Origin of the sequence: Hymenobacter sp. UYCo722 (assembly GCF_040547115.1) — a bacterium.
Lineage (GTDB): Bacteria > Bacteroidota > Bacteroidia > Cytophagales > Hymenobacteraceae > Hymenobacter.
Genome location: NZ_JBEPPC010000001.1, coordinates 688,566 through 915,617, shown reverse-complemented (window position 1 = coordinate 915,617; position 227,052 = coordinate 688,566). Strand labels below are relative to the sequence as shown.

The following is a 227,052-nucleotide window of genomic DNA, read 5'->3' as shown; positions in this document are numbered from 1 at the left end:
CGTAATTGCGCAGGTGGCGCAGGAGCTGGGCATTCTCACGGTGGGTATCGTGACGGCCCCGTTTATGTTTGAGGGCAAGAAGAAGCGGCAGCAGGCCGAAGAAGGCATTAAGGCGCTAAGCGAGCATTGCGACACGGTGCTGGTGATTCTCAACGACAAGCTGCCGCAGATTTACGGCAACCTGACGATGGGTGCCGCCTTCGCCAAGGCCGATACCGTGCTGACCACGGCCGCCAAGTCCATCGCCGAAATCATTACGGTAACGGCCGACGTGAACGTGGACTTTGAGGACGTGAAAACGGTGATGAAGGACAGTGGGGCCGCCGTAATGGGCAGCAGCGTGACCGAGGGCGAAAACCGCGCCCGTCGCGCCGCCGAGGAAGCCCTGAACTCGCCGCTGCTCAACAACACCGACATTCACGGGGCGCAACGCATCCTGCTTTCCATTATGTCGGGCGTGGAGCACGAACTGGAAATGGACGAGTTGACGGAAATCACGGAGTACATCCAGGAGAAAGCTGGGCAGGACGCGGAAATGATTTTTGGCCACGGCATCGATGATACCCTGGGCCAGAGCATTCGCGTGACGGTGATTGCCACGGGTTTTGCCCGCGAGGCGCATTCCATCACTACACCCACTACGGGGGCTGGTGGTACCACGCACGAGCCAATCGTAGCCCCGGCCTTGGTAGCAGAGGCTCCAAAGCCGGAGGCTACTTCGGCTCCATTCGTGCCCAGTTTCGGCGCGCCGGAGCCCGCCCGGGTGATGCATGATTTGAATGGCCCTTCGGCGCACAACGTGCCGCCGCTGGCCGGCATTCCGGCCAGCGCGCCCACGGAGCCGGTGCTCACGTCGAGCGCCGCCGCGCCATTGCCCGCAGCGGGCCCGGAGGCCCACCGCCCCCGCCCGGCTATGGATGCTCAAGCCCTGGAGCGCCGCCGCCGCCTGCAGGAGCTGAGCAACGGCCTGCCGCCCGAGGCGGTAAGCCAATACGATACGCCCGCCTACCTGCGCCGCCAGGTGAAGCTGGAAAATGTGGAGCCTAGCTCGGCCCAGAACATCTCGCGCTTTAACTTATCGGATGACAATGAGCTGCTGGGCGATAACCGGTTTCTGCACGATAACGTGGACTAGGTAACTGGCTTTGCATGAAGCAAAAAGCGCCGCTGCTGAGAGTATCAGCAGCGGCGCTTTTTTTGATGGTTGGTGTGAATAATCCGGTCGACCAATCCCCGATGAAAAATCGGTTAGCATTCGACTTTATTACAGAGTGAAATAAGTGTGGGTCGATGTTATGGTCGTAGCTATATTTACCGCTCCTGCTAATTTCTTTCCACCATAAATGCTCAGAACTACTACTAGAGATGTAGTCAGTTTCAGCGTATTTGCCATTAAATCCTGTCAGTTGGCAGAAATAAGTAGCCGTGCCAAAGTAGTCGTAGCCAGATAAGCATGCCGTTTGAGAGTTAATACGGTTCCTGCTGCACGACTACTTAATTTTGGCCATTATTTAGTAAGCCAGCCGGCTTTTCAACCGGTTCAACGGCGCTTCCAGCCAAGCCCAGGAGGCGGCGGCGAGCAGCAATAGCGCCGGCGTGAGCAGTAGCACGGTGGGCAGCGGGCTTAGCCAGAGCTGGCGGGTGGCAGCGGCCGGGAAGACATGGTATACGGCTCGCTGATAAAATACTACCAGCAGCAGATGATACAGGTAGCAGCCGTAGCTGCGCAGGCCCACCCACTGCAGCATTGGGTGCCTTAACAGGGCATTCACACCGTTGTCGTCGGTACGACGCAGCACCCAACTTAGTGTGATGAATGCCGCAACGCTGCCGACGCTGGTGTACAGCAGCAGCCACAAAGCGTGCGCATCTACAAGGTGCGTAATTACCCAAAGAGCAGTCCAACCCAGCCAAGCAAGCAAGACCCAGCGGCCCTGCGCCAACGCTTGCACCCGTGTATGAAACTCTAAAATGCGTAAGAGGGCTCCAACGGCAAACATATCGAAGCAAGAAGGTAGCAGAACCAATACGAAGTCGGGGGAGACCATGGCGCTCCAAACTATGCGGAACAGTAATCCGACGAGTGCTAGCAGCAGCAGCGGTTTGATGCGACGCCCGACCAAGCCCAGAAGCACGGGCCAAAACAGATAAAATTGTTCATCGACGGCCATGGTCCAATAATGGCCCACACCCTCACCCCAGTGATGCAAACGATAAAACAGCAGATTGGATACGGGGAGCAGGAACCAGACAGGGTATTGGCGCAGGGTAGCCAAGGGTAGTAGTGCCCCAATTAGCAGGGCCAAATAGTAGGGCGGCAGGATGCGCAGGATGCGCCGTTTATAGAAAGTGCCGAGCCGCTGCCACCACGGCCCGGGTGCCCCTGGATATATCTGCTGCTTCCAGATAATGCCGGAGATAAGATAGCCGCTGAGCACGAAAAAGGTGATGCGTCCCATCTCGCCCAGCGGAAATGGTGCGCGTGTCCAATGGGCCAGCACTACCAGCCACACAGCAATTGCCCGCAGCCCGTTGAGGGCGGGACGATAGGCAATAGGATGAACGGTAGTGGGCAAAGGCGAACGTTAATAAAACAGCACGGCGTTCTCCTAAGTAGCTGTGTAGAAGTGGGCGCATTTAAATTTAGCACATCATGCTTCGACAAGCGGACGCCAGATGAAGCATGACCGCCTTTTTTATCGCGGCTACTTTCGAACAACTGCTTAGAAGCGGCTAGCCCGCCTTAGCCCACGGTGTGATACACGGCCTGCACGTCCTCGTCGTCTTCGAACTTCTCGATGATGGTCATGATTTCGTCGAGTTGCTCGTCGTTGAGGGATACAGTGGTGTTGGGCACGCGCTGCAGGTTCACGCTTACTACGTGGCGGCCCTGGGCTTCGAGGGCTTTCTGCATCTGGCCGAAGTCGGTGAAGGCGGTTTCGACCACGATGAACTTGTGTTCGGCGGCGTGCTCATCTTCCTCGGTCGTTTCGTACACGTCCTCGGCTCCGAAGTCGATGAGCTCCAGCTCCAGCTCGTCGCGGTCGAGGCCCTCGGCGGCCAGCTTAAACACGCCTTTGCGGGTGAACGTGTAGTCGCTGCTGCCAGCGGTGCCCAGGGTGCCGTCGTTGCGGTTAAAGATGAGGCGCACGTTGCTCACGGTGCGGGTGGGGTTGTCGGTGGCAGTTTCGATAACGATAGCCACGCCGTGGGGCAGGTAGCCTTCGTACACCACTTCGGCGTAATCTTTTTCTTCCTTGCTGCTGGCGCGCTTCACGGCGGCCTCCACGCGGTCCTTGGGCATGTTCACGCCCTTGGCGTTTTGCATGGCGGCGCGCAGGCGGGCGTTGGAGTCGGGGTTGGGGCCGTTTTCCTTCACGGCCATCACGATTTCCTTGCCAATGCGGGTAAAGTCTTTCGACATTTTATCCCACCGCTTCATTTTGCGGCCTTTGCGAAATTCGAATGCGCGTCCCATTTAGGTTAATTAACAAGTAGCAATGAGCAAATAACAGTGCCGGGGCGGCCGGCTGGCGGGCCAGCGGGGCCGAAACGGGCCGCAAGTTAGCCAGAAGGGGCGGGGGCGGCAAAGGTGGCGGCGCGGCGCGGGCTAGCGGCGGCGCTTTTTGCCGGCTCTGGCGCGTGGCGGCGGGACCGAAATGGGCGTCGGTACAAGTATTGGCGGGGCCGGAGCGGCTTCGAGCTCATAAACGCCCTGGTTGCCGGTGGGGTAACCCAGGATGGTGAGCGTGAGGTGCCGGCCGGCCGAGTCGAGGCGGGCGGTGCCGCGCTGCACATCGGGCCCCTTCTGGTCGCGAAAGGCGAAGCGAATGCTGTCGCCAGCTACTGAATAGCGGCCATCCTGCAGGAAGGGAATGGTACGGGTGCCCAGCGTGATACTGAAGCGCTTGGTGTAGGTGCTGTCGGGGCGCAGCGTGAGAAGGCCGCCTACACCGCGCACGGCAGTGGGCTCGTTGGGGCTTTCGGCGTCAAACACCGTGTAGGCGGTGTAGCGGTAAGTGCCGGCCAGGGGCTGGAATGCTGTTGCCGGCACTTGCGCGGCCGCAGGAAAGGAAATGGCTGGCATCAGCCCCAGCAGCAAAGGAGCGTAACGGGCGAAGAGCATAAGGGCGAAAGTCGATGGACGCAGCAGGCATCAGGCAAAACCGTACCACCTTTGCGCCGGGGTGGCCGGCCGCAAAAGTCGGTCCAGACTGGCTATCGCGCTTTCCATTCGCTTCACTTCCCTGCGCGACCTCCTTTGCCCGGCTGCCGAAATGCCCAAAGCCGATGCGCGCCTGCCGCTTGATTCCGGCCCCACGCCCGAAGCATGACGTTTAAGAGTTAATACGGTTCCTTCTGCCGACTACTTAAGCGCTACTTCCTGATTAACTCATTACGCTCAACTGCCGACGCTGCCCCGGTATAGCGGCGGGGTAGGTGAAGGGGAGCGGCCGGCTTTCTTAGCTGCCTTGGCGGCTTTCCTGTGGGCTTTTGACTTCCGGCTTTTGCGCCGGCGGCTGGTGAGCAGCCAGGCCGCGCCCGCTGCCAGCAGGCTGCCGCCAACGATGGCCAGCTGCATCGGCAGCGGGTCTTTGGGGGCTGGGGGTAGGTGCTCGACGCCGCTGGCATCGGTGCGGGCGGGCTCGGCCACGTAGCGGCCGTGGGTGGGAATGGGGTAATTATCGGCCAGCTGGTGGAGGCCCGCGGCGGCGGCCGGGCCGATAATGACCGGGCCGTGGCCGCAGCCAATGGCTTTGGGCTCCAGCGCGGCCAGGGTCTGCACCGATTGCCGGGAGGCTTGCCAGTCGTAGTTGAAAGGCGTGCCGGCGCGGCTGATTTCGGGCTTGCCCAGCAAAATGGCTGGCACCGAGTCGTGGTGGCAGGTGGCGAAGGCATCGGCTCCAATCAGCACCCGGTCGGCTTCGCGGAAAAAAGCCAGCTGGCCGGGCGCGTGGCCGGGCACGTGCAGCCAGCGCCAGGCCATGAGGAAGGGCGCGCCGGGCTCGTCGGTATCAAGGGCCTGCACTCGCTCAGCCAGATTGGGTAGCTGGGCGGGGAAGAAGCGGCTCATGAAGGCCAGCGAGCCGCCCACGGTGGGGTCGCGGGGTGGATACAGGGCCTGGCCCGTCACGTAGGGTAGCTCCAGCGGGTGTACGATGACGGGCACGTGCCAATGGTCGGCCAGCTCGCGGGCCGAGCCGAGGTGGTCGAGGTGGCCGTGGGTGAGCAGGATGGCCTCGGGCCGCGAGCCGGGATAGAATAATTTATCGGCGGCGGCGATAATGGTTTTGGCGCTGCCGGGTAGGCCGGTATCAACCAAAACCCACTCGCCGGGCGTGCCGGTTTCGATGAAGTAGACATTGACAAAGCGCTGAATGCGCAACTGGGTGACGCCGGCGGCTACGGTATCCATGGGACTTGGGAGTTTGGTGAGGGGAATGGAAGTCGGATAGAAGAAGATACGGGAAAGGGGCGCGGGTTTGTTCCAAAAAAAGTCGGAGCGGCCCGGTAACGAATCGGGCCGAGCCCGGTAATCCCTTCGCCGCCACCCGCTGGGCAACCGCAACCGGCCGGCGCGCATCTCTACTTTCACACCCCTAATCCTCTTTTTCTCGCAATTATGAAAATCCTGCTTTCTGCACTCGCGGTGCTGGCCGCCTCGCTTGGGGCCACCGCCCAAACCACCACCGACCCAAACTTCGAAACCACCTGCGAAAACAGCAAATGGGCATGGGGTGCCGGCCGGCAAGCCAACCAGTTCTGCGAAACCCGCGACCTGACCATGCCCGCCCCCAACGGCCAGCCCCTGACCGTGGACGGCGGCCTCAACGGCGGCATCACGGTGCGCGGCTGGGACGGCCCCGACGTGCGAATCCGGGCCAAAGTGCAGGCTTGGGGTACCAGCGAAGCCGCTGCTGCCACCCGCGCCCACCGCATCAGCATCGCCACCCAGGGCAATACCCTGCGCGCGGCCGACCCCGAAAAAGACCGCGACTGGAGCGTGAGCTACGAGATATTCGTGCCCCGCACTACCGCGCTGGCCCTGAACACGACCAATGGCGGCATCCACATCGACAATGTGCAGGCCGCCATCCGCTTCGAAACCACCAACGGGGGCGTGTCATTGGCCAACCTGGGCGGCAGCGTGAAGGGGGAAACCACCAACGGCGGCCTCACCATCGCGCTCAGCGGCAGCCAGTGGCAGGGCCAGGGCCTCGACGTAGCCACCACCAACGGCGGTATCCACTGGAAGCTGCCCCGCGCGTATTCGGCCCGCCTTGTCACCAGCACCAACATGGGCGGCATTCGTACCGAGCTGCCGGTGACGAAAATGGGCATGTTCCACAAGGAAGTAGAAGCCAGCCTGGGCCAGGGTGGGGCCACGGTGAAGGCCGTGACGACCAACGGCGGCATCAGCGTAGACCAGGAGCGGGACTAACGAACGATAAAGCGTATCCGTCAGGCTGGGCTTGCTGAAGCATCACTACCGCAACGCTTAACTTGACTAGTCGCGTGGTAAGGGTGCTTCGGCAAGCTCAGCCTGACGTTCTTTTTTACGCCTGCGTAAGTTCTGTTTCAGCAGCCGCAGCTGAAATCGGGGTAGTCGGCGTACAGCGGGGCGGGTGTGTCATCGAGGCGGATGAGGTGGTCGAGCCTGATTTCCTCGCCGGATTTCAGCCGCATGAATTCCACCTTTTCGCGGATGAACAGCGTGTCAATAATGCCCGAGCCCAGGCAAAGCTGGCGCAGGTCGTTGAAATACTGGAGCTCAACGCGGCGGCGCTGCGTGGCGGCGGCTTCGAGGCGGTCGTAGAAATGGCAGTCGATGGGCGTGTAGTCGGGGCTCATGGGACGAATGTAGCGGGGCCGCCCACAACGGCAAGGAGTGCGCGCCCATCGTGAAAACGCTGAGGAAGTTGGAAGCCGATGAAGTCTTTCAGGCTGACGTGAGCTTAGCGTGGCGTGATGCGGGACTAACCGAGCGGTGAAGTTGATGCGGGACTGCCTGGCCCGAACCCCAGGCGGTTCGGCACGGGGGCTGCTACTTCGGCCCGCACCCGGGGCAGGCTGCCGGGGTATTCGCGTTGGAGAAAAGCGACCAGCTGCTCGCGGATGTCGCAGCGCAGGTCCCAGGCGTCGCCGCCGTTGCGGGCGCTCACCAAGGCGCGCAGCTCCAGGGTGGTTTCCTTGGAATCGGTGACGTGGAGCTTGCACACGCGGCCGTCCCAGAGCGGGTGGTGAGCGGTGAGGCGCTCCAGCTCGGCGCGCACCGCGCCCACCGGCACCGAGTAGTCGGCGTGGATGAAGACTGAGCCCAGCAGCTCGGCACTGCTGCGCGTCCAGTTCTGGAAGGGCTTCTCGATGAAGTAGTTGAGCGGCATTACCAGCCGGCGCTGGTCCCAGATATTTAGCACCACGTAGGTGAAGGTGATTTCCTCCACGCGGCCCCATTCGCCCTCCACCACCAGCACATCATCGATGCGAATGGGCTGGGTGAAGGCAATCTGGAAGCCCGCCAGCAGGTTGCTGATGGAGCGCTGGGCCGCAAAACCCACAATCACACTGGCAATACCGGCCGACGTGAGCAGGCCCGTACCCAGACGGCGCACCGTCTCGAAGCTCATCAGCACCAAGCCTACACCGATAAAGGCAATGAGCGAAACGGCAATTTTCTTGATGAACTGGAGCTGCGTGAACAGCTTGCGCACCCGCAGGTTGTCGCTGCCACTGAGCTGGTAGTGCTGCTGCACGAGGTCCTGCACCACATCGAGGGTGCGGATGAGGCCCCAGGCGAAGGTGAGAATCAGGGTGAACTCCACTAGGCGCCGCAGCACTTCGAAGGGCTTGGGCGGCAGCGGCATCAGCGGCAACAGCAGCGAAATGGCCAGCACCGGAAAAAACCAGCTGCTGACGGTGTTCAGGTTGCGGCCCACGGAGCGGGCCAGGGCCGAGTCTTCGCGCCGGTCGTAGGCCCGCAGCAGGGCAAACACCACGAGCCGGGCCACCAAACCAGCCGCCAGGCCGCCCAGCAGCACGGCCAGCGTGGTTAAAGTATCCGGAAAATTTGAGAGGAGGGGGGCGAATCTTTCAGTCATAACCAACGGCGGAACGGCCCGTCGGACCGCTTCAACTTGAGCAAGGTGTACCCTGGTTTGACGGGAAAGGTTCGTGGCTCGGGTGCCAGCTTCGGTCATCCGGAGGGGGGCATTATTAGCACCGAACGCCTTTTTTGTAGTCTAGCCCAAAACCATTTTAGCGAGGATTTTCTGGTTGCGAATGGCAGAAGGAGCGGGGTAGAGCCGAAGCATTTTACGCCATCCGCGGCCGCTGCAACCGGCACGGATAAGCTGCAGAACCGCTGCCCAGCCTCCCGGCCGTGTACCTTGCGGCTCCTGGTTGGGGAACCGGTTGATTTCCCCGTTTCATGAAGCCTCGTTCTACGCTTTTCCTCGCCGGGGCTTTCCTGATGGGCGGCCTGCTGCCTGCCCGGGCGCAGCAGGCTCCTTCGCCCTACACCACGCGCTTCGCCGTGGAGGCTCCCATCACGGCGGGGCTGCTGGGGCTGAGCGCTACCGGCCTGCTGCTGGTGCAGCACAAGCGCACCGCCACCGAGGCCGACCTGGCGGCTCTGGACCGCGCCAACATCCCCGCCATCGACCGGTTTTCGGCCGGCCGGTTCAGCGAGCGGGCCCAGCTTCTGAGCGACGGCTTTTGCTATGGCACCCTGGCGCTGGTGCCCGCGCTGCTGGCTTTCCAGCCCAACGTGCACGGGCGCTACGGGCAGGTGGCGGGCCTCTACCTCGAAACCATGAGCAGCACGGCCGCCCTGTTCACGCTCACGGTGGGCACTGTGTACCGCTACCGGCCCTACCTCTACGGCCCCGATGGGGGCGAGCTGCGCCACGGCCCGGTGGCCACCGATGCGTTTTTTGGCGGGCACACGGCCCACACGGCTACGGCCACGTTTTTCGCGGCCCAGGTTTTTCACGATTTCAACCCCGGTTCCAAAGCCGGGCCCTACGTGTGGGGTGTGGCCGCCGCCGTGCCCGCCGTGGTGGCCTACTTCCGCGTGCAGGCCGGCAAGCACTTCCTCACCGATAACCTGGTGGGCTACGCCGTAGGGGCCACCGTGGGCATCATGGTGCCGCGCCTGCACCGCAACGATACGGTCTTCGACCCGGCCAACGTGCCGCCCCAGCGCTTTCTCGATTCGGCGGTGGGCGTGGGGGTGGGAACGGCGGCGGGCCTGGTGGCGCTGCATTTCTACAAGCGGCTGCACGGCACCGGCGTGTCGCTGGGGCCGGCGCAGGGCGTGAACGTGAACGGCTACGCCTACGGCGGTGTGCGCTTGGCCCGGGTGCTGTAGCGACGCGATACGCCGCGTCACTACAGCACTAAGCAGTTTTTGAATCACGCTTGCTGCCCCACAGTCAACCCGCAGGCGATGACGAGAATCTACGAAAACCTGCCCTGAATAGATAGCCTGCTGAAAAATGTGGGTACCGGCACCAATTAAGTACTCACGCATAAGTAAGCTCAGCATGACGTTCGAGCGAATACGATTACTCCCTGAACAACATAAGTAGCTGAGCGTAGTCTGCGGCACAATTGGATGATACGGAGGGAGTTGGCTCCTCACCGAGGCGGAAGTAGCCATGTTTTTGCCCGCCGTAGCGGCAAACCAGCCCAATACCCTGCTGGGCGGCCTGGTAAGGGAGGTAATCGGCTACGCTGGCCGAGGCATTCCGGGCCGCAAATACCTGCGCGAACAGCAGCCCGCACGTCCGCAATCGTAACCGGACCGCGGCCCGCAAATTATGGCCGGTTGTTAGCCACCACTGCGGTCAACCGCGTAAGCCCGGGCTTAGGGGAGCGCCGTCCAGCGGCGCGCCCCGATAGAATCTGACGTTATGCAAGAACAAAACCGCCTCGCCGAAGCCCGCGCCAAAACCGCCGCCTGGAAGCAGTTTGGCCCTTACCTCACCGAGCGCCAGTGGGGCACGGTGCGCGAAGACTACTCGGCCAACGGCGACGCTTGGAACTACATCACCCACGACATGGCCCGCGCCTACGCCTACCGCTGGGGCGAGGAAGGCATTGGCGGCATCAGCGACGACGAGCAGCGGCTGTGCTTCGGTATCGGCCTCTGGAACGGGGCCGATAACCAGCTGAAGGAGCGCCTCTTCGGCCTCACCAACGGCCAGGGCAACCACGGCGAGGACGTGAAGGAGCACTACTACTACCTCGACAGCACCCCCACGCACTCCTACATGCGGATGCTGTATAAGTACCCGCAGGCCGCTTTCCCTTACGATGAATTGCGGGCCGAAAATGCCCGGCGCACCCGGCAGGAACCCGAATTCGAGCTGCTTGATACCGGCATTTTTGCCGAAAGCCGCTACTTCGACGTGTTCATCGAATATGCCAAGGCCGGCCCGCAGGACGTGCTCATCCGGCTCACTATCCACAACCGGGGGCCCGAGGCCGCGCCGCTCACGGTGCTGCCGCAGCTCTGGTTTCGCAATACCTGGACGCTGGGCTACGACGACCACCGGCCCGAAATTCGGCGGGTTGCCGCTAACGCGATGGCGGCCGAGCACCGCGATTTGGGCCGGTACCAGCTGTATTGCGACCGGGCCGAAGAGCTGCTCTTCTGCGAAAACGAAACCAGCCCCACGCTCTTCGGCAAAAAGCGCAAAAAGAAAAACAAGGCCGGCCGCTACTTCAAGGACGGCATCAACGAATACATCGTGGCGGGCCAGGCCACGGCCGTAAACCCCGCCGAAACGGGTACCAAAGCCGCCGCGTGCTACCAGCTCGCCATTCCGGCCGGTGAGGTTCGGGTGCTGCGCCTGCGCCTCAGCCAGCCCGAGCACGAAGCGCCGTTTGCCGATTTCGACCAGCTATTCGTGACCCGCCGTGCCGAGGCCGACGAGTTCTACGACTGCATTCAGGAGGGCCTTCGCAACCCCGACGCCCGCAACGTGCAGCGCCAGGCCTTCGCCGGCATGCTCTGGAGCAAGCAGTATTATTACTACGATGTGAGCCAGTGGCTCGACGGCGACCCCGCCCGGCCCGCGCCGCCCGCCGAGCGCCTCACCGGCCGCAACTCGGCCTGGCGGCACCTGCACAACGCCGACATCATCTCGATGCCCGACAAGTGGGAATATCCCTGGTACGCGGCCTGGGACCTGGCCTTTCACTGCCTGCCGCTGGCCATGGTGGATGCCGATTTTGCCAAGCAGCAGCTGCGCCTGCTGTGCCAGGACGGCTACCTGCACCCCAACGGCCAGATGCCGGCCTACGAGTGGCATTTCAGCGACGTGAACGCGCCGGTGCACGCCTGGGCCACCTGGCGCGTGTACCAGATGGACCGCAAGCTGCACGACGGCCGCGGCGACACCGAATTCCTCGAAGCCGTGTTTCAGAAGCTGGTGATGACCTTCACCTGGTGGGTGAACCGCAAGGACCGCGACGAGCGCAACATCTTCGAGGGGGGCTTTTTGGGCATGGACAACATTGGGGTGTTCGACCGCAGCTCGCCGCTGCCCACCGGCGGTAAAATCGAGCAGAGCGACGGTACCAGCTGGATGGCCATGTTCGCCCTCAACCTGATGCGCATGGCCCTGGAGCTGGCCCAAACCACGCCCGTGTACCAGGAAATGGCCAGCAAGTTCTTCGAGCATTTCCTGTACATCGCCGAGGCCATGACCCGCGGCGGCGGTGGCCACTTCAACCTCTGGGACGAGGAAGACCAGTTCTACTACGACGTCCTGCACGCCCCCGACGACTCGCGCACCCGCCTGCGCATTCGCTCCATGGTGGGCCTCATTCCGCTGTTTGCCGTGGAGGTAATTGACGATGAGCTGCTGGCCACCGTGCCCGAGTTCTACGCCCGCGCCCTGGCCCTCATCCGGCGGCGGCCGCGCCTGGCCGAGCTGGTGAGTCGCTGGCAGGAGCCCGGCCAGGGCGCACGCCACCTCATGGGCCTCATGCGCCAAAGCCGCCTGCGCAGCGTGCTCACCCGCATGTTGGATGAAACCGAATTTCTCTCCGAATTTGGCATTCGCTCGCTCTCGCGCTACCACCTCGACAACCCGTACTACTACCACATGGGCGAGGCTGACAGCTTCTCGGTTTCCTACGTGGCGGGCGAGGCCGAGTCGGATATGTTTGGGGGCAACTCCAACTGGCGCGGCCCGGTGTGGTTTCCGGTCAACTACCTCATCATCGAGTCGCTGCAACGCTACCATAGCTATTACGGCGACGGCTTCACCGTGGAATACCCCACCGGCTCGGGGCAGCAGCACACGCTGGCCCAGGTGGCCGATGCCCTTTCAGCCCGCCTCGCCCGGCTGTTTCTCAAGGATGAAAACGGCCGCCGCCCCGCCCTGGGCGATACTGAAATTCATCAGACCGACCCGCACTTTCGCGACCACCTACTCTTCCACGAGTACTTCCATGGCGACGATGGCCACGGCCTCGGTGCCAGCCACCAAACCGGTTGGACCGGCCTGGTCGTGCGCCTGCTGGAAAAGGCCGGCGGGTAAGTCGGGTGCTCGCAGAAATTATAAGCAGCACGTCATGCTTCATCTGGCGTCCGCGCAGCCGAAGCATGACGTTCTTTCTTCGTGCCTGTTTATTCCATTGCCTACTGCGGCAATGCCCGCAACGCGGCCAGCGCTTCTTCCGTTTCCGGCCGCTTCTTCTCGACTTTGCGCTCGGTTTTGGCATCGCCGTGCTCGGTTTCCTGGGCCGGAGTGGGAATGCCCTTGGCGAAATAGGCCAGCAGGGCCTGGCGCAGGGCGGGGGTGAGGTGCTCGAACTTGCGCTTGTGCAACTCGCGTAGCAGCTCGTTGTAGGTTTGGTCGGCCAGGGCGTAGTTGGCGGGACGGGTGGGCAGGCCGGTGTCGAGGTTGGTGTCGGGCAGGGGGCGGGTGCGGGTTGTGTCGGTGGGCTGCTCGCGCACCAACGTGGCGAAGCGCACCAGTACCGCCCGGTAGCTGGCGCGAAACTTCTGCTCGCCCGCCGCGTCGGGCAGCTTGAAGGCGTAGGTTTTCAGCGGGCCGATTTTGGGCAGCAGGTTGATGAAAAAGGACATCACCCGTGCCCCGAAGCCGGGCCGCTCATAGCCATCCCCAAACTCCTTGCGGAACGCCCGGGGGCTGGCTTTGTAGCGGTAGTCGCGTCGCCGGGCCCGGGGGCTCAGCTTTCTAATTTCCTTGCGCTGGCTGTACCAAGCGGCGCGCGCCGTCGCTGGCAGCAGCTGGTTCACGGCGAAGCGAAAGGTGGCAATGCTCACGTCCACGTTCAGAATTACCTGGCCCAACTCCAGCCCGTAGGTTTGCTGAAAGGCGCGCTCCAGCACTGGTTTGCTCACCCGAAAGCCAATGTATTTGTGGTATTCCTGGCTGCGGTAGCGTCCGGCTGCCACCTGCACCACATCGAACGAAAATTCGAGCTCGGTGTGGCGCTTGGTGGCCTGCTCGTAGGTGACGACCGGCCCGAACTGCGCCCGCAAATCGGGGTACATGGTGGGCATAATCTGGTTGGTGCCCTCGGGGTGGCCCACGTTGTCGGCGGCGTAGTGGGCTAGCGCGCCCAGCGCAAAGGCATACTCGTTGCGATTGTGGGCCTGGCTCAGCAGGTTCCGGACAAAGTCACCGGCCCGCACGTAGTGCATCAGGTTGGTGAAGTGCGTCGAGCCCAGCGGGTAATAGCCCATGTCCTGTAAAATGGACCCACCATAGGCGTAGCTTTTGGCTTCTTCGAGCTGGTCGGTGGTGGCCCCGGGGTAGTGGTGGCGCAGCAGCGGTGCCAGGCTCTTTTCCCAGGTCGAGTCGATGACGGCCTGGTGGGTGAGCACCGAATAGGCGGCGGCGGGAACCACGGGCGCGGCCAGCAACAGCAGTAGCAGTAGTAGGCGGAAACGCATCGGGAGCGGGGAGGACAGTAGCATGGCTGCGGCAACGGGAAATGATGTCCGGTCGTTGTGCGGGCTTGCGGCCGGCCGGCTATTTTCGGCTGCCGGCTCAGGCTCGAAGCTACTCCGGGGCACCTCCAGGCGCAACCAGAGAAAACCCGGGGAGCGGAATTTCGTTTGGGCCACATTACCCAATTGTTTCCCCCTATGAAATATTTTGCCGCATTGGCGCTCGCGGGTTCCCTGCTCACTGCCGCCGCGCCGGCAGCCCGGGCGCAGCAATCTGCTTCGCCCTACCACACCCGACTCGCCGTCGACGGCCCCATCATCCTGGGCCTGGGCGCGGCCAGCGCTTTCGGCCTTTACCGGGTGCAACAGAAAAGCGGCCTGAGTGACACCGAGCTGGCGGCGCTGCGCAAGGAAGACGTGCCCAGCTTCGACCGGTTCTCGGCCGGCTGGTACAGCGACCGGGCCCAAACGGCCAGCGACCTGCTCTGCTACCCCACGCTGGTTATCGCGCCCGGTTTGCTAGCCCTGAACAAGGATGTGCGCAGCCACTACGGCCAGGTGCTGGGCCTTTATGTCGAAACCATGCTGGCTACCGATGCCCTGTTTACCAGCACGGTGGGCAATGTGTATCGCTACCGGCCCTACTTGTATGGTAGCGAGGGCGGCGGCGGCCGTTCGGGGGCCATCGCCACCAACTCCTTTTTCGCCGGCCACACCGGCCACACGGCTACGGCTACCTTCTTCGCGGCCAAGGTGCTGCACGATTTCAACCCCGGCTACTCGGGCGAAGCCTTGGTGTGGGGCGCAGCGGCCGTGGTACCGGCCGCCGTGGCCTACTTCCGCATCGAGGCCGGCAAGCACTTCCTCTCCGATAATATCGTGGGCTATGCCGTGGGCACGACCATGGGTATTCTGGTGCCGCAGCTGCACAAAGTAGCCGGCCGCCACGGCATGTCTTTCGTACCCATGCAGGGCCTGAACGCCAACGGCTACGCCTACTCCGGCCTGTTGCTGCGCAAGCATTTGTAGGCTCCGCCGGGCGGCTGAATACATTAGAGGGTGGTGAAGCGCAGTCCGGCGCTTCACCACCATTTTTTTGGCGGGCAGCTAAAAATAAATTGCTGCGGCTGATTAGAAATGAATGATATGCAGGTAGATTTGAAGCCAGTAAATAGTCAATTTGCGCTCTACCAATATATCGCGCACTGCCTTCATGTTTCGATTTCTTTGCCTGGCGCTGCTGGGCTGGCTGAGCATTACCGCCGCATCGGCCCAGGATGAGGCCTACCGGCCTTTTTACAGCCCCGATACCCTGCAGCGCCACGAGCTGGCCGTGGCTCAGCGCAGTGCTCTGCGCGCCGAAATGCCGGTGCCCAAAGCCGGCAGCAGCGAGTACCGTGCCCACTACGGCCGCGTGGTGCAGGAAGCCTCGGCCGATGTGTACAATGCCATTCGCTACGCCGCCCTGCTCGACCCCGTGGTGGAGCCCTATGTGCACCAGGTATTCGCCCGCATTCTGCGCGCCAACCCGCAGCTGACCGCCGGTACCCGGCTGGTGCTCACCCGCAACCCCGAGCCCAACGCCCGCGCCGTGGGCCGCAGCACCGTGCTCCTGAACCTGGGCCTGCTGCCCCGCCTCGAAAACGAGAGCCAGCTGGCCTACGTGCTCTGCCACGAGCTGGCCCACGGGGCCAGCCACCACCTCGAAACCGGCCTGCACGACCGCCTCACCGCCATCCACAGCAAAGAGCTGCGGCGCGAGTTTCGGCGCATTGTCAACTCCGAGTACAACATCAGCTCGCAGCTGAAGGCCCTGGCCCTGGGCTTTTCGCTGAGCAGCAGCTACCACCACCGCCGCTTCGAGCGGCAGGCCGACTCGCTGGGCTACGTGCTGCTGGCCCGCACCAGCTACGAGGCCCCGCAGGCCTACCGCACGCTGCAACTGCTCGACGTTATCGACCAGCCCGAAAACCCTGCGCCACTGCCGCTGGCCGCCCAGTTCAGCTGCACCCAGTTTCCGCGCGCGTTTGGCGCAGCGGCCGCGCCGGCCTCCATTTTCACGGTGCAGGCGGCGGCGAAAACCGTGCTCGAAACCTCGGATACCCTCAAATCGCACCCCGACTGCGGCAAGCGCATGCGCTTCGTGCAGGGCCTGTCCCAGGGGCGCGTGGCCGAGGGCCCCCAGCCGCCTAGCCCGCCCGATTTCGACCGCATCCGCCGCCTGAGCCGCCTGGAGCTGGTGCAAAGCTGGTTCGACTACGACTGCTACGACCACGCCCTGTTCGAAGCCCTGCAGCTGCTGCCCCAGCAGCCGCAGAGCGGCTACCTGCGCGCCATGGTGCAGCTCAGCCTGTTCGAGCTGCGCCAGCACCTGCAAGCCCACACATTTAGCGAGGTGGTGAGCAACGTGTCGGAGCGCCAGGCGGCCAACTTCAACGAGCTGCTGCGCACGCTGCACGAGTTGCGCACCGACGATTTCCGCGAACTGAGCACCTGCTTTGCCCGGGCCGCCCCGCCGGTTGAAGCCCCGGCGGCAGCCGACGAATTTGCCCTGGCCGGCCGCTACGCTGCCGCCGCCCTCGCCGCCCCGCCCACCGACCCCGCCGTGCTGGCCCTGCGCGACGACTACCGCCGGCGCTACCCGCGGGGCCGGTTCGCGGCGCTGCTGCCCGTGCCGCCGGCCCCCCGCGCTACGGGCCGTCGCTAGGTGCTTTCGCCACTTTTGATTTCATCCAATCTTATTCCCAACGCATTATTCCCCACTTTTTACCCTTTTTTCTGTATGCAAATTGTTAAGCGCGCGGCCCTGGCGGCCGTGCTGGCGCTGGCAGCTCCGGCGGCCTTTGCCCAAACCACCACCCTCAACGGCATCAGCAACATGCACCGCTCGGCGCTGTCGCCCATTTATGCCAACGGCGAGGTGAAGGGCTACCTCATGTTCGGCCGCGGCGACAAGGCCGACCGCAAAACCGACAACTACCTGCTCGACTTCTACGACCAGAACCTGGCCAAGGTGTCCAACGTCACCATCCAGAAGCCTTCCGGCCGCTACACGCTGCTGCGCAACACCTTCAACGGCTCGGCTTTTGCCCTCTACTTCTTCAATGGCAAAGAGGGCACGCTGGAGATGGAAACCTACGACACCGGCCTGAAAAAACTGGGCAGCAAGGTGATAGAGGACCTCTCGCGCGCCGACAAGATGATGCTGCAACAGCAGCAGCAATCGGCCGAGGGCGGCGGCGAGGCCGCCGGCATGATGGGCTCCGGCATGACGATGTTTCCGGTGCCGGGCCAGGGCTTCATCCGCAACAGCTACATGGGCATGGGCAAAGGCTACGCCCTGGTGATGTACGACGACAAGCTGCAGCCCAAGTGGCGCTGCGCTTCCGACGAGAACTCGAAACAATACGAGATGGCGAGCCTGACCGAGGCCACCGACAAATACGTGCTCGGCGTGATGATGCGCCGCGACGGGATGATGTCGCGCCAGGTAACCTCGTCGATGCTGGCCATTGACGCGGCCACCGGCAAGCGCGTGTTCGACATGCCCGTCGAGACCAGCAAGAACGAGCAGCTCTCGCTCAGCTCCTTCACCTTCGATGCCGCTACCCGCGAGTTTGTGGCCGTGGGCGAGTATTACAAGCTCGACGACAAGCCCTTCGTGAACAAAAGTCAGGGCTTCTTCATCAAGCGCTTCAATGAAAAGGGCAAGGTGACGAGCATGAAAAACTACGGCTGGCAGCGGGAAGTAATGGCCCTGATGCCCGCCGAGGCCAAACCTAGCCTCGAAGACAACTACGTGAACTACAACCACTCCATCGTGAAGGGGGCCAACGGCCACCTCTACATCGTGGCCGAGCAGTTCAAGATTGTGGGCGACGGCCTGGGCATTGCCCTCACGGCCCTGGGCGGCCGCGGCGCGAGCGTGTCGAAGGGTAAAATCGCCAACATGTTCGTGTTCGAGCTCGACCCGACGGCCACCCTCAGCAGCGTGAAGTTCTACCCCAAAACCGTGACCAACGCCTTGCTGCCCGCTGGCAGCGGCTTTCTGGGCGCGGGTCTGCTGGGCCAGGTCATCAAATCGCAGGGCGACTTCGACTACCAGTTCCTGCAGCGCAACGAGGCCCGAACGCAGTTCAACGTGGTGTTCCTCAACTTTGATAAGGAGAAAGGCGAAGCCGCCAAAGGCTACGTGGGCAACATCGCCTTCGGCGACAACGGCAAGTACGCCCTCGATAAAATCGACCTGACGAGCGGCGCTACCTACTCGTTTGTGTACCCCGCCAAGCCCGGCTACGTGCTCATCACCGACTACTACAAAAAGAAGAGCGAGCTGGGCATGAAGCTCGTGAAACTCAATATTTGAGCATTTTTGGGCTGGTTTTTACAAAAAAGGCTCGGCATTCGCCGGGCCTTTTTTGTGCGGGTTATTATGCTTTAGTGAGCAGCGCCGGGCTGGCCAGCAGCCGGGCCCCCTTAGCCGTGAGGTCGGTTTGCGCGGCGGCCCAGCCTTCGGCTGAGATAGCGCGCACGGCATCGGTGATGACGGTGGTGGCGAAGCCGGCGGCCAGCGCATCGAGGGCCGAGTAGTACACGCAGTAATCGGCGGCCAGGCCAGCTACGATTACGTCAGTCACGCTGCGGCCGCGCAAGTAGTCGGTCAAGCCGGTGCTTTTGCGGTGGCCGTTGTCGAAAAAGGCGCTGTAGCTGTCGATTTCCGGGTTCATGCCCTTGCGGAAGATGGCCTCGATGCGCTCGGTGCGCAGGGCAGGGGCCAGGGCCGCGCCGTTGCTGGCCTGGGTGCAGTGGTCGGGCCAGAGCACCTGGGGCAGGCCGTGCAGGTCAATCTGCTCGAACTGCGCGCGGCCGGCATGGCAGCTGGCAAAGCTCTGGTGGCCGGCCGGGTGCCAGTCCTGTGTAGCCACCACGAGGTCGAACTGCGGTTGCAAAGCATTCACGAGCGGAATAATTTCGTCGCCGGCCGGCACGGCCAGTCGGCCGCCGGGCAGAAAGTCGTTTTGAATATCGATGAGCAGCAGGGCACGCATGGGCAGGAGGGAGGAGCGGAGGAAACCCAAAGAACGTCATGCTGAGCGCAGCCGAAGCATCTCTACCGCCACGGTAATCATTGTCGATTGCGGTAGAGATGCTTCGGCTGCGCGTACGCCAGATAGACATGACGTTCATTCAAAAGGAATGTTGAATTGATTTTTCCCGGAGAAACCAAGTATTCACGGTGGGGTTACGTTAACGCAAGTATCATCCGCGAAAATAATTTTCCATGCCCAATCTCCAGAATCAAATTATCCTCGTGACCGGGGCCACGTCCGGCATCGGCCAGGTAACGGCTACCGAACTGGCCAAAATGGGCGCGCACGTCGTCATCCTGGCCCGCAACGCCGACAAGGCTGCCACGGCTCAGCAGGAAATTAAGGTCGCCGCTGGCCATGAAAACGTGGACGTGCTGCTGGCCGACCTCGCCGATTTGGACCAGGTGCGCCGCGCCGCCGCCGAGTTCAACGCCCGCTACCCGCGTCTCGACGTGCTGGTGAACAACGCCGGACTGATTCTGGGGGCGCAGCGGCAGGTTTCGCCCCAGGGCTACGAGTTGGGTGTGGCCACCAACCACCTCGGGCCGTTCCTGCTCACCAGCCTGCTGTTTGATAAACTGAAAGCCAGCCCGGCCGCCCGCGTGGTAAACGTAGCCTCGACCGCCTACCGCATGGCACGGCCTAATTTGGCCGATTTCCAGTCGGCCCGCAGCTACGGCGCATTTGCGGTGTACGCCAACACCAAGCTCTACAACGTTATGTTCACGCAGGAGCTGGCCCGCCGCTTGCGGGCGCACGGCATCGGCAACGTCACGACCAACGCGCTGCACCCCGGCGTGGTGGCCAGCAGCTTCGGTAGTGCCGCCAATGGCCTGATGAGTGCATTTGTGCAGCTGGCTCGGCCCTTCATGATTTCGACTGAAAAAGGGGCCGAAACCAGCGTTTTCCTGGCCTCGGCTCCGGCAGTGACCAGCACCAGCGGCGGCTATTTCGACAAGAAAAGGCCCGAGCCCGTCAAAAGCGCCTTTAACACCCCCGAGCACGCCCGGCAACTGTGGGAACTGAGCGAGCAGCTGACGAACACGCAGTTTCTGGCGTAATTGGCCGCTGATTCTGCTTTTCCCCTGCGCGCCATGCCCGATTCCGAGATTGATATTGCTGCCTACGTGGCCCGTATCGGCTACACCGGCCCGCTCACGCCCACCCGCGAAACCTTCGTGGCACTGCACCGGGCGCAGGCCTACAGCATTCCGTTCGAAAACCTGGATATTCACCTCGGCCGCCCCATCGGCCTCGATGCGGCCAGCCTGAGCCGCAAGCTGCTGGCCGAGCGCCGGGGCGGCTACTGCTACGAGCTGAACGGCCTGTTTGGGCGGGTGCTGCGGCAGCTGGGCTTTGCGGTGACCAACCTGGTGGGCCGCAACCTGATTGCCGGCGAACCCTTGCGCCCGCGCGCCCACCAGCTCCTGCTGGTGCAGGTAGCCGGGGAGCCGTGGGTGGCCGACCTGGGCTTCGGCGGCAACACGCTGCTGGAGCCTATTCCGCTGCTGGCGGGCCCCGAGCACCGCATGGGTTTCGACACCTACCGCCTGCAGGCCGCTCCGCAGCATAACTACCACGTGCAGCTGCTGATGGATGGGCAGTGGCAAAGCCTCTACACCTTTACGTTGGATGAGACCCAGCCCAGCGACTATCAGATGATGAGCTACTTCTACTCGAACTCGCCCGACTCGCCGTTTCGGCAGCAGCGCATCTGCGCCCGCGCCACGCCCGAATACCGCGCCACCCTGGTCGACCGCGAGCTGAAAGTCCGGCTACCGGATGGGAGCAGCACGGTTACCGTGCTGGCCGAAGATGAGGACTACTCGGCTGCCCTGGCCCGATACTTTGGCCTTAACCTGTCGGAAACCCAGGTGGCCACGTTACTCGCCTAGCCCCAAGGCTACTTTGCGGCGGCGGGGTCGGCTACGTCTAGCACCAGGCCCCAGTCGGCTTCGCTGCCGGGCATCCGGGATTGCACGGCAGCTTGTAGAGCCGATGCCAGAGCGGGTGCCCCCTGTTGCAGCGCTTTCAACGACAGCTTTAGGGGGCGTAGCTGGCCTTCGGGCGTGCGGAGGTAATAGTCGGTATGGTCGACGATGGTAGCGGCGCTGTGCCCGGCGTTGTAAGCACTCGGCAACTCGGCCGGAATCAGGGTTTTGCGGCGGTGGATGAGTACGGTATAGCGGCCCTGGTGCAGCACTTCAACGTAGCTGGTGCGCTGCACGGGCACGGGCGACTCCTCAAACCGGCGAAACCGGCGCTGGCGGCCGGGCCCAAGCGGCGTGGCCGGCTCCGAAAGCACAAAGCCAGCCACGCGGGCGTCGTCGAGTTCGAGCGAGTCGGGGCGGCCGCTCAGCTGCGGCCGCATCAGCAGCCGGTGGTGCAGCACGTCGTACTTGAGCGCCACGGGCGGTAGTGGGCGGGCGTGGGGCACGTCGAGCCGGGCCAACAGCCAGCGGTTGTCGGCGTAGGGCGAACCCACCACGCCTTCTTCAACACCGTTTGGGAGCACGGCGGGCAGCCCGCGGGCAAAGTCGCGCAGGTTGCTTTGGCCCGCTGCCCCTTCGAGGCCCATCGGGGCCTGCTGGGCGAATGCCAGTGGGCTGGCCAACAACAAGGCCAGCGTGCCAGGTAGAAGCAATTTCATGGTAACGAGGCAAAAGTAGACGGTGAAAAGCGAGCTAATTTACGCCGTTTTTGCGGCTGCGGGCCCCGGCCACAACTGCTCAGGCCGGCCCGGGAGCATGCGGGTGCAAAACGCGCCACTCGTCTTCCAGCATGCCCATTTCCACCAGCGTCCAGTAGCCGTCGCCGTGGCGTACCACGTCGCGCATCCGCCCTTCTTCCTGAAAGCCGCACTTGAGGTAGCAATTGATGGCCGCGTGGTTGAAGTCGTAGACACCCAAGCTGATACGGTGCAACTTCAGGTCTTCAAAGCCGATGCGCAACAGGGCCTTTACCATGCCCTGGCAGATGCCCCGGCGGCGCTCGGTGCTGTTGCCCACCAGCACCCGGGTGATGCGCCCGGCCCGGTCGCGCTCGCTGATGCCGCCCAGCGAAATGTGCCCGACGGTGATGCCGGTTTTCAAATCGACTGCTTTGTAGATGAAGACGTTGGGGTCGTTCACGTCATTCGAGCCTTCAATATACCAGCTCAGGCCGGCCTCGGTGAGGGGGAAAGAAAACATGGAGCCGCTCCATTCTTTCATCAACCGCTCGTCGTCGACCCATTCCATGAGTTGAGTGAAGTCGTCGGAAGTGAAGGGTTCAAGTTTAATCATGGAAAAGCAAAAAATAGCGCGGATGAAACTGCAAGTTAAGGGTGCGGCGCAGGTAGTGCCGGGCTTATTTGGGGCCGGGCACAACCGGACGGGCGACCGGTTTGTTGCCCGGGCCGTACTTGTTTATTTCCCCGCGCTGCTATGAACCTTGCCATCAACACTATTCTCGTCACGGGCGGTGCTTCGGGTATCGGCCTGGCGCTGGCCGTGCGCTTCCTGCGGGCCGGCAGCACGGTCATTATCGTGGGCCGCCGCGACGATAAGCTTTCCGAAGCCCAGCAAGCCTATCCTGGCCTGGTGGTGCGTCAGTGCGACATCGCCGACCCCGCCCAGCGCCAGGAATTGGTGCGTTGGGCCACCTCTACCTACCCCAACCTGAACGTGCTGGTGAATAACGCCGGTATTCAAAACCGCATTCAGCTGGCTCACGACCACGATACCGACTGGGAAACCCGCCGGCAGGAACTGGTCATCAACGTCGAAGCGCCTATTCACCTGAGCACCCTGCTGGTGCCGCACCTGCGCCAGCGGCCGGGCGCGGCCATCATCAATGTCACCTCCGGCCTGTCGTTTGCGCCGGCCGCGTTCGTGCCCATCTACAGTGCCACCAAGGCGGCGCTGCACTCGTTCACGCTCTCGCTGCGCCACCAATTGAAGCCGGAGGGCATTGCGGTGCTCGAAATCGTGCCCCCGGCCGTGAATACCGACCTCGGCGGGCCGGGCCTGCACACCTTCGGCGTGAACGTGGAGGAGTTTGCCGATTCGGTCATGGGCCGCCTGGCAACGGGCGAGGAGGAAGTAGGCTTTGGTACTTCCGAAAAGTCACGCCTGGCCTCGCGGGCCGAGCTGGATGAACAGTTTCGGGTGATGAATAACCGGTAGCCGCACCACAAAAAAGAACGTCATGCTTCATCTTGCGTCCGCGCAGCCGAAGCATTTCTACCGTAGCAGTAAATCAGTTTTACTATTGCGGTAGAGATGCTTCGGCTGCGCGGACGCAAGATGAAGCATGACGTTTCCACATATCGATTCCTGCTGAAACGGCAGTTATTCCCGGCCGCGCAACGGGTACTGCGCCGGAATGCCCTGCGCCTTCGCCGGCTGCTTGGCCAGGTCCTGCATAATTACTTCGATGGCTTTGGCTAGCTGCGGGTCGGCCCCATTCTGCGTATCGGCAGGGCGCACGTCCACTTCGATGTCGGGCGCGACGCCTTCGTTTTCGATTTCCCACTTGCCATCGGGGCTGTACACGGCGAAGCTGGGGGAGGTCACGCTGCCGCCGTCGATGAGCGGCGGGTAGCCCGAAATGCCCACCAGCCCGCCCCAGGTGCGCTTGCCGATGACGGTGCCCAGCCCGCGCCGCCGGAAAAACGCGGGCAGCGCATCGCCGCCCGAGCCGGCGAACTCGTTCACCAGCATTACCTTCGGCCCGTAGATGGACGAGCCCGGCGACGTAAATGCCCGGCCCTCGCGGGGGGCCCAGTAGCTGAGCAGCGGCCGATTGAGCAGGTCGAGAATGTAGTCGGCCACGAAGCCGCCGCCGTTAAACCGCTCATCCACAATCACGGCCTGCTTGTCGAGCTGGCTGAAGTAGTAGCGGTTGAAAAATTCGTAGCCCTCGGCCCCGGTGTTGGGCAGGTACACGTAGGCGACTTTGCCGCCGGTGAGCCGGTCGACCGTGCGGCGGTTTTCCTCTACCCAGGCAATGCGGCGCAGGGTGGCCTCGCTGGCCACCGGCACCACAGTTACCTCGCGGGCCCCGCGCTCGGTGGGCTTGTCATTCACCAGCAGCGTAAGCTGCTTGCCCACGGTGTTCTCGAAGAAGCTGTATACGTTGTCGGTACCACGTAACGGGCGGTTGTTCACGGCCAGCAGGTAGTCGCCAGCCCGCACGCCCACGCCGGGGCCGGTCAGCGGTGCACGCAGGCTGGGGTTGAAACTCTCGCCATTGAACACCTTTTTGAAACGATAGTTGCCATCCACCACCTCGTAGTCGGCCCCGAGTAGGCCCACCGGGTTGGCCGTGAGAGTGGGCATGTCGCCGCCGCTCACGTAGTTGTGGCCCACCACCATCTCGCCCATCATCTCGGCAAACAAGTAGTTGAGGTCGGCCCGGTGCGCCACGTGGGGCAGGAAGCCGGCGTACTTCTTCTTGGTCGCCACCCAGTCGAGCCCGTGCATGCCGGGGTCGTAGAAGTAATCGCGCTCCAGCCGCCACACCTCATTAAACATCTGGGCCCACTCGTGGCGCGGGTCCACGTAGGCATCAAGCCCGGTGAGGGCCATTTTGCCGTCGCCGGCCGCGGGTTTGCCGGCCGCTTCCACGATGCCGTACACATCGCGCGGAGCCATGTAAAGCAGCTTTTTGCCGTCGGCGCTCACGGCGTAGTCGTTCACTTCCGCCAGATACGGCTCGCTCTTGCGCTCCTTCAAATCGTAGCGGTGCAGGCGCTGGGTAGGGGCGGCCTGGGGCGCGTCGGGGCCGGCGGCTACGCTGGCGGGCAGTTGCTCGAGGTAGAAGATTTTTTCGCCATCGGCCACCTGCACGTTGCTGAGCTCGCCCACCACCGAGCCGGGCAGGGCCAGAATGCGCTGCCCTAGGCCCACGGTATCAATTTCCACTTTGGCGATGGCAGCCGGCTTGCGCGGTTTCAAGTCTTTCACCGCCACCTTGGGGGCGGGGCGGTTGCCCACCGGCTTGCCCACCACAATCGAGTCGGGCTTGGTGATGGCTTCCTTTTCCTCGTCGCTCTGCGGAGCGAAGGGCGAAGGGTCGCGCCGGTTGAGTACGGCCACGTACAGCGTGCGCTTGCTGTTGCGGTCGTACGACGACATATCGAGCCAGGTGGCGCGCAGGGCCACGTCGTTGCTGGCCGTGAAAAACAGGTACTTGCCGTCGCGGCTGAAGGCGGGCGCGGTGGCGTCGCTGCGGCCGTCGCTCACGGCCACGCGGTGGCCGCTGGGCAGGTGGTACATCCACACGGTGCGCATGTGGTTGGGCATCTGCTGGGCGTAGGCCAGCCACTGCCCGTCGGGCGACCACGCCGGGTCGAGGGCTGGTTCGCCCAGCAGCGGGCCGTAGGTGTCGGCGGCCACGCGGGTGGTTTTCTTCGAGGCCAGGTCGAGGTACCACAGGTTCAGCTTCTTGTCGGTGTAGGCAATTTTCCGGCTGTCCGGCGACCACATTGGTTTAAAGTAAAAGGAGTTCGGCCCCAGCGAGTAGGCCTGGGCCGGTTTCAGCCCGCGCTGGTCCTGCACCAGCAGCTGGTACTCGCCCGAAGCATCGGACACGTAGGCGATGTGCGCGCCATCGGGGGCCCAGGCCGGGTAGCGCTCATGCGAGGTGTCGGAGTGCGTCAGGTTGCGGCTCTCGCCTTTTTTGGCGGGAACGGTGAACACATCGCCGCGCGCCTCCACTACGGCGCGCACGCCGGTGGGGCTGATGGCCGCCCCGCGCAGCATGCCGGCCACGCTGCGGTACTGCGGCCGCAGGGCCAGCACCTCGGGCGAGATGCTGATTTTGAGGTCGGTGGTCTGGCCCGAGCCGGTGTTCAGCACGTGCAGCCGTCCGGCCTGCTCGTACACCAAATCGGTCCCGTTGCCGCTCAATGCCTTCACGTCGTAATCGGTGTGGCGGGTCAGCTGGGCCACTTTCTTAGTGCTCGGGTCGTACACGAACACGTTGTTGGTGCGGGCCCGGTCGCTCAGGAAATATACCTTGCCGCCCAGCCACAGCGGGCTGGTGTCAGTGGCGTTTTCGTGCGGAATCTCTTCCGTGGCCAGGGTCTGCAAATCCGTCAGCCAGATGGGGCCGGTCTGGCCGCCGCGGTAGTGCTTCCAGGTGGTGGTAGCGTTGGTGATGTGCGTGTGGGCCAGCATCTTGCCATCGGCCGAGTAGCTGCCCTTCTCACCCATCAGCAACGGCAGGCGGGTGGGCAGCCCGCCGCTCATGGGCACGGTAAACAGCTGCAACGAGCGCGCATAAGCCTCCTGCGAGCTACTGAATAGGATGCGCTGCCCGTCGGGCGTCCAGTCGCGCACTACTTCGGCCGAGGGGTGCCAGGTCAAGCGTCGGGGCTGCCCGCCGTTCACCGCCACCACGTACACGTCGGCGTTGCGGTCGTAGTCGCCGGTGAAGGCGATGGACTGCCCATCGGGTGAGAAATGGGGGCTGGTTTCCACCCCCGGGCCCACGGTGAGTCGCTGCGGGTTCGAGCCGTCGCGGCCCGCGAGCCAGATGTCGCCGGCGTAGCTGAAGGCGAGGTGCTCGCGGCTTAGGGCCGGCTCGCGCAGCAGAAGGGTTTCAGTGGGTGGCGTTTGGGAATAGGCCGTACCAGCCAGCAGCAGGAGCGGCGCGAAGAAGTAGGTTTTCAGCATGTTTGCGCAGATTGGGGTGTAGCGCAAAGCTAGCCGGAATTGGGGCTTTCGATGGATGGAATAGGATAAATAAAAACGTCATGCTGAGCGCTGCCGAAGCATCACTACCGCTGAAGTAAATAATTTTACTGATGCAGTAGAGATGCTTCGGCTGCGCTCAGCATGACATGCTTTTAACTCGTTATTAAAACCTACGCCTCCAGCCGCAGCACCGCGCGGCTGTGCTCGCGCACGGCCGCTGCCAGCGCCGGGGTGTCGGCTAGGTGCTGGCCAAACGAGGGCACCAGCTGTCGGAACCGGGCCTGCCACTCGGGCGAGGCGGCGCGCTCGGGAAAGCACTTCTGCACCAGCTCCAGCATGATGGCTACGGCCGTGCTCGCCCCCGGCGAAGCGCCCAGTAGCGCGGCAATCGAGCCATCGGCGGAAGTCACCATCTCAGTACCGAATTCCAGTACGCCACCTTCCTTCTTGTCCTTCTTAATCACCTGCACGCGCTGCCCGGCCACGGCCAGCTGCCAGTCGGCGGGGTTAGCCTCGGGGTAATATTCGCGCAGGGCGGCCGTGCGCTCGGCCGGCGTTTGCAGCACCTGTCCGATGAGGTATTTGGTGAGGCCCAGGTTGCGCGCCCCGGCATAGAGCAGCGGCCGGATGTTGCCCAGCTCGATGGATTTGAACAAATCCGTGTACGAGCCCGCCTTCAGAAACTTGGTGCTGAAGCCGGCGTAGGGCCCAAACAGCAGTTCCTTGCGGCCATTTATCTGGCGCGTGTCGAGGTGGGGCATCGACATGGGCGGCGCGCCCAAAGCCGGTTTGCCGTACACCTTGGCCTCGTGCCGGGCAATGACTTCGGGGTTTTGGCATTTCAGCCACTGCCCACTCACCGGAAAGCCGCCGAAACCGTTGGCCTCCGGAATGCCCGACTTTTCGAGCAGCGGCAGCGAGCCCCCGCCCGCCCCAATAAAGACGAAGCGGCTGCGCACGATGCGGCTTTCGCCGGTGGCCAAATCCTTCACCTTCAGCCGCCAGATGCCGTCGGCCTTGTGTCGGAAATCCTCCACCTCGTGGCCCAGGTGCATGTCCACGCCCGGCAGGCTTTGCAGGTGGTCGTAGAGTGCTCGCGTGAGGGCTCCAAAATTCACGTCCGTGCCCACGGCCATGCGCGTGGCGGCCACCGGCTGGGCCGGGTCGCGCCCGTCCATCACCAGCGGAATCCATTCGGCAATCCGGGCCGGGTCGGTGCTGAATTCCATGCCCTTAAATAGCGGCGAGTGGAGCAGCGCGGCGTGGCGCTTGCGCAGGTACTCCACGTTGGCCGCGCCCCACACGAAGCTCATGTGCGGGATGCTGTGGATGAAGGCCCGGGGGTCGGGCAGCGGTCCTTCCTGCACCAGCGAGGCCCAGAACTGCTTGCTGAGCTCGAACTGCTCGGCAATTTTATCGGCTTTGCTGATGTCGATGGAGCCATCGGCCCGCTCCGGCGTGTAGTTCAGCTCGCAGAAGGCCGAGTGGCCAGTGCCGGCATTGTTCCAGGCGTCGGAGCTTTCGGCGGCTACGGCATCCAGCCGCTCGTAGCCGCTGATGGTGAGGCTGGGGTCGAGGGCCTTGAGCAGCACGCCCAGCGTGGCGCTCATGATGCCCGCGCCAATGAGAATGACGTCGGAAACGGGTTTGGCAGGGGAGGAGTCGGTTGGAGTCATGAAAATGGGTGAGAGGGTACCGCAGGCAATACGGGCGAGAGGCGCTCCGGGCTGCGGTTGCGCGAAAAAGGTGCGTTGCTAAGCAGGACCCAGCCTTTGTCGCGTCGCGCTGAACGATGATTGCGCGGCTATTCCGGTATCGGGCAACAACGACGCAGCAAAGGCGGCGTGCTACATAATTGTTGCCCAACTTGCGCCGCGCATTCCCGTTTCCCCACCCCATGCCCGACCTCGACCTGCCCTTATTGCCCCTGCCCACCCGCGCCGATGCGGCCGATGCCACGGCTCCGCGCCTGCTCATCATCTACACCGGGGGCACCGTGGGCATGGCCCTGAGCCGCGCCGGCGACCTGGTGCCCATGCAGTTTGGCCGACTCGACCGCAAGATGCCCGAGCTCAAGCGTCTGCCTTTTCGGCTGGAGCTGCTCAGCCTGCCCGAACCCATCGACAGCAGCAACGTCACCCCCGCCGACTGGCTGTTCCTGGCTCAGCTTATCGAGCGGCACTATGCCGATTTCGACGGCTTCGTGGTGCTGCACGGCACCGATACCATGGCCTATTCGGCGGCCGCCCTCAGCTATATTCTCGAGCATTTGGGCAAGCCGGTGGTTTTCACCGGGGCGCAGGTGCCGGTGGGGGCCAACCGCTCCGACGCCCAGCGCAACCTCATCACGGCCCTCGAAATCGCGGCCGCCCGCCACCCCCGGGCCCGCACCGTGCGCGTGCCCGAGGTGTGCGTGTTTTTCAACGACGTCCTGATTCGCGGCACCCGCGCCAAAAAGGTCGAAAGCCAGCAGTTTGCCGCCTTCAAAAGCGAGAATTACCCGCCCCTGGCCCGCGCCGGCATCAGCCTGGCATTCGATGACAAAAGCATCCGGCTGCTGCCCGGTACACGTCTCAAGGTGCACCCCAACCTCGAAACCGGGGTAGCCGTGCTGCCCCTGTTTCCGGGCATTACGGAAGCGGTGGTATCGGCCGTGCTGCACGTGCCGGGCCTTCGCGGTTGCGTGCTCGAAACCTACGGCTCGGGCAACGCACCCACCGCCGAGTGGTTCCTTGAGTGCCTGGCCGAGGCCCGCCGGCGCGGCGTGTGGCTGCTCAACGTGAGCCAGTGCGAGGAAGGCCGCGTGGTGCAGGGCAAGTACGAAACCAGCGCGCGCTTAGCGGAAATAGGCATCGTGGGCGGCGACGACATCACCACCGAGGCCGCTGTCACCAAGCTGATGTTCGTGCTGGGCCTGGGCCTGAGTGAAGCCCGTACCCGCGAGCTGCTGGCCACCGACTTACGCGGCGAGATAACGCTTTGAAATCAATGAGCAATGAGCAACGAAGAATGAACAATCAGCCAATCGGCAGCAATTGTTCATTGCTCATTGTTCATTGCTCATTGTTCCGCCCTATCTTTGCCCCAGCAACCACCATCCTTGAGGGGTGTCCGAGTGGTCGAAGGAGCACGCCTGGAAAGTGTGTATGGGTCTCAAGCTCATCGTGGGTTCGAATCCCATCCCCTCAACAGTTATCTAAAAAAGCCTTGTTAAACGCTCCCAATGGGCTTTTTACGAGGCTTTTTTATTGGTGTGCGTGTGAGTGTGTGCGCTGGTGTTCAGGATTGTCTTCTATCAAATTCCAGTTTTTTGCCTCCGATAGGCGGCTCAGAGCACATTAAACTCCATGTAAATCAAGGGTTTGCATGGGGTTTTTTCGTGGTGTGCCTGTCGGTGTGCCTGAAGTTCTATTCAACTTCTTTTTCAACGCTTTGTGAATCCCTCCAGCCATTCTGATCCCCACGCCAGGTATCGTCCGCGTAGTGCCTCAGACGAAGAGGCTTTGGCTTTACGGGAATCGCTGGGTAACGCCACCAAAAGAATACTGCGGTTTGATTTGCCGTTTGTGATTCTGGTAGAGGATACCTTTACCGAAGTTGCCGGAAGTATGGCCATCGTAGAATCCGGACGGCCGTTTGTCGCAAGTAGCGCATTGGGCCAGGTCATGTTTTGGTTCCGCAAAAAAAACACCGCATCTACCTGCCTGATGCATGCAATTTGACGAGCATGCTTTTGCAGCCGAATTTATGGGCAGCATCAGCAAAAGCACGGGTTATACTGAAGTAGTGGCTGAATTTGAGGAGTTAGGAGAGCTTACTTCGGCGGGCCATACAACGGTGGACGACCGACGAGCTGAATTCATGACGGATGCGGCCTGTGAAGGTCTTAACGCCTTTCTGCGATATTACAAGAGCTTCAATTTGAAGCATTACGTGCCCACCGTTACCGCGCATACTGTTTGCCTCTTCGGCTTGTTGGAAACCTTTGAAAACAGGCAAACCAGCCCAGTGCTCATGCCGCGTCTCCTTGAACATCAAATTCCCTTCCATAACACCATCGGGTAAACAGCGGAAGCCAAAATCCAAGATGCGCTGGCTGTAGGTAAGCGGGATGCTGTGTTGGAGCTTCATTCCGAGGTGTGGTACCGCATATCTCTAAAGGGTTGGCGATTGGTCGTTATTAACTCGGTCGTGTTGTTAGAGGCTTTGCTAACCCCATTTTTAGAAGCACGGTACAAAGGACAGGGTTTAAGCAAAACGGCCATCACAAAGAAATTTAAAACCGGCTACCGGACCATGCCGGAAGGGATTGCGGAGTTATGTAAAAGCCTCGCTCGGGAGGATGCGAACGGTGCAATCGAGGAAGGCGCGGCGTACAACCAAATGATTCAAACGGCTACGGAGTCAATCGAATCCCTCTTTAGAGCAGGCGAAAAGCATTATCCAATGGGTATCTCTGAAATATGCGAAAAGCTGGTGCCCGAGGTGACGGGACAAGCATTTAAGGGAACCGACGTTTATAAGAATTTAGCGACCAATGCCATTGCCATTCGTAATCAACTTGTTCACGGCGAAAGAATCGATGTTAGCGAGGAAGAGGCCCAATTATGTGCTTGGAGTGTAATAAAGGCGGTGGGCGTCATAAATGCCCTCGCCTTGATAAAGGAAGCCCGTGAAGCCATGCCGCATGGAGAATTAATAATGCCACTGCCTGCGCACCCATACCCTTATATCACCAAAGCAGAGGAAGCTGGAAAGCTTACTTACCAGAGAAAATTGTGGTCCTAAAGGACTAATATTTAGTCCATCTGCAACAGCCACCCAATTGATTCTAGCAGTTGCATAAAAAAGGAGGTTGACAAAAAACGGCCGGAAAATCGAACCGTTTCCCCCAAGCTTGCAAACTGTTCGGTTAATTCGATGTGGGCGTTTGCTTGAAGGCTAATCACCCACGTTTCCCCTGCCGTTCCATCGCAAAGTTGGTTCTTCTCGTATCTGCCCACTTCATCTTAAAACCTGCAGGCTACCGGATGAAAGCCAAGGGTTAATACTTCCTCAACTGTTAGCAGGTTATCGTTAACGGCTTGGGTATCCATAATCAAAATTAAGCAATCGCGCTAACAGTGTGGTTTGACATGTAAGGCTTACGTCTCTGGCCTGTGACCCTCTACCAGTTCAACCAGCTTTCTTACGAGACCCAGCTCGTGGTCGCCCTGAACGAAGGCACGTTCCTGGCTACGCGCTGGCAGGCTGAGAACGAGGCGGTAAATCTGAGGTGGTCTAGTTACGCTGGACAGTTTAGGGCGTTGAGTTGAAGAAGCTGTTGGTGAGCGTGATAGGGCGCCTGGTAATCGATACTGGAGTGCAGCCGCTCGTGATTGTAGTAGTCAAAATAGTCGGCGACGCTGCGCTGGGCCTCGGCCAGGTCGGCAAAAACGGGCCGCTCGCGGACTTCCAGGACCTCCGTTTTGAGACGTGACCAGAGGCTTTCGGCCAGCGCATTATCGTAGCAGTCCCCGCGGCGACTCTGCGAGCGCAGGGCCTGGTGGTCGTGCAGCAGTTGCCGGTAGGCCTTACCGCAGTACTGACCGCCGCGGTCGGAGTGCACGAGCAGGCCCGGCGCGGGCGGCTGGGCCCAAAACGCGCGCTGTAAGGCCCTGGTCACCAATTCTTCGGGCATCGTCGCCCCGACTTGCCAGCCCACGACCTGCTTGCTGGCCATATCCTGAAAAGCACACAGGTAGGCCCAATCACCGTTGGCCAGGGGCAGATACGTGATATCCGAGACCCAAACCCGGTTGGCCCGGGTGAGCTTGGGCTGGTCCAGCAGCCGGTTCGGCGCGCAGCGCAGGCCGTGGGTGGAGTCGGTGGTGCGCGGGGTAAAGGCCTTGGGCTGCAGCGCACGCAGGCCCCGGCGGCGCATGGCTGTGCGCAGGCGTTGGCGCCCTACCCGGTACCCCTTTTTGCGCAGCGCGACTTGCAGGCGGCGCGTGCCATAGCAGCGCTTGTGCACCCCGAAGACCTTAACCAGGGCCGTTTCCCAGGCCGGTTCTGGCGCAGCGACGGCCGGCTGTTGCGCGTGGTGCCAGGCATAGTAGCCGCTGGCTGGCACGGCTACTACTTGGCAGAGCAGCCGCACGGGGTAGTGGTCCCGCTGCTCGTCGATGAAGCGGTAGCGGCTCATAGGTCGTCGGTCTGCGAGAAGATGGCGATGGCTTTTTTTAAAATGGCCAGTTCCTGCGCCTGCCGCCGGGACAAGGCCCGCAGCTGGCGCAACTCGGCAGCGGTAGCCGGGTCCAAATCGGCCCCGCGCGCCGCCGCGACGGGCGTCAGGGCTTCTTTCTGCCACTTGTAGAGCAGTTTAGGGCTGATATTGAGGGCGCGGGCCGCGGCCTGGGTCGAGCGGCTCTCGCCCGCCAGACGCAGAGCTTCGGCGCGGAAGGGGGCGTCATAACGACGACGTTTGGTGGGTTGGGGGCTGTCTTTCATGACATTCGAAAGATAAGACCCTATTCTGTCCACATTTACCCGACCACCTCAATCTATATGCGCTTTACTAATGCCGCTTATTCGCCGAGGTCACCTACGACACGGCGGCCAATGAGCTACTAGGCCTGCGCAGCTTCTGCGACCTGGAAGGATTCGAGGACTACGCCGTCAGCGTGCGGCTGCCGGGCTGGCTCTGCGAATAAGATGAGCACGCCCCTTCGTTTCGCCGTGGGCAGCATCGTGCACTTCGGGCAGGGCGGGCGCTACTACGAAGTGCTCTGGCGCGGCCAGCTCGTTGTCGGGCCGACGGGGCACCGGGTTGAGGTATACCTGCTTGGTGGCGATACGTGGGACTGCTACTACGGCAATGAGCTTTGGAGCATTGGCCAGCATCCGTTTTGAGCCAAAGGCCCCGGCCACATATTGGCACAATGATTGGACTGCGTAGGACATAGGGCTCGTCCCATTCATTTTAATTCAACCAACATGAAGATGTTTTTTCAGAAGTTCGCAACCGTAGTGCTTTTCGCTGGATTTGGTCTGGTAGGCTCCTCGGCGTATGCGCAAAAAAGTGTGGGTGCAGCCGTCCAGCAGGGCCACGGGGCGTATGTTTCCAAAATAGACAAGCCGGAGTGCATGACCAATACGTTGCTGGGCGTGCCCGCACTCGCCCCTTCGGGCTGCGTGTACATGAATCAGATAAAGTTCATCATCACGCCTTCGGGCAACTCCTCCTCCACCTGGGTGGGGACGGTGCCGGCGGAGTACCGCCCGGCCCAGCGCGTCGTGTTCAACTCCACCTACACCGAGGTGATTGAGGGCGTCACCAAAGGCGAAGTATACAACACGGTTGCCGTGACGGAGCCCAACGGTCAGGTGACGCTAATGTTCACCCTGAAAGCCAACGGCAACGGCAAGGGCAACGGCAAGGGCAACGGTAACGGTAACGGCCGCAAAGGCTAAGCGACCCGTCCTGTTACTTAAAAGCCCCGCTTCCTCGGTTGAGAAAGCAGGGCTTTTTTGTGTGTCTGGTGTTTTGCTCAGCTTATCCAGCAGCTGGTGACCGCATCCTAAATCGTCATGCTGTTAAAATTGTCATGCTGAGCCCGGCCACCTAGCCCGCCAGCCCAGCCCACAGCACCACGCGCAGCAGTAGGAGTAGCTCCGAGGCGGCGTAGGCCCGGCGGTTTTGTTGTAGCTCGGCATCATTCCAAGTGTTGTAGGCGGGGTAGGCGCGCATCGCCCTTTGCCACAGCCACCTGTCGGGGAAGCGGGCGGCGCGGGGGTCGGGGCTCACGTAATAACGGTCCACATAGGGCAATGCTCTGGCCACATTGAGCAGCGGGTTGAAGCGGTAGGTCCACAGACCGGCCCCAGCGCAGAGCAGGCCGGCGCAGCTTGCTATGTAAGGGGTAACCCCTGACATTAGCGCCGGAACTCCTGAAACCAGCACTATGGTCGCGAAGATGCCGGCCCGCTCCAGCATTTTTTGCCAATGGAAGACGACGTGGAAATCATCGGCGGCGGGCGCGGCATTGAATCGCGCGGCATCCCGCCGGGCGGCCCAGCTTGGGAGCCACCAGAACAGCGCCAGCGCAGCGGCGTGGGTGAGTAAGAGCAGCTAGGCCATTACCAGGAAGTCGCCCAGCATGGCCTGGCTCAAGGGCACCAACAACGTCATCCGCCTCGACCAGCAAAAAACCCGCTCTCAGGTGCAGGTGCCCGTGCTGGCCATGGCGCAGGAAATTCTGGACCGCTACCAGGAAGGGCCCCGCTCGCGGGCGCTGCCCGTTATCAGCCGCACCAAGTCGGCCGAGGCCATCAAGGAAATCCTGCAGCTGGCCGGCATCGACGCGCCCTTCGTGCGGGTGCGCTACAAGGGCACCAAAAAGCACGAGGAGGTGATGCCCGAGTGGCAGGCGGTGGCCACGCACACGGCCCGCCACACCTTCGGCACGCTCATGGCCCGCATGGGCATCGATGCCTTCACGCTGCGCAATTTTATGGGCCACACCGACATGAAGAGCACCATGGTCTACATCCACCTCGAAGCCCACCACGGCGAGCAGTCGATGGTCGAGGGCTTTAACCGGCTGGCCGCGCGCACCGAGGCGCAGGGCCAGGAGCGAACCCAGGAGCGGACCGATGCGCCGGCCGACGAGTGAGTGTGTGCGTGTGCGTGTGTGCGCAGCGGGGCACGCCGTACGCCGCTTCGCGCTGCCGAGTGATACTGGCAAAAGTGCCCGGCTTCGGTCTTAGAGCGTGTTTGGGAATTGGGTAGGGAAAAAAGAAACGAGTCAGTATGTTGGGGCGGAAGTTCCTAGGCTCCGGTTCGCCTTATGGTTGAGTGCTATCAACCCCTTACTGACTCGCAGTGGCAAGTTATTGCGCCGCTGCTGCCCCTGCAACGCAAGCGCCGCTTGTGCTTGCGCCAAGTCATTGATGCCCTGCGTTACGTGTGCCGCACCGGCTGCCAGTGGCGCAGCCTGCCGGCTTACTTCCCACCCTGGTCGGCGGTGTACTACTATTTTGCTCGTTGGCAAACCGATGGCACGTTTCAGCGGCTCAATCAGGCTGGTAACCGAGTGGACCGACTGGCGCGTAACCGGCTGCCCACCCCCTCGCTGGCCTCGGTCGACGCGCAAAGTGTCAAACTGGCCCCGCGCCTGAACCAGCAGCGCGGTCTCGACGCGCACAAACGCGTGAATGGACGCAAGCGCCAGGTGCTCTGCGACACGGGCGGCCGCATCTGGCAAGTCGTCGTGCACGCGGCCAGCGGCCACGATAGCCGGGCGGTCCAACCGCTCTTGCCCCAGCGCGACCAGCTACGCCCCGCTTGGGCCAGTCGGTTGCGGAAGGTGCTGACGGACAGCGCTTATCAAGGCCGTTTTGCCCACCAGGTCCAGGCGCTGGGCTGGCAGCATGAGGTGGCGAGCCGGCCGCCCAGTGCCGTGCGCGGCTTCGTGCCCGTGGCCAAGCGCTGGGTGGTCGAGCGCACCTTCGCCTGGCTCAACTGCTTTCGACGCATCGTCGTGGATTATGAACGCACCCCGGCGAGCCACGTGGCGTGGATACTGCTCGCCAATCTGACGATGAGTTTGCAAAGAGCTACCGCCGACTAAATTCCCAAACACGCTCTAAGCTGCTTTAAGGGGCGTGATGGGTGGAAAGGAGCGAATCCCATCCCCTCAACAAAAAACCCGTTTCCAGATTGGAAACGGGTTTTTTGTTGAGGGGATGGGAATCAACTTGGTTAGCGGTGCAGCAGCCGGCGCAGCTTAGCATACAGCTCGGGCTCATCGAAAGGCTTGGCCAGGCAGTCATTGAGGCCGGCGGCGAGGTAGCGCTCGTGGTCGCTGCGGAAGGCGTTGGCCGTGAGGGCCAGGATGGGAACGCTGGCCCGCACCGGGTCGGAATGTTGGCGTAAGTGGGCCGAGGCTTCCACGCCGCTCATGCCGGGCATCTGAATGTCCATGAGCACAGCATCGAAGGGGCCACCGGTTTCGAAAAGTTGCAGGCCATCGGGGCCATTCTCAGCCTCAATCACTTCAATACCCCAGTTCTGCATCGTCCAGGCGGCCACCATGCGGTTGATTTCGTTGTCTTCGACGAGCAGCACGCGGGCCCCTTGCAGCACGCCGGTATCAAAGTTATCGGCCGGCATGGGCTCGGGTGCGTGCTGGTCGGCCTTGGGTAGGGTGAGGGTGAAGGCAAAGGTGCTGCCCTGGCCGGGCGTGCTGGCCACGGTCAGGGTGCCGTTCATCTGCTCCACCAAGGCCCGGCTGATGCTCAGGCCCAGGCCGGTGCCGCCAAATTGCCGGGCAGTATCGGCATACGCCTGGGTGAAGCTCTCAAAAATACGGGCCACCACCTCGGGGGCCATGCCCATGCCGGTATCGGTGACCTCGAAGCGCAGGGTTAGCTCGCCGGCAGTTTCGGCCAGGGCCTCGCTCGTGACCAGCACCTGTCCGCCGGCGGGCGTGAATTTGATGGCATTGCTGACCAGGTTGAGCAGTACCTGGTTGAGGCGGTGCGCGTCGCCCACCACGGGGGGGAAGTGAGCTGCCGGCTGGTGCATCACGCAGGCGATGCCTTTTTCGATGGCTTGCAGCGAGAGCGGCTTCACCGCCTCCTGAATCGAGGTGCTTACGTCGAACGGCTCGGGGTTTAGCTCCAGCTTGCCCGAGGTGATTTTGGCCATGTCGAGCACGTCATTCAGCACCGTGAGCAGGTGCTGCCCCGAGCCCCGGATAATGCGCACGTACTCGCGCTGCTCGGGCGTGAGCGAGGTTTTGGCCAGCAGGTTGGCCACGCCCAGTACGCCGTTCATGGGCGTGCGGATTTCGTGACTCATGTTGGCCAAAAAGTTTTCGCGGGCGCGCACGGCCGCTTCGGCGGCTTCCTTGGCGCGCTTCATTTCCTTGCTGGCCAGCACCCGCTCGGTGATGTCGTGGCCGTGCGATACAATGTAGGGCTCCTGGCCGGGCTCGCGCACCACGTAGTTGTGGTAGTGCAGGTAGCGCAGCTGCTCGCTGCCGCGCGGATACACCGGTAGCACGCCCTCGGCTTCGCCGGAAAAGGTAATTTGCTGGAGGTAAAACGGGAAGCCCTCACGGTCCTCTTCGGTCATGTGCGCCGTTACGGACGTGCCCACCATGGCGGCCGCGTCTTCGCGCAGCAGGCGGGCCAGGGCCGGGTTCGCGGTGATGACCGTGCCCTGCATATCGCAGGTGCCAATAAGGGCCTGGCCGTAGGTCATCAGGTCGCGGTACTGCTTTTCGCTGCGCTCGAGGGTTTGCTGAATGCGTTTTAGTGCCGTAATATCTGTGCTGACGCCCAGCACCTGCACGGTGCCGTCGGGGCGCCGCAAGGGGCGGCGCACGGCCTGAAACCAGCGCGTGCTGCCGTCGCTGAGCGTGAGCGACTCTTCCAGAATTACTTCTTCGTCGGTGGCCAGGACCTGCGCATCGAGGGCCGCCGATTTCTTGAGTTCGGCGATGGTTTGCGGGGGCAGGGGCCGCGGGCCGCTGAAAGGCGAGACTTTCCACAGCCCATGCAGCGCCTGGTTGCCGAATACGAGCTGCTGGTTGGCATCGCGCACCATCACCGCCGATGGAATGGTGTCGAGCACCTGCTCCATAAACTGCTGGTTTTCGCGTAGCTGCAGGCGGGCGGCCTCCCGCTCCGTCACATCGGCAAAGTAGAGGTTGGCGTGGCGCTGCCCCGGCAAGGGCATCACCGAAACATCAAACGTGTGCCGGCCTACCTGAATAGCCAGCAGCTCGGGCGTGCCTTGGGCCAGCGCCTTGCGGGTGCCGGCGCGCAGGATGTGCTGCACCCGCACGCGCTCGGCCCGCGTGAGGTGGCTACCCAGGGCGCGAGCCGCCGAGTTGGCGTACAGCTGCTGCAGGTTGGCCCCGATGCGCACCACCGGGCTGGGGTTTTCGTCGGGCAGATAAGCCAGGGCCTGCACGGCCTGCTCATTGGCCTGCGCGTAGGCCAGGGCCGCCGTCAGCTCGTTGATGCGCTGCTCGGCGGCGGCCAGGGCGTGCGGGTAATCAATCTCAGTAGGTGAAGCAGCAGCGGAAGAAGTCATATGCAGCACGGCGGCAATGGGCCGACTAAAGGTACTAACCGCGCGCCAAGCTTGCGCCATGCTGGGCCGTTAATAACGGCCGCGCCGCGCTAGCTGGGCAGCAAATCTATCCAGCCATCTTCGCTCACCACCACGGCCAGCACCGGGTACTTGCTGCTATTCACGTAGCGCAGGGCCGAGTTGAAGCGCGAGCCGCGCGAAGAGTCGCCTTTTTCAGTGGCCAGACCATCCAGAATGGCTCCAATGGCGTGGCAGATGCCGTTGGGCTCGATTAGCACGGCCCCGTCGATGTTGGTGACGAGGCGCAGCACGGTGGGCGTCATGATGCGCGGCACCACCCGGAAGCACTGCCGGGTGAGGCGCTGCGCCTCCTGGGCCGCCCCGGCGCTGATAACCAGGATGGTGCCATTGGGCTGGGTCGTGGCTTTCTGGGCCAGGTCCCAGAGATAGTCGCTGCTGTCCACGCTCAGCTCCGGAAACACAATGCGGATGACCCGGGCAAAGTTGTCGGCCGCCACCTGGCCCTGGGGCAGGCGCGGCGTGTTGCTCACCACACGCATCAGCACATGGCCGGCGTGGCTCACCTCCCAGCTGTAGTGGTTGGTGAAGTGCACCGTCACCAGCGGCTCAAACTGCGAATCGGAGTGCGGCACCAGCTGGCCCAGGCCAAATACGTGCGAGGCATCCGAAATCAACGCCGTGTGGCCCTCGCTCAGCTCCAGCAGCTTGCGGATGGAGCGGTGGTCGCGCATGGGCACCGGCGTTTCGAGGGTGAGCACGGGCACTACGGCCGGGTGCAGCCGCCGGCTCACCAGCATGGTGCCGATGGCCTCGTCGCCCTCATGGCGCAGGGCGGCCACGCCGTTGCAGGCATCGTACAGGCCGTGGGTGCCGGCCGGGGCTACGCGCAGCATCAGCCGGCGGCCGGCCGAGCGCAGCAGCTCGTTGTAGTCGCGGTCGAGCACGGGCTGGTCGTTGTCGGCCGTGTCGGCTTCGCGCAGGGCCCGGGAGCAGTCGTGCATAAACTCCAGCACGGCCGCGTGGGGCAGGTTGATGGGCCGCCCGCCGCCGGGCTTGGGGAGCGAGTAGTAGCCGTCGTAGCAGTCGGTGGCCAACTGCAGCACCACCGTCACGAGGTAGCCCTGCAGGCTCACCGGCCCCGAGCAGAACGAGCGACGGTTCTCGCCCCGGCTGGCCGTAAGCTCGTTCAGGGTGCTTTCGGTGGCCTGGCACATCAGCTCATACCAATGCTGCTTTTCGGAACGGTCGTGGTCGTTCGGGTGCAGGTGGTACACGGAGCCCTTGGGCCCGGCATTCGCTTCGAGGGCTGCCGCGCGCGTTTTTACCTGCACAAATTCGGCCGGCGAATAGCGGTGCGAAGCCGGCTCGAGGACCACGGCCTCGGGCGCTTCGGCCTCGCGCCCGGCGGCGAAGCCCAGCAGAAAAACCTCGGGCCGCAGACTGCGGTCGAGCAAATTAAAAACTCCCTCGGCAAAGAGTTGGGCCGAGACGCGAAACAAGCTTTGGTGCTCCCACATGGACGATAACCGAACGGCCGCCCCCCGTTGCGGGTACGACTTCGCCCCGAACTACGGGAAAATCTGCTTAATAGAGGTGTTGTCGAACAAATTTCCTTCGTCGGCGCTTCATTGGTCGCCCGCGCCGACGTATCTTCGGTACCCGACTGGCCGTCGTCGGGGCTTCCCACTCACCACTTCAACCCATCCGCCTATGTTGTTTGTCGACATGATGTTCGTGGTGGCGTTGGCCATTTCGTTTATTCCGATTCTGACGGGCTACTGCGCCCAGAGCCGGGGCCGCTCTTTCTGGCTGTGGTTTGCGCTGGGTTGGCTGTTGCCGTTGGCCTCGTTCTTCCTGCTTTTCGCCCTCATCGCCCGCGATGAGCTCAATCCTAGCCGCCGCCTGCTCGGCGAAGCCCGCCAGATTCTGCGCGAAGCCGAAGAAAAAAATCGCGTGCGCACCGAGTCCTAAAAGCGGTAGCGGAAAGAAGCACGCAGCATGCCGAGCGCCGCAAAGCATTACGTTCCTAAAGGGTTGGCGATTCCGTTCGCTTATTTCCCCGCCGCAATGGCCCGTGCCACCCAAGCCCCGGTGCTGAAGCAGCCTTGCAGCAAATAGCCGCCCGTGGGGGCTTCCCAATCGAGCATTTCGCCGGCCACGTAGGTGCCGGGGCGTTGCCGCAGCATCAGGTGCTCATCTACCGCGGCGAACGGCACGCCCCCGGCTGTGGAGATGGCCTCATCGAGCGGCCGCAGGCCACCAACCGGCAGGGGCAGCGCTGTCAGCAGCTCCGCCAGCGCCTCAGCATCCAGGTTGGCGCAGTCGGGCCGTAGCTCGCGGAGCAGCGTGGGCACGGGCGTAGTCAGGTGCAGGGTCCGCTTCAAAAAATCGGCGAACGAGGCTTTGCCGCGCGGCTGGCGCAGCTTCTGGAGTAGCATGGTAGCCGGCAGGTCGGGTCTAAGGTTGAGCTGCAGCACCGCCGGGCTACCCCCCGCCAAGGCCGTGCGCACGGCCGGCGTGAGGGCGTACACCGGCGTGCCTTCCACGCCGTACTCGGTCAGCAGCAGCTCCCCGCGCATTGTCGGGCCATCGTTCACGCGCAGGGCAATGTTTTTCAAGGGCGCTCGGCCCACCTTCTGCCGAAAGAATTCGGACCAGGCTACTTCGGCTCCGCAGTTGGCGGGCGCAAACGGCACCGCCGGCACCCCAATTTTCTGCAACAGCGGCACCCAGGACCCGTCGGAGCCAGTCTTCGCCCAGCTGGCACCACCCAGCGCCAGCACCGTAGCGTCCGGCTCAACGAGAAACTCCCGGCCCGCGCCTGGCCCGGCGCTTTCGTCGCGCAGCCGCACGCCGGTGGCCCCTTCAAAGCCGAGCCAGCGATGGCGAGTGCTGATTTCCACGCCCAACACCCGTAGCCGGGCCAGCCAAGCGCGCAGCAAATCGGCCGGCTTGTGGGCCGCCACCGGAAAAATGCGCCCGCTGGTACCCACAAAGGTTTCAATGCCCAAATCGGCGGCCCAGGCCCTCAGTGCTGCCGGCGGAAAATGGCTGAGCAAGCCCGTAAATCGCGCCTGCTCAGCTCCGTAGCGGCCGGCAAAGCCCGCTGGTTCCTCACTGTTGCTCAGGTTGAAGCCGCCGTGCCCGGCCACCAGAAACTTGCGCCCCACCGTAGCCTGCGCCTCAAATAGCTGCACGCGGTGGCCGGCTTCGGCCAGCCGTTGGGCCGCCATCAGCCCGGCCGGTCCTCCGCCGATGATTACAAGGAACAATTAATAATGGGCAATTAATAATGAGCGATAAGCAAAAGTAATGGCTACTCAGCGCTTCCTTTTGCTCATTGCTCATCAAGCGCAGCATCATGCCTCGCTTTCCTGGATGAGCTGGCGGCGGTAGCGCACCAGGATAGTCGATTTCAGAATGAAGCCGATGTAGCGGCCATCCTCCTCGCACACGGGCAGGGCCCAGGCCCCGTAGCGGTCGAGCAGGGCCAGGGTATGTTCCAGGTCGTCGGTGGGGCCCACCACGGCGGGGGCAGCCTTCATTAGCTCGCCCACGGTAGTTGTGGCGTAGTGAGCATCATCAAACAGCGCATCGCGCACCGAGTCGAGCGACACCACGCCCAGCAGCCGTCCGCCGGCGGCCACCACCGGAAACAGGTTGCGCGAAGCGTGCCGGAAAACGTCGACCAGCTCGCCCAGCGTGGTCGTGGGCCGCACCGGAATAAAGTCGGTTTCGAGCAGCTTGCGCGGGTCGAGCTGGGCCAGCAGGCCGCGGTCGCGGTTGGCATAAACGTCGACGCCCCGGGCCGTGAGCTTGCGGGTGTAGACCGAATATGGTTCGAAGTACTTCGTAATCAAGTAGGAAGATGAGCTCACCAGCATCAGGGGCACAAACAGGGCGTAGCCACCCGTTATTTCGGCAATGAGGAAGATGGCCGTGAGCGGCGCGTGGATAACGCCCGCCAGCGTGCCAGCCATGCCCAGTACCACAAAATGCACTTCCGGAATGTGAATCACCCCGCTCAAGTTGATAATCCGGGCGAAGAAAAACCCCGCCAGCGCCCCCGCAAACAGCGACGAGCCGAACATGCCGCCGTTGCCGCCGCCGCCCACCGTGATGCTCGTGGCCACCACCTTCAGCATCATGCTGAAGAGCACCAGCACCAGCAGCAGCCAGGGGTTGTTATCCTGATACACGGAGAAAATACTGCCGTCGGTCATGCGTTCGGCGTGGCCGCGCAACAGCAGCTCCACCGTGTTGTAGCCCTCGCCATAGAGCGTCGGGAACAGAAAAATCAGCCCCCCCAGCATGGTGCCGGCCACCAGCACTTTGCGCCAGTTCAGGCCCGGCCAGCGTTCAAAAAAACGCTCAAACCACACGTAGGTGCGAATCATGTAGACGGAGAAAAAGGCCGTGAACAGCCCCAGCAATACGTAAAACGGTACCGCATCTACCGGCCAGCTGGTGGTGATGAGCACAAACGGCTGGCCCACGTACAACGCTTTCGAAACGACCGTGGCCGTGGCCGAAGAAATCAGCAGCGGAATAAAATACTGCGCTGGCAGCTCCATCAAAATAGTTTCGACCGCAAACAGCACGCCCGCGATGGGCGAGTTGAAGATGGCTGCCACGCCCGCCGCCGCCCCGCAACCCGTGAGCAGACGCCGCCGCCGCCGGTCCAGATGCAGCACGCGGCCGGCATTGGAACCCAGGGCCGCGCCCGTCACTGAAATCGGGGCCTCGGTGCCGGCCGAGCCGCCAAAGGTCACCGTCAGAAACGCCGTTACCAGCTGCGAATAGAGCTTGGAGCGCGGCACCACGCTGCCCTCGCGGGCCGTGTTATAGATAATCGGGGCAATCCCCCGTCCCAGCTGCCCACCCAAAAAAAGTTTGGTAAACAGGGCTGTTAGCCCAATGCCAATCACCGGATAAATCGAGAGCGCAAACACCCGGTTGGGTTCCGTTATGCCGTCGCGCAGCATCTGTTGGCCCCAGCGCACCGAAGTTTTCAGGAGCACTGCCGCCAGGCCCGCCGCCCCCCCCACCAGCACGCTCAGCAGCAGCATGTACATCCGTTCGCTGATGTGGCGCGCGCGCCACACGAGTAGCGGGCGCAACAGGCGATGAACGGCGTGGAGGGGCATAAGCGGCAGCGGGGAATAGGCGCATCAACAGCAACGCAAATTTCAGGCCGGCGGATGCACACCGGCCCTGTTTTCCCTTTGATGCCCTAGCTGGCTGCTGGTCGGCCCAGGCCGTAGCTCTGCTTCAGGTGCCGGGCCAGGTCAGGTAGGTTGGCATCGTGCGGGTAGAGCAGGTTGCGCCAAAGGCTCTGAATAAGGAGTAACAGTTGCAGCGTGGTGAGCTCGGGGCTGGGTGCGCCCACTTCAATAAAAGCCTGTTTGAGCAGATTGTCAATAGGGCTCATGAAGCGCTGAAAATATTTCTGCACCAGGGGGCGGTTAAATTCTTTGTCCTGCACTTTCCAGAAGTCGGGCTCATCGTGCACCAGCTTGTAGGGCAGGTCGATGACATTCTCGATGAGCACGCGCGGGTCTTTCTCGGCCACAATGCCCCGGTTGGCCTCCACAATACGCCGAAAGCCCTGCTTGATGAGGTATTCAAAAAGCTTTTCCTTGCTCAGAAAGTATTTGAACAGCAGCGCTTCCGACACGCCCGCCTGCCGCGCGATGAGGGCGGTAGAGGTATTGTCGTAGCCTTTCTCGCCGAAAAGCTGCAGGGCGGCCTGCTCAATTTTGGAATGACTGGTCATGGCCGGGCCCGGAGAGTGAAACGGCAAATAACGGCCCGGACGCGCGATATCGGCCCCAACGAGTCGCAAATAAGGGCTGCGAGCAACGAAAAATCATTGCCGGAACCTACCCAAAAGCGAGACAGCCGGCTAAATCGACACGTGGTCGAATCAGCCGGCTGTAACACGTTGAAACCCGGGTAACGTAGCTTCCCGCAAGCAGGAAGACCGAACGGCTTTCAACAAATATTCTCCGGATGGGGTGGGAGGCACCCGGAAAAAAGAGTAGGAATTGTTGGGAATTAGAAACCACCAGTGAACTGGTTTCCGGTACTGCGAGCAAAGGTAAGGCACGAATCAGCAGCTGCCGATGAGTAGGGCCTCACTTTTAAGTAAGTACGTACTCACCCGCCTTGTTACCAATACAATAATTTCCAACAATCGATGGCGGTACTAGCTATAATTCCATAATGTCTTCGTTCCAGAGCGCGGGCTCGGCTTCAATAAACTCGTTCATCATGTCCACGCATTCCTGCAGGTTGAGGTCGACAACTTCCACGCCATGGCTTTCGAGAAAAGCCCGCGATTCACCAAACGTGCGCGATTCGCCTACCATCACCTTCGGAATTTTGAACTGCACGATGGTGCCCGCGCACATGTAGCAGGGCATGAGCGTGGTGTAGATGACGGTGTCGCGGTAGCTCCTCTGGCGGCCGGCGTTGGTGAGGCAATCCATCTCGCCGTGCTTGATGGCGCTGTCTTCCTGCACGCGCTTGTTGTGGCCCTGGCCGATGATTTTACCGTCGCGCACGAGCACCGAGCCGATGGGAATACCGCCCTGCGAGCGGCCCAGGCGGGCTTCGTCGATGGCGGCTTGCATGAATTCGTCTTTGTTGTTTTGGTCTTGCATAATGTTGTTTTAAGTGGTCCATCCTGCGCAAGCGCAGGATGACCGGGAGTTAACGGGCGCAAATGCCCTTGTAGGGGCAATACTCGCATTTGGTAAAGTCGTCGGTTTTGCGGATAGGCTCGGCGGGGTCGAGGATGCGGAGCACGATTTTACGCACCAGCTCTTCGGAAACAGTTACGAAGTCCTCGCCGCCCTCGGTGAGGAAGCCGAGGTCGGCCGAGAGCAGGCCCTCATCGATGTTACGCAGGGAGAGGATAGACGTATCGGCCGTTTCGCGGTTGGCGGTGTGGGCCAGCATGAGGCGGTAGAGCCAGAGCTGACGCACTTTGTCGGCGCTACTGCTGGGCTCGTGCAGCAGCCGGTCGATGGCTTCGGGGGGGCTGAGCTTGTCGCGGTAGCCGCGCAGCTGCAGGTCGGCGCGCTTCACGAGGCCCGATTTGTAGTCGACCACGCGCAGGCGGCCGTCGGGCAGCTCATCCACGCGGTCGGCGTAGCCGAACAGGCGCACGGCCAGCGGCTCAGCCTGGCCGGGCACTTCGACAAAAACGGTGGCGGCCAACTCTTTTTCCAGGCCAAAAAGCCGGATGGGGAGCATTCCGGGCTGCGCGGTCAGGCTTTCGAGCAGGCGCACGACCAGGCGCGTGGCCACCTGGCCGTACACGTGGTTCAGGCCTTCGTCGGCGCGGGCGTGCTTTTCGGTGGCTTCCTGGCGCAGGGCTTTCTGCACCTCGGCAGGCGCTTGCCGGATAAGCTCCGGAATATCAGCGGCCGTAATCGGGCGGGCCTGCTGCTCAAAGGGCCGCATCAGGTTCTCCAGCGCCTCGTGTACCATCGTGCCGAAGCTGCTGGCTTCAAGGGTTTCCTCCACCGCGTCGTTTTCGTGGAAGCGGGCCACTTTCGAAAAGTAGAAGCGTAGCGAGCAGGCCAGAAAGTCGTTGAGGCGGGAGGGTGAGATGTTGCGCTCCAGCACGCCGCGCAGGGCGGCCAGCATCTCGGCATCTTTTTCGAGGACGAGGTCACCTTCGTAAGAGGAGTTAAAAGGTAAATGGGAAGCGTTAAAATCCGGGTATGCTTCGTTTGGTTTTAACCCTTCTCTCTTAATTTCTGACTCTTTTCCCGAATCCATTTCGGGAACCGAAACCGTCAAATCTTCCAGCACCAGTTGGGGGTTCTGGGGTAGTAAATCGTTCTGTAATTGCAGTAGGAAACGGCTGCGCTCGCCACTTTTCATGCCTTCGGCTCCGGGCAGCACGTGCACCAAATCAACGCGTTGCGCGCGTTGCAGCAAGCGCCAGAAGTTGTAGGCCGTAATGGCCTCGGCATCGGCGTAGGTGGGCAGGTTGGCGGCGGTGAGGACGTCGTAAGGGAACAGCGACTGCTGCTTTTTAGGCGCGGGCAGCACGCCCTCGTTGCAGCTGAGGATGATGAGGTGGTCGAAATCCAGGGCCCGGGTTTCGAGCAGGCCCATCACCTGCACGTCGGCCAGCGGCTCGCCCGAGAAGGGCAGGCGGGTGCGGCCCATCTGCTCGTACAGGAATCGGCGGAACGAGCGCACCGACAGGCGCTGTTCGCGGCAGTCGAAGGCCGAATCGAGCTGCTTGACGAGGGTGTAGAACAGGTACAGGTACTCAGCCCCGAGGCCGGTTTCGCGGTCGGTATCGGCCATTTCGGCCGAATAAACCTGGCGCAGCAGGTCAATTACCGCGTAGCAGGCGGTAATGATGTCGTCGCAGTTATTCCAGGTTTTAAACAGGGCCTCGATGAGCGGGTGGTGTGCGCCGAGCTTCAGCAGCTCTTCGGCGGGCAGCAGCACGGCGTTCAGGCGCACGATTTCGCGGCAAATCTGGTCGAGAATGCCGTGGTACTGGGGTTGGTCGGCCTGCTGGTCCTGCCAGTGCTGGTAGCGGCGCAGGAAGGGGTGCGAAAGTAGTTTTGTAACCGCTAGATGGTGGTAGCGCGGCACGCCATAGCCGGTTTCGCGGCTGCCCTCCCGAATGCCGGTGAGGTGCACCTCGAACAGCAAATCGACCAGGTTGAACAGCGGCGTGGCCTGAAAGCTCAGGCCCATGGTCACGTTGTAGTCGGGCACCTCGTCGGGCGGCAGGCCGTGCAGCACGGGCAGCAGCAGGGTTTCGTCGGGCAGCACCACGGCCACGGTGGCGTCGGGGTAGCGCTGGCGGGCTTCGGCCAGCAGTTGGCCGGCCAGCTTGCCTTGCATGCTGGGGTTGGCTACGCCCAGGTAGCGAATGTGGTGGGGCTGGCCGCGCAGCCGCTCGACCCAGCCGCCGAAGTGGTCGCGGGGCAGGTTCCACTCCTTCAGGTAGCGGCGCAGGTGCTGGCCGGCGCGGTTGGGCGAGCCTTCCTCGAGGTAGAAGGGGTCACCGTCGAAGTGTATTTCGGCCCGGCCGGCCTTGCGCAGCAGTAGAATGAGCTTTTCTTCCGAAGCCGACAAATTGCCCAGACCCACGAAAACGTGCACGGCCGGCGCGGGCGCGGCCGGGTCTTTCAGCGTCTTTTCCAGCTGCTCCACGGCGCGGCGGTAGGCCAGGCCGGGGTAGGCGAGGTGGTTGGCCAGCATGCGCTTTTTGAGTTGGTGGTATACCCGCTCCAGCTGGTTCCAGAAGCCGAACGAGTGCGCGGCGGCCTGGCTTTTGGGCGGTAGAGCTGCCAGGTCCCAGCGCTCCAGGGCTTTGGCTTCGCTCAGGTATTCAAATACTTTGTGAGTGTCGGCCAGGTTCTGGTCGAGGTTGGAGAAGTCGCTCAGCAGCGTCGCGGCCCAGCCCACGAACTGGTCGAAATCGAGCCCGGTATCGATGCCCTTCAGGATGTCATAGAGCAATAGCTGCAGGGCAATGGGCTCTTCGACCTGCACGCCGGCCAGCTCCACCATGTAGTCTTCCATGGCGGCCACGCGCGGGGCCCACAGCGGCGCGCCGCCGGGCAGGGCCAGGGCCAATTCGTTCTTCAGATACACCACGGCGCGGCGCGTGGGTACTATCACAATGATATCCGACAGCTCATCGAGCGGGCCCGAACCGTAGCGGTCGAGTAGCGCGCGGGCAGTGGTGGCCAGGAAGGTACCCGGCACAGCGGCCGGGGCGGTCGAAGCCGCGAAAGCAGCAGTGGTGGCAGAAGCAGGCATCAGGGTAAAGATACCGGGCCGGGGCCGCACGCGCTATCCCGGCACTAGTCGGGGCGGGCTTGGAGCTGGGCCGGGTCGCCGGGCCGCGTGAATTCGACCAGCAGCTCGACCAGCTCGGGCCGGGTGTGGGGCCGGGGCACGAGCAGGGCCGCCCCGGGTACCGGCACCGGGGCCAGTAGGCGGCGCAGGTCCTGGGCCTGGGCCGGAAATAAACTCATGGGGCAGCCCGCGAAGCTGGCGGTTTCGCTGGGCCCTTCGCTGAGCACCTGGCAATTGTAGTGGCGGGGGTCGGATACCAGACGCTGGTAATAGAGCGTGCGTACGGCTTCGCGCGGGCCTTCGAGTACCTGCAAAAAACGGCCGTCGGGGGTATAGAGCAGGATGCTGTTGATGCCGCGGTGTTGATTACGCACGCGGGCACTGGCCAGCAGCTCGGTCAGCTCGCGGGCTTCGGAGGGAATCAGCGAATAGCTTTGGTAAAGGAGTTGGTAGGTGCTCATGGGCGGCAACGAGGGTGAAATGTAGCTGCGTGACGAACAAAAAACCAGTAGTTGGCAATGGCGGTGCAAGTAGAGCGAGGCTCCGGAAAATATGATACTAGCAATATTAGCTATAAATGGTAAAAAGTCAATATCAACCCGTTGTAATTTCGAGATTGCCAAGCGCTCCATCGCCTCGTTAGTGCGTTGCTGCCCGGTGGGGCGTACATTTCAGCCCTAATTATCCTTCATTGCTTTGCTAACCGCTATGAAATGTTTTGCCCTGGCCTTGTTGCTGGCCGCGCCCGCCGCCGTGGCCCAAACCACGCCCGCCGTTATTCCGGCCCCCGCGCCGCCCGTCGCCGCGCCCGACCCGGCCTGGCATAAATCCATCAAAACCGGGCTGGGCCTGAACGAGTCGGTGCTGAGCTCGAACTGGCAGGGTGGTGGCGTAAACACCATCGGCTTCAACGCCTTGTTCAATGCCAAAGCCAACCGCAAAGTGGGTCCGCACAGCTTCGACAATGAGGCCGACCTGCTTTTTGCCTTTTCCCAAACCAAGGGCCTTGGCTACCGCAAGGGCCAGGACCGTCTCTACCTCGATACCAAGTACGGCCGCGCCCTCACCGAGCGGTGGGACATGTTTCTGTCGCTGAACCTGCTCACGCAGTTCGCGCCCGGCTACAAGTACGACACCGACGCGGCCGGCAATGCCCGGGCCATGCTTACTTCCGATTTCTTCGCGCCCGCCTTCATCACCGCCGCCTACGGCTTCGAATATCACCCGGCTACTTATTTCCACGTGCGTCTGTCGCCCTTTGCCCCGCGCATGACGGTGGTGAACCGGGTCGAGCGCTTCATCCTGAACCCCGGCGATACACCCTATGGTGTGAACCCCGGCCACAGCACCCGCTTCGAGGTGCTGGCCGCCCAAGTCCTGGCCGAGTACGATAAAAACCTCAGCCCTAACGTTAACCTCAAGGCGCGCTACGTGCTGTTTGCCAACTACCGCAACCTTAACTTCCAGGAAATCGACCACCGCCTCGACGTGGCCCTCACCGCCAAAGTGGGCAAGTACGTGAACGTGGCCCTGAACGGCATCGGCCTCTACGACTACGACCAAGACCACGGCGTTCAGTACTCACAGGGCCTGACGCTGGGCGTGGCGTATGCCTTCCAGAACTATGCGGACGCGAAAAAGTAGTCCGCAACTGCGAAGCCTGCCAACTCAGGAGGGGTGACACCCGGCTTCCGTTTGGGCCAGTACTTCTCCTGTCAGGCTTTAGTTTTTGTGCTTCAAGTAGCTGTCTTCAACATGCCGCTCCTACTAAGATTTGCGAAAATTGTTTCGCGTGAGTCGTGATTTAGAGCCGTTTGCAGATTGGTGTTCGGGAGTAGAAACACCATACTATAACTGCTTAAGTCATCTGATTTGCTGAGTGGATTCGCTAAAATCAGATTGTTAATGATTTAACGCAGCGCATAAATCCGCTCAATAATTTCCACTACTTTCAAGCCTTCGAGCGCGTTGGTGGTGGCGTGGCTGCGCTGCTGCACAGTATTCACCACGTTTTCGATAACTTGGACGTGGTTGGCGGCCGAGCCCTGGAAGGGGCCATAGTCGTTGGCGGCGTTGGTGGGGGGCAACACCGGCATCTGGTAGCCTTCGAGGTGGCAATATTCCACCTTGTCCATGTACTGGCCGGCGATGCGCAGGCTGCCGCGCTCGGCCACCACGGTGAGGGAGCTTTCAAGGTTGCGGTCCCACACGGCGGTGCTGTAGCTGAGCGTGCCGCTGCCGCCGCGAACGAGGTCGAAGGTCACGAGGCCGCTGTCCTCGAACTCCGTGAGCCCCTCGTGGGCGAAATCGCGGAAGCGGGCCGAAATGTTGGTGATGTCGCCAAAAACCCAGTACAACAAATCGACGAAATGGCTGAACTGGGTGAAGAGCGTGCCGCCGTCCAGCGCCTGGGTGCCCTTCCAGCCGCCGGGCTGGTAGTAGCGGGCATCGCGGTTCCAGAAGCAGTTGAGCTGCACCAGAAATACCCGGCCCAGGCGGCCCTCGTCCACAACCTGCTTTAGCCAGGCGGCGGGCGGTGAGTAGCGGTTCTGCATTACGCCGAACACCAGCCGGCCGGTTTGCCGGGCCGTAGCCACGATGGTTTCGGCATCGGTGGTGTGCAGGGCAATGGGCTTTTCGATGACGACGTGCAGGCCGTGGCGCAGGCCAGCCACCGCCTGCGGGGCATGCAGGCCATTGGGCGTAGCCACGGTGAGCACATCGGCCGCCGGGCCGGTTTGCAGGTATTCTTCGAGCGAAGTGAAAAACGGTACGCCGGGAAACTCCGCCGCCAGCCCGGCCCGCAGGTCGGCCCGCACGTCAATCAATGCCGCCAGCACCGCGCCATCGTGGCGGGCTACCAGCGCGGCATGGCGGCGGCCAATGTGGCCCACGCCGCAGATGGCGAAACGAACTTCAGGGAGAGAATTAGGCACGAAACAGCTTTAACTGCCAAAGAAAGCACTGATGCCTCCAATAATATATTCCTGCTGCTCCTCGGTCAGCAGCGGATGAATCGGGAGCGAAAGCACCGCGTCGCACAGCCGCTCGGCCACCGGGAACTGGCCCGGCCGGTAGCCCAGGTAGGCGTAGGCCGGCTGCGCGTGCACGGGCAGTGGGTAGTAAATCATGGTGGGCACGCCCAGGCGGCGTAGGTGGTTTTGCAGGTCGTCGCGCCGGCTGGTTTCGGCCAGCTGAATGGTGTATTGGTGGAACACGTGGCTGCTGCGCGGGTCGCGGGCCGGAATGGCGAGGCCGGGCACGGCGGCCAGAGCCGCGTCGTAGCGGGCGGCCACGGCCTGGCGGGCAGCCGTATTGTGCGGCAGCTGCGGCAGCTTCACGCGCAGCAGGGCGGCCTGCAGGGTATCGAGGCGCGAGTTGAGGCCGATGCGCTGGTGGTGGTATTTCTGGCTCTGGCCGTGGTTGGCAAGCTGGCGTAGCAGGGCGGCGCGGGCCTGGTCGTGGGTGAGCAGCGCGCCGCCGTCGCCGAGGCCACCCAGGTTTTTGGAGGGAAAAAAGGAAGTGGTGCCCACGCTGCCCACCGTGCCGGCAAAGGAGGTTTCGCCGTTGGTGAACCGGAACGTAGCCCCGATGGCCTGGGCGTTGTCCTCAATCAGGGCTACGCCGTGGCGGGTGGAAATGGTGCGCAAGGCCTCTAAATCGGCGCACTGGCCGAACAAATGCACCGCGATGATGGCCCCAGTGCGCGGCGTTAGCGCGGCCTCCACGGCGGCCGGGTCGATATTGAAGGTGTCGGGCCGTACATCAACCAGCACGGGGCGCAGGCCCAGCAGGGCGGCAGCCTCCAGCGTGGCCACGTAGGTGAAGGCGGGAATGATGATTTCGGCCCCGGCGGGCAGCTCCAGGCTCATCAGGGCCAGGGTGAGTGCATCGGTGCCGTTGGCGCAGGGCACGACGTGCGCGCCACCCAGGTATTCGCCCAGCTCGGTGGCAAACTGGCCCACGGCGGGCCCCTGAATGAAGGCGGCCAAATCCAGCACCTCCCGCAGGGCCTCGCCCAGAGTGGGTTGCAGCAGCGCGTGCTCCGCTGCCAAATCGAGCAGTAAAATAGGGGAGGGCGGCACTGGAAGAACAGACACGGAGGAAGGACGGCGATGAGACCCCCAAAGATAGATGCCGGCTCGGGGCAGCCGGACATGGCAACCGGGCGAAAGCATTAAAATCACCTGGTTTTTTGAACCTGTTCAGCGAAAGTTTCACAGGCCGGACAGCACCGGGTTATTGCTGATTTTTGGCGGATAAGCTGATGAATTTTAGATGAATGTACCGATTTCTTTACGCCGCTTCAACCATCATCTATCGGTGTTCGAACTGGCTTGGACAGGGGTAATGGATTGCTGGACAAGGCTATTCGAAGATAACCCCTGGCTGGCTGCTGCCGTTAAGCTACCGCAGCCGGGTGCCAATCGGCAGTTACCAGGCTGATTTTCTCACCAACGTATTGAAGCTATGTACAACCACAAGTCCTTCCTCCGCACGCTGGGTTTCGCCCTGTTGATGGGCGGCGTCACGGCAGCCAGTACCGGCTGTTCGCAAGCCGACAAACAGGAGGTTTCGGCCGAGCGCGACCAGGCGTACAACGACTTAGCCACTACCGTAAGTAATTCGGAAGCCAAAGTAAATGCCGTGGGCGACGAGTTACAGGCCGATTACACCCGGGAAACTGCGGAAATGCAGGCCGACTATGAGGCCAAAAAAGCGGCCGTTGCTAAGTATAACGACCAGTACGATGATAACCGTCGGCAGGAAATCGACCGGCTCAACACCCGTTATACCACCGCCTCCACCCAGCGCGCCAGTGCCTGGGACAACCGCATGAAAGTAGGCGAGCTGGGCCAGTACTACAAGCCCATGAGCCCCGCCGCCCAGCTCACGGCCGCCAATGCGCGCTCAACCTACGAGAAATTTGTGCGGAACGTGAAAGCCAACCAGGAGAATTACGACATCAACGACTGGCGCAATATCAATGCGGAATGGCGGTCGATGGATGAGGCTTATGACAAGGTAAAGGGGAATATTGCGGTCAATGACCTGGCCGAAATTCAGAAGGAAAAGCTGAAATATGCGGCCTTTAAATCCTGGGATAAAACCAAAATTCGCGCCGGCCAGGGGGCTGATGCCGTAGCGGGCAAAGCCGGGGAAGTGAGTGACGAAACCGCCGACGAGCGCAGCCGGGCCGGCCAGGCTATCAGCAACACTGCCTCCGACGTTAAGGAAGCCGGAAAAGACGTGGGCCAGGGAGCCGCCAAAGTTGGCAAAAAAGTGGGCAGCGCCGTGAAAGACGTATTCGATGGCAAAGACGATAATAAAAAATAACCTGCTTTCGCAGCAAACTTCCCAACCGGTTTTTGGCCTCGTGCCGGAAACCGGTTTTTTGTGCGGGCTCCGGCAATGCCGAACCCCGGGCTGCTGGCACTACTGCAACTGCTGCAAGAGCCAGTGCAGCTTCAGTAAATCGAACAGCCGCAGGTTTGGCGCGGGCGACAAAAGCTGCCGCCGCAAAGCTGGGGCGGCGGCCCACAATGCCGCCCGCGCCGCCGCTGCCAACCCCAGTCCGCGCAGCCGCAACGCCGTTTGCAGCAGCCGCGAATCGGTTTCCAGCCCGTTTTCGCGGTATACCCGGACCAGGTTGCATACGGCCTGCTCGCTTTTGCCCAAAAAAATGGATGCCGGTTCCAGCCCGTCGTGGATAACCGGATTGTCGATATGAAGCACCGCAATTCCCGCCGCCGCTAGCTCCGCGCCGAATTTAGTGTCTTCATGTCCGTAGCCGCTCAGGCGCTCATCAAGCGGGAATTCCCGGAAAACATCAGCTCGAATCAGCGCGTTGTTAATCGTGAGCTGACTGTAGGGCGCGGCCCGACGCGCGGCGGCGGGCCGCGCCTCCCGCGCCCGGCCGTAGTGCCAGCGCAAGCGCAGGGCCGGGTCGGTGGGCGGCGTGGCTTGGTAGCCGGTGCCGCCGATGAGGACGGCCGCGCCAGCGCAGGCCGCCGCGTAGCGGGCCAGGAACTGATTGTCAGGCAGCAGGCTATCGTTGTCCAGCAGCAGCAGCCACTCGTGCTGCGCGGCGGCGGCCAGCTGGTTGCGAATGGCGGCCCGGCCCACGTTTTGCGCCAGCTCGCGGTACTGCACGCTGCTTAGCGCGCCCAGTGGCCGGTTCTTCCGCCGAAATTCTTCGGCCGAGCCATCATCCAACAAAAGGATTTCGACAGTGCTGGGCCAGTCGGAAGCCTGCGCGAGCAGCCCCCGCACCAGCTCACCCACCTCCCGCTGGTACACTGGAATCAGCATCGACAACCCGGTTTCGGCCCCCGGCGGCATTAGACCGGTAGCGTGGCGCGCGCCGAATCCAGCAGCTCGCCGTCCTTGCAGGTGAGCACGCGGTGGGGGTACTGCTCGATAAGCGTGAAGTTGTGCGTGGCCATGAGAATGGCCGTGCCGGCGTTGTTAATCTCGCCAAAGAGCTGCATGATGCTGGCCGATACGTCCGGGTCGAGGTTGCCGGTGGGCTCGTCGGCCAGCATCAGCACGGGCTCGTTCAGCATGGCGCGGGCAATAACGACGCGCTGCTGCTCGCCCCCCGAGAGGCGGTGCGGCATGCGGTTGGCGGCCCCGCTCAGGCCCACGCGCACCAGTACGTCGCTGATGCGCTGCTGCTTCTGCGACTTGCCCTTCCAGCCCGTAGCGTTTAGCACGAATAGCAGGTTTTCGGCCACCGTGCGGTCGCTCAGCAGCTGGAAATCCTGGAATACTATGCCCAGCCGGCGGCGCAGAAACGGCACTTTGCCGGCCGTTAGCTTCGGCAGCGTAAAGCCCGCCACGCTGCCCGTGCCGCTTTGCAGGGGCAGGTCGGCATATAAAGTTTTCAGCAGCGACGACTTCCCCGAGCCGGTGCGGCCCACCAGGTAAGCAAACGCCCCTTTTTCGAGCGCAAACGACACGCCCTGCAACACGGCCTGCTGCTCCTGCATTATCGTGGCATCGTGCAGCTCAATAACGTTCTCAGTCATGGGTTACAAACTCAATGGCCGCAATTTGCCAAATTCCAAACCCGAAATCAACGCGGCCAGCTCGGTTTCTTTGCCTTCGAGGCCGTAGCGGTGCAGGTCCTTCAGCGGTCGGTCGGCCCGAAAGTAGGCGATGAGCACGAAGGCCTCGTCCCGCAGTTGGATGTAGTCCGGAATCTTCGCCTTGCCTTTTACTTTAATGATGTACATGGGACAGTTAAAAGTTAAGCGTTAAAACGTAGAAGTCAGCGCTCCATCGAATGGATAACGCTCAACTTTCAACTATTCACTAAGCATTTACGCGCTTGTGGTCGGCCAGGAAAGTAGCCAGGCCCTTGTCGGTGAGCGGGTGGCTGAGCAGGCCGTTGATGACGCTGAGCGGACAGGTGACCACGTCGGCCCCAATTTCGGCGCACTGAATAAGGTGCGGCACATGGCGTACCGAAGCCGCGAGCACCTCGGTTGGGTAGCCATAATTGCTGAAAATCTGCACAATCTGCTCTACTAATTGCAGGCCGTCGGCCCCGATATCATCGAGCCGGCCCACGAAGGGCGACACGTAGGTAGCCCCCGCCTTGGCGGCCAGCAGAGCCTGGCCGGCCGTGAAAATGAGGGTGCAGTTGGTTTTGATGCCTTTGTCGGCGAAGTACTTAATGGCCTTCACGCCGTCCTTAATCATGGGCACTTTTACCACGATATTGGGGTGCAGGTCGGCCAGGGCCTCTCCCTCACGCACCATGCCGTCGAAGTCGGTGGCGATGACTTCGGCCGATACGTCGCCGTCGACCAGCTCGCAAATCTGGCGGTAGTGGGCCATCACGGCGTCGAGGCCTTTGATGCCTTCTTTGGCCATGAGCGAGGGGTTGGTCGTTACGCCGTCGAGGACGCCCAGCTCCACGGCTTCGCGGATTTCCGCCAGGTTGGCGGTGTCAATGAAGAATTTCATTTGTTAGCTATTAGCAGTTAGCTATTAGCTGTTAGCCGCGGAGGCCACCAGAAAAGTAGCTGACAGCTAATGGCTATCAGCTAACAGCTAATAAAAAAAGAATCGGCCCCAAAGCTACTCATTGGCCCGCTAAAAGCGGAAAGGAGCAGCATCGGGGCCGACGCAAAAGGACAAAAAAAAGCAAGCCAAAATCGCACCGCTACAACCACTTACCCTTGCTACCTTCCGGTCCTGGGGGAGTTCAGCAGGAGCTGGTCGTTCTGACTTGCCGATGCAAAGATAACCACGGATTACTCGGATTTAAGCGGGTTTCATGGATTTTGTGGGCGGTTTGGCTGAAGTAGCCAGCTATGCTGCGTGTAAAGTGCTGATTGTTTACCCGCTAATGGCGGCGGCGGTAACCCGAAAGATTTCGCTGCCGAGAGGCTTTGGCCACGAAATCGGTGAAATCCGCTCAAATCTGAGTAATCCGTGATTTATCCGTGGTTAGCTTTGCAGAATGGAACGACTTATCATCCTTGATTTCGGCTCGCAGTACACGCAATTAATCGCCCGGCGCATCCGCGAATTGCACGTGTTCTGCGAAATTCACCCTTACACCCACGCCCCGAAACTCGTCCTTAGCGATGATATTCGGGGCGTTATTCTTTCCGGCTCGCCGTGTTCGGTGCGCGACGCCGATGCCCCGAATCCCGACCTGAGCCACCTGCTCGGCCGGGTGCCGGTGCTGGGCGTGTGCTACGGCGCGCAGCTGCTGGCCCAGCAGGGCGGGGGCGAGGTGCTGCCCGCCACCATTCGCGAGTACGGGCGGGCGCGGCTCTCGTCGCTCAATGTGGCCTCGCCGCTGCTGGCCGATATGCACCTGGAGTCGCAGGTCTGGATGTCGCACGGCGATACCATTCAGCGCCTGCCCGCTGGCTACGACATCATTGCCAGCACGCCCGAAGTGGCGGTGGCCGCCTTCAAAGTCGAAGGGCAGGACACCTACGGCATCCAGTTTCACCCCGAGGTAACGCACTCGACCGAGGGCAAGCAGCTGTTGCGCAACTTCGTGGTCGACATTTGCCAGTGCGCCCAAACCTGGACGCCAGACCACTTCGTGGATTCGGCGGTGGAAGCCTTGCAAAACACCATTGGCCCCGACGACCAGGTGATTTTGGGCCTCTCGGGCGGTGTGGACAGCAGCGTGGCGGCCCTGCTGCTGCACCGCGCCATCGGCCCGCGCCTGCACGGCATTTTCGTGGATAACGGCCTGCTGCGGCAGAACGAGTTTGCTACCGTGCTGAAGGCCTACGAAGGCCTGGGGCTGAACGTGACCGGCGTGAACGCCGCGCCCGAGTTCTACGCCGCCCTGGCCGGCATCAGCGACCCGGAGGGCAAGCGCAAGGCCATCGGCCGCACCTTTATTGAGGTATTCGACCGCGAGGCGCAGAAGGTGGAAGGGGCCCGCTGGCTGGCCCAGGGCACTATCTATCCCGATGTGATTGAGTCGGTGTCGGTGCATGGCTCGTCGGTCACCATCAAAAGCCACCACAACGTGGGCGGCCTGCCCGAGAAAATGAACCTGAAAATTGTGGAGCCGCTGCGCATGCTCTTCAAGGACGAGGTGCGTGAGGTGGGCGCGGCCCTGGAGCTGCCCGCCGATATTCTCAACCGCCACCCTTTCCCCGGTCCCGGCCTGGGCATCCGCATTCTCGGCGACATCACTCCCGAGAAAGTAGACCTGCTCCAGCGCGCCGACGGCGTGTTCATCAACCTCCTGAAAGAGCACGGCCTGTACGAGCACGTGTGGCAGGCGGGCGCTATGCTACTGCCCGTGCAAAGCGTGGGCGTGATGGGCGACGAGCGCACCTACGAGCGGGTAGTGGCCCTGCGCGCCGTAACCAGCGTGGATGGCATGACGGCCGACTGGGCGCATTTGCCCTATGATTTCCTGGCCGAGGTGAGCAACAAAATCATCAACCAGGTGCGGGGAATTAACCGCGTGGTGTATGATATTTCGAGCAAGCCGCCGGCCACGATTGAGTGGGAGTAACATCCGCTGCTTGAATAGTTTTTGAACGTCATGCTGAGCGCAGTAGAAGCATCTCGCGTGTATTAGTAACTCAATCGTTGAACCGCATTGATTGCTGCCCCACGCGAGATGCTTCGACTGCGCTCAGCATGACGTTCTTGATTAACCCATAATGACCTGCGAGAATGCGCTTTCACTGCCTGCAACATCTGCCCGATGAAGGGCCCGGCCACGCGGCCGACTGGCTGGCGGCGCACGGCCACGCGCTTGCATTCACCAAGTTGTTTGAGCCCAACCCGGTTTTCCCGGCGCTGGATGATTTCGACGGCCTGCTGATTCTGGGCGGGGCCATGAGCGTGCACGACGAGGAAACCCTGCCCTGGCTGCGCGATGAAAAAGCTTTCATCCGTGAAGCACTGCGGGCGGGCAAGATTACGCTGGCTATTTGCCTGGGGGCGCAACTGGTGGCCGAGGCGCTGGGCGGCGAAGTGCGGCCCAACCACGCGCCGGAAATCGGGTTCTGGACGGTGCGGTTCTCGGTGAAGTCGCTTGAGCACCCGCTGCTGCGCGGCTGGCCCGAGAAGGCCGCCGTGCTGCACTGGCACGTCGACACGTTTACGGTGCCGCCGGGGGCCACGCGGGTGGGCATGTCGGCGGCCACGGCGACGCAGGGCTTTGTATGGGGCGATGGTGTGATTGGCCTCCAGTTTCATCCCGAGATGACGGTACCCATGGTGGAGCAGCTCATGGCGTTTGAAGGCCACGAGCAGGCTGAGGAGCAGGAATTCGTGCAGACGGCCGAGCAGATTCGCGCCCGGCTAAAATCGGTGTGGAAGGGACGCAAGCTGCTGGAGACGCTACTGGAAAATCTGGTGGCGCTACAGACCACGGATGTGCACGGATTTTAGCGGATTTCACGGATTTTGTGGACGAACGGTGGTCAGTTGGCTATTAATCACAAAAAGCGGGCTAGTTGGCATATCTTTTTTGATGGGTACGGCAAACGAGATTCGTTCACAAAATTCGTGAAATCCGCTAAAATCCGTGCTCATCCGTGGTCTAGAATCCTTTCGGCAGCTCAATTCCTTTAATCGTCTTGTACAGACTCAGCGCGTTCTGGTCCGTCATGCCGGCCACGAAATCCGTCAGCAACAGGATTTTTTCATAGGCCGAAACGTGGGCTTGGTGGCCTTCGGCGCGGAACTGCTCGGGGAGTAGCAGGAGCAGCTTGCGGCTGCGGTGGCCTTGGCTGGCATCGAAGGCGGCGCAGAGGAAGGCATCGAGCAGGCCGCCAAGCACTTCGAAGCCGGCGGCTTCGATTTCGAGCACCGGGCGGCTGCGGTAGAGCTGGTTGATGCTCAGGCGCTGCACTTCCTGCAAATCGGCCCAGCAGCTGAGCTCCTTGATGAGGGGCTGGTCATAATCGCCGCGCAGAATGGCCGGCGCGTGCTGCGCGAATAAGCTAGCCAGCTCGGTCACCAGCTTGCCGATGAGGCGGGCACGGACGTAGCCCAGCTCCTCGCGCCAATCGTGCCACTGCACACTGCCCTGGCGGCCAGCCGGGTCGTTGAGCATGCGCTTGAGCAGTGGCAAGCCGGTTTCCGGTGCGATGAGGCCGAGCTTAAGGCCGTCCTCAAAGTCGATGATGCGGTAGCAGAGGTCGTCGGCGGCTTCGACCAGAAAGGCCAGCGGGTGGCGATGGTAGAAGCCGGCGGCGGCCTCTTTCTCAATCAGGCCCAGCTCAGCCGCGACGTGTTGGAAGCGGGCGCTTTCGGTCTGGAAATGACCATATTTCTTTTCCGAAGCGCCGCCGGTTCGGGCATTATTGGGGACCAGACTGGGCTTGGGATACTTGGTGAACGCGCCCAGCGTAGCGTAGGTCAGGCCCAGACCAGCGGTGCCGGTACTGTGGGCGGCGTAGGTGTGGGTGAGAATGCGAAACCCCGCCGCATTGCCCTCAAAATGCTGCAGGTCGGCGACTTCGGCGGCGCTCAGCTTGGCCAGGTACGGGACGGCGGCGGCACTCAGGAAATAGCTGCTGATGGCATCTTCGCCGGAGTGGCCAAAGGGCGGATTGCCAATGTCGTGGGCCAGGCAGGCGGCGGCTACAATGTCGCCGCAGTCCTGGTCGAGATTGGGCAGGAGCAGGGCTAGCTCAGCGTCGTTTTCCAGCAGGTGGCGGGCGGCGAGGCGGCCCAGCGAGCGGCCCACCACGGCGGTTTCGAGCGAGTGGGTGAGACGAGTGTGCACGAAGTCGGTTTCGGGCAGGGGCATCACCTGCGTTTTGCGCTGGAGGCGCCGGAAAGCCGAGCTGAATACGACCCGGTCGTAGTCCTGCACGAAGGCCCCGCGCACGGGGGCGGCAATGGCAGCGGGCAGCTGCTGGTCGGGGAAGCGGCGCTGCGAGAGCAGGCGCGGCCAGGTCATGGGGGCGGCGGACATGCGGCAAAGGTAGCCGACGGCGCTTGCAGCTCTGACGAAAAATGTTGCTGCTGAAGTACCTTCACAAGCAATAATGACCGGAAATTAAACCGCCCTTTTGCCTAATCTGCCAGATATGAAATTTCGCTTACTGCTCACCTCTCTATTCGTGTTCCTTACCATCGCGCTTAAAGCCCAAACGATTAAAGTATTTCACGAAAATAAAATCGGAGGGTTCGTACTGTATGCTAATAACGGCGAATTGTACCCGGTTTCTGTTGCGCTGAATCTGGAATCTTCTAATTTGTTCTTTTCAGGCGGAGGGAAAAGAATATTCGTTGTGCCGCCGGGGGGAAATAGATTTAAAATAGGCGAACTGAGTGTTATCGATGGCTCCAGTCGTTACACCTTTAATTATAAATTTATTTCGACCATGGGAGATGTTACTATTACCAATTACGATAAATTGTTTCAGTATGATTTGCCATTCCAGAAGGGTCAAAAATTTATGCTTCATCAAGGCTACCATGGGGTGTTTTCCCATCAAAACGAAAATGCTCTGGACTTTACCATGCCGGAGGGAACAGCGGTTTTAGCGGCGAGGGATGGCGTGGTGGTGCAAATTGAGAAAAATAACACAGAATCCTGTCCCCGGGAAGAGTGCAGCAAATTCAACAATTATATTGTTGTGATGCATCCCGATGGCAGTTTTTCCAGGTACGCGCACATCCGCTACAACGGAACCCCACTTGAATTAGGAAACTCAGTAAAAAAGGGCGATGTTATTGCCTACAGCGGCAATGTCGGATGGTCGAGCGGACCACATTTGCACTTCGTGTGTTTTTTGCCCGGGTTCGGAACGGCCAATTCTTTGGAAACGCAATTTAGAGTGGAAGAAGGAAATAAGGTGGTTTCATTGCAGCCGGGTAACTTATATTCGAGAGAATACTAAGGAGTAATGCGGTTGTAATTCCAAATTGCGTATCCGTTATTATAACAGGCCATAAGGTGCAGTTACTGCTTGGCCACCACTTCATCCAGTAGCCGGAAGGGGGCTCAGCTTTTCGAAGCGAATAACGAAGCGGATGCCGGTGGAGAAAACCTGTCGGCTCTCGGGGGTGCCATCCTGGTACTGCGAGCTTGCTATTGGGAACTGAAGCTGCCCGATTCCTCCGAAAAACGGCTTGGTCGGACGCCCGGTTAATACAGGCGCTGGCCCGTAGGGCGGCCGGGCAGAAGCTGCGTTTCGCCAGTGTCCCCCGTAGTTGGCGGACAGGTTGAGGGTACGGAGCCAGGAGGCGCGAGCGACGGTCATAAAGGTGCTGGACGCGCTATCGCGGCCTCCGGCCTGCTGGCGGTCAGAGAGGGAGGTTGGCGGCGGTAATCGGGGGTGCCGCTCAGTTCCAGTGGGAAATCAGACGGTGTGGTGCCTAGAACAAACCGCTCGCCAAACAGATGAAAGTATACCCGTCGGGTGCGTGGTTATTAGCGCAGTTAGCAGGCCTCGGCGCGCGGCAGCACCGCTAGCTTTGTAAATTACTGTAGCGCTGCCCCGTTTGCCCCGGGCGTGGATATGACCTTGGCAGCGTTGCCGGGAACCTACAGTGCAGGGGAGAAGGGAAGGGTTAACCGGGGAAATTGTGCATGCCCCGCATCCTGCCGCATACCATTCACCCGACGATTACTGGCTTATTCTGCCTGCGCCCGGCCCAGCAGCCGTACCGTGCCGTAGCCGAGTAGCAAAAACAGCCCGAATACCAGCGTCACGCCCCAGGTGCCCGGAAACGAAAAGGGATGCAGCACGCGGTTCATGATGTCGAAAAACAGCGTGAGCGGGTTGGTGAGGATATTCCAGGAATTGAAGCGCAGGTAGCGGCCCAGGTAGATGCCAAAGCCGCTGAGCAGCAGCGCCACCGCCGCGAACACCCACCCCGGCCAAAAACCCAGCCGCAGCTGCACCAGCCGCTGCATGTCGGAAAGCGAGGCGTATGCCAGCATCAGACCGTTCCACGCGCAGCTCACTATCAATGCCAAGTCGTACCAGAGCGGTACGCCGGGCCGGGCTTCGAGGTGGTAGAAATCGGTCAGGATATAAGGAGCATTGGGAAAAAACAGCAGCCACGCCGCTCCGGCCGGCAGCAGGATACGCGCCCGCAACGGCCCCCGCGCCACGAGCAGCATCGTGCTGATGGCATAGGGCACCACGGCCAGCAGCAGGTTCCAGAGCATGAATAAAAAGAACAGCCGGCCGGTGAGTGCTACCCGTCCCGCCACCAGCAGCACGCTGAGGGCCAGCGAAGCCGCCAGCACGAACGTGAGCGCCAGCCGGGCGCGGGTGAAGGGCCAAGGCGCAGTAGAATAGTCGGGCATGGTAATAAAGTTAGGTCGCAGCGCGCAGCTGGCATTCCGGCCGTGCGCACCCCTCAACGACAACGCCGCGGCTGGCCGGCTGCGTTCGGCCCCGGCTTTATGGCTAATTTTGTTGCACCGGCCACAAAGGCCGGTGCGTGTTCTGGTTCAATGACGTTTATTTCTTCGCGGCAGCGGCCGTTGGGTTGGCTACTGGCCAGCCTGCTGTTGGGCAGCAGCGCCCTGGCTCAAACGCCCGCCCGGCCCCAGCCTACCAAGCCCGTGACCAGCAAGCCGGCACCCGCCGCGCCGTTGGCTAAGCCGGCTGTAAATCCATCGGTGGCGGCCAAGCCGAGGCCAACATCAGCGCGCCCGGTGGCTATTCCACCCGCCGAGGCCAATGTGCGCTACCGGGCCGGCAAAAACCAGCTCGACCAGGGCAACTACGCCGCTGCCATAGCACAGCTCGAGCCGTTGGCCCAGCCTGCTGCCCGTTTTGCCCGCGCCGCCGATGCCGCCTACCTGGCCGCCGTGGCCGAGGCCCGCCTCAAGCAGTGGCCCGAGGCCGAGCAGCTGCTCAACCTGCTGCGCACAGAATACCCTTCGTACCCGAACCTGCCCGATGCGCTGCTGCTGCAGGGGCAGGTGTCCTTCGAGCTGGAGGACTTCGATACCGCGCTAAAGACACTTACGTTGCTGCCATCCGACAAGCTGGTGGCCGAACGCGAGAACCTGAAAGCGGCTTACCTGCCCCGTATTCAGGACCGCAACACTTGGCTGCGCAACCTGCGCCGCTACCCCGCCGATGCCACCCTGGGGCGTGCCTACGCCGACCGGCTCGTGCTCGGTGGGGCCTATACTGAGGCCGACCGCCCGCAGCTCGACGACCTCATCACCCGCTTCAGCCTCGACCGCGCCCGCTACACGCCGCGCCCCCGGCCGGTGTCGACGAAGAAAAGCAGCTATAACGTGGCCGTGCTGCTGCCCTTCGAGCTGGCCGACCCCAGCTGGCAGACCCAGCGCAAAAATCAGTTCGTGACGGACCTCTACGCCGGCCTGCGCCTAGCCCAGGATAGCCTGCAACGGGCCGGTCGCACGCTCCAGCTTTTTGCCTACGATACCGGGGCCGATACCCTCACCTTGAAACAAACCCTGGCCCTGCCCGAGCTGGCCGGCATGGATTTGCTCATCGGGCCGGTGTATAAGTCGGGGGCCCGGCTGCTGGCCCGCTACGCGCAGGAACATCAGATTGTGTGCGTAAACCCACTCTCGCAGGACGGCGACCTGGTGCTCGATAACCCCTGGCATTACCTCTACGCCCCCAGCGCAGCCACCCAGGGCCGCACCGCGGCCCAGTTTGCTGCTGGTGCGTTTGGCACCGGCCGCCCGGCCCTGGTGCTCTACGAAGACAGCAAGGACGACGCCGCCTTTGCCGCCGCCTACAAGGCCGCGCTCGAAGAGCAGGGCGGCAAGGTTGGTGGCCTGCGCCGTTTTAACCCCAACGTGGATGCCAGCCTCGCCACCGCCTTCGCCGGCCCCGAGTTGGCCGCCGCCGGCCACGTAGTAGTTGTGTCCGATGACCGCCGCGTGGGCCCGTACTCCCTGCGCCTGGTGCAGCAGCAACCTGCCGCCACCCGCCCCGGCTTGCTGGCTCCCGGTTCCTGGCTCGATAACCCGAGCCTCGGCGTAGGCCAGTTGAACGGCGCGGGCACTTACTTCATTCAGCCCAAATACTACGACGAACAGTCGGTTGGCTTCCGCCGGTTTCGCACGCTGTACTTGCAGCGGCAGCACCTGCCGCCGTCGGTTTTCGCCAGTCAGGGCTTCGAGCTGCTGCTCTATTTTGGCAATGCGCTGTTTCAGTATGGCCCCGCTTTTCAGGTCGGCCTCGCCGGGGCCAGCCAAACGCCCGGGGCCATTTTCGAGGGGGCCAGCTACTTCGGCGGGGCCCACGACAACCAAGTGGTACCCATCATCAAGCTCAGCGGCCTGGAGTACCAGGTGCTGAAGTAGTACGCCGCCTTGCGTAGCACGCAGCTTTTATTGCGTTGCCAGGCGCGCCGCTGGTTAAATAAAAACGTTTTTAAACCGAAGCCATTTTTACTGCTGCGCGGTTTTTACGGCGCATGAATCTCAACGCAGCCAAGGCTGCGTGCTACTTACCAACCGCTGTCTGCAATCTATGCTCAACCTCACCACTTCCGTTGCCCTTTTCGACCGCGCCAAAACCCTCATTCCCGGCGGCGTCAACTCGCCCGTGCGCGCCTTTCGCTCGGTGGGCGGCTCGCCGGTATTCATGGCCAGTGCCGAGGGTGCCTGGCTTACCGATGTCGACGGCAACCGCTACGTTGACTTTATCAACTCCTGGGGCCCGATGATTCTGGGCCACGCGCCGGCCGTGGTGCTCGATGCCGTCCGTGCCGCGCTGCCGCATTCGCTGAGCTTCGGCGCGCCCACTCACCGCGAAGTCGAAATGGCCGAGCTCATTCGGACCATGGTACCCGGCGTGGAGAAAGTGCGCTTGGTGAACTCCGGTACCGAGGCCTGCATGTCAGCCATCCGCGCCGCCCGGGGCTACACCGGCCGCGCTAAAATCATCAAATTCGAGGGCTGCTATCACGGCCACGGCGATGCCTTCCTGATTGCGGCCGGCAGCGGGGCCCTCACCGCCGGCGAGCCCGATTCGGCCGGCGTGACGAAGGGCGTGGCCCAGGATACGCTCACCGCGCCCTACAACGACCTGCCCGCCGTGGAGGCCCTCATTGCCGCCAACCCCGGCCAGATTGCGGCCCTCATTCTCGAGCCCGTAGTGGGGAATATGGGCCTGGTAATTCCTGCCCAGGGCTTCCTGGCTGGGCTGCGGGCGTTGTGCAATAATCACGACATCGTGCTCATTTTCGATGAGGTGATGACCGGCTTCCGCCTCGCCCCGGGCGGCGCACAGCAACTCTACGGCATCACGGCTGATATGGTGACGCTGGGCAAAATCATCGGGGGCGGCCTGCCCGTGGGCGCTTACGGCGGACGCGAAGACATTATGAACTGCGTGGCTCCGGCCGGCAAGGTGTACCAGGCCGGCACGCTTTCGGGCAACCCCATGGCCACCGCCGCCGGCATGGCCCAACTGCGGTACCTGCATGAGCACCCCGAGCTCTACACCGCCCTCGAAGCCAGCAGCGCCCGCCTAGCCGACGGCACCCGCCAAATCGCCGCCGAGTTGGGCCTGAACTACACCGTGAACCGCGTGGGCTCCATGTTCAGCCTATTCTTCACCGACCAGCCCGTCAACAACCTCGACGATGCTAAACGGTGCGACACTGCCGCATTCGGGCGCTACTTCCACGCCATGCTGAACCGGGGAATCTACCTCGCGCCCTCGCAGTTCGAGGCCCTGTTCGTGTCCACGGCCATCAGCGACGAGTTGGTGGAGAAGTACCTCACCGCCTGCCGCGAGTCGTTGGTAGAGGCCCATAATTTGTAAGCAGCGGCTGTCAGGCTGAACATGACAAATGAAAAAAAACAGTTGGATTGAATCCAAATCTGCGACCTTTGCCCGATGCTGAAACTCCGAGTACTTGCCTTTTTTCTGCTGATTGCGGCGTTCGCCCGCGCTGAAACTCCGGCTCAGGCCAACAAGCGCCTTTTCGATAAAACCATCGATGAGCTGAACTTCCGCACCATGGAAACGGTGTACGATAAGTCATTTACCAGAGGAAAGTTTCCGCTCACGTTGCGCACCGCCGCCGCCCGCCGCAGCTTCGACGGCTTCGGTGGCAACGCGGCCCTCAAGCAGCTTTTTCTGAACTACAACGGCATCGCCGAACGCTACAAAAATCGGTTCGGCAATGGCTCGCTCACCCTGGCCGAGTTCGATAAGCAGCTGAAATCGGTGCTGTTGGATAAGAATTTCGAATTCTTTATCCACAACCTGCCGCGCGATGAGCGAGTATCTCTCATCCGGGCCGAGCAACGCCTCATTCAGCAGGCCAGTGCCCAGTTTAACGATTCTGGCGCGCCCGCCGAAGTGCTGCCCGCCGCCACCAACGAGGCCCAGCCCGAAGCTCCCGTTACGGCCCCGCTCACCACTAATGGCCCCGACGGCCGCACCGCGCCCGAGCCGGCGGCCACGGCCGACAACGAAGAAGCGCCCCTTACCAGCATGCCCGCCGCGCCAGCCGGTCCGGCTCCGCGCCACGACTGGGTCGATTATCTCACGCTGCTGCTGAGCCTGGGCAGCGCCGGCCTGCTTTTTCATTTGGTTACCAACGTTTTGCCCGGCCTAAGTCGCCGTATCAACAATCTTGCTGCTGACCCCGAGCCGGAACCAGAGGCCCGCAGTATCGTCAGCCGACTGCGCCCCACGCGCCGCCCCGGCCTCCGCGAGGACCGCTACGAGGACGACGAGGATGAGGACCAAGCCGGCGGTGAGCCCGCCGCGCCCTACCGCCACGACGACGACTGAAACTGAGCTTCGGCCCCCATTGCTAGCGCAATGAAACGGTCATGCTGAGCTTGTCGAAGCATCTCTACCGCGCTACGCAATCAATGACGACTGCAACGAAGCGGTAGAGATGCTTCGACAAGCTCAGCATGACGTTCTTTTTAACCGGAATTACCACTACCCCAGCTACATGATTCTCACCGACCAGCAAATCCTCGCGGAAATCGAGAAAGGCACCATCGTTATCGAGCCCTACGACCGCAGCTGCCTGGGCACCAATTCCTACGATGTGCACCTCGGACCGTACCTGGCCACTTACCGCGACGCGGTGCTGGACGCACGCACGCACAACGAAATCGACCATTTCGAAATCCCCGAAGAAGGCTTCGTGCTGGAGCCGGGCACCCTTTACCTGGGGGTGACGCAGGAGTACACCGAAACCCACGCCACCGTGCCCTTCCTCGAAGGCAAGAGCAGCGTGGGCCGCCTCGGCATCGACATTCACGCCACCGCCGGCAAAGGAGACGTAGGCTTTTGCAACCACTGGACGCTGGAAATCAGCGTGTCGATGCCCGTGCGGGTGTACCGCCATATGCCCATCGGCCAGCTCATTTACTTCACCGTGCAGGGCGATGTGAATACTTTTTATAACCGCAAGCCAAACGCTAAGTACAACGACCGCACCGACCGCCCAGTAGAGTCAATGATGTGGAAAAACCAGTGGTAAGGTATAGCCAGGGCGCTATACTGGGGGGATAATGCCGAACCGCGACGGCGTTTTCTTCGTTATATAGGTAGCACCAGGCCGCTACTGGCTGGCCCGGTCCTTGCGTAAGTGTCCTACCAAAACCCTACGACTATGACGATGAAAACCGCTTTTGCTACTCTGGTGCTGGCCCTGCTGGCAGGTGCCGCCTCGGCTCAGCAGGCCCCCAACTCTCCGGTTGCCGTGCAGGATAAAACGCAGCCCAGTCCGCGCCTCAATCCCATTGCCTCGCGCGCCGACCAACTCAGCAACCAAATGGTGCGCGACCTGCGCCTCAATGGCTATCAGGCCGCTAAAGTACGCGCTATCAACGCCGACAAAGTAGCTAAAATGGCTACTATCCAGCGCAAAAATGCCGGTAATCCGCAGTTGGTCGATGAGCAGTGCAACGGCGTGTGCAAAGAGCGTGACAAGGAATTTCAGGATTTCCTGACTACCGACCAATACAGCGCTTACTACGGTGCTCGCGGGGCGTACAATAAGCTAGGGCGGGACTTCGCTTCGAACTCGGCTAGCATTCTGCTCACCGATGCCGTGCAGAATCCCGCTCCCGCCCGGGCCAACGATGCCACGGTGGGCCCGGCCGCTACGAAACCGGCCAACCGCCCCGCTGGCAACCTGGGCCGCAACGCCCGCTAGCCCCTTGCAGTGCATGTCATAGCATGCGCCACGAACACAAAAAGCCCCGCCGGATATTTCCGGCGGGGCTTTTTATCGGGAGCAGGTTTGTGTAGCGCACAAGCCGAAGCAGGCGCTACAAGGCTATTGCCCCTGTTCCTGCTTGTCGAGGTACTCCGACAGCTCTTTGCAGAGCGCGCGCATCTTGTTCGCCATTTCCTTGTCGTCGGTAGCCGTCACGATGTTCTCGGCCATGGAGCCGATGTTATCGACCACGAAGCGCTTCATCTCGTCCACGGGCATGTCCTTGGTCCAGAGGTCAATTTTCATGGTGCCGGCCTGCTCCCGGTCCCACAGCGCAATGTTGATGGCCTTGGCGAAGTGGATATCCGGCCCCGCATCGGTGGCCGTCCAGCTGATGGCCTCGGGCACTTTCTTATCGTCGAGGGCAATGCTGAAGCGGATTTCTGATTTTTTCATGGGTTGTAAAGTAAAAAATCAGAACGTCATGCTGAGCGCAGTCGAAGCATCTCTACCGCCGCAGTAATCCTGTCGATAGGATTAGTTGCGCGGTAGAGATGCTTCGACTGCGCTCAGCATGACGTTCTGAGTAAGCGCGATAAAAGTTAAACGTAGTTATTCAGCATCACCGGCATCACCAGCATCAGGATGCTTTCGTTGTCGTCCGGGGTGGTGGGCATCAGCAAACCGGCGCGGTTAGGCGTGCTCAGCTCCAGGGTGATTTCCTCGGAGTCGATGTTTGAAAGCATTTCGAGCAGGAAGCGGGCATTGAAGCCGATTTCCATGTCCTCGCCGTCGTACTGGCAGGTGAGGGTTTCCTTGGCTTCGTTGCTGAAATCGAGGTCCTCGGCCGAAACCACCAGTTCGGAGCCGGCCAGGCGCAAGCGCACTTGGTGGGTGGTTTTATTGGAGTAGATGCTGATGCGGCGCACCGAATTTAGCAGCTCGGCGCGGTTGATGATGAGCTTGTTGGGGTTGCTCACCGGAATCACGTTTTCGTAGTCCGGGTACCGCTCATCAATCAGGCGACACACGAGACGCATCTGGTTGAAGGAGAAGAAGGCGTTGCTCTGGTTGAACTCCATCTTCACCGGTGTGGCTTCCGAGGGCAGCGTGCCTTTCAGCAGGTTGAAGGCTTTGCGCGGGATAATGAGGTTGGCGGTTTGGCCCGCGCCCACGTCCTGGCGGCGGTAGCGCAGCAGGCGGTGGCCATCGGTCGCCACGAAGGTTACCTGCGAATCGGCCAGCTGCACCAGAATGCCCGTCATGGCCGGGCGCAGCTCGTCGGTGCTCACCGCGAAGATGGTTTTGTTGATGGCCCGCGCCAGCGACGACGACGGCATCTCAATCGGGGCCGAGCCCTTCACCACCGGTACGCGGGGGAAGTCGGCGGCATTCTCGCCGGCCAGCTTGTAGCGCCCGTTGGCCGAGCTGATTTCAATGGTGTATGTTTCCTCGTCCAGGGTGAAGGTCACGGGCTGGTCGGGCAGGTTCTTGAGGGTATCGAGCAGGATGCGGGCGGGCGCGGCAATGCGGCCGGTGTCGCGGGCCTCCACGGGTAGCTCGGTAATCATGCTCGTCTCCAGGTCGGAGGCGGTGATGGTGAGCTTACCGGCCTCAATCTCAAAGAGAAAGTTCTCCAGAATGGGCACCACGGGGTTGTTCGTCACCACGCCGTTGATGCTTTGCAGCTGCTTAAGCAGCGCGGAGGAGGATACAATGAATTTCATGGTGCGAGGCTAAGGTTGGGGGTTGGAGGGGGGCAAAGATAGGGGGTGGCGTTGGGCTTTGGAAGGGGAGTTTGCCAGCTTTGGGCATTCGTTGAACCAACCTAGCAATGATGACCGATACTATTTGAAAGGGCCTCCATGATTCCTGTAGACCGCAGCTATAAACATCAATAAGGCGCTTGATAGGAAATAAAAGCCGATTATCAGAACAGGCGGTATACGACTAAAATTGTTCTCTCGTAACTCGTAGCTATTTATAATTCTTTTATATCTGTTATTCCATAAAAAATAGCTAAAGGTCAGGAGCACTACGAAAGATGACCAAAACCATTTATATTCAGGTCGTAACCAAGAGCCTGCGTCCCAATTGAATACTCGTTCGGCAATTAAGGACAAAGTCAGGGCATTAATCATTGCGCATATAGCAACATGGCCAGCCGCACCCAGTTCCGGCATCCCTCCCCAATTTCCGGAACGTATAGCTGCCTGATACCCTTAGTAAAAGAGATGTTTATACATTGATTAATCTTTTTTACCCACCAAACCCCGCATAGCGCCGCTTGCGCCGCCAAGCCCGCACGGCTCCAAACACGCCCAGCAGCAGCAGCGGCGCGCCAAGATTCAGCAGTTGCCAGCGACGGCGCTGCTCGGCCAGCTTCACTTTGTCGAGGGGGCGGAGGGTGATTTGCTTGCCGCGCACGGCGATGAGGCCGGTTTCGTCGAGCAGGTAGTCGGTGGCGTTCAGGACCAGCTCGCGGTTGGCGAATTCGGTGTTGGCAAGGCGGTCGAAACCCAGGCGGTAGGGGTTGCCGGTTTTGGGGTCGATGTCGGAGCGGATGAAGTCGCCATCGGCCAGCACCAGGACTTTGCTGGGCTTGGCATTGGCCGGTTTCTCGGGCTGGAATTGCAGGGTGCCGGGCCGGGCGCGGTTGGCGAAAAGCGAGGTGAACTGGCCCTCCAGCAGGTAGGCTATCGGCTGGAAACCCTTCTGGTAGAGCTTGGGATTGGGTTCGAGGCGGGCGTCGTTGAAGTTGATGGGCACCGGGGCGGGCAGCACGCGGGTGTAGCGCGAGGTGCGCATCAGCGCGGTTTTGCGGATGCCGGTGGCTTTCACCGTGTCAAGGTTGCCGACAAACTTTAGGTACACCGCGTCGAGGTTGCGGGTGATGGGGTGGGGGCTAAACTTGTTAATGAGCGGGTAGAGCTGCCAGGGCATGGGCTCGATTTTGGGCTTGTTGCCGTCCATGCCGGTTACGAGCGGGATTTGGCCGCTATTTAGGTCGAGCAGTAGGTTCTGGTTCACCCGCAGGCCGTATTTGAAGAACAGGTCGTCGAGGTTGAGATTGTAGGGCGTGGCCAGCGCCACGCCGTTGCGGGCCACGCTGTCGAGGTCCACGCGCAGGGCATCGACGAAGAACATGGCCCGGCCGCCTTGGGTGATAAACTGGTCAAGCTTGAACTTGTCTTCTTCCGAATAAGGCGTTTTGGGCTGGGCCACTACGATGGCGTCGAGCGCGCTCAGGTCATTTACCTTTACCTTGCTCAGCGTCACCCGCAACACGTCGTACTGCTGCTGCCAGCTGCCGAGCATGTCGCCGGCCTGCACGTTGGTCAGCTCGCCGTGGCCTTCCACCACGCCAATGCGCTTGCGCAGTGCCGGTACCAGCCCGCGAATGGTGCTGGCCAACTCATATTCCAGCCCTTCAATGCTTTGGTTGAGGCGCACCTCGGCCGGGGCGGCCTGGTTGCCACGCAGCAGCAGCACGCTTTTATCATGGCCGCCCACGCTCACCACGGCGTAGGGAAAAATGATTTTCTCGACGCGCTTGCCGTTTTCGGTAGCCCCGAGGTTGGTGGGTTTCAGGCCTTTTTTAAACAGGGTTTGGTAGAAGGCATTGCGAGCCGCTTCGGTGCTGCCGGCGCTGGGGTCGATGAAAATGTAGTTCAGGTTGGCTCCGCCGTAGACCTGGAATTCGGTCAGCGTTTCGCGCACACCCTGCTCCAGCCGGCGGAAGGCGGGCGGGAAATCACCGGTGAGGTACACCGTGACGGTGACCGGCTGCTTGAGGTCGCGCAGCAGCGTTTTGGTGGCCGGCGACATGGTGTAGCGCTTCTCCTCGGTCAAATCGAGCCGGAAAAAGAAGCGCTGGGCGATGAAATTAAATAGCAGCAGCCCGCCGATGATGGCGGCAAAGGTGAGCAGGTCGTTGCGTTTGCGGGAGATAGCGGGAGCTTCCGCTTGCGCTGGTTCGAATGCGTTTTCGGATGGATTCATAGGTGCTAATTGATGGTAGGTGGGAACAAGCCGAAGCGTGTTCCGCTACCAATTCCGACTCCGCAAAGCCAGGCGCGTGGCCTGCAATGCCACCGCCACCACGCTGAAGAAATAAACCAAATCCCGCGAGTCGACCAAACCCTTGCTCAGGTCGCGGTAATGCGCCGCGATGCCGAGCTGGCTCACGTAATAAGCCGAGCTGCCTTGCAGCACCGAGGCCAGCGAATCGAAGCCTGAATACACCAGGAAGCAGCCCACCACCGCCACTAAAAATGCGATAATCTGGTCGCGGGTGAGAGCAGAGGCCAGGATGCCGATGGCCGCGAACACCGCCGCCAGCAGCGCCAGCCCCAGGTAGGAGCCCACCGTGGCGGCCGAGTCGATATTGCCCTCGGGGCTGCCCAGCTTGTACACCGAGTAGTAGTACAGCAGCGTGGGCACCAGCGCCAGCAGCGCCAGCAGCAGGCAGGCGAGGTACTTGCCGCCGATAATCTGCCCATCGGTCAGCGGCCGGGTAAGCAGCAGCTCAATGGTGCCGGCCTTCTTCTCCTCGGCAAACGTGCGCATGGTCAGGGCCGGAATCAGGAACAGGAAAATCCACGGGGCCAGATTGAAGAGCGTTTGCAGGTCGGCATAGCCGTAGTCGAGCACGCTGCTGTCGGGGAAAACCCAGACGAACAGGCCCGTCGCAATCAGGAAAACCCCCAGCACCACGTAGGCCACGGGGGAGTTCAGGAAGGCGTTGAATTCTTTTTGAAGGATGGTGAGCATTCTGGTTTTTGAACGTCATGCTGAGCGCAGCCGAAGCATCTCTACCGCGCAAGTAATTAATTAGTATTGGAATAGAGATGCTTCGGCTGCGCTCAGCATGACGTTCCCATTTGTCGTTCTGTTTGTTGGTTCTTATTTCGTCAACTCTCCAAACACCTCTTCCAGGCTCTGCTGCTCCTGCCGTAGCCCCAGCAGAATCCAGCCTTCCTGCCCGGCCAGGCGCGACACGGCGGCGCGCACGTCGGTGCTTGGCGCGGTGCGCAACAGCACCGCGCCATCGGGCGCTAGCTCGACGTGGCGCACGTTGGGCAGCTGGGCTAGCTTGGCGGTATCCACCGGGCCTTCAAACTCGGCGCGCACTACGGTTTCGCCGGCGGCGCGAGCCGCTAGCTCGGCCACCGGGCTGTCGGCCACCAGCTTGCCCCGGCTGATGATGAGCACGCGTGAGCACAGCGCCGTGACTTCGGGCAGAATGTGGGTGCTGAAAATGACGGTTTTATCCTCGCCCACCTCGCGGATGAGCTGCCGGATTTCCAGAATTTGGTTGGGGTCGAGGCCGGTGGTGGGCTCGTCGAGGATGAGTACGTCCGGGTCGTGGATGAGCGCCTGGGCCAGGCCCACGCGCTGCCGGTAGCCTTTGCTCAGCGCCCCGATTTGCTTGTTCTGCTCGCGGCTCAGGCCCACGCGGCGCACCAGCTCGGCCACGCGGGTGCGCAGGCCGGAGCCGCGCAGCCCGTGCACCGAGCCGATAAATTCGAGGTACTCGTGCACGTACATGTCCAGGTAGAGCGGGTTGTGTTCGGGCAGGTAACCCACGTGGCGGCGTACGTCGAGGCTATTAGTGAGCACGTCGTAGCCGGCCACGCGCACGGTGCCGGCGGTGGGGGGGAGGTAGCCGGTGGCAATTTTCATGGTGGTGCTTTTGCCCGCGCCATTCGGCCCCAGAAAGCCCACGATTTCACCCTTGCCCGCCGTGAAGCTGATGTTGTCCACGGCGTTTTGGGTGCCGTAGGTTTTGGTCAGGTGCTCGATTTCTACCATGTGGAACTGAGTGTCAGAAACAACGTCATGCTGAGCTTGCCGAAGCATCTCTACCGCGCAAGTAATTAGTTAGTATTGAGGTAGAGATGCTTCGGCTCCGCTCAGCATGACGTTCAATTAGAAAAGAAGCTATTTCACCTGCGCCGGCCGCAGCTGAATCTCCGATATCATCGTCGAGTCCGGCGCTTCGATGGCGTGCACAATGGCGGCGGCAATGTCTTCGGGCTGCATCTTGTGCGGGTCAGGCGTGGTGCCGGGCTCTTTGCCGTTGAAGTTGGTTTCAACCGAGCCGGGCATGATGCAGGTAACGCGAATACCCGCCGGTCGCACTTCCTTAAACAGCGCATCTGAGAACCCGCGCACGGCGAACTTGGTGGCGCAGTAGCCCGACATGCCGGCCGACCCTGCCGTGCCGGCCAGCGAGGCCACGTTCACGATGTGGCCTTGTTGCTGCTGCTTCATCGGGGGCAGCACGGCACGGGTGCACAGGAAAGTGCCCAGCACGTTGGTGTCGAACATCGTCTTCCAGTCCTCGGTTTTGAAGCCGTCGATGTCGCCCATGATGCCCAGGCCAGCGTTGTTCACCAGCACGTGGATTTCGGGCCCCAGCTCGCGCTGCGTGTTAGTGAAGGCTTCGGTGATGGAGTGCTCGTCCTGCACGTCGCAGGCGAAAAACTGAAACCGGTCGTGCGTCAAGCCTTCGGGCGCGGTGCGGGCCCAGCCGGCCACGGCCGCCCCGCGCGCCAGCAGCGCTTCGACGGTGGCGCGGCCAATTCCTTTGCTGGCGCCGGTTACGATGGCAACTTTACCGGTGAGGTCCATTTATCTTTGGGGAAAGTAAGGGGGATTATGCGCAATACGAGTTTGCGGCCGCAAGTTAGCGGCCTGGGAGGGTTTAGGATACTGCGCGCGCTTGGCCGCGCCGGTTTCGGCGTTATTCTCACCCTTGGCCTCAGCACCTGCGGTCCCGGCCACGGTAGCGACTGCATCAAGAGCACCGGCACCATCATCACCCAACGGCGCGAAGTAGCACCCGGTCTCGTCACCATCACGGCCTACGACAATGTGGACCTGCGCCTCGTGCAGGACCCCCTGACCTACGCCGAGGTGCGGGCCGGCGAAAACCTAATTGATGACATCGAATTCACCCGCAAGGGCGACGCCCTCGAAATTGCCAACACCAGCCGCTGCAACTGGGCCCGCAGCTACGACACGCCCCGCGAAGTCACGTTGCACCTACCCCGCATCGACAACCTGTTTCTGAGGGGACAGGGCAATGTGAGCACCGTGGGCCCTTTCGTGCAGGACCAGGCGTTCTGCCACCTCGTCGGGGCCGGCGATTTTGACCTCAACTTCCAGGCCCGCTACCTCTACATTGACCAGTATGAACTGGGCGATTTTAACCTGCGCGGCTCCGCCGACGAGCTCAACTTTACCGTCGGTGGTTCGGGCCGGCTCTTCGCTCAGGGCCTGGCGCTCAAACGCTGCTATTTCAAGATGACCCGCGACAGCGACGGCGACGCCCACGTGCGTCCCACCGCCGTGCTCGACGGCCTCGTGGCCGGCACCGGTACGCTCTACTACGCCGGCAACCCACCCGTGCTGGGGGTGACCATTACCGGTACCGGTGGCAAAAAGCAGGAGTAGTTTCTCGATTTCCCCAGTTGCTCATGACCGACTTTCTCACCACTTGGGCCTCCACACCGCTGGCAATCCTGAAATGGCTGCTGCTGGGCCTGCTGCTCACCAGTAGCCGCATCTGGAACAATACCCGGCTGGCCATTAGCATGGGCTTGGGTCTTTTATTGCTTGGCCTGGGCCTTTTATTTAAAGTTGAACACTGGACGTTTGGTGACCAGTTACTTATCAGCGGTTCGCTCGCCGTTGTGGGCACCTACGGCTTCTGGTTTCGCGCAAAGCCGCAGCGCGAGCTACTCGACTACCTGAAGCTGGCCTGGGTGCTGGCCGCAATGGGCGCGGTAGCGGCTACGTCCCTGTTTCGGCCCCTGATACAGCCGCTTGGCGGCATTGCCGAGGCCCTGTTCTGGGCCGTGGCCCTGCTTTTCGTCTACCAGCGCTGGATACGCCGGCCGGCGCGTGCTTCCGAGTAGCCAAAGCGCCTACAAGTCGCCCAGCTGCGGCCGAATCAGCAGTTCTTCCACCACGGCGTGAGCCGACATTGAATAAGCCGAAAACACCGCCTCGGCCACATCCTCGGCCTGCACGAACCGCTCGCGCGGCAAATCCACGCCCTCCCAGCTGGCCGTGAGGGTGGGGCCGGGCAGCACGGCCGTAACGCGCACGCCAGCTGTTTTCAGCTCCTCGCGCAGGTTGCGCGTGAAACCCAGCAGCGCGTGCTTGGCAATGCCGTAGGAGCCGCCGTTGGGGTAGGCGGTAACGCTGGCCGTGGAGCAGATGGTGAAAATATGGCCCCGGCCCCGCGCAATCAGGCCCGGCAGCAGCGGCAATGTCACGTCGTAGGCGCTAAGCAGGTTCACGGCCAGCATCTGGCGCAGCTGCGAGCCGTCGGCGGGTTCGTCCTGCAGGCGGCCGGGGATAAAGGCTCCGGCGTTGTTCACCAGCACCTCCACCGGCAGCTCCAGGGCCAGCACGAAGGCGGCAAAGCGGGCGCAGTCGGCCGGTTGGCTGAGGTCGGCGGACAGGGTGTAGAGCACGGCTCCGGGAATTTGGGCCGCCAGCTCGGTAGTGAGCGCGGCCAGGTCGGCGGCCGAGCGGGCGCAGGTGGCTACCGAGTAGCCGGCGCGCAGAAAGCGCGATACTACGGCGCGGCCAATACCTTTGCTGCCGCCGGTCACGACGATTAAATTTTCGTTGGTTTGCACTATCGGTTTGCGTTTTTACGTATGGTGGCCAGCCGCCCTTCGGCCCGGCTTCGATAACCTCCGGCCCCAAACTTCGGTTTTTATTTCCCAATCCTTTTCTATGCTCACCACATTCGGCTCGTTCGTTCTTTTTCTGCGCGGCATGGTTTCGCGCACCGAGCGTTTTAGCGTCCTCTGGAAACGCACCATCGACGAAGCCACGCTCATCGGCGTCGACTCCATCGTCATCGTTGCCATCGTGTCGGCCTTCATCGGGGCCGTAACCTGCGTCCAGATTGCCTACAACCTCACCAACCCGCTCATTCCGCAGTCTACTATCGGCTTCATGGTGCGCGAAATGACTATTCTGGAACTGGCCCCCACCATCACCAGCATCGTGCTGGCCGGCAAAGTGGGCTCCAGCATCGCCGGCGGCCTGGGCACCATGCGCATCACCGAGCAGATTTCGGCCCTCGAAGTAATGGGCATTAACTCCACCTCCTACCTTGTGCTGCCGCGTATTCTGGCTGCGCTGGTCATGTTCCCGATGCTGGTTATTCTGGCCATGCTGCTCTCCATTCTGGGTGGCTACCTGGCTGGTACGCTCACCGGCGTAATGACGGCCCAGGACTACATCGAAGGCATCCGTACCGATTTCATTCCCTACAACATCGTCTTCGCCCTCATTAAGGCAGTCGTATTTGCCTTCCTCGTGTCGGGTATCTCATCCTTTAAAGGCTACTTTACCACGGGTGGTGCCCTCGAAGTAGGCGCGGCCAGCACCGGAGCCGTTACCAATTCCATCATCGCCATCCTCATTGCCGACTTCGCCCTGGCGGCACTGCTGCTCTGATTTTTCGGCTTTTCGCTACTAGCTGTTAGCTGTTAGCTTCTCAACCTTCAACTGAAAAAGCTAACAGCCAAGGGCTGATGGCTAATAGCGAAAATTATGATTGAAGTATCCAACATTGAAAAGTCTTTCAACGGCACGCAGGTACTCAAAGGCATTTCGTGCGTGTTCGAAACCGGCAAGTGTAACCTGCTGCTCGGCGGCTCGGGCACCGGCAAAAGCGTGCTGCTCCAGTGCATCGTGGGCCTGATGAAGCCCGATATGGGTTCCATCACTTTCGACGGCACGGTTTATACCAACAGCAAAATCGATATCCGCCAGGAAATCCGCCGCAAAATCGGCATGCTGTTCCAGGGCTCAGCGCTGTTCGATTCCATGACCGTGGCCCAGAACGTCGAGTTCCCGCTCCAGATGCTGACGCCCGAAATGACCGTGGAGGAGCGCCGCGAGCGGGTCGAATTCTGTCTCAAGCGTGTGGGCCTCGAAAACGCCGGTAATAAAATGCCCGCCGAAATCTCGGGTGGTATGAAAAAGCGCGTCGGCATTGCCCGCGCCATTGCCCCGCAGTGTACCTACCTGTTCTGCGACGAGCCCAACTCCGGCCTCGACCCGGCCACCAGCATCAAAATCGATAACCTGATTCATGAAATCACCCACGAATACGGCATTACCACCGTCATCGTGACCCACGACATGAACTCGGTGATTGAAATTGGCGAGCACATCGTCTTCCTCCACCAGGGCAAAAAACTTTGGGACGGCACCAAGGACGAAATCCTGAACGCCACGGTGCCGGAGCTGCGGGACTTCATTTTTAGTAGCAGCTTGGTGCGTGCCGCTAAGCGCATCGACGATGAAACCGAAGGTGGCATGGCTGCCTTCGCAGAAGACAGCGAATCCGGGGGCGGTATCTAAATCGCTGATTGCCGCTGATTAACCTTGATTTTACTGACTTTTATTTAAAAGGCCGCTCAATGGGCGGCCTTTTGTTTGTCATGTCCTGATGGCGCTAATTGCCAGAAATGCCAGTCGCAAATCAAAGAAAAAGTAGAAGTCAGCGAAATCACGGTTAATCAGCGGCAATCAACGATTTTAAGTGCGCCAGGTGGTGCTGCCCGTGCCAGGCATACAAGGCCAGCGCCTGGTCGAGCGTAAAGGTGCGCTCGGTACCGGGGTGATAAAACGTTCGCTGCCACTCCGCGTCGCTCAGGTGCTGGAGCAACGTCACCCAGCGCGTGTGCAGGGCCTCCAGCAGCGTCAGCGATACGGTGATGGGCGTAGCGGCCACGTCAGGCAGTTCGGCCCAGGCCTGCTCGTCGTAGGGCCGAATGGTGGGGTTATCCTCCGTCAGGGCCAGCCGAAAGCGGAAGTAGCAGTTCATGTGCGAGTCGGCCACATGGTGAATCACCTGGCGACCCGTCCAGCCGCCGGGGCGGTAGGGGAGTTGCAGGCGCTCGCCACCCACGGCCCGGGCCGCCGCGGTAAGCTGGGCCGGTAGGTCGGTCAGCTGTTGCAGCAGGGGCGTCCGCTCGGCGGTTGGCAGCGGGCCTTCGGGCAGCTGGGGCCGGCCGATGGGGTAGCGCAGGGTGTCTTCGGATGCAGCCATATCATTAGGAAATGAGAAACGCTGCTTCTTATCAGGAGCAGCGTTTCAGCGAGTGGTATAAAAAGGGCGGAGAAGAGAATTTGACTACGTACTTATCCGTCAAATCTGCAAACACCTGCGGTTAGCCGTTGCGCTTGTTCAACTCATCGCGGATTTTGGCGGCCTTTTCGTAGTCCTCTTTGTCGAGGGCCTGGGCCAGCATTTTGCTTAGCTCTTCTACCGGCACCTGGCCGCTGGGCTCGCGGGCCTCGGGCTGGGCACGCGGGGCGCGGGGCGACTCGCTTTCGGCGTCGTCATCGTCGTCTTCATCTTCATCGCCGGCATCGCTTTCCACTTCGTCGAGGTCCGAAAGAATGATACCGGCTTCGCTCAGCACGCTCTCCACCGTGTAGATGGGCACGCCGAAGCGCAGGCCAATGGCAATGGCATCCGATGGCCGGGCGTCGATGTCGAAGGTCGTGGCTCCGTCTGAGCACACGATGCGCGAATAAAACACGCCTTCCTTCAGGTCTGAAATCACCACTTCCAGAATCACCACGTGCACATGCTCGGCAAACGATTTGAACAGGTCGTGCGTGAGCGGCCGGTTGGGGCTGATTTTTTCAATCTGGATAGCAATGCTTTGCGCTTCGAACATGCCGATAATAATGGGCAGGCGGCGGTTGCCGCCCTTCTCGCCCAGAATCAGCGCGAAGGAGCCAGACTGCGACTGGCTGGACGACAGGCCCAGGATTTCAAGCTGGATTTTTTTCAAGGTAATACGAGGTGCTAGGTGTCGGGGGGAGGGAAGAACGGGCCGGGCAGGGGCCCGTCCGGGGCTGCCCATTGGGATGGACGTGCAAATAAAGAAAAGTCCGGGCATCTGCCGCCCGAAACTGTTGCTGAAACCGGAATTGCGCCAAAAAGATTGGGGACCCAGACCCCGGCTTTCTGCGGAAAGCCGACCGCCTGGGTCCCCAACTCACCCGCCGGGGCGGGGCTTTTTTGTTAGTTCAGCGCCTTCACGGCGGCCGTCAGCTTGGGTAGTACGTCGAAAACGTCGCCCACGATGCCATAATCAGCGGCTTTGAAGAAAGGAGCCTCGGGGTCTTTGTTGATGACCACAATCACTTTCGAGCTGTTTACGCCGGCTAGGTGCTGGATAGCACCCGAAATACCGCAGGCAATGTACAGGTTTGGCGAAACCGTGATGCCCGTTTGGCCCACGTGCTCGTGATGAGGACGCCAGTCGACATCCGACACCGGCTTCGAGCAGGCCGTGGCCGCGCCCAGAGCTTTGGCTAGGTCCTCAATCAACCCCCAGTTTTCGGGGCCCTTCATGCCTCGGCCACCCGATACCACGAGGTCGGCTTCCGGGAGCAGAACGCCGCCGGCTTGGTCCTGCATCACTACTTGCGTAGGCGCATCGGCGAAGTCGGCATCGCCGAGCTGGGCCGAGAAGCTGGCTACCTCGGCCGTTTTGCCGGCCTCGTGCTTCGCCTCGGTCGAATTTTTCTTCACGGCGATGATTTTGCGGTCGCCGCTCAGCACGACGTCCGAAAACGCCTTGCCCGAAAACGCACCCCGCTTCACCGTGAACTGGTCGCCGCTGATTTTGGGCAGCTCCACCACGTTGGTGGCCAGGCTGGCCTTCAGGCGCACCGACAGGCGCGAGCCCACGGCCGCGCCGATGTTGCTGTTGGCCAGCACGATGATTTTAGCGCTTTCCTGCTCGGCTGCCGTGGCAATGAGTTTGGTGTAGGCATTGTTCACGAAGTCCTTGAGGCGGGGCTCAGCATCGTACAGCACTTTCGTGATGCCTTGCTCGCCCAGCTTAGCCAGGTTGGCCTCGTTGGCTTCGCCCACGGCAATGGCCGTGGCGGTGGTGCCCAGCATGGCCGCCACTTCGGCCCCATAGGAGGCTACTTCGAGCGACGACTTCTTTACTTCGCCGTCGGCGCATTCAACTACAACTAATACAGACATTTCTTTTCAGTTAACAGTTAGCAGTTAACAATGAACAGTTTATCAGAAAAGACGTGCGAACTATTGTTCATTGCTCACTGATAACTGTTCACTGAATTAAATTACTTTGGCTTCGTTGCGGAGCAGCTTGATGAGCTCGCCGGCGTTTTCGGCATCGATGAGCTTTACGCCCTGCTTCTTGGGGGGCAACGCGAATTCGGCCACGGTGGTGCGGGCGGGCTCCCCTACGGCGGGCACTACTTTAAGCGGCTTGGTGCGGGCCGTCATGATGCCGCGCATGTTCGGAATGCGGGGCTCGCACATGGGCTGCTGGCACGAGGCCACGAAGGGCGTGTTTACGCTCACAATCTCCTTGCCGCCTTCGATTTCGCGCTCCAGCGTAGCAGTATTGCCGCTCATATCGAGTTTCATGGCCGGGGCTACCGTGGGAATGCCCAGCATCTCGCCCACCATGCCGTGCACCTGGAAACCGTTGTAGTCAATGCTTTCCTTACCCATCAGAATCACGTCATAAGCCCCTTCTTTGGCAATGGCGGCAATCTGCTCGGCTACGAAGTAGGCATCCTGCGGCACGGCATCGACGCGAATGGCATCGTCGGCCCCAATAGCCAGGGCCTTGCGGATGTTGGGCTCGGTGTCGGCCTGGCCCACGTTCAGTACCGTGACGGTACCGCTGCCGGCGGCTTCCTTCAGCTCGATGGCGCGGGTGAGGGCGTATTCATCCCAGGGGTTGATTACGAACTGCACCCCGGCCTTATTGAACTCCTTGTTATCGGGCGTAAAGGCGATTTTGGTGGTCGTGTCGGGCACGTTGGAAATGCAAACCAGAAACTTCATCTAAGCGGGATTAGGGTGGCGAAATCGGAGAATAAAGGCTGCATGCATAACAACCTCTGAGATACGTACGAGTTTTAACAAAAATCGGGGGTTTCAGGCAGTACCGCGAAAAAGCCGCAATTTTGCCCCAAAGGTAAACAAATCTCCCCGCCGAATGAACACGCCCGCCACCCGATTGCAGCAACTCCTGGCCTTTTACGCCGACGACCCCACCGATGCCTTCACCATTTATGCCCTAGCCACCGAATACCGCGCCCAGGAACCCGAGCGGGCCTGGGAATTTTATCAAAAATTATTGAATGAACACGCTGACTACGTGGGTACTTACTACCACGCTGGCAAGCTACTGGAAGAGTTTGGCCGCAAAGACGAGGCCGAGCAGGTATATCAGAAAGGTTTGGTGGCAGCAAAGCAGGCCGGCCAGCAGCACGCCGCCAGCGAGCTTCGCCAGGCCCTGAACAGCTGCCTGGGCCTGGATTATGAGGATGAGTAGCCTTGAGTTGACGACTTAGCTATCGGTAATAGTTGTTTAGTGGACCAGCAAAATGGGAGTGGCGAACTCATTCGCCTGGGCTGTCGAACTGAACAACGGGTTGATGCGCTCAAAAGGTGAGTTCGCCCCGGAAACCAACCGGCTTGTCGTATTTAAAGAAAAAAATGTTTTTCAGGGTAGAACTTTGTGTTATTCAATCCTGAATATACTACGCAAGTTCTGCTGCTTCCTGGCCCGATTAACATGCAAAATTGTCTGCGAGCCATTCGGTTGGCTTTTTCCCGGGAGTTGGTGCGGCACTTAGCCGCCCGGCTGGGGGAGCGCGAATATGCAGTGGGCAAAGCCTTGAAGGGAATGGTCCCCCTGGTGCTGTGCCAACTGGTTATTCAAACCGGAGAAGGACAGGGCCGCGCGTTATTTTCCCCACTACTGGAAGCCGAGTGGGCAGGCAGCAAGGGAATTAACAACATTACGGAAGTACTGGCCCTGCTGGGGGGCGGGCCTGACGACAGCAGTGCTCTGGATGCGGGTGAAGGCCTGCTGTTCCGTTTGTTCGGGGCTAATCGACCCGCGCTGGACGGCTTAATGCGTACTTACGCCGGACTACGGCCCGCTTCTACTATTACACTGCTTCGGCTGGTGGCGGCGGTATTGGCGGTGGGGCTGGCCCGCTACGCATTCCGGCAGCAGCTGACCGCTCTGCGCCTGAGTGAAGAGTTGGCAACCGCTAAGCACCAGATTTACGGTTGGCTGCCGGCCGACTTGCCCCGATGGCCCGGTTTCCGGCGGCGCGCGGCGGTGAAGGCTCCGCACGCAGTGTGGGCCGCTGAACTGGCACGGCCTTATTGGGTGCTGGTGCTGGCAGTGGCCGGGGTTGCCGTATTGGTACTGCTGATACTTGGAGCGCTGGCCGAGCCTGCCAGCCGGCCGGAACCTACCGGCCGGCTACTGGCTGCTGCCGGCTCCGATTCGGTACGACAGGCAGTTGCTGGTGGAATGGATTCGACCCTGAGCCATTGAGCTTGCCCAGCCGACCCGCGCCGACCGCTTGGTGAATGCCGGCGTTGACCGAGGAAAAGCCAGGTTTCGTCGCATGAATTTCAGGTTCATTTTATCCTCACGCAAGGCCGCCAACCTTTGTCGGGTAATCCAACCAACTCATGTTTCGCAACGTTCTTTTGCTGGTGCTGGCCCTGGTGGCAACCAGTGCCCAGGCCCAGGTAGCGAGTCCCGCCGCCCGCTCGGCCCCCGCAACTACCCTGCCCGTGGCCACTGCCGATACCATTCGGCTGACGCTGCCCCAGGCCGAGCAGCAGTTCTTCCAGAATAACCTCGCCGTACTGGCCCAGCAATACAACGTGACGGTGGCCCAGGCTCAGGCCGTGCAGGCCCGCTTGATTGACAACCCCTCACTGTACGTAGAGCAGGACGTGTTGCGCCGCAAGATTTCCCGGCCCACGGTACCGGAGGGCACGGTGGGCAGCGAGGCCATCGTGACGGTGCAGCAGTTGTTTTCGCTGGCCGGCCGGCGAAAGGCCGCCGGCGAGGTAGCCCGCCAGAATGCCGTGGTGGAGCAGTACAACCTGCAGGATTTGCTGCGCAACCTGCGCTACCAGCTGCGCTCGACGTTCTACGACGTGTATTTTAAGCAGCAGACGCTGAAGACCTACGCCACCGAAATTACTTCGCTCACGCGCACCGTCAGCCTGTACCAGACGCAGTTTGAGAAGGGCAATATTGCGCTGAAGGAAGTGATTCGCCTGCGGGCCTTCCTGTTTACGCTGCAAAGCGAGCGGCAAGGCCTGCTGAATGACGTGGCCTCGGACCAGACCGATTTGCACGTGCTGCTGCGCGACGCGACCGGTAGCCAGTTCGTGCCCTTGGTAGACCTGACCCGCACCCGCGAGCTGAGCCTGACCACCCACCCGGAGCAGGAGCTGATTGATACCGCCCTGGTGCGCCGCACTGATTTGAACGCCCGCCGCGCCAGCCTGCAACAGCAAAACCTGAACCTGAAGCTGCAACAGAAGCTGGCCACCCCCGACCTGGCCGTGGGCTATACCTTCGACAAGGCTGGCTCCTACATAAATAATTACCAGGCCCTTACGCTGGGCATGGCCGTGCCGGTCTTCAACCGCAACCAGGGAAATATTCAGGCGGCTAAGGCCCAGATTGCCGGCAGTCAGTTGCTCGTCGACCAGCAGCAGCTGGTGGTGCAGAGCGAGGTGCACCAGGCCTACCAGCTGGCCGCCCGCAACGATGAACTGTTCCAGAACACCGACCGCGATACCGCGCCGTTTGCCCGGCTGATGGTGGGCATCGAGCAGAGCTACGCCAAGCGCATTTTGAGCGTGGTGGAGTACCTGGACTTTTTCGAGTCTTATAAGAACAACCTGGTGCAGCTGAACACTTTGCGGGCCAACCGCGTGCGGGCTTTCGAGCAGCTGAATTTTGCCGTGGGCAAGCCCGTGTTTCGCGCTGAGTAGCGTAAGTGCCCTTGGCTTTTTTGGCCAGAAATCCTTCTATCAATCATCAAAAGCCAACAGCTATCAGCTGAAGGCTAACAGCCCCAAATAATGAACCGCTCCTTTCTGGCATTGCTGACCGCCGTAACCCTGGTTGGCTGCTCCAAACCCGAAGTTAAAGAAGAGAAGAAGGAGGGTTTCCGCCTGTCCGACACCATGATGTCGCAGATTGTGCTCGACACGGTGCGCCTGCGCCCGGTGCAGGACGAGCTGGTGCTGACCGGCGAAATTGCCACCGACGGCGACAAAACCGTGAAAGTATACCCGCTGGTAGGCGGCGTGGTGGAGCAGCTGAAAGTGCAGCTCGGCGATAAAGTGACCAAGGGCCAAGTGCTGGCCGTTATCAAGTCGGGCGAGATTGCTGACGTGCAGAACCAGACCACCGCCGCCAGCTCCGACCTCGACATTGCCCGCAAGAACCTGGCCGTGGCCGATGACATGTTCAAAGCCGGCCTGAATTCGGAGCGCGACGTGGTGCTGGCTCGGGCTGAGGTGACCAAGGCCCGCGGCACGGTGGGCAAAAACGTGAAGCAGCTCAGCGTGTACGGCATCGGCAAAGATGGAATGTATGTGCTGCGGGCCCCGATTTCGGGCTTCATCACCGAGAAAAATGCCACCGACCACGAGCAGTTCAACAACGACAACGTGGGCAACCTGTTTACGGTGAGTGACCTGGATGATGTCTGGATTATGGCCAACGTGTTTGAGTCGGACATCTCGAAGGTGAAGGAAGGCTACTCGGCCGACGTGACTACTTTGAGCTACCCGGACAAGCACTTCCGGGGCAAAATCGACAAGGTTTTTAACGTGCTCGACCCCGACAGCAAGGTGATGAAAGTGCGCGTGCGCCTCGACAACCCCGGCTACCTGCTCAAGCCCGAGATGTACGCCCAGGTGCGCGTCGAGAACACGGAAGGGGCGAAGGCCCTGGCCGTGCCCGCCAAATCGGTGGTGTTCGATAAGGACCGCAACTTCGTGATGGTGTTCAAAGACCGCACCCACGTCGAAACCCGCCCCGTGACCATCAGCAAAACGGTGGGCGACTACAGCTACATCACCAGCGGCCTGAAGCCCGGCGACGTGGTGATTGCCAAAGACCAGCTCCTCGTGTACGACGAGCTGAACGACTAGCCAGACAGCACCGGGACTGACCCCGAGCAAGCGCATTTCGGCCTTGCTCCGGGTCAGTGCTGCCTTTTAACTCCGTCCGTACTTCACCGTTTCTTCACCGTTAGAGACTGAAAATGAATAAGTTCATTCAAGGCATCATTGCCTTTTCGCTTAAGAACAAGGGCTTCATTTTCCTCATGACGTTGGTCGTGGTGGTGATGGGCGTGGTAAGCTACCGGAATACGCCCATCGAGGCCTTCCCGGACGTCACCAACACCGAAATCACCATCATCACGCAGTGGCCCGGCCGCTCGGCCGAGGAGATGGAGAAGTTCGTGACCGTGCCCATCGAAATTGCCTTGAACCCGGTGCAGAAAAAGGCCTCGGTGCGCAGCACCACGCTCTTTGGGTTGTCGGTGGTGAAGGTGATTTTTGACGATGGCGTGGACGATGCCTTCGCCCGGCCGCAGGTAAACAACCTGCTGCGTGAAGTCGATTTGCCCGACGGCATCACGCCCGACGTGCAGCCGCCCTACGGCCCCACCGGCGAAATCTACCGCTACACGCTGGAGAGCAAGACCAAATCGGTACGTGAGCTGAAAACCCTCCAGGACTGGGTGATTGAGCGCAACCTGAAAGCCGTGCCCGGCGTGGCCGACGTGAACAGCTTCGGCGGCGAGGTGAAGGACTACGAAATATCGGTGAACCCCGGCAAGCTGCAGGATTTTGGCCTCACGCCGCTCGACCTCTACAACGCCGTGCAAAAGTCGAATATCAACGTGGGCGGCGACGTGATAAACGAGGGCCAGCAGAACTACGTGGTGCGCGGTATCGGCCTGCTAAATAATATCTCCGACATTACCAACACGGTAATTAAGAACGTGAACGGCGTGCCGATTCTGGTGCGCGATGTGGCCCGCGTGACCGAAAGCGCCCTGCCGCGCCTGGGCCAGGTGGGCCGCGGCCTGGAGGACGACAAGCTGGAGGGTATTGTGGTGATGCGCAAGGGTGAAAACCCCTCGGAAGTCATTGCCCGCCTGCACGATAAGGTGGACGAGCTGAATTCGAAAATCCTGCCCCCCGATGTGAAGATGAAGACCTTCTACGACCGGCAGCAACTCATCGATTTCTCGACGGAAACGGTGGTTCACAACCTGATGGAAGGCATTGTGCTGGTCACGCTCATCGTGTTTCTGTTCATGGCCGACTGGCGCACGACGGTGATTGTGTCGGTGATTATTCCGCTGGCGCTGCTCTTTGCGTTCATCTGCCTGCGGCTGCGCGGCATGAGTGCCAACCTGCTCAGCATGGGCGCGATTGACTTCGGCATCATCATCGACGGCGCGGTGGTGATGGTGGAAGGGCTGTTCGTGGCCCTCGACCACAAGGCCCACCAAGTGGGCATGGACCGGTTCAATAAGCTTTCGAAACTGGGACTGATTAAGAAGTCGGGTCGCGAAATGGGCAAGTCGATTTTCTTCGCCAAGGCCATTATTATCACGGCCTTGCTACCGATTTTCTCCTTCGAGAAAGTGGAAGGCAAAGTATTCAGCCCGCTGGCCTGGACGCTGGGCTTTGCCCTGCTGGGCGCGCTGATTTTTACCCTCACGCTGGTGCCGGTGCTGGTGAGCATTCTGCTGAAAAAGAACGTGCGGGAGAAGGACAACTTCTTCGTGCGGGGCGTGCACAACGGGGCCAGCCGCTTCTTCCGCTTCACCTACGCCCGCAAAACGGCCACGCTCATCATCGCCTTCGTGGTGACGGCGCTGGGGCTGTATTCCTTCTCGTTCCTGGGCTCGGAGTTCCTGCCGGAGCTGAACGAAGGCTCAATTTACGTGCGGGCCCAGTTGCCGCTGAGCATCAGCCTGGAATCCAGCAACGAGCTGTGCAACCAGATGCGGCGCGACTTTCTGAGCTTCTCGGAGGTGAGCGACGTGGTGAGCCAGACCGGCCGGCCCAACGACGGCACCGACCCCACAGGCTTTTATAACAACGAGTTTCTGGTGCAGCTCAAGCACACGCCGGAGGTGGAGAAGAAAATGAAATCCAAGGTGTATCGCGAGGACTTAGTGGAGCGTATGAAGGCCAAGCTCGACAAGTTTACCGGCGTCGATTTCAACTTCTCGCAGCCGATTACCGATAACGTGGAGGAAGCCGCCTCGGGCGTGAAGGGCTCGATTGCGGTGAAGATTTACGGCACCGATTTGGCTACGCTCGAAGCCAAGGCCCGCGAGGTGTACGAGGTCCTGAAAACGGTGAAGGGCATTGACGACCTGGGCGTGTTGCGCAACATCGGCCAGCCCGAGTTTCACGTCGATTTGGACGAGCGCCGCATGGCCAGCTACGGCGTGAGCAAGTCCGACGCGGCTGCGGTGCTGGAAATGGCGGTGGGTGGCAAGGAGGCCACGCAGCTGTATGAGGGCGAGCGCAAATTTCCCATCCGGGTGCGCTACGAGCCGCAGTTCCGCCAGACACCCACCGAAATTTCGGCCCTGATGGTGCCCACGCAAGCGGGTAAAACCATTCCGCTGACGGAAATCGCCAATATTGGTTCTGTCACCGGCCCGAGCCTGATTTACCGCGACGACAACCGCCGGTTCGCCGCCGTGAAGTTTAGCATACGCGGCCGCGACATGGGCTCGACCATCAAGGAAGCCCAGGAAAAAGTGAACCGCCACGTGCAGCTGCCCAAAGGGTACGAGCAGAAGTGGACCGGCGACTTCGAGAACCAGCGCCGCGCCCAGCAGCGCCTCTCGCAGGTGGTGCCCATTTCACTGGGTCTCATTTTCTTCATCCTGTTCATCCTGTTCGGCAATTTGAAAGACGCCGGACTGGTGCTGCTCAACGTGCCGTTTGCCATCATCGGCGGCATTGCGGCGCTGCTCATCACGCACACCAACTTCTCGATTTCGGCCGGTATCGGCTTCATCGCGCTGTTTGGCATCTGTATTCAGAACGGCGTAATTCTCATCTCCGTCTTCAAACAAAACCTGGTGAAGAAGCAGACGCTCGACCATAGTATCAACGAAGGCGTGATTTCGCGGGTGCGCCCCGTGGTGATGACGGCCCTCATGGCCACCATTGGCCTGATGCCGGCCGCCATTTCTACAGGCATTGGTTCAGAGACTTCCAAGCCGCTGGCCATTGTGGTAATTGGCGGACTGATAACGGGTACCATCCTCACGCTCTTCGTATTCCCGCTGGTGTTCGAGCGGTTCTACCGTTCGGAGCATACCAAGTACGTGCCGCTGCCCGGCGAAAAAGGCTACGTGGAACTGGTGGCGAATTGATGTGTCATGGACGCTGCGAGTCCGCATATCGCCCACCAATGCGCGGACTCGCAGCGTCCACGCTACACCAAAAAAGCCCGCTGCCCACCCAGGCAGCGGGCTTTTTCGTGCCCGGCTCTTCATACAACACTCATTGTTTTCTCACCAACTTTTCACCAGATTCTCATTCTTCGGCTCGTTTCGATTCAAACCGGCCATGACAGCAACCTGCCGCTCCGCTACTTCCCACTCCGCATTTGCATGAATAAGTTTATTTCCGGCATTGTCGCCTTCTCGCTGAAGAACCGCTTCTTCGTCTTTTTCATGACGGCGCTGCTGGTGGCCGGCGGCACCTACAGCTACGTGCACACGCCCATCGAGGCATTTCCGGACGTTACCAATACCCAGATGATTATCGTGAGCCTCTGGCCCGGCCGCTCGGCCGAGGAGGTGGAGCGGTTCGTGAGTACGCCCATTGAGGTGGCCATGAACTCGGTGCAGATGAAAAGCAACATGCGGAGTATCAGTATGTTTGGCCTGTCGGTGCTCAAGATTAACTTCGAGGACAACGTGGAGGATTTTTTCGCCCGGCAGCAGGTGAACAACCTGCTAAGCGGGGTGAATCTACCAACGGGCTGTGAGTCGCACGTGCAGCCGCCCTATGGGCCGACGGGCGAGATTTTCCGCTACACGGTGCAGAGCCGGGCCGGCCGCAGCACCAACGAGCTCCTGGCCATTCAGGACTGGACGGTGGAGCGGCAGCTGAAGTCAGTGCCCGGTGTGGCCGATATCGCGGCCTTCGGCGGCACGCGTAAAGTGTACGAAATCAGCGTGAACCCTGCGATGCTGGCCAAGTACGACATGACCCCGCTGGAGGTGTTTGAGGCCGTGCAGAAGTCGAACATGAACGTGGGCGGCGACGTGATTGAGAAGAACTCGCAGAGCTACGTGGTGCGCGGCATCGGCCTGCTCACCAAACCGGAGGACATCGGTAACATCATCGTCAAGGACATCAACAACGTGCCCGTGCTGGTGCGCAACGTGGCCCAAGTGAAGGAAAGCAACGCCCCCCGCGTGGGCCAGGCCGGGTTGGACGACCAGAGCGACGTGGTAGAAGGCATCGTGATTATGCGCAAGGGCGAGAACCCGGCCGAAGTGCTGGGCCGCGTAAAAGCCAAAATCGCGGAGCTCAACGAGAAGGTGTTACCCAACGACGTGTATCTCAAAACGTTCTACGACCGCGACGTGCTGATGGACCATTGCACGCACACCGTTATCCACAACCTGATTGAAGGCATTGTGCTGGTGACGTTGATTGTGCTGCTGTTTATGGCCGACTGGCGCACCACGCTTATTGTGGGGGTAGTGGTGCCGCTGGCACTGCTGTTTGCCTTTGTGTGCCTGCGCCTGAAAGGCATGAGCGCCAATTTGTTGAGCATGGGCGCAATTGACTTCGGCATCATCATCGACGGGGCGGTGGTGATGGTGGAGGGTATTTTCGTGGTGCTCGACCACAAGGCCCAGAAGGTGGGGATGGAGAAGTTCAACAAGCTGGCCAAGCTGGGTTTAATTCGGAAAACCGGCGGCGAACTGGGCAAGGCCGTGTTCTTCGCCAAGCTCATCATTCTGACCTGTTTGCTGCCCATTTTCGCCTTCGAGAAAGTGGAAGGCAAGATGTTTAGCCCGCTGGCCTACACGCTGGGCTTCGCCCTGATTGGAGCCCTGATTCTGACCCTGACCCTGGTGCCGGTGCTGTGCTCGCTGCTGCTGAACAAGAACGTGAAGGAGAAGCACAACCCCATTGTGACGTTCTTCGATACCATTGTTACCAGCGCATTCGGCTTCACTTACCGCAACAAGCTGCTCAGCTTTGGCGTGACGATGGCCGTGGTAGTGGCCGGGCTTTACTCGTTCAACTTCTTGGGCTCGGAGTTTCTGCCCGAGCTGAACGAGGGCGCGCTGTGGGTCGAAACCAAGCTGCCAATGTCGTCGTCGCTCACCGAAACCAACAAGATGGCGGCCAACTACCGCCGCATTCTGCGCTCGTTTCCGGAGGTGACGTCCGTGCTCTCGCAAACCGGCCGCTCCAACGACGGCACCGACCCCTCGGGCATCTACTACGTGCAGGCGCAGGTCAACCTCAAGCCCAAGGAGGAGTGGAAGCGCGACATCACCAAGGAGCAGCTGATTGACGAGATGGACAAGAAGCTAAAGGAATACCCCGGCATCGTGTTCAACTACTCGCAGCCCATCATCGACAACGTGGAGGAGGCCGTGGCCGGCATCAACGCGGCGCTGGCCGTGAAGATTTTCGGCAATGATTTGAAGGAGCTCGACGGCAAGGCCAACGAGGTGATGCGGGTGCTCGGCGGCGTGCGCGGCGTGAAAGACCTCGGCATTCTGCGCAACCTGGGCCAGCCCGAAATGAGCGTGCGCCTCGACCAGACCCGCATGGCGGCCTACGGCGTGCAAACGGCCGATGCCCAAACCGTGGTGGAAATGGCCGTGGGCGGCAAAGCGGCCACCCAGATTTACGAGGGCGACCGCAAGTTCGACGTGACGGTGCGCTACCCCAAGCAGAACCGGGATACCGAGCAGAAAATCGGCGAGCTGCGCGTGCCCACCATCCGGGGCAGCAAGGTGGCGCTCAAGGAAATTGCTGACATCGGTACCAGCAACGGCCCGGCCTTTGTGTACCACGATAATGGCCAGCGCTTTATCGCGGTGAAGTTCTCGATTCGCGACCGCGACATGGGTTCGACCATCGCCGAGGCCCAGCAGAAGATGGACAAGACCATCAAGCTCGACAAGGGCTACCGCATCGAGTGGGCCGGCGAGTTTGAGAACCAGGTGCGGGCCACCAAGCGGCTGGGGCAGGTGGTGCCGGTGTCGCTGGTCATCATCTTCATCCTGCTGTTCATCACCTTCGGCAACGGCAAAGACGCCGCGCTGGTGCTGGCCAACGTGCCATTTGCCCTCATTGGCGGCATCGCGGCGCTGCACCTCACGGGTGTTAACTTCTCGATTTCGGCGGGCATTGGCTTCATCGCCCTGCTGGGCATCTGTATTCAGAACGGCATCGTGCTCATTACCGTCTTCAAGGAAAACCTGCGCAAAAAGATGAGTCTGGCCGACAGCCTGCGCCTCGGGGTGGCCTCGCGCGTGCGCCCAGTGGTGATGACGGCCCTCATGGCCATGATTGGCCTGTTTCCGGCGGCCCTGAGCACCGGTATTGGTTCCGAAACGCAGAAGCCGCTGGCCATCGTGGTGATTGGCGGCCTAGTGACGGCCACGGTGCTCACGCTGCTGATTTTCCCGCTCATCTTCGCCTTCTTCTACCGCGAAATGAATCAGAACGGGCCTTCGCCTAAGCGGCGCAAAAAGGAGCAGCCGGTATTGGTGGGCGCGTAAGCGCTTATTTTGCAGGGAAAAGAACATTGACCGGGCAAACCAGTTGTTCCCGGCGCAACGTATTTTTTGCAACAACGCTCGAATATTCCCTCAGTTATGGCTTCTTCCGAAACCCGCGCCCAGGTGCAGGACTACTACGGCACCCAGCTGCAAACCAGCCAGGACCTACTCACCAACGCCTGCTGCACCGATGATATTCCGCTGGCGCACCGCCGCATTCTGGCACAGCTGGAATCTGAGGTACTAGAGAAATATTACGGCTGCGGCGTATGCATTCCCGATGCCATTGAGGGCATCACGGTACTCGATTTGGGCTCCGGCTCGGGCCGCGATGCTTACCTGCTCTCGAAGCTGGTGGGCGAAAATGGCCACGTCATCGGCGTGGACATGACGGAGGAGCAACTCGATGTGGCCCGCCGCCACATCGATGCGCACACCGTCACCTTCGGCTACAAAAAGCCCAACGTGGAATTCCGTCACGGCTACATCGAGGACTTGAAATCGGCCAACATCGCCGACAACAGCGTGGACCTGGTGGTGAGCAACTGCGTGCTCAACCTGAGCACCGACAAGGAAGCCACCTACCGCGAAATCTTCCGGGTGCTGAAGCCCGGCGGCGAACTGTTTATCGCCGACGTATTTGCCGACCGCCGCGTGCCCGAAACCCTGCGTCAGGACCCCGTTTTGTACGGTGAATGCCTGAGTGGCGCGATGTACACCGAGGATTTCCGCCGCCTACTGTTGCGCCTGGGCATCAACGATTACCGCCTGCTGAGCAGCCGCCGCCTCACCATCAACAATGCCGAGATTGAGGAAAAGGTAGGCAACATCGGCTTTTACTCGCTCACGGTGCGCGCCTTCAAGCTCGACATTGAAGACAAGTGCGAAGACCACGGCCAGGTGGCCACCTACCTGGGCACCATCCCTGGCCAGCCCCACCAATTCGTGCTCGACGACCACCACACCTTCGAAACCGGCCGCCCCATGCTGGTCTGCGGCAACACGGCCGCCATGGTGGCCGATACCCGCTACGGCCAACATTTTCGGGTAGTGGGCGATACCAGCCAGCACTTTGGCCTGTTCGACCGCGGTACGGCCCCGGTTGCAGCCAGTGCCGACGCCCTGCCGGGGGGCTGCTGTTAGAAGTCGTTGAACGGTGTAGGGGCGGGGCAAGCCCCGCCCGCACGTTTGCATCGTTGTACGCTACTCTTTGCAACGGTGCGGGCGTTCGGGCGGGGCAAGCCCCGCCCCTACATTTGCTTGCATATACAGCGCGTAAGGTCAGCGCCGGCGCACTTTCGCCCACAGCTCCAGCGCCTCCGGGGCGGTGCCGGTCAGCAGTACGCCCGCGCCGTAGAGCACGGTGAGCACGCCGCCGCGCATCAGCAGCGTGAAAAAGGCGCTGCCGGTTTCAGGCAATACCCAGGCTACAAAGCCCGCCATGGCTGCTACCGCCAAAATTCGAAGTGTGCTGCCATCAAACGGCTGCATGCCGTAATTGCGCCACACAAACCACGTCCGGACGGTGTTGATGCTGACCAGCGCGATGCAGTAGGCCAGGGCCGCGCCCGCCAGCTGCAGGCGCGGAATCAGCAGCCAGTTGAGGGCCACCACGGCGGCGGCGAGGGAGATATTGAACACCAAATCGAAGCGGTAGCGCGGCGAAGTGGCCACGATGATGCCGTTGACGCCGGTGATGCCGTCGAAAAGCCGGCCGGCCAGCAGCAGCAGTACCGCCGTGGTGCCCACCGCGTACTCCGGCCGGTGAATGAGGCCGTAGATAAAGTCAAGGTTCAGGCCGATTCCCAGCGCCAGGTAGCAGCCCAGCAGGGTGTTGATGCGGGTGCTGCGGCGGTAGAAATCGGCCATCTTGGCCATGTTGCCTTCTTTCCAGTATTCGGCGATGAGCGAATAGGCCGTTTTGTAGAGCGCCCGGAAGGGTAGCACTAGCGCCGTGCTCACATTGGTGGCAATGAGGTAGATGCCCGCCGCTGCCAGGCTGACTTTGGTGCCCACCATCAGGCTATCGATGTTGAGCAGCACCGTGCCCGAGATGTTGCTCAGCAACACAAAGCCCCCGAAACCCAGCATCTCGCGCAACGGCTTGATGCGCAGCGCCGCCCGCGTGGGCCGCAGGTGCAGCTCGCCAATGGCTGCCAGGTACACGGCCAGCAGCACGGCCACCACCGCATAGGCCCCCACGTAAGCCAGCACGAACCCGTGGAAACTGATAATGCCCTGACTGTAAGCTATAGCCGCACCTACCAGCATCAGCCGCAGCAGGATTTCCTGGCAAAACGAGGAAAAGGACGTGTGGTAGAGCGAGCGCAGATACGCATCCTGCAAAGAGCCCAGCATAATGCAGCCGGCCAGCGCAATGGCCGCCAGGTAGTGCGGGGCGAGCAAAGCCGCGTCGCCTTTGGCGTACCACTGCAGCAGCAGCGGCTTGCCCACCAGCATGGCCAGCGCCACCACCACCAGCCCGAGCAGCGGCGGCCCCAGCAGCAGCGGAAAGAAGCCCGCGTGATTGCGCCCCTGGTTGCGAAAAAACGGGAAATACCGGATGCCCATGTTGGCAAACCCGAACGAAGCAACCTGCGCCCCAATGGTAGCCAGCGGCAGCAATACGCTGGCCGTGAGACCAATCTGAGCCGGCGTGAGCAGGCGCGGCAGCACCAGAATGGTATTGGCAAAGCCGATGGCCAAGCCGACGTAGGAAATCAGGGTGTTGCGAATACCCTGGCGCTGAACGATGCCCAATTGGGGGAAGGAGTAAAGGAGTTGAGCACCTGCAATAGCTTGTGCATCGGGAAAAAGCACAAGCTACAGCAGGTGCTACGGGCATCAAAGTTCGGCTACAATCTGGCTTCCGGTGAGGAAGGCCGCGCCGCGTTTCTGCAAATAGCCCATGATTTCGGCAAACTGACGGGGACCGGTTGCAGTGTTGGCCGGGTCGAAATGGTCGTTGTGCCACAGGATGCTGGCCACGCCACCGAACTTTGCGATTTCGGTGAACATGGGCTGCAGGGCCGGCAGAATTTCGTCGGCCCGCAGCTGCAGGTAGTTGGGGTGATGCAGGGTGGTGTCCATCACCTGAAGCGGAATTTCCAGGAAGCTGTGCGCCCGGCCAGTGGCAAAATTGAACGGATAAAAAGGGTGGCAGTAGGAATTCCGAAAACCGAAATGCTCCGCAAAGCCCAGGGTCGAATCGTACTGCAGCCCGGCTCCAACGGCGGCTTCGAGCAGTGCGGGCGTCTGGCGGGGCTCCCAGCGCAGGTAGTGAAAGCGGTTGCCAACGGCAGACAGGCCCAACCGGTTTTCCTTCTCGTGCAAAAATAAGGGCAGATGAGTAGCAGTGCCGATGCTGGCGTGCAGCCCAATTTCGTGGCCCTGCTGCTGCAATTGCCGGAGCCGCTGCCGGAGCCGAGGGGTGAGGCGATAGTCGGCGTTGGGGGTGCCATCGGGGCCGGGCCGGTGCTCGGGCAGGATGAAAAACGTGGAACGTGCCCCGTATCCGGCCACCGTAGCGACCACCGCCTCCAGGTTGTCCCAGGCATCGGGCCGCGCCAGCCGCTGCCCCAGCCGCCGGCCGAAACGCAGGAGGCGGCCGGCGCGCAGGTCGGCTTTGGCCGGGGCTTTCCAGGCACTGTGTAGCAAGTCGATGTCGTGGGTGACGAAGGCCGCGAAAAGAGCGCCAGCACCCCAGGAGCGGGGCTTGAGCGGCTGGCCGGTAACGTGTTCGATGGCGGTTTTCAGTACATCGAAGTAGTAGTTCACCGCCGGCAGCGTCACGAAATCGTACTGCTGCTGCACGCTAGCGGCGTAGGGAAAGCGGCCGTGCCGGTCGCGCTCATCGGAAAAATATTCCTGCCAGCCACTGAGCAGGTAAAATGCCGCCGAAATGATATCCGCATTGATGGTAACCCGGCCCAGGCTTCGTTCAAGTAGGACTGCTTCGGGCTGGCTATCGAAGAAGAATGGCAACTGCTCACCGGTCCAGTCGCGGTAGTTGGGGGCCGGCGGGTGGGGCGTGCCCAACTCGAAAAACCGGTCCGCCCCGTCTACCACGGTAATGGCCGGGCGGCTGGCCGCATCGCCAATAGCTACCTCAGGAGCATCCGGGTACACCAGCCGGAAGTGTTGCAACACGTACGCCAGCCGCGCTTCGGCCGAAACCGGAACGTAAGCCAGCGGAGGCAGTGGAGCGGCGACTGGTGAGATGGACATATATTCAAAAGTGCAAGATTATCAGCTGGTTGGCATAGCCTCATTCAGCCAGTTATTTAAGATGCTGGCGGTGCGTTCGCGGCTGTGGCCCTCGTCGGGCGTGCCGAGGGTGGCGTTGTAGTAGGCGGCGTGCTGGTAGAGGTCGGCGGGCTTGTGTTGGGCATACTCACGCAGGGTGGCGGCCAGCGCGGCGGGGGTATTGGCGCGGGCTACCAGGCCGCGGGCGGCGTAGCCGTAGTAGTCATCGGTGAGGGGGTTGGCGGCGAAACGGTAGTAGATGCTGGCCACATTGAGCATCACGGCTTCGAGGTGGGTGGAGGTGTCGGCGGCCACCAGCGCATCCTGCTTCAACAGGAAATCGAATACATTTTCCTGCCGCGCATCCGACCATTGCAGGGCCGGCAGCAGCTGGCGCAACGGGCCAAAGTCGCGCCCGTCGCTGGGGTGCGGGCGCAGGGTCAGCGTCAGTTCGGGCAGTTCGTGGGTCAAGTACACGAGCGTGTCCGTCAGGGCCGGCAGTGGGTCGTGGATGTTGCAGGCCAGGCCCACACGGCGCACGGCCGGGGCAAGGTTGCGGCGGCCCAGGTAGGAATCGGCTTTGGGCATGCCCACCATTTCTACCTGGCCGGCGATGGGGCCGCACTGCCGGTATTTATCGAGGGCATCCTGGCCTTCGAGCAGGCTCAAATCGAAGCCCAGGGGCGGGAAGTTGGTGCTCACGCTGGCGTGCTGCACGTAGGCGGTGGGTACGCCCTCGGCGCGGCAAGCCAGCAGCAGCGAGCGGGTGTCGTCGTTGTGGTCGTTGGAGAACACCACGGCCCGGGGCCGGTGACGGCGCAGCGCCCGCCGGTACACCTCATAGTAGCCGATGGCGTAAAAAATGAAGTCGAAGAAGCGCGTGGCCCGGGCTCCCACTTGCCGCCGCAGCCCCAGGTAAGCTCCCGGAAACTGCCAGTAGTAAAGCAGCTTGCGCCGCAGTGAAAGCCGGTTCACCACGGCGTTGTAGCGGCCGATATTCTTGGCCTGTCCGGCTACCAGCACGGCGTCGGTTCGGGCCTCAGCCAGGAAGGCCAGCGCGTCGTAATTGTTGGCACTCACCACGTAGAGCCATACCTTGCCGGCTAGCTCGTCGCGGTTGTTGATGGGCTGGAACACGTTGCCCACCAGTCGCAGGCCCGCATAGCCCAGCACCCGCGCCAGCCGCTTCGCCGGGTTAGCCGGCGAAATATCGGCCAGCGCAGCCGGCGACAGGGCCGCGAAGATATCGGTGAAGCGTAGCTGCAGAACGTCGCGTAGCCGCGCAATGAGTGATAATTCTGGTCCCGGCATTAGAGCGAATCCCAGGTGAGCGGGGTGCCGGGCCGGAGGTCCTTCGCGGCCTTGCGGCCCAGTACAGTTTCCCAATGGCGGGGCCAGAGGCCATCGCCGGGACGGATGATTTTGAGGTTATCTGTCGTGAATTCCTCGCCCGCCGCGATGGGCTTCGAAACGTAGATGCTGCGCTTGTACATCCGGCTTTTCTCCTCGGCCGGCTGCACGCAGAGCTGCACGGTGCCCAGGGCCAGCTGCGCGCGCTCGGTTTCCTCCACCAGCAGCTTCAGCTCGTGGGGTTCCATCGAGAAGGCCGAATCGACGCCGCCCTCGGCCCGGCTCAGGGTGAAGTGCTTTTCGATGACGCAGGCCCCCAGGGCCACGGCGGCCACGCTCGCGCCCACGCCCATGGTGTGGTCGCTCAGGCCGATGGGGCAGCCGAAGGTTTCGGCCAGCACCGGGATGGTGCGCAGGTTGGTGTTTTCGGGCGTGGCGGGGTAGGTGCTGGTGCATTTGAGCAGCACCAGTTCGCGGCAGCCCGTCGCCCGCAGTACCCGCACGGCCTCGTCAATCTCGGCCAGCGTAGCCGCGCCCGTGCTGATAATGACCGGCTTGCCCGTGGCTGCGACTTTACGCAGCAGCGGCCAGTGGGCGTTTTCAAAAGAGGCAATCTTGTAGGCCGGCACGTCTAGCGACTCCAGGAAATCCACCGCCGTCTCATCAAACGGGGTGCTGAAGGCCAGTAGGCCATGCTGGCGGGCGCGGGCAAACAGCTCGGCGTGCCACTCCCAAGGCGTGTGGGCCTCCTGATAAAGCTGGTAAAGATTCTTGCCCTCCCACAGCGAGCGGCCCTCTTCGTCGATGGCGAAGCCGGTGTCCATCGTAATGGTGTCGGCGGTGTAAGTCTGGAGCTTGAGGGCATCGACGCCGGTCGCGGCCGCCGCATCGACCAGGGCCAGGGCGCGCTCCAGGCTCTGGTTGTGGTTGCCCGACATCTCGGCGATGATGAACGGCTTGTGGGCGGGGCCAACCCGGCGGCCGCCAATGGTGATTTCAGTCATGGAAAAGCGAAGCAAATTCGAGGGCGTAAAGGTACTGTGGCACGCCGCCTTTGCTGCGTGCTGCGCTACAGCTCGTCCAGCGACTCAATAACCCGAGCTGCCTCATGCGCGACATCGGCCACGTAGTGCGCGTAGTTGCCGCGTAAAATACGTATGGTATTGAAGCCTAATGGCTTAATGCCCACGAAATCCTTTTTCACGTTATCGCCCACGTAGGTGACTTCCGCCGGAGCCACGCCCTCGCGCTGGCAGATAAGCTGGAAAACGTGCGGGTCGGGCTTGGCGCGGTGGCGGCCGTAGCGGTTGGTGAGGTAGGCGTGATGCACCCTTTCGTTCAGCCCCAGGGCGGCCACTTTACGAGCCTGCACCTCTTTATGCCCGTCGGTCACGATGTAAAGCGGCTGGCCGGCGAAGCGGGTTAACGCCCGTTCTGCATCAGGAAACAGGCTGATTTGAGGCCGGTGCTGGCGGTAGGCGCGCAGGCAGGCGGCCACCAGTGTCTTGCTCCAGCAGCCATGCCGGTGCAGCACGTTGTCGAACACCTGGCCCCGGCCGTGGGCGGCTTCCTCGGCTACCAAGCCAATGGCCAGCGTTTCGGCCGGCACGCCCAGCAGCGGGCTCAGGAAGCCGGCCACGGCCCGGAAGCCACTGTGTACGTAGCTCAGCTCGGGGTAAAGGGTATCGTCGAGGTCGAAAACCAGAACGCTACGCTTAATGAGGAATGAAGAATGTGGAGTGAGGAATTTCGGCGGGCTCAATTCTTCTTTCTTCATTCCTCATTCATCAACAAGTGAAACGTTTTGTCCGTCGCGGTCCGCACCTGCCGCATCATTCCGGAAGCCGGCACAAACGGAAATGCCTGCAAATCCGCTCCGCCAGCTTCCTGCAAAAACCAGTAGAACGAATCGACCCCCGCCGCGATGCCCAGCGTGGAGGCTCCGCCGAAGCGGCAGTTGCACTCGATGAGGTGCAGACCGTCCTCATCCGTCAGCAGGGCCTGCAGCACGAACGGGCCATACAGGCCCAGCTTTTCGACCAGCGGCAGCAGGCGGGCCAGCAGGGCGGCATCGGGCAGGGTGGTCGTCACCTGCGACTCGCCGTGCATTACCACGTCGCGGGTGCGGGCCATAAGGCCGTGGACCCGGCCGGTGCGGTCGACGTAGCCATCCACGCTGATTTCGCGGCCGTGGATAAAGGGCTGAAACACGGGCTCCTGCAAGGTGCGGGCGTGGGCCAGGGCGGCGGCGGCCGTTAAGTTCAGGCCCAGGCTGAGGGAGCCCGCGCCGTGGCGCTCCTTTACGACGAAGGCCGTGGGCGGGTGAAGCTGGCGCTCAGTCAGGGTATCAATGTCGCGGGCCGTGGCGATAACGGGTAAGCCGTGAAGCTGCCCAAAGGCGGCAAATTCCAGCTTGTCGAGGCAGCGGTGCACGGCCTCGGGGGGACTTACCAACACGGCCACGCCGGCCTCGGCCAGGGTGGCGCGGTGCCGGCTCCAGAAGGCCAGCTCGCCGTCGCGCGTGGGGATGAGGTAGGCAATGCCGCGCTGTTTCAGGCTGGCCAGCAGCTCGGGCAGGGCCTCGTCGCGCAGGGCGGGCATGGGCCAGAAGTCGTCGGCCAGCGGGCGGGCCAGGGCCAGGGGGTTCAGGTCGGCCCCGACGACGCGGGTGGCGTAGTGCAGGCGGCGGGCGGCGGCCTGCACGGCGCGCAGCAGCGGGGCCTTGCCGGCCAGGCTCGTTATTAAAATGTTGCCTCGGTAAGCGCCCGTGGGCCGGAAGCAGCTGTGAAACACGGTGTCAACCAGCTGCCCGGCCACCCGTACGTGGCGCGGCAGGCGGGCTTCCTCAGTAAAGCCCTCAGCGGCAAGCACCTCGGTGAGGTAGGGGCGCACGTCGTAGGCTTCGGTATTGATTTTTTGGAGGCTCAGGTCCTCAAAAGCCACCTGGCGCAGCTGGTGCAGATAGGCGGCAAAGTCGGCTTGGAAGGTAGGAATATGGGCGTTGCGGCTGGTTTCGAGCAGGAAGGAAATCTCGGCCCGGCCCGCCAGCCAGTCAATGTGGACCAGCCCACCGTAGCCAATCAGCTCCTCATCGAGCAGCAGCGAAAACAGCAGCTGGGCTGGCTGCTCAGCGTCGAATAGCGGCGCAACGACCTCCCGGAAATACCTCTCTTGGGACTCGGTGCTCAGTGGTTCGGCCTGGCGCAGAATGTCCAGCTGGGCGTTGCGCCACTGGCGGATGGCCTCGCGGTCGTCGGGCCGGATGGGCAGCAGGCGGTAGCGGCCGTGGCGGTAGTCGTTTCGGCGCAGGATGCGGTAGGCGGTGGGCATGAACGGTGGGAAGTACGAATTATTAAAGCAGACCGTCATGCCGAGCGGAGCCGAGGCATCTCGCGTGTGCTAGCAACTCAATCGTTCAATAAAAGGGTTAGTGGTGGCACGCAAGATGCTTCGGCTGCGCTCAGCATGACTCCTCTTTAACTCATCACCGGCCCAAGGTCACACAATCAAATACGAAATCAGCGGATTCAACGGGCTGCGTCGCAGGGCGTAGTTGGCCACGCCGAATACCTCATCGAACGCCAGGGTTTCGCCGGGAAACTCCGGGCAGTTCAGCTCATCGAAGGCCACCACGGCTCCCTTGGTCAGGCGCGGGCGGATGGCTTCGAGGCAGGCTTTGGTGGGGGCGTAGATGTCGAAATCGAAGTAGGCAAAGGCGATGATGGTTTCGGGGTGGTCACGCAGGTAGCGGGGCACGGTTTCGGTGGCGTCGCCGGCCACGAGCTCGAACTTGCGCTTGTGCGGAATGGGGCTGTCGGCCTCGTGCAGGGCCAGGATGTCGGTGAGCTGGCGCTGGTAGTCGGCGCTCACGCCGTAGTCGCCGGGTTTCACCAGCCCACCGTCCTTGGCATCGACCGACGGGAAGCCGCCAAACGTATCGAAGCCGATGATTTTGCGATTGTAGTTGAAGGGCTCGTACATGCCGCGCAACGCGTGCAGCAGGGCCAGATTCTGGCCCCACCGCACGCCAAACTCCATGGCCACGCCGTGCACCGGGATGATGTGCTGGTAGAGCTCGGCCATGAATAGCAGGCGCGAAAGCGTCTGGCGGTTGAGGTACAGGCCCAGGTTACTCAGCAGCTCGGTGTTCGGAATGGGCGACTCGCGCAGGCTCTGGGCGAAGGTTGAGCGGCGCAGCTGCTCGGCGGGCAGCGCGCCGCTGAGCACGGAGATGGGGGAAGACATGAAGAGTAGGGCGGTTGAATTAACGAACACAAAGGAACGTCATGCTGAGCGGAGGCGCAGCCGCAGTCGAAGCATCTCTACCGCTTCGTTGCTTCCATTGGATTACTCCCCCAGTAGAGATGCTTCGACTGCGGCTGCGCCTCCGCTCAGCATGACGTACTTTTTGCTTTCTACTCCGGCCGCAAAAATGCCACCAGGTTGCGGCCCAGGCCCACGCCGGCCATGGCCTCGTAGTAGGCGGCTACGGCCGGCAGCGGGGCGGTGCGCAGCAGGAAGTTGTCCTGCTCGAGGCGGGCTTGATGGGCGGCTTTGCCCAGGCTGCGGTCTTGCACGTAGTTGGTGGCGGGATTGAACAGGTTGAGGTCAATGGGCTGGTCGCCAAGCAGGCGGGCGGTGCGCCAGCCGGTGGCGGCAGCCAGGTTGCGCAGGCCGGCGGGTCCGAAGTATGAGAGGTGGTCGGGCAGGGCCACCCAGAACGGTCGGTCGATGTGGCCGGCGGCCAGCAGGTGCTGCTGCAGGGGCGAAAAGTCGTTGGGTACGTCTACCAGCAGCACCCCGCCGGGGCGGGTGAGGGCGCGGCAGCGGCGCAGCAGTTCGGCGGGGTCGAGCACGTGTTCGAGCACATTGTCGAGCCAAAGCACATCGAACTGCCGGCCTTCGGTTATCAGGTCCTGGAGACCGGCGTAGAGGTCGCCGGCGCGCAGGCGGCCGCGCAGGTTGGGGTGAAACTGCTCCAGGCTGAAGCTGCTGAAATCGAGCCCCAGCACGTCCCAGCCCTGGCGCTGGAAGTAGTCGAGCGCCCAGCCCTCGCCGCAGCCCACGTCGAGAAAGGTATGGCCCGCAGGCATCGCCGAAGCCGCGGAGTCGGCAGTGGCTAACGGAGCGGGCGAATCATCCGGGGTGGCCTCCTTCCCCAGCTCCAGCAACTGGGCCAGCACATAATAGCGCAGGCGCAGCTTGCCTTCGATGTGCTCGCGCTCGGCTTCGGAATAGGTGGGCTGGTAGCTGCTGCGGTTTTCCTGGTAGTAGCGCTGGGCGTAGTAGTCGCGCAGCTCCTCGGGGGTGGGCTTGCGGGTGACTTCGTAGTAGCCCAGCTCGTTGCGGTGCAGGAGGTCGGCGGGGTTGGTTTGCGCGCTCATGCTCAGGTGGTTTTTTGCTCGACGTCGGCGTTCAGGGCCATGATTTCGGGATGGGCTTCGAGCAGGGCCAGCAGCTCGGGCAGGGCCAGCTGGTCGGCGTGGTGCTCCTCGATGAGGCGGCGCAGCACTTCGTAGTCCTCCGGCGTGTCGAGCGTGATGCGGAAGCGGCTGAAATCGCCGCCGGGCCACACTTCGTCCACGTTGCGGAAGCGGTGGGCGGCGGGGCCGGTTTTCAGGTAGGGCGTAACGTGTTCGCGCTCGTAGGGCAAGTCAGCGCGCTCGTAGGCTTCGGCCAGCATGGGCAGCGAGAAAATCTCGAAATCGAGCCCACGCGGGAAGCTGCGGATGATGGAGTTGGAGCGAAATTCCAGTGGGTCGGCATCGGCCAGGTAGCGGGCTACGGCGGCCCCAATCAGCGGGCCGTCCACCAGCGGGCAGTCGGAGGTGACGCGCACGATGACATCGAGGCCAAATTTGACGGCCGTTTCGTAGTAGCGGGCCAGTACGTCGGTTTCCGAGCCGCGGTGGTAGGGCAGGCCGTGAGCTTCGGCGTAGGCGGCCAGGGCGTCGTCGGCGGGCTCGGTAGTAGTAGCCAGGTACAGGGGCAAGCCGCTTTGGGCCAGGCGCGCCACGTGGTAGTCGAGCAGGGGGCGGCCGGCGGCGGGCAGCAGCACCTTGCCCGGCAGGCGGGTGCTGGCCATGCGCACCTGCGAGATGATTCCGGCGGTCTGCATCAGCCCGGCACTTTTTCGAGCAGGAACATCACGTCCTGGTTGCCCTGCTCGGCGTCGTTGATGTAGGGGTAGAGGTGCTGCTTCACCAAGCGCAGCTCGGGGTAATTCTCCAGGAACACCCGGGCAAAGTCGGTCTTCCACAAAAAGCCCTCGTTGCCCCGGTAATTGATGGCCGTGGTGTCGGGCGCATAATACTCGTAGCCCATGAGGTAGCGGCCCGAGCAGCGCACCATCTCGCCCATGATGCGCGGCAAGTCCTCGGGGGCAATGTGGATGAGCACGCCGTTGGTGCACACCAAATCAAAGTAGTTGTCCTTAAATGGCAAATCGAAGCCACTGCCTTCCAGGATGTTCACGCCGCGCACAAATTCGCGGGCCTTCTCCACGGCGTAAGCCTGCAGCTCGATGCCGTACAGATTGGTGAAGCCCATGGCCTGCAGGCCCACCAGCTGCATGCCAGTATTGCAACCCACTTCCAAAATACGGGCTTCGCGCGGCAGCTCCCCGATAAATTCAGCGTTCATCTCCAGCTTGGTGTGGCCGTAGATGCTGCGGTAGAACTCGTTCCACTCATCGAGGGGCCGCGAGTTGCGGTCGGTGTATTCGCGGCCGAAGTCGCCGGCCCAGAAGTCTTCTTGTTGGGTATGCTGCAAGGGGAACGTTGTTTAAGCAGGGTAGCAGAACGTCATGCTGAACGCAGTGAAGCATCTCTACCGCAGCAGTAATTAATTAGTGTTGCGGTAGAGATGCTTCACTGCGTTCAGCATGACGTTCTATAAATTCTTTAATGCACGCTACCACGTATCCCTGCTCCTCATCGGTCAGCGTCGGGAACAGGGGAATGCTGAGGCAATGGGCGTAGTATTCTTCGGCCAGCGGAAAGTCGCCTTCACGCCAGCCCAGGCCCTCGTAGTAGGGCATGCGATGCACCGGAATGTAGTGCACCTGCGAATATATCTGTTTGGTTTTGAGGAAGTCGTAGAGGCCCTTGCGGTCGGCCACCTGCACCACGTAGAGGTGGTAGGCGTGGCCCGGCCGGCCGGGGGCCAGCACCGTGAGGCCGTCGACGTGCGCAAACGCGGCGTCGTACTGAGCGGCGAGCTGGCGGCGGCGGGCGAGGCCCTCGTCGGCGCGGGCGAGCTGGCTCAGGCCGAGGGCGCAGTTGAGGTCGGGCAGGCGGTAGTTGTAGCCGAGCTCCTGCATCTCCATGTACCAGCCGCCGTCGGGTTCGCGCACCAGGTCGGCCGGGTCGCGGGTGATGCCGTGGGTGCGCAGGCGCAGCAGGTGGTGGTACAGAGCCTCGGAGTTGGTGGTCACCATGCCGCCCTCGCCGGTGGCAATGTGCTTCACGGGGTGAAAGCTGAAAATGGCTAGGTCGGCAAAGTTGCCATTGCCGCATTGCTGCTCTTTTCCTGCTGAATCAATAAAGAAGCCACCCGGCGAGTGGCAGGAATCTTCGATTATCCAGAGGCCAAAGGCATCGGCCAGGCGGCGGGCTTCCTCCAGGTTCACGGCCAGGCCGGCGAAATCTACCGGAATCAGACCCGTGAAATAACCTTTGGGATGGGCTTCGAGCAGGGCCCTTACTTTGGCCAAATCAATCAGCCCAGTGGCTGGGTCGATGTCGGCGAAATGCACCTCGCCACCGCAGTAGCGCACGCAGTTGGCCGACGCCGCGAACGTGAGCGGTGAGGTGATGACCCGCTGCCCCGGCTGCACGCCCAGCGCCAGGGCGCACAGGTGCAGGGCGGCCGTGCCGTTGCTCACGGCCACGGCGTACTGCGCGCCGATGTAGGCGGCGAACTGTTTTTCGAACTCCCCCACGGTGGGGCCCTGGGTGAGGTAGTCGCCGTGCAGGCTGGCCACGACGGCGGCCACATCGGCCTCTGAGATAAACTGGCGGCCGTAGGGCAGGGGGCGGGTGGGGGTGAAAGCAAGTTCGGGCATGGGCGGGCAAAGATAAGGAACCGCACCGCGCGCGCCGGCTTGGCCGGTTGGGGGGGGCAGGCTTACTTTGCAGCCGCTGCCCGGCGGTATGGTCGGGTGCTGGTCGTCCTTACCCCTTCCCTCATGTCATCTGCCTGTCTTCGCTTCGCGCTGCTGGCCCCGCTGTGGCTGGTGCTGGCGGCTCCGGCCCGGGCTCAGTTCGAGTTCAGCTACTGGCACTTTGGCTATCGGGCTGCCCTCAGTTTCTATCCCAGCGTGCCGGTGGGGCCGCCTCTCCCCGCGTCTATCAACTCGTCATTCTCGTCGCTGGAAGCCAGTGCTTCGATGTCCGACTCAACGGGGCGGCTGCTGTGCTACACCAACGGCGAGCAGGTATGGAACCGGCAGGACCGGCCCATGCCCAATGGCCAGCTGGTAGGCGGCTGTGCCTCCGCCGCCCAGGGGGCGCTGCTGCTGCCCCGCCCCGGTTATCGCCAGCAGTATTTCTTGTTCACGCTCGATTGCGCCGAGAACAGGCTGCGAGGTGGGCTCCGCTATTCAATAGTAGACCTGGCCCTGAACGGTGGCCTGGGCGATGTGGCGAAGCCCAGCTCGCTCCAGGTGGGTAGTTCGGTACTGAGCAGCGGCTACACGGAAGCCCTCACGGCTGTGCGCCACGCCGATGGCACGCACTATTGGGTGGTAGCCCATGGCTGGGAAACCAATTTGTTTTTGTGCTACCCGCTGTTGGCCACGGGGCTGGGCCCGCCCGTGCTGAGCCGCGTAGGCAGCGTGCACGGGCCCGCCAGCCCCTTCGCCGGCATTGGGGCCTACGGCTCGATGCGGGCTTCGCCCGACGGGACGCGGCTGGCGGTCACGAATCCCGACGGCGGGGTGGCCGAGCTGTTCGCCTTCGACAACCAGACCGGCCAGATAAGCGCCCCCCAGCTCATTCCCATTGCCCTGCCAGTCCCGAACCGGCCCTACGGCATCGAGTTTTCGGCCAATGGCCGCCTGCTCTACCTCACGGCTGGTCTCGACTTCGTGCCGCCCCCGGGGCCGGGACCCGCTCCCGGTCTGTTTCAGGTTGATGTGCGCGCCCCCGGCCTGCCGGTGCAGCAAATAGCCTCCGGCAGCATGGGGGCCTTGCTGCGGGGGCTCGACGACCGCATCTATGTGGCCAACCAGCTCGAGCGCCTGCCCACCAGCACGCTGGGCGTAGTGGAGCGCCCCAACGTGCCGGGCAGTGCCTGCCAGTACGTGCTGGCCGGCGTGAGCCTTGGGACCGGACGGCACGGCACGGGCCTGCCCAACTTCGCCAACCGTCTGCCTCAGCGGCTGCGGGCCGCGCGCGCAGGAGGCGGCTGCTTAGGCGAAATTTCCCGCTTTGCCGCTACTGCCGTGGCCCTGAGCCCCCCGGCAGCTATCGATTCGGTTACGCTGCGCTGGGACTTTGGCGAACCAGCCAGCGGCTCGGCCAATACCGCTACTGGGCCCAGTATCGCGCATCGGTACGCGAAGCCCGGTACCTGCCTCGTCACGCTATCGGCCAGCACGGCCAGCGGGGTGCTCGAGGCCCGCCTCCTTTGTACTGTGAGCCCGCTGCCCTTGCTGCGCATTGCCCCGCGCGATACACTCGTGTGCGAAGCGGCAGGCGTACTGTTGCAGGCCTCGCCCCAACTGCCCGGCACGAGCTACCGCTGGCAGGATGGCAGCACCGCCGCCACGCTGCTGGCCCGGGCCGACGGCCAGTATTGGCTTGAAGTTCAGAACGCCGCAGGATGTACCTCCCGCGACACGGTACGCGTCGTCACGAAGCCGTGTCCAGTGATTATTCCTACCATCATTACCCCCAATAACGACCCTTACAATCAGGCCCTGGTAGTAAGCGGCCTGCTGGCTGCCGACTGGAGCCTGCGGGTGTACAACCGCTGGGGCCGCGAAGTATATCAGCAGGCCAGCTACGACAATCGATGGGATGCCCCCGGCCAGCCCGATGGCAGCTATTTCTATCAGCTGCGGCAACGCACTACCGGCCAGGTGCTTAAGGGCTGGGTAGAGGTGCGGCGCTAGGCGCTACACCGCAAAGTTGGGGTCGACGTGCAGGCGGATTTCCTCCCTAATCTGCTCGGCATCCAGCCATTCCTCGTTGTTGAACGAGTCGTACTGGAAGCCCAGCGGCACGCGCTTGCCCTCGAATTCGGCAATAAACTTGTCCACGTTCCAGGTCGGCATCGAAGGTAGGATGACGTAGTAACGGGCCAGCTCCACCGTGCTCAGAGCGTCGGTTTCGGTAATCATGGCCTCGTGCAGCTTCTCGCCGGGGCGGATGCCGATGACTTTCTGCTCGCACGCGGGGCCGATGGCGCGGGCCACTTCCGTGATTTTATAGCTGGGAATTTTCGGTACGAAAATCTCGCCGCCCCAGGCGTGCTCCAGCGCGTAAAGCACCAGGTCCACGCCTTCTTCGAGCGAGATGTTGAAGCGCGTCATGTCGGGGTGGGTGATGGGCAGCACGCCCTTGTGCCGCTCCTGCAAAAAGAACGGTACCACCGAGCCGCGCGAGCCAATTACGTTGCCATAGCGCACCACCGAGAAGCGCAAATCGCGGCTGCCCTTCATGTTATTGGCCGCCACGAAGAGTTTATCCGAGCACAGTTTCGTCGCGCCGTAGAGGTTGATGGGGGCGGCGGCCTTGTCGGTACTCAGGGCCACCACTTCCTTTACGCCCGAGTCGAGGGCGGCGTTAATGACGTTCTCGGCCCCGAAAATATTGGTTTTGATGCACTCCATCGGGTTGTATTCGGCGGCGGGCACCTGCTTGAGGGCGGCGGCATGAATCACGATGTCGATGCCCTCGCAGGCCCGGTGCAGGCGCTGGGCATCGCGCACATCGCCAATGAAGTAGCGAATGGCCGGGTATTTCGCCGGGCTGAATTCCTGGCTCATCTCGTACTGTTTCAGCTCGTCGCGCGAGAACACCACCAGGCGTTTCACCAGCGGGAATTGTTCGAAAACGGTGCGAACGAACTGCTTGCCGAAGGAGCCGGTGCCGCCCGTAACAAGAATGGATTTGTGATTGAGGTCGAGAGCCATGAAAATAGATAAGCCAAAAACAGGACTGCAAAAGTAGGCGGTAGCTACGTAGCACGCCGGCTTTGCTGGGTAGCTGGCCCGGGCCGAAAGAAAGTGCCTGGGTATGCCCCGGTGGGCGCAAGGCCGTAACGGCGGCGCGCTTTCTGAGGCGGGTAAACTACTCGAAACAGGGGGCCTTGCACCCGATGCAGCAAAGGCTGCTTCCTACATTTGAGCCTCCGCGCTGCGCATGCTCTTCAATTCACTGCATTTTCTCGTCTTTTTTCCGGTCGTCGTCGGGCTCTACTATGGGCTGCCGCCGCGCTGGCGCGGGACTTTGCTGCTGCTGGCCAGCTACTACTTCTACATGAGTTGGCGGGCCGCGTACGCCCTGCTACTGCTGGCCACCACGGCCCTCGACTACTACAGTGGCGTGCGCATGAGCCGGCTGCCCACCAAGCCCCAGCGCCGCCCCTGGCTGGCCTTGAGCCTGATTAGCAACCTGGGCACGTTGTTCATCTTTAAGTATTTTAACTTCTTTCGCGATGCGGTGCTGGCGTTGGCCGGGGCCCTGCACCTGCCCGTGGGCACCGGCCCGGCACTGGGCCTGCTGCTGCCGGTGGGGGTGTCGTTCTACACGTTTCAGAGCGTGGGCTACATGATTGACGTGTACCAGGGCCGCTTGGCGGCGGAGCGGAATTTTGGGCGGTTCGCGCTGTTTGTGGCGTTTTTTCCGCAGCTGGTGGCCGGGCCCATCGAGCGGGGCGGACACATGCTGCCGCAGTTCCAGCGCGCGCATTCGTTCGACTATGCCCGCATCATCAGCGGGCTGCGCCTCATGGCCTGGGGCCTGTTCAAGAAAGTGGTGGTGGCCGACCGGCTGGCCCTGCTCGTGAACCCGGTGTTCAACCATCCGCGCCAGCACCCCGAAGGCCCGCTGCTGTTGCTGGCCACGCTGGCCTTCACCTTCCAGATTTACGGCGACTTCTCGGGCTACACCGACCTGGCCCGGGGTGCCGCCCGGGTGCTGGGCTTCGATTTCAACCTGAACTTCCGGCAGCCCTACCAGTCGGCCTCGGTGCCCGAGTTCTGGCGGCGCTGGCACATTTCGCTTTCCAGCTGGTTTCGGGATTACGTGTATATTCCGTTGGGTGGCAGTCGGGTAGCGCCGGCGCGGGCCTACTTTAACCTGCTGGCCGTGTTCCTCATCAGCGGGCTCTGGCACGGGGCGAACTTCACGTTTATTGTCTGGGGCGGCCTGCACGGGCTGTACCTGGTGCTGAGCACCTGGGCCCGACCAGGGCGCGAGTGGCTGGCCCAGCGCACGGGGCTGGCGGCGCATCCGGGGCTGCGGCGCGGACTCGGGGTGCTGCTCACGTTTGGGCTGGTGGCCTACGCCTGGATTTTCTTCCGCGCCAACACCCTGGATGACGCGCTGTTTATCAGCGGGCACCTGCTCAGCGGGTGGCAGCTGAATGGCCGGCAGGTGGCCACGCTACTCCTCGATTTCTCGCAGCACTACCGCCCCGAGCTGGCCGTGGCCGCCCTGGCCGTGGGCCTGATGCTGGTCGTGGAATACTTCGGCAGCTGCCGCGCCCCGCAGGCCTGGGTAGCGGCGCAGCCATGGCCCACCCGCTGGGGAGGCTACGTGGGCCTAACGCTGCTCATCCTGTACCTGGGTATTTTCAACAGCACTTCCTTCATCTACTTCCAGTTTTGAAGATGCTTCAGTCATATCCCGTTGCCAAGCTGCTACTGCGCCTGCTGGTGCTGGCGGTGGCGGGCGCGCTGGGCACCGCGCTGCTGCTGCCCGTGGTGCTGCGCGGCGGGGTCGACGCCTTTTATGGCCGCTTTGCCAGCCCGGCGGCGGGCTCGCTGATTTTGGGTACATCGCGGGCGGCGCAGGGCATCCGGCCGGCGGTGCTGGCGGCGCGGCTGGGTGGGCAGTTCGAGGGGCCGCTGCTGAACTACGCCTTCACCCTTACGCACTCGCCCTACGGCCCGGCCTACTTAGCCAGCATCCGGCGCAAGCTGCGGCCGGAAGTGCGCCACGGCCTGTTCCTCGTGGCCGTCGACCCGTGGTCGCTGTCAGCCAACGGCCCAACCGGGGCGGCCGAGGCCGACGTTTTTCCCGAGGCCCAGTCCTTTATCGGCCAACTGCACGAAGTCAGCCAAAGCCCCAATCTGGCCTACCTCGCCCACTACCAGACTAAGCCGCTCTACCGCCTGCCCCTTGACTTTGCCACCGCCACCGAGCGCCTGCACCCCGATGGCTGGCTCGAAGTCAACATCGGCCTCGACAGCGCCCAGGTGCGCGCCCGCACCGCCCGCAAGCTGCTCGACTACCGCCGGCTGGCCGCCACGCAGCACCTTGCGGCCGGCCGCCTCATTGCCCTACGCCAGACCGTCGAATTCCTGCAGGCACACGGCCGCGTGGTGTTGGTACGCCTGCCCGTGGGCCCCGGCCTGCGAGCCCTGGAGCAGCAGTATCAACCCGGCTTCGAAGCAAAGATGCGCCGGCTGGCGGCCGATTTCGCCGTTGCCTACCTCGATTATAGTGCCGCGCCCTACGCCACCACCGATGGCAACCACCTGCAAAAGGCTGCCAGCGAAACGTTCAGCCAGCAGCTGGCCGATGACCTTCGCCGCTGAATCAACTTAACCTTCAGCCTGCACCAGTCCAGTCAGCGCCCCCGTCAGCCCCCTGCGCGAATACCGCGCATTACCCAGCGCCGGTAAATCGAGGTTGGGGGTCACCAGCCAGTGGGCTACCAGCTGCTCCAGCGTCTGGCGCATCAACTTAGCGTCTTCGTAGGGGAGGGCTTCGCCCGCGCCGCACTCGCGCAGCAGGTGGTCGGCATCGCAGCCGCGCGGGCCCACGCACAGAATGGGCTTGCCGGCCGCCAGGTATTCGAACACCTTACCCGGCAGGATACCCATATTGCGCGGCACGTCCGGAATTGCCATCAGCAGCACCGACGATTCGAGCAGGTACTGCACCGATTTAGCGTGCGGCACGAAGTCGACGTACTCGGTGATTTCGCTCAGGCCGGCCCCGGCAATCTGCCCGCGCAATTGGGCCGATACCTGCCCCACAAACCGCAGCCGCAGCGGCACCATCGGATGCGCGGCGGCGGCGGCGGCCACGGCGTCGAGCAGGCGGTTGATGTGGTAGAGCTCGGTGATGGTGCCGGTGTGGGTGATGCGCAGGCAGTCGCGGGGCGGCTGCGAGGGCTGCCGGAAATCTGACTCGTCGTAGCCGTTGGGCAGCACATGAAATTTATCGGTCGGCAGCGCCGGGTTTTTGGCCAGAAAAAGACGCTTGGTTTCGGGCGAAGTTACCAGCACGGCATCGGCGTGGGCCAGCACCTGGCGCTCGTAGCGCGCATCGAGCCAGGCGGCGAGCGGCGTGTGGTGCAGGTCCTTATAGTAGTAGATGTCCGTCCAGGGGTCGCGCAGGTCGGCCAGCCAGCGCAGGCCGTGGCGGCGCTGCAGCTCCAACCCAATAAGCTGGGTGGAGTGCGGCGGAGACGACGTGAGCACGGCATCAAACTGCTCGCCGGCCGCCAGCAGCTGCTCCACCGCCGCCAGGGCGTGGCGGTTCCAGCCCCGGCGCGGGTCCGGAATAAACAGGTTGCCCCGCACGAAGCGCAGCACCTGCTGCAACGGCCCCGGCTTGCCCTCGTTGGCGAAGCCGCCGTAGGGCACGGCGCGGCCCGTGAGCCGCTTGTAACTCTCGAACGGCTCGGTGGTGCCGGTGCGGATGACGCGCACCGTGGCTGGCACCTCGGCCAGCAGGCTTTCGTCGCGCACGGGGTAGCTGGCCTGGGCCGGGTCCACGGTAATCACGGTGGGCTCCACATTGAAGTGGCCGAGGTGCTTCACGAACTTCAGGCAGCGCTGCACGCCCGCCCCGCCCGAGGGTGGCCAGTAGTAGGTGATGACGAGTAGGCGTAGCGGACGGGTAGCAGACACGGAAATCAGGTTCAGAAAGCGGGCCGCGAAGGTAAGGATTTGCCAACCGTTTGGCCTTTTGTGGCTACTTTTGAGGTTCAACAGCCTGACTACGGCACCTGGAGAGCAGCTATAAAATCCGTGCAATCCACCCGTAATCCGATTAATCCGTGATTCATGTTTGACAATCTCTCCAGTAAGCTCGACAAGGCTATAAAAACCCTCAAGGGCCAGGGCAGCATCTCCGAAATCAACGTCGCGGCCACCATCAAGGAAATCCGCCGTGCGCTGGTCGATGCCGACGTTAATTACAAGGTTGCCAAGGACGTAACCGACCGGATTAAGGACGCCGCCATGGGCCGCGACGTACTAACGGCCGTGTCGCCGGGCCAGCTCATGGTCAAAATCGTGTACGATGAGCTCACCGACCTGATGGGCGGCGAAAAAAAGGACATCGTCATCAAGGGCGAGCCGGCCGTGATTCTGCTTTCGGGCCTGCAGGGCTCGGGCAAAACCACCTTTGCCGGCAAGCTGGCCAACTACGTCAAAAAGCAGGGGCGCAGCACCTTGCTGGTGGCCTGCGACGTGTACCGCCCGGCCGCTATCGACCAGCTGAAGGTGCTCGGCGAGCAGATTGGCGTGGAAGTGTACTCGGAAGTCGAGAACAAGAACCCCGTCGAAATCTCGCGCAACGCCATCGACTACGCCAAGAAGAATGGCAAAAAAGTCGTCATCATCGACACCGCCGGCCGCCTGGCCGTGGATGAGCAGATGATGCGCGAGATTGAGGCCGTGAAAGCGGCCATCAACCCCAGCGAGACGCTGTTCGTGGTGGACTCCATGACCGGCCAGGACGCCGTGAACACCGCCAAAACCTTCAACGACCGCCTGAATTTCGACGGCGTGGTGCTCACCAAGCTCGACGGTGACTCGCGCGGCGGCGCGGCCCTCAGCATCCGGGCCGTGGTAGAAAAGCCCATCAAGTTCATCTCGACGGGCGAGAAGATGGACGCGCTGGACCTTTTCTACCCCGACCGCATGGCCCAGCGAATTCTGGGCATGGGCGACGTGATTTCGCTGGTCGAGCGGGCGCAGATGCAGTTCGATGAGGAGGAAGCCAAGCGCATCGAGAAGAAAATCCGGAAAAACCAGTTCGACTTTAATGACTTCCTCGGCCAGCTCGAGCAAATCAAGAAGATGGGCAACATCAAGGATTTGATGGGCATGATTCCGGGCATGAGCAAGGCGATGAAGGATGTGGACATCGACGACGACGCCTTCAAGCCCGTCGAGGCCATCATCCGGAGCATGACCAAGCAGGAACGCGCCAACCCCGACCTGCTGAATGCCTCGCGCAAGCGCCGCGTGGCCAAGGGCTCGGGCACCGAGCTGCAGCAGGTGAACGACCTGATGAAGCAGTTTGAGCAGATGCGCAAAATGATGCGCACCATGAACAAGATGAGCCAGACCAAGGGCGGCATGGCCCAGATGGCCAAGATGATGGGCGGCATGCGCGGCGGCGGCGGCATGATGGGTCGCTAAGCACCCGCTAACTTAAAAATAGTGCAAAGCCCGGACGAGCGTCCGGGCTTTTTTTGTGTCTGATTTCTGGGCTCAAACCACGAAAGCCCGAATTTTATTAGCAGGTAGTTCAACCACAGGCAACCATCTCCGGTTGTGGAACGAGTAAAGCTTATGGCACTCAGCCCAAAGCGCGCCACATTTATTTCACTTTTTCTATTCTTCCCCATGCGCATACCTTTACTTCGCTTGCTAGCTGCTACCACCGCGCTGCTGGCTGCCCCGCGGATTGCCTCCGCCGACCACCTGCGTCCCCAGCTGTTACTTACGGCCCGCCTCAGTGGCGACCAGGAAGTGCCAGCCGTGACGACGCCCGCACAGGGCGTTGCCGCCTTCACCCTCAATGGAACCCGCGACACGCTGTTTGTGCAGGCTGCCTTTAGCGGCCTGAGCGGGACCATCACCGGGGCGCACGTGCACGATGGTGCCGTGGGCGTGGCGGGCCCTATTATTACCAGTCTGGTGCCCATGGTGCGGGGCAATCGGCTGTCGGGCTTTCTCACGGGGGCCGACATCGCGCCGGCTAAGCTGACTAAATACCTGCGCGGCGGCTACTACATCAACATTCACACGGCGGCCAACGGCGGGGGCGAAATCCGCGGGCAGATTCGGGTCGAATCCGAAACCGGCCTCGTTGCCAACCTAACCGGTGGGCAGGAAGTACCGGCCGTGACCACCAGCGCCAGTGCCCTGGGCATCTTCACCCTCAGCCAGAACCAGGAAAAACTGAAGTTTCGGGTGACTCTGGCCGGGCTGAGCAGTACCATCACGGGCGCGCACTTCCACACCGGGGCCGCGGGCGCGGTTGGGCCCGTAGTGGTGAACCTGTTAACCTACCTCACGGGCAACGTGCTGGAGGGTGAGATTGTGCCGACGCCTGCCTTCCTGACTTCTCTCAGCCAGGGGCAGATTTACATCAACGTGCACACCACCAACAACGCTAATGGTGAAATCCGGGGGCAGCTCAGCTCAGAAATTCGCAACGTGCCCTTCGATGCCCGCCTTGACGGCAACCAGATGGTTCCCGCCAACGCCAGCACCGGGAAGGCCCTGGCCCTGGGCCGGCTGTCACCTACGCTGGACTCGATGACGATATTCGTGAGCTTTGCCGGCCTGAGCGGGCCGCCCACCAGTATTGCCGTTTATGATTCGCCGGCGGGAGTCGCCAACGGTACCGCCATCGGCGCGGTAACCATCGCAACCCCACCCGCCACCAACGTCGTGGGCTTCCGCTTTACCGGCCTCACGCCGGACGACGTAAACGCCTTCTTGCGGGGCAGCATCAACCTGGTTATTAATACAGCTGCTAATCCCAATGGGGAGGTCCGCGGCCAGCTACTGCGCCTGGCCCGCGAAGGCTACACCATCGTGCTAAACGGAGCCCAGGAGCGGCCTACGCCAACTACCAGCGCCGGCTACGGCGTGGGCATCGTCAGCATCGACCGCGACCAGAGCAACGCGCACTTTATGAGCGTATGGGGTGGCTTGAGCGGTGCCCCCATTGGCGGCCACTTCCACACGGGGCTGGCGTCGCAGGCGGGGCCGGTGGTATTCAACCTGATGCCCTTCTTCGACAACGCCACCGCTGCCACCGCCGCCTACGGCTATTGGAAGGATGATAATACGGGCCAGCCCTTTACCCTGCGTCGCTCGCTGCAGTTCCGCCGCGACAGCATGTACATGAACCTGCACACCGCAGCCTTCCAGGGCGGCGAAATCCGGGGGCAGGTATACCGCGGGGCGCGCAACCTGCAAGTGGTGCTAGCCACCCAGCCGGCCGCCCTTGTGGCCGAAACGTTCGGCACGGCCCCCAATCCCTTCAGCTCGGCTTTCACGCTGGCATTCGAAGCCCGGGCTACGGGTACCGGCCAGCTCCGCGTGACGGATGTGCTGGGCCGCGAGGTTGCCCGGCAGCTGGTAGCCGTGCGGGCGGGAGCCAATGCCTTGCCGCTGGCCTTGCCCGGGCTGTCGCCCGGCCTATACCTGCTCGTGCTACAAGTAGGCGATACGCAACTTACTACGCGCATTGCCAAGGAATAAAGCCACCCCTGAGCGGCTGCGTGATGTTAGAAAGTCTCGCGGCCGCTTTTAATTGGAAGAATTCAGGTTTTTTGGAAAAACGGGAATCTTTTGGTTCAATTCTTGTTGCTATCATCGTGAAAGAATAGTTTTTTAAGGTGTTTTGGTATGGAAAGAGGCGCTCCTTTGGGGTGCCCCTTTTTTTTGGCCCTGTTGGGCTGTAAGGTTGGCTGGCATATGCCGTCAGGCAGGGTAGGGCACGCGGCCCGAAGTATCTTGCATTGGTTTACAGCCCCAACCTGGATTTTATGAAGCAGCTCGTCGAAAAGCATCCGCTGGCCATTCGCTGGTTTCACTGGGTCAACTTCCCGGTTCTTAGTCTCATGATTTGGAGTGGGATGTGGATATACTGGGCCAACGACGTGTACCGTCTGGGCTGGGGTGAAACCACGGTGTTCAAATTCTTTCCGCAATCGTTTTACGAAGCCTTTCACCTCGACCACAAGCTGGCTCAGGGCATGAGCTGGCACTTCGTGCTGATGTGGGTGTTTTTCCTGAACGGGCTGCTGTACGTGGGCTACACGATTTTTTCGGGCGAATGGCGCTATCTGCTGCCCACCCGGCACTCGTTCCGGGAAGCCGTGCTGGTGACGCTGCACGACCTGGGCCTCTACAAGAAACCGTTGCCGGTGCGCAAGTTTAACGGGGCCCAGCAGATTGCCTACACCAGCGTCGTTGTGATGGGCCTGGGCTCGGTGCTCACGGGGCTGGCCATTTACAAGCCCACGCAGTTTGGCTGGCTTACGCAGCTGCTGGGTGGATACGAGTTTGCCCGCCTCCTGCACTTCGCGCTGACAATTGGCTACGTGCTGTTTTTTATCGTGCACATTGCCCAAGTGGTGCGCGCCGGCTGGAATAATTTCCGGGCCATGGTGGCCGGTTTTGAGGTGGTGGAAGTTGACTCGGCCACCCGGCAGGTGGTGGCTGGCCCCACGTCGCTGCCCGCCGCCGATGCTTCGCTCACGCCTACTTCTTCGCCCCGCTCGTGATGACAACCAACCAGAACTCCGCACCGGTAACGCCGACGCCCGCGCCCGAAACCCCGCTCCGGCCCGAAGCGGAAGTGCTGGCCCAAGCCCGCCGCCGTTCGCGTCGCTCCTTCATTGGCCTGGGCTTAGCGGGCCTGGCGGGCCTGGGCGGCTGGAAATGGCTGATTTCGCAGCCCGACGATTCAGGCATTCCGCACCCGTTGCGCCAGGCGCTCGATGCCAATGGCCGGCTCAGCCAGGCTTATTTCAAGGAAACACGGCTGGCTCCTGAGTTTGCCCGCAGCCGCGCCAAAGACCCGCGGGTAAACGGTCGCATTGGCCTAGCAGAGGAACTGGACCCCGCCGCCTGGCGCCTGCGCGTGCAGGGCTACGGCGCGGGCAAAACCCAGGAGTTCACCCTGGCCGATATTCAGGCCCTGCCCAAGGTGGAAATGACTACCGAGCTCAAATGCATTGAGGGCTGGAGCATTGTGGTGCACTGGGCCGGAGCGCGGCTGTCCGATTTCCTGGCCCGCTACCCGTTGGCCACCCGTAGCGGCCGCCCGGCCGACCCCCTGAACCCGCCCGCCGACCTCGCGCCCTACGTGGGAATGCAGACGCCCGATGAGAAATATTACGTGGGCCTCGATATTGCCAGCGCCCTGCACCCGCAAACCCTGCTGTGCTATGAAATGAATGGCGCGCCGCTCACGGCCGCGCACGGGGCTCCGCTCCGTTTAGTCACGCCCCTCAAATACGGCATCAAGCACCTCAAGCGCATCGGCACCATTGCCTTCGCCGATACCCGCCCCAAAGACTACTGGGCCGAGCTCGGCTACGACTGGAATGCGGGACATTGATGGCACAGTGGGTTAATGCACTACCCGCAGCTCGTAGCGGGCCGGGGTGCTGCCGGTGGCCGGTACCTGCCAGGCCCCAACGCGGCTGGGGCCGTAGCCCAGGTTCACTTTCACCCATTCATCGCGCGTGGGGAGCAGGGCAATGATTTCCTGTTCGAGCCGGGCCAGCTGCTGGTGTAGCTGCTCGGGGCTTTCACTGGTGCCATTGGCAGCCGGGGTATTGGTCTGGGTGAGGCGGCGCAGGGTTTTTTCGGCTTCTAAGTAAGCATCCACTTTTTCTACGAGCGGAAGGAGAGCGGGGTCGAGGTAGTCGAGGTTAGAGGCCATAAGCGGGGCGGAGAATCAAAATAAAATGCTGCGGACGACGCCCGCAGCTGGGTTACGGAACGGCGGATGTGCCCGAAAGGATACGACGGACGGGGTACCTTATCAGGACGTTGGGGTAGCGGTGCCGGCCTTTTGTTTATTGCGCTGGCATTTTTCGCCGCAGTACTTCACCTCATCCCAGTTGGCGCGCCACTTTTTGCGGTACTCGAACGGCCGGCCGCAGGTAATGCAGATTTTGGTGGGCAACTGGCCTTTACGCAGTTTGGCGGGCAGCATGGTACGGTGGGACTGATGGGTGTTAGACAAACGGCCGCGCCCGCCGCGAAGTTTTGGGTAATTTTGCCCGGCTTAATCTGCGCGCTGCCGTATCAGCAGGCGCGGAGCCCGGTCCCGGCCGCTACGGCCCGCTCTCACCCTTCGATTTATGACCACGACTTCCGCTCCCGACATTCTGGGCCAGGCCCTGCTGGACTATCACCACGGCAAGCACCAAGCCACCGTTACGGTGCATTGCTCGGCCGCCGATGACGAGCCGCTGCCGGCATCCTACTTCTTTCGCACACTGCTGCAAATGCCCGAGCTCGAGCGGCTGGCCCTCGACGAAGCCCGGGGCCGCGTGCTCGACCTCGGGGCCGGGGCCGGCTGCCACAGCCTCGAGCTGCAAACCCGCGGCTTCGACTTCGTGAAGGCCGTGGACGTGTCGGCCGGGGCCGCTCAGGTGATGACCGAGCGCGGTGTACGGGTAGTAGCCCGCCACGACCTGTTTGCCCCGCTACCCACCAACGAGCTGCCTTACGATACTATTCTGCTGCTAATGAACGGCCTGGGTCTGGTGGGCTCGCTCGAAGGCCTCGATAAATTTCTGGCCCACGCCCGGACCCTGCTGGCCCCCGGCGGCCAGCTTCTGGCCACATCCTCCGACGTGCGCTACCTCTATGAAGACGAGGATGGGGCACTGCTGCTAAACCTCAACGGCCCGTACTACGGCGAGGTCGAGTACACGCTCAGCTATCAGGGCAAGTCGGGCGAACCCTTCCCCTGGCTGTTTGTGGATGCGGCTTTGTTGAACGACGCGGCCCAAACTGCCGGCTACACTGCCGAGTTTCTCAGCGAGGATGAAAACGACCAATACCTGGTTCGGCTGATGCCGATGGGTAGTTAGCAATCAACAATTAACAATTCATCATTCAGCCTTTAAGTACTTATTCAGCAGTTGCTTACTAAACATCAATCATGTATTATGCGAACGGTCATGCTTCGACATGCTCAGCATGACCTGCTGGTGGTTGCCCTAGTACTGATTCGTAACGATATTAATACTGATTTTACTAGCTTAACTTTTAACTGACCTTGACCAACGCCACCACCTACCGCACCCGTTGGGCCGACATGGACCCGAACGGCCACATGCGCCACTCCGCCTACGCCGATTATGCCGCCGACCAGCGCCTCGTGCTATTGGCTGAATGGGGCTACAACATCAAGGAATTTGCCCGGCTGCGCCTCGGCCCCATTCTCTTTCGCGAAGAAACCGTGTTTCTGAAGGAAGTCCACATCGGCGAGGAAATTCGCGTCGATAGCCGCCTACGCAGCGTGAACGACGACGGCACCCGCTGGAGTATCCTGCACACCATCTACAAAACCGACGGCCGGGTGGCCGCTACCGTCACCGTCGACGGGGCTTGGCTCGACCTCGATAAGCGCAAGCTTACCACCCCGCCCGCCGAGCTGGCCGAGAGTTTCCGGGCGCTACCCGCCTACGAAGCCCCGGTGAAGTAGTAGCAGTTGGTGCTTGTGGGCGGCTAAGCCTGCGCGTCGGCCGTGCGTACCGGGCCGGCCGGGCGCAGGGCCTTGGTTATGCGTGCCATCTGCTGCTGGTGATGGAGCAAGTGGTCTACCAAGTGCTCCATCACCTGATAAATGGTGATGCGACCCGAGCGCGGATGCGGAAATACGGCCCGGCTCAGCTGCCGGCTCGGAAACTCGTTGAGCAGCCGTTCGAGTTGGCGGCGCGAAGCCTCCCAGGTTTTGCGCATTTCGGGCAACGTGGGCACTTCACCGGTATCGGTGAGCGTAGCAACTCCGCGCGGCGCTTTAAACTTGAGGCCCGGCAGGCGCAGCATGAGGCGCACAAACTGCACCCGAAGCCGGGTGAACAGGCTTACTTTGGGTAGTGCTTCATCGGCCTGCACCTTCTTCTGGACGTACTGGATAATGTTGCCTTCGATGAAGAGTAGGTGGTGCACCACCTGCACCGCCGACCATTGGCCGGCTGCCGGGGCCTTGGTTTTATCGTCGCCCAATGCTTCGGCCGAAGCAATGAGCTGTTCGGTAGCCCGTTCGAGCTGTTCGAATTTGAGGTGCAGGCGGTGGTTCATGCGGGTGGGAGGCGGTGAGGTGGCCAGGCTGGCCGGGTGGGGGGCAAAAGGTACGGCAACATTTCGGTTGGCGGTTTGCTCGCTGATGACCTGCCCGCTACCGAAACCATGCCAGGCCGGCCCGAATGCCTAGTTTTACGGGGCCTATGCCCCATGTTTCGTCCGTTTTGCGAGTGCCGTGGTCGTGGCGCTGGCGCGTGCTGGCCACGCTGCTCCTGTACGCCGCCTACCTGCCCCTTAGCGGCTACGGCCCCGGCCAGTTCCGTTTCGATGCGGCCGAGTACTGGGAGTTATCGTTGAAATTCACGCCTCCCGGCGGCTTTTCGCTGTTGGCATTCGATGAGCCCCTGCGCGGCTATCTGGGGCCGCTGCTGGTGCTGCCGGCGCGGCTGCTGTGCCACTTCACCGGCTGGAGCATGCTCGCCGGGGCACGGGTGCTGGGAGTTGGCTGGGCGGCGCTGCTCTTTGGCGTGGCCATCCCGGAGCTGTGGCAGCGTGCCAGCGGCCGGGCCATCAGCGGCGGCCGCTGGCTGGTGCTGCTGGGGCTGGGCTTCGTCTTCTGGCGCGATTATTTTAACTTCACCCTCAGCGATATGCCGGCCCTGACGCTGCTGGCGCTGGGGCTGGCCGCGCTGGGCCGGCGCACCTGGCTCTGGGCGGCAGGGGCGGGCTTGCTGCTCGCCGCCGCGATTAATATCCGGCCCATCTACGTGGCTTGCCTGCCCGGGGTGTTGTGGCTGCTGGCTGGGCAGGGCAGAAGCGGCGCGCTCCCGCATTTATCAAAGTTGCTGGCCGCGCTGGTTGCGGGGGCGGCACTCGTGCTCCTGCCCCAATTGCTTATCAATCAGCGTCATTTTGGCCAAACCAGCCCGCTGGTGCTGGCTCAGCGGCCCGGCAAAGAGCCGCTTTACCTGCGGCAGCTGGCCTGGGGCACGGCTTTCCAACGCTACGAAACCAGCCTCGTGCCCACCATTCCGCGCTCGCTGGTCTATGCGGACTCGACCGGGCAGCGGGCGCTGGCGGCAGTACCCGGTCGAAGCTTCAGCGGCTACGGAGAATTTCTGCGGTTTCTGGTCCAGCACCCCTTCAGCAGCGCCGCCCGCTACGCCCGCCACCTGTTCAACGGGCTGGATATTCGTTACCCTACGCCATATCCTACGCGGCTGCACCCACCCGGCCAAACCGCGTTGCGGATGCTGAATTATGCGCTGCTCGGTATAGGCCTGTGGTTGGCCTGGGCACGCTGGCGAGCAGTCCGTTCACTGAATGGACCAGTCGCTACCCCCGCGACTATTCGGCCTATAGCCGTGCTGCTGGCTGTTTTGCTGCCATGCCTGCTCACGCTGCCAACCCTGATGGAATGCCGCTTCCTGCTGCCGCTGCATTTGCTGCTGCTGACGGGTATAGCCGCCACGTGGCAGCCCCTGGCGTGGTGGCGAAGCCTGGGCGGGCCGGTGCGGCAGCTGGCCATGCTGGTGCTGGTCACCGGCTGGCTTTGGGGCTGCTGGCAATTGTCAGAAGGCACTGCCGGGCAGCGGCGGCCACCGAGCGAGGCCCCGCAATAACGCTATGCTGAATAAAAAATGAGGAATGAAGAATTAACCATCAGGCAATTCCCCATTCCTCATTTCCCGGCAAGCAAAGCGTTTATGCTTTGGCGTAGGTTACTTCTTTCACTGCTTTTACCACGCGGGCCACGTTGGGCAGCGAGGCCTCGATGAGGGTGGGGGCGTAGGGCAGGGGCACGTCGGCGCAGGTGATGCGGATAACGGGTGCATCGAGGTGGTCGAAGGCGCGGCGCTGCACGATGTAGGCCAGCTCGCCCGAGATACTGGCCAGCGGCCAGGCCTCTTCGATAACCACCATGCGGTTGGTTTTCTTCACCGAATTTACCAGCGTGTCGTAGTCAATCGGGCGCACCGAGCGCAGGTCGATAACCTCAGCTTCGATGCCTTCCTTGGCCAGCTCGTCGGCGGCGGTGTAGGCAATTTTCATCATTTTGCCGAAGCTCACCAGCGTCACGTGCTTGCCTTGGCGCACCACGTTGGCTTTGCCAATTTCGAGGAGGTACTCTTCTTCGGGCACTTCGCCTTTGTCGCCGTACATCAGCTCCGACTCCATGAAAATGACCGGGTCGGGGTCGCGGATGGCCGATTTCAGCAGGCCCTTGGCGTCGTAGGGGTTCGAGGGAATGACGACTTTCAGGCCCGGCGTGTTGGCAAACCAGTTCTCGAAGTTCTGCGAGTGCTGGCTCGACAGCATCCCGGCGTTGCCCGTGGGGCCCCGGAATACGATGGGGCAGGAGTACTGCCCGCCCGACATCGAGTAAATCTTGGCCGCCGAGTTAATCACCTGGTCGATGGCAACCAGCGAGAAGTTGAAGGTCATGAATTCGATAACCGGAATCAGGCCGTTGGCCGCCGCGCCCACGCCGATGCCGGCGAAGCCAAGCTCGGCAATCGGGGTGTCAATCACGCGCTCGGGCCCGAACTCGTCGAGCATGCCCTGGCTTACTTTGTAGGCGCCGTTGTATTCGGCCACTTCTTCGCCCATGAGGAATACCCGCGGGTCGCGGCGCATTTCTTCGGACAGGGCCTCGCGCAAGGCCTCACGGAATTGAATCTGACGCATGTTTTTCGTTTGGGTAAAGCCGCAATTGGGCCGTCTGGCAAAGCTACAACAGGCCGGGGCGTTGGGCAAACGCGGGGCAAGTGCGGGGTAATTCTAAGTTGGTGGAAGAATAAAAGGACGTCATGCTGAGCTTGTCGAAGTATTTCTACCGCGTAAGCAACTATTTACTATTGCGGTACAGATGCTTTGACAAGCTCAGCATGACGTTCATGGTTGACTCCTTTGACAACGCTGCTTAGCGCAGTGCCTCTTTGAACACTTTGCCCTGGGCATAATCCTGAAACTCGAGGTCTTCGACGGCGCGCTGGGCGTAGCTCCGGTCGAGGGCTACGGCTTGTTTCAGCAGGGTGCCCGCGGCGGCTTCATCCTTCTGGCGGGCGGCTACCACGGCCAGGCCGTAGATGGGCGCGGCGGCCGTGGGGCGCAGGCTTTGGGCCAGGCGGTACTGCTCCTGGGCCAGCTCGTAGTGCTCGCGGCCTACTTCGATGAGGGCGCGGTTGAGGGCGTTCTGATAGCTCGGGCCAGCGTATTGCAGGCTGCGCAGGGCCTCGTCGGGCTGGCCGACTTCGATTTCCAGGGCAGCCCGGTCGGAGAAAACCTTGCGCAACAGCTGCCGCTCGCCGCCCAGCTTGATGGCATAATCGTAGTTCTGGAGGGCTTCGAGGCGGTCGCCGGCGCGGTGGTAGGCGGTGGCGGCGTGGTAAAAGAACTCGGCCGTGGGCTGGCGATGGGCGGCCAGCGTGAAATTGGTAGCCGCGCGCCGGTAATAGGCCTTCCGAACTTTATCGAGGGGCTCCTTCTCGGCGCGTTGCAGCAGGATTACGCCCAGGTTGTGAAAAGCTTCCCAACTGCCGGTATTGGCAGCCGACACCTCGTAGATGCGCTGCTTTTCGGCCAGCAGCGGCGTGAGGTTGGCCGAGTAGCGCAGCTCCTCCGGCGTAAGCGCATCGGCTTCCGTCTGCTTCTCCACAATCTTTTTCGAAAGCAGGTAAAGCTCCGAATTGTAGCGCGGCGGCGCGGTGTAGGTCACGGCCACGGTGCCGAAGCGCAGCACGGGATAGATGTACTGCTCGATGTAGTCGAAAAACGAGAGCCGGTGCAGGGCCTTTTCCTTGGTTTCGAAACTGCCCCGGGTATCGTTGATAATGGTGACGACCGAGTCAATTTGGTCGGGCTTGAGGGCAGAGGTGGTCACCTTCTGGAGGAAGGTGTCCCACTTGCGCACATAGGCCAGCGTATCGAAGCGAATATCCTCATTCTTATTCAGATAGGAGAAATTCTTCACGCGCTGCTTGTAGTAGTAAAGCAGCATGCGCACGCGCTTGCTGGCTAATAGGCGGTTGTGGGCGTCGGTCGAGTCGGGCGAGTGGCCGGCGATGATGAGTACCTGCCGGGTGTGCTGGTTGGCGTCAATCAAATCCTCCAGGGCCTGCACGTTGGTGCCCAGATAGCCCCGGATAAACCACTGGTCCTCATCAAAAAAGAAAGGGAGCACGCGGGTGCCGCTCATCACGTTGCTGGCTTTTTCGGGGAGCAGGGCCAGCACGGTGTCTTCGCGAAACACGAGGCGGGCTGGGTCGGCAATGCCGCGGGCCACGCGCACATCGGCGGGGGCGCGCAGGATTTTGCCATTCTTCTTCAGCTCGCGCACCTGGCCGTGGGCCAGCAGCTCGCCGGGGTTGCGGCCGGGTGTGTTGGGAATGGTGAACTTCTGGGTGGCGACGAGCTGGCCCTTGTGCTCGTCGTCGTACACGTAGTTGCCGGGGGTGAAGGTGAGGCGGCCGAGGGTGTCCTCGCGCAGGCCGTGCTCGTAGCGGTAGCGCAGCAGCAACTCGTAGGCCACGCCCTTGTGCAGGTGGGCGGCGGGTACCCGGGCCACCACTTCGAAGGGTACGGCCTCGCCCGAAGCGGTGAGAACCGGCGGGCGGGTGCTTACCGACCGGCCGGATTCGGCCTGCTTCAGCACCTTGGGCAAGGAGGAGCAGGCGGCGAGCCCGGCCGTGGCGGCTAGCAGCCCAAAGGCCAGAGGCCGCAAAGAATTACTCATCAAATCGTGCAACGCGAAAATAAAAATCCAGCCTTATCAACGAAAAATCCGTTGGATTAGTCGAAGCCGGGGCGGTAAAATTACACTGCTGAGCTTGCCTCTGCCCGCCCAATGCCTTATCTTAGCCCATACAAACTGTTTTTCGCTAGCCGATTACGCCCATGAAACGCTTTACCGACTATCTCGAATCGCAGTCTTTCGGCCTTTGCTCGGCCCTGGCCCAGAAGTGGGGTTTCAGCACGCGCAGCGTACGGCTGTCGTTCGTGTATGCCTCGTTTTTCACCTTCGGCTCGCCCATCGTACTGTACTTCGCGGGGGCCTTCTGGATGAACGTGCGCCGGGCCATGCGCCAGCAGCGCAGCACCGTCTGGGATTTGTAGTGGCGGGCAGCTAGCTGACTACGGAGCTGTTTTTTCCGGTTCGGGCGTGGCGGCCGGAAGCAGGCGCGGGCCTTCGGCGCGGCGCTTTTCCTGGCGCTTGGCTTCTTTGCGGCGGCGGCGCTCGTCGTGGTCGGGGTTACGCTTCTTGGTTTTGTGCTTGGCGCTGTGCTTTACGCCTTTATTGGAGTGCTCCGATTTCTTGGTTTGCGACTTGCTAACATGCCCGATTCGATGAAACCACTGCGCGGTCGTCGGGCTAACCGAGGCCAGCAATAGAAACAGGCTGGTAACAAATTGAAGTAGCGGGTTTTTCATCTTGAGTTAAAGCGGGATAGTCGGGGAGGCAAATCTAAGCTCGAAACAGGCCCGCCAAATCAAGATGCAATCAGAAATTTCCGAGGGTTGGCCGTGGTCATTCCGACATTTTACGCATTAATTGGCGCGAAATCGGCGTGCGGTCGCCATGCGGAGCCTTCCGATTTCTCCCGCTTCGGCAGGATTAATCAGCGCAGGCGAAGCTCCGAAAACCGACGCTTGCCCCGGGCGAAATAGGCCCACACCAAGCTGCCATCGTACACTCCGGCCCGCTCCCGCACGCGCAAATGCGGCTGGGCCGCTGCCCGCCGCTGCCGCCAGTAGCTCAACTTGCCATAGAAGCTGAAGTGCGCCCGCAGCACCGCCCAAAAATTGGCGAACTCGCCGGCGGCCAGAAATCGCAGGCCGGCCACCCCGTCGAGCACGAGGCGCTGAAACATGGGCGCGAGCAGCTCGCTGGGCGCGGCATTTTTAAAAAGCAGCGCCAGGCCGTTGCGGAAGTTGAGGTAGGTTTTGCGCGGGTTGGTTTTGGGAAGCGTGCCGCCGCCCACGTGGTGCACGGCGCTGCCGCCGTGGTACCACACTTCGTGGCCCGCGTTTTGGAGCCGCCAGCAGAAGTCGATTTCCTCCATGTGCGCAAAAAAGGCGGGCTCGAAACCACCCAGCTCCAGCCAGGCGGCGCGACGCACCAGCATGCAGGCCCCGCTGGCCCAGGCCACGGCGCGCGCGTCGTCGTACTGCCCGAGGTCCTTTTCTAGGGTGTCGAAGAGGCGTCCGCGGCAGAAGGGGTAGGCCAGGCGGTCGAGGTAGCCGCCGCCGCCACCGGCGTGCTCAAACAGCGTGGGGTCGGCATGGGCCAGTATTTTGGGCTGCACGGCCGCAATGCGCGGGTGGGCTTCGAGCAGGCCGCGCAGGGGACGCAGCCAACCCAGCGTTACTTCCACGTCGGAATTCAGCAGCACGAAAAACGGGCTGTCGACCTGGGCCAGCGCCTGGTTGTAGCCCTCGCAGAAGCCGAAGTTGCGTTCCAGCAGCAATAACTCGACGGTGGGAAAGTCGCGGGCCAGCAGTTCAATAGAGTCATCGGTGGAGGCATTGTCGGCCACGATGACGCGCGCGCCGTCGGCGTGGGCGAGCACGCTCGGCAGAAAGCGGGCGAGGAAGCCCGCCCCATTCCAGTTCAGGATAACGATGGCCACATCGGTGCAGGCCGCACCGACGGAAGCCGCGGCGTTAGGCCCCAAAACCGCTCAAATCGAGGCCGGGCACGTTGGGCATCAGGCCGCTGGTTTTGCGTTTCAACTCCTGGGCGGCCAGCTCAGCGGCTTCGTCGAGGGCCTTGTTCACGGCGGCTACCACGAGGTCGGCCAGCATATCGCGGTCCTGCGGGGTGAGCAGGCTTTCGTCGATTTCAAGCTTGAGGATTTTGCGATGGCCATTGGCCGTGGCGCGCACCAGGCCACCGCCGGCTTCGCCCGTGGCCGTAATGTGCTGAATTTCCTGCTGGGCCTGCTGCATCTTGTCCTGCAGCTCTTTCACTTTGCCCATCATGCCGGTGATGTCGAATGCCATATTAATTTCGGTTATCAGTTATTTAGTCGTCAGTAAACAGTTGGTGAGGCAAAAGGATGCCCGGCACTACTGGATGGACACGGAATTCCTCCGCAAAGTTGGCGGTTGAGCGCGATTTCACCTGAGAATCGTGACCGCGCCCGAGCGCACATACGGCTGGCCATTGTCGGAAGCCTGCTGGAAGCGCCACACGTAGCTGCCCGGCACGGGGGCGCGGCCGGCAATGCGGCCGTCCCAGGTGTCGCTGCGCTTGGTCCCCCGGAAAACCTCCTGCCCGCTGCGGTCGACTACCACAAAAGTGTAGTTGCCCAGGAAACTGCCCTTCACTTCGAGCACGTCGTTCAGGCCATCGCCGTTGGGGGTGAAGGCCGTGGGAATAGTCAGCGCGGGCGTGCGCGCCACGCTGGCCAGGTTGGAGTAGCTGAAGGTGCCGGCCGGAAGCCCCGCCCCGCTGATTTGCAGGCGGTAGCTAATGGTCTGGTCGGTGGGCGGGGCCAGGTCGGTGTACGTGTTGCCGCTCACGGGCTGAACGCTGCGCACCGTGCCGTCGGCGTTGAGGAACTGCAGCAGATATATGGCCTGCTGGTTCGGGTCGGGGCCGCTGAATGGCGTCCAGGTAAGTTCGGTGGCAATGCCAACGGTGCCGGCGGCGGCCGTGAGCAGGCTGGGACACGCCGGCGCACTCAGGGGGGAGGCGTTGCCGCATACGTCGAGGAGGCGCACAGTATAGCAGGGTGGCGCGGCGCGCAGCACGGCCAGGTCGGCCGAGTCGCGGGGTGCGCGTAGTGTAGAGGCGGTGCCAAAATCGGTGGTAGTTGTGCCAACGGTACGGAAATAGCGCAGACTGCTGCCAGCGGGGAGGGCAGTGGGCACGAGCAGCGGCGTGAGCTCCACCACGTTGCGCAGGTTGAAGCTGGCTACCAGCTTCGGCTGCTGCGGCGGTAGCGCCGATACGGTGGCGATGCTCACCTGGTTCGAGACGGCAGCGCCGCCACCCGGCTGCCGGGCCGTTACCACGTAGGTGTAGGTGCTGCCGCACTGCACGTCGGCATCTTCGAACCCGCCCGGAATGACGCTGAAGACATTCAGTGCCTGACCGTTGCGGGTTATGGAGTACGTGTTGCCCGCGCCGGCATCGGCCAGCAGCAGCTGGTTGCGGTTGCGGGCAGAAGTCCCACTTAAACTCAGCGTGCAGATGAGGGGCGAGGCGGCCGGGCTGGTGCCGCACAGGTCGATGCGGGACACCCGGTAACAGCCCGCCGCCGGGGCCGGCAGGCTAATGCTGCTGCTGCCCGGGGCCACCGGCATCACATCTCGGAAGCCGCCGGGGGCAGTGCCATCGGCAATTTGCAAGGTGTATTGGTAGTCGGCCGGGAGCTGGCTCACGGCCAGTGTGGCCGCCCCACCGGGCAATGGCCCCGCCAGCGTGAGACTGCTGAAACCCGGCGTAACCGGCGCGGCGGCCGCGCGTAGCGCCTGGTTATTGGTGCCCTCGCAGGCTTCGGGGATGGCGTAGCGCCCGGTTACGGTGATGGTGGCCGCCCCGGCTGGCACTACCAGCACCGTGGGCTGATTGCGCGAAATGGCTTGGCTGGGGCCGCTGCCAGCCTGCACCTGGTAAGAATCAAATTTGGTATCCGTCACCGTGACCAGGGCCGAGCCCGTGGGGCAGGGCGCGATGGTGAAGGGCGGCGGCGTGGTGTCGTACACCCGAAAGGTGCGGATGTAGTACTTACTGCCGTTGTCGTTGGCCAGCTCAGATACCGTAACCATGCCCACATCGGCGAGGGTAGGTGTGTAGTAAGCGGGGTAAATGCGGTCGGGGGTGCAAGCCAGTGGGGTCGAGTTGATGAAGGTGGACCCAACGCCCGGCAGGACCCCGTACCGAATAATGTTTCGGTAGATGTCGGGGTTGCGGTTGGCGCAGGGCTGGAATTTCACCCGCTTTCCCACGCATAGCGCATTCACCGACAAGCCATTGTCGTCGATAAGCTCGAAGGTGCAGGCCGGGGGATTGGCTGCCAGGCACGATTGCGCCCGGGCCGGGCCGGCTCCAATGAGCCACAACGTCAGCAGAAAAAAGTAGCAGGTCAGAATTCTCATAAGCAGCAGTTGCGGCAATAACGCGCTGTCGGCCCGATTCGCATTGGTCGGTGGGCCATAGCGTGAATTTTTCCGTTCGAGGCTCAGGACAATTTTAGCCGCCCGGGGCCGCAAAAGACGAAGTTGGCGCTACGATGCGCTACACCACCTCCGCCCAGTCAAACTTACGGACGAAGTCGGCCGCCTGGTGCAGGTCGGCGTACAGCATCCGGTCGTGGCCCACAAATTCTACTTGCTTGCGGAACGCGGCAAACACCGCTTCGAGGGCTGCCGAGCTGCGACCCGGGCGGCGGAACTCCAGTGCCTGGCAGGCCGTGAGCAGCTCAATGCCCAGAATCTGCTCGGCGTTTTCGATGATGCGGCGGGCTTTGGTAGCGGCGTTGGCCCCCATGCTCACGTGGTCTTCCTGGCCGTTGCTGCTCACGATGCTGTCGACCGAGGCGGGGGTGCAGAGCTGCTTGTTCTGGCTCACGATGCCAGCGGCGGTGTACTGCGGAATCATCAGGCCCGAGTTCAGGCCGGGCGCGGCCACGAGGTACTGCGGCAGGTCGCGCTGGCCCGAAATCAGCTGATAGGTTCTCCGCTCTGAGATGCTCCCCAGCTCGGCCACGGCCACGGCCAGGTGGTCGAGGGCCAGGGCCAGGGGCTGGCCGTGAAAGTTGCCGCCGCTCAGAATCAGGTCTTCGTCGGGGAAAATGTTGGGGTTGTCGGTGACGGAGTTACACTCGGTTTCGACCACCTGGGCCACGTAGGCCAGGGCATCGCGCGAGGCCCCGTGCACCTGCGGCTGGCAGCGGAAGGAGTAGGGGTCCTGCATGGCCCGGCGCGGCTGGGCTTGCAGTTCCGAACCGGCCAGCAGCTCGCGCAGCCGCCGGGCCACCTGCACCTGCCCGGCGTGCGGCCGGATGCGGTGCAGGTGCTCATTGAACGGGTCGGCGCAGCCCCCAAACGCCTCGGTCGACAGCGCCCCAATGACATCGGCGGCGGCAGCCAGGCGCTGGGCGCGCAGCACCCCATCCACGGCGTAGGCCAGCATAAACTGGGTGCCGTTGAGCAGCGCCAGGCCTTCCTTGGCCTGCAGCACCAGCGGCTCCCAGCTGAAGAGGCTCATGGCATCGGCGGCCGCGAGCCGATATCCCTGGTAGTTTACTTCGCCCAGGCCCAGCAGTGGCAGGCAGAGGTGGGCCAGCGGGGCCAAATCGCCGCTCGCGCCCAGCGAGCCCTGCTCGAATACCACGGGCAGCAGCTCGCGATTGTACATGGCTACGAGGCGCTCGGCGGTGGCTACTTGCACCCCGCTGTGGCCGTAGCTCAGGCTCTGAGCCTTAAGCAGCAGCATGAGGCGCACGATGTTTTGCGGCACTTCGGCCCCGGTGCCGCAGGCGTGCGACATCATCAGATTGACCTGGAGCTGGGCGCGCTCCGGCGGGGCGATGCTGACATTATACAAGGAGCCGAAGCCGGTATTGATGCCGTAAACAGGGCGGTCGTCGTGAGCCAGGCGCTGGTGCAGGTAGTTGTGGCAGGCGGCGATGCTGGCTTTGGCATCAGCGCCGAGCTGCACGGGGCGGCCGTCGGCCAGTAAGGTTGCCAGCGCGGCCAGGGTGAGGGGCTGCGCGGGCGAAATAGTGTGGGTGGGCATTCGGGGGGGCGGGGGGATGGGGGGTGGCGCAAAAATAGCGGCATTTCCGGGGCCGGCGGTGGGGTTGGGCCGGCCGCCCGGCGGGTGGTAGTTGGCGGCCCGCGTCTGGTTGTCTGTCGACGGCCGGGTGACGCCAGGCGATAAAGCGAGCAGCCGGGAGTGAAAAAACGCACTTTTGAGCGGTGCCCGGCCCCGTGCCGCGCCGCGTGCTAAGCTCCCCAACCTTCAACCCGATACCGCCATGAAAACCACCTTCCTCCATCTCTCCCGCCGTCCGGCCACCTGGTTGCGCAGCGTTGGCCTGGGCGCGGGCCTCCTGCTCGGGGCCTGCCATTCGACCAGCGACCCCAGCCCCAGTCTCGACCCCTCGCCGGCCACCTCCACCTACCGCGCCGACGTGGCCGTGGGCTGGCTGGCCCTGCAGCTGCGGCTGACGCGGCTAACCCCGGTTACTCCCGCCAACACCTTTGCCCGGCCCTTCGGCTACACCGGCATCGCGGGCTACGAAGCGGCCGTGCCCGGCATGGCCAACCACCGCTCGCTGGCCGGGCAGCTCAACGGCCTCACCGGCCTGCCGACGGCCGATAAAACGCTGGTGTACAGCTGGGCGCTCAGTGCCAATGCGGCGCTGGCCGCCAGCAACCGCAACTTTTTCGCCAACACCTCGCCCGCGCTGCTGGCCACCATCGATTCGCTGGAAGCCGCTAACCGCATCACTTATTCAGCCGGCATCAGCACCGAGGCCAGTACGCGCAGCATTGCCTTCGGACAGCAGGTAGCCACCGCCGTGCTCGACTGGGCCCGCGCCGATGGTTTCGCGGTAGCCGGTGCCGCCTACACTCCGCCCACCGGGCCGGGCCTGTGGGCCCCCACCGCGCCCGCCAATGCGCCGGCCGTGCTGCCCTACTGGGGCAACAACCGCCTGCTGGTGGCCGGCAGCGGTGAGGGCAGCGACCCCGGCCCGCCGCCCGCTTATTCCACGGTGGCCGGCTCGCCGTTTCAGGCCATGGCGCAGGAAGTGTACGACATTTCGCAGACGCGCACTCCGGAGCAAACGGCCATTGCCCTGTTTTGGAACGACGTGCCCAACGGGCGCAGCTTCACCCCGCCGGGGCACTGGGTTTCCATTCTGCAGCAGGTGCTCGTGAAGGAAAACCCCGCCCTCGACCGGGCGCTGCTGGCCTACGCTAAACTTGGCATTTCGCTCAGCGATGCGCTGGTGACCACATTCAAAATGAAGTATACCTACAACGTGCTTCGGCCCATCACCTACATCCGGGGGGCCATGGGCCAGCCGGGTTGGCTTTCGCTGATTCCAGCCCCGGCCTTTCCCGAATACAGCGCGGGCCACGGGGTGGTGTCGGGGGCGGCGGCCGAAACGATGACGGAGCTGTTCGGGGCCACCTACGCTTTCACCGACCAGGGCTACGTGCCGTTTGGCATTGCCGCGCGCTCCTTCATGTCCTTCGAGCAGGCCGGGGTCGAAGCCGGAATTTCCCGGGTGTACGGTGGCATTCACTTCCGCCCCACCATCGACAAAAGCCTGATTCAGGGCAAGAAAATCGCGCAGAATCTGGATGCCAGGCTGAAGTTTGAGTAAGGGTAGGGCGGTACTCAAAAGCCAGGTGGTGCGACGACTTTTAGTCGTCGTACCACTTCGTATTCGCGCAAAAGCAACCGAAATGCCTAACCCAGCACTTCCTCCACGCGCGAGCGGAAAAGGCGGCCGATGGGCAACTCTTCGGTGGCTACTTCGATGTGCCGGGCACTGTAGGTGCGGATTTTGTCGAGGGCCACGATGAACGAGCGGTGGATGCGCAGAAAATTGCTTTCCGACAGCTTCTCCTCCAACCCGCTAATGGTTTGCTTCACCACCAGGGCCGGGCCTCCGACAACGTGAATTTTCACGTAATCTTTCAGGCCTTCGATGTAGAGAATGTCGCGCAGAATGACCTTCACCATTTTGCGGTCGATGCGGAAATACAGGAAGGCGTCGGGGTTGGCCAGGGGCGTGTGCACAGGCTCGGGGGCGGGCGCGCCGCCGTCCGCCGCGTGGCTCACTTTGGCCACGGCTTTCAAAAACCGCTCCAGCGATACGGGCTTGAGCAGGTAGTCTACCGCGTCGAGTTCGAAGCCTTCGTAGGCGTACTCGCGGTAGGCCGTGGTGAAGATGACCTGCGGCGGGTGGCGCAGGCTGCGCAGAAAATCGGTGCCCAGCAGCTTGGGCATCTTGATGTCGAGAAACATCAAATCGACCGGCTGGGCCTGCAGCAGGCCGAAGGCTTCGAGGGCGTTGCCGCAGCTGCCCACCAGCTCGAGGTGGGCCACTTCGCGCACGTAGGTTTCGAGCACCTCCAGCGCCGGGGGCTCATCGTCGACTAACAGGCAGCGGGTTTTCATGGCTGGGCGAGCAAAAAGGCGGAGGAAGGGGCAGAAACGAGGCCCGGCCCCGGCGCGAACCGCAGCCGCAGGGCCACCAGAAACGTGTCGGGCTCGGCCACGATTTTCAGCTCGTGGCGGTCGGGGTAGAGGCGTTGCAGGCGCTGACGCAGGGTGCGTAGGCCGGAACCCTCGTGCCAGGCGGCCGGGGCGTTGGGCTGACTGTTGATGACCTTGAAGGTGAGCGAGCGGGCCTTGGCCACCAGGTCGATGCTCACCCAGGGGCATTCCTGCCCGGCCCCGGTGCCGTGCCGAAACGCGTTTTCGAGCAGCGGCAGCAGCAGCAGTGGCGCAATGGTAGCCTCGGCCAGCGCCCCGCTGAAATGCAGCGACACCTCCACGCGTGGGCCCAAGCGCAGGGTTTCCAGGGCCAGGTAGTGGCGCAGCATGGCCACTTCGTCGGCAAGGGGCACGGCATCGCGTGGGCTTTCGTAGAGCAGGTAGCGCAGTAGCTCGGCCAGGTGCAGCACCGCCGCCGGGGCCTCGGCCGCCCGCGCCGTGGTGAGGCGGCGCAGGGTGCCCAGGGTATCGAACAGAAACGCGGGTTGGAGCTGGGCTTTCAGCAATTGCAGCTCGGCCTGCAGCTTGCGCTGCTGCAGCTCGCGGCCCCGGCGCTGCTGCGCGTGCCAGCCGTTCAGCACCTTGATGGTACTGGCCGCGCCGGCCGTGGCCAGCAGCACAAACCAGGCGTAGCCCAGGTCTTTGTAGGTGTACCAGGGCTGCACCGGAGCCGGGGGCTCGCCAAACCAGGCCGGCGCCGGGCCACGCTCGTAAAGTCCCCGCATCAGGTCCACGAGGTGGGTGCTGGCGGGCAGCCACAGTGCCAGCAGCAGCAGTACCAGCCCGAGTTGCCCGCGTAGCAGCCGGGGCAGTATCCCGTACAGCAGGGGGTAGATGGCCAGCATCGAAGCCGGCAGCTGCACGAAAAACAGCCCGCCCACGTACAGCGGCGCGTGTCCCAGCCAGTGCGCCGGCAGCTGCGCTACGAAGCTCAGGACCAGAGTGGCCAGCCAGAACAGGGCGTGCCGGGCGGCCCGGTGTTGCAACAGCCGCCTCATGGGCGGGCGGCGGCCACCAGCTGGCCGGCCGTTTCAGCCACAAGAAAATCCGCCCCGGGGGCTACTGGCGTTGGCGCGGGGGCTGCCGCTGAGGGCAACCGCAATGCCAGGTGCACAGCAAACGTGTGCTCTTCGGCCTGCACCTCGAAGCGGTAGCGCCGGGGGTAGAGCAGCTCTAGACGCTGGCGCACGTTGCGCAGCCCGATGCCGGCCGCCGCGCCGGGGGCCGGACCAGCGTTTTTGGTGTTCTCGACCACGCAAGTAAACCACCCGTCGGCCACGGCCAGGGCGATGCTGATGCAGGCGGCTCCCACCTGCTCGGCCGCGCCGTGCTTGAAGGCATTCTCGACCAGCGGCAGCAGCAGCAGCGGCGCGATGCGGGCGGCCGGGGTGATGCCCTCGGCCCGAAATTCCAGCGTGAGGCGACTGCCGTAGCGCAGCTGCTCCAGGGCCAGGTAGTTGCGCAGCAGGGCCACTTCGTCGGGCAGGGGCACCAGTGGGGCCGTGCCCTGCTCCAGCACGAAATGCAGCAGGCCGGCCAGGCGCTCCACCACCACCGGGGCCTGGTCCGACTGCTTCAGGGTGAGGGCATAAAGGTTGTTGAGCGTGTTGAACAGAAAGTGCGGGTGAATCTGGGCCCGCAGCAGCTGCAGCTCGGCCTGGTAGTTCTCCTGGGCCAGCAGGGCGTTGTTGCGCTCCTGGCGCTGGTGCTGCCGCAGCACGTGCAGGCAGGCCGCCACCCCGGCCGTGAGCAGCAGCGGCATGTGCGACCCGGTGGAGAAAACGAGGTAGTAGTCGGAGAACGGGGACGCCACACCGTGGTGCGAGGGCATAAAGAAAAAATACCGGTGGGCAAACGTGAGCGGCAGCCCCACCGCCAGCCAGCCCGTGAGCAGCAGCCAGAAGCGGGCGCGCTGCCCCGGCCGGTCCAGCCAGGGCAGCACGCCGTAGAGCAGCGAGTACGTGGCCAGCAGCAGCGGCGGCAGCAGTATCAGCGAGTCGCGCAGGGCCCGGTGCCAGTCGGTGGTCGAGTGCAGGCCATACAGGAACAGCGCCGTCATGAGCCCGGTGCGCACCGTCCAGAACAGGCCGTGCCGCAGCCACCACCGTTCGTCGAGGGCGCGCAGCACCCGTGCCATGCCGGATGACACCGCCGGGGCGGGGCCGCTAGTTGCCTGGTCCATGGGTAAATATATCGATTCGCCCTAAGCCCACCAGCGCCCCTGCGGCTTTGTAGACCAACAACCCGCCGGCGTCGACCAACAACCGCGCCTGCCGTTGGTCGCCGCGCGCGGGGCGTGTTGGGGCCGGGCGGCGACCCCGGGCGAATAGGCCAGCGGCCGCGCATCGGTAGGCGCACCTTTGGCAACGACTGGCGCGGGGCGTAACGCCCGGATTATTTGTTAATATAATAAATATAGTTTATTTATTATATTAACAAATACCCCCTTTATTCTGCACTCACCTCGCACTTTTCCCCCACTCCTACAAACCCTTGCCTATCATGAAAACGACTCAGCTCCCGTGCTCCTCAGCAACCGGCCTGTGGGCCTTACTTCACTTGCTAATGCTGTTGGTGCTATTGGCCCACCCGGCGCGGGCCCAGTTCCCCACGGTGGCCTCCCAAACGCTGTTTGTGTGCAGCGCGCCCGGCGTGCAGGTGGGCGTGGAGGCCTTTGCCGACGGTGCGGGCGGCGCATATTCCGTCTGGATTGATAAGCGCGGTGGCAACAATAGCGGCCCCGGCACGGCCCTCTACGCCCAGCACCTCGATGCCAACGGCACGGCCCTGCTGCCAGCCAACGGCCTGCGCCTGTTCCAGACCCGGGGCAAGGAAATTTGGGGCGTGCGCGCCATTCGGTGGCAGAGTGGCATTCTCGTGGCCTGGGTGCAGGGGGCCTTCGGTATCGGGGGCGACACCGTGCGCTGCCAGTACTACAGCGCGGCCGGGGTGCCGCAATGGGCCGCGCCCACCGTGGTAGCCTACCGCACCCTGCCCACGGTCATCTACGAATTGCAGTATGGTCTGAACATCTTTCCCATCACCACCGGGGCCACCATCGTCAATGACCTGACCCTGAACGGCGGCGGCGACTGGCTCACCTTCAACCAGGTGAGCTTCACCGGGGCGCTGCGCTTTGCCAACAACCAGATTCAGCGCGCCCTGCCCAGCGCCAACAGCTTGCTGACGCTGAGCGATGGCGGCGACGGCTTGTACGTGGTGAGCAGCTACGGCGGGCTGGGCTCGGCCATCTACGCGCAGCACTACGACGTGAATGGTGTCGGCTGGGCCAACGACCTCAACCTGAATGCCACCGGGGCCAACGGCCGCGGCAACCAGAACTGGCGGGCAGTGCGCGACCCAGCCGGCAACCTCTACGTTGTGTGGGGCTCCAATTCGGGCAACATCATTGGCGCGCAGGTCACGCCCGGCGGCGCGCTTGGTTGGGCGGCCCCCGGCTACCGCATTCTGTGCACCAACCCCTCGTACCAATCGGTACCCGATGCCTTGTGGCACAACAACGCCCTGTGGGCCGTGTGGAACGACGACCGCACCGGCGTGAACTCCCCAACCACCTATATCCAGAAGGCCGATGCCGCCGGCACGCTGGCCTGGCCAGGGGCGGGCGTGCTCGTCAACAGCCTGCCTGCCTACTCGCCCGAGCCCCGGCTGGCCCCGTCCGACAACGGGGCAGTTATGGCCCTCTACATCACCAACTACAGCGCCGGCACCGGCCTACGGGCCCAAAAAATCCGCCCCGATGCCTCGCTGGCCTTCCCCGCCGGCGGGGTGGCCCTGCACACCGCAGACCCCGACCGCGCCGCCAGCCAGGACCTCGTGCCCGTGGCCCAGCCCAACGGGGCGGTGCAGGTGTTTTGGGCCTCGGCTGGGTCCACTCCGGCGGGTACGGGCCAGGATATCTGCGCCGGTCGCGTGCAGAATTCCGGCAGCCTGCTCGGCACCGAGCGCGCCGCCGGGGCGCTGGGCTTTGCCGTGTATCCCAACCCGGCCACGAGTGAGCTGAACCTGCAATTCCCCATCGCCACCAAGCCGACCAGCTTGCGGCTATATGACGGGCAGGGCCGCTTGGTTCGGGCTTTCGCTGGTGCCACCGAGTCGTTGCCGTTGCGCGGGCTGCCAGTGGGGTTGTACGTGCTGCGGGCCACGCTGGCCGGGCAGCAGGTCAGCCGCCGCGTGATGGTGGAGTAGTGCCGCTAATAGGCGTCACTCCGCCGTCAGGGCCGCTACCACTTCGCCCAGGGGCAACACTTTTTCCTCGCCGCTTTGCATGATTTTTACTTTCACCACGCCGGCCGCCACTTCCTCGGGCCCCATGATGATGACCAGCGGAATGCCCTTGGCATCGGCGTATTTGAACTGCACGCCCAGCTTCTTGGCATCGGGATACAGCTCGGCGGGAATGCCAGCCGCCCGCAATTGCGCCAGCAGCGGCAGGGCCGCCCGGCCGCTGGCTACGTCGAAATGCGTGATGAGGCAGCGGGTGGGCGTTTCGCCCGTCACCGTGAACAAGTCCAGCGCCTCCAGGCAGTCGTAGAGCCGGTCGACGCCAAACGAGAAGCCCACGCCCGACACGCCCGGCAGCCCGAAGCTGCCAGTGAGGTTGTCGTAGCGGCCACCACCGCTCACGCTGCCCATTTGCACGTTGTTGATTTTGACTTCGAAAATGCAGCCCGTGTAGTAGGAGAGGCCCCGGGCCAGGGTGGGGTCGAATTCGAGCCGGTCGAACTGCTTGAAGCCCGAGGCCACCAGCAAATCGCGCACCTGGGCCAGTTCGGTGAGGCCCCGGTAGTTGGCGGCGGCATCCTCGTCGGCCGCGTCGGGGCGGGCACCGTCGGGCTCTACGCCGGCCGTCACGAAGCCAACCAGCAGGCGCTGGAGCTTTTCTTCGTAGCTGCCCTCCACGCTCAGCAGCGCAAACAGGGTTTCGATGGTGCCTGCCGAAAAGCCGCGCTCCAGCAGCTCCTTGCTCACGCCGTCGCGCCCGATTTTATCGAGCTTGTCAATGGCCACGAACAAATCCGTTTCGCGCCCCTCGCCGCCCAGCGCCTGGTAAATGTTGCGCAGCACCCCGCGGTGGTTGATTTTGATGGTGAAATCGTGCAGGCCGAGGCCGCCCAATACTTGCGCCATCATCAGCACGATTTCGGCTTCGCAGAGCAGCGAATCGGTGCCCACCACGTCGGCGTCGCACTGGTAAAACTCGCGGTAGCGGCCCCGCTGCGGGCGGTCGGCGCGCCACACGGGCTGCATCTGGTAGCGCTTGAAGGGGAAGGTGAGCGTGCCGCGGTTCATGGCCACGTAGCGGGCGAAGGGCACGGTGAGGTCGTAGCGCAGGCCTTTTTCGGCCACTTTGGGCAGCAGGGCTTTGCTGCCGGTGGCCAGGTCCTCGGCCGTCACGTCCTTGGCAAAGTCGCCGGAGTTCAGGACTTTAAACAGCAGCTGGTCGCCCTCGTCGCCATACTTGCCCGTCAGTACCGACAGGTTTTCCAGCGTCGGCGTTTCGAGCGGCGCGAAGCCAAACGACTCGAACGTGCGGCGGATGACGTTGAAAATGTGCTGGCGGCGCGCCACCTGCGCGGGGCCAAAGTCGCGGGTGCCCTTGGGAATACTCGGTTTTTGCATAGCGGGGCAAAGGTAGGCAGCCCAGTAGAACGAAATTCCGCTCCTTTTCAACCGAAGGGCAGCGAAATGGGGGAGGGAATTCGAGGGTAGTGGTATCGGTACCTATCCCCATAAGCAAAACCCCGCCGCCGGATGAACCGACGACGGGGCTGTACCCGATAGGGCCTCTCTCGCAGGAGGGAAGGGAAAAGCTACTCCTTCTTGAAATCGTATTCCTTGCCGCCCTGCTTCAGCTTGAAGGTGGGCTGGGTGGCGTCGAACTCCATGCCGATACCGGCCTGTTCGAACTTGAACACGTCCTTGCTCACGGCGTCGAGTGGGAAGGCCGACTGGCCGCTGGCCTGGGCCTTGAGCACGCCGCCCTCGCGGGTAACGACGATTTTAAGTGGCATTTGGGTGCTGGCGTAGCTGCCCACGTAGCGGTCGAGGTCGGCGGGGCTGGGCTTGAAGGCGGGGGCCAGGAACTCAGGTTTCAGGGCCACGCGGGCGTCGCGCTCGGCCAGGGCCCAGGCGGTGTGGAAGATGAGCTGGTCGCGCCGGGCCATGGCCGGGAAGTCGATGAACTCCACGTCGTCGGTGGCCTTGTGGTACTGCGGGTGCAGGCCGCTGGTATAAAAGATAATCGGCACGTTGTGCTTGGCGAAGTTGTAGTGGTCCGAGCGGTAGTAAATCTGCTCGGGGTCGGCCGGGTCGTTGTATTTGTAGTCGAGGGCCACCGGGTTGTACTGCTGGTTGGTGGCCTCGCTCAGGGTGTTGAGCTCGGTGCTCAGGCGGTCGGCACCCACCAGGTACACGTAGTCGCCCTTGCCCTGGTGCAGGCTATCCACGCGGCCCACCATGTCGATGTTGAGGTCGGTGACGGTTTTTTCGAGCGGGAACACGGGGTGGTCGGTGTAGTACTGCGAGCCGAGCAGGCCCTCTTCCTCGCCGGTGTTGGCCAGAAACAGCAAGCTGCGGCGCGGGCCGTGGCCCTCCTTTTTAGCCTGCGAAAAGGCGCGGGCCATGGCCAGCACGCTCACCGTCCCCGAGCCATCGTCGTCGGCCCCGTTGAACACCACGCCGTCCTTAACGCCGAGGTGGTCGTAGTGAGCCGATACGACGATGATTTCGTCCTTTTTATCGCCGCCTTCGAGGTAGCCCAGCACGTTTTCAGTCGTGAAGGGCTCAGTGCTCAGCTTGGCCTGGGCCGTGGCCCCGGCCGCCGGCTTGAAGGGCGAGGCCACCGCCTTGCCGGCCTTGGCCACGCTCTGGCGGTACTTGTCGAGGCCGGCCGGGGTAGTGCCCAGCAGCTTGGCCCCCATTTCGGGCGATACCACAATTAGGTTCAACCCGCCCTTTTTCTTCTCCGCGCCGTCGAAGGTGAGGTCTTCGTGGCCCATAATCTGTTCGAAGGTTTTGGGCACGGCCGAGTAGGCGGCGGCCGTAGGCATCACGATGATGATGGAGCGCGCGCCGAGCGGGAAGATGGATTTGCGCCGCGCCCCCAGGCCTTCCAGCGTAGCCGGGGCGTAGGGGCTGGCCTTGCCATCCATCCCGAGCAGCGACTTGCCCTGGGCATTCAGCGGCTCGCCGGCCAGGAAAACGATGTCCTTGCCCTTGTAGTCGGCCGCTGTGGCGAAGTCCGAATACTGCTCTTCCTTGATGCCGTAGCCCACAAACACGGGTTGCAGCGGAGCCGCCGTAGCGAAGGCATCGGTCATAAACCCGTAGAAGTCGCGCTTGCCCTGAAAGGTTTGGCTGCCCACTTTCACGGTGCTGGCCGGCAGGTCGAAGCTGGTGCGCTTCATGCCGAAGTGCTGAATGTAGGGGTTGTCGGAACCTGCCACGGGGCCGGCCAGGCCATCGGCGGCGAAGGCTTTGGCGATGTAATCGGCGGCCATCTTCTGGCCTTTCTTGCCGGTTTCGCGGCCTTCGTAGGCATCCGAGGCCAGCACGTCGAGGTCGGCTTTGAGGCCGGCGGGGGTGATGGTGGCGGCGTAGGGTAGCGACCAGTCGGTGGGCGCGGCGGCCGGCGCGGGGGCAGCCACGGCTGCTTCGGTGCGGCCGGGCTTCACCTTGACTTTGACTTTGCCCGATTGGGCCGAAGCGGTACCGGCGGCCAGCAAAAGCACGACGGCCAGGGAGAGTTGTTTTGACATAGTAGTCAGCGAGCGTGAAAAAAGGGTTGCAGAAAAAGCGGATGGTTTAGGCGGATTTCCGGTCCGGCGGCTCGAAACTACGGTTTCGGTAGCACTTGCGCGGTAAAGCAGCGTTGGCAGCTGAATCGCGCCGCCGCGCCGGGCATTACAGTTAGGCCGGTATTCCCGTTACCCACGGCCCTGTCCAAACCCAAACCCCGCCGCCAAACCAGCTGGCGACGGGGCTTCTTGCAGAAAAAGGAAGGTGAGAGAAGCGGGGCAATTCAGGCAACTCAGCCGCCGAAGCCGCCACCGCCCTGCGGCGCGCTCTCGATGCGGCCGGGCTTAGCCTTGCTGGCCCCGATGTACCACGTGAAGCCCAGCCAGCCCACGCGGCTTTCGTCTTTGCTGTAGCGGTAGCTGCTCAGGGCGTCGGTGCTGATTTCCGAGCGGTTCTGCTGGGTGTTCAGCACGTCGGCCAGGCGCAGGGTGAGGGCGGCGCGGTCAGAGAACAGGCGCTGGCGTAGGGCCAGGTCCAGTTGGCCCTGGGGCAGCTGGCGGCCCTGAGCCGTAATCTGGGCCGAGCGCAGGTTGCCGCTCAGCTGCACATCCAGCGTGGGGCGAATGGTGAAGTTATTGGTCAGGCGCACCGTGCCCACCAGGGCCTGGCGGTTGGCACCGAGGCCGTTGTTGGCAATCTGGGCGCGATACAGCGAGGTGCTGGCGTTGATGCGCCACCACTTGGCCAGCGGCTGGCTCAGGCTGAACTCCGCGCCGAGGTTGGTAATAGTACCGGCGTTCCGGTAGGTTTCGGCCGTGATGAGGCCCGCGCCGGGGCCGGCCAGGCGGGTGGCCACGGTATCGACGTAGCGCAGGCGCTGAATGGCATCGGTGGTGATGCGGGCAAACAGGGTGCTGGTGAGCGTGGCCGCGCCCAAGGTCAGCTGGTGGCCCAGCTCGATGTTGTCGCTGTACTCGGGCGTCAGGTGGGCATTGCCGAGGCGGTAGCTGCGTGGGTCCTGATAAATGGGCAGCGCCAGCTGCTGCATGAAGTTGGGGCGGTCGAGGCGGCGGGCGTAGCTCAGCTGCAGGCGGTTCTGGCCGGCTTCCTTGCCCAGCTCCCGGCTAATGAGGGCTGAGGGAAAGAGGTTGAAGTAGTCCTGGGCCAGGCTGCCGCGCTGGTCGATGCCCACGCCGCCTTCAATGCTGCCGCCATTGTGCGTGAACTCGCCGCGCAGGCCCAGCTGGGTGCTCCACTTCTTGCCCAGCGGGCGCTGAAAAGTGACGTAGCCGGCCGGTACCACCTGCTCGAAGGTGTAGGTGAGCGAGCGGGTTGGGTCATCCGCAAAAGCGCTGCTGGCCGACTCGCTCGTGGCGTAGCCAAAGGCGTTGGAGCCGCGGTTGAACTGGCGCTCTAACTTCAGGCCCGTTTCCAAGCGGCCCTTGCCATCCAGTAGCGGGTGCACGTAATCGACCTGCCCAAACTGGATGTTGGCCACCAGCTTGAGCTGCTGCCGGGTGCCCGGCTGGGCCAGCGCCGGCGAGCCGGTTTCGGCAAACTGGCGCTGCACCACCGGCACGTTCGCGTCAATCACCACACCGCCAAAATTGGCCGTCAGCTCGCGGCCTTCGTGCTGCTCCCAGGTGCGGCGGTAGTTGCCCGAGTATTCCAGCAGCTTCACTTTCACGTCCAACTCCTGCTGGCCGCGGGTGCTCGTGGCGGGGCCGTTGTTGGTGCGCTGGGTCAGAACCTGGCGTTCCGTTTCGAAGTTGCGCTCGGAGCCGGGCTGCACGCTCAGGCTCAGGGTCTGGTTTTTGGGCAACTCGATGTCCGCGCCCACGGTCAGCGAGTTGTTCACGTGCCGCTCCGAGCCAATGCCATTCTGGGTGGTGCGCACCGTGGCGGGCGTGCCGTCGAGCAGCAGGCGGGCGGTTTGCTCGGCGTGGCCGTGGCTTTGGTAGGTCACGTCGCGGCCGTCGTAGGCAGCCTGCCAGTTCACTTTGCCCTGCTTGCGGTTCAGGCTCAGCGTGCCGGCGTATTTGTCCTGGGTGCCCAGCTGCAGAGCAGCGGTGCCGTTGGTGCCGTCTTTGTGGTCTTTCTTGGTAATGAGGTTGATAACCCCGCCGCCGCCGGCCGCGTCGTACTTGGCCGAGGGGTTGGTAATCACCTCTACCTGGGCAATGCGCGAGGCCGGAATCTGGTCGAGGCGGGGGCCGCCTACCGCGCCGTTGCCCACGCCGGCCGGCTTGCCATCAATGAGGATAGTGAGGTTGGAAGTGCCGCGCATCGACACCGTGCCATTTACATCCACGCTCACCGAAGGCACGTTTTGCAGCACGTTGGCCGCCGTGCCGCCGATGCTGCCGAGGTCTTTTTCCACGTTAATCACGCGCTTGCCCAGCTCTTCGACCACGGTGGCTTTTTCGCCGGTTACCACCACTTCCCCCAGCCGGGTGGCGGAGGCCGCCGTCATTTCAAAAGCAGGAAACTCGATGGTTGAAGCACTGGCCGTCAGGTTGAAGCGGCGGCGCAATACCCGGTAGTTGATGTCCTGCACGCGCAGCAGGTAGGTGCCGTAGGGCAGGTTAAGGGCCTTAAATCCGCCCTGCTCGCTGGTCTGGGCTACGGCCACGAAAGTGGAGTCGGCGGCGCGCAGCAGCAGCACATCGGAGAAGGGCACTGGTTTGCTCGAGCCGGCTTCTACCAGGCTGCCGCTGATGCGGCCCGGCCCGGCAGTTTGCGCCGAGGCAGCACTCAGCGGAAGGAAAGTAACCGCCGCCGCGCCCAGCAATAGGCAGCTAAGTTTAGAAGCAACGAAGGAGGCGAGAAAGGTTTTCATGGTGCAGGAAAAAAAGATGAGGTCGGGCGAGGGGCGGCTCAGGTCCGGCAGCGGCCGCGGTTCCGCTGCTCGGGGGAGGGGTCCGGGGCCCAAATCCCCGGTGAGTGAAAATCCGCGCCAGCTAGCGGGTCGTCTTTGGTACACGTCGACGGCAGCTACTGGGTGTTGGATGGAACAAATGTAAAGCAGGTACTTTGCAACGCAAGGTACTGGAGAAATAAATTTCTATTAAGCCAAGCTTTCTAAATTGTTAGCAGTTGAAATTCAGATGGTAAGAGCCAAAAAATAATTTTGGCGCCCGGAGCATTCAGCTATTTCACTGGCTCGGGATTCGCGATGGTAGATGCACGGATACATTTCGCAGTTGCCTGCGCAGCCCTGTATTCCTCCGAAAAAGCAAAAAGCCCCGACCAGATGGTCGAGGCTTCGTAGAAGTAAACAACTTTGGGTGTCATGCTCAGCGCAGCGAATCAACTTGCCAGTACACACTAATGCTTACGATTAGATTGCATGGAGCGGGCAAGGTGCTCCGGCGCTGCCTTATGTGCAGAATGCGCTGCATGACGTTCAGATATCGGTGAGCGCTACTTGCGCTTTAGCGGGGCCCGGGGCTTGGCTTTGGGCTGCTTCACCGGGTCGGTTACCTGCTGGCCGTTGCGGTAAGTCACGGTGCGGTCAACGGTGGTGCCGTCTTCTTTGTAGTAGGTCCAGATGCCACTCTGGCGGCTGTTGCGGTACTGCCCGCTCACGGCCAGCGTGCCATCCTCGCGCTGTTCGCGGAAGGGGCCCTGAATCTGGCTGCGCACGTAAGTGGTTTCCTTGCGGAGCTTGCCCGAGGGAAAATATTCCTGTCCCACGCCACCCAGGAAGCCATTGAGGTACGGTTGGCGGGTCTGCATCTGGCCGTTCTCGAAATAAGTAATGCGGTCGCCCACCAGCCGGCCGCTGGGGCCGTAGGTTGCGGCTTCGCGCACGGCTTTGCCGTCGGGGAAGTATTCGCGCCAGGTGCCAGCGGGGCGGTTATTTTTGAACTGCTCCTCGGCTTGCACCACCTTGCCGGCCACATCCTGGTAGCGGGTGATTTTACGGTCCCGGCCGCCGTTGCTGTAATCGGTTTCCTCGTGCGGGTTGCCGCTCACGAAGTACTCCACGCCTTTGCCGGTCGGAATGCCGTTGCGGTAAGTCAGCTTGCTCTTCACCTGGCCGGTTTCGTAGTAGCTGGTGGCCGGGCCATCAAGGCTGGTGGTGCCGGTAGGCGGCAACACGCGCTTGGTGAGGTCGTCGCCGAGGGGGTTTTTCACCGGGCGCAGCGCCAGCGGGGCGGGAGCATAGGTGCTCTCCGTCTGGAGCTTGCCGCTCTGGTAGTAGCTACGGTAGCGACCGCGGCCGTTCTTGTCGGCCAGCACTTCCACTTCAATCTGGTTGTTGGGATAGCGGGTAATGTAGGGTCCCGACAGCAGCCCGCGCGTGAAGGTGCCCTCGCTCTGCACCACCCCGTTGGGGTAGTAGAATTTCACCGCACCGTTGGGCTGGCCGCTGTCGTAGTTCACCTCGGCCTGCACCTTGCCGTCGGGGTACACGGCCCGCAGCGCGCCGTTGGGCTGGCCCTTTACCAGCGTCGTTTTCAAACGAACGGAGCCATCCGGATGAAAGTAGGTGAGTTCGCCATTGGGCTCGTCATCCACGAAAAACCCCGTCTGGGCCGGCTTGCCATCATCGTAATACGTGGTGAATGGTCCCTGCCGCACGCCATCCACGTACGTGGCCTCCAGCCGCCGCGTGCCGCTGGGATGAAACTCGACGTAGGACGAGTCGCGCTTGCCCTGCCGGAAGCTGGTTTGCTGCTCCAGCCTGCCGGTGCGGTAAAAGCGCTTGTAGCTGCCCTGCGGCAAGGTATCGGCCGCTACCAGCGCGGTATACACCTCGTGCGGATGCACTTTGGTCGAGTCGTAGTAGGTAATCAGTCGTTTCAGCCGCTGCCCGTGCGAGGGAACCGCCAACAGCAGCAGAAAAAAAGGCAGTAAGTATTTCATAGGCGCAAGAACGCAGGAAAGGCGGTTTCCGTGCAGTCAGGAATGAGTGCTAAAATTCGGGCCAAAAAAAGCCCCGCCGATTTTATCCGGCGGGGCTCGTTCAATTAATTGTAAGTAACGTCATGCTTCGACTGCGCTCACCGTGACGTTCTGGGGTGCCTACAGCGCCTCTACTACAATGGCGCTGGCCCCGCCGCCGCCGTTGCAAATGCCGGTGACGCCGATTTTACCCCCCTCGTTCTTCAGCACGTTCATCAGCGTCGTCACGATGCGCGCACCCGAAGCGCCCAGCGGGTGGCCCAGGCTCACGGCCCCGCCGTACTTGTTCACCTTGCCACCGTCCAGGTTCAACAGCTTGTTGTTGGCCAGGCTCACGACCGAAAAGGCTTCGTTGATTTCGTAAAAATCCACATCGGCGGCCGTTTTGCCAGCATTCTTCAGGGCTTTCGGAATCGCCAGCGAGGGCGAAGTCGTGAACCACTCCGGGGCCTGCTCGGCATCGGCGAAGCCCAGAATGCGGCCGATGGGCGACAGGCCCAGGGCATCGGCTTTCTCGCGGCTCATCAGCAGCACGGCGGCGGCACCGTCGTTCAGGGTCGATGCGTTGGCGGCCGTTACGGTGCCGTCCTTGGTGAAAGCGGGGCGCAGGCCGGGCAGCTTGGCGAAATCCACTTTCAGGTATTCCTCGTCGTCTTCGATAACGGTCGTTTTGCCGCGGTTCTCGATGGTCACGGGCACGATTTCGTCCTTTTTCTTGCCGGCTTTGGCGGCGGCGGCACTGCGGGTGTAGCTCTCCACGGCAAAGGCGTCCTGCTGTTCGCGGGTGAAGCCCATTTCCTTGGCCGTGTTCTCGGCCGCGTTGCCCATGGCGTAGTCGTTGTAGGGGTCCCAGAGGCCGTCGCGCACGAGGCCGTCAATTACTTGTCCGTTGCCGTATTTGGCCCCAAAACGGTTTTTATCGAGGTAATAGGGTACGTTGCTCATGCTTTCCATGCCGCCGGCCAGCACCACGTCCGACTGCCCCAGCATAATGCTCTGGGCGGCCATCATAATGGCTTTCGAGCCCGAGGCGCATACCTTATTCACCGTCGTGCACTCCACGGTATCGGGCAGGCCGGCTTTTTTGGCCGCCTGGCGGGCCGGAGCCTGGCCCAGGTTGGCCGAAATCACGTTGCCCATAATCACCTGGTTCACTTCCGAGCCGGCCACACCGGCTTTGTCGAGCGCGCCCTTCAGGGCAATGGCTCCCAGCTCAGTAGCCGACAGCGAAGCGAGTGAACCGCCAAACGAGCCAATCGGCGTGCGCACGGCCGAGATGATGACAACTTCTTTAATCTGCATAATCAGGAAAATAAAAGGGTGGGGGGTGGGAGGTTGAATACGGCCGCAAAAGTACGGAGAACGCCGTCGTCGGTTGGTGTCTGGCTCATTCGCCATGAACAATAGTGTAATACGTCATGCCAAGCGTAGCCGAAGCATTTCGCGTGCCACCACTAACCTATGGCGTTGGGCCAATGGTTAACTTGTAGCAGGCGTCATGCTTCGGCTATGCTCAGCATGACGTACTCTCTCACCATTAGTCACTTGCTACTCACCACGTCGGCCGTTTCGGGTCGGCCTTCTGCGTGGCCGGTCGGGTGCGCTGCTGCAAATACTGTTGCTCCTGCGCCCGCAGGGCCTCCAGCAGCTGGCGGGCCTGGGCGGGGCTCAGGCTCATGGCCTGCAGGCGCTCGCGCTGGGTTTGCAGCGACAGGTCGGCCGCCGTGGCGTTTTCCGCACCCGGGCGATTGCCGCGATTATTGAGCGAGGCTGTTCCACCACCCGTACCCCGGTCGAGGCCGCGCTGGGTTCCGGAGTTATCCCCGCTGACGGTTGGTTGCGGCGAGCCGGTCCCGGGCGGGCGGCTGCCGGTTGCTGCCCCGGGCAGGGCCGAGGGCTGGCGATTGTCGGGTTGGCCGGCCGCATCCGGGCGCGGGGCCGGGGGCGTGCTGGCGTTGGCGGCCGGCTTGATATCGTTGATTTTACCCTGGCGGTCGGTGCCGGCTTTCTCGGCGGGCTTGTTGGGTTGCGCCCCATTCTTGTCGGGTGCCGCTTTCGGTTTCGACGCCGGCGCGGGGGGGGGAGGCAGGAGCTGTGGCCGGTTGGGTCGCCGGGCCAGGTAGTCGCTCATCAACTCAAAGTCGTAGCGCGCCCCGGCGTTGGTGGGGTCCAGCACAATGGCCTGGCGCAGTAGGGTGGCAGCCTGGGCCAGCTCGCCGCGCCCGGCGGCCAGCACGGCCAACTGCTGCCGCGCCACACTACTCAGCCGTGCCGGGCTACCGGCCAGCAGCTTTCCATAGGTGGCTTGCGCCGCACTCAGCTGCCCGGCCTGCGCCTGCGAGTGGCCCAGGTTCAGCACCAGGCGCGGGTCGGGGGTAGCACGCAGGCTGGCCGTAGCCAACGCATTTGTGAAGTTATGAGCAGCCAACAACGGTTCGCCGCGGCGGTAGGCGGCGGTGGCGTCGGCCACGGCCAGGTTGCGGTCGCGCACCATTGTGAGCAGGCGCAGGCCCGGCACTCCCAACACCAGCACTAGCAGCATCAGGCCGGTTTTCATGGGCGAATAACAGTTACGGTGAGTACCACATCCAGTGCCAGCAGCAGCAGCGCCGCCGCCAGCGGGTAGCGGTAGCGGTTGTCGGCCACGGCTACGGTTCGCACCTGCTCGGCTGGTCCCTGCATGGCCTGCAACGCGCGTAGCAACGGCTCAAAACCGTTGGCTTGGTTATTTAAAGCGAAATACTGGCCGCCGGTCTGGGCCGCCAGTTGCAGCAGCGGGGCCTCGCGCAGTCGCGTCTGGACTGCCTGGCCCCGGCCATCGACAATGAAGCCACCGCTGGCTTTGGGGATTTTGCTGCCCACCGCCGTACCCACGCCCACCGGGTACACCCGCGCCCCGGTGCGAGCCAGCGCCCGCAGGGTGGGTTCGAGGTTTTCACCAAAATCTTCGCCGTCGCTCACAATTACCAGCGCCGTGGCCCGGGGCGGCGTGGCCGCCGCCGGCCGGGCGAGGGCCGGGGCCGCGCTCAGGCGGGCCAGTACCAGCTCCAACGGTGCGCGTAGGGTAGTGGGGCCGGGCGGCAGCAGCCCCGTGCGCAGGGTACCCAGAAAGGTGAGTACAGCCTCTTGGTCATAGGTGAGCGGGCACTGTACCACGGCTTCGGCCCCGAAGGCCACCACGCCCAGCCGGTCGGCCGGAAACTGGGCCACCAGCTCGCGGAGCTCGGCCTGGGTGCGCAGCAGGCGGGAGGGGACCACGTCGGGCGCATCCATCGAGCGCGATACATCGACCAGTAGCCACACGTCTTTGCCGGCGGTGCGCACGGTGCTCTGGCTCACGCCTAGCGACGGGCCCAGGGCCGCCGCCAGCAGCAGCCCGCCCACCAGCACCCGCAGTACCATTTTCCAGCCGCGGTGCCGGGCGCGGGTGCCCAGCAGCCGCGCCAGCCGGCCGCTGCGCCGCCAGTACCAGCCCAGCAGCAACAGGGCTAAGGCCAGCAGCAAGGCGGCGGGTATAAAATCAGGATACGCCCAGTTCAGCAAGTTACGTTTGGCTAGGCCCCAATATTACGGCCTAATGCCCGGCCAGCCCCTGCCGGTGGCGGCGGGAGTACCGAGATGGGCTCGACGACTATTTTCAAATTTCTGAATAAATTTTTCGCAAAAAGTGCGGCCCTTTCACATCGGCCCGTATATTTGCACCCGCTTCGAACGGAAGCGAACAACAGCCGGAGAAGTGGGTGAGTGGCTGAAACCAGTAGTTTGCTAAACTGCCGTAGCTCTAAAGGTTACCGGGGGTTCGAATCCCCCCTTCTCCACTATAATGTTGGGTTGCGAAAGCAGCTTGTTGGGGCTCCAACCGACTAGTCGTTTTTTAAGCTCAACATTATTTTTTCCTCGGGGTGTAGCGTAGCCCGGTATCGCGCCTGGTTTGGGACCAGGAGGTCGTAGGTTCGAATCCTGCCACCCCGACATTTGATTGCCCCGTTTTCGACCCCGTAGCTCAGCTGGATAGAGCAACTTCCTTCTAAGAAGTCGGTCTTTGGTTCGAATCCAAACGGGGCCACCAATGTCCTTACAAAAGCCACCCCAACGGGTGGCTTTTGTTGTTTCCGGCCCCGCCGCTGTACTGCTTTTCCCTGCGGGTTTTGGTTTCGGCCTAAGGCGCTGAAACGCATGGATAAAAATAAAAAAATCCCGGGAAAAAAACCGCAGAAATACGTAAAAATGGGATATATTAAGTACTTTTGAGTGTTCAGTACCTGGCAGCCTATTGCGCTGTTTAATGACCTGATTTAATCCCGCCCTCATGAGCGAAACAACCGCAAAAATTCCCCAGTCGGACTATTCTGCCGACAGCATTCAAGTACTCGAAGGGTTGGAGGCCGTGCGCAAGCGGCCCAGCATGTACATCGGCGACACGGGTTTGAAAGGCCTGCACCACCTGGTGTGGGAAGTGGTCGATAACTCCATCGACGAGGCCCTCGCCGGCCACTGCGACCTGATTAACGTTACCATCAACGAAAATAACTCGGTTACCGTCCGCGACAACGGTCGCGGCATCCCCGTCGACTGGCACGCCAAGGAAGGCAAGTCGGCGCTGGAAGTGGTGCTGACCGTGCTGCACGCCGGCGGCAAGTTCGACAAAGGCTCCTACAAGGTTTCCGGCGGCCTGCACGGCGTGGGTGTGAGCTGCGTGAACGCGCTCAGCACTGACCTGAAGGTAACCGTGCGCCGCAACGGCCACATGTACGAGCAGGAGTATAAAATCGGCTTCCCGCAGTATCCGGTGAAGGAAGTGGGCGATACCCCCGAGCACGGCACCGAGGTGCAGTTCCTGCCCGATGCCAGCATCTTCACCGAAACCGTGTACCAGTACGATAAGGTGGCCGGCCGCCTGCGCGACCTCTCGTACCTGAACAAAGGCATCCGCATCACCCTCACCGACCGCCGCGAAACGGTGGAAGACGGTAGCTTCCGGAGCGACGAGTTTTACTCGACCGGCGGCCTGCGCGACTTCGTGCAGTACCTCGACGGCGAGCAGCGGCCCTCGCTGCTCTCGGAACCCATTTACGTGGAAAGCGAGAAGGGCGGCACACCCGTGGAAGTGGCCCTGCAGTATAATACTTCGTACCAGGAAAACGTCTATTCCTACGTCAATAACATCAACACCATTGAGGGAGGCACGCACGTAGCGGGCTTCCGCTCGGCCGTGACGCGGGTGCTCAAATCGTATGGCGACAAGAACAAGCTGTTCGAAAAAGCCAAAGTAGAAATCACCGGCGACGACTTCCGGGAGGGCCTGACGGCCGTTATCTCGGTGAAGGTGATGGAGCCGCAGTTCGAAGGCCAGACCAAAACCAAGCTTGGCAACTCCGAAGTGAGCGGCGCGGTGAACTCGGTAGTGGGGGAGATTCTGACCCAGTACCTGGATGAAAACCCCAACCAGGCCAACCGCATTATGGAAAAGGTGATTCTGGCCGCCAAGGCCCGCATCGCCGCCCGCAAGGCCAAGGACATGGTGCAGCGCAAGGGCGTGCTCTCGAGCAATAGCCTGCCGGGCAAGCTGGCCGACTGCTCGGAGTCGGACCCCGAAATCTGCGAGCTGTACCTCGTCGAAGGCGACTCGGCTGGGGGCACGGCCAAGCAGGGGCGCAACCGTGCGTTTCAGGCCATTTTGCCGCTGCGCGGTAAAATCCTGAACGTGGAGAAAGCGCAGGAGCACCGCATTCTGGAAAATGAGGAAATCAAGAACATGATTACCGCGCTGGGTGTGGGCTTCAATGAGCGCAAGTCGCTGGCATTTACGACCGACGATACGGGCGTGGAAACCGGCCCGCTGAACTTCGACAAGCTGCGCTACCACAAGGTCATCATCATGACCGACGCCGACATCGACGGCTCGCACATTCGGACCTTGATTCTGACCTTCTTCTTCCGCTACATGCGTGAGCTGGTGGACCGGGGCTATATCTACATCGCCCTGCCACCGCTTTACCTCGTGAAGCGTGGCAAGGAGGAGCGTTACTGCTGGACCGAAGAGGAACGCCAGAAGGCCCAGGAAGACCTCGGTCGCGGCAAGCCCGAAACCGTGAACGTGCAGCGCTACAAGGGCCTGGGCGAAATGAACGCCGAGCAGCTCTGGACCACCACCATGCAGCCCATGACCCGCACCCTGAAGCAGGTAACCGTAGAGTCGGCTGCCGAAGCCGACCACTTGTTCTCGATGCTGATGGGCGACGAAGTGGCCCCGCGCCGCGACTTCATCGAGCGCAACGCCAAGTATGCCAAGCTGGACGTTTAACCGGCCGCTTTCGTAAAAAAGGCCCGCTGCAAAGCGGGCCTTTTCTTTTGCCCATTTTTGAAGCTATTGCAATGCGACAATTAATTTCTTCCGGCGCTCCCTGGGAACCCATCGTCGGTTACTCCCGGGCCGTGCGCGTAGGCAACGTGGTGGAAGTAGCCGGTACTACGGCACAGGATGGCGACGTTGTTACGGGTGAAGCGGATATAAATGCCCAAACCCGGCGCGCCCTCGAGAAAATTGGGGAAGCCCTGATTGCCGCCGGGGCATCGTTTGCCGATGTAGTGCGAACGCGCATCTTCGTGACGGATATCGCGCAGTGGGAAGCCGTGGGGCGGGCGCACGGCGAGGTGTTCGGAGCAATTCGGCCCGTGACTTCGATGGTGGAAGTGCGGGCGCTGATTGACCCGCGATTGTTGGTGGAAATTGAGGCCACGGCCATTATTTCCACGTAATAGGTTATTTACAGGCGGCTGCTAGCGTATTTTGCCCCGCATTCCACTACCCAATTATGAAGCTCTTCAAGTCCTCCGACCTTATCCGTAAAAGCAAGTACATCAGCCGCGATTTGAGTTGGCTGCGGTTTAATTACCGGGTGCTCGACCAGGTGCAGGACGCCAGCCGGGGCCTGTTCGATAAGCTTAAGTTTCTGGCCATCACCAGCTCCAACCTCGACGAATTTTTTATGATTCGCGTGGGCTCGCTGTACAACTACCTCGACTACGGCAAAGAACGCATCGACTACTCGGGCCTGCGCGAGCTGCCGTTTCGGCGCAAACTGCTCGATTTCGCGCACCGTTTCGTGAACGACCAGAGCCTGACTTACCTGAATGAGCTGAAGCCGAACTTCGAGAAGAACGGGTTCAATATTCTGAAGATGAGCGACCTGACCGAGCTCGAAGTGAAGAAGGCCGACGGCTACTTCAAAAACACGGTATTTCCGCTGCTCACGCCGATGGTGTACGATTCGTACCACGGCTTTCCGCTGATGATGAACCAGATGCTCATCTTCGGAGTGGTCACGCGCATCGGCAACGGCTTGGCGGTGGGGCTCGATGGCGAGGCCGAGAAAGGGCAGGAGCGCCTCACCTTCGTGCAGATTCCGCAGAACCTGACCCGGTTCTTTGAGCTCACGCGGAAGGATAAGGTCATTTTTGTGCCCATTGAAGAAGTAGTGCGCGAGTTTTTGCCGCGTCTGTTCCGCAATGTGGAGATTTTGTCGGCCGACTTGTTCCGCATCAGTCGCAACGGGGATTTCACGCTGGAGGAATCAGACGACATCGACAACGATTTCATCAAGGAGATTCAGGTGGGCCTGAAAACGCGCAAGCGCGGCCGCGTGGTGCGCGTAGAAGTGGAGCCCAACGCCTCGCCCGTGCTCATGAACGTGCTGCGCGAGCGGTGGAATATCGATAACGGCAACGTCTTCGTCATCAATTCCCTCATTGACTTGAAAGGGCTGTGGCAGATTGTGCGCCACCCCAGCTTCCGGGGCCGCGGGGCCAAAACGCCGGCCTCGGTGCCGCCACTGAGCCTGCCCGAGGGTGCCGACGAAAACCTATTCGAATACCTGAAGCACCACGATGTGCTGCTGCACCACCCCTACAACAGCATCGAGCCGATGGTGCGGCTGCTGGAGCAGGCCGCCGTGGACCCGCACGTGCTGGGCATCAAGCAGACGATTTATCGTCTGGCCGACGATTCCCGCGTATCGGCGGCGCTGCTGAAGGCGGCCGAGAACGGCAAGCACGTTTCGGTGCTGTTCGAGGTGAAGGCGCGCTTTGATGAGGAGAAGAACATTCGCGAAGGCGCACGGCTGGAAAAAGCCGGCTGCTTCGTGATTTACGGGGTGAGCAAGTACAAGACGCACACCAAGCTGCTCATGATTATCCGCAAGGAGGGGGAGAAGGTGACGCGCTACGTGCACATCGGCTCGGGCAACTACAACGAGCAAACGTCGCGCCTCTACACCGACGTTAGCCTGCTGACAACCAACGACGTGTACGGTCACGACGTGTCCGAATTCTTCAATGTCATCACCGGCCACTCGCAGCCCGACGACTACGAGTACCTCATCACCGCGCCCAAGGACATGCGCCAGCAGCTCATTCACCTCATTCGGGAGGAAGTGAAGCACGCTAAAAAGGGGCACGAGAGCGGCATCGTGATGAAGATGAACTCCTTGGAAGACAAAGAGATTATTGACGAGTTCTACAAGGCCGCGAAAGCGGGCGTGCCCATTCGGTTTATCGTGCGCGGCATCTGCTGCCTGCGGCCGGGGCGGCCGGGCCTGAGCGAAAACATTGAGGTGCGCAGCATTGTGGGCGAGTACCTGGAGCACACGCGCCTGTTCTATTTCCACAATGGCGGCGACGCCAAGGTGTATGCCGGCTCGGCCGATATCATGGTGCGGTCCTTCGACCGGCGCATTGAGGCGCTGTTCCTGATTGTGAACCCGCAGCTCCGGCGCGAGGCCATCAATATTCTGATGATGAACATGATGGACAACCAGAACAGCTACGTGATGCGCGAAGACGGAGCGTATATCCGCCAGCGCCCCGCGCCCGGCGAACCGGTGGTGAACGTGCACAAAGACTTTTTCAAGCGCGACGAAGCGCAGCTGGCTACCGCTTCGCCCGAAGGCCTGCTGGCCCTGCTCGGGGTGCAGGCCCAGCGCCGCGCCGACGTAGCAGCCGCATTGCAGGCGTCGGAAGAGGCGGAAGCGCTCACGGTGCTGGAGTCGATGGAAGCAAAAGCAGCCGAAGCAGCGGATGAGGCCGACGAAACCTTCGGCGAAGGCGAGCACGACGAAGCTTGTGAGGAGGATGCCACGCCCGTGGGGCATATTGATGAGGCGGCCGTGGGTGCGGCAAAGGCTTAGCTGAAAGGGTATGAGGGTGTGAGGCTCGGAATTCAAACGCACACCCTCAACCCCTCACACCCTTTTTCATTACTCCAGCTCGGCCGGCTCGTTTCTCACGTCGGGCACGGGTGGGTGCTCGCTGTGGCCGCCATCAGGGTTCAGCTCGTCGAAAAACTCTTCGAACAGGGCCTGCAGCATCCCATCTTTTAGGCCGATGTCGGGCACGACCATGGTGTTGACGTTGGCCCACTGCATGGCCGAGAGGTAGATGTGGCCGGCGGGGATAATGACGTCGGCGCGGTCGGGGTTGAGCATGGCCACGTTCACGCGTTCGGTCATGCTCAGCCCCGAAAGGCGGTTGAGGGTAGCCTCGATGCTGCGGCGGGTAATGTGCTTATCGGGAGCCGACGAAGTGAGGCTGTATATTTTATTGATGTTGCCGCCAGTGCCAATGGCGCGCGTGACGTGGTACTGCCGGGCATTGTGACGCACCCATTCTTCCATGCGGGCCCAGAGCTCGGCCTGCGCGGCCGTGTTGGCGGTGCCACTTTCTTCCTGCTGCATGCGCCGGATAGAGCCGATTTCGAACGACTGCGCGGCTACCTTGCGGCGGTCGTGGTAAATATTGAATTCGGTGCTGCCGCCCCCCACGTCGATGTGCAGGTAGTGGCGCTTGTCCTCCAAAACGTGCTCGATGACGCGGTTGATGTAGAAGGCTTCGTCCTGCCCGTCAATGACCTTAATTTCCATGCCCAACTCTTGGCGCACGCGGGCGGCAATAGCCGCGCCGTTGGCCGCCGAGCGCATGGCAGAGGTGGCGCACACCAGGTAGTGGGCCACGTCGTGCACTTCCATCAGCAGGCGCAGGGAGTGCAGGAACTTGATGAACTTTTCCTCCTTGACGGGCGAAATCTCGCCGGTGGCAAATACGTCTTCGCCCAGACGCATGGGAAAGCGCACGTACTCCACGCGCTTCAGCCGGTAGCGACCCTCGTAATACAGCACGGCTGATATCTGACAACGAACGGCGTTGGACCCGATATCAATGGCGGCGAGCTTACGAAGAGGGAAATTCATACCGCAGATGGTAAAGATTTTAGGATGAAGTAAGATGATGACTGCCGGGTTGGCGTGGCCAAACGCGGTAATGTGTTAGGATTGCGTAAGTGTTGGCGGCACAAGGTTGTGGTCTGGGCCGGGCGCTTATTGGCTGTTGGGGAACAACTGTACTGATTTGGTGCTTATCAAACGCCGAAACTGTAAGCTCGGAGCGCCAAAATTGATGAGTAAGCCCGTACCGATGCCGAAAGCCTCTAAGTAGTTTAGTCCTTGCGCTAAATGCACTTTTTCTAATAAAGCAACGGCTTTCAATTCGACCAAAATTAAGCCCTGCACGAAGAAATCGACGCGGCGCAGGCCAATCTGCTGGCCATCGTAGAAAATAGGCATCTCTACCTCCCGTGCGAACTGAAGTTTTTGCTTCCCCAATTCGATAGCTAGCGCTAGCTGATAAATGACTTCGGCAAATCCGTTTCCTAGCACATTATGCACCTGCATGGCACTGCCGATGATAAGACCGGTTAGCTCCTTATGCTTGTAAAATGCTTCCATAACCACGGATTAGGTGAGATTTAAGATGAAGTAAGTTGCAGGAGTCGACAACGGTTCGAGGCACTTGACTACAAAGTAGCGTGGCGAATCTCACATCACCCTTAGCATCTTACTCAATCCTGAAATCTCACCCAATCTGCGGTCCTATTTATCCAGCCGAAAGCCGAGGCCAAACTGAATGAGCGAACTTTCCACCGATTTCTGGTACGACACGGCGAAGGCCAGCGTTTCGACCACCGGAGCGATGTAGAAGCCCGCGCCGTAGCCCGAGTGCCAGCCACCGGGCGAGGCACCCTGGTAGTACACCCGGCCCTGGTCGTAGAAGCCGAATACGCCGTAGTAGAAGGGCAGAAAGCCATTTTTGACCTGGCCGAGGGCAAGGCGTAATTCGGTGTTGTAATACAGGCTGGCATCGCCGCTGAAGCGGTTGCGGTAGTAGCCGCGCAGGCCTTCGTTCTGGCCCAGGCCGGCGAATTTGTAGAACGGAATGTCGTTATCAGGGCCGTAGTTTTTGGCCCCACCGCCTTTGAGCACCAGCGTGACGGGCAGGCCGATTTTGGCGGTGCCGTAGTACTCGGCGAAGCCTTGGGTAAGGCCAAAGCTGCTTTTGGTGCTCGTGAGCTGGCGGTAGGAGTCGTGCTGCACGCGGATGCGCACGCCGCGCTGGGCGAAGCTGGGGCGGTTGCGCAGGTCGAGGTCGAATACACCGTTCAAGCCCAACAGCCGCTGGTTGCTGGTATTGGGGCGCACATCGGCGGGGCGGGTGTTGATGGTGCCGAGGTAGGTGTTGCCGCCAAAGTCGCTGGTGTAGTTTTCAAACGCGGGGCCGACCCGGATGACGCTGCGCTGAAAGTAGGTGCGCTCCAGAAAAGCATTGACGGTGTAGCCCTGGTAGCGGGCGTTGTAGAATTTGTTGTCGTAGAGCGTCTGGTCGAAGCCGGTGTTATTGCCTAGCCCGAAGAAGCGGTAGAAGGGGAAGTAGTTGCCGTAGCTGGCCGTAGCGCCCACGTCGACCTTGCCAATGGCGTAGCGGTGCCGGGTGCTGGCCGTGAACTGGAACAGGCCGTTGAGGCTGCCCTGGACATCAAACGAGTACATGTTTTTGAAGCCCGGCTTGCGGAAGCCCTGCCGCAGAAATGTGATGCCCGCGCTGGCTCCGAAGCCGTCGTTGGCGTTGTAAAACAGGCCGATGCTGGGCTTGTAGGAGTTGAACTCGAACTGCTCGCGGTCGTACTCATTCACGCCGGGGCGGGGGCTGGTGCGGTTGTCCGACTCCGGGCCGAGCTGGAGGTCGGTGCCGGGCAAGTCGTAGATTTTGGTGCGGGCGCGCAGGCCGGTGGCCGTCGAGTTATCGGCAATTTTATCCTTGCTATCGCCGCCAATTAGGCGCACCAGAATGCTGTGCTTGCCGCCCTCGCCGGTGACGGTGAAAATATCCTTCCCACCGAGACCATAAAGGCATACTTCCTCGGTTTCGCGGGGCTTGAAGGTGCGGTCGAACAGGGCCGTGCCCTGGGGGGCTTCGGTGTCGCCGGCCCGGTCAAACATTTGAACGCGTACCTGCCCGTCGGGCATCCGGTTTACCTGGAAGACCTCGCCTTTGTTCGAGCCTACCACGTCGACGCGACGGGCCAGCAGCAGGTAATACGCGTCGATGGCCTTGGGCAGGGTCTGAATCCGGGCTTTTAGCTTGCGGTTGATGTCCTGACCCGACTTATCCTGAATTTCGGCCGGGAGCTGGGCCGTGGCCCCGTCGATAACGGACGGGGTAATTTTAGTTTGCAGGTACCGGGCCGTCTCCTGCCACTGCTCGCGGCTGAGGGATTGCAGCAGGAAGCGGTCGAGGTGGCGGGCGGGCCAGTTCAGGCTTTTCATGTCCTGAAACTCGGCGTTGAAGCCTTCGATGCTGGGCACGGCCCACTCGCGGTTGGCGAGGTAGGTGAGTAGGCCGTTCCAGAGGGTGAAACTCTGGTCGCGGTCGCGCGGGATGGGGCGGTAAAGTGTGCCACCATTTTTCTGCTTGTACCCGGCCCACTTCCAGTTATCCTCGTGCTTGCCGAAGTCGGCCACCAGCATGTCGAAGGCGCGGGCGCGGGCCAGGGCGGGGGCGTCCACCTTGTTGTCGTGGTCTTTGTAAAGCTTACGAAACAGCCCGAAGCTGCGCGTTACGTCGTCGGAGCCGCCAAAGCCGGGCAGGTTGGGCTTGGGGTCCTTCGGCGAGTCTTCGAGGGTGCCGAGCAGGCCCGCGTAGTCGGCGCGGTAGGGGCCAAGCTGCTGGTTGTCGGGCAGGCGGAACAGGCGCGGGCGGGCGTGCAGAATGTCCGTCTGGTCCAGCATATAGCTGATGGGCAGGTTGGAATAGGGGTTAGCCGTGGCCGTCACGTCCCGCAGAATATCGGAGGCGATGGAGTTGCGCAGCTCGGGCGGCAGAATCTTGGTTACGTCCTTGTCCACGGAGCGGAAAACGTACTCCGAGCTGTCGGCCGCGATGAACTTGAGGGAAGTCGTTTGGCGGCCGCCACCCTTGCCGGTGGGGCGCAGGCCGCCTTTCTCGGTGTTTAAATCCAGCGTTTTCACCGTGATGGGTTGCAGCCACGACGAGCGGTAGACCTCACCAATAAAGAAGTTTTTGCTGCCGGTGGGCTTGTATTCCGGCCCAGGTACCACGACGGTAGTGGCCTGAAAGGGCGCATCGGGCCGGGCTTCGGCGACGGTTTTGGTCGTGCCGGGACAAGTGGTAAGGAAAGGATTTGCAGGCGTTTTCTGGTCGCCGCCCTCAGCGCAGGCCGAGCGGAACAGGGTGGCGGTGTAGGCGTCTTTGGCCACCTGGGCTTTATCATCGAAGGTGAAGACGTGCGTTTTCACGGTGCCATCGGCGAAGTATTCCAGGGTGGTGTATCCCTCCTCGCTCTTACTGTAGAGCGACTGGCCTTTGGCCCCCACATGCTCGCTCTCGGCGAAGCTGCCGCTCACGAGGTGGTAGTTGCCCTGGAAAGGAGTGATTTGCAGGCTGAAGTCGTGCGCGGCGGCATAAATCACGCCGGGGTTGCTTTGCAGCGTATTCAGCAGCTCCTTCCGCAACTCCTGATAGCGCGGGTTGGCCAGGTCGCGGGGGGTGCCCACGTTCTGGCGATAGGCGGCGTAAATGGTGCCTAGCACGGGCGGGCTGAGGTGGCGCGCGAGCGGCTCGTGGCCCCCGTATACGCCATTGCTTACCACGGGGTGGTGGCCCAGCAGCAGCACGTTCTTGTTCTTGGTTTCGTCAATCAGGTCCTGAAACTGCTCGCGAAACTCCTCTTTGGTGAGGGTCTTGCAGTCAGTATCGGGCGCTTCGGGGCGGTCGAAGGGGTGCGTGAACCACGGCGTATTAATGGCCACCAGGCGCACCAGCGGGGCCACGTCTACCACCTCAGGGCCGGGGCAGCCGTTGGTGGGCACGAAGGCATTCTGGCCGGGTAGCTGCTGCTCGATGTATTTTTCGAGGCGGCGCACGGCCTTGAGGCCGGCGGGACCGGAGTTGGCCCAGTCCTTATCGCCGGGCAGGAAGTAGATTTTGCCCTTCGGCAGCCCCTTCACCAACGCAATCAGCTCATCGGCGCGGGTGCGGGTAGCTTGCGCCAGCGTGGTGTCGCCCTTGCCGGCCAGCCCGGTATTGCCCACGATGTCGCCAAGATGCACGACGGTAAAGGGGCCGGTTTGCTGCTCCAGCGTAGCGCGTAGCAGCTTGAGACGATTGGCCGGCAAAATAGTTTGGGCAGTGTTGCCCAGCAGAAAAACAGTGTGAGCCGGAGGGGCAATTTGAGCGGAAAGCGTACCAGTGGTAAGTCCGAGCGCGGCCAGCGCAGAGAGAAAGAGTAGGCGCATAAAGAATGAATATGCCTTGGAATACGCAGAACGCGGGATAAAGTACGCACTCCGGCCGCCGCGAGACTACTTATTTGCCGAGCCAAGCCGCTGGTGTTGCCGCCACCGCTGCCCCAGCAACAGGAGCATCAGGCAGGGCAGGCCCACCCAGACCGCTTCGCTAGCCAGCACCCGCAAGCCCTTGGCCCCCAGGAAGGCCCGAATGCTCAGCGGAGACACCTTAATGGGCCGAAAGGGAAAGAAATACCGTTCCGGGTGCCAGGGACTAAAAAATGCCACGCCCAGCCCGCCGGTCGTCAGGGCGTCGAGCAGGCCGTGCGAGGCGGTGGCCAGGAAAAGCAGCAGCGCCAGCCGTGCGGCGGCGGGCCGCCGGGCCGGGTGGGCTACCTGGCCCAGCAGCGTGCCCACGGCCGCCACCACGGCGGCCGCCAGCAGCGAGTGCGTGAGGCCCCGGTGGCCCCAGAGGCTGGCGTAGGGCACACCCAGGCGGTAGCCGACGGAGTCCACATCGGGCAGAGCGGCACAAAGGGCGGCCGCCACCCAGTAGGGCCAGTGCCGAGGGTGGGGAAGAAGCAGTTTGCCGAGGGTGGCACCCAGGGCAGCATGAGCGAAGGCGGAAGCCATTTTTTGATAAGGAATGGAGAATTTGCAAATGTGCTAGAAATGCAGCATTCCTCATTGAGCCGAAGGCATTAAGCTAGCTCCCGCAGCACCTTGGGTACGCCGGTGCTGGCGGCCTCGGCCACGTAGCGCACGCCGCGGCGGCCAGCTTCGGGCTGGTGCGGGTCGATGACGAAAACGGGGCAGGCAGCGGGGGCGTAGTGCAGCAGGCCCGCGGCCGGGTAAACTTGCAGCGAGGTGCCCACGATGAGTAAGGCATCCGCGGTGCTCACCGTTTCGGCGGCTTCTTCGATGGCGGGTACCAGCTCGCCGAACCACACGATGTGAGGGCGCAGCTGCTGGCCGTCGGGGGCGAGGTCGCCGAGGTGAATATCGCCGGGGCAGTCATAGGCGATGGTGTCGTCGGCCACCGAGCGCATCTGGTTCAGCATGCCGTGCAGGTGCAGCACGTCGGCCGAGCCGGCACGCTCGTGCAGGTCGTCCACGTTCTGAGTGATGATGCTGACGCGCCAGCCGGGCTGCTCTTCAAAGCCGGCCAGCGCCAGGTGGGCGGCGTTGGGTTGCACGGTGCGGGCCTGGGCGCGGCGCTGGTTGTAGAAATCGAGTACCAAAGCGGGGTCGCGGGCAAAGCCTTCGGGCGAGGCTACGTCCTCGACGCGGTGGTCTTCCCAGAGGCCGTTGGTATCGCGGAAGGTGCGGATGCCGGACTCGGCCGAGACGCCGGCCCCGGTGAGGACAACGAGGTGTTTCATGGGTTTTAAGGTAGGAGGGGTGAGGGTAAAAGTCACCAGCACGTCATGGCGAGCGTAGCCGAGGCATCTCGCTTGCAATAGTAAACCAATTACCAGAAAAGGGTTACTTCGGCACGCGAGATGCCTCGGCTGCGCTCGGCATGACGTGCTGTTAGCAATGCTGTAGCTGCTCCGCGACTACATCGTTATCTCGCCGTCTTCTTCGCCGTGCCAGAACTTGATGCGCTGAGCCTGCACGCGGATGAGCACGATGCCGGGCGTATCAATGCCGTCCTTAAACCAGCGTTTGAGTTCGGGCAGCCAGTGCTTTTCGAGGGTGGCGCGCTGCCGGATGAGGGTGGCGGTGCCCACCACGGAGACGTAGAGCCAATCGGGGCCGGAAAAGCCGAGGCTGACGTGCGGATTCTCGGTGATGTCGCTCACGGTACGGGAGCCTTCGTAAGTGAAGTAGTAGGAGTTGCCGTCGTATTCCACATCGCCGTTGTTGCTCATGGGGCGGGTGCTGAGTTTCCCGCGGCTGGTGTGCGTGGTGAGCAGTGCGATGTCGAGCTTCGCCATTTTGGCGGCGACGGCTCTAAGAGTGGTTTCGGCCATGAGATTTCGGGGATGGGGAAGATGTGAGCGCGGAATACGCGGCGCTTGCTTCTCTGGTTCCAGCAGCAGAAAATCTGCACGGTAAGGCCAAACTTTGCCGCTATGGCCAAAAAAACAGTTCCGGCACCGGGAGCCTCCGCGCCGGCCAACCGCCCGCCCTACATGCTCATCGGGGAGATTCGGGTGCAGGGATATAAGTCGTTGGTGGATGCCACGCTGCACGTGCGGCCGCTGACGCTGCTGGCGGGCACCAATAGCTCGGGGAAATCCAGCATCATGTACCCGCTGCTAGTGATAAAGCAGGCGATGGAAGCGCCGTATCAGCCGGCCGGGGCGCTGGTGCTGGATGGGGCGCACGTGCAGGCGCTGACATGGCAAAAGACCTTGTCAGATATGCTCTTTATAGCAGCGTAGGGACGCGAACTAAAAGTTCGCGCTGCTAATGGTTAATCGGGCACTCAATTAGCAAGAACCGCGCACCCGCCACGGCTTCGATGCTGACACTGTCCGTTTCCCAGATGCCGAGGCTGTCGCGAGTGCCTACTTCTTGGCCGGCCACCGTCACGCTGCCGCTGATGACGAACAGAAACAGCAGCTTATTCAGCGGCCGAAAGGTGTAGTCTACCGTTTGGGCTTCGGGATAGTAGCCGAGGGAGAGCTTGGCATTCTGATTAATCCAGCAGTGGGCTGCGCCTTCCTCGTTGCTCACGATGGTCGTGAGCTGGTTGGCGCGCTTATCCTCCGGAAACTGGCGGCGCTGGTAGCGCGGGCCCACGTTCTGCAGCTTGGGCTCAATCCATATTTGCAGGAAGTTCACGTCGGTGTCGCCCACGTTGTGCTCCTCGTGGCGCAGGCCGCTGCCCGCGCTCATGATTTGCACCCAGTCTTGGTGCACCACTTCGGTGTAACCCAGGGTATCCTTGTGGTTCATGCTGCCGGCCAGCATCACCGAAATGATTTCCATGTTGGCGTGGCCGTGGATACCGAAACCGCCGCCCGGCTGCACCACGTCGTCGTTGAACACGCGGAGCAGGCCGAAACCCGTGCGCTCAGGGTCGGGGTAGGGGCCGAAGCTGAGCGAGAGATGGCTCTTCAGCCAGCCAATGTCTTTGAGGCCGCGGTCGGCGGCGCGGGTGAGGCGGGTTTTCATGGAGTAGCGGTGGTGGGGTAGGGTTGTAAGTTTACGAATGTCATGGCGAGCGCAGCCGAGACATCTCGCGTGTGGTAGTAACTCAATCGGTGCAATGACGTGCGCGAGATGCCTCGATTACGCTCGGCATCACGTTCCTTTATTTTTCAACCAATCAGAATTCCATCGGTACTTCCATCAGCAGCAGCTCAGCGTTGCTGTCGGCGCTGATGGCCAGCTTATCGGTTTCCCAGAGGCCGAATCCGTCGCGGCGGTGCAGGGCCTGGCCGTTGATGGTGACGTCGCCTTCCAGCACAAAAGCGTAGACGCCGTTGCCGGCTTTTTTGATGGCGTAATCGGTCGTGAAGCCCGCATCGAGGTTGCCAAGATGAAACCAGGCATCCTGCTGAATATGCGGGTTGCTGCCATCGCCGGCGGGCGATACCACTTGCAGCAGCCGATTGTGGCGGGCCTCCGGGGCGAAGGTTTCCTGGCCGTAGTTGGGCTTGATGCCGTGCTGGTTCGGGAAGACCCAGATTTGCAGAAATTTCACTTCCTGCTTGCTGTTGTGGTTTTTCTCGGAGTGGGCCACGCCGGTGCCGGCGCTCATCACCTGCACGTCGTGCTGGCGAATGACGGTTTTGTTGCCCATCGAATCCTGATGCTCCAGGTCGCCGGCCAGCGGAATGGAGATAATCTCCATGTTGTCGTGCGGGTGCTTGCCGAAACCCATACCCCCCGATACGGTATCGTCGTTCAGCACGCGCAGCGCGCCGAAGTGCACGCGCTCAGGGTCGTTGTACCCGGCGAAGCTGAACGTGTGGAAGGAATTGAGCCAGCCGTGATTGGCGTGGCCGCGGGTGTTGGCGAGGTGCAGAACGGTGCGGGCCATGATGGGAGCAGTGACTAATTGGATTGTGGACACAAGTGTAGGTACATTTAATGTCTATACATCATTAAGCTGATAAAAGTTTTCCTGCTCCCGTTATTTGGGTTGAGGGCAATTTTGCCGTCTGCCACCCGGTACCTTTGCCACCAGCATACTTCCGCTTCCGCCCACATGATTCGTACTGTCATCTTCGATATGGACGGCGTCATTATCGACACCGAGCCCCTGCACCACCACGCTTTTTTTGCGCTGTTTGCCGAGCTGGGGATTGCGGTTTCGCCCGCTGATTACGCCAGTTTTCTGGGCAAGTCGACGCGCAACGTGTTCCAGCTGCTCAAGCAGCAACACCACCTGCCGCAGCACGTGGAAGCGCTGGTGCTGCGCAAGCGCGAGTTATTTAATCAGGCCTTCGACGAAGATGCCGGCCTCGACCTGCTGCCCGGCGTGCGCGCGCTCATCGAGGACCTGCGGCGGCACGGTGTGCAACTCGTGGTAGCTTCGTCGGCTTCCAAAGCCACCATTGCGCGGGTGTTCGACCGCTTCGGGCTGGACCCGTATTTCACCCACCGAGTCAGCGGCGAGGACTTTACCGAATCGAAGCCCAACCCGGCCATCTTCCTGCGCGCCGCCGAGCTGGCCAACACACTCGTCGGCGAGTGCATCGTTATCGAAGACGCGGCTAACGGTGTGGCGGCGGCCAAAGCGGCGGGCATCTATTGCATTGCCTATGTCAGCCCGCATTCTCAAGGCCAGAACCTGCACCAGGCCGACCGCATTATCCAGGATTTCAACGAGCTGAACGCGGCCGGCATCGCAGCCATCGAGCCGGTTCGGAACTAGCGGCTACTCAAACCGCTTCAGCTCCTCGCGGGCAAACGTCCACTCCGGCGTGTCAAATTCGGCTTCGGCCGGCCCCGGCACCGCAAACCAGGCCCCCAGTTTGGGCGCTTCGGTATTGCGCAGTACATGCACGCTCTGGGCCGGCATGTAGCTCTGGGCCAGCAGCAGGTACTTCTGGTGCGACAGCGGGTTTTCGGCCACGTCCACGACCAGCACCGCGTGCCCGGGCGCGCCGCCGTGGATGAGCACGTCGCCGGGCTGCACCGCCGCCAACGGCACCAGCCGCAGCTCCCGGCTCAGCGACAGCGTGCCCGCGTAACCGAACGCGGGCACCAGGTAGCGGGCCAGCGCCGCGTGAGTGGGCGCTTCGGCCGGCCGGGTCGCGGGCCGCACTTCCTCGCCCACCACCCGAAACGTACGGCCGGCCACAAAATCCGAAAACCAGAAATCGTAGCCCGTGGTGAGGTGGAAATGCACCTTATTGGGGTCGAGGCTGAATACATACTCGGCCCGCAGGCGAATCACGGCATCGGCGCACTGCTGCAAGTCCTGGGGCGGCACGTCGATGTCGACCACGGCGGCTACTACGTCCTGCCGGTCCTTGAGTTGGCCGTTGTAGAGGCGGGCTCTGGTGCCGGCTGGGCGTAGCGGCAGCCCGCGCAGCCATTCGCCCCAGCTGCCGGCCGCTACCGCCACCCGGCGGCTGCCGGGCGGGGGGGCAAAGCGGGCGGCCAGTGTTTGCGCGGGCCCCGGCGGCTGGCGCTGCCAGGGATAGTGTAAGTTGTGAGGCTGTACCTGCGCGGGCGGGCGGGCCGCCGTGGGCAGCGCGGCCGAAACGGCAAAAAAAGCCATCAATAGCCGGCTGACACTCAGCCCCCACAAACAGAAAAGAACAAGCATATTTGACGGTAAATAAAAGGGTGAATTTTCTCCCTCCATTTCGCTCTAACGCTGCCTGGCTACAATTATTGACCGGGTTATTTCGTTGGTCACCCGCCAGTAGCCAATTTCACCAACTCTTCAAACTGTATCGCTCAATTCGACACCATGAAAAAGCTTTTCCTGCTGCTTGCGTGTCTGCTGGCGCTGCTGGCTACTCCGGTTAAGGCTTCGGCCGGCGACCCGGACATCGTGCTCGTGCGCGTTTATGAAAATTACACCTCGGTATCCATGTCCATCACCCGTGGGCCGGGCAAATCCGAGTACCTGGAATTCATCAATGGAATCAGTGAGAAAAGGCTCCCAGCATCCGGCGAAGGCTATTATAAAGCGCTGTTTAAGCTTTATCAGGAAGGCTACTCACTGCAGAGCACCTTTACCACCCAGATTAGTACGGGTAGCTCACTTACCACGCTCGTCTTAGTCAAATCAGCGAAGCTCTGACGGAGGTCGGCTTCGACAGCAGAACCCCAAAAAAGCCCGCAGGGAGCGGGCTTTTTTGGGGTTCTGCGTCATAACTAAGTGAGCCGGGCTACTTGGCCTTTGCCGTCGGCTTCTTGGCAGCGGCGGTTTTGGCGGCGGGTTTCTTGGCGGCGGGTTTCTTTTTTGCCGCTGGCTTCTTGGCCGCCGGAGCTTTGGTGGCTTTTTTAGCCGGGGCGTCCAAATCCTTTTCCGCTTTAGCAGGAGCGGCTTTCTTGCCGAAGCGGCCCCCCTTGGCGGGCTTGTCGGGCGTGGCATCGGCCAGTTCCTGGCAGCGCTCCAGCGTCAGTTCGGTGGGCTCCTCGCCTTTGGGTATTTTCACGTTCTTCTTGCCCGCCACGATGTAGGGGCCGAAGCGGCCATTCAGCACCTGAATATCGGGGTTTTCGGGGAAAGCCTTGATGAGGCGCTCGGCGTCGGTTTTGCGCTTTAGCTCAATCAGGGCTACGCCTTCTTCGGCCGTGATGGTGTGAGGGTCCTGCTCCTTGGTGAGGGAGAAAAATTTGCTGTCGTGGCGCACGTAGGGGCCGAAGCGGCCGAGGTTGGCCGTCATGTCCTTGTCCTCGAACTGCCCCACGATGCGCGGCAGCTTAAACAGCTCCAGCGCCTCCTCCAGGGTGATGCTCTCGATAAACTGGCCCTTGCGCAGGTTAGCGTAGGCGGGCTTGGTCTCGCCCTCGGTGTCGCCCAGGGCCACGTAGGGGCCGTATTTGCCCAGGCGGGCCGAGATGCGCTCGCCGGTTTCAGGGTGCACGCCCAGCTCGCGGGTCGCGCCCACGGTGCTGCGGTCAATGTCCTGCCCGGCCTCGATGGTCGCGTGGAACTTGCCGTAGAAGCCGGTCAGCATCTTCGTCCAGTCCTCGTGGCCGTTGGCAATCTGGTCAAACTCGTCCTCCACCTTGGCCGTGAACTGGAAGTCGACAATCGTGGGGAAGTGCTCCACCAGAAAGTCATTCACCACCATCGCCGTATCGGTGGGGAAGAGCTTGGCTTTCTCCGCGCCGTAATTTTCGGTTTTTACTTCGGTCTGCACCGCGCTGCCGTCGAGGGTCAGCACGTTGAACTTGCGCTCCTTGCCCTCGCGCGAGTCTTTTTCCACGTAGCCGCGCTTCTGCACCGTGCTGATGGTAGGGGCGTAAGTCGACGGGCGGCCGATGCCCATCTCCTCCAATTTCTTCACTAGCGACGCCTCGGTGTAGCGGGCCGGCGGCGAGGAGAATCGCTCCGTCGCGCTCAGCCGCTGCAGGGGCAGGGCCTGGCCCACGCTCAGCGGCGGCAGGCCGCGCGAGAAGCTGCTTTCGCCGTCTTTGGCCGTGTCGTCCTCGTCCTCGTCGTCCTTGCTCTCGGCGTATACTTTCAGAAATCCCTCGAAGGTGATGACCTCGCCCGAAGCCGTGAGCGTCACGCCCGGCTGCGTGCTAATGCCAATTACGGCCGTCGTGCGCTCAATTACGGCCTCGGCCATCTGCGAAGCCATGGCCCGCTTGCGAATAAGGTCGTACAGCCGCTGCTCCGACGCATCCGAGCCGGCTTTTATCGTGCTGAAATCAGTCGGGCGAATGGCTTCGTGGGCTTCCTGGGCCGAAGCCGACTTGGTTTTGAACGTGCGGGTGTGGTGGTATTCGGCCCCGTAAGCCGCCGTAATGGTGGCCTGCGCCCCCGCCAGGGCCTCGCCCGACAGGTTTACCGAGTCCGTCCGCATGTAGCTGATTTTACCGGCTTCGTAGAGTTTCTGGGCCACGCTCATGGTCTGGGCCACCGAGAAGCCGAGCTTGCGCGAAGCTTCCTGCTGCAGGGTCGACGTGGTAAACGGGGCGGCTGGGCTCCGCTTACCGGGCTTTTTGTCCAAACTCTCAATTTGATAGTCAGCTCCTACGCAACGCTCCAGAAAAGCCTCCGCTTCGGCCAGGGTCTTGTAACGGATGGGCAGCTCGGCCTCCAGCACGGCCCCGCGGCCCGCGTCGAAGCGGGCCACGATGCGGTAGGCGCTGGCCCGCAGAAAACCGGCGACTTCACGCTCCCGCTCCACTACCAGCCGCACGGCCACGCTTTGCACGCGGCCGGCGCTCAGGCCGGGCTTCACCTTTTTCCAGAGCACGGGGCTCAGCTCGAAGCCCACGAGGCGGTCGAGCACGCGGCGGGCCTGCTGGGCATTCACCAGGTCCTGGTTTACCGTGCGCGGGTCGGCGATGGCAGCCAGAATGGCATTTTTAGTGATTTCGCGGAATACGATGCGGCGCGTCTTGGCTTCGGGCAGGTTCAGGGTTTCGGCCAGGTGCCACGAAATGGCTTCGCCTTCGCGGTCATCGTCACTCGCCAGCCAAACCGTTTCAGCTTCCTTCGAAAGTTTTTTTAGCTGCGCAATGAGCTCGCGCTTATCGGGCGAAACAACGTAAGTAGGCTTGAAACCATTGGCGATATCGATGGCGTTGTTGTCCTTGGGCAGGTCGCGGACGTGCCCGTAGCTCGAGCGCACCACGAAGTCCTGCCCGAGGTAGCCCTCGATGGTTTTGGCCTTGGCGGGCGATTCGACGATTACTAAATTCTTGACCATGTGGGCGGGGAGAGGTTGCGGCTGACGATTGCAGGCGGGCAGTTGTGAAACGGCCGACCACCGCGAAAAGTTGAAAGCGGCCGCAAAGATGTCGGAATATTCCTGCTAACCACGCAACCTCCTTCCGCCGGACCCGTTTGGGGCCGCACCCGATGGGGCATCCAGGCCGGGCTGCTGACGCTGTTTTCCCAGGCCAATTCCCGCCGCTTTGCTGGCCCTAATCTTTGGTTGTTCGCGGCTTACCGCCGTACTTCGTCCTCCCAATCTGCCCCCATTCTCCCCCGCCCGATACGCTCCCTCTTATATGGCATCTCCTAAGACTATGCAATCCAAGGCCCGCCAGGCTACGACGCCGACTAACCCGAAGGCAGCATCTGCCGACTCGCCCGATTCCGGTGCGGTGTCGGCCCTCGACGTGGTGCGGACCAATAATGACCTGACCCGCAAGCGCGGCGGCGAACGCGGCTCAATTGACACTCAAGACCCGGGCTACGTTAACGACCAGCTTAACCGGGTGCTTTATGCGCTCGATGCCTTTAAGAAAGGCGACGTGAGCGTGCGGCTTACCAAGCAGAACGACGACATTTTCGCCGAAATCGCGGAGGCCTACAACTCGATGGTGGACATGATTGCCGGGGTAGGGGGCGAGGTGTCGCGCATCTCGAAAGTGGCCGGCGTGGAAGGCAACCTGAAAGCCCGGGCCTCGTCGGACGGCGCGGCCGGTTTCTGGCGCGACATGGTGAACAACATCAACGGCCTCGTGGACAGCATCGCCGTGCCGGTACTCGAAGTGGGCAAGGTATTGAAGAACATCAGCCGGGGAAACCTGGATGAGAGCTTCCAGATTCCGGTATCGGGCGACTTCAAGCTGATGGCCGAAACCATCAACAAAACCATTGATAACCTGAACGTTTTCGCCAGCGAGGTAACCCGCGTGGCCCAGGAAGTGGGCACCGAGGGCAAGCTCGGTGGCCAGGCCAGCGTACCCAACGTAGGCGGCATCTGGAAAGACCTGACCGACAACGTAAATAACATGGCCTCGAACCTCACCGTGCAGGTGCGGGACATTGCCAACGTGGCCACGGCCGTAGCTAAAGGCGACCTTAGTCAGAAAATTACGGTTGATGTAAAGGGCGAGCTGCTGCAATTGAAGCAGAACCTGAACCAGATGGTGGACTCGCTGAACCTGTTTGCCGGCGAGGTAACCCGCGTGGCCCAGGAAGTGGGCACCGAGGGCAAGCTCGGCGGCCAGGCCAGCGTACCCAACGTGGCCGGCGTGTGGAAGGACCTCACCGATAACGTGAACTACATGGCCAGCAACCTGACGAGTCAGGTGCGGGACATTGCCATCGTGGCCACGGCCGTGGCCAAAGGCGACCTGACCCAAACAGTGACCGTTGACGTGAAGGGCGAATTCCTCCAACTGAAGGAAAACCTGAACCAGATGGTGGCCTCGCTGAACCTGTTTGCCGGCGAGGTAACCCGCGTGGCCCAGGAAGTAGGCACTGAGGGCAAGCTCGGCGGTCAGGCATCAGTACCCAACGTGGCCGGTGTATGGAAAGCACTGACGGACAACGTAAACGACATGGCTTCGGCTTTGACCTCGCAGGTGCGCGACATTGCCAACGTGGCCACCGCCGTAGCCCGCGGCGACCTCAGCCAGAAGATAACGGTGAACGTGAAGGGCGAAATCCTGGAGCTGAAAAACATCCTCAATCAGATGGTGGACTCGCTCAACATTTTCGGCGACGAAGTAACCCGGGTGGCCCGCGAAGTAGGTACCGAAGGCAAGCTGGGTGGCCAGGCCGTGGTGCCCCGCGTCGGCGGCACCTGGAAAGAGCTGACGGACAACGTGAACACGATGGCCAGTAACCTCACTTCGCAGGTGCGGGACATTGCCAACGTGGCCACCGCCGTATCGAAAGGCGACTTGTCGCAGAAAATCACGGTGGACGTGAAAGGCGAGCTGCTCGACCTGAAGGACAACCTGAACCAGATGGTGGACTCGCTCAACATCTTTGCCGGCGAGGTAACCCGCGTGGCCCGCGAAGTGGGCACCGAAGGCATTCTGGGCGGTCAGGCCAACGTACCCAAAGTATCGGGCACCTGGAAAGACCTCACCGACAACGTGAACACAATGGCCAGCAACCTGACCAGTCAGATGCGGGACATTGCCAACGTGGCCACGGCCGTGGCCAAAGGCGACTTGTCGCAGAAAATCACGGTCAACGTGCGCGGCGAGCTGTTGCAGTTGAAGGAAAACCTGAACGAGATGGTGGACTCGCTGAACATCTTCGGCGACGAAGTGACCCGGGTGGCCCGCGAAGTAGGTACCGAAGGCAAGCTCGGCGGCCAGGCCAAGGTGCCCAACGTGCGCGGTACCTGGAAGGACCTCACCGACAATGTGAACACGATGGCCAGTAACCTGACGAGCCAGGTGCGGGATATTGCCAACGTGGCCACCGCCGTATCGCGTGGCGACCTGAGCCAGAAGGTTTCGGTGGACGTGAAAGGCGAGCTGCTCGACCTGAAGGACAACCTGAACCAGATGGTGGACTCGCTCAACATCTTTGCCGGCGAGGTAACCCGCGTGGCCCAGGAAGTAGGCACCGAGGGCAAGCTCGGCGGCCAGGCCAGCGTGCCTAACGTGGCCGGCGTGTGGAAAGACCTGACCGACAATGTAAACTACATGGCTTCTAACCTCACCACCCAGGTGCGGGGCCTGGTGAAAGTAGTGACGGCCGTATCGAAAGGCGACCTAACCCAAAAGCTTACCCTGGAAGCCAAAGGCGAAGTGGCCGACCTCGCCGACACCATCAACAGCATGGTGGATGACCTCAACCGCCTCGCTTCGGAAGTGAGCCGCGTGGCCAAAGTAGCCGGGGTGGAAGGCAAACTCACCGAGCGCGCTACGGTAGGTGGCGTGTCGGGCTCGTGGAAAGAACTGGTGGATACGCTAAACGGCCTGATTGAGTCCATTGCCTCGCCGGTGCTCGAAGTGAGCCGCGTGGTGCGCGCCATCTCGGAAGGCGACCTGACGCAGCGCGTGGAAGTAGCTACTACGGGCGATATCCTGGCCATGTCGAACGCCCTGAACCTCGCCGTTGAAAACCTCAATGAGCTGCTCGGCGAAATCAACGAATCGTCGCAGATTGTAGGAACTTCTTCGGAAGAAATGGCTGGTAAAGGCCAGGAGATGAGCCGGGTAACCGTCGACGTGGCCCTGGCCATGCAGCAGATGGCAGAAGGGGCCCAGAACCAGGCCCTCAAGACCGACCAGGCCTTCAAGCTGATTGAGGAAATCATGCAGGCGACCAAGGAAACGGCCAACAAGGCCGATGTGGTGAACAAATCAGCAATTCTGGGTGAGCAGACCTCGCAGCTTGGTCTGAAAACGGTGGCTGAGGTGGTGAAGAACATGGAGGAAATCTCCAGTGCCGCTTCCCAGACCTCGCGCACCATTGAAGTGCTGAGCACGCGGTCGGGCGAAATCAGCAAGTCGCTGGGCGTAATCACCGACATTGCCTCGCAAACCAACCTGCTGGCCCTGAACGCTGCCATCGAAGCAGCCCGCGCCGGCGAGGCCGGCCGCGGCTTCGCCGTGGTAGCCGAGGAAATCCGCAAGCTGGCCGAGGGCTCCCGCAAGTCAGCCAACGAAATTGCCACGCTGGTGGAGGATGTTCGGAAGGACACCACCTCGGCCGCAACGGCTATTTCGACCATGGAAAACCGGGTACTGAAAGGCAAGAATGCTACCTTCGAAGCCAGCTCGGCCTTTAAGAACATTGCCACCAGCTCGGGCGAAACCCTGCGGACTTCCCGCGACATTCTCACGGCAACCGAGGTACAGAAAACCTCGATTGGCGATGTGGTCAAGTACGTAGAAGAAGTGGTGGCCATTGCCGAGCAAACGGCGACCGGCACCCAGCAGGTGGCCGGCACGGCCAAGCAGCTGTCCACGGCCATGCAGGAGCTTACGACCAGCTCGCAGCGTCTCACCGACATTGCCGACGACCTCCAGGCCGGCCTCGAAACCTTCCAGCTCAGCTCTTACGAGCCCGAACCGGAGCCCGAGCCGGAACCCGTTCGCCGGGGCATGGGCTCGCGCGGCTACCGCCCCCGCGAAATGCGCGAGATGTATGCGCCGCCGGCTGCTGAAACGGGCATGGCCGCCCGCCGCGTCAGTTCCCGCTCCGACAAATCTCCTTCCGGCCAAAGTTCGGCCGGTAATAATTCGGCTGGTGGCCACGGCGCGAATGAAGGTAGCGGAATGCGGCGCCGGGTAGTCCGTCAGGAGGCATCCAACAATTCCGCTGCTCCGGTGCCGGCTGAGCGTCGGGCCCGGGCACCTCGGGCCGAAGCGTCGGCACCAATCGCCACGCCCGCCCGCGATGCTACTGCCCGTAATTCGGCCCGGGCCACCGGCCAGCCGGCTACCAATGGCCAGGCGAAAGCCGCTCCGGCTAAAGGCAAGCCCGCTACCACCAAGTCCAAAGCAAAATAATCGGGCGGCCTAACCAGCGCCTCTCTTACCCAAATTACCCAACGCATGGCTCAGTCCGTTGCTGCTACTCCCACTGCCAAAGCTGAGCGCGCCAAACCGGCCGAGCTGGTTCAGCTTATCGTTTTCCGCCTCGGCGACGAGGATTACGGCATCCGCATCGAGCAGGTGAAGGAGGTGACCGTGACACCTGATGTGGCCCGCATGCCCAAGACGCCGCCTTTTATTAAAGGCATTGCCAACCTGCGCGGCGACATCATCGCCATCATCGACCTGGAGGAGCGGTTCCGGCTGCGCCCGGCGGGCCGCGCGCTGCCCGAGCGTAGCTACACCGTAGCCGTGGAAGCGGCCGACTACACCCTCGGCCTGATGGTGCGCGAAGTGCCCCGGCCATTCACCCTGCCACTGAGCCAGATTGAGCCGGCTCCGGAATTCGTGCAGGATTCGAGCACCCGCGACAAATACCTCGAAGGCATCGCTAAGCTGCCCGAAGGCGGTATCATCATCGTGCTCGACATGGGCAAACTACTTACTCCAAGCGAAATAATGAAGCTGCCCACGAAAACAACATCTTCGTAGCCCCCGGTCCGTACACAGGCAGCGGGCTGCTCCGGGCGGAGTGGCCACTTTCCCATTTATATTTTCACGTTACCCAATTCCATGAATAAGCGCATCCTCATCGTCGACGACTCTTTTTACATGCGCACGATGCTCAAGAACATGCTGACCGATGCCGGCTACGAAGTAGTAGGCGAGGCGGCTAACGGGGCACAGGCGGTGGAAATGGCCGCTTCGACCAACCCCGACCTCATCACGCTCGATGTGATTTTGCCTGATAATACCGGCCTGGATGTGCTCAAGAGCCTCCGCCAAATCCAGCCCAGTGCCAAAGTTGTGATGTGCAGTGCCGTAGGCCAGGAGGTTATCGTGACCGAAGCCATTGAAAGCGGGGCTTTGGCTTACATCGTAAAGCCCTTCTCGGAAGAGAAAGTGTTGGAAATCGTAGGCTCGGCGCTGAAAAACAACGACGCTGAAACGGCCGCCTAACGTGATTGACCAACGCCTCGCTTTGGCTTACCGGCCCGCCCCTTTTGGCGGGCGGTGGTCGCGCGCGGCTAATGGCCGGTTGGTTATTCAATTATTCATCGGCTTATGAAAACCCGCGACCAGGAATACCGCGAGATGTTCATGGCCGAGGCTTTGGAGTATTACGACTCCATGAGCCGACACCTGAGCGAGCTGGAACGCAATACTGACGCTGGACCAGCCCTGAATGAGCTGTTTCGGCTCATGCACAACCTCAAGGCCAATGCCCGGGCCATGGGATTCACCGACCTGGGCGAAGTGGCCCACCACCTGGAAACGCTGTTTGGATTGATTCGCGACAAGCAACGGGAGTTTGGTGGAGCGCTGGCCAAGGTCGTGTTCATGGGCGTTGATGCCCTGGGCACGATGATTCGGGCCGTGGGGGCCAACCTGCCTTTGCCCGATGCCACGGCCCTGCTCGAAAATCTCGACCGCTTAGTGCGGGGCGAAGCGCCCGTCATCGACAAAGAGGAAGAAGCCGAGTCGGAAGAAGAAGCGGGAAAGAAAATGGAGCTGTCGGACTTGGTATACATCCAGGTAAAGAAGCTCGATAACCTGCTAAACCTCGTGGGCGAACTGGTAATCGACCGCGACCGCGTGATGACCCTGGCGCAGGAACTCGGCAATCCGGCTTTGCTGGCGACGGCTCAGCACCTGTTCCGCATCTCCGACGACCTGCAGTACAGCGTGATGGATGCCCGGCTGGTCGGCGTAGGGGTGCTGCTGAATAAGTTTCCGCGCGTGGTGCGCGACGTGGCGACCGCCGAAAACAAGGAGGTCGAGTTGACCATGAGCGGACAGGACGTGCAGATTGACCGCAATATCCTGCAAATCATCACCGACGCCCTGCTGCACCTTGTGCGCAACGCCGTGAGCCACGGCCTCGAAACGCCCGCGCAGCGCCAACAGGCCGGCAAGCCTGCGGTGGCGCACCTCACCCTGTCGGCTCTGACCGAGCGTGATGATGTGCTCATCCAGGTGCGCGATGATGGCCGGGGCATCAACACTGAAGCGGTGCGAAAAAAAGCCGTGGAGCGCGGCCTGGTAAGCGCCGCCGAAGCTCCCCGGCTCGATGAGCAGCAGGTATGGGCCCTGCTGTTTGAGCCAGGGTTTTCGATGGCCGAAAAGATTACCGACATTTCCGGTCGTGGCGTAGGCCTCGATGTTGTGAAGCTGGCCCTCGACTCGTTGGGTGGGCAGCTGCGCGTGGAGTCGGAGTTAGGCGTGGGCACTACGTTTACGCTGGTGCTGCCTACTTCCATTGCCGTAAAAGGTGCGCTCCTGGTGGAAGTGGATGACCGACCCTATGCTGTGCCGCTCATGCACACCGATACGGTTCTGGCGCTGCATCCGGGCCAGCTTTCGCTGGTGGGCGGATTGCTTGTGACGCACTTTCAGGAGCAGGCCGTGCCGTTGGTACCGCTTCGCCAGCTGCTTTACGACGAAGGCGACGAGATGCTGCCCCTGGCTTCGAAAGACGACCTGCACGGCATTCAGCAGGTGCTCGTCGTCAACTACAACAACCGCCGTCTGGGCTTAATCGTCGACCGATTTATCCGGCAGCAAAACATTGTCATCAAACCCCTGAGTAAGCCGCTGGACACCATCGACTTGTTTGGGGGCGTCACGCTGCTTGGCAGCGGGCAAGTGTGCCTGGTCCTTGATGTGCCGGCCCTCACCCGCCTCTTTTTGGCTAAGCGCGCTTAATTTTCTTTTCTTTCACACCAGTCCTCGCCGCTGTACTTCCCCCTATTTTCGCCGTTATGGATTTATCGATGACCGAGTTAGAGCGTGATATAATTCGCGAGATTTTGAACATTGGCCTGGCCCGCGCCGCCGATTCGTTCGCCGTTATTGCCCAGGAGCGCGTGCTACTCGAAGTTCCTAGTATCGACTTGCTAATGAGCAACGATATTCTGGCTAAAGTGCGCGAATACCAGTCGCGGCACGTGCCCATTCAGTCCGACATTCGGGGTGACTTCAATGGTACCACGCTCATGTTTTTTTCGGGCCAGCACGTGCAGCGTTTGTCAAGGGTGTGTCTGCGGATGCAAACCACCGAAACGCTCGAAGTAAACGAGTTGCAGGAGTCGCTGCTGTTGGAAATCAGCAACATCATTACCGGGGCGCTAGTCACGCAGCTGGCTAATATCCTGAAGGCTAATATTTACGGAGCACCGCCGGTGGCACCGCGCGGCGATATTGCCGAGTCGATGCAGAACCTCGTGCCCGAGCAGCAATTGCAGCCGCTCATTTTCTCGGTAATCACGCAGTTCTCGGACCGCGACAACATGGTAGAACTTCCGCTGATGCTGTTTTTCGACCGGGTGACGTTTGAGAAAATCCTGGAGATTATTCGCAGCTACGACTTCCTGGGCCGCCAGATGTCGGCCTAAAAAGGTGATGATTACCGCGTCATGCTCAGCCGGCGTATACGCAACGAAGCATCTCTGCCATGTAAGTAAATCAATCATTCGGATTTACTGCTGCGGTAGAGATGCTTCACTGCAAGTACGCCGCATGAGCATGACGCGCTCATTTTGACGGGCTATTCCTCGTAACACGTTTGTTGATTGTTCGGCCTTTCGTGCCCATTGGTCGCGTTGTGCCCCAACCATCTTTACTTAATTGCCCCAATTGTTCAATCCGATGCCTAATTCTGACGCCCTCGCTCAAAAAATAGCTTCCTTCGACCCCAACGCTCCCGGCGAAGCCGAAGGCGGCCTGTTTGGCCTACCTTTCACTGCCGACGAAGCCCAGGTAGTCGTGGTGCCCGTGCCGTGGGAAGTGACGGTAAGCTACCGCGCCGGCACGGCCCAGGGCCCGGCCGCCATTCACGAGGCCTCGCTTCAGGTCGACCTCTACGATTCGGATATTCCCAACGCCTGGAAATTGGGCCTGGCCCTCGATGAGGCTGACGAAACCATTGCCACCGCCAGCCAGGAGCTTCGTCCGCAGGCTGCCGAATACATCAGCTGGCTCGAGGAAGGCCAGCCCGAGGCAGGCCGCAAAAAGTATGAGGGCGTGCCCGCCCAAGTGACCACGGCGGGCGTGAAAATGATTCAAAGCCTGAAAGCCCGCACCGGCGCGCTGCTCGATGCCGGTAAGGGCGTGGTGCTGCTGGGCGGCGACCATAGTACGCCGCTGGGCTACCTGCAGGCCCTGGCCGAACGCCACCAGGAGTTCGCTATTCTGCAGTTCGACGCGCACTGCGACCTGCGTCCGGCCTACGAGGGGTTTAAGTACTCGCACGCCAGCATCATGCACAACGCCCTGGAATTGCCTCAGGTAAAGAAGCTGGTGCAGGTGGGTATTCGCGACTTCTGCCAGCAGGAGGCAGAGTTCATCGACCAGTCGAACGGCCGGGTGGCGCTGTTCAGCCAGCGCTTTCTGAGCGACGAGAAATTTGCTAAGAAGTCGTGGAAGAAGGTATGCGGTAAAATCATCGCGCAACTGCCGAAGAAGGTCTACATCAGCTTCGACATCGACGGCCTCGACCCCAAACTGTGCCCCGGCACCGGCACTCCCGTGCCCGGCGGCCTCGAGTTCGAGGAAGCTACTTACCTCATTCGCTCCATTGTGCGCGAGGGCATCGAAATCATCGGCTGCGATTTGAACGAAGTGGCTCCCGGCGACACCGAGTGGAATGCTATTGTGGGCGCGCGCCTGCTCTATCAACTTTGCAACTGGATGGCCGTATCGCAAGGGCGGCTCACGGCCAAAGGCATGCACGCCGAATAAGCTTATCTCACCTTCTTACCCTTCTTTCTCATGCTGAGCTTCATTCTCAAATTTATTCTTTCGGCCGTACTCGTGTATGGCCTGAGCCTCGTGCTGCCGGGCGTCACGCTGAGCGGCGTAGGCGGTGCGGCCATTCTCATCATCGTGCTGGCCGTGCTGAATGCGATTGTGAAACCCATTCTGCAGATTCTGGGCTTGCCCATTACCATTATCACGCTGGGCCTGTTCCTGCTGGTCATCAACGTCATCATCGTGAAGCTAGCCGACTACCTGATGAGCAGCTTCGACGTGCACGGCTTCCTCAATGCTTTGCTGTTCAGTCTGGCCCTGTCGGTGGTAAACGCCATCGTGGATATGGTTATCGACTAAGCCGCGGGTGCTCCTGTAAAAAAAGCGCCTCCCGCAGCAGTGGGAGGTGCTTTTTTTATGTCGCGAAGTGCTCACGCCGCCAGTTGCCGCTTTCGCCACCGGCGCAGTCCCCACCATACCGTCGGAGCCAGCAGCCAAAGCGGCCAAACGGCAACCAAGCCAATAAACAGCCCCGTAAGCAGCGTCCAGCCGGTGTAAAACGATTCTACCACGCGGCTGGCGAAGGATACTACCGGGGCCTCGGGCACTGGCTGGGGCAACACCTGGTAGCAGGCCAGCGAGATGGTGGAGTAGCTCACCTCATCGTCGAGGGTTTTAAGGCGGCTTTCGGTACTTTCAATCTCCTCACGAACCTCCCCAATCTTACCTTCAATTTCGAGTATTTCGCTGATTTTGCGAGCCCGGACCAGCAGGTCGACGTAGCGTTTTTCGACGGCGCGCTTCGTGGCCAGGCGGGCGGCTACGTCCGCGTGCTGGGCGGTTACGTCGTCGGTGGTCAGCTTCTTTTCCTCCACGGTGCCCAAGCCGCCAAGGGCCGCGAGCAGCGCGTGGAAGCGCCCCGGCCGCACCCGGATGGTCATAAACTGTCGCCATTCGCCGTCGGCGCGGGTTTCGGTGGCGGCGCTCAGAAATCCTTCATTGCGACGTACCAGGCTATCCAGGCTGGCGCTGGCGCGGGGCAGGCTGGGTACTTTCAAGCGTAGGTCGGCGTGGTAGATGAGCAGGCGGGAGGGGGCTGCCACGCCGGTCGGAATGGGCAGCGGAGGTGCCGCCCCGTCCACCTCGGCCTCTTCATTGGGCGCTGCGGGCGGTGGGGCAGAAGCTACGCTGACTTCGGGCGCAGTATCCAATGGCATGGGCAACATCGCGGTTTCCCTTGAGGCTTTACGGTTCGCTTCGCCGCAGCCCGTTAAAATTACTACCAGCGCAAGCGTAAATACCCAGGAATTCTTCATGGTTTTCTGGTCGCTAAGTGAAACGGAATAGCTGATTTGGCGTGCAGTTTACAGCCAACGCAGTATGGCCGCGAATTCATATAGCTATGTTGAGAATTTTGATTGAGTCAGACTGCCAGGGGAGAATTATTCCACCACCGCCTGGCGCAGTTTCCAGCGGCGCAGCCCCCAGGTGCCCAGGGCCGCCAGCAGCAGCACCGGCCAAGCATAGGCCAATGCTACCGCGAAATCCATCAGCAGGGCCCAGCCCCAGCCAAAGGCCTGGTGAAATCGTGGGGCCACCGGCGACTCAGGCACTATCGGCTCGGTAGTAGGTAGCACCTGATAATAATAGAGCGTGAGCGTTGCCCATTCGGCCCGGTTGCCGAACTGCTGCAGCTGCGTTTCGGTAGCGCTGGTCTCGGCTCGCTGCCGTCGGACTTCGCCCTCCAGGCGGGTGCGTTCGGCCGGGGAAACAGCCCGGGCCAGCTGCTGACGTAGCTGCGCTTCGGCAGCGTGCTGCCCGTCGAGGTGTGCGGTCGTAGCCAGCACATCGGCCGTCATGTCGGCGGCAGAAATGTCCTTGTTTTGAATGTGGCCCAGCTTGCCAAGTGCCGCTACCAGCGCTACAAATTGCCGGGGCAACACTTGCAGCGTCATTTCCTGGCGGCGCTGGCCTTCGGCCCGGGTTTCGTGCGCCGAACTAAGGTAGGCTTCGTGCCGCTCCAGCAAATTGTTCACGCGGTCGGTGACCTTGTCAAAATCATCCACCGCCATTTTCAGTTCGGCCTGATACGCCACCGAATGGCTCGGCTGGGCCTTGGCAGTGGCTACGGCTTCGGTTGGGTGCTCGGGGGGCGTTGGTGCCGCCAACGGCCCGGACGAGGCCCCAACGGTGGCAACCGGGGTGTGCCGCAACTGGCTGGCTGACTTGGGTTCGGCAACAGTTTCATCGGATTTGGATTGGCTGCACCCGGCCAGCCCCAGTCCAAGCAGGACGGGAATTATCAGGTATTTCATCGGAAAAGGGATGGGAAAGCTGAATAAAAAAAAGACTCAGCGGCGCAGCTGAGGCTTTATCCAAATTCCGCTTTTCGGTAACCCGACGGGGCAAAAAAACAGCCCGACCAGTAGCGGTCGGGCTGTGGGAAAAACTGCTTCGGAAGGCCGTAATTGGCCTTTTGGGATTCTGGTAAAAAATTACAGTCGGCGAATATCCGCGCCCAGCGCATTCAGGCGCAGGTCGATGTTCTGGTAGCCCCGGTCAATCTGCTCCACGTTTTCGATGGTGCTTTTGCCTTCGGCCGAAAGCGCGGCGATAAGCAGCGCCACGCCGGCGCGAATGTCAGGCGACGTCATTGTGATGCCACGCAGGCGGGTGCGCTGGTCGAGGCCGATAACGGTGGCGCGGTGCGGGTCGCAGAGAATAACCTGCGCGCCCATGTCAATCAGCTTGTCAACGAAGAACAGGCGCGACTCGAACATTTTCTGATGAATGAGTACCGTGCCCTTGGCCTGGCAGGCCACCACCAGCACAATGCTGAGCAAGTCGGGCGTGAAGCCGGGCCAGGTGTGGTCGCTGATGGTCAGGATGGAGCCGTCGAGGTAAGTCGCGATTTCGTAATGCGGCTGAGCCGGAATATGAATGTCGTCGCCCCGGAATTCAATCTGGATTCCCAACTTGCGGAAGGTTTCGGGGATGAGGCCGAGTTCGGGAATCTGGCAGTCCTTGATGGTGATTTCGGAACCCGTCATGGCCGCCAGGCCGATGAAAGAGCCGATTTCAATCATGTCGGGCAGCATGCGGTGCTCGGTGCCGCCCAGCTTGTCGACGCCCACGATGGTAAGCAGGTTCGAGCCAATGCCTTGGATATTAGCCCCCATGCGCACCAGCATGCGGCACAGCTGCTGCAAGTAAGGCTCGCAGGCCGCGTTATAGATGGTGGTAGTACCTTCGGCCAGCACGGCGGCCATCAAAATGTTGGCGGTCCCGGTTACCGAAGCTTCATCGAGCAGCATGTGGGTGCCCTGCAGCTTGCCGTCTACTTTAATGCGGTAAAAATCGGTGCCTTCCAGGGTCAACTTGCCACCCAGCTTTTCGAGGCCCAGAAAGTGCGTATCCATCGGCCGGCGGCCGATTTTATCGCCGCCCGGCTTGGGCAGCTGGCAGCGCCCGTAGCGCCCCAGCATGGGCCCCAGAATCATCACCGAGCCGCGCAACGCGCTGGCCTGGGCCACGAACTCGGGCGTGTCCATGTAGTCGAGGTTGAGGTTCTCGGCCTGAAAAACGTAGGTATCCGAAGCCAGTTTGCCTACTTTAACGCCCATGTCGCGCAACAGCTCGATGAGCTTATTCACGTCGCGGATATCCGGGATATTACTGATAGTGACGGCCTCCGGGGTCAGCAATACCGCGCAAAGAATCTGGAGGGCTTCGTTTTTGGCACCCTGGGGCGTGATTTCGCCGCGCAGTGGTTTGCCGCCGCGTACTTCAAATGCAGCCATATTTAAGTGAGCTGTTAGCTAATAGCTGTTGGCTTTTAGCTATTAAGAGATATAGCTTAACGGTGTCTGAAACAGACCTTAGCTAATAGCCAACAGCTATTAGCTAACAGCTAAAAAAATTATTGTGGTGGCTGCTGCGGCTCCTGGCTGCGGCCCTTCTTGCGCTTCTTACCGTTTTTGTTACCGAAGCCATTGCCCCGTTCCCGATTGTCGCGGCCTTCGCGACGGTCGCGGCTCTGGCCATCGCGGCTCTGGCCATCGCGCTGCGCTGGCTGGGGCACGATGAACGGTTTAGTCCCCGCCGGAGCGGCCGGCATCTCAAACAGGTTTTCACTATCGACCAACCCTGCATCGAGCTTGAGCTGACCGCCCGAAAGCTCGCCCATATGCCGCAGAATGGTCACGTCCTTGGCATTTTCCTTGTTATGCTGGCGGTACAGGAACTTCATCGTCCGGCCAATCTGGATTGTAGCCTGCTCGCGGTCATCTGCATCTTCGATGGTGAGGGCCTTCGCAATCAGGGCTTCAATGGCCGCGCCATAAGCGCGCAGCTTAGGGGCCGTGCGGGGGTAAGGCACCCGGTTGGGTTTCTCAGTGCGCACCGTGAGGCTTCGCAGCGCTACCGGCGCTTCGAGGGCCACGTCTTCGCCGGCCATGGCGTGCAGGTGGTTCCAGAGGCGGGTCTGAATTTCGGGCAGGTCGCGCAGGGCCGGCTGCAAGCGTAGCATCAGCTGCACAATGGCGGTGGCACGCTTGGTGCGCTCGGCCACGTCCTCAATGTCCTTGAGGCCCTGAATGAGTTGGTAAGTGCTGTGCCCGTATTCGCGCACCAGCAGCTGCAGGTGGAAGGGCAGGGAATTAATATCGGTCATAAAAAGCAGGAGGGAGGCCGCCGGGGGCGGCGCTCAGGCCAAAGATACGGTGGCAGGCGTGTCGCGTGGTGCAGAAAATAACGTCGTGCTTATCTAACGTTCGCGCAGCCCAAGCACGACGTTCCGGGATGATGCATCGAAGGACTAATGCACCCGCAGCTTGGCAAAGCTCAGCAGCAGCACTTTTTCGCCCACCTCCTCAAACTGGATAGTGGCTTTAGTGGTCCCCTGCTGAGTTTCGAGCGCGCTCACCGTGCCGAAACCGAATTTGGCGTGCTCTACGCGCTGGCCGGTTTGCAGCTTGGAAGTGTCGGAAGGGGTGAAGTCGGCCGGGGCTACGTAGTTGGTGGCCTGCACCTTGCGTGGCGGCGTGGGCACCAGGTTCGAGCGCCGCTCAAACACGTGCTGGAACGGGCCCGGCTCGCCCGTGCCCGGCCCGGCGGCAAACTTGAAATCTACGAACCGCGGGTCAATCTCATCCAGAAAGCGGCTTTTCTCGCAGCTGCGCAGGTTGCCCCACTGGTAGCGCGAGGTAGCGTAGCTCAGCGTCAGCTTCTTTTCGGCCCGCGTAATAGCCACGTAGAACAGCCGGCGCTCCTCTTCCAAGTCGGCCCGCGAGGTAATCATCATCTGGCTCGGAAACAGGTTTTCCTCCATGCCCACGATGTACACGTTGCGGAATTCCAATCCTTTCGCGGAGTGAATGGTCATTAGCGTCACCGCTTCGCCCTCCTGGGCCGCGTCTTTCAGGTCCGAATCTGTCACCAGGGCAATATCCTGCAGGAAAGCTCCCAGGCTTTTATCCTCACGCTCGGGGTCGTCCACGTATTCCTTAATGCCGTTGAGCAGTTCCTGAATGTTTTCGTAGCGCGACAGGCCCTCAATGCTTTTATCGGCATACAGCTCCTCCAGCATCCCGGAGTTTTTGGCGATGAATTTGGCCGCCTCAAAGGCATCCTCCTTCTCGGCAATCACCATGTAGCTCTTGATTTTTTCAGCAAAACCCACCACCGGGTTGCTCACCCGCGCCGCCATAAACTGGTCGGCGTTGGCCACCACTTCCCACAGCGTGTGGTTAGCCTCATCGGCCGTGGTAATGAGTTTACTGATGGTGGTGTCACCAATTCCGCGCTTTGGGTAATTAATTACCCGACGAATAGCCTGCTCATCGTTTTGATTGACCGTAAGGCGCAGATAAGCCACCAAATCCTTGATTTCCTTGCGCTGATAAAACGACAGGCCACCAACAATTTTATATTTTATATTTAATTTCCGCAACGATTCTTCCATCGCGCGGCTTTGCGCGTTGGTGCGGTAGAGAATGGCAAAGTTGTCGTACGACAAGTGACCGTTCATCTTATCCTCGAAGATGGAATTGGCCACCAGTTTGCCTTCCTCGTTATCCGAAGCGGCTTTCAGGACTTCAATCAACGTACCTTCCTCGTTTTCCGAAAACACGTCTTTGCGTAATTGCGCCTGGTTATTTTTGATAACCGAATTCGCCGCCCAGACGATATTTTTCGTGGAGCGGTAATTCTGCTCCAGTTTAAATACCTGCAATTCGGGGTAGTCTTTCTCGAAATTAAGAATATTCGAAATATCTGCGCCGCGGAAGGCATAAATACTCTGCGCATCGTCGCCCACTACGCAGATGTTCCGCTCCTTTGCTGCGAGCTTGCGCGTGATTAGATACTGCGAATAGTTGGTGTCCTGGTACTCGTCCACCATCACGAACTTGAACATGTTCTGATACTTGTTCAGCACATCGGCGTGGTCGCGAAACAGCACGTTGGTGTTGAAGAGCAGGTCATCAAAATCCATGGCCCCGGCCTTGAGGCAGCGCTGAAAGTACTGCTGGTAGATAGCCCCGATTTTAGGCCGCAGCGCCGCCTCGTCGTCGGCCTTAATGGTTGGGTCGTTCAGGTACTGGTTGTGCGAAATCAGCTTGTTTTTGGCGGCCGAGATGCGGCCCAGCACCAGGTTGGGCTTGTAAAGCTTGTCGTCGAGCTCCAGCTCCTTCACAATCTGGCCAATCAGGGTTTTCGAATCCTGCGTGTCGTAAATTGTAAAGCTGCGGGGGAAGCCGATTTTATCGGCCTCGGAGCGCAGAATTTTAGCGAAGACGGAGTGAAAAGTGCCCATCCAGAGGCTGCGGGCCGCCGGGCCAACTACCTTTTCCACGCGGGCGCGCATTTCTTTGGCGGCCTTGTTGGTGAAGGTGAGGGCGAGGATGTTGAACGGGTCGACGCCTTTTTCGAGCAGGTTGGCGATGCGGTAGGTGAGTACCCGGGTTTTGCCCGAGCCAGCGCCGGCGATAATCATGCACGGGCCTTCGGTTTGCATCACCGCGGCACCTTGCGACGGATTCAGGAGGGAAAGATAATCTAGAGCCATGTGCGAAATAAGCCGCCTTTTGGGCGGGTATACAAAGGTACGGAGCCCTGGGCAGGGGTGGGCCATCATTTCGGGCGCGCGCTGCCGGGGTTATCTTTGTAAATGATTATTATTCAGGAAACGGTCATTTCCGACGACATCGCCGATAATTTTTTCGTCTGCAACCTCGAAGCCTGCAAGGGGGCCTGCTGCGTAGAGGGCGACCTCGGCGCGCCGCTCGAGGAGCCCGAACTGAAGATTCTGGAGCAGGAGTACGCCAACATCAAGCCCTTCCTCACCGAGGCCGGTAAAGCCGCCATCGAGGCGCAGGGCCTCTACATCAAGGATTGGGAGGGCGACTTCAGTACCACGACGATTGAGGACAAGGAGTGCGCCTATGCCCTGTGGGACGAGCGCGGCATCCTGAAATGCGGCATCGAGCAGGCCTACCTGGCGGGTGCTACTACCTTCAAAAAGCCCATCAGCTGCCACCTGTACCCCATTCGCATCACGAAATACGAAGGGTTCGACGCCCTGAATTACGACCGCTGGAATATCTGCAATCCGGCCTGCGACTTCGGTGGCAAGCTGGGCGTGAAGGTGTACCAGTTTCTCAAGGAGCCGCTTATTCGCAAATATGGCGAAAACTGGTACGGCCAGCTGGTGCAGGAAATCGAGCATCCTACTCCGGAAGGGAAGAAGTAGGGCCCGGTGGGGTATCCGACAAAAGAGAACGTCATGCCGGGCGTGGTCGAAGCAATGCTTCGGCTGCGCTCGGCATGACGTTCTCTTTTTATGCAGGAGGCCGCTTACGCCTCCGTCACCACGATTTTCTCGATTTCGTCGTTGGCCTGGATTTTATCAATTACCTCCAGCCCGTCCACCACTTTGCCGAATACCGTGTGCACGCGGTCGAGGTGCGCGGTGTTGTCGCGCGAATGCACCACGAAAAACTGCGAGCCGCCGGTGTTCTTGCCGGCGTGTGCCATGCTTAGCGCCCCGCGCTCGTGGTATTGGTTGCCGCCGCTGGTTTCGCAGTCGATTTTGTAGCCGGGGCCGCCGGTGCCGGGCTGGCCCTTAGCTCCTTCGCGGGTATTGGGGCAGCCGCCCTGAATCACGAAATTCGGGATGACGCGGTGAAATTTAAGGCCGTCGTAGTAGCCTTTTTGGGCGAGTTCGGTAAAGTTTTTAACGGTGTTCGGAGCATCCTGCTCGTAGAACTCAACTTTCATTACTCCTTTTTTGGTGTGGATTTCGGCAGTTTTCATGAATTGCGGATTTTTAGCGGATTAAACAATTTTTCCGGCAGCTACTGCTGCTTTCGGCGGGCGAAGGTAAGAATTTGGCGGGCTTGCAAAACATCCGAGGCCGGTAATTGCTTCGTAAGCTCACAACCGTAAGTACACTTACGGCGTTTATCGTTTTCCGCTTACCTAAATTCTTTTCTTTCAAGCCATCTGTTTCATGAAAAAATCATTTGCTCCCCTGTTGGCAGCCCTCGCCACGACCCTGATGCTGGCCAGCTGCAGCTCCGAAACCGCCAAAACGGAGGTGGCCACCACCAGCACCGTTAACCCCGCCGATTCGATGGCAGCTATGGCCGGCGACTCGGCCCGCATGGCAAAGCCCGAAGGCGTAATGGTAGACGGCGTGGCCATGACGGCCGATAAGGACATCGTTGACAATGCCATGGGTGCCAAAAGCGTAAGCACGCTGGTGGCCGCCGTGAAGCAGGCTGGCCTCGTGGAAACGTTGAAAGGCGCGGGTCCCTTCACGGTATTCGCCCCCACCAACGCTGCCTTCGATAAGCTGCCCAAAGGAGCCGTAGCCGGCCTGATGGACCCCGCCAGCAAAGCCAAGCTGGCCGGTATACTCACCTACCACGTCATCCCCGGCCGCCTGGTGGCTGCCGACCTGAAAGATGGCCAGGAGCTGACCACCGTGAACGGCGAGAAGCTGCACGTGATGGTGAAAGACGGCAAGGTGATGGTGAGCAACGGCAAAGACGCCCCCGCCACCGTGCAAATCGCCGACGTAATTTCGAGCAACGGCGTTACCCACGTAATTGACGGCGTGGTGCTGCCCACGGGCAAGTAATCGTAGCGCTGCATAAAGAAAGAGGCGGGTAGAATGGAGAGTTGCCCATTGGGTACTTCTTCATTCTACCCGCCTCTTTCTTTGTTCAGCACCCGTGCCGTTAGTGCCGGTTATCCTCGCCGGCAAGCATGCTCAGGTAGCTGTCGTAGCGCGGCAGGGCGATGCGGCCCTGGTCTACCGCTTCGCGCACGGCGCAGCCGGGCTCGTGGGTGTGCTGGCAGTTGTGGTAGCGGCACTGGCCCAGCAAGGCGCGAAACTCGGGGAAGTAGCCAGCCAGCTCGGCCGGTGGCAAATCCACGAGGCCCAGCTCTTTGATGCCGGGGGTGTCGATGATGTAGGTACCGGGGCGCACTTCCAGCATCTCGGCGAAGGTGGTGGTGTGCACGCCTTTATCGGAGAACTCGCTGATTTCGGCCGTTTTCAGGTCGAGGTCGGGCACCAGGGCATTGATGAGCGTGCTTTTGCCCACGCCGGAATGCCCGGCCAGCAGGCTTACCTTACCGTCGAGCAGCTGGTCGATTTCGGCTACGCCCTCGCCAGTAGTAGCGGCGCAGGTGCAGCTGGGGTAGCCCAGGCTGGCGTACATGCCCGCAATTTCGGCCTGATACCCGAAGCCTTCCTCGTCGTACAAGTCCGTTTTATTGAAGAGCAGCGTGACGGGAATGTGGTAGGCTTCGGCCGTTACCAGAAACCGGTCGATGAAGCCAAACGACGTAGCTGGCGATACCAGCGTGACGACCAGCATGGCCTGGTCGAGATTAGCGGCCACAATGTGGACGTGGCCGGTTTTGTGCACCGAGCGACGCACGATGTAATTGCGGCGCGGGGAAATGTACGAAATCACCCCCGCCCCCTCGGTTTGAGTTTCGATGCTGAAATCGACAAGGTCGCCTACGGCCAGCGGGTTGCTGGCTTTCAGGCCTTTTATTTTGAATTTGCCGCGCAGCCGGCAGCGGTACAGTTCCCCGGTTTCGAGGCCGCGCACCACGTACCACGAGCCCGTGGATTTTACCACGATGCCGTGCAGCAGGCCCGTGGGGCCATCGGGAAGGTAAGTGTCAGCGGTTTTCATGGGGCGGGAGTGAGGTGGCGCAGGGCGGCCATGATGGTGCGCGTGGCCCCGGCCTGGTCGTGCACGTAGTCGAGAATGGTGTCCTGCAGCCGCAGGCGCGCATCGTCGGTATTCCACAGATAGGTAAAGGCGGCTTCCAGCTCGGCCCCATTGTGCACGGGGAAGGCCCCTTTCATCTCCACCAGCTCCACCGCTTCCTGAAACTTGGCGTAAGCAGGCCCGAAAAACAACGGCAGACCGAAAGCCGCCGCTTCCAGCGTGTTGTGCAGGCCCTTGCCAAATGCGCCGCCCACGTAGGCGTACTCGCCAAAACGGTAGAGCTGGCTCAATAAACCCACGTTGTCGAAAAGCAGAATACGCGCCTGGCCCACGGTGGCCGCCTCGGCCTGCGAGTAGCGCTGCACCGGACCGGGTAGCAGGGCTTCCACCTGGCGCAGGTTGGCTTCGGTTACTTCGTGCGGGGCCAGCAACACGCGGAGCTGGCTGCCGTAGCGCTCCAGCAGCGGGCGCAGCACGGGCAGGTCCTCATTCCAACTGCTGCCCACCACCAGTACCGGCGCACTGTCGGCCACAAAGGCATCTACCAGGGGCAGCGAGCGGGCCGGAGCCAGTGCGGTGGCCACCACGGTGTCGAAGCGCGTATCGCCGGCCACACTTACCTTTTTCAGCCCCACCTCAAGAAGCAGCTTGGCCGAGGCCTCGTTCTGCGTAAATATGTGGGTGAACCGTCCAAGAATCTTGCGAAAGAAGCCGCCCCATGGCTTAAAAAACACTTGCTCGGGCCGGAAAATTGCCGATACTACCACCGCCGGAATGCCCCGCTGAAACGCTTCGTTTAGAAAGTGGTACCAGAATTCGTACTTCACGAATACTACCAGCCGGGGCTGCACCACCTCCAGAAAAGCGCGGGCATTGGCCCTTGTGTCCAGCGGCAGGTAGAAAATGTAGTCGGCACCAGGCCAGCTCCGGCGCACCTCATAGCCTGAAGGCGAGAAGAACGTGAGCACGACTTTGGAGCCCGGATGGGCCTGCCGGTAAGCGTCAATCAGCGGGCGGCCCTGCTCAAATTCGCCCAGTGAAGCACAATGGAACCACACGCGGGGCGCGGTATCGGCCCCAATCGTGTGGCGGATGTGGGCCAGCAGGCCCCGCCGGCCGGCTATCCAGGCGGCCGCTTTGGGCACGAACGGCGCTAACAGCCGGAGCAGCAGGCCGTACAGGCCCAGGGCGATATCGTAAATGAAAAGCAAGCCTCAAAATTACGCCATCGGCGCGCAGTATGCGATTTTGGTTGTCACTACGCGTCCTTATCGGCTTTCCAGTCTACGGGGCAGGCTTCGCCGTTATTCTCATAATATTGCAGCGCGTCAATCATGCGCAGGGCCTCGTTGAGGCTGCGGCCCAGTGGCCGGTCGTTCACCAGCTGGTGGCGCACGATGCCGTCCTGGTCAATTAAAAACAGGCCCCGGTAAGCCATGGGTGAGCCCACGTAGGTCATTTCACCCTCGGGCGTGTAGTCGTAGTGGCCACCCAGCACATCGTAGTTGGCCGAGATGGTTTTGGTGGCGTCGGCCACCAGCGGATACCGCACGCCGGCAATGCCCCCCTGGTCGCGCGACAGCTGCTGCCAGGCCAGATGCGCGTACTGCGAGTCGGTAGAACAACCTACCACGGCTACGTTGCGCTCCTCAAACTCAACCAGCCGGTCCTGAAACGCCAGAATCTCGGTGGGGCACACTTTGCTGAAATCGGCTGGGTAAAAGTAAAACAGCACGTGTTTTTTGCCCAGGTAGCGGTCGAGCGAAAAGTCTTCTTCTATTTTGCCATCTACCACGGCGCTGGCACGAAAGGAGGGAGCGCGCTTGCCTACGAGTACTGCCATGTGTTTTTAGGGTGTGGGGGTGTGGGGGGTAGGAGTGAGGTAAGGTTGGGCGTGTACGGGATTTACCAAAAGAACGTCATGCCGAGCGTAGCCGAGGCAACTCGCTCGCTTCGTGGCAATGCATTAGATTACTGCTGCACGCGAGATGCCTCGACTACGCTCGGCATGACGTTCTTTATCCATCATTATGCAAATTACCGCCCCTTAAACTCCGGCTTGCGCTTCTCTACGAACGCGGCCATGCCTTCTTTCTGGTCTTCAGAGGCAAACGTGAGGTAGAAATTCTTGCGCTCGAAGTGCAGTCCTTCATCCAGGTGGGTTTCAAAAGCGCGGTTCACCGATTCCTTGGCCAGGCGGGCGGCTACCGGGCTCATGCCCGCGATGGTAGCGGCCAGGCGGTAGGCTTCTTCTAAGTACTGGCCCACGGGCACTACCCGGTTCACCAGCCCTGAACGGTGCGCCTCCTGGGCCGAGATGAATTCGCCGGTAAGCACCATTTCCATGGCTTTGACCTTGCCTACGGCGCGCGTCAGCCGCTGGGTGCCGCCGGCTCCCGGCATGGTGCCAATGCGGATTTCGGGCTGTCCGAACTGCGCTGTTTCCGAGGCTACCAGCAGGTCGCAGGTCATGGCCAACTCGCAGCCACCGCCCAGCGCGAAGCCCGACACGGCCCCAATCAGCGGCTTGCGGAACTTGCGAATCTGGTCCCAGGTGCTGAACTGGTCGGTAATCAGCATGTCGATAGCCGTTTTGCCGGCCATCTGCTTGATGTCGGCCCCGGCCGCGAAGGCCCGCTCGTTGCCCGTAATAATAACCACCCGTACCGCCTCATCTTCATCTAAGGCCTTTAGCGCGTCGCGGACTTCGAGCATCAGCTGTAGGTTCAGGGCGTTGAGCTCTTTGGGGCGATTGAGCTGGATGAGGGCCACGCCGGGGCGGGACTGGGGAGTGACGAGGATGAATTCCATGAAGTAGGAGTGGTGAGATTTGAGGTCTGGAAGCACATCATGCTTCGGCTGCGCGGACGCCAGATGAAGCATGACGTTTTCGGATTTCGTTCAGCTACGCCGCGCACACAAACTGAAACGTGCCGCGCGTGCGCTGCTCCAGTAGCAGCCGCTTGCCTGCCGTAAGCGTTGCAATACTGGCCGAATCATAATTTTTAATCGTGAACAGCAGCAGTCCCGTGTTGTAGTGCAGCAGAAACTGCTCGCGCAACAAATCGAGCAACTGATGAACCCGCCGCTGCGAGAAATCGACGCAAACCGAGAAGCTGATGGCCGAGTTCTGCATCACGTTAATCTTGAGCTTGGCCTGGGCCAGGGCCGCAAAAATTACCGCCAGGTTCTCCTCGGAGATAAACGAAAAGTCCTTGCTGGCGAAGGAAAGCAGGCATTGGTCGGTCTTGCGGATGAAGGCCGGGGCCAACGCCGGGTGCTGGCAGTCGTGGATAAGCGTGCCCTCGGCCTCGGGGTCCAGAAACGATTTTACGCGCAGCGGAATGTTGCGGTCGGCCAGCGGCTTCAGGGTTTTGGGGTGGATGACCGACGCGCCGTAATACGCCATCTCGATGGTCTCGCGGTAGCTGATTTCGGGATAGCGCACAGTATCCGGAAATATCTTGGGGTCGGCGTTGAGCAGGCCCGCCACGTCCTTCCAGATGGTGACTGATTCGGCCCGCAAGCAGTAGGCCAGGATGGCGGCCGAATAGTCGGAACCCTCGCGGCCCAGGGTAATTGGGAGGCCGAAAGTTTCCGTACCACCCGTAAATCCTTCGGTCACAAAAATTTTTGCACCTGCTGCTAATTCCTTTTCTACAATGTATCTCGTTCGCGTTTCCGTTACAGACCAATTTACCTTGCCTTCGCGCCAAGTTTCGTCTGTACAAATGACCGATTGAACTGGCATATAGTGCACTGCGACAGCGGACACAAAATAAGTCAGCGCAGTTCTGACTAACAGGACAGAAAACCGCTCACCAAAGGATACTATTTTATCGTAGCCCTGGTCGTACGATTCAGGTTTATGAACAAGCTTCATAAACTGCATTTCCTCCGTTAATTCTAAAACAAGCTGCTGCAATTGCTCCCTTAGCTGCGACAGCTTTACCATCGGAATCAGGGCAGCTAACTCAACACATGCTCGTTCATGATAAGCTGTTAAACTTTCCATTTGCTGCGCCCAGTCCTGCCCTGAATACGCCAAATCGTAAATCTCCTCCAGCGCGTTGGTTGTTTTGCCCATCGCCGACACCACTACCACCAACGGCCCCTTGGGCCCAAAGTCCCGCACAATGCGGCAGAGGTTAAGAATCGCCGCCGCATCCTTCACCGACGCCCCACCAAATTTGTATACCTGAAGTCCCGGTATTTTCTCCATAGGCCCCAAAAGTAGCGCCGCCGACCGCAAATGCGGTTTTTGGGTATTCCGCTACGGCTCCGAAGTGTTCGGCCAACTGCCCAGGGTATTACGCTCACGATTTGCGGTTCTTCATCGCCCGGCAACCGATTGCGCGCGCCGCACGGTAACTTTACGGCCCCCGGCTAGTAGCTTTGTGCTGCGTTCCCGCCCACCATTTTGCTATCTGATTTCCTCTATGGACCACAATAAACTGGCCCTGCCCGTCGGCACTACCCTCGACCGCTTCATTATGCGCAAGCAGGAAGACTTCCCCTACGCCACTGGGGAACTCTCGCAGCTACTGCGCGATATCGCCTTGGCTGCCAAGATTGTCAACCGCGAAATTAACCGTTCCGGCCTCATCGATATCGCCGGAGCCTACGGCAGCCAGAACGTGCAGGGCGAGGACCAGCAGAAGCTCGACGTCATCGCCAACATTCGTTTTATTCGGGCCCTGCGCAACGGCGGCGAAGTCTGCACCGTCATCTCCGAAGAAGATGATGAAATGATTCAAACTGGCAACAACCAAGGCAAGTACGTGGTGGCTATCGACCCGCTCGACGGGTCGAGCAACATCGACGTGAACGTCAGCATCGGTACTATTTTCAGCATCTACCGTCGCGTGTCGCCCACCGGCCGCGAAGGCACCACCGCCGACTGCATCCAGCCCGGCACCCACCAGGTGGCCGCTGGCTACGTCATCTACGGCTCCAGCACCATGATGGTGTACACGACCGGCAATGGCGTGAACGGCTTCACTTATGAGCATTCGCTGGGCGAATTCTTTCTCTCGCACCCCGATATTCAGACCCCCAAAACCGGAACTGTTTACTCCATCAATGAGGGTAGCTCCGACTCGTTCTCCCCTGGTGTGGCTGCCTTCGTGCGGCAGTGCAAAGCCCAGAGCTTCTCGGCTCGGTACATCGGCTCGCTCGTAGCCGATTTTCACCGCAACCTGCTCAAGGGTGGCATCTACGTGTACCCCGCCACCGCCAAAAATAAAACCGGTAAGTTGCGCCTCATGTACGAGTGCAACCCCTTGGCTTTCATTGTAGAGCAGGCCGGTGGCAAGAGCAGCAATGGGTATCAGCGCACCATGGAAATTGAGCCCAAAGTGCCGCATGAGCGTTGCCCCGTTTTTATCGGCAGCAAAGAGCTGGTCGAGCAGGCCGAAGCCTGCATCGCTGAGGAGGTGGTTGCCGCTTCCTAGCCAGCTGCCCTAAGGCGTTTGGCACCACAAAAGCCCAGCCCACAAAAAAGCCGCTCCGGATACCGGAGCGGCTTTGTTGTTTATTTTCTTATAAACCCGGATATTACTCAGCTTTTCTGCGGCTTTTCTTAGCGGGTGCAGCTGCCTCAGGGTTGCCTTCGGCGGTTGGGGCTTCGTCAGGGGTACCAATCACACCGCCAGTGCTCAATGGTTCTCCGGCGGCGGGCTCTTCCGTTTTGGGGGCCTTGGCCTTCTTGGCTTTGGGAGCGGGCGTTTCGGCGGCGGTATCGGCTTCGGCAGCTTCTTCGGCAGCGGGTGCTGCTTCGGCGGCAACGTAGGGGCGGTGCTTGCTCACAATGCCGTACCAGGATGCCAGCTTCTTGATGTCGGACAGGTACACGCGGTCGCGGTCGTAGTCGGGAATTACGCTGGCCAGAAAGTCGGTCAGCTCGCTCTCGCTCGACTTGGCCGTAACCGGCGACGCCGCACCGTGCTTTTGATGAATGCGCTCGAAAACTTCCGTCAGCGGCACGGTTTCGTCGGCATCCTGGGTATAAATCGAAATTTCGGACAGCAGCGACACCTTGTTGCGGGCCGGCGCCAGCGTGCGGGTGGCTTTCTCATCGAGGCTTTCGACGAGCACGCCATGGCGTGCGGCACGCACCAAGCGGTACAGGCCGGGCATGCCGCTGATGGCGGCTAACTCTTGCAGTTCGTAGGGCATTCTCTTTTCAGTTAACAATTAACAGTTAGCAAAGAACAAGGGGCGCTGAGCGCCGCAATGCGGTGCAAAGAAACGACATTATTCATTGCGGCTTACTGTTGGTGGCGCATGGGCCTACTCGGTAGCGTTCGAAGCCGTGCTGCCCAGCTTAAAGGTGATGGGCAGGCTGGTAAGAATCGGATACTCGGGCTTTTTGAACTTCAGCAGGCGCACCACGCGCAAAGCTTCCTCACCGGTGCCACCACCCACTTGTTTCACCAGCTTGATGCCGGACAAAGTAGCGTCGGGATTTAAGGTGAAGCTCACAATGCACTGGCCCTGAATACGATTGCGCTTGGCCATGAGTGGGTAATTCAGCTCTTTAGCGATAAAGTCGTACATGGCCGTCTGGCCGCCTTCGTAATATTCAGCTACCGGAATAACCTTGCCTGCCGAAGCAATGCCGGTGCCCTTCTCGGCCGGGCTTTTGGGAGCGACGGGGGTTTGGGCCAGCGCCGGAGCGGCAGCGGCTAGCAGTAGCCCGAGTGCCAGTGGCGCAATGGCGGAAATGTGTTTAGCGAACATAATAAGTAGGAATGAAGCGAATGAGCGGACGCGAATGAAACCTGCATGCAGGCCGTGCGCCAAGGGCAATTACGGGGCCAAACTACGCCCCGGTAGCGGCATCAGCCGCCCATTGTTTGTTTATTTCGGCAATAAAATCCAACACTTCCTCGCGTCCCCGCGCGGTTTCGGCCGAGGTGAGGAAATAGCGCGGCAACTCATCCCAGATTTCGCTCATCTTGCGCAGGTATTCGGTTATCAGAACCTTGGTTTGGGCGGTCGACTGCTTGTCGGTTTTCGTGAAAATCATCACAAACGGAATGCCTTCCTCGCCCAACTTCTCCATGAATTCCAGGTCGGGAGCCTGTGGAGCGTGGCGCGAGTCAATCAGCACGCACACGCACATCAGGTTCGGGCGGTGGCGCAGGTAATAGTTTATCATCTTGGCCCACTCGGCGCGCGACACCTTACTTACTTTGGCGTAGCCGTAGCCCGGCAAATCGACCAGAAACCAGTCATCGTTGATAACGAAATGGTTTATCAGCTGCGTCTTGCCCGGCGAAGCCGAGGTTTTGGCCAGCCCATTGCGGCCCGTGAGCATGTTGATAAGTGACGATTTTCCTACGTTGGAACGGCCGATAAAGGCGTATTCCGGCAGCGAGGGAGCAGGGCAGAGGTCGGCCCGGGAATTACTGGTCAAAAAGCGGGCATCGCGAATAATCATAGGTAGCGGGCACCAGAAATGAAAAAAATAATGGACCGCAAAATTACATCCTATCCCGCTGCCGACTCCGTAGTTAAAAAAAACCCGGCTCAGTTGCTATTTCGTTGAGGCTTCTATATTTGCGCCGTCCCCCGGCTTGTCAGTCGGTGTCGCTCCCCCCAACCAGACTGTTTCTGAATGGCTCTAAAACCCTTGTTTTGCCGGTTTCGTACACAATCAGCCTATCTTTGCCCGCCAATAGTGACGACGCAAGTGGCAGGGCTGCCCGCAAATAGACGGTTACCTTCAGCGTAATTCGGCATAAAGCCCTAACCCTGCGGCTATTTTTCAGTATAAGCCCAAAATTGACCGCGGCGGCGGTCGTCCGTTTGGGCCGCATTCTCTTCTATAATTCCTTCAGAAATTTCTTTTTCTCAAACCTCTCCTCCAATGGACAACTTATCCAGAAGGTTACTGCAAGCGTCGTGCGCCGTTGCCCTCACCGCCTCCGTGGCTGCTCCGGCTCAAGCGCAAAGCACCCGCAAAGACCTCAAGACCGGCAACAAGTTCTTCGAGCAGGAAAACTACCGCGCTGCCATTCCTTACTACGAAAAAGTATTGGCTAAAGACCCGAACAACGCCAAAGCGCTGTTCAATGCAGGTATTTCTTATATGTCGTTCGACAAGGAGAAGGCCAGCGACTACATCTACAAAGCGCAGAAGCTGAAGCCGAAGGTTTCGAAGGACGTGGACTACTGGCTCGGTCGGGTCGACCACCTGAACTACAACTTCGACGAGGCCATTGCCCACTACCAGGCGTATAACGTTACGCTGAAGAAGAATGACCAGCGCAAGGAAGAGCTCTCCCAGCTCATCATGCACAGCAAAAATGCTAAGATTCAGTTCAACTCGCCGAAGGACATCTTCGTGAAGAATCTGGGTCCGTCCATCAACACGCAGTACTCGGAGCACAGCCCGGTTATTTCGTCGGATGACAAGGTGCTCATCTTCACTTCGCGTGGTGAGAACGTAACCGGTGCCAGTGGCAACGTGAGCGACAAAAAGAATAAGAGCGTAGCCGCCGACGGTGAGTACTACGAAGACATCTTTGAATCGACCCGCATCGATGACGAGAACTGGCAGAAGCCCCGCTCGCTGAGTGGCGTGCTGAACGGCAAAGGCCACGACGCTTCGACCCAGCTGTTCGACAATGACTCGAAGCTGTTGATGTATCGTAACGATAACAACGGCGATATCTTCGTGTCGGACAAATCGGGTGGCGACTGGAGCGCTCCCAAGCCGCTGGATGGCAACATCAACTCAAAGGCTTACGAAGGCGACGCTTTCATTTCGCCCGATGGGTTGTCGTTGATTTTCGCAACCGGTAAATACTCGGAAGATGGCACGCTGGACTTGTACCAGTCGACCCGTACCGCTATGGGCACGGACTGGGGTCCGGCTCGCTCGCTGGGCGCCAACATCAACACCAAGTACGACGATGACAGCCCCTACGTAAGCAAGGATGGCAAGACACTGTACTTTTCGTCGCGCGGCCACAACACCATGGGCGGCTACGACATCTTCAAATCGGAGTATGACGAGGCTGGCCGCAAATGGGGCCCGGCCCAAAACATGGGCTACCCGGTGAACACGCCGGACGATGACTCCTACTACCGCCTGAGCCCCGATGGCTCGTACGCCTACCTGAGCTCGTACCGCATTGGCGGTTACGGCGAGAAGGACATCTACACCATCAACTACATCAAAAACGCCAACATCATTGGCAAGGTGTTCTCGAAGCGCGACAGCACCACGGTGATTCCCGGCGTGGAGTTGGTGTTCAGCGGGCAGCAGGCCGACAAAACGGCGCTGAGCTTCCGCGACGTAACCAAGCCTGATGGCGCTTACCAGGTGGCCGTGCTTTCGGGCCGTACTTACCAGGTAGCCGTGAGCAAGGATGGCAAAAACATCGAAACGCAGGAGTTCCCGGTGCCCGTGTCGACCAACGACTCGACTACCATTACCAAGAACTTCTACGTTGATTACATTGATACGACGTCGGCCGGCATGGCCTTCAAAAATATCTACTTCGATACCGATAAGTACAAGCTGCGTCCGGAGTCAATTACCGAGTTGAACAACATTAGCCAGGTGCTGACCGCCAACACCGGCATGAACATCTCGATTGAAGGCCATTGCGACTCGCGTAATACCGACGAGTACAACATGGTGCTCGGCCAGAACCGCGCCGATGCCGCCAAAACCTACCTCGTGAAGCAGGGCATTGCTGATTCGCGCCTGACCACGGTGAGCTACGGCGAGCGTCGTCCGGCCGCGCCGAACGATTCGCCCGAAAACATGCAGCTGAACCGTCGCGACGAGTTTAAGGCCGTGCGTGCTGAAGGCTCGATGGGCACTGGTACGACCGGTACCGGCACGATGGAAACCGGTACGATGGGCACCAGCACTTCGACGACGACTGCCCCGACCCCGACCACTGCTGCTCCGCTGACTCCCGGCAAGAGCAAGGTAAAAATGGCTGACGGCACCAAAGTGAAAACCAAGGTAGACGAGGACTCGGACAAAGTGAAGGTGAAAACCAAAGGTCCGGACGGCAGCGAAACCAAGACGAAAACCCAGAACGGTGAAATTGACGCCAAGGCGAAAGATGCCAACGGCGAAAAGACTAAAGTGAAGACCAAGAACTAATTCGGTTTTTGTCACTCCACCCACGGGGAAGCGGGCCGGGCACCATGCCTGGCCCGCTTTTTTTGTGGCCTTAGCGCTAAGGCAGTGGTATTTGCCTATTGGCCTTAACAAACCGTTGGGTTTGGGCGTTGCAGGAGTATAATTTTTCCGCTTCACTTCCGTTCTTTGCGCCCACACATGGCCGTCGTACCCTACAAAGACAATTCCGCCGATAAGAAATCGCAGGTTGCCCAGATGTTTAATTCCATCGCGGGCAAGTACGATTTCCTCAATCACTTTTTGAGTGCCGGCACCGATATTTACTGGCGCCGCAGGGCTGTTGATGAGCTTAAAGCGCTGCGCCCGGCCCGCATTCTGGATATTGCTACCGGCACTGCCGATTTCGCCATCGAGACGCTGCGCGCCGCCTCGCCCGATGCCCAAATAACAGGCGTCGACATCTCGGAAGGGATGCTGGAGGTGGGTCGCCGCAAGTTGGCCTCAAAGGGCCTCGGCCACCGCATTCAGCTGGAGCTGGGCGATTCGGAAAACCTGCCGTTTGAGGATGGGGAGTTCGATGCCGTGACGGCATCGTTTGGTGTGCGCAACTTCGCACACCTGGAAAAAGGCCTGGCCGAGATGCGCCGGGTGCTTCGGCCGGGCGGCAAGCTGGTGGTGCTGGAATTCAGCAAGCCCACGGCGTTTCCGCTCAAGCAAGCATATAATTTTTATTTCAGCCGGGTGCTGCCGGTTTTTGGCAAGATGATTTCCAAAGACCAGTCTGCTTATACCTACCTGCCCGAATCGGTGCAGGCTTTCCCGGACGGCCCCGAATTTTTGGCGATTCTCGTTAAAGTCGGCTTCAAAGAACCTGCATGGCAACCCCTCACTTTCGGCATCAGCTCCATTTACACGGCGCACAACTAATTCGGCTGGTCCTGGTGGCCAGTGTGCTTGCCTTGCTGCCCTCGGCGGCCCAGGCCCAGCGCAAAGCCCGCGCCCGCGTGAGCCGCAGCTCATCGGGTGTAGTGAAATCGGTGACGGTGCAAAACCTGCCGGCCTACGACGAACGGTGGTTTCACCCGGGCATGTACCTGAGCTTCTCCGGGGCGAAATTCAACCTGGAACAATCGGATTATTACGTGGCCAATAAGTGGGTGACGGCAAATTCCATCATCAGCCCGAGCCTGGGCGTGGGCTTCATTGCCGACGCGCGACTGGGCGGGCCGGATTCGCCGTTTATTCTGCGTTTTGCACCAGGTGTGAATTTCCAGACGCGTAGCATTGAGTTTCGGCCGATTGGTTATCCGTCGCCCGATTCCATCGTGACGCAGAATATCACATCGACAATCGTGCAGTTTCCACTGCTGATTAAATACCAATCGGACCGCCGCCGCAATGCTCGTATGTACATGATTGCGGGCTTGAACCCCACGCTGACGGCCAGCAACCGCCGCAGCGACCCGCTACACAACGTGCTGCGTGCCGAGGGCAGCGACCTGACGCTGGAGTATGGCGTAGGGCTGGAGCTTTTTTATCCGCTTTTTAAGCTGGCCCCCGAGTTGCGTTTCTCGCATGGCCTGCGAAACCTGTTGGTGCCGCGCAACGACGTTTTCAGTCGTAGCCTGCAATACATGAGTACCAACGCGGTGACGCTTTATATAAACATTCAGAATTAATTGGTTGTCAGTCATTGATTGTCAGTTCTTAGTTTCTGCCCGCAAATTTAAAAAGACTGACAACTAACCACCGGCAACCGACAACTTGAAGATGAAAACTGCTTTTGTTACCGGCGCGTCGTCGGGTATTGGCCGGGCTACGGCGGTGGCGCTGGCCAGGGCCGGCTTTCAGTTGGTAGTGACTGGCCGACGGCGCGAGCGGCTCGATGAGTTAGCTGCCGAGTTGGCTCCGGTTCCGGTGCACGTTCTGGAATTTGACGTGCGCGACCGCGCGGCCGTGCAGGCGGCCGTGGCCGGGCTACCGGAAGCGTTGCGGGCTCCGGATATTCTGGTAAATAATGCTGGCGGAGCGCATGGTCTGAGCCCCATTCAAACCGGCGACCCGGCTGACTGGGACCAGATGCTGGACGCTAACGTACGCGGCCTATTGAACGTAACGCACGCCCTGCTGCCGGGTATGACTGCCCGGCAAACCGGCTTCATCCTGAATGTGGGCTCAATTGCCGGGCAGGAGGCCTATGCCAATGGCAACGTGTATTGCGCCAGCAAAGCCGCTGTGCAGATGCTGACTAAAACCATGCGCCTCGACCTGCTGCCCACCGGCGTGCGGGTAGCCGAAGTGAACCCCGGAGCGGTGGAAACGGAATTTTCGCGGGTCCGATTCAAGGGCGATGAGGCGCGGGCCGCAAAAGTATACGAGGGTTTTGAGCCGTTGAGGGCTGAAGATATTGCTGATGTTATCGTGTTTATGGTGACGCGGCCGCCGCACGTAACGATTGCCGAAGTGCTGGTGCTGGCCGGGGAGCAGGGCGCGGCCACTACGATTAACCGAAAGTAGACAACCTGGTCTGGGGAGTGATTAGAGGGTAATTCCATTCGGCTGGACGTTCTGTTTCGGACCTTAGCGCGCTTACGCTGCCAGGCTTTCCAGTACGGCACGGCTTAGCTCGTGGCGGCCTTCGAAAACAACTAAGTTGGGTGCGGCTCCCAATTGTACTAGCTGCTGTTGCTGCTCGGTAGCCTCGGCGACGGAAATATATTCGTCGGCGGTGCCGATGACGAGGCTCAGGCGCAGCGATGCGAGTAGTTTGCGGGCCGCATCAGCGGCAATATCGTTGGGGAAGCCACCGGCCCACAGGATGAGGTGTACAGGACGAAAAATTGCGCGTGTGAGCCAGCGGCCGACGGTGGCAGTGCCCTGCGAGAAGCCCAGAACCGTAATTTCTACCTCGGCCGGGCACTTAGCCAGTACCAGTGCTGCCAGCTGATTGAGAAAGCCAATGTGGTCGTCGATTTCGGCCAGGCGGTCGTCGCGCGTCATCCAGCTGGCGCCTACGCGGCCACCATTGCCTTGCAGGTAAAAGCGGGATAGGCCTTCGGGGGCGATAACCACGGTATCAGCCTGGTTTTCGGTCAGAAAAGCGAAGTGACGCACAAAATATTTCGCCAGCTGCCCATAGCCGTGACAGACAAACCAGACGCGCCGGGTGCGGTTGGAAAGCTCGCCCAACTGCTGGTAGCGCGCCGTGCGGGCTACGGTGAGATGGTGCTCCATATTGGGGGTGTAGTTGCCAGTTGGTCGTTGTTGGTGTTCAAGCTATTCAGGAAGCTATCCACTGCTTACAGCTGATAACGCACAATTGACAACTCAACATGAGCAATTAAATCGAGGGAAGGTCGTCGGCCGAAAAGTTGAAAGGCATGATGGCACTAAGGCTGCTGAAGCGCAGAATCTTGCCGTCGCGGCCGGGCAGCAGCAATGGAATAGCCTGGCCTTGCCGGGTTTCATACTCCAACATTACCTGGCGGCAGGCACCGCAGGGGAGGGCGGGACCAAAATCGCCGTCGCTGGGGCGGGCGGCCACGGCCATGCCTACGATAAGCGCGTGGCCAGGCTGCGCAGCGGCCAGGCCGAACAAGGCCGTGCGCTCGGCACAGAGGCCCGAGGGGTAGGCGGCGTTTTCCTGATTAGTGCCTTTGAAAACGGTGCCATCGGCCAGCAGCAGGGCCGCGCCCACATGAAACCCGGAATAGGGCGCGTAGGAGTGGCTGGTGGCGTCGCGGGCAGCCTGCCAGGTGGTTTGTTCGGCCGGGGTGAGGTCGGCGACAGCGTCCAGCGCTTCGAAATTAATGAGATGCTGGCGGGAAATGCGAGCCATGCGGATGGGTTTAGGGGGCGGCGAAGGTAATACGCTGCGCTTAATGAAAAATGAACAATGATGAATTATGAATTGGAAATAGCGGACAGTGCTTAAACTTCCTCATTCCTCATTCCTCATTCCTCATTCCTCATTCCTCATTCCTCATTCCTCATTCCTCATTCCTCATTCCTCATTCAGCTCAACGTTCTACTTTTGCCGCATGACTTCCCGCCTATTGCTACTTGGGGCCGGCCGCTCGGCCTCGTCCCTCATCCAGTACCTGCTACGCCACGCGCCCACCGAAAACTGGTTTCTGACCGTGGCCGACGTGAACCCCGCGCACTTGGTGCCGGTGCTGGCTGCTCATTCCGAATATGCCCGCGCCGTGCCCTTCGACCTGGCCAACGAGGCCCAGTTGGAAGAGTTGGTGAGCCAGGCCGATGCCGTGATTTCGATGCTGCCGGCTACGCTGCATGCGGTGGTGGCGCGGGCCTGCGTGCGCCACGGCCGGCATCTGGCCACGGCCAGCTACGTGAGCCCCGAGATTCGGGCGCTGCACGATGAAGCTGCCGCCGCCGGCGTCACCCTGCTTATGGAGTGTGGGCTGGACCCGGGCCTCGACCATATGTCGGCTATGCGGGCCATTGCCCACATTCGGGCGCGGGGTGGGGTAATTACCAGTTTCAAAAGCTACTGCGGCGGCCTGCTGGTCCCGGCTGCGGAGGGCGATAATCCCTGGAAATATAAGTTCACCTGGAACCCGCGCAACGTGGTGCTGGCCGGCCAGGGCACGGCCAAATTCCTTGAAAACGGGCTGCCGCGCTTTATACCCTACCAGCAGCTGTTCGCCCGCACCGAAACGCTGACCGTACCCGAGTATGGCGATTTTGAAGGCTACGCCAACCGGGATTCGCTGAGCTACCGTGCGCCTTACGGGCTCGATGCAGTTCCGACTATTCTGCGCGGTACGCTGCGCCGGCCGGGCTACTGCGCCGCCTGGAATGCCTTGGTACGCCTGGGCCTGACCGACGACACTGTGAACCTCGATAACCCCGAAACCCTGACCTGGGCCGAACTGGTGGCCGCTTACCTGCCCACCTCGCACATTCCGCACCTCGATGTGGCCCAGCGCACGGCCACTTACCTCGGTCTGAACCCCACCGGCGAAGAAATGAGCCGTCTGAGCTGGCTGGGAATATTTTCGGAGCGCCCCGTGGGCCATGCCCATGCTACGCCAGCCCAGTTGCTGGAGCGCCTGCTGGCCGAAAAATGGCAGCTGCAACCCCATGACCACGACTTGATTGTGATGCAGCACCTTTTCGAGTTTGAGCTGAATGGTGCTACGCATCGCCTCACCTCGTCGCTGGCCGTAGAGGGCGACGATGCCACCCACACCGGCATGGCCAAAACCGTGGGCCTGCCGCTGGGCATGGCCGTGCGCCGTCTGCTGCGCGGCGAAGTAGCCCAGCGCGGGGTGCTTATCCCGGTGGATGCTGATTTGTATGAGCCTATTCTCGACGAGCTGGCGGCTGATTACGGCATTCGCTTTAGCGAAGTGGAGGGGTAATTGCCGGCCCCGTCATAAGCGGGCGGGGTCTACGTCCTGGGCTGTTCGATGAAAGTGCTTGCGCCGCAGCTTGCGACGGATATCGGCCGGAATGGGATTGCCCAGCGCGTAGCCTTCGATAATGGCGGCTTCGCGCCCGGCACTGTAGCGCTCCGTTTTCACCATGCCGACGGCGGCGAAAGCGGCTCCGGCCAGCACGTCCTGCCGGGCTTCCTGGGCAGTGGGGCGGCCGTCGGGGCGTCGGGCGGTATACTGCGCTCGCGAAACGGCGCTCCCGGCGGCGGCCGAGTAGCCGGCCCCATCGGCCCGTTTCTCGCGAAAAAGCTTTTGCACGGCAAACACCGTATCGCGGCCTTGTGCAAAAGCGGGGGTGGCGAAGCTCAGCGCGGCAACGAGCGCGCAGAAAGGCAGCAGTAGGAAAAGCTTTTTGATGGGCATAATTAGTCACGCATAAGTTAAGCGTATTAAATGGAACGTCATGCTTCATCTTGCGTCCGCGCAGTCGAAGCATCTCTACCTCGTAAGTAATGAATGGGATGCTTCGACTATGCTCAGCATGACCGCCCTTTTGCTACGATTACTTGTGTAATACTGCTTAAAATTGCTTGATTAACAGCGGTTTTAGACGGCATTAATTGGGTGCTATTATGGTAGCTGGAATCTAGTTCAGGGTACTAATTAACTTAAAAATGGCCTGATGATGAACGCAAGGCAGAAAATTGGTACGACCTGCCGAGGAGGTTTTGCTAAGTTGCTGCTACGCTGGTACTAAATTCTGCGACCACTCAAAAGTCCGTCTACTCAATTTTCCATGGGCCTCCAGCTGCAGCCCCGGACAATAGTTCGGTAGCAGCCATCGTTACCACCGACATGCTGGCACTTCGGGCTTACCTGTTATTGCGCGTTCGCTTGCTGGGCCGCTTGCTGCGCGAAATTGGCTGGCTGCGGCTGGCGCTGTTATTGCCGGTGGTGCTGGTGGCCTTGGGGCAGGGCCTCGTGCTGGCCGCCCGGCACCCCCAGGCCCAATGGGGGTTGCCGCTACTGGTGGTAGGGCAACTGGCGGTAGGGCATCGGCAGCGGTCCGACTTACGCTTTCTGGCTATTAGCGCGCCCCATTTTCGGCGCTGGCTAGCCGTAGAGTACGGGTTTGTGGCGCTGCTGATTGCCGGGGTACTGGCTGCTTTTCAGGACTGGGGGGCGGCAGTGGGTACGGTGGTGCTGGCACCAATGGTGGCGCTGCTACCGCCGGCGCGGGATATTCAGCACACGCGGCACCGCGTGCGCAGCCTGTTTCGCAGCGAGGCGTTTGAGTTGGTGAGCGGGCTGCGTGGCGGCGGGCAATGGGGCTGGCCGGTGTTGTTGGGCGGGGCCCTGTGGCAGCACGCTTCGCCGCTGGGGCCGGGGGTGGCGCTGCTGGTGTGGTTGCTGGTGCTGCTGTCCTGCTACGGTACGCCCGAACCCGTTACCATGCTGGTGCTGGCGGCTCGTGCGCCGGGGCCGTTTTTGCGGCGGCGGCTGGGGCTGGGCCTGAGTTATGCCGCGCTCACGGCGGCCCCGTTTTTCTGGCTGCTGGCGGTGGGGCCGGCGGGCAGAGCCGGGGCGTTGGCCGTGGCCGCGTTCTGGCTGGGGCTGGTGGCGCTGCTGATTCTCACCAAATATGCCTTCTACCCCAATGCCGTGCATATTCGCACCACGCAGGCGTTGGTGGTGGGCGTGGCACTCACGCTATTTGCGCACCCGGTGTATCCGGTGCTGCTGCTGGTGGCCGTGGGAGGGCTCATCTGGCAAAGCCAGCGGCGAATGCGCAGCATCCTTGGCAATCCGATTATCCATGCTTGAAATCCTAAACCTGCGCAAAGCCTTCGGCCACCACATGGTGCTGCAAGAGGTGAGCCTAAACCTGCTTCCCGGTACTATTCATGGGTTGGTGGGAGCCAATGGCGCGGGCAAAACTACCCTCATCAATTGCCTCTATGGGCTGGAAAACGACTTTGCGGGTACTATTCAGGACACGGCGGGCACCCCGGTGCGCGCGCACTGCGGCCTGTTGCCTTACGAGCCGTACTTCTACCCGCGCCTCACCGGGCGCGAGTACCTGGAGTTTTGCTTGCAGGCCCGCGGCCGGGCGGTGGTCGACTTCACTGGCTGGAACAAGCTGCTGGAATTGCCCCTCGACCAGTACGCCGACGAATACTCGGCCGGCATGCGCAAAAAACTGGCCCTGCTCGCGCTGCTGGTGCAGCGCTTCAACTACCTCATCCTCGACGAGCCTTTCAACGGGCTGGACCTCGAAGCCAACCTGCTGCTGAAGGAAATTCTGAGGCGGTTGCGTAACAGGGGCACGGGCATCCTGCTCACCTCGCACATCCTGGGCGCGCTCACCGAAACCTGCGACGAAATATCCGTGCTGGTGGGCGGCCGCGTGCAGCGACACTACGCGGCGGCGGAATTTGGCACCCTGGAAGCCGATTTGCTCGATAGCCTGCACCGCGAGAAGCTGGGCCTGCTGGCCGGGCTACTGTAGCGGCTTACGGCAGCTGGCTTCCGCTTGTACCCGGCTGGCGGTGCTACGGAAGCCAAGTGAGTGCTACAGGGCCAAATAAAACCCCGCCAGCAACGTCCGAAACGCGGCCGAATATTCCGCCTCGTTTTCGGCGGTCCGAATCGTCAGCTCGGATTCCCGCGTTGGCCCCGCACCCCGCCGAAACCCGGTAATGTGGCGCAGCGGCCGGCTGCCAGGCCGATGCCGCACTACCAGGCGGGTAGCCGGGGGTAACCCCACCGCCGCCGCTACCCGCTCGAACGCCCGCATCTCCAGCGGCGGCAGCAGAACGGTTAGCAAACCGGTTGGTAGTAGAAATGCCGCCGCGAAAGCCGCTAACGATTCAAAAGAAAGCGAGTCGGCCGCCTCGTGGCGGGCGGTAGCACGGGCTGCGTCGGGCGAGCGGAGCGACTGCCGAAAAAACGGCGGGTTGCAAACAATGTGGCTGAAATACCGGGGTTGCGTGGCCGCGAAATCAGCCAAGCTCAGGGCGCGTACTCCGATACGGTCGGCCCACGGGCTGGCTGCCGCATTGGCCGCCGCCTGGGTTGCGGCCGACGCATCAATTTCCACCGCTTCGATTGCGACGGTGGGGTGGCGCTGGGCGGCCATCAGGGCCAGCAGGCCGGTGCCGGTGCCGATGTCGAGTAGGCGGGTGGCACCGGTGAGGTCGGCGGCCGCGCCCAGCAGGCAGGCGTCGGTGCTGACTTTCATGGCGCACTGGCTTTGCTCGATGCGAAACCGCTGGAACTGGAAGTAGTCGTTGGGCAACGGGGGCGGGTTAGGTTTTAAATGTTAAAGGTTGAATCTGGCTTTTAACTCAACGTTCAATCCTCAGCATTCAATCCGCCTTTTTCATACCCCTCATCCACCACCAGGCCTTTGCCCAGCGCGCTTTGCACGGCCAGCACGTCGCAGCGTTCGTTTTCGGCGTGGCCGGCGTGGCCCTTTATCCAGTGGAAGGTGACCTTGCGCTGGCGGTATATGCGCAGGAAGCGCCGCCACAAATCCTCGTTGGCCTTTTTGCCGAAATCGGGTTTCTTCTCCCAGCCAAAAACCCACTTTTTCTCCACGGCGTCGACCACGTACTTCGAGTCGGACACGACGCGGATGGGCAGCTCGGGGCGCGTCACGGCCTCGAGGCCAACTATCACGGCCAGCAGCTCCATGCGGTTGTTGGTGGTGTGGCGGAAGCCCTGAGTGAGCTCCTTCTCGTGGGGGCCGTAGCGCAGAATGGCCCCGTAGCCGCCCGGGCCGGGGTTGCCGCGCGCCGAGCCATCGGTGAACAGGTGAATCATAATTGGTGCTTGGTACTTGGTTGTTGGTGCTTAGTGTAGGCCATTCAACAGAAATAGCCAAGCACCAAGCACCAACAACCAAGCACTAAAAATTGGCTTTAAACAGCTTGATGGCGATGGCCAGCAGAATCACGCCGAACACGCGGCGCAGCACGTCTTCGCCAGCTTTACCGAGCTTGCGCTCAATCCAGGGGCTGGTTTTGAGCACGGCGTACACGAAAACAAGGTTGAGCAGGATGCCGACCAGGATGTTGGGCAGGGTGTAGGCGGCGCGCAGCGAGAGCAGCGTCGTCATGGTGCCGGCCCCGGTGATGAGCGGAAACGCCAGCGGCACAATGGAGCCGGTGCTGGCCGTGAGGTCGGAATGAAAAAGCTGGATGCCGAGTATCATTTCGAGCCCGATAAGGAAGATGATGACCGCGCCAGCCAGCGCAAAGCTCTCATTGTCGACCCCAAACAGATGCAAAATGCTCTGGCCCAGAAACAGAAAAGTCACCATCAGGCAGCCGGCCACGAAGGTGGCCAGCTCAGCTTTAATCTGCCCCTCGCGCTGCCGAATCTGAATGATAATCGGGATGGAGCCGATGATGTCAATCACCGCGAAGAGGGTGAGCGTGACGGAGAATATTTGCTGGAGGCTGAGCATGACGATAATTAAAAATTGAGAATTAAAAATTAAAAATGAAATAGGAGAACCCTTGACGGGTGCTCATTCTTAATTCTTTATTTTTAATTTTTAATGCATCTCACCCCGGAAATTCCTTGGCGAAAAACTGCACCAGTGCCTCGAAAGCGGCATCGGGTACGGCGGGGAAGTTGGCGATGCGAATGGTGGTGCTTTTGAGCGGGCCGTAGCCGCTGCCCAGCTGCAGGCCGGCCTCCCGGGCCTTGGCCTTAATTTCTTCGATGAGGGCCGCGTCGCCGGCCAAGCCGATGACGGTAGTGCTGCGCGTTTCGGGATTCGTGACGAAAGGCTTGAGCGGCGTGGCTTGCTCGAAGAAGTCGTAGAGCTTCTGGGCGCGGTCGGCCAGGTGCTGATGGATGGCTTTGATGGGCTCGCGGTCGGCCAGCACGCGGCTGAGCAGGTAAATGCCCAGCACATTGGGCGTGTAGTTAGTCTGGTGGTTTAGCATCTGGCTCAGCATGGCGGGCAGGCCGTTGTAGTGGGCGCGGTCGTTAACGAGCTTGGCCTGGGCCACGGCGCGGGGCGATAAAATCAGCACCCCCAGGCCGGCGGGTAGTCCGAAGCACTTCTGCACCGACCCAAACCACACGTCGGCTTTGATGTATTTCAGGTTAAGCCCGGCCAGCGAGCTGGTGGCATCCACGGCCAGCAGGGCCCCGCCGAGGCGATTATACAGGTTCAGGATGAAGCCCTCGCGCAGCTGGGTGGCAGTGCTGGTTTCGTTCTGGGTGATGCACACCAGGTCGGTATCGTCGGGGGCGAAGGGCAGGCTGGCCACGTCGGGTACCTCATCGAGCCCAAAGCTCAGGCCCGTACTATCCGGCCGCAGGGCCTTAGCGTACTTGAACCATTTTTCGCCAAAATCACCGTTGTACAGGTGAAATGAGCGGCGCGGCGTAAGGCTCTGAGTCAGGATTTCCCAGCTCTCGGTGGCCGAGCCCGTGAACAGCACGGTGTAATCCTGCGGTACGTTGAGCTTGGTTTTGAGGTCGGTCACGGTCTGGCGCACTAGGGCCGTGACCTTTTCAGAGCGGTGCGGAGCCGAGAGCCAGCCCTCATCGAAGGCATCGGTGAGGTACTGCCGAACGGCCGGATATACGGCCGAAGGCCCGGGATTGAAGGTATACATGAGGAAGAAAGGCTAGGGGAGAAGCGCGCCGCCGCTGCAAAGGTAGCGGCTATACCAACCGTCGAGCGAAGGATTTTGGTGCAAACGGACGCGGATGGTAATGGGCGGAGAACACTGCTGTTGTCGCTAACCGTAACTGATTTCATCCGCTCCACCGACAGTTTTTTTGTGTCAATAAGGGTCCGTATTGGCACATGCTGCCGCCTTTTCAAGCCGAGTGTAGCCCCTGAATCATCACACCCGAAAACCAACGCGTTTGGGCTGCTGGTTCACGAACCACTGCACGGCCAGCCGGTAGCTTTCGAGCCCGAAGCCGCTGATGCTGCCGGCGCAGTTGCGCCCCAGCAGGCTCTTTTGGCGAAAATCTTCGCGGGCGTGCAGGTTGCTCAGGTGCACCTCCACCACGGGCGAGTTGATGGCGGCCACGGCATCGGCCAGGGCCACGCTGGTATGAGTGTAGCCGCCGGCGTTCAGCACGATGCCGTGGTGGTTGAAGCCTACTTCGTGCAGCTTATCCAGCATCGCGCCCTCGTGGTTGCTCTGAAAATGCGTGAGCGAAAGCTGCGGGAAGGCTTGCTGAAGCTCGGGGAAAAAGTCGTCGAACGAGCGGTTGCCGTAAATGCCGGGCTCGCGGCGGCCAAGCAGGTTGAGGTTGGGGCCGTTGAGAATAAGAATGTCCATCGTTAAGGATAAGTTTGCTTACAAAAGAACGTCATGCTGAACGCAGTGAAGCCGCTCTACCTCGAAGAGTAATCATTTACTTACGCAGTAGAGAGGCTTCACTGCGTTCAGCATGACGTTCTTTGGGCTCAGAATATTCCTCCGCCCATGACCTGGCCCCAAGCCCTCAAACAGTTCGACGGCTACCTGCGCCTCGAAAAGTCGCTCTCGCCCAACTCGGTGGAGGCCTACGTCCGCGACATCAGCAAGCTCCAGCAGTTTCTTGTCATCCAAAAACTACCAATCGGCCCCACGCAGGTGAGCACTGCCGTGCTGCGCGAATTTCTCAGTACGCTGCAAGGCCTGGGCCTGAGCGCCACCTCGCAGGCCCGCACGCTTTCGGGCCTCAAGGCGTTTTTCAGCTTTCTCATCATGGAAGACTTGCTGAAAATAGACCCCACCGATACCCTGGAAGCCCCTAAAACCGGCCGCCACCTGCCCGATACTCTCAGCTACCCCGAGGTGGAGCAGCTGCTGGCCGCCATCGACTTGAGCACCGACGAAGGCCTGCGCACCCGCGCCTTGCTCGAAGTGCTTTACTCGTCGGGCCTGCGCGTGAGCGAGCTCTGCGACCTGCGACTAAGCAATATCTACGTCGACGAAGGCTTTATGAAAGTGGTGGGCAAGGGCAACAAGGAACGGCTGGTGCCCGTGGGCCGCGAAGCCCTCAAGCACCTCAACTTCTACCTCAGCAGCGTGCGCGGGCACCTCGACATCAAGCCCGGCAGCGAAGATTTCTCGTTTCTGAGCAAGAATGGCCGGCCGCTTTCGCGCATCACCGTCTTCACCACCCTCAAGAAGCTAGCCGAGCAGGCGGGCCTGCGTAAAACCATCAGCCCGCACACGCTGCGGCACTCGTTTGCCACCCATTTGATTGAGGGCGGGGCCGACCTGCGCGCCGTGCAGGAAATGCTGGGCCACGCCAGCATCACGACCACCGAGATTTATACCCACCTGGACCGGGACTTCCTGCGGCAGGTGATTACCGAGTTTCATCCGCGCAGCTAGGGTGGGGCAGGGGGGCGGCTCATTAAAAAACGTTATGCCGAGCGCAGCCGAGGCATCTCGCGCGGGGTAGCAATTCCATCGATTGATTTACTGCTTCACGCGGGATGCTTCGGCTGCGCTCGGCATGGCGTTCCATAATCACCTGTTGCATCCCGCCCGCATTGTGTAAATTTGACCTTTCTGCATCCGTCGAATGGCCGATAACCGTTATAAAAACACTCCCGCCGGCCCCACGGCCAACCGCCCGAACGAGCCCCGGGCCAACCGCCGCAACGAGCCCCGGGCCAACGACCCCGCGCCCGCGCCCGCCGCTCGTCCGGAGCCTCGCCCCGCCGCTGCCAACGTGCCCAAAACCGCTCGCGCCACTCAGGCCCCGGCGGCCAAACCCGCCAAACCGCCCCGCGCCCCGCGTGGCCCCCTACCCGGCGTGGGCAACCTGCTGAGCCTGCTGCGCGACCGCCGTTTCCACCTGTTCGTGGGCTTTGGGCTGCTGCTGGGCAGTCTTTACCTCACCATCGCCTTCACCTCCTTCCTCTTCACCGGCCACGCCGACCAGAGCGTGGTGGGGGCCATGAGCACCTTGCCGGTGAAGGAGGCCGGCGCGGAATCGCACAATTGGCTGGGCCTGCTCGGGGCCTGGGCCGCCGAACTGTTCATTTACAAGCTGTTTGGCGTGGCGGCTTTTGCCCTCATTCCCGTCGTGTTTTTCCTCGGATACAAGATTGTGTTCCGCGCCGCGCCGGTTTCGGTGAGCTACGTGCTGGCCTTGGGCTTGTTCGCGATGGCCTGGTTGAGCATCCTGATGGGCTATGTGGTGGTGAGCCTCGACGGGGCCGACCCCGTGCTGGCTCATCGGCTCGATTTTCTGTGCGGAGGTGTGGGCTACGAGGCTGCGTCGTGGCTTAATAGCCTCATTGGCTGGGGCACGGTGCTGCTGCTGGCCTTCCTGCTGATTTCGTTCGTGGTGTTCTTTTTCAACGTCACCAGCCTGAATCTGGGGAGCTTCCGCCGCCTCAGCACCGATGATGACCCCGACGAAGACGCCGAGCTCGAAGCCGAAATTGCCGCCGAGCAGGCCGCTGCTGTGCGCCCGGCCCCCGCGGCCGATGTCCCGGCTATGGTACTTAAAACCCGCCCCGGGGCCCCCGATACGGCCGTGGCAACACAAGCCGCTGGCCCCGCTTTGGAGTTGGCCGATGAGGATGAGGATGAAAAGGCGCTCGCATCAACCGCGTCTGCCGTGAAAGAGTATGAGCCCGCCCCGCGCCCCGGTGCCAGCTTGCCGTTGAGCGTCGCCGGAGCCGTCGGGGCCAGCGCAGTAGGAACCGCTGCCGCCGCTTCTTCGCTCGGCACATCGGTTGCCGGAGGCGCACTGGCGGCCGCCGTTGCGCCGTTGGCGGCCAGCGGCCCGGCTTTCTCCATCGAAATGCCTGTTGCCGAAGAGCCCGCTGCAACTCCTGGCATCCCGGTTTCCGCGATTCCTACGCCGCTCTCGCTGGCCGATTTGGCCGATGGGGACCTGCCCGCTACTCGCTCGCCGCTCCTTGGTTCCCCGCCTCGCCCGCTCGAAATTACGGTGCCCGGCCGCGACGACCTTGACCCCAACGCCGGGGCCGACATCGCGGCCGTGGCCGATGAGGACGAGGATGCCGACGCCATGCCGGCCGGCAACTATGACCCCACGCTGGAGCTTTCGCGCTTCCAGTTCCCCACCCTGGAGTTGCTCAACGACTACGGCGTGGCCAAAGCCCAGGTCACCAAGGAAGAGCTGGAGGCCAACAAGGACCGCATCGTGGAGACGCTGGGCCACTACGGCATCAGCATCGCCAGCATCAAGGCCACCATCGGACCGACGGTGACGCTCTACGAAATCGTGCCCGAGGCCGGGGTGCGCATCTCCAAAATCAAGGCCCTCGAGGATGACATTGCCCTGAGCCTGGCCGCGTTGGGTATCCGCATCATCGCGCCCATTCCGGGCAAGGGCACCATTGGTATTGAGGTGCCGAATACGAAAAAGGAGATGGTGAGCATCCGCTCGGTGCTGGGCTCGGAGAAGTTTGCCCGCTCGGAAATGGACCTGCCCATCGCCTTCGGCCGCACCATCACCAACGAGGTGTTCGTGGCCGATTTGGCCAAAATGCCCCACCTGCTCATGGCCGGGGCCACGGGCCAGGGCAAGTCGGTGGGCCTGAACGTGATTCTGGCCTCGCTGCTCTACAAGCGCCACCCGGCCACGCTCAAGTTCGTGCTCGTCGACCCCAAAAAGGTGGAATTGAGCATTTTTAACAAGATTGAGCGGCACTACCTGGCCAAGCTGCCCGACACCGACGAGGCCATCATCACCGACACGAAGAAGGTGGTGAACACGCTGAATTCGCTCTGCATGGAGATGGACCGGCGCTACGACCTGCTGAAGGAAGCCGGCTGCCGCAACCTGAAGGAGTATAACGCCAAGTTCATCGAGCGCCGCCTCAACCCCAAGAAAGGCCACCGCTTCCTGCCCTTCATCGTGCTGGTCATCGACGAGCTGGCCGACCTGATGATGACCGCCGGCAAGGAGGTGGAAACGCCCATTGCCCGCCTCGCCCAGCTGGCCCGCGCCATCGGTATCCACCTCATCGTGGCCACCCAGCGCCCTTCGGTGAACGTGATTACCGGCATCATCAAGGCCAACTTCCCTTGCCGCATCTCCTTCAAGGTGACCAGTAAAATCGACTCGCGCACCATTCTCGATACCGGCGGAGCCGACCAACTCATTGGCCAGGGCGACATGCTGTTCTCGGCCGGCTCCGACCTGATTCGGGTGCAGTGCGCCTTCATCGACACGCCGGAAGTGGACCGCGTCTGCGACTTCATTGGTGAGCAGCAGGGCTACTCCGACGCCTACCTGCTGCCCGAAGTGGCCGGAGCCGATGGCGATGCCGGCAGCGGCAACGAGGAAATGGACCCCTCGGAGCGCGACTCCATGTTCGAGGACGCGGCCCGCTGCATCGTGCTGCACCAGCAGGGCAGCACCAGCCTGCTCCAGCGCAAACTCAAGCTGGGCTACAACCGCGCCGGCCGCCTGATTGACCAACTCCAGCACGCCGGCATCGTGGGACCCTTCGAGGGCAGCAAGGCCCGCGACGTGCTCATTCCCGACGAATACCAGTTGGAGCAGCTGCTGAATTCGCTGAAGTAGACCCAACCAGTAGCGTAAGCAGCCGCTTGCGCTACTTTTTTTGGTTTCATTTGTACTTCATGGGCAATCTGGCCGGACGTTTGTTATTCAACTCCCGTATCAGGCACTCAAAGCGAGGCTCCTGCGCCTCTTGACAATTACTCTCCAAATGAAAAAATCCCTTTCCCTGCTGTTTTTCGCGGCCACGCTGGCCTTGCCAGCCGCCGCCCAGCAAGACCCTAAAGCCGGTAAAATCCTCGACCAGATGAGCGCCAAATACCAGGCGCTGAAAGCATTCCAGGCTACTTTTACCCAGACGCTGGAAAATCCCAGCGCCAAAGTAAAGCAGAATATCAACGGCGACATCGTGGTAAGCGGCCAGAAATTCCGCCTCAAAATCAGTGGTCAGGAAGTTATCAACGACGGTAAAACAACCTGGACCTACCTGAAGAACGAAAACGAGGTGAACATCTCCGACTCGGACCCGGATGCGCAGGAAATGTCGCCCTCCCAGATTTATACGATGTATAAGAAGGGCTACAAATACACCTACGTGCAGCAGGTGACTGAAGGCGGCGAGCCGCTCGACGTAATTGAGCTGGTTCCCGAAAACCGGCAGAATGACTTGTTCAAGGTGCGCCTGAAAGTGCGCAAGAAGGATACCTCGGTGAAAAGCTGGCAGATGTTTAAGAAGAACGGGAACCAGTATACTTTCCTCATCAAAAATTTCAAGCCCAATCCGCCCACCGATGCCGGTACTTTTGCCTTTGACAAAGCCAAGTACAAAGGCGTGAAGGTGGTAGACCTGCGCTAGTTTTCAGAAATAAGGTGATTTAAAAAACGGCCCGCTCCGAAAGAGGCGGGCCGTTTTACATTTGTCCCATGCGCGAAGATTTCTACCATTACGTCTGGCAGCACCAGTATTTTGATAAGGCCGACCTGCGCACGGTGGCCGGCGAGGAAATCCAGGTGCTGAAGCCCGGCCACCGCAACGCTGATGCCGGCCCCGATTTCCTGAACGCACGCCTGCGCCTTGGCGATGTAGAGTGGAATGGGGCGGTTGAAATTCACCTCCGCGCCTCCGATTGGAGCCGCCACCAACACCAGACCGACCCCAAGTACGACCAGGTTATTTTGCACGTAGTGGGCCAGCACGATGCCGACGTAGCCCGTACCAATGGCAGCCTGATTCCCGCCCTGGCCCTGCAAGCGAGGCTCGCTCCCGAACTGCTGGCCCGTTACCAGGCATTAGTAGATGCGCCGGCCGCCGCGCCCTTGCCGTGTGCCCCACTGCTGAAGCTGGTGCCCGAAATAACGCGTACGATGATGGCTGAGCGGGCCCTGATGGAGCGGGTCGAGCGCAAGGCCGACGACGTACTAGCCCTGCATCAGCATCTGGGGCAGGATTGGGAAGCCACCGCCTACCATGCGCTGATGGCCGCTTTCGGCTTTCAGAAAAATAGTGAGCCACTGGCGCGCCTAGCCAAAGCCCTGCCGCTGGCCGTGTTGCGCCGCCACCGCCACAACCAGCGCCAGCTCGAAGCATTGCTATTCGGGCAGGCTGGTTTCCTGATTGAAAATGAAGAGACCGCCGCTGATGATTACATCCGCGACCTGCGGCAGGAATACGAGTTTCTCCGCCACAAGTACACGCTAGCGGATGCGGCGCTGGCCGTGCACGAGTGGAACTACTTGCGGCTGCGGCCGGCTAATTTCCCGCCCGTGCGGCTCGGGCAGCTGGCCGGCCTGCTGCATGCCCGCCCGGCCTTGTTCGATGCCCTGCTCACGGCCTGTAGCGTGGCTGCGCTGAAAGCGTTTTTTCAGGTGCCTGCGCCGGAGTACTGGCGCACGCATTTCCGGCCCGGGCGAGTGGGCAAAGTACCCGGGCTGGGCAAAGGCAGCATCGACTTGCTCATCACCAATGTGGTGGTGCCGCTACGCGTGGCCTATGCCCGCCATGTAGGCCAACCGGAGCTCGTCGAAAGCACGGTGGCCTTGCTCAGCGAACTGCCCGCCGAGCACAACCAATACACCGATATGTACGAAGCGCTGGGCTTTACCCACCGCACGGCCGCCGATTCGCAGGGCCTGCTGGCGCTGCATAAGTCTTTTTGCGCCCCGCGCCGCTGTTTGCACTGCGCCATCGGCAGCCACTTGGTGCAGCAACCTCGCCATAGCTAGATGAGAATATTACTTGCAGTTATTATTAATTTAAGCTTACTGGCCTGGTTGCTGCCGTGGCTGCGGCGGCAGTGGCAGTGGGCCGCAACCGGCCCGTGGCGCGCGGTGCTGGTACTGGGTTTTGGCCTGCGGGTAGGAATGGGGTTAGCCCGATACTGGTCGCATCAACTCGACGCCAGAGGCATGAGCTCTGTTAGCGACGCGATTACCAATGACATTCTTTGGACTGACCCTGCGCACGCATGGCGTATGCTTACGGGGGCAGTGACGGTAATTCCGACGGGCACCTACGATGCAGTATTCCAGAATACGTCGAATACCTGGTTTTTAATTAAAATGCTGGTTATACTCAACTTGGGTTCCCTTACCATGGGTTGGCTTAACACACTTTACCTAAGCTTATTCGCCTTCGTGGGCTGCTGGATACTGGTGCGTAAGCTGGCCCAAGTGCTACCCAATACCCCCGCCGGGGCGGGAGTAATAGGTTTTTTGATGTGGCCCTCGATTTTTTTCTGGGCTACAGGAATCAGTAAGGAAGCCGTATTGCTCGGTAGTGGGGCCTGGCTGACGGCCCGGGTGGTGGGCCGGCTCTATGATGCTGCCGATGACCCGCTTAGCGAAGGCGCTAGCCCATTTCTGTGGTGGTTGGGAACAGCGGCGCTGGCATTTATGCATTTTCAAATGCGCTATTTTTTTGCTGCTCCTCTCCTCGGGGTGCTGGGCGGGATGGCGCTGGGCCACTGGTTAAATCAACACCGCCTCACCCGCGCCCGCTGGGTGCAGGCAGTAGTGATGGCTACCGTGCTAGGAGCAGTGGCTTGGGTGGCTCCCCAGCTAAGCGTGGCTTTTAGGATGAATAAATTTACGAATCAAGTGGTGCGGGTGTACACTTTTGAGGTGTCCCATACGGAGGGGCAGCCGCATTTCGAATACCCTAACCTGCGGCCCACTATCGAAAGTATTGCCGCCTACGCCCCGCTGGCCGTGGTCAACGCGTTGACCAGGCCGTGGCTCGGCGAATCGAAAAAGCCGCTTTACCTGGCGGCTGGGCTTGAGAACGCGGCGGTGTTGGCGCTCATGGCCCTGGCTGCGTTGGCTGCCTTACGCGGCCGTATTGGCAACATGCCCTTCGCCTTATGCCTGGCACTGGGCTTATTTTGTTTAATTCTGACCTTTCTCATCGGCCTCACAACACCGAACCTGGGTTCGCTCAACCGCTACCGAAGTGAGATACTGCCATTTTTGCTGCTGCTGCTGCTACAAAATGAGTATGCCGCAAAGCTATTAAGCTACCTGAAACTGGGCAGAGGTAACGAAACCAGGTTGGTGCCGCCTGAAACGCCCTCCCGGCCTGCGGCGTAACTTTGCCAGGGGTTTACCCAACGCCGCGAGTCCTTTTTCAGGGCACGGACGCGAAATTGACAAAGTAACTATCATGGAAAATCCTGTTATCATTCTCGGTGCTCAAACGGTGGGTACCGCTGCCCTCGATGCCTTTCTCTCCAATGATGTGGTGGTGTACTGCCTACTCGACGACGACCAGAAGCTCCAGGGTACCGAGCTGCTCGACGTGCCCGTAATGGGCAATACCGACGATGGCGAGCTGCTGAAGCTGCTGGGCAAAAAGTGTGAAGTATTCGTGGCAACCGACGATACCGCCAGCCGCCGCAGCCTTACCCAGATGCTACGCACGGAGTACGAAGCCGTACCCGTGAACGCCATCCACGAACGTTCCAGCGTTTCCATCCATGCCACGCTGGGCCACGGCAACTACGTCGGCCCCAATGCCGTGGTAGCGGCCACGGCCACGCTCGGCAATGGTTGCCTGGTTGGCCCCAACGCCGTCGTCGAAGCCCGCGCTACCGTGGGCGATTACGCCCAGCTCGGCAGCGGAGCCCTGCTCGGGACCGATGTGCAGGTTGGCGAGCAGGCCTTTGTGGGCGCGGGTGCCGTTGTGGTAGCCGGCGTCAAAATCGGCGACAAGGCCCGTATCGGGGCCGGCTCGGTAGTGGTAGCCGATGTGCCGAATGGCCAAACGGTATTCGGCAATCCGGCAGTGAAAGTATAAGGCGAATTAAAAATTAAAAATTATGAATTAAAAATTGGTTATCATCCAAACGCGAGCCCCCAATTCATGATTTTTAATTCATAATTTTTAATTAAAAAATGTATCAGGTACTTCTTTATTACTGCTACAGCCCCATTGCCGACCCCGACGCATTTCGCGACGAGCACCACCGCCTGTGCCTAGCGCTCGACTTGCGCGGCCGCATCATCGTGGCCGCCGAGGGGCTAAACGGCACGGTATCAGGCACGCGTGAAAGCTGCGCCACTTACATGGCTGCCCTCAAAGCCGACCCGCGCTTCGCCACGCTGGAGTTTAAGGTGGATGAGGTTGAAAGCCATACCTTTCAGAAGCTGCATGTTCGTGTAAAGCCCGAAATCGTGCACAGCAGCCTGCGCCATGTGCGGCCCCACGAAAAAACCGGCCAGCACCTTTCGCCTGCTGAATTTAAGGCCCTGAAGGACCGCGACGATGTGGTGATAGTGGATGTGCGCTCCGACTACGAGTACAACCTCGGCCAGTTCAAAAATGCCGTTACGCTGGATATGGAGAATTTTCGCGATTTCCCTGACCGCATCGAGCGACTCAAGGAATTTAAGGATAAGAAAATCCTAACTTACTGCACCGGCGGCGTAAAGTGCGAAAAAGCCAGCGCCTTTCTCTTGGAGCAGGGCTTCGAAAACGTATATCAGCTGCACGGCGGAATCATCAAGTACGGTATCGAAGCCGGGGGGGAAGATTTCGACGGCCAGTGCTACGTGTTCGACAACCGCGTGGCCGTGGACGTGAACCGCGTGAACCCCACCGTAATTTCGCGCTGCCAGCATTGCCAGCAGCCCAGCGCCCGCCTCATCAACTGCGCCAACCCGCACTGCAATGCCCACCTGCCCCTTTGTGAGGCTTGCGGTAGCAGCTTGCAAGGGGCCTGTTCCGAAGCCTGTGCTACCCACCCCGACAAGCGCGACTATGATGGCACGGGCTGCTATCCCAAGCTCAGCAACCACTATAACCCGGCCCAGGGCCTGGCCTCCTACGCAAAGGCTTGACGAGGAAGGAAGAACGAGCAATGAAGAGTCCGAATGGTGCCGGTTTCTCCTCTGCTTGCTCTCCCCTGCAATTCCTCATTCTTCATTCCTCATTTCTTGTTCAATATGATTCCCTCCTCCGAGCTCATCCTAAATCCCGACGGCAGCATATACCATCTTAATCTGCTGCCCGACCATATTTCTGATACCATCCTCACGGTGGGCGACCCTGCCCGGGTGGCGCAGGTGAGCCGGCACTTTGATTCAATTGAGTTTGAAACGACGCACCGCGAGTTCGTTACGCACGTGGGCTACTACCGTGGCAAGCGCCTCACGGTGCTGAGCACGGGCATGGGTACCGACAACATCGACATCGTGATGAATGAGCTTGATGCGCTCGTTAACATCGATTTCATGGCCCGCGAAGTCCGCCCGGCCGAGGAGCGGTTGAGCTTGCGCATTATCCGCATCGGTACCAGCGGCAGCCTGCAGGCTGACGTACCCGTGGGCACGCTACTGGCCACCGAGCACGCCGTGGGCCTCGATAGCCTCATGCAGTTTTACCCGCTAATGGAAACCGGGCTCGAAACTGAAATTGCCACCGAAATACAACAAACGCTGGCCTTGCCCTTCGCGCCCTACATCGTGCGCGGCTCCGACCTGCTGCGCGAGCAGGTGGCCGTGGGCATGGCCGTGGGTAATACGCTCACCTGCCCCGGCTTCTATGGTCCGCAGGGCCGCCGCCTGCGCCTCGACCTTCGCCAGCCCGACTATATTGCCCGTCTCCAGAATTTCCGCCATCAAAGTGCCGAGGGGGAATTCCGCCTCAGCAACTTCGAGATGGAAACGGCGGGTTACTACGCGCTGGGCCGCTTGCTGGGCCATGAAGTTTTGTCGTTGAACGCCATTGTGGCCAACCGTGCCACTGGCGAGTTTGCTGAAAATGCCGGCGCTATTGTCGATGCCCTGATTGAGCGTACCCTGCAGCAACTTATTGCTATCAACTAAACCAGCACTGCGCGGCTTCTAACCGAAAAAGCCGGACTGCCAAGTGGCGGTCCGGCTTTTTGCTAATTAGCTACCGAAAAAATATTATACTGGAAAAATGATAGAGAAAATCAACGGGATGGACGCGGATATTTTAGTAAAAGTCGAAACCCACTACGGCGCGGATAGGTAAGCTGGTACCCGACTTAAGCGTCAGGTGCTCGTTGGAAGTAGCCCAGACCGTGGTATACACCCGGTGGGAATTTCCGTCGGCCGTTTTGAAGTAGATATCCAGTTTGCCCTGATAATTATTGCCCAGCATGGTGGCCCGATTCGCGTCGTGCTGACGCTGGCGGCGCTGTTCGGCCGAATCCAATACATCTTCGGAGGAGAAATTGAGGTAGGGTAAGTATTCCTTTTCAACCGTGTCCGTGAGTTCCAACTGAGCAGTAGTCATGACGAAAGGGGAATGGGTGGGATTGAAGAATGAGCCAGCGAATTCGGTTGTTTCCAAATTGCTGCTGAAAGGTAGTATAACCAATAGCGGATGGGTCGTTTTATCGGTAGAGTGCAAAAAGGACTCGGCCAGCGCCAGCTTCTGAACGGTGAAGGGCTAACCTGCCTCGGTGGCCAGAAACTCCATCGTATCCACGCCATCGGCAAAATCGGCTATGCCCGGTTCCTGCGCGCGGCCAAAGGGCACGCTACCAGCAAATCTGCCCCCGGCAGATACCAGGCACTGCGTTTGGGCTGCTACATCGGTGAGCTGGTCTGTCAGGTCTATTTCCGACCCGTATTCGGTATAGTGCAGCACCGATATGGGCGAAACTAGCGCCTTACTGCGGGTCAGAAGCAAAAAACCAGTATCATAATGATGCACGCCATTTACCAGCAAAATGCTTTTGTTGTAGTCGTAATTATTCTGGTATTTGTGATGGTTGAGTACTTCCTCAGCAATCTGTAGGGCATCAAGCAAAGGAATAAAATCGTAGCCTTCGGGCACGTAAAGTTTGCTCACGTTGCGGCAGCCCAGGCCATAGTATTGAAAAATATCGGGAGCCAGCAGCGCTAGCTCTGAGCTGGTTTCAAGGCCGGTGAGCATGGCCACGCTGGTGCGGTTGCGCCGGATGAGATGGGGCCGCTTGCCGAAGTAGTATTCAAAATACCGGGCCGTGTTGTCGGAGCCGGTCGCGATGAAAGCATCGGCCGCATTCAGGCGCGGCACCACGCGGATGGCTTCGGCGAAGCGCGGCTCCACCGTCAGCAGCTCATCAATCAGCCAGCTCATCAGGGCCGTATCGTCGGCGCTGAGCTTGGCCAGCAGGATATGACCACTCAGCAGCACGCACAACAGGTCGTGAAAACCCACTAGGGGGATGTTGCCGGCCATTACCACGCCAATTTGGTGCACGGTGCGGGGCTCGGGCGGGTAGCGGGCCGCCCACTGGCGCAGGGGCGCTTCGGCCAGCAAGTGGGCAATACCGGCCACGGCGGCCCGCACGTTGGGCAGGTCGAACCAGGCGTTCTGGTTGCGGGCGCGGGCGGCCTGGGCGGCCAGCTCATCGGTAGTCAGGTGGGCGAGGCGGTGGCCTAGGGCCACGAAAGCGGCTAGGCGTTCAGAATGATTCATGCTAAAAAAAGGAGGCGATGGGTGCCAGCCAGGAGCCAGCGGGCTATTTGCCAGCAAAATTGGCTGAAACCGTGCGAACCCCGTCGTTGTTGGTTAATTTTGCGGGGCCGAAATACGGCGGGCGGCTCCGGTTTTACGTAAAGCCCGCCCGAAAAGCTTTGGTTTTTTCTTCCATTACTCTCTGACCCCCGACGCCCCATGGCCATCATGATAACCGACGAGTGCATCAACTGTGGTGCCTGCGAGCCGGAATGCCCCAACAATGCCATCTATGAAGGTGGTGCCCAATGGCGCTGGGCCGATGGCACGTCGCTGAAAGACGCTGCGCTGCCCAATGGCACGGTAGAGCCGGGCACGCTGCCCCACACGCCGGTTTCGGATGAGTATTACTACATCGTATCGGATAAATGCACCGAGTGCGTCGGATTTCATGAGGAACCCCAGTGCGCGGCCGTGTGCCCCGTCGATTGCTGCGTGGACGACCCCGACCACCGCGAAACCCGCGAGCGGCTGCTCGAGAAAAAAGAGTGGCTGCACCTCGCGGCTTAAGCACGATTTAATGTCGCAGAAAGGGCCGCATCCTTCAGGATGCGGCCCTTTCTGCGGTTTAATGAGTACCTGAAATCAGGTGCCGCAGTTAAAGAATTTATCGTAAGCTGATTCTGGAATGAGGTTGAGCCGGCTCATTAGCCAAATGGGCCCGCGCAATAGGCGCAGCACGGCGTAGCTGTTGGGGTAGTCGTGGAATGTTTTGGGCGCTGTGGCCACGAGCGTGTCGAACTCGGCGCGCGTGAGTCCTAAACGCTTGATGCACAAAGCAATTACGGCCTCATCCTCGATTGGGTTGATGTGCGAGACCCGCTCAAGCGCTACTTCGCGGCTCATCTGGCCCGAACGCACCAGGGCCGAGTAGTTGAACAAACGCCGGTCGATATTGAACTTGACCCGGTTGAGGTAATAGATGAGGCTCTGGTAGAGGTCGTCAAAATAATGAGCCCCGGGGTTTTGCCAGCCCAGTTCGCGCTCGATTATTTCGTCGACTTCGCTACGCACATAATCGAGGTGATAAAGTAGCGTTACGGTCCTGATACGGCGTATGAAAGCGTAGTAGAACATCTCCTTCAGGCCGAGGTTAAAGCCGGGGTCGGTGGGCTGCCAGGGGCGTAGCGGCACGGTGCCAAACTGCCGATGCACGGCGCGCAGGTAGTGTCCATCCAGAAAATTCCAGCTCAGGGGGGCAATTCCTTCGGTCCGAAACGACTGGCCGATAACTACGTGCCGGATATTTTCTTTGGCCGCTACGCCATAAAGTGCCGTGGCAATGCCCAGGTCGGTCCCTTCTTCCATATCGGGCACCGAAGCTTTGAGGAACGCAATTTTGAGGTCTTTCGACTCGCGCCAGT

The 227,052-nt window shown here is 61.2% G+C and carries 196 protein-coding genes, 4 tRNA genes and 1 other RNA gene (2 of these 201 running past the window's edge); 90 read left to right on the top strand and 111 right to left on the bottom strand.

The window, feature by feature from the left end; all coding sequences use genetic code 11:
• Positions 1-1,135: the 3' portion of a cell division protein FtsZ gene (gene ftsZ / locus ABIB44_RS04015; protein ID WP_354583332.1), read on the top strand. 350 nt of this gene lie to the left of the window's left edge; 1,135 of the gene's 1,485 nt are visible here — the last part of the coding sequence; its start codon lies beyond the left edge, outside the window; it ends in the stop codon at positions 1,133-1,135.
• Positions 1,136-1,511: 376 nt separating this feature from the next.
• Here the strand turns inward: ftsZ and ABIB44_RS04010 are convergent, their stop codons facing one another.
• The 4 genes from ABIB44_RS04010 to ABIB44_RS03995 form a co-directional block, all read right to left on the bottom strand.
• A complete protein-coding gene (locus ABIB44_RS04010; RefSeq protein WP_354583331.1) occupies positions 1,512-2,576 on the bottom strand; it encodes an acyltransferase family protein in 1,065 nt (354 codons plus the stop codon).
• Positions 2,577-2,743: 167 nt separating this feature from the next.
• Entirely contained in the window at positions 2,744-3,478 is a 735-nt protein-coding gene (locus tag ABIB44_RS04005; RefSeq protein ID WP_354583330.1) for a YebC/PmpR family DNA-binding transcriptional regulator, read from the bottom strand.
• Positions 3,479-3,610: 132 nt separating this feature from the next.
• Complete coding sequence (locus ABIB44_RS04000) at positions 3,611-4,126, bottom strand: hypothetical protein (RefSeq protein WP_354583329.1); 516 nt, start codon at positions 4,124-4,126, stop codon at positions 3,611-3,613.
• 276 nt (positions 4,127-4,402) lie between these two features.
• Positions 4,403-5,416, bottom strand: coding sequence for an MBL fold metallo-hydrolase (locus ABIB44_RS03995; protein WP_354583328.1), 1,014 nt, complete (start codon positions 5,414-5,416; stop codon positions 4,403-4,405).
• A 207-nt stretch (positions 5,417-5,623) separates the two neighbouring features.
• On the opposite strand from ABIB44_RS03995, the gene ABIB44_RS03990 reads away from it, so the two are divergent.
• Positions 5,624-6,442 carry a DUF4097 family beta strand repeat-containing protein gene (locus tag ABIB44_RS03990; RefSeq protein ID WP_354583327.1) on the top strand — a complete coding sequence of 273 codons (819 nt, stop codon included), beginning with the start codon at positions 5,624-5,626 and terminating at the stop codon, positions 6,440-6,442.
• A 137-nt stretch (positions 6,443-6,579) separates the two neighbouring features.
• On the opposite strand, the gene ABIB44_RS03985 is transcribed toward ABIB44_RS03990, so the two are convergent.
• Complete coding sequence (locus tag ABIB44_RS03985; RefSeq protein ID WP_354583326.1) at positions 6,580-6,852, bottom strand: hypothetical protein; 273 nt, start codon at positions 6,850-6,852, stop codon at positions 6,580-6,582.
• A 125-nt stretch (positions 6,853-6,977) separates the two neighbouring features.
• On the bottom strand, positions 6,978-8,099 hold the full coding sequence (locus tag ABIB44_RS03980; RefSeq protein WP_354583325.1) for a mechanosensitive ion channel family protein: 1,122 nt from the start codon (positions 8,097-8,099) through the stop codon (positions 6,978-6,980).
• A 329-nt stretch (positions 8,100-8,428) separates the two neighbouring features.
• Here ABIB44_RS03980 and ABIB44_RS03975 point away from each other — a divergent pair, with 329 nt between their 5' ends.
• The 3 genes from ABIB44_RS03975 (at position 8,429) to ABIB44_RS03965 (ending at position 12,554) form a co-directional block, all read left to right on the top strand.
• Positions 8,429-9,370, top strand: coding sequence for a phosphatase PAP2 family protein (locus tag ABIB44_RS03975; protein ID WP_354583324.1), 942 nt, complete (start codon positions 8,429-8,431; stop codon positions 9,368-9,370).
• Positions 9,371-9,659: 289 nt separating this feature from the next.
• Entirely contained in the window at positions 9,660-9,800 is a 141-nt protein-coding gene (locus ABIB44_RS03970; RefSeq protein ID WP_354583323.1) for a hypothetical protein, read from the top strand.
• 114 nt (positions 9,801-9,914) lie between these two features.
• The gene (locus ABIB44_RS03965) at positions 9,915-12,554 is read left to right on the top strand and encodes an MGH1-like glycoside hydrolase domain-containing protein (RefSeq protein WP_354583322.1); all 2,640 of its coding nucleotides are present in this window, start codon (positions 9,915-9,917) and stop codon (positions 12,552-12,554) included.
• Between the two features lie 101 nt (positions 12,555-12,655).
• On the opposite strand, the gene ABIB44_RS03960 is transcribed toward ABIB44_RS03965, so the two are convergent.
• A complete protein-coding gene (locus tag ABIB44_RS03960; protein WP_354583321.1) occupies positions 12,656-13,963 on the bottom strand; it encodes a zinc dependent phospholipase C family protein in 1,308 nt (435 codons plus the stop codon).
• A 171-nt stretch (positions 13,964-14,134) separates the two neighbouring features.
• Between ABIB44_RS03960 and ABIB44_RS03955 the strand changes: the two genes are divergently transcribed.
• The 3 genes from ABIB44_RS03955 to ABIB44_RS03945 all read left to right on the top strand — a co-directional run bounded on the left by ABIB44_RS03955 (position 14,135) and on the right by ABIB44_RS03945 (position 18,302).
• On the top strand, positions 14,135-14,965 hold the full coding sequence (locus tag ABIB44_RS03955; RefSeq protein WP_354583320.1) for a phosphatase PAP2 family protein: 831 nt from the start codon (positions 14,135-14,137) through the stop codon (positions 14,963-14,965).
• A gap of 184 nt (positions 14,966-15,149) precedes the next feature.
• Positions 15,150-16,643: a M48 family metalloprotease gene (locus ABIB44_RS03950; RefSeq protein WP_354583319.1), complete on the top strand. Its 1,494-nt coding sequence runs from the start codon at positions 15,150-15,152 to the stop codon at positions 16,641-16,643.
• 75 nt (positions 16,644-16,718) lie between these two features.
• Positions 16,719-18,302: a DUF6770 family protein gene (locus ABIB44_RS03945; RefSeq protein WP_354583318.1), complete on the top strand. Its 1,584-nt coding sequence runs from the start codon at positions 16,719-16,721 to the stop codon at positions 18,300-18,302.
• A 64-nt stretch (positions 18,303-18,366) separates the two neighbouring features.
• Here ABIB44_RS03945 and pncA read toward each other — a convergent pair whose 3' ends face one another.
• A complete protein-coding gene (pncA, locus tag ABIB44_RS03940) occupies positions 18,367-18,984 on the bottom strand; it encodes a bifunctional nicotinamidase/pyrazinamidase (protein ID WP_354583317.1) in 618 nt (205 codons plus the stop codon).
• A 233-nt stretch (positions 18,985-19,217) separates the two neighbouring features.
• Between pncA and ABIB44_RS03935 the strand changes: the two genes are divergently transcribed.
• Together ABIB44_RS03935 and ABIB44_RS03930 are read left to right on the top strand one after the other, a co-directional pair.
• Positions 19,218-20,087, top strand: a complete 870-nt coding sequence (locus tag ABIB44_RS03935) for an SDR family oxidoreductase (RefSeq protein ID WP_354583316.1) — start codon at positions 19,218-19,220, stop codon at positions 20,085-20,087.
• Between the two features lie 33 nt (positions 20,088-20,120).
• A complete protein-coding gene (locus ABIB44_RS03930) occupies positions 20,121-20,921 on the top strand; it encodes an arylamine N-acetyltransferase family protein (protein WP_354583315.1) in 801 nt (266 codons plus the stop codon).
• An 8-nt stretch (positions 20,922-20,929) separates the two neighbouring features.
• Here the strand turns inward: ABIB44_RS03930 and ABIB44_RS03925 are convergent, their stop codons facing one another.
• The gene (locus ABIB44_RS03925) at positions 20,930-21,676 is read right to left on the bottom strand and encodes a hypothetical protein (RefSeq protein ID WP_354583314.1); all 747 of its coding nucleotides are present in this window, start codon (positions 21,674-21,676) and stop codon (positions 20,930-20,932) included.
• A gap of 79 nt (positions 21,677-21,755) precedes the next feature.
• Positions 21,756-22,310: a GNAT family N-acetyltransferase gene (locus ABIB44_RS03920; protein ID WP_354583313.1), complete on the bottom strand. Its 555-nt coding sequence runs from the start codon at positions 22,308-22,310 to the stop codon at positions 21,756-21,758.
• Between the two features lie 141 nt (positions 22,311-22,451).
• On the opposite strand from ABIB44_RS03920, the gene ABIB44_RS03915 reads away from it, so the two are divergent.
• Positions 22,452-23,192 carry an SDR family oxidoreductase gene (locus ABIB44_RS03915; RefSeq protein WP_354583312.1) on the top strand — a complete coding sequence of 247 codons (741 nt, stop codon included), beginning with the start codon at positions 22,452-22,454 and terminating at the stop codon, positions 23,190-23,192.
• 165 nt (positions 23,193-23,357) lie between these two features.
• On the opposite strand, the gene ABIB44_RS03910 is transcribed toward ABIB44_RS03915, so the two are convergent.
• Positions 23,358-26,687 (bottom strand): S41 family peptidase, encoded by a 3,330-nt coding sequence (locus ABIB44_RS03910; protein WP_354583311.1) that lies wholly within the window; start codon positions 26,685-26,687, stop codon positions 23,358-23,360.
• Between the two features lie 191 nt (positions 26,688-26,878).
• Positions 26,879-28,384, bottom strand: coding sequence for a malate:quinone oxidoreductase (locus ABIB44_RS03905; protein WP_354583310.1), 1,506 nt, complete (start codon positions 28,382-28,384; stop codon positions 26,879-26,881).
• Between the two features lie 221 nt (positions 28,385-28,605).
• On the opposite strand from ABIB44_RS03905, the gene ABIB44_RS03900 reads away from it, so the two are divergent.
• From ABIB44_RS03900 to ABIB44_RS03880, 5 genes are all read left to right on the top strand, one after another.
• Complete coding sequence (locus ABIB44_RS03900; RefSeq protein ID WP_354583309.1) at positions 28,606-29,691, top strand: asparaginase; 1,086 nt, start codon at positions 28,606-28,608, stop codon at positions 29,689-29,691.
• Positions 29,692-29,809: 118 nt separating this feature from the next.
• Positions 29,810-29,897, top strand: a tRNA-Ser gene (locus tag ABIB44_RS03895).
• A 245-nt stretch (positions 29,898-30,142) separates the two neighbouring features.
• A complete protein-coding gene (locus tag ABIB44_RS03890) occupies positions 30,143-30,430 on the top strand; it encodes a hypothetical protein (protein ID WP_354583308.1) in 288 nt (95 codons plus the stop codon).
• Complete coding sequence (locus ABIB44_RS03885; protein ID WP_354583307.1) at positions 30,420-30,773, top strand: hypothetical protein; 354 nt, start codon at positions 30,420-30,422, stop codon at positions 30,771-30,773. The genes ABIB44_RS03890 and ABIB44_RS03885 overlap by 11 nt, the downstream gene beginning before the upstream one ends.
• Before the next feature lie 105 nt (positions 30,774-30,878).
• Positions 30,879-31,496: a hypothetical protein gene (locus ABIB44_RS03880; protein WP_354583306.1), complete on the top strand. Its 618-nt coding sequence runs from the start codon at positions 30,879-30,881 to the stop codon at positions 31,494-31,496.
• Between the two features lie 496 nt (positions 31,497-31,992).
• On the opposite strand, the gene ABIB44_RS03875 is transcribed toward ABIB44_RS03880, so the two are convergent.
• Both ABIB44_RS03875 and ABIB44_RS03870 read right to left on the bottom strand, forming a co-directional pair.
• Positions 31,993-32,892 carry an IS3 family transposase gene (locus ABIB44_RS03875; RefSeq protein ID WP_354583305.1) on the bottom strand — a complete coding sequence of 300 codons (900 nt, stop codon included), beginning with the start codon at positions 32,890-32,892 and terminating at the stop codon, positions 31,993-31,995.
• Entirely contained in the window at positions 32,889-33,197 is a 309-nt protein-coding gene (locus ABIB44_RS03870) for a transposase (protein WP_354583304.1), read from the bottom strand. Before ABIB44_RS03870 ends, ABIB44_RS03875 begins: the two co-directional genes overlap by 4 nt.
• 204 nt (positions 33,198-33,401) lie before the next feature.
• Here ABIB44_RS03870 and ABIB44_RS03865 point away from each other — a divergent pair, with 204 nt between their 5' ends.
• On the top strand, positions 33,402-33,599 hold the full coding sequence (locus ABIB44_RS03865) for a hypothetical protein (protein ID WP_354583303.1): 198 nt from the start codon (positions 33,402-33,404) through the stop codon (positions 33,597-33,599).
• A 234-nt stretch (positions 33,600-33,833) separates the two neighbouring features.
• The gene (locus ABIB44_RS03860; RefSeq protein ID WP_354583302.1) at positions 33,834-34,160 is read left to right on the top strand and encodes a hypothetical protein; all 327 of its coding nucleotides are present in this window, start codon (positions 33,834-33,836) and stop codon (positions 34,158-34,160) included.
• Between the two features lie 151 nt (positions 34,161-34,311).
• Here the strand turns inward: ABIB44_RS03860 and ABIB44_RS03855 are convergent, their stop codons facing one another.
• Positions 34,312-34,623 carry a hypothetical protein gene (locus tag ABIB44_RS03855; RefSeq protein WP_354583301.1) on the bottom strand — a complete coding sequence of 104 codons (312 nt, stop codon included), beginning with the start codon at positions 34,621-34,623 and terminating at the stop codon, positions 34,312-34,314.
• A gap of 223 nt (positions 34,624-34,846) precedes the next feature.
• Here ABIB44_RS03855 and ABIB44_RS03850 point away from each other — a divergent pair, with 223 nt between their 5' ends.
• Both ABIB44_RS03850 and ABIB44_RS03845 read left to right on the top strand, forming a co-directional pair.
• Positions 34,847-35,362 (top strand): tyrosine-type recombinase/integrase, encoded by a 516-nt coding sequence (locus ABIB44_RS03850; RefSeq protein ID WP_354583300.1) that lies wholly within the window; start codon positions 34,847-34,849, stop codon positions 35,360-35,362.
• 174 nt (positions 35,363-35,536) lie between these two features.
• Positions 35,537-36,319, top strand: a complete 783-nt coding sequence (locus ABIB44_RS03845) for an IS5 family transposase (RefSeq protein ID WP_354583299.1) — start codon at positions 35,537-35,539, stop codon at positions 36,317-36,319.
• Positions 36,320-36,450: 131 nt separating this feature from the next.
• On the opposite strand, the gene ABIB44_RS03840 is transcribed toward ABIB44_RS03845, so the two are convergent.
• Positions 36,451-38,793 carry an ATP-binding protein gene (locus tag ABIB44_RS03840; protein ID WP_354583298.1) on the bottom strand — a complete coding sequence of 781 codons (2,343 nt, stop codon included), beginning with the start codon at positions 38,791-38,793 and terminating at the stop codon, positions 36,451-36,453.
• Between the two features lie 89 nt (positions 38,794-38,882).
• Positions 38,883-40,331, bottom strand: coding sequence for a diadenylate cyclase (locus ABIB44_RS03835; protein ID WP_354583297.1), 1,449 nt, complete (start codon positions 40,329-40,331; stop codon positions 38,883-38,885).
• A gap of 193 nt (positions 40,332-40,524) precedes the next feature.
• Here ABIB44_RS03835 and ABIB44_RS03830 point away from each other — a divergent pair, with 193 nt between their 5' ends.
• A complete protein-coding gene (locus ABIB44_RS03830) occupies positions 40,525-40,785 on the top strand; it encodes a hypothetical protein (RefSeq protein ID WP_354583296.1) in 261 nt (86 codons plus the stop codon).
• Positions 40,786-40,865: 80 nt separating this feature from the next.
• On the opposite strand, the gene ABIB44_RS03825 is transcribed toward ABIB44_RS03830, so the two are convergent.
• The 6 genes from ABIB44_RS03825 to ABIB44_RS03800 form a co-directional block, all read right to left on the bottom strand.
• On the bottom strand, positions 40,866-42,086 hold the full coding sequence (locus tag ABIB44_RS03825) for a BaiN/RdsA family NAD(P)/FAD-dependent oxidoreductase (RefSeq protein ID WP_354583295.1): 1,221 nt from the start codon (positions 42,084-42,086) through the stop codon (positions 40,866-40,868).
• Between the two features lie 87 nt (positions 42,087-42,173).
• Positions 42,174-43,961 carry a chloride channel protein gene (locus ABIB44_RS03820; protein ID WP_354583294.1) on the bottom strand — a complete coding sequence of 596 codons (1,788 nt, stop codon included), beginning with the start codon at positions 43,959-43,961 and terminating at the stop codon, positions 42,174-42,176.
• 86 nt (positions 43,962-44,047) lie between these two features.
• Positions 44,048-44,590 (bottom strand): TetR/AcrR family transcriptional regulator, encoded by a 543-nt coding sequence (locus tag ABIB44_RS03815; RefSeq protein WP_354583293.1) that lies wholly within the window; start codon positions 44,588-44,590, stop codon positions 44,048-44,050.
• 436 nt (positions 44,591-45,026) lie between these two features.
• Entirely contained in the window at positions 45,027-45,479 is a 453-nt protein-coding gene (locus ABIB44_RS03810) for a nucleoside deaminase (RefSeq protein WP_354583292.1), read from the bottom strand.
• 49 nt (positions 45,480-45,528) lie between these two features.
• Positions 45,529-48,621 carry a PD-(D/E)XK nuclease family protein gene (locus ABIB44_RS03805; RefSeq protein WP_354583291.1) on the bottom strand — a complete coding sequence of 1,031 codons (3,093 nt, stop codon included), beginning with the start codon at positions 48,619-48,621 and terminating at the stop codon, positions 45,529-45,531.
• A 44-nt stretch (positions 48,622-48,665) separates the two neighbouring features.
• Positions 48,666-49,121, bottom strand: a complete 456-nt coding sequence (locus tag ABIB44_RS03800; protein ID WP_354583290.1) for a BLUF domain-containing protein — start codon at positions 49,119-49,121, stop codon at positions 48,666-48,668.
• A gap of 247 nt (positions 49,122-49,368) precedes the next feature.
• On the opposite strand from ABIB44_RS03800, the gene ABIB44_RS03795 reads away from it, so the two are divergent.
• Positions 49,369-50,304, top strand: coding sequence for a DUF3078 domain-containing protein (locus ABIB44_RS03795; protein ID WP_354583289.1), 936 nt, complete (start codon positions 49,369-49,371; stop codon positions 50,302-50,304).
• Between the two features lie 266 nt (positions 50,305-50,570).
• Here ABIB44_RS03795 and ABIB44_RS03790 read toward each other — a convergent pair whose 3' ends face one another.
• Positions 50,571-51,596 carry a Gfo/Idh/MocA family protein gene (locus tag ABIB44_RS03790; RefSeq protein ID WP_354583288.1) on the bottom strand — a complete coding sequence of 342 codons (1,026 nt, stop codon included), beginning with the start codon at positions 51,594-51,596 and terminating at the stop codon, positions 50,571-50,573.
• Positions 51,597-51,605: 9 nt separating this feature from the next.
• Positions 51,606-52,760: a DegT/DnrJ/EryC1/StrS family aminotransferase gene (locus tag ABIB44_RS03785; RefSeq protein WP_354583287.1), complete on the bottom strand. Its 1,155-nt coding sequence runs from the start codon at positions 52,758-52,760 to the stop codon at positions 51,606-51,608.
• Positions 52,761-53,130: 370 nt separating this feature from the next.
• On the opposite strand from ABIB44_RS03785, the gene ABIB44_RS03780 reads away from it, so the two are divergent.
• Positions 53,131-53,997: a DUF6565 domain-containing protein gene (locus ABIB44_RS03780; RefSeq protein WP_354583286.1), complete on the top strand. Its 867-nt coding sequence runs from the start codon at positions 53,131-53,133 to the stop codon at positions 53,995-53,997.
• Between the two features lie 99 nt (positions 53,998-54,096).
• On the opposite strand, the gene ABIB44_RS03775 is transcribed toward ABIB44_RS03780, so the two are convergent.
• From ABIB44_RS03775 to ffs, 5 genes are all read right to left on the bottom strand, one after another.
• The gene (locus ABIB44_RS03775) at positions 54,097-54,972 is read right to left on the bottom strand and encodes a glycosyltransferase family 2 protein (RefSeq protein ID WP_354583285.1); all 876 of its coding nucleotides are present in this window, start codon (positions 54,970-54,972) and stop codon (positions 54,097-54,099) included.
• Positions 54,973-55,001: 29 nt separating this feature from the next.
• Positions 55,002-55,691, bottom strand: coding sequence for a cell division ATP-binding protein FtsE (locus tag ABIB44_RS03770; RefSeq protein ID WP_354583284.1), 690 nt, complete (start codon positions 55,689-55,691; stop codon positions 55,002-55,004).
• A 3-nt stretch (positions 55,692-55,694) separates the two neighbouring features.
• Positions 55,695-55,898, bottom strand: a complete 204-nt coding sequence (locus tag ABIB44_RS03765; RefSeq protein ID WP_354583283.1) for a fructose-6-phosphate aldolase — start codon at positions 55,896-55,898, stop codon at positions 55,695-55,697.
• Positions 55,899-55,977: 79 nt separating this feature from the next.
• Positions 55,978-56,634: a fructose-6-phosphate aldolase gene (gene fsa / locus ABIB44_RS03760; protein ID WP_241934254.1), complete on the bottom strand. Its 657-nt coding sequence runs from the start codon at positions 56,632-56,634 to the stop codon at positions 55,978-55,980.
• 174 nt (positions 56,635-56,808) lie between these two features.
• Positions 56,809-56,906: signal recognition particle sRNA small type (ffs, locus tag ABIB44_RS03755), an RNA gene on the bottom strand.
• Between the two features lie 227 nt (positions 56,907-57,133).
• On the opposite strand from ffs, the gene guaA reads away from it, so the two are divergent.
• Positions 57,134-58,669 carry a glutamine-hydrolyzing GMP synthase gene (guaA, locus tag ABIB44_RS03750; RefSeq protein WP_354583282.1) on the top strand — a complete coding sequence of 512 codons (1,536 nt, stop codon included), beginning with the start codon at positions 57,134-57,136 and terminating at the stop codon, positions 58,667-58,669.
• A 164-nt stretch (positions 58,670-58,833) separates the two neighbouring features.
• Positions 58,834-59,556, top strand: a complete 723-nt coding sequence (locus ABIB44_RS03745) for a type 1 glutamine amidotransferase (RefSeq protein ID WP_354583281.1) — start codon at positions 58,834-58,836, stop codon at positions 59,554-59,556.
• Positions 59,557-59,707: 151 nt separating this feature from the next.
• On the opposite strand, the gene dgt is transcribed toward ABIB44_RS03745, so the two are convergent.
• Positions 59,708-61,090 carry a dGTP triphosphohydrolase gene (dgt, locus tag ABIB44_RS03740; RefSeq protein WP_354583280.1) on the bottom strand — a complete coding sequence of 461 codons (1,383 nt, stop codon included), beginning with the start codon at positions 61,088-61,090 and terminating at the stop codon, positions 59,708-59,710.
• 115 nt (positions 61,091-61,205) lie between these two features.
• Between dgt and ABIB44_RS03735 the strand changes: the two genes are divergently transcribed.
• Positions 61,206-62,021 carry a M23 family metallopeptidase gene (locus tag ABIB44_RS03735; protein WP_354583279.1) on the top strand — a complete coding sequence of 272 codons (816 nt, stop codon included), beginning with the start codon at positions 61,206-61,208 and terminating at the stop codon, positions 62,019-62,021.
• A gap of 737 nt (positions 62,022-62,758) precedes the next feature.
• Here ABIB44_RS03735 and ABIB44_RS03730 read toward each other — a convergent pair.
• On the bottom strand, positions 62,759-63,439 hold the full coding sequence (locus ABIB44_RS03730; protein ID WP_354583278.1) for a DUF1361 domain-containing protein: 681 nt from the start codon (positions 63,437-63,439) through the stop codon (positions 62,759-62,761).
• A 150-nt stretch (positions 63,440-63,589) separates the two neighbouring features.
• Here ABIB44_RS03730 and ABIB44_RS03725 point away from each other — a divergent pair, with 150 nt between their 5' ends.
• From ABIB44_RS03725 to ABIB44_RS03705, 5 genes are all read left to right on the top strand, one after another.
• Positions 63,590-65,431 carry an ABC transporter substrate-binding protein gene (locus ABIB44_RS03725; protein WP_354583277.1) on the top strand — a complete coding sequence of 614 codons (1,842 nt, stop codon included), beginning with the start codon at positions 63,590-63,592 and terminating at the stop codon, positions 65,429-65,431.
• 169 nt (positions 65,432-65,600) lie between these two features.
• The gene (gene hemL, locus ABIB44_RS03720) at positions 65,601-66,899 is read left to right on the top strand and encodes a glutamate-1-semialdehyde 2,1-aminomutase (RefSeq protein ID WP_354583276.1); all 1,299 of its coding nucleotides are present in this window, start codon (positions 65,601-65,603) and stop codon (positions 66,897-66,899) included.
• Between the two features lie 75 nt (positions 66,900-66,974).
• Complete coding sequence (locus ABIB44_RS03715; protein ID WP_354583275.1) at positions 66,975-67,880, top strand: hypothetical protein; 906 nt, start codon at positions 66,975-66,977, stop codon at positions 67,878-67,880.
• A 169-nt stretch (positions 67,881-68,049) separates the two neighbouring features.
• Positions 68,050-68,586: a dCTP deaminase gene (gene dcd / locus ABIB44_RS03710; RefSeq protein ID WP_354583274.1), complete on the top strand. Its 537-nt coding sequence runs from the start codon at positions 68,050-68,052 to the stop codon at positions 68,584-68,586.
• 138 nt (positions 68,587-68,724) lie between these two features.
• Complete coding sequence (locus ABIB44_RS03705) at positions 68,725-69,264, top strand: DUF4890 domain-containing protein (RefSeq protein WP_354583273.1); 540 nt, start codon at positions 68,725-68,727, stop codon at positions 69,262-69,264.
• A gap of 123 nt (positions 69,265-69,387) precedes the next feature.
• Here ABIB44_RS03705 and gldC read toward each other — a convergent pair whose 3' ends face one another.
• The 6 genes from gldC to ABIB44_RS03675 form a co-directional block, all read right to left on the bottom strand.
• Positions 69,388-69,723 (bottom strand): gliding motility protein GldC, encoded by a 336-nt coding sequence (gene gldC, locus ABIB44_RS03700; RefSeq protein WP_354583272.1) that lies wholly within the window; start codon positions 69,721-69,723, stop codon positions 69,388-69,390.
• Positions 69,724-69,869: 146 nt separating this feature from the next.
• A complete protein-coding gene (dnaN, locus tag ABIB44_RS03695; RefSeq protein ID WP_035567181.1) occupies positions 69,870-70,994 on the bottom strand; it encodes a DNA polymerase III subunit beta in 1,125 nt (374 codons plus the stop codon).
• A gap of 532 nt (positions 70,995-71,526) precedes the next feature.
• Positions 71,527-73,269, bottom strand: a complete 1,743-nt coding sequence (gene gldG / locus ABIB44_RS03690; protein ID WP_354583271.1) for a gliding motility-associated ABC transporter substrate-binding protein GldG — start codon at positions 73,267-73,269, stop codon at positions 71,527-71,529.
• A 45-nt stretch (positions 73,270-73,314) separates the two neighbouring features.
• Complete coding sequence (gene gldF, locus ABIB44_RS03685; protein WP_354583270.1) at positions 73,315-74,040, bottom strand: gliding motility-associated ABC transporter permease subunit GldF; 726 nt, start codon at positions 74,038-74,040, stop codon at positions 73,315-73,317.
• 132 nt (positions 74,041-74,172) lie between these two features.
• Positions 74,173-75,081, bottom strand: coding sequence for a gliding motility-associated ABC transporter ATP-binding subunit GldA (gldA, locus tag ABIB44_RS03680; RefSeq protein WP_354583269.1), 909 nt, complete (start codon positions 75,079-75,081; stop codon positions 74,173-74,175).
• A 129-nt stretch (positions 75,082-75,210) separates the two neighbouring features.
• The gene (locus ABIB44_RS03675) at positions 75,211-75,903 is read right to left on the bottom strand and encodes an SDR family oxidoreductase (RefSeq protein WP_354583268.1); all 693 of its coding nucleotides are present in this window, start codon (positions 75,901-75,903) and stop codon (positions 75,211-75,213) included.
• 42 nt (positions 75,904-75,945) lie between these two features.
• On the opposite strand from ABIB44_RS03675, the gene ABIB44_RS03670 reads away from it, so the two are divergent.
• Entirely contained in the window at positions 75,946-76,728 is a 783-nt protein-coding gene (locus ABIB44_RS03670; protein ID WP_354583267.1) for a GIN domain-containing protein, read from the top strand.
• A 23-nt stretch (positions 76,729-76,751) separates the two neighbouring features.
• Entirely contained in the window at positions 76,752-77,192 is a 441-nt protein-coding gene (locus ABIB44_RS03665; protein ID WP_354583266.1) for a hypothetical protein, read from the top strand.
• Positions 77,193-77,201: 9 nt separating this feature from the next.
• Here the strand turns inward: ABIB44_RS03665 and ABIB44_RS03660 are convergent, their stop codons facing one another.
• Positions 77,202-77,924 carry an SDR family oxidoreductase gene (locus ABIB44_RS03660; protein WP_354583265.1) on the bottom strand — a complete coding sequence of 241 codons (723 nt, stop codon included), beginning with the start codon at positions 77,922-77,924 and terminating at the stop codon, positions 77,202-77,204.
• A 100-nt stretch (positions 77,925-78,024) separates the two neighbouring features.
• On the opposite strand from ABIB44_RS03660, the gene ABIB44_RS03655 reads away from it, so the two are divergent.
• Both ABIB44_RS03655 and ABIB44_RS03650 read left to right on the top strand, forming a co-directional pair.
• Entirely contained in the window at positions 78,025-78,756 is a 732-nt protein-coding gene (locus tag ABIB44_RS03655) for an MlaE family ABC transporter permease (RefSeq protein ID WP_354583264.1), read from the top strand.
• Positions 78,757-78,852: 96 nt separating this feature from the next.
• Positions 78,853-79,668: an ABC transporter ATP-binding protein gene (locus ABIB44_RS03650; protein WP_354583263.1), complete on the top strand. Its 816-nt coding sequence runs from the start codon at positions 78,853-78,855 to the stop codon at positions 79,666-79,668.
• A 154-nt stretch (positions 79,669-79,822) separates the two neighbouring features.
• Here the strand turns inward: ABIB44_RS03650 and ABIB44_RS03645 are convergent, their stop codons facing one another.
• From ABIB44_RS03645 to ABIB44_RS03630, 4 genes are all read right to left on the bottom strand, one after another.
• Complete coding sequence (locus ABIB44_RS03645) at positions 79,823-80,359, bottom strand: YfiT family bacillithiol transferase (protein ID WP_354583262.1); 537 nt, start codon at positions 80,357-80,359, stop codon at positions 79,823-79,825.
• A 121-nt stretch (positions 80,360-80,480) separates the two neighbouring features.
• A complete protein-coding gene (locus ABIB44_RS03640; protein ID WP_354583261.1) occupies positions 80,481-81,113 on the bottom strand; it encodes a bifunctional nuclease family protein in 633 nt (210 codons plus the stop codon).
• Positions 81,114-81,346: 233 nt separating this feature from the next.
• A complete protein-coding gene (locus ABIB44_RS03635) occupies positions 81,347-82,324 on the bottom strand; it encodes an electron transfer flavoprotein subunit alpha/FixB family protein (protein ID WP_354583260.1) in 978 nt (325 codons plus the stop codon).
• 96 nt (positions 82,325-82,420) lie between these two features.
• Positions 82,421-83,161, bottom strand: coding sequence for an electron transfer flavoprotein subunit beta/FixA family protein (locus ABIB44_RS03630; protein WP_354583259.1), 741 nt, complete (start codon positions 83,159-83,161; stop codon positions 82,421-82,423).
• A 154-nt stretch (positions 83,162-83,315) separates the two neighbouring features.
• On the opposite strand from ABIB44_RS03630, the gene ABIB44_RS03625 reads away from it, so the two are divergent.
• From ABIB44_RS03625 to ABIB44_RS03595, 7 genes are all read left to right on the top strand, one after another.
• On the top strand, positions 83,316-83,654 hold the full coding sequence (locus ABIB44_RS03625) for a tetratricopeptide repeat protein (RefSeq protein ID WP_354583258.1): 339 nt from the start codon (positions 83,316-83,318) through the stop codon (positions 83,652-83,654).
• A gap of 243 nt (positions 83,655-83,897) precedes the next feature.
• Entirely contained in the window at positions 83,898-84,674 is a 777-nt protein-coding gene (locus ABIB44_RS03620) for a DUF937 domain-containing protein (RefSeq protein WP_354583257.1), read from the top strand.
• A 140-nt stretch (positions 84,675-84,814) separates the two neighbouring features.
• Complete coding sequence (locus ABIB44_RS03615) at positions 84,815-86,140, top strand: TolC family protein (RefSeq protein WP_354583256.1); 1,326 nt, start codon at positions 84,815-84,817, stop codon at positions 86,138-86,140.
• Between the two features lie 90 nt (positions 86,141-86,230).
• Complete coding sequence (locus ABIB44_RS03610; RefSeq protein ID WP_354583254.1) at positions 86,231-87,310, top strand: efflux RND transporter periplasmic adaptor subunit; 1,080 nt, start codon at positions 86,231-86,233, stop codon at positions 87,308-87,310.
• A 113-nt stretch (positions 87,311-87,423) separates the two neighbouring features.
• Positions 87,424-90,579, top strand: coding sequence for an efflux RND transporter permease subunit (locus tag ABIB44_RS03605; protein ID WP_354583253.1), 3,156 nt, complete (start codon positions 87,424-87,426; stop codon positions 90,577-90,579).
• A 240-nt stretch (positions 90,580-90,819) separates the two neighbouring features.
• Positions 90,820-93,969 (top strand): efflux RND transporter permease subunit, encoded by a 3,150-nt coding sequence (locus ABIB44_RS03600; RefSeq protein ID WP_354583252.1) that lies wholly within the window; start codon positions 90,820-90,822, stop codon positions 93,967-93,969.
• A gap of 96 nt (positions 93,970-94,065) precedes the next feature.
• Positions 94,066-95,112: a methyltransferase domain-containing protein gene (locus tag ABIB44_RS03595; RefSeq protein ID WP_354583251.1), complete on the top strand. Its 1,047-nt coding sequence runs from the start codon at positions 94,066-94,068 to the stop codon at positions 95,110-95,112.
• A gap of 138 nt (positions 95,113-95,250) precedes the next feature.
• Here the strand turns inward: ABIB44_RS03595 and ABIB44_RS03590 are convergent, their stop codons facing one another.
• From ABIB44_RS03590 to pseC, 11 genes are all read right to left on the bottom strand, one after another.
• The gene (locus ABIB44_RS03590) at positions 95,251-96,729 is read right to left on the bottom strand and encodes an oligosaccharide flippase family protein (RefSeq protein ID WP_354583250.1); all 1,479 of its coding nucleotides are present in this window, start codon (positions 96,727-96,729) and stop codon (positions 95,251-95,253) included.
• Positions 96,730-96,813: 84 nt separating this feature from the next.
• Positions 96,814-98,196, bottom strand: a complete 1,383-nt coding sequence (locus tag ABIB44_RS03585) for a DUF7033 domain-containing protein (protein ID WP_354583249.1) — start codon at positions 98,194-98,196, stop codon at positions 96,814-96,816.
• Positions 98,197-98,217: 21 nt separating this feature from the next.
• Positions 98,218-99,525, bottom strand: coding sequence for a glycosyltransferase family protein (locus ABIB44_RS03580; RefSeq protein ID WP_354583248.1), 1,308 nt, complete (start codon positions 99,523-99,525; stop codon positions 98,218-98,220).
• Positions 99,525-100,568 (bottom strand): pseudaminic acid synthase, encoded by a 1,044-nt coding sequence (pseI, locus tag ABIB44_RS03575; RefSeq protein WP_354583247.1) that lies wholly within the window; start codon positions 100,566-100,568, stop codon positions 99,525-99,527. The genes ABIB44_RS03580 and pseI overlap by 1 nt, the downstream gene beginning before the upstream one ends.
• Positions 100,569-100,633: 65 nt before the next feature.
• On the bottom strand, positions 100,634-101,341 hold the full coding sequence (locus tag ABIB44_RS03570) for an HAD family hydrolase (protein WP_354583246.1): 708 nt from the start codon (positions 101,339-101,341) through the stop codon (positions 100,634-100,636).
• Positions 101,338-102,894 (bottom strand): GNAT family N-acetyltransferase, encoded by a 1,557-nt coding sequence (locus ABIB44_RS03565; RefSeq protein ID WP_354583245.1) that lies wholly within the window; start codon positions 102,892-102,894, stop codon positions 101,338-101,340. Before ABIB44_RS03565 ends, ABIB44_RS03570 begins: the two co-directional genes overlap by 4 nt.
• A 168-nt stretch (positions 102,895-103,062) precedes the next feature.
• On the bottom strand, positions 103,063-103,809 hold the full coding sequence (locus ABIB44_RS03560) for a class I SAM-dependent methyltransferase (RefSeq protein ID WP_354583244.1): 747 nt from the start codon (positions 103,807-103,809) through the stop codon (positions 103,063-103,065).
• Positions 103,810-103,979: 170 nt separating this feature from the next.
• Positions 103,980-104,948 carry a class I SAM-dependent methyltransferase gene (locus tag ABIB44_RS03555; RefSeq protein WP_354583243.1) on the bottom strand — a complete coding sequence of 323 codons (969 nt, stop codon included), beginning with the start codon at positions 104,946-104,948 and terminating at the stop codon, positions 103,980-103,982.
• 2 nt (positions 104,949-104,950) lie between these two features.
• On the bottom strand, positions 104,951-105,682 hold the full coding sequence (locus tag ABIB44_RS03550) for a cytidylyltransferase domain-containing protein (protein WP_354583242.1): 732 nt from the start codon (positions 105,680-105,682) through the stop codon (positions 104,951-104,953).
• Positions 105,682-106,335, bottom strand: coding sequence for a pseudaminic acid biosynthesis-associated methylase (locus tag ABIB44_RS03545; RefSeq protein ID WP_354583241.1), 654 nt, complete (start codon positions 106,333-106,335; stop codon positions 105,682-105,684). Before ABIB44_RS03545 ends, ABIB44_RS03550 begins: the two co-directional genes overlap by 1 nt.
• A gap of 76 nt (positions 106,336-106,411) precedes the next feature.
• Entirely contained in the window at positions 106,412-107,629 is a 1,218-nt protein-coding gene (gene pseC, locus ABIB44_RS03540; RefSeq protein WP_354583240.1) for a UDP-4-amino-4,6-dideoxy-N-acetyl-beta-L-altrosamine transaminase, read from the bottom strand.
• Between the two features lie 123 nt (positions 107,630-107,752).
• On the opposite strand from pseC, the gene ABIB44_RS03535 reads away from it, so the two are divergent.
• Positions 107,753-109,681 carry a T9SS type B sorting domain-containing protein gene (locus ABIB44_RS03535; protein ID WP_354583239.1) on the top strand — a complete coding sequence of 643 codons (1,929 nt, stop codon included), beginning with the start codon at positions 107,753-107,755 and terminating at the stop codon, positions 109,679-109,681.
• A 3-nt stretch (positions 109,682-109,684) separates the two neighbouring features.
• Here ABIB44_RS03535 and pseB read toward each other — a convergent pair whose 3' ends face one another.
• Positions 109,685-110,704: a UDP-N-acetylglucosamine 4,6-dehydratase (inverting) gene (gene pseB / locus ABIB44_RS03530; protein WP_354583238.1), complete on the bottom strand. Its 1,020-nt coding sequence runs from the start codon at positions 110,702-110,704 to the stop codon at positions 109,685-109,687.
• A 229-nt stretch (positions 110,705-110,933) separates the two neighbouring features.
• Between pseB and ABIB44_RS03525 the strand changes: the two genes are divergently transcribed.
• Together ABIB44_RS03525 and ABIB44_RS03520 are read left to right on the top strand one after the other, a co-directional pair.
• Positions 110,934-112,403, top strand: a complete 1,470-nt coding sequence (locus ABIB44_RS03525; RefSeq protein ID WP_354583237.1) for an MBOAT family O-acyltransferase — start codon at positions 110,934-110,936, stop codon at positions 112,401-112,403.
• A 2-nt stretch (positions 112,404-112,405) separates the two neighbouring features.
• Positions 112,406-113,335, top strand: a complete 930-nt coding sequence (locus ABIB44_RS03520; RefSeq protein WP_354583236.1) for a hypothetical protein — start codon at positions 112,406-112,408, stop codon at positions 113,333-113,335.
• A gap of 6 nt (positions 113,336-113,341) precedes the next feature.
• Here the strand turns inward: ABIB44_RS03520 and ABIB44_RS03515 are convergent, their stop codons facing one another.
• Positions 113,342-114,658, bottom strand: a complete 1,317-nt coding sequence (locus tag ABIB44_RS03515; RefSeq protein WP_354583235.1) for a glycosyltransferase family 4 protein — start codon at positions 114,656-114,658, stop codon at positions 113,342-113,344.
• Between the two features lie 156 nt (positions 114,659-114,814).
• Here ABIB44_RS03515 and ffh point away from each other — a divergent pair, with 156 nt between their 5' ends.
• From ffh to ABIB44_RS03495, 4 genes are all read left to right on the top strand, one after another.
• Complete coding sequence (ffh, locus tag ABIB44_RS03510) at positions 114,815-116,179, top strand: signal recognition particle protein (protein ID WP_354583234.1); 1,365 nt, start codon at positions 114,815-114,817, stop codon at positions 116,177-116,179.
• 207 nt (positions 116,180-116,386) lie between these two features.
• Entirely contained in the window at positions 116,387-118,258 is a 1,872-nt protein-coding gene (locus ABIB44_RS03505) for a CHRD domain-containing protein (protein WP_354583233.1), read from the top strand.
• A gap of 287 nt (positions 118,259-118,545) precedes the next feature.
• Complete coding sequence (locus tag ABIB44_RS03500) at positions 118,546-119,286, top strand: cytochrome b/b6 domain-containing protein (protein ID WP_354583232.1); 741 nt, start codon at positions 118,546-118,548, stop codon at positions 119,284-119,286.
• Positions 119,286-120,125 (top strand): molybdopterin-dependent oxidoreductase, encoded by an 840-nt coding sequence (locus ABIB44_RS03495; RefSeq protein WP_354583687.1) that lies wholly within the window; start codon positions 119,286-119,288, stop codon positions 120,123-120,125. The genes ABIB44_RS03500 and ABIB44_RS03495 overlap by 1 nt, the downstream gene beginning before the upstream one ends.
• A 12-nt stretch (positions 120,126-120,137) precedes the next feature.
• Here the strand turns inward: ABIB44_RS03495 and ABIB44_RS03490 are convergent, their stop codons facing one another.
• Together ABIB44_RS03490 and ABIB44_RS03485 are read right to left on the bottom strand one after the other, a co-directional pair.
• Complete coding sequence (locus ABIB44_RS03490) at positions 120,138-120,452, bottom strand: hypothetical protein (protein ID WP_354583231.1); 315 nt, start codon at positions 120,450-120,452, stop codon at positions 120,138-120,140.
• A 102-nt stretch (positions 120,453-120,554) separates the two neighbouring features.
• A complete protein-coding gene (locus ABIB44_RS03485) occupies positions 120,555-120,728 on the bottom strand; it encodes a DUF2256 domain-containing protein (RefSeq protein WP_354583230.1) in 174 nt (57 codons plus the stop codon).
• A gap of 148 nt (positions 120,729-120,876) precedes the next feature.
• Between ABIB44_RS03485 and ABIB44_RS03480 the strand changes: the two genes are divergently transcribed.
• Both ABIB44_RS03480 and ABIB44_RS03475 read left to right on the top strand, forming a co-directional pair.
• On the top strand, positions 120,877-121,614 hold the full coding sequence (locus ABIB44_RS03480; RefSeq protein ID WP_354583229.1) for a class I SAM-dependent methyltransferase: 738 nt from the start codon (positions 120,877-120,879) through the stop codon (positions 121,612-121,614).
• Between the two features lie 188 nt (positions 121,615-121,802).
• Entirely contained in the window at positions 121,803-122,231 is a 429-nt protein-coding gene (locus ABIB44_RS03475; protein WP_354583228.1) for an acyl-CoA thioesterase, read from the top strand.
• Between the two features lie 23 nt (positions 122,232-122,254).
• Here ABIB44_RS03475 and ABIB44_RS03470 read toward each other — a convergent pair whose 3' ends face one another.
• The gene (locus tag ABIB44_RS03470) at positions 122,255-122,830 is read right to left on the bottom strand and encodes a DinB family protein (RefSeq protein WP_354583227.1); all 576 of its coding nucleotides are present in this window, start codon (positions 122,828-122,830) and stop codon (positions 122,255-122,257) included.
• Between the two features lie 146 nt (positions 122,831-122,976).
• Here ABIB44_RS03470 and ABIB44_RS03465 point away from each other — a divergent pair, with 146 nt between their 5' ends.
• Positions 122,977-124,395 carry a hypothetical protein gene (locus ABIB44_RS03465; RefSeq protein ID WP_354583226.1) on the top strand — a complete coding sequence of 473 codons (1,419 nt, stop codon included), beginning with the start codon at positions 122,977-122,979 and terminating at the stop codon, positions 124,393-124,395.
• A gap of 82 nt (positions 124,396-124,477) precedes the next feature.
• On the opposite strand, the gene ABIB44_RS03460 is transcribed toward ABIB44_RS03465, so the two are convergent.
• Both ABIB44_RS03460 and ABIB44_RS03455 read right to left on the bottom strand, forming a co-directional pair.
• Complete coding sequence (locus ABIB44_RS03460) at positions 124,478-125,530, bottom strand: pyruvate dehydrogenase complex E1 component subunit beta (RefSeq protein WP_354583225.1); 1,053 nt, start codon at positions 125,528-125,530, stop codon at positions 124,478-124,480.
• Between the two features lie 166 nt (positions 125,531-125,696).
• Positions 125,697-127,508 carry a tetratricopeptide repeat protein gene (locus ABIB44_RS03455; RefSeq protein WP_354583224.1) on the bottom strand — a complete coding sequence of 604 codons (1,812 nt, stop codon included), beginning with the start codon at positions 127,506-127,508 and terminating at the stop codon, positions 125,697-125,699.
• A gap of 161 nt (positions 127,509-127,669) precedes the next feature.
• On the opposite strand from ABIB44_RS03455, the gene ABIB44_RS03450 reads away from it, so the two are divergent.
• Positions 127,670-127,888 (top strand): PspC domain-containing protein, encoded by a 219-nt coding sequence (locus ABIB44_RS03450; RefSeq protein WP_241934193.1) that lies wholly within the window; start codon positions 127,670-127,672, stop codon positions 127,886-127,888.
• 18 nt (positions 127,889-127,906) lie between these two features.
• Here ABIB44_RS03450 and ABIB44_RS03445 read toward each other — a convergent pair whose 3' ends face one another.
• The 5 genes from ABIB44_RS03445 to hutH all read right to left on the bottom strand — a co-directional run bounded on the left by ABIB44_RS03445 (position 127,907) and on the right by hutH (position 133,520).
• The gene (locus ABIB44_RS03445; protein ID WP_354583223.1) at positions 127,907-128,203 is read right to left on the bottom strand and encodes a hypothetical protein; all 297 of its coding nucleotides are present in this window, start codon (positions 128,201-128,203) and stop codon (positions 127,907-127,909) included.
• A gap of 188 nt (positions 128,204-128,391) precedes the next feature.
• Entirely contained in the window at positions 128,392-129,447 is a 1,056-nt protein-coding gene (locus tag ABIB44_RS03440; protein WP_354583222.1) for a glycosyltransferase family 2 protein, read from the bottom strand.
• Positions 129,437-129,775 (bottom strand): YbaB/EbfC family nucleoid-associated protein, encoded by a 339-nt coding sequence (locus ABIB44_RS03435; protein WP_354583221.1) that lies wholly within the window; start codon positions 129,773-129,775, stop codon positions 129,437-129,439. Before ABIB44_RS03435 ends, ABIB44_RS03440 begins: the two co-directional genes overlap by 11 nt.
• Positions 129,776-129,892: 117 nt before the next feature.
• Positions 129,893-131,878, bottom strand: a complete 1,986-nt coding sequence (locus ABIB44_RS03430) for a T9SS type B sorting domain-containing protein (protein ID WP_354583220.1) — start codon at positions 131,876-131,878, stop codon at positions 129,893-129,895.
• 139 nt (positions 131,879-132,017) lie between these two features.
• Complete coding sequence (gene hutH, locus ABIB44_RS03425) at positions 132,018-133,520, bottom strand: histidine ammonia-lyase (RefSeq protein WP_354583219.1); 1,503 nt, start codon at positions 133,518-133,520, stop codon at positions 132,018-132,020.
• A 241-nt stretch (positions 133,521-133,761) separates the two neighbouring features.
• On the opposite strand from hutH, the gene ABIB44_RS03420 reads away from it, so the two are divergent.
• The gene (locus tag ABIB44_RS03420; RefSeq protein ID WP_354583218.1) at positions 133,762-135,120 is read left to right on the top strand and encodes a vanadium-dependent haloperoxidase; all 1,359 of its coding nucleotides are present in this window, start codon (positions 133,762-133,764) and stop codon (positions 135,118-135,120) included.
• An 86-nt stretch (positions 135,121-135,206) separates the two neighbouring features.
• Here ABIB44_RS03420 and ABIB44_RS03415 read toward each other — a convergent pair whose 3' ends face one another.
• The 3 genes from ABIB44_RS03415 to ABIB44_RS03405 are packed head-to-tail and all read right to left on the bottom strand — an operon-like array spanning position 135,207 to position 138,201.
• The gene (locus tag ABIB44_RS03415; protein ID WP_354583217.1) at positions 135,207-135,920 is read right to left on the bottom strand and encodes a LytR/AlgR family response regulator transcription factor; all 714 of its coding nucleotides are present in this window, start codon (positions 135,918-135,920) and stop codon (positions 135,207-135,209) included.
• A complete protein-coding gene (locus tag ABIB44_RS03410; RefSeq protein ID WP_354583216.1) occupies positions 135,917-137,017 on the bottom strand; it encodes a sensor histidine kinase in 1,101 nt (366 codons plus the stop codon). The genes ABIB44_RS03415 and ABIB44_RS03410 overlap by 4 nt, the downstream gene beginning before the upstream one ends.
• Positions 137,014-138,201, bottom strand: coding sequence for a sensor histidine kinase (locus ABIB44_RS03405; protein ID WP_354583215.1), 1,188 nt, complete (start codon positions 138,199-138,201; stop codon positions 137,014-137,016). The genes ABIB44_RS03410 and ABIB44_RS03405 overlap by 4 nt, the downstream gene beginning before the upstream one ends.
• Before the next feature lie 320 nt (positions 138,202-138,521).
• On the opposite strand from ABIB44_RS03405, the gene ABIB44_RS03400 reads away from it, so the two are divergent.
• On the top strand, positions 138,522-140,228 hold the full coding sequence (locus ABIB44_RS03400) for a T9SS type A sorting domain-containing protein (protein WP_354583214.1): 1,707 nt from the start codon (positions 138,522-138,524) through the stop codon (positions 140,226-140,228).
• A 15-nt stretch (positions 140,229-140,243) separates the two neighbouring features.
• Here ABIB44_RS03400 and hisS read toward each other — a convergent pair whose 3' ends face one another.
• The 7 genes from hisS to ABIB44_RS03365 all read right to left on the bottom strand — a co-directional run bounded on the left by hisS (position 140,244) and on the right by ABIB44_RS03365 (position 152,195).
• Complete coding sequence (gene hisS / locus ABIB44_RS03395; protein ID WP_354583213.1) at positions 140,244-141,662, bottom strand: histidine--tRNA ligase; 1,419 nt, start codon at positions 141,660-141,662, stop codon at positions 140,244-140,246.
• A gap of 191 nt (positions 141,663-141,853) precedes the next feature.
• Positions 141,854-143,800: a M28 family peptidase gene (locus ABIB44_RS03390; protein WP_354583212.1), complete on the bottom strand. Its 1,947-nt coding sequence runs from the start codon at positions 143,798-143,800 to the stop codon at positions 141,854-141,856.
• Positions 143,801-144,072: 272 nt separating this feature from the next.
• Positions 144,073-146,619, bottom strand: coding sequence for a TonB-dependent receptor domain-containing protein (locus ABIB44_RS03385; RefSeq protein WP_354583211.1), 2,547 nt, complete (start codon positions 146,617-146,619; stop codon positions 144,073-144,075).
• Between the two features lie 584 nt (positions 146,620-147,203).
• Positions 147,204-148,652, bottom strand: a complete 1,449-nt coding sequence (locus ABIB44_RS03380) for a toxin-antitoxin system YwqK family antitoxin (protein WP_354583210.1) — start codon at positions 148,650-148,652, stop codon at positions 147,204-147,206.
• A 159-nt stretch (positions 148,653-148,811) separates the two neighbouring features.
• Complete coding sequence (locus ABIB44_RS03375; protein WP_354583209.1) at positions 148,812-149,993, bottom strand: acetyl-CoA C-acyltransferase; 1,182 nt, start codon at positions 149,991-149,993, stop codon at positions 148,812-148,814.
• 250 nt (positions 149,994-150,243) lie between these two features.
• Entirely contained in the window at positions 150,244-151,248 is a 1,005-nt protein-coding gene (locus ABIB44_RS03370; protein WP_354583208.1) for a hypothetical protein, read from the bottom strand.
• Positions 151,245-152,195 (bottom strand): VWA domain-containing protein, encoded by a 951-nt coding sequence (locus tag ABIB44_RS03365; protein ID WP_354583207.1) that lies wholly within the window; start codon positions 152,193-152,195, stop codon positions 151,245-151,247. The genes ABIB44_RS03370 and ABIB44_RS03365 overlap by 4 nt, the downstream gene beginning before the upstream one ends.
• Positions 152,196-152,421: 226 nt before the next feature.
• On the opposite strand from ABIB44_RS03365, the gene ABIB44_RS03360 reads away from it, so the two are divergent.
• The 6 genes from ABIB44_RS03360 (at position 152,422) to ppk1 (ending at position 157,876) form a co-directional block, all read left to right on the top strand.
• Positions 152,422-152,509: transfer RNA gene (locus tag ABIB44_RS03360), tRNA-Ser, on the top strand.
• An 80-nt stretch (positions 152,510-152,589) separates the two neighbouring features.
• Positions 152,590-152,663: transfer RNA gene (locus tag ABIB44_RS03355), tRNA-Pro, on the top strand.
• Positions 152,664-152,683: 20 nt separating this feature from the next.
• Positions 152,684-152,760 (top strand) — tRNA-Arg (locus ABIB44_RS03350).
• A gap of 240 nt (positions 152,761-153,000) precedes the next feature.
• Positions 153,001-154,995, top strand: coding sequence for a DNA topoisomerase (ATP-hydrolyzing) subunit B (gyrB, locus tag ABIB44_RS03345; protein ID WP_354583206.1), 1,995 nt, complete (start codon positions 153,001-153,003; stop codon positions 154,993-154,995).
• 71 nt (positions 154,996-155,066) lie between these two features.
• Positions 155,067-155,450, top strand: a complete 384-nt coding sequence (locus ABIB44_RS03340; protein WP_354583205.1) for a RidA family protein — start codon at positions 155,067-155,069, stop codon at positions 155,448-155,450.
• A 56-nt stretch (positions 155,451-155,506) separates the two neighbouring features.
• Positions 155,507-157,876, top strand: coding sequence for a polyphosphate kinase 1 (ppk1, locus tag ABIB44_RS03335; protein ID WP_354583204.1), 2,370 nt, complete (start codon positions 155,507-155,509; stop codon positions 157,874-157,876).
• Positions 157,877-157,945: 69 nt separating this feature from the next.
• Here ppk1 and ABIB44_RS03330 read toward each other — a convergent pair whose 3' ends face one another.
• The 6 genes from ABIB44_RS03330 to ABIB44_RS03305 all read right to left on the bottom strand — a co-directional run bounded on the left by ABIB44_RS03330 (position 157,946) and on the right by ABIB44_RS03305 (position 165,300).
• A complete protein-coding gene (locus ABIB44_RS03330) occupies positions 157,946-158,935 on the bottom strand; it encodes a Ppx/GppA phosphatase family protein (protein ID WP_354583203.1) in 990 nt (329 codons plus the stop codon).
• Positions 158,936-159,061: 126 nt separating this feature from the next.
• Positions 159,062-159,469, bottom strand: coding sequence for a GxxExxY protein (locus tag ABIB44_RS03325; RefSeq protein WP_354583202.1), 408 nt, complete (start codon positions 159,467-159,469; stop codon positions 159,062-159,064).
• Between the two features lie 144 nt (positions 159,470-159,613).
• Positions 159,614-163,333, bottom strand: coding sequence for a BamA/TamA family outer membrane protein (locus ABIB44_RS03320; protein ID WP_354583201.1), 3,720 nt, complete (start codon positions 163,331-163,333; stop codon positions 159,614-159,616).
• Between the two features lie 66 nt (positions 163,334-163,399).
• Positions 163,400-163,957, bottom strand: a complete 558-nt coding sequence (locus tag ABIB44_RS03315; protein WP_354583200.1) for a metal-dependent hydrolase — start codon at positions 163,955-163,957, stop codon at positions 163,400-163,402.
• Between the two features lie 68 nt (positions 163,958-164,025).
• The gene (locus ABIB44_RS03310) at positions 164,026-164,706 is read right to left on the bottom strand and encodes a Sir2 family NAD-dependent protein deacetylase (protein WP_354583199.1); all 681 of its coding nucleotides are present in this window, start codon (positions 164,704-164,706) and stop codon (positions 164,026-164,028) included.
• A gap of 177 nt (positions 164,707-164,883) precedes the next feature.
• Entirely contained in the window at positions 164,884-165,300 is a 417-nt protein-coding gene (locus tag ABIB44_RS03305) for a pyridoxamine 5'-phosphate oxidase family protein (protein ID WP_354583198.1), read from the bottom strand.
• 102 nt (positions 165,301-165,402) lie between these two features.
• Between ABIB44_RS03305 and ABIB44_RS03300 the strand changes: the two genes are divergently transcribed.
• Positions 165,403-165,714: an AAA family ATPase gene (locus ABIB44_RS03300; protein ID WP_354583197.1), complete on the top strand. Its 312-nt coding sequence runs from the start codon at positions 165,403-165,405 to the stop codon at positions 165,712-165,714.
• A 25-nt stretch (positions 165,715-165,739) separates the two neighbouring features.
• Here the strand turns inward: ABIB44_RS03300 and ABIB44_RS03295 are convergent, their stop codons facing one another.
• Together ABIB44_RS03295 and ABIB44_RS03290 are read right to left on the bottom strand one after the other, a co-directional pair.
• Positions 165,740-166,450 (bottom strand): pirin family protein, encoded by a 711-nt coding sequence (locus tag ABIB44_RS03295; protein WP_354583196.1) that lies wholly within the window; start codon positions 166,448-166,450, stop codon positions 165,740-165,742.
• Positions 166,451-166,604: 154 nt separating this feature from the next.
• The gene (locus ABIB44_RS03290) at positions 166,605-167,321 is read right to left on the bottom strand and encodes a pirin family protein (RefSeq protein WP_354583195.1); all 717 of its coding nucleotides are present in this window, start codon (positions 167,319-167,321) and stop codon (positions 166,605-166,607) included.
• Between the two features lie 168 nt (positions 167,322-167,489).
• Here ABIB44_RS03290 and ABIB44_RS03285 point away from each other — a divergent pair, with 168 nt between their 5' ends.
• A complete protein-coding gene (locus tag ABIB44_RS03285) occupies positions 167,490-168,158 on the top strand; it encodes an HAD family hydrolase (RefSeq protein WP_354583194.1) in 669 nt (222 codons plus the stop codon).
• 3 nt (positions 168,159-168,161) lie between these two features.
• Here ABIB44_RS03285 and ABIB44_RS03280 read toward each other — a convergent pair whose 3' ends face one another.
• The gene (locus ABIB44_RS03280) at positions 168,162-169,058 is read right to left on the bottom strand and encodes a DUF4846 domain-containing protein (protein ID WP_354583193.1); all 897 of its coding nucleotides are present in this window, start codon (positions 169,056-169,058) and stop codon (positions 168,162-168,164) included.
• 147 nt (positions 169,059-169,205) lie between these two features.
• Here ABIB44_RS03280 and ABIB44_RS03275 point away from each other — a divergent pair, with 147 nt between their 5' ends.
• On the top strand, positions 169,206-169,541 hold the full coding sequence (locus tag ABIB44_RS03275) for a hypothetical protein (RefSeq protein WP_354583192.1): 336 nt from the start codon (positions 169,206-169,208) through the stop codon (positions 169,539-169,541).
• Between the two features lie 88 nt (positions 169,542-169,629).
• Here the strand turns inward: ABIB44_RS03275 and topA are convergent, their stop codons facing one another.
• Complete coding sequence (topA, locus tag ABIB44_RS03270; protein ID WP_354583191.1) at positions 169,630-172,131, bottom strand: type I DNA topoisomerase; 2,502 nt, start codon at positions 172,129-172,131, stop codon at positions 169,630-169,632.
• 322 nt (positions 172,132-172,453) lie between these two features.
• On the opposite strand from topA, the gene ABIB44_RS03265 reads away from it, so the two are divergent.
• The 7 genes from ABIB44_RS03265 (at position 172,454) to ABIB44_RS03235 (ending at position 181,828) form a co-directional block, all read left to right on the top strand.
• The gene (locus tag ABIB44_RS03265; protein ID WP_354583190.1) at positions 172,454-176,635 is read left to right on the top strand and encodes a methyl-accepting chemotaxis protein; all 4,182 of its coding nucleotides are present in this window, start codon (positions 172,454-172,456) and stop codon (positions 176,633-176,635) included.
• A 45-nt stretch (positions 176,636-176,680) separates the two neighbouring features.
• The gene (locus ABIB44_RS03260) at positions 176,681-177,211 is read left to right on the top strand and encodes a chemotaxis protein CheW (RefSeq protein ID WP_354583189.1); all 531 of its coding nucleotides are present in this window, start codon (positions 176,681-176,683) and stop codon (positions 177,209-177,211) included.
• Between the two features lie 81 nt (positions 177,212-177,292).
• The gene (locus ABIB44_RS03255) at positions 177,293-177,679 is read left to right on the top strand and encodes a response regulator (RefSeq protein ID WP_354583188.1); all 387 of its coding nucleotides are present in this window, start codon (positions 177,293-177,295) and stop codon (positions 177,677-177,679) included.
• Between the two features lie 105 nt (positions 177,680-177,784).
• Entirely contained in the window at positions 177,785-179,425 is a 1,641-nt protein-coding gene (locus tag ABIB44_RS03250; RefSeq protein WP_354583187.1) for a chemotaxis protein CheA, read from the top strand.
• Between the two features lie 56 nt (positions 179,426-179,481).
• Positions 179,482-180,114, top strand: coding sequence for a chemotaxis protein CheC (locus ABIB44_RS03245; protein ID WP_354583186.1), 633 nt, complete (start codon positions 179,482-179,484; stop codon positions 180,112-180,114).
• 253 nt (positions 180,115-180,367) lie between these two features.
• Positions 180,368-181,459, top strand: a complete 1,092-nt coding sequence (locus ABIB44_RS03240; RefSeq protein WP_354583185.1) for an agmatinase family protein — start codon at positions 180,368-180,370, stop codon at positions 181,457-181,459.
• Between the two features lie 30 nt (positions 181,460-181,489).
• Positions 181,490-181,828, top strand: a complete 339-nt coding sequence (locus ABIB44_RS03235) for a phage holin family protein (protein WP_354583184.1) — start codon at positions 181,490-181,492, stop codon at positions 181,826-181,828.
• A gap of 71 nt (positions 181,829-181,899) precedes the next feature.
• On the opposite strand, the gene ABIB44_RS03230 is transcribed toward ABIB44_RS03235, so the two are convergent.
• The 5 genes from ABIB44_RS03230 to ABIB44_RS03210 all read right to left on the bottom strand — a co-directional run bounded on the left by ABIB44_RS03230 (position 181,900) and on the right by ABIB44_RS03210 (position 188,534).
• Positions 181,900-182,685 carry a DUF4349 domain-containing protein gene (locus tag ABIB44_RS03230; RefSeq protein ID WP_354583183.1) on the bottom strand — a complete coding sequence of 262 codons (786 nt, stop codon included), beginning with the start codon at positions 182,683-182,685 and terminating at the stop codon, positions 181,900-181,902.
• Between the two features lie 225 nt (positions 182,686-182,910).
• Positions 182,911-183,783: a DUF4349 domain-containing protein gene (locus ABIB44_RS03225; protein ID WP_354583182.1), complete on the bottom strand. Its 873-nt coding sequence runs from the start codon at positions 183,781-183,783 to the stop codon at positions 182,911-182,913.
• 180 nt (positions 183,784-183,963) lie between these two features.
• Positions 183,964-185,268, bottom strand: a complete 1,305-nt coding sequence (gene murA / locus ABIB44_RS03220; RefSeq protein ID WP_354583181.1) for a UDP-N-acetylglucosamine 1-carboxyvinyltransferase — start codon at positions 185,266-185,268, stop codon at positions 183,964-183,966.
• Between the two features lie 119 nt (positions 185,269-185,387).
• A complete protein-coding gene (locus ABIB44_RS03215) occupies positions 185,388-186,140 on the bottom strand; it encodes a DUF4290 domain-containing protein (protein WP_354583180.1) in 753 nt (250 codons plus the stop codon).
• Between the two features lie 144 nt (positions 186,141-186,284).
• Positions 186,285-188,534, bottom strand: a complete 2,250-nt coding sequence (locus ABIB44_RS03210) for an ATP-dependent helicase (protein ID WP_354583179.1) — start codon at positions 188,532-188,534, stop codon at positions 186,285-186,287.
• Positions 188,535-188,636: 102 nt separating this feature from the next.
• On the opposite strand from ABIB44_RS03210, the gene ABIB44_RS03205 reads away from it, so the two are divergent.
• Complete coding sequence (locus ABIB44_RS03205) at positions 188,637-189,218, top strand: DUF3109 family protein (RefSeq protein WP_354583178.1); 582 nt, start codon at positions 188,637-188,639, stop codon at positions 189,216-189,218.
• A gap of 104 nt (positions 189,219-189,322) precedes the next feature.
• Here the strand turns inward: ABIB44_RS03205 and ABIB44_RS03200 are convergent, their stop codons facing one another.
• A complete protein-coding gene (locus ABIB44_RS03200) occupies positions 189,323-189,781 on the bottom strand; it encodes a peptidylprolyl isomerase (RefSeq protein ID WP_354583177.1) in 459 nt (152 codons plus the stop codon).
• A gap of 196 nt (positions 189,782-189,977) precedes the next feature.
• Between ABIB44_RS03200 and ABIB44_RS03195 the strand changes: the two genes are divergently transcribed.
• Positions 189,978-190,610 (top strand): fasciclin domain-containing protein, encoded by a 633-nt coding sequence (locus tag ABIB44_RS03195; protein ID WP_354583176.1) that lies wholly within the window; start codon positions 189,978-189,980, stop codon positions 190,608-190,610.
• 100 nt (positions 190,611-190,710) lie between these two features.
• Here the strand turns inward: ABIB44_RS03195 and rsgA are convergent, their stop codons facing one another.
• From rsgA to ABIB44_RS03170, 5 genes are all read right to left on the bottom strand, one after another.
• Complete coding sequence (gene rsgA / locus ABIB44_RS03190) at positions 190,711-191,682, bottom strand: ribosome small subunit-dependent GTPase A (protein ID WP_354583175.1); 972 nt, start codon at positions 191,680-191,682, stop codon at positions 190,711-190,713.
• Positions 191,679-192,932, bottom strand: coding sequence for a 3-deoxy-D-manno-octulosonic acid transferase (locus tag ABIB44_RS03185; protein WP_354583174.1), 1,254 nt, complete (start codon positions 192,930-192,932; stop codon positions 191,679-191,681). The genes rsgA and ABIB44_RS03185 overlap by 4 nt, the downstream gene beginning before the upstream one ends.
• A gap of 47 nt (positions 192,933-192,979) precedes the next feature.
• Positions 192,980-193,564 (bottom strand): peroxiredoxin, encoded by a 585-nt coding sequence (locus ABIB44_RS03180; protein WP_354583173.1) that lies wholly within the window; start codon positions 193,562-193,564, stop codon positions 192,980-192,982.
• Between the two features lie 194 nt (positions 193,565-193,758).
• A complete protein-coding gene (locus tag ABIB44_RS03175; RefSeq protein WP_354583686.1) occupies positions 193,759-194,532 on the bottom strand; it encodes an enoyl-CoA hydratase-related protein in 774 nt (257 codons plus the stop codon).
• 94 nt (positions 194,533-194,626) lie between these two features.
• On the bottom strand, positions 194,627-195,943 hold the full coding sequence (locus ABIB44_RS03170; RefSeq protein ID WP_354583172.1) for an aspartate kinase: 1,317 nt from the start codon (positions 195,941-195,943) through the stop codon (positions 194,627-194,629).
• A gap of 217 nt (positions 195,944-196,160) precedes the next feature.
• On the opposite strand from ABIB44_RS03170, the gene fbp reads away from it, so the two are divergent.
• The gene (gene fbp / locus ABIB44_RS03165; protein WP_354583171.1) at positions 196,161-197,174 is read left to right on the top strand and encodes a class 1 fructose-bisphosphatase; all 1,014 of its coding nucleotides are present in this window, start codon (positions 196,161-196,163) and stop codon (positions 197,172-197,174) included.
• A gap of 103 nt (positions 197,175-197,277) precedes the next feature.
• On the opposite strand, the gene ABIB44_RS03160 is transcribed toward fbp, so the two are convergent.
• From ABIB44_RS03160 to yihA, 3 genes are all read right to left on the bottom strand, one after another.
• Positions 197,278-197,898: a DUF5606 family protein gene (locus tag ABIB44_RS03160; RefSeq protein ID WP_354583170.1), complete on the bottom strand. Its 621-nt coding sequence runs from the start codon at positions 197,896-197,898 to the stop codon at positions 197,278-197,280.
• Between the two features lie 114 nt (positions 197,899-198,012).
• Complete coding sequence (locus ABIB44_RS03155; RefSeq protein WP_354583169.1) at positions 198,013-198,462, bottom strand: energy transducer TonB; 450 nt, start codon at positions 198,460-198,462, stop codon at positions 198,013-198,015.
• An 82-nt stretch (positions 198,463-198,544) separates the two neighbouring features.
• Positions 198,545-199,165 carry a ribosome biogenesis GTP-binding protein YihA/YsxC gene (yihA, locus tag ABIB44_RS03150; protein WP_354583168.1) on the bottom strand — a complete coding sequence of 207 codons (621 nt, stop codon included), beginning with the start codon at positions 199,163-199,165 and terminating at the stop codon, positions 198,545-198,547.
• A gap of 429 nt (positions 199,166-199,594) precedes the next feature.
• Between yihA and ABIB44_RS03145 the strand changes: the two genes are divergently transcribed.
• The 4 genes from ABIB44_RS03145 (at position 199,595) to ABIB44_RS03130 (ending at position 204,349) form a co-directional block, all read left to right on the top strand.
• On the top strand, positions 199,595-201,853 hold the full coding sequence (locus ABIB44_RS03145; RefSeq protein ID WP_354583167.1) for an OmpA family protein: 2,259 nt from the start codon (positions 199,595-199,597) through the stop codon (positions 201,851-201,853).
• Between the two features lie 177 nt (positions 201,854-202,030).
• Positions 202,031-202,759, top strand: a complete 729-nt coding sequence (gene ubiE, locus ABIB44_RS03140; protein WP_354583166.1) for a bifunctional demethylmenaquinone methyltransferase/2-methoxy-6-polyprenyl-1,4-benzoquinol methylase UbiE — start codon at positions 202,031-202,033, stop codon at positions 202,757-202,759.
• A 14-nt stretch (positions 202,760-202,773) separates the two neighbouring features.
• Positions 202,774-203,511 carry a type IX secretion/gliding motility protein PorT/SprT gene (porT, locus tag ABIB44_RS03135; protein ID WP_354583165.1) on the top strand — a complete coding sequence of 246 codons (738 nt, stop codon included), beginning with the start codon at positions 202,774-202,776 and terminating at the stop codon, positions 203,509-203,511.
• A gap of 91 nt (positions 203,512-203,602) precedes the next feature.
• Positions 203,603-204,349 carry an SDR family NAD(P)-dependent oxidoreductase gene (locus ABIB44_RS03130; RefSeq protein ID WP_354583164.1) on the top strand — a complete coding sequence of 249 codons (747 nt, stop codon included), beginning with the start codon at positions 203,603-203,605 and terminating at the stop codon, positions 204,347-204,349.
• Between the two features lie 72 nt (positions 204,350-204,421).
• Here ABIB44_RS03130 and ABIB44_RS03125 read toward each other — a convergent pair whose 3' ends face one another.
• Complete coding sequence (locus ABIB44_RS03125; protein WP_354583163.1) at positions 204,422-205,066, bottom strand: alpha/beta hydrolase; 645 nt, start codon at positions 205,064-205,066, stop codon at positions 204,422-204,424.
• A gap of 106 nt (positions 205,067-205,172) precedes the next feature.
• Positions 205,173-205,670, bottom strand: coding sequence for a cytidine deaminase (locus ABIB44_RS03120; protein WP_354583162.1), 498 nt, complete (start codon positions 205,668-205,670; stop codon positions 205,173-205,175).
• Between the two features lie 202 nt (positions 205,671-205,872).
• On the opposite strand from ABIB44_RS03120, the gene ABIB44_RS03115 reads away from it, so the two are divergent.
• Entirely contained in the window at positions 205,873-207,219 is a 1,347-nt protein-coding gene (locus ABIB44_RS03115) for a saccharopine dehydrogenase family protein (protein WP_354583161.1), read from the top strand.
• A gap of 12 nt (positions 207,220-207,231) precedes the next feature.
• Here the strand turns inward: ABIB44_RS03115 and ABIB44_RS03110 are convergent, their stop codons facing one another.
• The gene (locus ABIB44_RS03110; RefSeq protein ID WP_354583160.1) at positions 207,232-207,657 is read right to left on the bottom strand and encodes a hypothetical protein; all 426 of its coding nucleotides are present in this window, start codon (positions 207,655-207,657) and stop codon (positions 207,232-207,234) included.
• Positions 207,658-208,116: 459 nt separating this feature from the next.
• On the opposite strand from ABIB44_RS03110, the gene ABIB44_RS03105 reads away from it, so the two are divergent.
• Both ABIB44_RS03105 and ABIB44_RS03100 read left to right on the top strand, forming a co-directional pair.
• Positions 208,117-209,058: a hypothetical protein gene (locus ABIB44_RS03105; protein ID WP_354583159.1), complete on the top strand. Its 942-nt coding sequence runs from the start codon at positions 208,117-208,119 to the stop codon at positions 209,056-209,058.
• Complete coding sequence (locus ABIB44_RS03100; RefSeq protein WP_354583158.1) at positions 209,051-209,743, top strand: ATP-binding cassette domain-containing protein; 693 nt, start codon at positions 209,051-209,053, stop codon at positions 209,741-209,743. Before ABIB44_RS03105 ends, ABIB44_RS03100 begins: the two co-directional genes overlap by 8 nt.
• Positions 209,744-209,806: 63 nt before the next feature.
• On the opposite strand, the gene ABIB44_RS03095 is transcribed toward ABIB44_RS03100, so the two are convergent.
• The 5 genes from ABIB44_RS03095 to aroQ all read right to left on the bottom strand — a co-directional run bounded on the left by ABIB44_RS03095 (position 209,807) and on the right by aroQ (position 213,554).
• Entirely contained in the window at positions 209,807-210,532 is a 726-nt protein-coding gene (locus ABIB44_RS03095; protein WP_354583157.1) for a tRNA1(Val) (adenine(37)-N6)-methyltransferase, read from the bottom strand.
• 56 nt (positions 210,533-210,588) lie between these two features.
• A complete protein-coding gene (rnhA, locus tag ABIB44_RS03090; protein ID WP_354583156.1) occupies positions 210,589-211,059 on the bottom strand; it encodes a ribonuclease HI in 471 nt (156 codons plus the stop codon).
• A gap of 85 nt (positions 211,060-211,144) precedes the next feature.
• Positions 211,145-211,705: a MarC family protein gene (locus ABIB44_RS03085; RefSeq protein ID WP_354583155.1), complete on the bottom strand. Its 561-nt coding sequence runs from the start codon at positions 211,703-211,705 to the stop codon at positions 211,145-211,147.
• 100 nt (positions 211,706-211,805) lie between these two features.
• Positions 211,806-212,873, bottom strand: a complete 1,068-nt coding sequence (locus ABIB44_RS03080) for an aminotransferase class V-fold PLP-dependent enzyme (protein WP_354583154.1) — start codon at positions 212,871-212,873, stop codon at positions 211,806-211,808.
• Between the two features lie 234 nt (positions 212,874-213,107).
• On the bottom strand, positions 213,108-213,554 hold the full coding sequence (gene aroQ / locus ABIB44_RS03075) for a type II 3-dehydroquinate dehydratase (protein WP_354583153.1): 447 nt from the start codon (positions 213,552-213,554) through the stop codon (positions 213,108-213,110).
• 147 nt (positions 213,555-213,701) lie between these two features.
• Between aroQ and xerD the strand changes: the two genes are divergently transcribed.
• The 8 genes from xerD to ABIB44_RS03035 all read left to right on the top strand — a co-directional run bounded on the left by xerD (position 213,702) and on the right by ABIB44_RS03035 (position 224,040).
• Positions 213,702-214,601 carry a site-specific tyrosine recombinase XerD gene (gene xerD / locus ABIB44_RS03070; RefSeq protein ID WP_354583152.1) on the top strand — a complete coding sequence of 300 codons (900 nt, stop codon included), beginning with the start codon at positions 213,702-213,704 and terminating at the stop codon, positions 214,599-214,601.
• A 193-nt stretch (positions 214,602-214,794) separates the two neighbouring features.
• Positions 214,795-217,782 carry an FtsK/SpoIIIE family DNA translocase gene (locus ABIB44_RS03065; protein WP_354583151.1) on the top strand — a complete coding sequence of 996 codons (2,988 nt, stop codon included), beginning with the start codon at positions 214,795-214,797 and terminating at the stop codon, positions 217,780-217,782.
• 148 nt (positions 217,783-217,930) lie between these two features.
• Positions 217,931-218,575: an outer membrane lipoprotein periplasmic chaperone LolA1 gene (gene lolA1 / locus ABIB44_RS03060; RefSeq protein WP_354583150.1), complete on the top strand. Its 645-nt coding sequence runs from the start codon at positions 217,931-217,933 to the stop codon at positions 218,573-218,575.
• 68 nt (positions 218,576-218,643) lie between these two features.
• The gene (locus ABIB44_RS03055) at positions 218,644-219,942 is read left to right on the top strand and encodes a DUF2851 family protein (protein ID WP_354583149.1); all 1,299 of its coding nucleotides are present in this window, start codon (positions 218,644-218,646) and stop codon (positions 219,940-219,942) included.
• A complete protein-coding gene (locus tag ABIB44_RS03050) occupies positions 219,943-221,304 on the top strand; it encodes a hypothetical protein (RefSeq protein ID WP_354583148.1) in 1,362 nt (453 codons plus the stop codon).
• Between the two features lie 73 nt (positions 221,305-221,377).
• The gene (locus tag ABIB44_RS03045) at positions 221,378-222,010 is read left to right on the top strand and encodes a NeuD/PglB/VioB family sugar acetyltransferase (protein ID WP_354583147.1); all 633 of its coding nucleotides are present in this window, start codon (positions 221,378-221,380) and stop codon (positions 222,008-222,010) included.
• A 98-nt stretch (positions 222,011-222,108) separates the two neighbouring features.
• Positions 222,109-223,053, top strand: a complete 945-nt coding sequence (trhO, locus tag ABIB44_RS03040) for an oxygen-dependent tRNA uridine(34) hydroxylase TrhO (RefSeq protein ID WP_354583146.1) — start codon at positions 222,109-222,111, stop codon at positions 223,051-223,053.
• Positions 223,054-223,158: 105 nt separating this feature from the next.
• Positions 223,159-224,040 (top strand): nucleoside phosphorylase, encoded by an 882-nt coding sequence (locus ABIB44_RS03035; RefSeq protein WP_354583145.1) that lies wholly within the window; start codon positions 223,159-223,161, stop codon positions 224,038-224,040.
• Positions 224,041-224,173: 133 nt separating this feature from the next.
• Here the strand turns inward: ABIB44_RS03035 and ABIB44_RS03030 are convergent, their stop codons facing one another.
• Positions 224,174-224,476 (bottom strand): hypothetical protein, encoded by a 303-nt coding sequence (locus ABIB44_RS03030; protein ID WP_354583144.1) that lies wholly within the window; start codon positions 224,474-224,476, stop codon positions 224,174-224,176.
• 156 nt (positions 224,477-224,632) lie between these two features.
• Positions 224,633-225,649: an acyl-CoA reductase gene (locus tag ABIB44_RS03025; protein ID WP_354583143.1), complete on the bottom strand. Its 1,017-nt coding sequence runs from the start codon at positions 225,647-225,649 to the stop codon at positions 224,633-224,635.
• 198 nt (positions 225,650-225,847) lie between these two features.
• Between ABIB44_RS03025 and ABIB44_RS03020 the strand changes: the two genes are divergently transcribed.
• On the top strand, positions 225,848-226,198 hold the full coding sequence (locus ABIB44_RS03020) for a 4Fe-4S dicluster domain-containing protein (RefSeq protein WP_354583142.1): 351 nt from the start codon (positions 225,848-225,850) through the stop codon (positions 226,196-226,198).
• 75 nt (positions 226,199-226,273) lie between these two features.
• On the opposite strand, the gene ABIB44_RS03015 is transcribed toward ABIB44_RS03020, so the two are convergent.
• Positions 226,274-227,052: the 3' portion of an N-acetyl sugar amidotransferase gene (locus ABIB44_RS03015; protein WP_354583141.1), read on the bottom strand. It continues 430 nt past the right edge of the window; the window shows 779 of its 1,209 coding nt (coding positions 431-1,209); the start codon falls outside the window, past its right edge; its stop codon occupies positions 226,274-226,276.

Excerpts from the sequence above, each read along its gene's own strand:
- ABIB44_RS04005 (WP_354583330.1), bottom strand. The coding sequence starts at position 3,478 with ATGGGACGCGCATTCGAATTTCGCAAAGGCCGCAAAATGAAGCGGTGG.
- ABIB44_RS04000 (WP_354583329.1), bottom strand. The coding sequence starts at position 4,126 with ATGCTCTTCGCCCGTTACGCTCCTTTGCTGCTGGGGCTGATGCCAGCC.
- ABIB44_RS03995 (WP_354583328.1), bottom strand. The coding sequence starts at position 5,416 with ATGGATACCGTAGCCGCCGGCGTCACCCAGTTGCGCATTCAGCGCTTT.
- ABIB44_RS03990 (WP_354583327.1), top strand. The coding sequence starts at position 5,624 with ATGAAAATCCTGCTTTCTGCACTCGCGGTGCTGGCCGCCTCGCTTGGG.
- ABIB44_RS03985 (WP_354583326.1), bottom strand. The coding sequence starts at position 6,852 with ATGAGCCCCGACTACACGCCCATCGACTGCCATTTCTACGACCGCCTC.
- ABIB44_RS03980 (WP_354583325.1), bottom strand. The coding sequence starts at position 8,099 with ATGACTGAAAGATTCGCCCCCCTCCTCTCAAATTTTCCGGATACTTTA.
- ABIB44_RS03975 (WP_354583324.1), top strand. The coding sequence starts at position 8,429 with ATGAAGCCTCGTTCTACGCTTTTCCTCGCCGGGGCTTTCCTGATGGGC.
- ABIB44_RS03970 (WP_354583323.1), top strand. The coding sequence starts at position 9,660 with ATGTTTTTGCCCGCCGTAGCGGCAAACCAGCCCAATACCCTGCTGGGC.
- ABIB44_RS03965 (WP_354583322.1), top strand. The coding sequence starts at position 9,915 with ATGCAAGAACAAAACCGCCTCGCCGAAGCCCGCGCCAAAACCGCCGCC.
- ABIB44_RS03960 (WP_354583321.1), bottom strand. The coding sequence starts at position 13,963 with ATGCTACTGTCCTCCCCGCTCCCGATGCGTTTCCGCCTACTACTGCTA.
- ABIB44_RS03955 (WP_354583320.1), top strand. The coding sequence starts at position 14,135 with ATGAAATATTTTGCCGCATTGGCGCTCGCGGGTTCCCTGCTCACTGCC.
- ABIB44_RS03950 (WP_354583319.1), top strand. The coding sequence starts at position 15,150 with ATGTTTCGATTTCTTTGCCTGGCGCTGCTGGGCTGGCTGAGCATTACC.
- ABIB44_RS03945 (WP_354583318.1), top strand. The coding sequence starts at position 16,719 with ATGCAAATTGTTAAGCGCGCGGCCCTGGCGGCCGTGCTGGCGCTGGCA.
- pncA (WP_354583317.1), bottom strand. The coding sequence starts at position 18,984 with ATGCGTGCCCTGCTGCTCATCGATATTCAAAACGACTTTCTGCCCGGC.
- ABIB44_RS03935 (WP_354583316.1), top strand. The coding sequence starts at position 19,218 with ATGCCCAATCTCCAGAATCAAATTATCCTCGTGACCGGGGCCACGTCC.
- ABIB44_RS03930 (WP_354583315.1), top strand. The coding sequence starts at position 20,121 with ATGCCCGATTCCGAGATTGATATTGCTGCCTACGTGGCCCGTATCGGC.
- ABIB44_RS03925 (WP_354583314.1), bottom strand. The coding sequence starts at position 21,676 with ATGAAATTGCTTCTACCTGGCACGCTGGCCTTGTTGTTGGCCAGCCCA.
- ABIB44_RS03920 (WP_354583313.1), bottom strand. The coding sequence starts at position 22,310 with ATGATTAAACTTGAACCCTTCACTTCCGACGACTTCACTCAACTCATG.
- ABIB44_RS03915 (WP_354583312.1), top strand. The coding sequence starts at position 22,452 with ATGAACCTTGCCATCAACACTATTCTCGTCACGGGCGGTGCTTCGGGT.
- ABIB44_RS03910 (WP_354583311.1), bottom strand. The coding sequence starts at position 26,687 with ATGCTGAAAACCTACTTCTTCGCGCCGCTCCTGCTGCTGGCTGGTACG.
- ABIB44_RS03905 (WP_354583310.1), bottom strand. The coding sequence starts at position 28,384 with ATGACTCCAACCGACTCCTCCCCTGCCAAACCCGTTTCCGACGTCATT.
- ABIB44_RS03900 (WP_354583309.1), top strand. The coding sequence starts at position 28,606 with ATGCCCGACCTCGACCTGCCCTTATTGCCCCTGCCCACCCGCGCCGAT.
- ABIB44_RS03885 (WP_354583307.1), top strand. The coding sequence starts at position 30,420 with ATGCAATTTGACGAGCATGCTTTTGCAGCCGAATTTATGGGCAGCATC.
- ABIB44_RS03875 (WP_354583305.1), bottom strand. The coding sequence starts at position 32,892 with ATGAGCCGCTACCGCTTCATCGACGAGCAGCGGGACCACTACCCCGTG.
- ABIB44_RS03870 (WP_354583304.1), bottom strand. The coding sequence starts at position 33,197 with ATGAAAGACAGCCCCCAACCCACCAAACGTCGTCGTTATGACGCCCCC.
- ABIB44_RS03865 (WP_354583303.1), top strand. The coding sequence starts at position 33,402 with ATGAGCACGCCCCTTCGTTTCGCCGTGGGCAGCATCGTGCACTTCGGG.
- ABIB44_RS03860 (WP_354583302.1), top strand. The coding sequence starts at position 33,834 with ATGACCAATACGTTGCTGGGCGTGCCCGCACTCGCCCCTTCGGGCTGC.
- ABIB44_RS03855 (WP_354583301.1), bottom strand. The coding sequence starts at position 34,623 with ATGTCAGGGGTTACCCCTTACATAGCAAGCTGCGCCGGCCTGCTCTGC.
- ABIB44_RS03850 (WP_354583300.1), top strand. The coding sequence starts at position 34,847 with ATGGCCTGGCTCAAGGGCACCAACAACGTCATCCGCCTCGACCAGCAA.
- ABIB44_RS03845 (WP_354583299.1), top strand. The coding sequence starts at position 35,537 with ATGGTTGAGTGCTATCAACCCCTTACTGACTCGCAGTGGCAAGTTATT.
- ABIB44_RS03840 (WP_354583298.1), bottom strand. The coding sequence starts at position 38,793 with ATGACTTCTTCCGCTGCTGCTTCACCTACTGAGATTGATTACCCGCAC.
- ABIB44_RS03835 (WP_354583297.1), bottom strand. The coding sequence starts at position 40,331 with ATGTGGGAGCACCAAAGCTTGTTTCGCGTCTCGGCCCAACTCTTTGCC.
- ABIB44_RS03830 (WP_354583296.1), top strand. The coding sequence starts at position 40,525 with ATGTTGTTTGTCGACATGATGTTCGTGGTGGCGTTGGCCATTTCGTTT.
- ABIB44_RS03820 (WP_354583294.1), bottom strand. The coding sequence starts at position 43,961 with ATGCCCCTCCACGCCGTTCATCGCCTGTTGCGCCCGCTACTCGTGTGG.
- ABIB44_RS03815 (WP_354583293.1), bottom strand. The coding sequence starts at position 44,590 with ATGACCAGTCATTCCAAAATTGAGCAGGCCGCCCTGCAGCTTTTCGGC.
- ABIB44_RS03810 (WP_354583292.1), bottom strand. The coding sequence starts at position 45,479 with ATGCAAGACCAAAACAACAAAGACGAATTCATGCAAGCCGCCATCGAC.
- ABIB44_RS03805 (WP_354583291.1), bottom strand. The coding sequence starts at position 48,621 with ATGCCTGCTTCTGCCACCACTGCTGCTTTCGCGGCTTCGACCGCCCCG.
- ABIB44_RS03800 (WP_354583290.1), bottom strand. The coding sequence starts at position 49,121 with ATGAGCACCTACCAACTCCTTTACCAAAGCTATTCGCTGATTCCCTCC.
- ABIB44_RS03795 (WP_354583289.1), top strand. The coding sequence starts at position 49,369 with ATGAAATGTTTTGCCCTGGCCTTGTTGCTGGCCGCGCCCGCCGCCGTG.
- ABIB44_RS03780 (WP_354583286.1), top strand. The coding sequence starts at position 53,131 with ATGTACAACCACAAGTCCTTCCTCCGCACGCTGGGTTTCGCCCTGTTG.
- ABIB44_RS03775 (WP_354583285.1), bottom strand. The coding sequence starts at position 54,972 with ATGCTGATTCCAGTGTACCAGCGGGAGGTGGGTGAGCTGGTGCGGGGG.
- ABIB44_RS03770 (WP_354583284.1), bottom strand. The coding sequence starts at position 55,691 with ATGACTGAGAACGTTATTGAGCTGCACGATGCCACGATAATGCAGGAG.
- ABIB44_RS03765 (WP_354583283.1), bottom strand. The coding sequence starts at position 55,898 with ATGTACATCATTAAAGTAAAAGGCAAGGCGAAGATTCCGGACTACATC.
- fsa (WP_241934254.1), bottom strand. The coding sequence starts at position 56,634 with ATGAAATTCTTCATTGACACCGCCAACCTGGCGGAAATCCGCGAAGCC.
- guaA (WP_354583282.1), top strand. The coding sequence starts at position 57,134 with ATGGAACGACTTATCATCCTTGATTTCGGCTCGCAGTACACGCAATTA.
- ABIB44_RS03745 (WP_354583281.1), top strand. The coding sequence starts at position 58,834 with ATGCGCTTTCACTGCCTGCAACATCTGCCCGATGAAGGGCCCGGCCAC.
- dgt (WP_354583280.1), bottom strand. The coding sequence starts at position 61,090 with ATGTCCGCCGCCCCCATGACCTGGCCGCGCCTGCTCTCGCAGCGCCGC.
- ABIB44_RS03735 (WP_354583279.1), top strand. The coding sequence starts at position 61,206 with ATGAAATTTCGCTTACTGCTCACCTCTCTATTCGTGTTCCTTACCATC.
- ABIB44_RS03730 (WP_354583278.1), bottom strand. The coding sequence starts at position 63,439 with ATGCCCGACTATTCTACTGCGCCTTGGCCCTTCACCCGCGCCCGGCTG.
- ABIB44_RS03725 (WP_354583277.1), top strand. The coding sequence starts at position 63,590 with ATGACGTTTATTTCTTCGCGGCAGCGGCCGTTGGGTTGGCTACTGGCC.
- hemL (WP_354583276.1), top strand. The coding sequence starts at position 65,601 with ATGCTCAACCTCACCACTTCCGTTGCCCTTTTCGACCGCGCCAAAACC.
- ABIB44_RS03715 (WP_354583275.1), top strand. The coding sequence starts at position 66,975 with ATGCTGAAACTCCGAGTACTTGCCTTTTTTCTGCTGATTGCGGCGTTC.
- dcd (WP_354583274.1), top strand. The coding sequence starts at position 68,050 with ATGATTCTCACCGACCAGCAAATCCTCGCGGAAATCGAGAAAGGCACC.
- ABIB44_RS03705 (WP_354583273.1), top strand. The coding sequence starts at position 68,725 with ATGAAAACCGCTTTTGCTACTCTGGTGCTGGCCCTGCTGGCAGGTGCC.
- gldC (WP_354583272.1), bottom strand. The coding sequence starts at position 69,723 with ATGAAAAAATCAGAAATCCGCTTCAGCATTGCCCTCGACGATAAGAAA.
- dnaN (WP_035567181.1), bottom strand. The coding sequence starts at position 70,994 with ATGAAATTCATTGTATCCTCCTCCGCGCTGCTTAAGCAGCTGCAAAGC.
- gldG (WP_354583271.1), bottom strand. The coding sequence starts at position 73,269 with ATGAATCCATCCGAAAACGCATTCGAACCAGCGCAAGCGGAAGCTCCC.
- gldF (WP_354583270.1), bottom strand. The coding sequence starts at position 74,040 with ATGCTCACCATCCTTCAAAAAGAATTCAACGCCTTCCTGAACTCCCCC.
- gldA (WP_354583269.1), bottom strand. The coding sequence starts at position 75,081 with ATGGTAGAAATCGAGCACCTGACCAAAACCTACGGCACCCAAAACGCC.
- ABIB44_RS03675 (WP_354583268.1), bottom strand. The coding sequence starts at position 75,903 with ATGGACCTCACCGGTAAAGTTGCCATCGTAACCGGCGCCAGCAAAGGA.
- ABIB44_RS03665 (WP_354583266.1), top strand. The coding sequence starts at position 76,752 with ATGACCGACTTTCTCACCACTTGGGCCTCCACACCGCTGGCAATCCTG.
- ABIB44_RS03655 (WP_354583264.1), top strand. The coding sequence starts at position 78,025 with ATGCTCACCACATTCGGCTCGTTCGTTCTTTTTCTGCGCGGCATGGTT.
- ABIB44_RS03650 (WP_354583263.1), top strand. The coding sequence starts at position 78,853 with ATGATTGAAGTATCCAACATTGAAAAGTCTTTCAACGGCACGCAGGTA.
- ABIB44_RS03645 (WP_354583262.1), bottom strand. The coding sequence starts at position 80,359 with ATGGCTGCATCCGAAGACACCCTGCGCTACCCCATCGGCCGGCCCCAG.
- ABIB44_RS03635 (WP_354583260.1), bottom strand. The coding sequence starts at position 82,324 with ATGTCTGTATTAGTTGTAGTTGAATGCGCCGACGGCGAAGTAAAGAAG.
- ABIB44_RS03630 (WP_354583259.1), bottom strand. The coding sequence starts at position 83,161 with ATGAAGTTTCTGGTTTGCATTTCCAACGTGCCCGACACGACCACCAAA.
- ABIB44_RS03625 (WP_354583258.1), top strand. The coding sequence starts at position 83,316 with ATGAACACGCCCGCCACCCGATTGCAGCAACTCCTGGCCTTTTACGCC.
- ABIB44_RS03620 (WP_354583257.1), top strand. The coding sequence starts at position 83,898 with ATGCAAAATTGTCTGCGAGCCATTCGGTTGGCTTTTTCCCGGGAGTTG.
- ABIB44_RS03615 (WP_354583256.1), top strand. The coding sequence starts at position 84,815 with ATGTTTCGCAACGTTCTTTTGCTGGTGCTGGCCCTGGTGGCAACCAGT.
- ABIB44_RS03610 (WP_354583254.1), top strand. The coding sequence starts at position 86,231 with ATGAACCGCTCCTTTCTGGCATTGCTGACCGCCGTAACCCTGGTTGGC.
- ABIB44_RS03605 (WP_354583253.1), top strand. The coding sequence starts at position 87,424 with ATGAATAAGTTCATTCAAGGCATCATTGCCTTTTCGCTTAAGAACAAG.
- ABIB44_RS03600 (WP_354583252.1), top strand. The coding sequence starts at position 90,820 with ATGAATAAGTTTATTTCCGGCATTGTCGCCTTCTCGCTGAAGAACCGC.
- ABIB44_RS03595 (WP_354583251.1), top strand. The coding sequence starts at position 94,066 with ATGGCTTCTTCCGAAACCCGCGCCCAGGTGCAGGACTACTACGGCACC.
- ABIB44_RS03585 (WP_354583249.1), bottom strand. The coding sequence starts at position 98,196 with ATGTCCATCTCACCAGTCGCCGCTCCACTGCCTCCGCTGGCTTACGTT.
- ABIB44_RS03580 (WP_354583248.1), bottom strand. The coding sequence starts at position 99,525 with ATGCCGGGACCAGAATTATCACTCATTGCGCGGCTACGCGACGTTCTG.
- pseI (WP_354583247.1), bottom strand. The coding sequence starts at position 100,568 with ATGACTGAAATCACCATTGGCGGCCGCCGGGTTGGCCCCGCCCACAAG.
- ABIB44_RS03570 (WP_354583246.1), bottom strand. The coding sequence starts at position 101,341 with ATGAAGAAAGAAGAATTGAGCCCGCCGAAATTCCTCACTCCACATTCT.
- ABIB44_RS03565 (WP_354583245.1), bottom strand. The coding sequence starts at position 102,894 with ATGCCCACCGCCTACCGCATCCTGCGCCGAAACGACTACCGCCACGGC.
- ABIB44_RS03560 (WP_354583244.1), bottom strand. The coding sequence starts at position 103,809 with ATGTCTTCCCCCATCTCCGTGCTCAGCGGCGCGCTGCCCGCCGAGCAG.
- ABIB44_RS03555 (WP_354583243.1), bottom strand. The coding sequence starts at position 104,948 with ATGAGCGCGCAAACCAACCCCGCCGACCTCCTGCACCGCAACGAGCTG.
- ABIB44_RS03550 (WP_354583242.1), bottom strand. The coding sequence starts at position 105,682 with ATGCAGACCGCCGGAATCATCTCGCAGGTGCGCATGGCCAGCACCCGC.
- pseC (WP_354583240.1), bottom strand. The coding sequence starts at position 107,629 with ATGCCCGAACTTGCTTTCACCCCCACCCGCCCCCTGCCCTACGGCCGC.
- ABIB44_RS03535 (WP_354583239.1), top strand. The coding sequence starts at position 107,753 with ATGTCATCTGCCTGTCTTCGCTTCGCGCTGCTGGCCCCGCTGTGGCTG.
- pseB (WP_354583238.1), bottom strand. The coding sequence starts at position 110,704 with ATGGCTCTCGACCTCAATCACAAATCCATTCTTGTTACGGGCGGCACC.
- ABIB44_RS03525 (WP_354583237.1), top strand. The coding sequence starts at position 110,934 with ATGCTCTTCAATTCACTGCATTTTCTCGTCTTTTTTCCGGTCGTCGTC.
- ABIB44_RS03520 (WP_354583236.1), top strand. The coding sequence starts at position 112,406 with ATGCTTCAGTCATATCCCGTTGCCAAGCTGCTACTGCGCCTGCTGGTG.
- ffh (WP_354583234.1), top strand. The coding sequence starts at position 114,815 with ATGTTTGACAATCTCTCCAGTAAGCTCGACAAGGCTATAAAAACCCTC.
- ABIB44_RS03505 (WP_354583233.1), top strand. The coding sequence starts at position 116,387 with ATGCGCATACCTTTACTTCGCTTGCTAGCTGCTACCACCGCGCTGCTG.
- ABIB44_RS03500 (WP_354583232.1), top strand. The coding sequence starts at position 118,546 with ATGAAGCAGCTCGTCGAAAAGCATCCGCTGGCCATTCGCTGGTTTCAC.
- ABIB44_RS03495 (WP_354583687.1), top strand. The coding sequence starts at position 119,286 with ATGACAACCAACCAGAACTCCGCACCGGTAACGCCGACGCCCGCGCCC.
- ABIB44_RS03490 (WP_354583231.1), bottom strand. The coding sequence starts at position 120,452 with ATGGCCTCTAACCTCGACTACCTCGACCCCGCTCTCCTTCCGCTCGTA.
- ABIB44_RS03485 (WP_354583230.1), bottom strand. The coding sequence starts at position 120,728 with ATGCTGCCCGCCAAACTGCGTAAAGGCCAGTTGCCCACCAAAATCTGC.
- ABIB44_RS03480 (WP_354583229.1), top strand. The coding sequence starts at position 120,877 with ATGACCACGACTTCCGCTCCCGACATTCTGGGCCAGGCCCTGCTGGAC.
- ABIB44_RS03470 (WP_354583227.1), bottom strand. The coding sequence starts at position 122,830 with ATGAACCACCGCCTGCACCTCAAATTCGAACAGCTCGAACGGGCTACC.
- ABIB44_RS03465 (WP_354583226.1), top strand. The coding sequence starts at position 122,977 with ATGCCCCATGTTTCGTCCGTTTTGCGAGTGCCGTGGTCGTGGCGCTGG.
- ABIB44_RS03455 (WP_354583224.1), bottom strand. The coding sequence starts at position 127,508 with ATGAGTAATTCTTTGCGGCCTCTGGCCTTTGGGCTGCTAGCCGCCACG.
- ABIB44_RS03450 (WP_241934193.1), top strand. The coding sequence starts at position 127,670 with ATGAAACGCTTTACCGACTATCTCGAATCGCAGTCTTTCGGCCTTTGC.
- ABIB44_RS03445 (WP_354583223.1), bottom strand. The coding sequence starts at position 128,203 with ATGAAAAACCCGCTACTTCAATTTGTTACCAGCCTGTTTCTATTGCTG.
- ABIB44_RS03435 (WP_354583221.1), bottom strand. The coding sequence starts at position 129,775 with ATGGCATTCGACATCACCGGCATGATGGGCAAAGTGAAAGAGCTGCAG.
- ABIB44_RS03430 (WP_354583220.1), bottom strand. The coding sequence starts at position 131,878 with ATGAGAATTCTGACCTGCTACTTTTTTCTGCTGACGTTGTGGCTCATT.
- hutH (WP_354583219.1), bottom strand. The coding sequence starts at position 133,520 with ATGCCCACCCACACTATTTCGCCCGCGCAGCCCCTCACCCTGGCCGCG.
- ABIB44_RS03420 (WP_354583218.1), top strand. The coding sequence starts at position 133,762 with ATGAAAACCACCTTCCTCCATCTCTCCCGCCGTCCGGCCACCTGGTTG.
- ABIB44_RS03415 (WP_354583217.1), bottom strand. The coding sequence starts at position 135,920 with ATGAAAACCCGCTGCCTGTTAGTCGACGATGAGCCCCCGGCGCTGGAG.
- ABIB44_RS03410 (WP_354583216.1), bottom strand. The coding sequence starts at position 137,017 with ATGAGGCGGCTGTTGCAACACCGGGCCGCCCGGCACGCCCTGTTCTGG.
- ABIB44_RS03405 (WP_354583215.1), bottom strand. The coding sequence starts at position 138,201 with ATGGACCAGGCAACTAGCGGCCCCGCCCCGGCGGTGTCATCCGGCATG.
- ABIB44_RS03400 (WP_354583214.1), top strand. The coding sequence starts at position 138,522 with ATGAAAACGACTCAGCTCCCGTGCTCCTCAGCAACCGGCCTGTGGGCC.
- hisS (WP_354583213.1), bottom strand. The coding sequence starts at position 141,662 with ATGCAAAAACCGAGTATTCCCAAGGGCACCCGCGACTTTGGCCCCGCG.
- ABIB44_RS03390 (WP_354583212.1), bottom strand. The coding sequence starts at position 143,800 with ATGTCAAAACAACTCTCCCTGGCCGTCGTGCTTTTGCTGGCCGCCGGT.
- ABIB44_RS03385 (WP_354583211.1), bottom strand. The coding sequence starts at position 146,619 with ATGAAAACCTTTCTCGCCTCCTTCGTTGCTTCTAAACTTAGCTGCCTA.
- ABIB44_RS03380 (WP_354583210.1), bottom strand. The coding sequence starts at position 148,652 with ATGAAATACTTACTGCCTTTTTTTCTGCTGCTGTTGGCGGTTCCCTCG.
- ABIB44_RS03375 (WP_354583209.1), bottom strand. The coding sequence starts at position 149,993 with ATGCAGATTAAAGAAGTTGTCATCATCTCGGCCGTGCGCACGCCGATT.
- ABIB44_RS03370 (WP_354583208.1), bottom strand. The coding sequence starts at position 151,248 with ATGAAAACCGGCCTGATGCTGCTAGTGCTGGTGTTGGGAGTGCCGGGC.
- gyrB (WP_354583206.1), top strand. The coding sequence starts at position 153,001 with ATGAGCGAAACAACCGCAAAAATTCCCCAGTCGGACTATTCTGCCGAC.
- ABIB44_RS03340 (WP_354583205.1), top strand. The coding sequence starts at position 155,067 with ATGCGACAATTAATTTCTTCCGGCGCTCCCTGGGAACCCATCGTCGGT.
- ppk1 (WP_354583204.1), top strand. The coding sequence starts at position 155,507 with ATGAAGCTCTTCAAGTCCTCCGACCTTATCCGTAAAAGCAAGTACATC.
- ABIB44_RS03330 (WP_354583203.1), bottom strand. The coding sequence starts at position 158,935 with ATGAATTTCCCTCTTCGTAAGCTCGCCGCCATTGATATCGGGTCCAAC.
- ABIB44_RS03325 (WP_354583202.1), bottom strand. The coding sequence starts at position 159,469 with ATGGAAGCATTTTACAAGCATAAGGAGCTAACCGGTCTTATCATCGGC.
- ABIB44_RS03320 (WP_354583201.1), bottom strand. The coding sequence starts at position 163,333 with ATGCGCCTACTCTTTCTCTCTGCGCTGGCCGCGCTCGGACTTACCACT.
- ABIB44_RS03315 (WP_354583200.1), bottom strand. The coding sequence starts at position 163,957 with ATGGCTTCCGCCTTCGCTCATGCTGCCCTGGGTGCCACCCTCGGCAAA.
- ABIB44_RS03310 (WP_354583199.1), bottom strand. The coding sequence starts at position 164,706 with ATGAAACACCTCGTTGTCCTCACCGGGGCCGGCGTCTCGGCCGAGTCC.
- ABIB44_RS03305 (WP_354583198.1), bottom strand. The coding sequence starts at position 165,300 with ATGGCCGAAACCACTCTTAGAGCCGTCGCCGCCAAAATGGCGAAGCTC.
- ABIB44_RS03300 (WP_354583197.1), top strand. The coding sequence starts at position 165,403 with ATGGCCAAAAAAACAGTTCCGGCACCGGGAGCCTCCGCGCCGGCCAAC.
- ABIB44_RS03295 (WP_354583196.1), bottom strand. The coding sequence starts at position 166,450 with ATGAAAACCCGCCTCACCCGCGCCGCCGACCGCGGCCTCAAAGACATT.
- ABIB44_RS03290 (WP_354583195.1), bottom strand. The coding sequence starts at position 167,321 with ATGGCCCGCACCGTTCTGCACCTCGCCAACACCCGCGGCCACGCCAAT.
- ABIB44_RS03285 (WP_354583194.1), top strand. The coding sequence starts at position 167,490 with ATGATTCGTACTGTCATCTTCGATATGGACGGCGTCATTATCGACACC.
- ABIB44_RS03280 (WP_354583193.1), bottom strand. The coding sequence starts at position 169,058 with ATGCTTGTTCTTTTCTGTTTGTGGGGGCTGAGTGTCAGCCGGCTATTG.
- ABIB44_RS03275 (WP_354583192.1), top strand. The coding sequence starts at position 169,206 with ATGAAAAAGCTTTTCCTGCTGCTTGCGTGTCTGCTGGCGCTGCTGGCT.
- topA (WP_354583191.1), bottom strand. The coding sequence starts at position 172,131 with ATGGTCAAGAATTTAGTAATCGTCGAATCGCCCGCCAAGGCCAAAACC.
- ABIB44_RS03265 (WP_354583190.1), top strand. The coding sequence starts at position 172,454 with ATGCAATCCAAGGCCCGCCAGGCTACGACGCCGACTAACCCGAAGGCA.
- ABIB44_RS03260 (WP_354583189.1), top strand. The coding sequence starts at position 176,681 with ATGGCTCAGTCCGTTGCTGCTACTCCCACTGCCAAAGCTGAGCGCGCC.
- ABIB44_RS03255 (WP_354583188.1), top strand. The coding sequence starts at position 177,293 with ATGAATAAGCGCATCCTCATCGTCGACGACTCTTTTTACATGCGCACG.
- ABIB44_RS03250 (WP_354583187.1), top strand. The coding sequence starts at position 177,785 with ATGAAAACCCGCGACCAGGAATACCGCGAGATGTTCATGGCCGAGGCT.
- ABIB44_RS03245 (WP_354583186.1), top strand. The coding sequence starts at position 179,482 with ATGGATTTATCGATGACCGAGTTAGAGCGTGATATAATTCGCGAGATT.
- ABIB44_RS03240 (WP_354583185.1), top strand. The coding sequence starts at position 180,368 with ATGCCTAATTCTGACGCCCTCGCTCAAAAAATAGCTTCCTTCGACCCC.
- ABIB44_RS03235 (WP_354583184.1), top strand. The coding sequence starts at position 181,490 with ATGCTGAGCTTCATTCTCAAATTTATTCTTTCGGCCGTACTCGTGTAT.
- ABIB44_RS03230 (WP_354583183.1), bottom strand. The coding sequence starts at position 182,685 with ATGCCATTGGATACTGCGCCCGAAGTCAGCGTAGCTTCTGCCCCACCG.
- ABIB44_RS03225 (WP_354583182.1), bottom strand. The coding sequence starts at position 183,783 with ATGAAATACCTGATAATTCCCGTCCTGCTTGGACTGGGGCTGGCCGGG.
- murA (WP_354583181.1), bottom strand. The coding sequence starts at position 185,268 with ATGGCTGCATTTGAAGTACGCGGCGGCAAACCACTGCGCGGCGAAATC.
- ABIB44_RS03215 (WP_354583180.1), bottom strand. The coding sequence starts at position 186,140 with ATGACCGATATTAATTCCCTGCCCTTCCACCTGCAGCTGCTGGTGCGC.
- ABIB44_RS03210 (WP_354583179.1), bottom strand. The coding sequence starts at position 188,534 with ATGGCTCTAGATTATCTTTCCCTCCTGAATCCGTCGCAAGGTGCCGCG.
- ABIB44_RS03205 (WP_354583178.1), top strand. The coding sequence starts at position 188,637 with ATGATTATTATTCAGGAAACGGTCATTTCCGACGACATCGCCGATAAT.
- ABIB44_RS03200 (WP_354583177.1), bottom strand. The coding sequence starts at position 189,781 with ATGAAAACTGCCGAAATCCACACCAAAAAAGGAGTAATGAAAGTTGAG.
- ABIB44_RS03195 (WP_354583176.1), top strand. The coding sequence starts at position 189,978 with ATGAAAAAATCATTTGCTCCCCTGTTGGCAGCCCTCGCCACGACCCTG.
- rsgA (WP_354583175.1), bottom strand. The coding sequence starts at position 191,682 with ATGAAAACCGCTGACACTTACCTTCCCGATGGCCCCACGGGCCTGCTG.
- ABIB44_RS03180 (WP_354583173.1), bottom strand. The coding sequence starts at position 193,564 with ATGGCAGTACTCGTAGGCAAGCGCGCTCCCTCCTTTCGTGCCAGCGCC.
- ABIB44_RS03175 (WP_354583686.1), bottom strand. The coding sequence starts at position 194,532 with ATGGAATTCATCCTCGTCACTCCCCAGTCCCGCCCCGGCGTGGCCCTC.
- ABIB44_RS03170 (WP_354583172.1), bottom strand. The coding sequence starts at position 195,943 with ATGGAGAAAATACCGGGACTTCAGGTATACAAATTTGGTGGGGCGTCG.
- fbp (WP_354583171.1), top strand. The coding sequence starts at position 196,161 with ATGGACCACAATAAACTGGCCCTGCCCGTCGGCACTACCCTCGACCGC.
- ABIB44_RS03160 (WP_354583170.1), bottom strand. The coding sequence starts at position 197,898 with ATGCCCTACGAACTGCAAGAGTTAGCCGCCATCAGCGGCATGCCCGGC.
- ABIB44_RS03155 (WP_354583169.1), bottom strand. The coding sequence starts at position 198,462 with ATGTTCGCTAAACACATTTCCGCCATTGCGCCACTGGCACTCGGGCTA.
- yihA (WP_354583168.1), bottom strand. The coding sequence starts at position 199,165 with ATGATTATTCGCGATGCCCGCTTTTTGACCAGTAATTCCCGGGCCGAC.
- ABIB44_RS03145 (WP_354583167.1), top strand. The coding sequence starts at position 199,595 with ATGGACAACTTATCCAGAAGGTTACTGCAAGCGTCGTGCGCCGTTGCC.
- ubiE (WP_354583166.1), top strand. The coding sequence starts at position 202,031 with ATGGCCGTCGTACCCTACAAAGACAATTCCGCCGATAAGAAATCGCAG.
- ABIB44_RS03130 (WP_354583164.1), top strand. The coding sequence starts at position 203,603 with ATGAAAACTGCTTTTGTTACCGGCGCGTCGTCGGGTATTGGCCGGGCT.
- ABIB44_RS03125 (WP_354583163.1), bottom strand. The coding sequence starts at position 205,066 with ATGGAGCACCATCTCACCGTAGCCCGCACGGCGCGCTACCAGCAGTTG.
- ABIB44_RS03120 (WP_354583162.1), bottom strand. The coding sequence starts at position 205,670 with ATGGCTCGCATTTCCCGCCAGCATCTCATTAATTTCGAAGCGCTGGAC.
- ABIB44_RS03115 (WP_354583161.1), top strand. The coding sequence starts at position 205,873 with ATGACTTCCCGCCTATTGCTACTTGGGGCCGGCCGCTCGGCCTCGTCC.
- ABIB44_RS03110 (WP_354583160.1), bottom strand. The coding sequence starts at position 207,657 with ATGCCCATCAAAAAGCTTTTCCTACTGCTGCCTTTCTGCGCGCTCGTT.
- ABIB44_RS03100 (WP_354583158.1), top strand. The coding sequence starts at position 209,051 with ATGCTTGAAATCCTAAACCTGCGCAAAGCCTTCGGCCACCACATGGTG.
- rnhA (WP_354583156.1), bottom strand. The coding sequence starts at position 211,059 with ATGATTCACCTGTTCACCGATGGCTCGGCGCGCGGCAACCCCGGCCCG.
- ABIB44_RS03085 (WP_354583155.1), bottom strand. The coding sequence starts at position 211,705 with ATGCTCAGCCTCCAGCAAATATTCTCCGTCACGCTCACCCTCTTCGCG.
- ABIB44_RS03080 (WP_354583154.1), bottom strand. The coding sequence starts at position 212,873 with ATGTATACCTTCAATCCCGGGCCTTCGGCCGTATATCCGGCCGTTCGG.
- aroQ (WP_354583153.1), bottom strand. The coding sequence starts at position 213,554 with ATGGACATTCTTATTCTCAACGGCCCCAACCTCAACCTGCTTGGCCGC.
- xerD (WP_354583152.1), top strand. The coding sequence starts at position 213,702 with ATGACCTGGCCCCAAGCCCTCAAACAGTTCGACGGCTACCTGCGCCTC.
- ABIB44_RS03065 (WP_354583151.1), top strand. The coding sequence starts at position 214,795 with ATGGCCGATAACCGTTATAAAAACACTCCCGCCGGCCCCACGGCCAAC.
- lolA1 (WP_354583150.1), top strand. The coding sequence starts at position 217,931 with ATGAAAAAATCCCTTTCCCTGCTGTTTTTCGCGGCCACGCTGGCCTTG.
- ABIB44_RS03055 (WP_354583149.1), top strand. The coding sequence starts at position 218,644 with ATGCGCGAAGATTTCTACCATTACGTCTGGCAGCACCAGTATTTTGAT.
- ABIB44_RS03050 (WP_354583148.1), top strand. The coding sequence starts at position 219,943 with ATGAGAATATTACTTGCAGTTATTATTAATTTAAGCTTACTGGCCTGG.
- ABIB44_RS03045 (WP_354583147.1), top strand. The coding sequence starts at position 221,378 with ATGGAAAATCCTGTTATCATTCTCGGTGCTCAAACGGTGGGTACCGCT.
- trhO (WP_354583146.1), top strand. The coding sequence starts at position 222,109 with ATGTATCAGGTACTTCTTTATTACTGCTACAGCCCCATTGCCGACCCC.
- ABIB44_RS03035 (WP_354583145.1), top strand. The coding sequence starts at position 223,159 with ATGATTCCCTCCTCCGAGCTCATCCTAAATCCCGACGGCAGCATATAC.
- ABIB44_RS03030 (WP_354583144.1), bottom strand. The coding sequence starts at position 224,476 with ATGACTACTGCTCAGTTGGAACTCACGGACACGGTTGAAAAGGAATAC.
- ABIB44_RS03025 (WP_354583143.1), bottom strand. The coding sequence starts at position 225,649 with ATGAATCATTCTGAACGCCTAGCCGCTTTCGTGGCCCTAGGCCACCGC.
- ABIB44_RS03020 (WP_354583142.1), top strand. The coding sequence starts at position 225,848 with ATGGCCATCATGATAACCGACGAGTGCATCAACTGTGGTGCCTGCGAG.